Source organism: Bacillus sp. 2D03, from assembly GCF_003946765.1.
In the GTDB taxonomy this organism is placed as follows: domain Bacteria; phylum Bacillota; class Bacilli; order Bacillales; family Bacillaceae_G; genus Bacillus_A; species Bacillus_A cereus.
Map to the genome: position 1 here is coordinate 114,792 of NZ_RPSJ01000003.1, position 230,686 is coordinate 345,477.

Here is a 230,686-nt window from a genome sequence, read left to right on the forward strand (position 1 = left end):
ATTCCCCTCGATTTTCTCAGGTTCGATTGCATTCGCTTCGCTTATAATATCAACCTCGGTATTTAACACTTGCTGTACACGATCCGCAGATGGAAAAGCTCGCGCAATTTGAATAAATACCATGCTAATCGACATAAGTGACATTAAAATGATATTCAAGTAATTAATAAATGCCAAAATCGCTCCTACTTGAAGCGTTCCATTGAATACTTTTTCTCCACCAATCCATAATGTTGCGACAATCCCGCCACTTACAACTAGCATAATGATTGGCATCATTAAAGAAATAAGTTGCACAGCTCGAATATTTATCTTCGTTAAATTTGTATTTACACTTCCAAATTGAGCGATTTCATATTTTTGTCTTACATACGCTTTTATAACACGTACACCAGATAAATTTTCTTGTAACTTTGTATTCACTTTGTCCAATGCCTCTTGCACCTTTTTAAATGTACCACTTGCTTTGCTTGCAATTAAAATAATCGCAAGTAATAAAATCGGAACAACTACAAGTAATATTGGAAATAACTCTCTTGCTGTTACAAAAACAATAATTATACTTCCCATAAATAACAGCGGACCACGAACGAGAACACGTAATGTCATTGTCATTGCTGATTGAATGGAAGTGATATCATTCGTCACGATCGTTAATAATTTACCTGTTCCAAATGAATCACGATTATTACTAGAAAATGTTTCTATTTTCGCAAACACATCTTTTCGTATGTCAGTAGCGAAATTAACAGCTGCTTTTGTAGAATATATCATACACCCAAGCCCTCCAACTAAACCGAGTGCTGCTGCTCCTATCATAAGAAGCCCCATTTTTATTACATAATTTAAATCCCGATTTGCAATCCCAACATCAATGATATGTTGCATAATAGTCGGTTGAATTAAGTCCATCGCAACCTCAAGTACCATAAATAGCGGTCCAATAATAGCGAAGAACATGTATGGTTTTAAATACTGTAATAACTTACGAAATGATTTCATACATAATCTCCTTTTCCCATGAAATTACCACTGAATAATTCATATCCCTCCTTATTTAAGTGATATTTTTTGTAATTTCTTCATTACTTTTATTATATTATGCAAATTAATATTTAACATTATTAAATGATAAGTATTAATGACTTTCTGGTCAATAAATGTGCTTTATATTATGTAAATACAAAAACCGCATTCTTAATGAAAAGAATACGGTTTTTTCATCTATATTTCTTCAATTGTAAAATTTAAAAACTCAGTCTCAAATCCCTTATTTTTAGAAGGACTACACGTGTAAAAACCTATTTTAATAGGCCCATTCCCTATATCCTCCATTAAATGAGCGATTCTTATTTGTTCCCATTGATGGTTCTTTTTCACATATATTGTATAATCACCGCGTTTTCGAATAATTCGAAAACGAAGTTGTTGCTTAGCTGCTTCAGTTGGATAATCTTGCGTTGACCAGTCAGAATATCCATTATTCGTTACGACAGCACCTAAGTGAGATGGCCCTTCAGGGATATATTCTAAAGATGTTTTTAGCCAACAGTTCTCTGAAATCATAACAAAAAGACCTGCTTGATCGAATTTTGAATTTGGATTCATACGTAACTGAACTTCAGCTTGAAAGTCTGTCATCATCTCATTATAAAATACATGACCATTCATTACTTCAAAACCATAATGTGTTTTAAGCCAAAAATCGGTTTCTGCTTTCGAACGGACAATAAACGCATGATTATCATTAATTTTATAGTATTCAGGTACATTCATTATAGTGAGTTGCTCAATACGTTCTGGTATATACGATATATTCATAGCGCCTCCATAATAAAGCATTTATAGACATTTAAAACTCCGCTAATACTGGAAATTTATAACCTTTAAAATCTAACTCTTTATCACTTCGAACCATTAAATACTTGCTAGACTGTAATTCTGTAAACTGTACATCCTCAACCCCTAATTGATCCGGAGAAAAATAAAATTCGATTTCCGTAAACCTTTCATTGATTTCTCCACATAATTCATCTAAAACCGGAAGTACTGGCGCAAATACTCCAAATAATTTCAACTTTTCATTGTCTACTTCATAAACGATTAAAGCATCTAGTTTCTCTGAATAATACAATTTCTCATTCCATTCCGAATCATACATATTCAAATAAAATGAAGGATGGAAGTTTAAAGTTGAAAAACTATTTGAAAGTCTTTGGCTACTATCAATAGTTTCATGTATTAACTGTCTATTCTCTATATTATAGAAATCTAACTTTTTAAGTAGTGAATCGTTATTATTAATATTTTTATCATATGGTATAGTCATCAAATATTCCTGCACAACTTTAAATCCAAATGCTGTATATAGTTCAGGTTTTTCCGTAAACAATAATGCACATTCACATTTCTTATCGATTTCTTCTATCATTTTACTCATTAATTGTGTCATTAGCCCTTGTCTACGGAAATTAGGGTGTGTCATTACTGATTGAATACCCGCCGCATTTATTTTTTCACCATTAATTAATAATGGGAGTGAAAATGCCGCAACATTTGCAATCACTTTATCTTCTTGTAAAAATGATAAAGCTTTATATGTATCATCCCAATATCCTTTATCCGAAAAATCATTCAATGTTTGAGTTGTAATTCCCAACACTTCTTCAAATAAAGGAAATAACTGCTCTCTTTTCGGTTCTTCTATTAGAAGACTTGCCAATTTTTCAACATTCCCCATGTTGTACCTCCAAATGTTAAATTCCATTAAATTAGATATACTTATATGACCTACTCTTAAAAATAGAGGTCTTACCAATCAATATACTATCATAAAACATAAAAAAAAAGTCTAATTAATTTTATGTTTCGACTATTTGAAAATAAGTCGAATAAAAAAATATTAAGATTTTTGGATATTAATTAGTTTATTTTATAAAAATAGCGCTTTCTAATTAGCTTTTACTAATAGAAATACACTATTTATAATAAAATATTTTTATTCTTTTATCCCTTCAAGTCTTTCCTTCGTATTAATTTCTTCTCCACTTATACGCTTTTCAAAAGACTTTCTCCAACTATTTGAAAGTGCATTTACTTCTAATATCCTTTTTACCCCTTCAATATTTTGTTTTTCCTTATGCATGATACGGTTAGCGAATGCTACTGAAACACCTTTTGGATCAGACTGTAGTCTTTTTAAGGTGTCGACTGATGATACCCATCCTTCTTTTAATACACGAAAATAAAATCCTGTATATCCTGTTTCTTGAAAATATAGTGGTAACTTTGGAATATTATATTTTTTTGCTAATTTAAAACAAGGTTGCCTTGGTTGTGTTACCTGTACGATTGCCTGTCCTAGCTCAAACGTATCACCAATACAAACATCCTCTTCGCTCATACCACTAACTGTTATATTTTCTCCGAAAGCCCCATATACAAGATCTTGATTCAATTCTTTTTCCCAGTATGGATAGTGATCACCAGTATAAACACAAACTGCTTTATCTACTCCTCCATGATGAACTAAGTCAGCTTGTCCATCCCCATTAAATTTTACAAAGGATAAATATACCGGTTCCTTTACTTGTTTCTTATTTATGCCTGTATGAATTACCTTTCCGCCGTATGTAACCTCTTTTGGTAATCCTATATTTAAAGATAATAATTGATATTCATTAGCCATTCTATTTCCTCCTTTAAAGGTGTTACATGTATTTTCTCTCAATTAATTTTTACAACCCTCTCTGTTATATAAAGATGATTATAAAACCTCTAGAATCATTGTTCAATTCAATTATTTATATAATAATGATAGGTATAACCTATTATTATACTTGAGGTGATTCCAATCGAATTACGACAACTTGAATACTTTTTAGCTGTTTCAAAAGAATTACATTTCACAAAAGCAGCTGAGAAATTAAATATTTCACAGCCTTCTCTAAGTCAACAAATACGTGCATTAGAGCATGAAGTAGGAATGCCACTTTTCGATCGAATCGGTAAAAAAATATCTTTAACTGAAGCAGGGAAGATTTTATTATCACATAGTAAAACCATTTTTCATGAAGTCGAACAAGCTCGTTCAGCTATTCAAGACCTAAACGGATTACAGCAAGGTTCCTTAACAATAGGGGCTTTGTTAACCGTCGTAAATTATTTACTACCACTAACTATTTTAAATTTCAATAATTTATATCCCAATATAGAGCTTTCTGTATTAGGGCTTCGCACAGGAGATATTCGTGAAAAATTATTACAAAACGAACTAGATATTGGAATTACATTTCTCCCGGTGCAAGATAAAGAGATTATCTCTATCCCTCTATACAAAAGCGATCTTACATTAGTCGTGCCCACTGGTCATCGAATAGCTGAACGTAATCATGTATCTATTGCTGAATTACAGAACTATCCTTTAATTCTTTTACCTAAAAATTTCTTTTTAACCGAACTAATTACATCTCATTGTCAAAAATTCAACTTTAAACCAAGACCAATTTTAGAAATTAGCACGATGGAATCTTTAATCCAAATGGTTTCCAAAGGAATGGGAATTACAGTGTTACCCAAACCATATATAGACTTTTTACAAAATAATAACATTCAAGCTATTAAAATAGAAAACCCTACTCCAACAATTGAAATAGGGTTAATTTATAGAAAAGATAAATATATGTGTGCTGCAACTCAAGAATTTATTGAACAACTAAAAAGCACAGTACGTTCTTTCCAAAACTAAAAAAAAGAGATTATCCTATGAAACCGTTTCACAACGATCTAGTAGAATAATCTCTTTTCAAAACAAAGTAAACATTATATTAAACTCTTATAGATTTTAATGTACCTTTTTAGATATTGGAATATATTTAGTAAAATATGCACCAACTAGCAATAATACAATTGAAAATAACCAAGTAAAAGCACCGCCAAAGTGAAACCAATATGCAAACATATTTAAAATTGCGAGTGAAAAGAAGCAAATAGAAGTTAACGCACTTTTCAATCCTTTTTTCCCGGTTTTTTTTCTCTTTTGATAAGCAATATACATCCCAATGACAAGAAAAAAGATAAGAATAAATGGTAACATAACTTTTAGCATTGGTAATCCCTCCAGTGTAAATGCACTCTCTTCATTATCAGCTTATCTCATTTATCTTTTAGGCATCAATTCATTCTTATCTTCCCTCCAAAAGTCAGTATAAGTTTTATTTTTAAAGTTCACGTTCACCTCAGAAAACGGCATACTTCCTCCAACTTTCAATGAGTACCAGTCGTTTAAAAGTGGTGATCCGAAACAAATCTTCATTGTACGATCATGTAAATCGAATAATACAGAATGTAAAGTTCCAAACCATTCTTCATAGTTATGTACAGTCAGTCCATCAGGATATTCTTCTTCTACTAACTTTTTTAAAGACTCTATGCTCACTTGTTCATATCCATTTAAATGCTCATGTAAAATATGATATCTCTTTGTAGATTGTTCTAATTTCCTATTATTTAATTTCTGAATTGATGAACTAACTGCATGGTTTGTTGATACAATAAAAGCTTGGTTGTCACCATCAATCGTTGTTGTGGATTTATGACCGTCAAATATTTCAATATGTGCTGCGTTTAAAGGATCAGCTACTATTAAATTAATATTACTAGCAATTGGTATTTCTTCTATTAGTGATTTAGCTTCCTGCACATTTTTACATTTCTCCAACAACAATCGAATTACCGCAAAACACTGTAAACCATTTACCATTGGCTTTCTTAAACCTGCAATGTTTCCTACTGGTTGACCACATGCTGAAAATGTAACAGATAATCCATGTTCGTTAACCCCTTCTGTTCGACCAAAATATTGAGTAGAAAAGCCACTATGTGCATACGCACCTTCAACATGCGTCGAGCAAAAACGCATATCATCTATTACTGGTGACAAATCATAATTTCTTAATACATAAGTGTGAGTTGAATCTGTCTTTTTAGGTAATACTGCACAATGACTACAACCTGCTTTCAATAGTGTTTGATAGTAATACATCATATTTTTTGAAGGAATTTTTAACACTTCACAAAAACCTTCAATTTCTTCATTAATTCCAGAACAATATTGATTTAATATATTTCTAGATTCTGTCCAATGGTTATGCGATATTAAGTTTTCTTGCTCTATAAATTGCGGAATAAGATAAGAATGTTGTTTCACAAATTCACCTTGTTGCTTACCAATTTCATAATGACTTCCTTTGAGCGATGAAAAATACCCCTTTACTTGATACATCAAATTCCCCCTCTTATTAAACATATCCATATCGTACCAAATGAATCCCATTCATTCTTGATGTTTTTTACTACCTTACCTTAACTCCATGCCACTTAAAAACCTCCACTAATAATTATTTTTTTGTTAATATTGCTACAGAAGCTTTATTTCAAAATAAAATAGTTTAATATCAAATGAGCAAAATACTATATTGAACTTACTCGTAAGCAATCATCTAATTTTTGAGATTAAGAAACTTATTTATCAAAGCAAAAGGAGAATTTATGTATGAGCAATTGCAAACCAATTGATGAATTAACTATTGAAGACCTAAAACAAAACCCCATATGGGAATGGGCAATAGATGAAGAGGAAAACGAAGAACATGACGAAACATGGGTAAAACCAGCAGCAACTACTAATTTTACAGAGGAGTTAAACGGTTCAATCGTACTAGGCGAACTATTCTTACATAATGGTGAAAAATCCCCTATGATGTGTGAAATTGACATTGAAAATAACGAGGCAGTAATTCGTTCTGTTGTTTATTATAACGAAGTAGAAAATGAGTATATTGCTATAGTGCTATAGAAGATATTGTGAAAACGGTCGAAATGCCGTTATCGATTATTATTAACCTAACAATTCATGCAGAATCCAAAACCTTACGCTTCACTGCACATAAAGTAGATATTTATAAAAATTCAATAACGACTAATTTAAATTAAAGTTGGGCGAAATAAAGAAAACAATTATTAAATAAAGTGAAGCTTTAATCAGTGGGGGTCTTACTGCCCAGCAAATAGCGGGATAAAAACCGGAAAATCATTATCGATTCCCCGGTTTTTCAAACTAGATTAAAGTATTCCCTTTTCTACTAAAGTCTCTGCGATTTGAACTGAATTCCAAGCCGCACCTTTTAATAGGTTATCGGAAACAATCCAGAGGTGGAATCCGTTTGGCATATCAGGATCTTTACGTATTCTTCCGACAAATGTATCTATTTTCCCTTCTGCATATAATGGCATTGGATACAGCTGTTTACTAGGGTTATCCTGCAAAATAACACCTGGTGCATCCATTAATACTTCCTTAATTTCCGCAACGGTTGCTTCTTTTTCCAGTTCTATATAAACCGATTCTGAATGTCCTGATACAACTGGAACACGTACACAAGTAGCTGCCATTTTCAGGTTTTCATCTTCTAATATTTTCTTCGTTTCTTGAATCATTTTTACTTCTTCAAAAGTAAAATCATTGTCTGTAAATATATCTACTTGAGGCAGTACATTAAACGCTATTGGGTAATGTTTTTTATCTTTTTTCGCCGGTAATATATTACTTTTCACTTCTTCACCAGCAAGCATAGACTTAGCCTGCTCTTGTAATTCATGAATCGCATGAATGCCAGAACCCGATACAGCTTGATATGTTGAAACGATAATTCTTTCTAAACCGAATGATTTTCGAATCGGCTGAAGTGCTGTTACCATCTGTAATGCTGAACAATTTGGAACTGCAATGATACCTTTATGCTGCTTTAAAGTATGCGCATTCACTTCCGGAACAACGAGCGGTACACCTTGTGCCATTCGGTACTCACTTGTGTTATCAATTACAATCGCACCACTAGAAACTGCATGAGTTACAAATTGTCTAGATACTTCTCCCCCAGCGCTAAAAAAGGCAATATCTACACCTTCAAAGCTAGTTGTTTTTGCCTCTTTTATAATTATCTCTCGTCCTTTGAATCTTACTTTCTTACCAGCGGATCGTTTTGACGAAAGCAATGTAACTTCAACTATATTAAACTTCATTTCATTCTCTAACAGTTCAATAATTTTTTGCCCTACCGCACCTGTAGCCCCAACAACAGCTACATGATAGCCCTTTTTGATCATCTTTTCTCCTCCAATATCACCTGAATGAATATTTCTACAATTTCATTTTATACAGAATTTAATCATTTGGAAAATTAAAATACATGATATAATCATTCACAAATCATGATAATAAAAGAGGGATCGCTTATGGAAATGAGACATGTTAAAACATTTTGCGCCATTGTGAAGTATGGTAATTTTTCTAAGGCTGCGCATGCGCTAGGTTATGCGCAATCTACTGTTACAGCACATATGAAAGCTTTAGAGAACGATTTACACATTCCTCTTTTCGATCGGTTAGGGAAAAAAGTGCTACTTACAAAAGCAGGTCATCAATTTCATCCTTATGCATTAGAATTACTTTCAATATATGAAAAAGCGCAAGAAATCCCCCAAAATACAGATTATTTAGAAGGTACATTAAGTATTACATCTAATGAATCATTAGCGGTATACCGATTACCACAATTATTACGTACTTACAAACAGAAAAATCCAAAAGTAAATATCGTACTTGAAACAAACACAAATGAACAAGCATTACAAAAATTACGTGAAGGAGAAACAGACGTTGTCTTCATAATTGGAGAAAGTATAGAACATAATGATTTTATTACGCGTACTTTTAGTAATGAAACATTTGGATGGATTTTACCAGCTTATTCCTCTGCACATACAAATCCATTCCAGTTATTACAGGACACCCAGTTCATTTTTACAGAACAAAGCTGCGGCTATAGGCCAATGGTAGATTGTTTTTTACGTCAAAGTGGAAATATTCCAGCTAAAACATTTGAAACTTCCAATGTTGAAGTAATTAAACAATCCGTTATGTGTAAGTTAGGCATTTCAATTCTTCCTTATATTGTTGTACAAGAAAGTTGTCAAAAAGAACAACTATGTTTTCAGCCTATCGAAACTCCAACAGTTATTCAAAGTCATGTAATCTATCATAAATCTAGATGGATTTCCCCGGTGTTACAGTCGTTTCTTTCCTTACTTGAACGAGACTAAAATATTAAGATGTACATAGAAAAAGAGTAATTGCCTAATAAGCAATTACTCTCTTTCATTAATTAGTATACTATTTATTAGTCTGTCCCCCACCTGCAATTAATTTACTACCTGAATATGTACCTTTGTTCATAAACACTTGATTAATTAATTCTTTTTGCTCAGCTTCCGACATTACTCCTTTTCCTTCTCCTAAATTCCCACTTTGTAATTTCCAAATCTTATTGTGATCCCCATCAACCTTTTCATATTTTCCTTGTTTCCATCGTTCTAAAATTTCTACATATGTACTTCCCTGCACAAGATTATTACTCTTTACAATATCAATTAAGCTTTCAATCCGCTCTTGTGTAATAAAAATATAGCCCCACTTTTGATCAGCTTTCGCTTTTTGATGTGCCATTTCATGTAATGCTGTCTGTATGTTCTCATCTGTCCATTTAAAATTTTTATTAAAACCACTATTCGGCAATGAATAATTTCCATTTTCTAAAAGCTTTGCATCTTCTGCTTTTACGTTACTATCAGCTAATACTTCTACTGCTGGAGCAGCTGGTGATACCTTTTTCGCAGCTGGTTTACTATTATTTAAATAATGCAGCATACCATATGTTAAACCTACTCCGATTACCGCCATACCAGCTAGAATACCGATTATTTTAAATAGTGTTTTCATCGCGCTTGTTTCCTCCCAAATTTCTCTGTTCTGACTACCTAATTATTTCTTATATAAAAACTGTTACTTCATTCAAAATATCGCATCCCCTATCATATTATTTATATATACTTCCTCATATTGTATTTCTTTTCCTTTGAAATTAAAAGATTATTCTGTTAAATAATGAAAATATTCTACAAATTTTTCCTTTATATTTATAAAGAAACAAAAAAACAACGATTGCGTTCTACAACACTCGTTGTTTTTACTTTATGCACGATTTTCTTTTAACCACTTCGTAATAACATCTAACTTCGAAACATCAAAACGTCTTTCTTCACACACGTTCAATTTTTTTGAGTTTTTCACTATTTCTAATTCATTATTTCTTACACTTTTCGCCTCAATTAATTTACAATACCCATCTGTAACAGTATTTAAATTTTCATAATAACGTTGAAACGATTTTGATATATGTAAATGTTTTTCGAAGTTTCTTCTTCTTTTCGTCTCATCAGATACTTTCCGCTTTCTAAGTTCTTCATCGTTCGTATATAAATAAAAATATTGATCTGGAAAACCAATTTCCCTATTTATCATCTTTTCTTTATAAAAATTTTCTATTAAAGATAATGGCTGATTAAATATATCAAAATGAAAACACCAATTATAACTAAGTGGCTGATATATATCGCCATCGAGTATTACTAATTCATATTGCTTTGACTTCTGAACAGCTATATTCCAGCGCTCAACTTGTTTTTCAAAATACCATGTTCTATGTTCATTTTTTGGCCTTTCAAATAAAGAATTCACTTCAGGTATTATATAAGCACCATAATTCTTTTCTAATTCACGGCACGTGGTACTTTTACCAACAGCGCTTGCTCCCTCAAATGCTATTATCCCCATAGTTTCTTCCTCTTTCATTAACTAAAATTTCGTTGTTTCACTTTTCTTCCCCATAACTTTCTCCATAAAACAATTGAAGCAATAGTGAGCATGATTGTTGTAATGATACTACCTTCAATTCCGAACGCGCCTCCATGCAATGTTTCTGGTCCATTTGTTATAGACTTAAAAATTGGAGTAGAATATACAGTTGTGCCACTAACTGCAAAACCATATACATTATATTGAGCCCAGTTCCAAATTGAGTGCCATGCACATATTCCCCACAGACCGTCTTCTTTCAATACATATAAAGCTGCGAAAACACCCACTAATATTATATTCGATATAGATAATATTGTAATTCCCGGATTAAGTAGATGAAGAAATCCAAATAAAAATGAAGTTACAATTATTCCAACCCATATACGACTTCTAACAGAAAGAACCGGGAATAACCAACCTCGTACAATAATTTCTTCCGTTGCCCCTTGTATTAAAAATGCAACTAGAGATCCTACTATTCCTACTATCACTGTTGAGGTAATATGTTGTACTTGCAATTTCACACTCCCCATTAATAATAGTAAAATAACTGGCGTTGAAATAAATAAAAACCCTATTAACGCACCTTTTAAATACTTTCTCATCCATTTCTCTTTCCAAAAGCCAATGGATGAAAAAGGTCTTTTTTCTACAAAACGAACCCATATAAATAAAATAAATATAGCTCCGCCAAACGTTAACACCATTCTAACATTGTCATAAATACCTTTCATGAATATCGTTTCAGCTTTCGGTAAAAATAACATAAATAACATAAAAAGTTCGCCTAAAGTCAAAAATATAATGGCTAATATTACAGCAAAGACTGGATGGACCTTTTTTCTCCCTGCTTTTGCTGCTTCAATTATTAAAAATGAATTATTTTTCACTTTCTTTTCTCCTTTTATAATATTTAACTACCAACAGTAAACAACCATATTTTACCACAAAAAATACATTATTAATATTTACTCTAAGTTTTTCTTACATGATTTTGCATAAATCCAAATTAGGAATAATATATAAATAAAAGAGGTGCCTTTGTGCCTTTACTATTATCACCCAGATTACTCAGTGGCATTACCAGCACTTGCTATTTCCCACCATTTGTTGTAAGATAGTAATTAAGGTCAATTTAACACTATATTTTCTTTGCATATTATCAAGTATCAATCAGGGACAGTTTGTACTCCTTATGGGTTTTTGATAATATGTGAAATTTTATTTTCATTCAAATAAGGCCGATCATATTGTAATTTTTCTACTTTTAGGAGGCATTACCATGACATTAACAGGTAAAGTAAAATGGTTTAACAGCGAAAAAGGTTTCGGTTTCATCGAAGTTGCAGACGGTAACGATGTATTCGTTCACTTCTCAGCTATCACTGGCGACGGCTTCAAGTCTCTTGACGAAGGTCAAGAAGTTAGCTTTGAAGTTGAAGAAGGTAACCGCGGACCTCAAGCTAAAAACGTTGTAAAGCTATAATTCAAACAATAAAAAGGTTGTTACCAGCAAGGTTAACAACCTTTTTAATATATAACTAAAATTTTTTACATAAAAGGAGTGGTTACATGTATCGCAATCGAAAGAACGATGTAGCAGAAGTACCACCAGAACAAACCCCTGTTTGGGAATGTGAATCAGAGGATTGTTTAGGATGGATGAGAAAGAACTTTTCATTTGAAGAAGAGCCTAAATGCCCTTTATGTAAAAGTAGCATGAAAAGTGGAGAACGTTTATTACCTAAATTAGGTTAATTTATAATAAAAAAAACCTCTTTTAATTAAGAGGTTTTTTTATTATAAATTTATGTCCTCAACATCAGTTCGCACTATAGAATACAATAATGCATCGTGTTGCTTATTTCCTTGATGAATATATCCGCGCAATAGCCCTTCCTTTTGGAAGCCAATTTTAGATAACATTCTACAAGAAGTAACATTTTCAGGATATGTAATAGCTCCAATTCTAAACAAACCTAAATCTTTAAATCCATAATCAATAATTTCTCCAGCTGCTTCTGAAGCATAACCATTTCCCCAATAGCGAGGATGCAGATCATATCCAATCTCAGATCGTTTACTCCATAATTGTAAATTGTTTAGTCCAATTGTTCCTATTAAAACGTTCGTTTCTTTTAACACAATTCCCCATCGTATTGCCTTTTTCTCAAAGTAATTTTTTGAAAAAGATTCGATCATACGTGAAGCTTGTCCAAACTCCGTAAAAGAATTCATACCGTAGTAACACGTCACTTCATCCAATGAAAAGATTTCATATATTTTTTGACAATAAGATTGTTCTATTTCAACTAAACGTAAGCGTTCTGTTTCTAATATAGGAAATGCCATAGGATCACTCCTTTCTCTCTACTCATTCATTATATCAGAAAAAATATGTATAATTAGTAAAGTCCTTATTGTTCCATAAATCAAACATTTCTAATGGCACATTCTCTCTTAATTCTATATACACGAATTAGATACCTTCTGATTGCACCTCAAACATCACGCTATAATTTCCATAAATCGAATTTTAAATTATCAAGAACTGTAAAGAAATTGTTTCTTCATTTTCTCCTTCTAAACAACCAACCTACCCCATACATTTATGGTAAAATATAGTTAATATATTATTTTATTGTGGAGGTGAAAATTTCCTATGTATATATTCATCGGCTTATCCCTCTTACTCATATTACTTATTTTTTTATTCGCAAAGAAATTCACACCAAACTCATTCATGATGACTAGCTTTAAAGGCAATAGCTTTAAAGGCAATAGCTTTACGACATTTTCAATCGGTATTTTAATCGCTGCCATACTCTCACTTTCATATGGAACTTATCATGCAGTAACATATCAACCTGGTTATTTAGATATTAAATTAAAAAATCAAAACTATACTGTTTTCGGTAATGTAGGCGAATTCGGTTATTTCTCCGAAGAATTATTAAAAAAAGATACAGAAGTACAACTATATTTCATCTCTTGGAAAACAATACAGTTAAAAAATCCGGTAATACTTATAGAATATCCTTCAGGAAAACAAGAAACATGGAAGCCAAATATCGTATCAATACCGGTAAATAAATTACAGGAAAAACATGATATAAAAGATATTTATCAACTATCACCGTATTCATTTAAAGAGTCTGGAGAAATAACATTAACAATAAAAGAAAAAAATGTAAAAAACAACAAAATTTCCATTCAAATAAAATAAATAAAAACTGTTCCTCCATTTTGCTGAAGAGACAGTTTTTATTTATTCTACAGTATTATTTATTTAATATAGCCATTATTTCATTGGCTATATTCTTTCCATTTCCAATACACGCACCAATTCCGACACCGTAATATGAGGCACCAGCTAAATATACATTTGGATAAAGATTCGTCATTTTTTCTTGCAATGTTTGAACCGCTTGATTATGTTCTAAATGATATTTCGGCATTAAATCTTTCCAATTTGTAACTTCGACTACTTCTGGTTCACCTTTAATTCCAAGACTCTTTTCAATATCATATAAAGCTACTCGTACTAATTCTTCTTCACTATAATTTTTGATTGTTTCATATACCGGATTGGTGCTCTTATAAAACATTCTTACTAATAATTTTTGTTTACCCGATGTATGTTTCCACTTTCGACTTGTCCATGTACAAGCATCACAATGTAAATCACTGTTTTCCGTTACAATAAACCCTGTGCCGTCAGCTGGTAGTTGTTCATCTAGTATGTCAAATCCTAAGTAAATACTTATAAGAGATGAGTTTTTAAATGTATTAAACTGCTCATTTAACTCATTAGACTGTAATAAAGTTTGTGCTATATCATGTGGAGCTGCTAAAACAACATAATCAGCTTGTATTGTTTCATGATTTACAAAAGAAATCTCATATCGATTTTCTTGTTTACTTACAGCCGTCGTTATAGCACCTTTTTTTACGACAGTTTCAGTCAGCACTTCTTCTAAGCGATTAATTATCGTAGATAGTCCACCTTTAAATGATACGAATTTTTTATTTCCTGCTGATTGAAATTGTTTTTTATTCTCTTCAAAACCTTTAATAATACTTCCATACTTATTTTTATAATCTAGTAAATATGGTAATGTAGATGCCATTGTAAGCTCATTCAATTTACCAGAATATACGCCTGAAAGCACAGGAGCAATTTGTCTTTCCACTAACTCTTTCCCTAAGAAACTTTCTAAAAATAGAGCAAGTGATGTATCTTTCGTAAACTCTTTATTTTTCGTTATGAAATCTTTTAAAGCTACGATTTTCCCTTTCGTTGAGACTAGTGTACTGCTAAACAACGACCGGGCGCTCATCGGTATCCCAAATATAGTATCAGAAGGAATCGGATGTAACATGTTTTCAGAATATATGTAAGAAATACCCGTTTCATTATATACCATTTCATCTTCTAAATTTAAATCTTTTACAAGTGGCATAACATATTCATTACGAGCAACGATTGAATCCGCTCCTGACTCCATAATGAAATCCTTTTCTTCCACACTATGGATTTTTCCACCTAAATACTCTTCTTTCTCAATAAGAATTAAATTTAAATCGATATTATAATCCTTTTTTAATTTTTCTAAATAAAACATAGTAGAAAGTCCCGTTATACCTCCACCGATAACAACAACTGTTTTCATATGTGCTGCGCTCCTAACCGATACAATTAATAATTCCTTTTTATTATAACCAAAAGTCCTTATATTCGACTAGCAAGTTGCGCATTCTGTAAGAAATTAGACAATATATTTGAATATATTTTCAAATTACCTAATAAAAAAGAACTATAACATATACAAACCACGTCATAGTTCTCTTTATTTTAAAAACATAAAGTAATTGATTAATTTGTCTAGTTCTTGACTCAATGCCAATACTTTTTCATGTTGAATTCCATAATCCGATACTAAATATAAAAGTTCTTCTTTTTTTATTTCAATTACTTTTTCTAATTTCGCTAGTTCCATGTCGTTTTACATCTCTCCAAAAATAAAATGTATGTATTTCAGTATAGCCTACTTACATAATTAGTAAAAGTAAAATACGCATGTAAAATCTTACATATTTGAAAAAATAATATACTACTAACAAAAAAAGAAACTAGATTAAGCTTCCTTTTACAGATTATTGACGTTCATTAAGAATGAATAACATACCGGAATTTTTCTAATGTTATATCTTTATAATTTGGAGCTCTCTTTATATGATTAAAATAACTAGCAATTGTAGCTGCTCCAAAATGCGCATGCCAAATATCATTTGTTTCTTTTTTGCATTGAGAAATAATTGAAAGGCCGCCTTTTAAAATACTTTTGTTTTCCATTTTCTTTCTCCCCTAATAAAAATCACTATATTTTCATCCTAAAGATGGTGTCAGTACAAATAAAATGTGATTCGATTCATCACTTTTATTCAAAAATCGATGCTTCACATTCGGTGGAATACGTACAACATCGCCTTCTTCTAAAAAATATTCTTTTCCCTCCAATTCCACGTACACTTCCCCTTTCATAATAACAGCAATCTCTTCCTTATCTTCATGGGAATAATGGCTTTCTGTTGTGTTTGCTTGTTTATTTAAATCCATCATTAACATTTCAATACGTGCTTTCATAAAATCAGGTGTTAATACATCATATACAATGTGATCATTGTTTTCCCGATATACTTTTTTTCGATCTTTTTTCTTAGAAATGAGCGAATCTGTATCAATATCATTAATAAAAAGTGTAAACAGCGGTACATTTAATGCTTTTGCAATTAACTCCAAAACATTTAAAGAAGGATTAGCATGTCCTCTTTCAATTTGGCTAATTAGTGATGTACTAATCCCTGCATACTCAGCGAATTCACGAATTGTCATATTATTTTTCTTACGATAACTTAATACTGTTTGTCCAAGCCTATCATGTATCATAGTAAAACTTCCTTTCGTCCATCATAATGCATATTTCATTGTCTTTGTGCTGACATACTAAACAAAGGCAAATAATCCTTTCCTATTATCTCCGGGACTTATATACTTACTTTTGTACATTATATCGCATTAAGTTTATTATAATAAACATTCTATCGGAGGAACAAACTTTGAAATCACCTATTCTTTCATATTTCATCCTATTTTTTGGTGTATTCGCCTTATCAACTTCAGCAATTTTTGTAAAATTGGCAGATGCTCCTGCGACAATCATTGCTTTTTACCGATTATTCTTTGCCACACTAATCCTGTTACCGTTATTACTATTTAATAAAAATAGTCGAAATGAGCTAATAACTTTACCGAAAAAACAATGGGCACTTGGATTCGTATCTGGGCTATTTTTAGCTGCACATTATGTACTATGGTTTGAATCATTACAATATACTTCTGTAGCAAGCTCTACAGTTATCGTAACGTTACAACCTTTGTTCTCAATGATTGGTGGTTATTTTTTATTTAAGGAGAGATTTACGAAAGGAGCGGTTATTGGTTGCCTCATCGCTATTTCAGGTAGTATCATCATTGGCTGGCAAGATTTCCAAATTAGTGGAGAAGCTTTATATGGAGATATTTTAGCATTTATCGCTGCCGGTATTATTACTGCTTATTTTTTCATTAGCCAACACGTTCGTAAAGATTTGTCACTTATACTCTATTCGGTAATTAGTTATGGAAGTAGTGCTGGCTTTCTTGGCATATTTGCTTTTACGCAACAAGAATCTTTCATCCATTACTCTACACAAACTTGGTTGTGTTTTATTGGATTAGCTTTCATTGCTACAATTTTAGGACAAACCATTTTTAATTGGTTATTAAAATGGATGAGTGCTACTGTAATTTCAATGAGTATTTTAGGTGAAACAATTGGCACTTGTGTGCTAGCGTACTTTATATTACATGAGACTATTTCTTTACAACAAGGACTAGGAATTACCGTTATTTTTATTGGTTTAGCATTATTTTTATTACAGCCAAATTCTAATGAAAAAGCATGACAGTATACTGTCATGCTTTTAACTATTCATTATGTACAATTAAACCATTCGGTCTAAAACGACTCATCATAATTTCATTAATAAACTTTCCGTGAGCTTTCAAATTCCCTATCTTTACTCCCTCTTCTACAAATCCAAATTTTTCATATAAAGCTTTTGCTTTTGGATTCGTTTCTAACACACCTAGTTCTACTCTCTCTAACATTAACCAATTATCAGCCAGATCAAGCATCTTCGTAAGAAGTACTTTCCCAATTCCTTTATTATGATATTCACTGTCTACCCCAATGAATAGATCGCCTGAATGAGATCTTCGGCCCGGACTTTGTGTTAAACCTACAAACCCAACAACTTCTCCATCATATTCTGCAACAAATTCAAATTGATTTTGTGCTAAATTTCGAATTCTATTTTCCATAGCTTCTACACGCATGCTAGGTAGGAAAACCATATACGGTAAAACGTCATCCTGTATACATATACGATGAATTGCTCTAGCATCTTGTATTTCTACTGCTCTAACGTTGATCCCCATCTTTCTCTCCTCCATATAAATAACAATATATTTGTTTGTGTGTATTCTAGAAACATGTATGAATGACCTTCTCACTCGTATTTCTTTATGTCATTTTTACATAATTATTTCGATATAACACTTATTTTCCAAAAAGATTAACAAATATGGATTTGGTTAACTTTTCACCTCGTTATATAAATCAAGTAAATTTTCAATTGGAATACCATTTAGTTTCATCCCGACTATATTACAATTTTCTATTTCAATATTTTTCAGATTACTGTTACTTATGGTGCTACCTTCCAAGTCACATTTATCGAATAAAATAGGTTCCTTCTCATCTCCGAGACTTGTATTTTTGAATTGTACTCCACCTAAAGTCACCAAATTAAATTTACTGCCAGAAAGATTTAAATCTGCATATGATGACCTTCTAAAATTTATATTTCTAAACTTTGATTGACTTACATTGCAATTACTCATATTCGTATTCATTATATTGCTACCAACAAATGAACTGTTTTTTAAATTCACTTGATAATACCCTGTATTTGCTAAATTACAGTTTTCGTATTGACTATTTTTCATATCTTTATTTGTAACTACACTCGCTTTGTTTGAGCTTGTTTTTATTCTTTTCACGTAACAATACTCATCTTCCGATTCAAAAATCATTTGGTAGCCCATCTTTTTATAAAAGTGATGATTATTAATTTGTCTACTAGATGTTTCGAGATCCCAAATCTTTATGTTTGGATATTCCTTTTCTATTAATTTCATAACATGTGATCCAATTCCTTTTCCTTGATAAACAGGATCTACAAAAATACGATCAATTCGACCGTACGACTTACCAGAAATCGTAACTATTATCCCTCCAATTATTTCTTTATCCATTACAACTTTGAAAGAATCCAATTCTTCAATGGAATATTCCATCATTTCAACTGAAGAATATCCTGGTGGTTGAATGTTATAATCAATGACATCATCTTGTCCATATAGCCATTGTTTTGCTTCTGCATCAAATGTTCTTTTCATTATTTCTGTTAATTTCTCAGCATCTAAAATTGTAGCTTTTTCTATAGATATCATTGTTGTTTTCCCCTTCATTATTACAAACCGACAACTGTTGTGAATGCTATAATTATCAATTCACTTTTATTTTTAATGCTTTTCCCATTATTACATATGGAGTATCATTTGTACTTGGATGAAATGACTCCAATACATTTACCCAATCTAATCTTTCATATAACGAACGTGCTTTTTCATTGTTTACTTGTGTTGTTAAAACACTCGTTCTATTTGAAAGCCCTTCTAGTAATTTATTATGTAATTTCGTTCCAAGACCTTCATTTTGATATTGTGGGTGAACTGCTAACTCTACAAATTCAAAACAATCTTGTAACCATTCGTCTACTTGCTCTAGATGTAACGCTTCTCTCATTAATTGATTATAGTACTGTCCCTCCATTGAGCGATAACCATAAGTAAAGCCAACTACTTCATTTTCATCATTTATTGCTACTATACCTTTAAAACCTGTATATTCTATATGCCTATTCATTCGTTCGATCATTTCATTGAAATTTGTTTTCTCAAATACTTTACAATACAATTTTGCCATATCCCCAATTAAGATCTCATCTTTTTCAATGCTTATGAATTTCACTTTATTCCCCCCCTGTTAAAACATTTATATCCTTATTCTTTTAAAAACAAAGAAAATTAATACTAATCACTCTCTTTACTATTAAACTACAAATCACCCTATATTTTCCACAATCACTTAGTATTAATGAATAACAGAAGAGACCATGTAATGTAAACATGTTCTCTTCTTTTATTCATTTTCAATTTTATCCCGCTATTTTCCAGGCAGTAAGACCCCCACCTCAAAATTCAGCGAAAGCAAAAAAGTTAGGTGGGGGTGGGGCTAATAATCAGTGGGGCTGAACAAAACCCCCACTGATTAAAGTTTCACTTTATATAATTAAAAATTAGATATTACTTAAGCCACTCGTTGCAAGTATTACTTAACTGCTGTAAATCTTCTATAAATTGACTCGCATCATATCCATCACAAACCGAATGATGTACTTGCAATGAAACTGGTAGCATAACCTTGTTTCCTTCGTTAAAATATTTCCCACAAGTTATAATTGGCAATAGAAAATTTTCATCATTATTAATATTAAGATTAAATCCAGTAAAACTAGTCCAAGGTATACTAGAAATTGGAAATACATTAGGCGGAATATTTTCTTTCGTGAAAAAACCATGAACACTAGCATAGCATCTCATATCGTCTTCATAATTCTTATAGAAAGTGCGGAAATCCCTTGAATAATCCGTCCATATACTTGAAAAAGACTTATCATCTTTATGAAAGATCGTATAACTCGGTATCATTTCCTCCCAATAGCCTAAAACTCCTTCATCGTTAAAACATGTTCGAAATTTTTTATGATTATTTACTACTCTAGAAATTAAATATATAAAAACGGGATAAAATTTTATTCCCTTTTTATATACTTCCTCTAATAACATCGTGATATCAACATTAACAGTCATACTAAATGTACATTTCAACTTTAAATAATGCTCAAAATACTGCTCTCTATTCCAATCTTCTCTATCAATTACATGAAACTTCATTCTAATAGCCTCCTAAAATTTTCTTTTTATTTTAGAAGGCTAATTCCCTTGCTTTCACCATAATTGTTCACTCCTAACAGTTTACAATTCACCCTAATTATTTATTTAATTATATAACATATGTAAGAATCAATTCACATATTTCTGGAAATCCATCCACATACTATAGATAAATCAAATAAAATTTGGAGGATACGTACATGAATAACAAAAATATGAATAAAAAAGAAAATGTTACTGAAAACACTACATCTATTCAAAATAATAATACTGCAAACCTTACTATCGAAGAACAAGCAATGAACGGCTTATACGGAATGCCCGAAACAACAATTGAAGATGCTGATCACGCTGCAGCTGATGATTTGACTTCGAAAAATTAATTAACTACATTGAAAAAAGCCAAGGAAAATATCCTTGGCTTTTTTAACTAGGCATCCACCTTTTGTATTTCTTCACTCTTTCTTGAAAGTTTACCTGGCCAAAAAGCAAATCGGCCTAACACAACTGTAATTGCGGGTACAAGTAACGGTCTTACGATAAACGTATCTAGTAATACGCCAATTGCAGTTACAATGCCAAATTGAACTAATACTTGAATTGGAAGTGTACCTAACACTGCAAAAGTTCCTGCTAAAATTAAACCTGCCGATGTAATAACACTACCTGTTTGTATTACACCATTTTTTACTGCATCCAAGTGATTTTGTGTCTTTCTGTTTTTCCATATTTCTGAAACCATAAAGATATTATAATCTTCACCTAAAGCAACTAAAAATACGAATGCGTACAACGGTATCGCACCTTGAATGGCCGGCGATCCCATACCGTAATGAAGTAATATCCATCCTGCTCCTAACGCTGAGAAGAATGATAAAACGACAGTTACAATTAAATAAATCATCGCAACAACCGATCGTAAATAAACAAGTAATAGTAAAGCGATAATGCTAATCATTACTGGAATAATTACTGATTCATCACGTTCAGTAATTTGCTTTGTATCATATAATGAAGCTGTTTCTCCACCAATCCACAATTGCTCTTCAGCATTACTAATCCCAGCATCTTTTAATACTTTTTCTACATTACTTTTCAATTTAGGAATTTGATCTAACGCTTCAATTGAGTATGGATTTTCCGCTAAAGAAACTTCATACATTTGTATTTGCTTATTTTCTTTTCCCTCTTTTGGCTCTTTCACTGTATTTACGAAAGAAAATTTCTCTAGTTCTTGTTTAATAGGAAGCTCTTTTCCTTTCGTATCAACAACCACTTTTACTGGTGCTAGTTCACCAGCTGAGAAATGATCACTAATTAACGTAAACCCTTCACGAGAAGGCATATCCTTTGGAAACGATTCTAATAAGTCATATGTGTATTGAATACGTGGTACGAACGAAGCCAATCCACCTAATACAAACACAGTTAGCATAATTATTGTCCACGGTCTTCGGACTACTACATCTCCAAGTTTTTTACTAAAGGAGCCTTTTGATTTTTCAACTTTTACAGCCCTCTTTTTCTTTCTTGCAAACTCCTCATTCATTGAAGTTGTTCTCGGTATAAACGGGAAAAATGCAATTCTACCGAAAATTAATAATAGTGCTGGTAAAATCGTTAAAGCTGCGATTCCCATTATAAATACAGCAGCACTAAATGGTACTGCAAATCGATGAAAGGCACCATAATGAGCAAGTAATAATGTTCCTAATCCAAGTACAACAGTTAACGCACTCATTATTATTGCACCGCCAGAAGCTTTAATCGCAAGTTGCAATGCTTTATATTTACTTTCTTCTTCTAACAAGTACTCTCTATATCTCGAAATTAAAAATAGACAATAGTCCGTTCCAGCACCAAACAATAATACTGTCATAATTGATATCGCTTGGGCATCCACTTTAATCCATCCGTGATCAGCTAAAAAACCGAGTGTAGGACTAATGATGCCGTATGCAAAGCCAACAACAAGTATAGGTAAAATTGCTAAAATTGGCGAACGGTAAAGTAAAATTAATAGGACCAAGACTAATAATACAGTAGCCACTAACAATTTCACATCTGCTTGACTAAATAAACTAACTGCATCCGTTTGAATACCTACAGGTCCAGATAATCGAACATGTAAACCAGATTCACTTATTTTTTGTTTAAATGGATCTTCATCCACCTTACTATTCACTATTTTTCTAAACTCTTCAAGATTTCCTTTTAATATATCCGTACCAGCAGATTTATTAAAGAATACCGGTGTAACAAATGATGTACCATCTTTTGATGCACTTTTTGATAATACTTGCTCTGGAATTGTATCAAATGGTGGTAACGTTGATTGTTCTTTTAAAGGACTAGCTTTTAACTCTTTATAAACGTCTTGTATGAGTTTATAATCCTGTGACTGTAATCCACCATCTCTATACCATACTACTAACAGCGGATTCCCTGCATTATTCGGAAATTCTTTTTTCATAAGCGCTTCCGCTTGCTGTGACATAGCTGTTTCAGGTAAATTTTTCGGATTCGGTTCTTTCGTACTGTTTACTTGTGGTAACGTAAATGAAAGTAATAATGTAATAAGAACCCACACCGATAAAGTGATCCATTGCGTATTTCTCCCTGCTACAAGCCTCCCTAACATATGTAACGGGTGCTTTTTCATAAAAAACCCACCTTCCTTTTTCCCTCCATTATTAATTATATATACTGGTCGGTTAATTAATCAAGGGTGATTGAAAATTATGTTATAATTATCTCAATCATAAATGTCAGGAGCGAATGGATTTGGAACAAAAACAACGTCCTCTCGGAAGGCCGCGTCAAAATAAAAATACAAAATCTACAAAAGAAACCATTTTAGAAGTAGCAACCCGCTTATTTCTTACACAAAATTATCAAGTCGTTTCTATGGATGAGGTCGCAAAAGTTTGTGACGTTACGAAAGCAACTGTCTACTATTACTATTCAACAAAAGCCGATTTATTTACCGCTACTATGATCGAAATGATGGTACGTATACGTGAGAATATGTCTCAAATACTCTCTACAAACAAAACTTTACAAGAAAGATTATTAGACTTCGCTAAAGTTTACTTACACGCAACGATGGATATTGATATGAAAAATTTTATGAAAGATGCAAAACTGTCGTTATCTAAAGAGCAATTGAAGCAATTAAAAAATGCTGAAGATAATATGTATGAAGTACTAGAAAAAGCACTCGATAACGCGATGCACATCGGAGAAATTCCGAAAGGAAACGCTAAATTTGCGGCTCATGCTTTCGTATCTTTATTATCAATTGGGAATTTTAAAGATGAAAATCACAATCCTATTCTTGCAAATATAGATGAATTAGCACAAGAAATCGTTTCTTTTTATTGGAACGGATTAGATCATTCATATTAAACTGATTTGCTTTAATAAAAGAGCATGTTTGAATTTTTTCAAACATGCTCTTTTATAATTTATTTATATACTAATAATCAGATTATACTTCAATGCTGTTTAACAAAAAATTTCACTTTAACTTTTACAAATTTTGAAGTTGAACATTTATATTCTTCTTACTAAATCCCCCATGGTAACAAACTACAGATTCAATATGTAAATTTAAATACTTCTTCAAAGACTTCTTTGCTTCCTTAATATTTATAGTTGTTGGGGCGTGAATTCCTCCTAACATCCCATTCACACTATACATAGAGTCTCCTGCAATAAGAATTTTACTTTGTTTCAAATATAAACTAATATGACCCGGAGTATGCCCTGGAGTATGAAGAATTAGTATTCCACCGCAATACGGAAGTTCTTGCCCATCAATCACAGTATCACTCACTTTTCCTTTTGGTCGGTTCTCTACATTTCCGTCCTTCAATAAAGGTAAATCCCCCTCGATATATGGCTTATCTAGTTCGTGCGCATAAACTTTAATATTACTTCGACAGCGCTGCAACAACTCCGGAAGACTACCTATATGATCAATATCCTGATGCGTCAAAATCACGACTTTTAACTTATCAAATGATACCCCAACCTTTTCCATCTCTACTTGTATATCTTCAATTTGTCCTGGGAAACCCGTATCTATTAATACTGCCATTTCATCATCCCATAAAAGAATTGGATGAATAACAAATTCTTGAAATTCAAGTTGTAACATTTCTATCCCTTTAGCAATCTCCATACAGCCATTCTCCTTTATGTTGAAGTTTGAAAATATGTACGAGTAAACTGAAAATATAAAGTGAAACTTTAATCCGTGGGGGTTTTACTACCCGGCAAATAGCGGGATAAAGCACCTCTATCTTATAATATGTTTTGTCATCCCAATAGAGAATGCTTCAAACCCTATAGATTCATAGTAAGATTGCAATTTTTCTACACACATAAGTTGTGGAATAACCTTGTTTTGTTCACAGTGCTGGATTAATCGTTTCACTATTTCTTTTCCGATGCCACTAGACTGATATTTTGGCAATACACCAACTCCACAAATAACGCCTGTTATTACTCCATCTGATATGACACGCCCCATCCCTACTAACCTCTTATCATCAAAAACATAAATTGCATACCAACTTTGCTTACACATTCGTTCTAACTCGTTAACCGTTAATTTAAGAGAATTCCATCCTAAAGATTCGTATAAGGATAATAATCCATTAAAATCTGTAGGATGTTCACTTGTGTAGCGTATACTATTTTCCATGTAAATACTCCCTATTCTCTGGCTTGTTTATATTTCATAAAATTCCCTTTACACAAATCTGATCGATGTAAAAATAACTAGAACAAACTTCAATAAGAAAGATAGAATTCCTTCTCAATATAAAATAAAAAGAAGTTATCTCACTTAAGATAACTTCTTTTATATAAGACTCTCATTATATTATCAACCAAAAAATATACAACTGCATACGATTAGCACAAACAAAACTAATAAACCATTTGAGAAATAACCCATTAAATACTACCCCTTTATTAAATTATGTAAAAGATTTTATCATAAAATGATTTACAACTTAATAACTGAAAAAGACATTGTATTCATTAGTTATATACGTTTAGTAATATTTTATATTCCGTTATATTCTCGTTCCCTGAAAGTGCTTATCATACTCTTCTACTTCAGTTCATATAAGTTCAAAATATTAAATAATAAATCAAGAAGACCTCCACCTTACGAGGTCTTTTTTACTTATTTTCCAAATACACTAATTGATTCTTCCTCAATTACAAGTAAACAATTAGCATATTACATGATTTAATATCCCAATAACCAATTCAACTCTATTAATTCGGTTCGACCTTAATATCCCCCTTTTATTCCAAAAACTCAATAATTGTTTCACATACTTTATCCGTCTCCTCGATATCTGGGAAATGTCCACTATTTTCAAATATAACAAGTTTACCATTTTTCAATTGTCTCGTTATTCTATAACTCATTCCTACACCCGTGTTATAGTCATGCGCTCCAACTATGACACACGTATCAATTTCTAAACCTTTAATACGCTCAATAAGCGGTAAAGATGATTTTGTTCCAAAAATAACTTTGCTCATCTTCCCTGTATTACTTAACTGACTTTCCTCCCAAAGACTCCGATTTAGCTTTGCAAATTCTTCATTTTTAAATAATAATCGATCTACAGCTTTTGTATCAACTATACTCCAAACTTGATTATACCTTTCTTTTAAAGGAATTTCTGACTTACTTATTATCAATATTTCTTCTTTCATTTCTCCTTTCGTTACTTGTAGAAAACCTTCTATCTGCACAGTATACATATCATTTAAATCATCTAACGATGGTGCTTGTAATACCATTTGTTCAACATTTTTCGGATATTTCAAAGCATACTCTAAACAAAGTTGTCCACCAAAAGAATATCCTAACAAATTTATCTTCTCTACATGTAATTGCTTTCTTAATTCCTCTAAATCTTCGACTAGAGTATTGATTGAGTACTCACCGTCATCTTGTGGTGCCTCACTTCTACCACATCCTCTTTGTTCATAATAAACAACAGTCATATTTTCTTCTAACCTCAACCCAAGTGTTCTTTCGAATACATAATGATTGCCACCTGGACCACCATGTACAATAATGAGAGGAACTGTATTATGAGCTGCCCCTGCAACTTTACACCAATGCAATACCCCATTGATTTTCAAATAGTGTACACCATCTTGCAACATTAACTGATTCATTTACCCTCTCTCCTCATCGCTCACTTATTACTATCTAAATGTATAAGTTCTGACCATTCACACTTTCTCCCTTTGTATCCTTTAGACACTATCCTCATTTATATGAATAGCTTTCTTATTCAAAAATAGATTTTTAAAAATTCCTACTCCCACAATTAATAAAACTATACCAACTAATTTATTTACTTGTAATGGAACACTCTCCATTCCAAATAATCCGAATGTATCAATGCATAACGCAACAACCAATTGAGTAATAAGACTAATTAGCACCGTATATGCTGGACCTAAGCTCTTTATTGCACCCATTATACAAATAATTAACCCGATGCCAAACAGTCCACTTACATAAAACAAATAATTTGTAGTATACACTTTAATGTTAATACTGTTTTCTGTAATGATATAAAATAGAATAGAACTAATGAGACCTATTCCAAGGACACATGTAGTCGTTAACCACTGTCCTACATTTTCATTTACTTTTGCATTAAAAACAGATTGTAAGCTAATTAATATTCCTGCTAATGTAGCTAAACTAAATCCAATCAAAATCTTCCTCTCCCTTTCATTGCTCATATATATTATCTTTAGCGACTTCCTTCATTCTAGAAAAATCTTTAATTACAATAACTCCATTACTCTTTTCAATTAATTTTTCATTATAAAATTTTTGTAATACCCGTATTACGTGCCTATAACTTACCCCTATAAAATCCGCAATACTCGTTACCGAAGTTGCATCCAAATCCTCTTTATACATATTCCCGTTACTATCTGTTGAAATTGAAAGTAAATAACTAGCTACACGTACTTCTACAGGATAAAGTAAATTAAGAGCAGTAAAACGAGTCGATATTTTTAATGTGTTCGCAATGTTTTCAAGCAAGAACTTCATAAATATAGGATCATGTAATAACTTGTTTCTAATAACCGTATTAGAAATAGAGATTGCTACAACATCTGAACAAGCTTCAACGACATTATGTGCTTTGCTATTTTGAATTAATTCAATATCACCAACAATGGCCAATGGATTGATAAAGCGAAGGATTAGTTTCTTCCCTTCAGGTGTAATCGTGTAAACTTTTGCTTTACCTTTAACAACAAAATATAAACGATCCATTTCGTCATCTATATTGCAAATAAGCTCGCCTTTTTCAAAGTGATTTAATTGAAAATAAGCTGTATCTATTTCTGAAAAAACCTCGAGCGTTTTATTGGTTTTCAAATAATGCCTAATTAAACCTGATCTATTCTCCATATTCATTTCTCCTTTCATTTACATATTAAATACAACAATACCTATAATCATTACTATCGTTCCCACAATATGATATCTCTCCATCTGTATCTTTTTTATATGAAACAGTCCTTTCATTTCAATAACTGTTGCCGTTAACAATTGAGCAACCATTAGTGTGCCAGCTGTCAATGTAACTCCTAATGAATATATCGCCATAGTTTCTGCACAAATAATGAATCCACCAAATGCACCAGCTGCTAAATATATTTTTTTCACACTCTTTAAATTTGTTACTTTCTCCTCTTTCTTTAATAAAAATACAGTTGTTGCAATAATGAATCCAATTAAATGGGTTATAATACTCGTCGACCATATACCGATATGTGAACTAAGTTTCGCATTAAAGGTACCTTGAAGTGTTATAAATATCCCCGCAAAAATAGCAAATAGAATACCTTTCAAAAAATCATCTCCTCATCCTTTATTTCTGACTTAATTAAAAACCATCATCCTATAATGGCAAAAGGACAAATGTCACATCACTATGAAAATAACTTGGAATGAACAAAAACACACCTCAAAAATGCGAGATGTGTTTTTCGTTATTTATATATAATGTTTTAAAAATGAAAATTACGCTACATTAAAAGATTTCTTTTTCATAACAAACTTTGCAAATAAGAAACGTACAAGCGGTCCCATAATAATTAATTGTAATGGATATGCCATTATGAAATTTTTAATAAAAATCGAAAAATAAATGGAAACAAATGAATCTCCTTGTAGTCCACCATGTAAATACATCATAGCCATACCGAAAAATGACATAAAGAACACCATTCCAATTACCATAGTTGTCGCCATTGCAACGATAATATTTATTTTTTTAGATTTATCAAATGGCAATATGAATACAATTTTTTTCGCACAAGGTCCAACGATACATATTTCAATTAATAGTGCAATAATAAAGCCAATTAATAGTTCTAATGCAATCTCTTTAATATAAATTGGTCCTCCTGTTTCATTCATTAGTAAATTGTAAAACGTCATTACGATAACCATCCCAAGGCACATCATCATGCCAAATTGGAGGTTTTCCTTTCTTGTTGTTGGCAAAATTCATCATCCTTTCTCTTTGAGTCTTTGTCATTATATCGATATTTGAAACCCCTTCGTAAGTGAACATTTTGTGAACAAATTTAAAACGTTTTCATTTTTTCCTTTCTGCTCAAATTCTCACTTTTACTTATAGAGGTTATATATATCGCAATGTTGAATTACTAAATTTAACATTGCATTACACTATTACTAGGAGGATAACCATGAATGAAGCAGAATTTTACGCATATCACATCGTAACAAGGAAAAAAATGCATATCGGACAAATCATTCCTTTTAACAAAAATCAACACAATACTCTATATCACTTCTTTTTTGAAAGAGAACAATTAAATGCTAGTGGTGAAGATGGCATACAAATTTTAAATAAACACTATAAAAATAACGAATTACATATAAATAATGAAAATACTAAAGTAGTTATGAGTTATATGGATCAAACAATTAGAGCAGTTAGAGAAACAATTGTAGAAATGGTTAGACTACAAGAATTCCCTGAATACCCTTCCAGGTTATCTTGCTTATATGCTGCTAAAAGCTATGAGGATGCTTTGAAATGGAGAGCGCTATTTGATTCTTACAATCGAGAAGTTTTACAGATTGTTAAACTACGAGTGATTGGAAGTTCTTTTGAAGGTGACGGGAATCTTTTACCGAAAGAAGATGGAATTCCTTTTTCTCAAAAAATCGAACAAGCTAGAGAGTATTGGAAAGGAAATATTAGAAATGAGCTTCCTGAGCTACTGATTAATGGAGAAATTGAAGTGGTGGAAATTATTGATGACTTTTCCTCAATTCATATTTAATTTCTAACTAAATCATATAGGATGGAGATTACAATGAAGAAAAAAGTGTACTTCAATCATGATGGCGGCGTAGATGATTTAATTTCATTATTTTTATTACTTCAAATGGAAAACATTGAACTTACGGGTGTATCTGTTATCCCAGCAGACTGCTATTTAGAACCCGCAATGTCTGCCAGTCGTAAAATTATCGATCGCTTCGGCAAAGGTAATATTGCCGTAGCCGCTTCAAACTCTCGCGGGCAAAACCCGTTTCCGAAAGACTGGCGGATGCATGCATTTTATGTAGATGCTCTACCAATTTTAAATGAGTCTGGAAAAGTTGTAACACCCGTGGTGGCAAAACCCGCGCATCATCATTTAATAGAAACGCTTCTACAAACGGAAGGAAAAACAACTTTATTATTTACTGGGCCCCTAACTGACCTTGCTCGTGCATTATATGAAGCTCCCATAATCGAAGATCAAATTGAACGCCTTGTTTGGATGGGTGGTACATTTCTTAAAGCTGGCAATGTACATGAACCAGAGCATGATGGAACAGCTGAGTGGAATTCGTTTTGGGATCCTGAAGCAGTAGCTCGTGTATGGGATGCAAAAATTAAAATCGACTTAGTGACACTAGAAAGTACAAACCAAGTTCCGTTAACTATAAACATACGTGAGCAGTGGGCAAAAGAACGAAAGTATATTGGTATGGATTTCCTTGGTCAATGCTATGCAATGGTCCCCCCTCTCGTTCACTTCTCAACGAACTCTACTTACTATTTATGGGATGTACTAACTACCGCTTTTGTCGGAAACACTAGCCTTGCAAAAACTGAAACGATTAATAGTATCGTTCATACATACGGACCAAGCCAAGGACGTACAGAGGAAACTACTGATGGACGACCTGTAAATGTCGTTTATGATGTAAAACATGATGTTTTCTTTGAATATATTACTGAATTAGCAAAGAAAGCTTCTATCTGAACCCCTATAAAGTGATATAACTTCAGATAATGAGCCCCAATTTTAGAAATTGGTTGTAACTAGATATTTAACTATTAAAAAGAGTATTGAATTAAATTTCAATACTCTTTTTGTGCAATTTAATTATATTTGATTAATGTAGTGTCTTACAGATTATTCATTTCATAACCATTGACAAAATACGTTATTGTTTCTAACTCATCTGCATTTAATTCTCTATCTAGCTCTTGTTTATACGCTGCCTTTATCTTCTCTTCATCGCCTTTATGAACTTCTGTATATGTTCCTACTGTTTTTAGCAAATGAATTTCTTGTAAAAACTCGTCTCGATTTATAGCTGTCCCATGAGAAAGAATATATGTCTCAGCATCAAATTTCTCTAATTCATCTATCAATTTAAACGTTTTTTTCGTCGTATAGTTCCACTTTGAAGAAAAAATATCTGCATATATACAATCTCCTACAAACAATATCTTTTCTTCTTTTATATACATAACAACTGAATCATGCGCATGATCTCCGCCCACATGTTTTAACACGCATGTCACTTCACCAAGGTCTAATTCCATTTGATCCTGGAACGTTAAGGTTGGAGGAATAATGTTAATATTTCTCGCTTTTTCTTCAAACTCTTTCTTGATACAATTCGCACAAAATGCAATTTCAGTACCCTCTTTTACGCGTGCGTCCAACGCTTCATCTGTCCATTCATAAGATACTATTGCCTGCATTTCTTTTTTCGTTTCAGCGTGCGAAATAGTTAATGCATTCTGTAATACAGATAATCCAAAAATATGATCCCAATGCCAATGCGTTAATGCTACAAAATCAGGATTCGATACATTTTGTTCTTTTAACATTTCTAAAAATAATTGTGCATGTTCTTCTGAATTTCCTGCATCAATCATTAACGTTTTTTCTTGTCCAACGACCATTCCTAAGATAGGTCTATCTGTTTCAGAAACAGGTGTCATATACCAAAATGAGTTTCCTATTTTTTTAATTTGTTGCATAACCAATTCCCCTTTTCATTTTCTCACTTAAAATTAATATATAAATTATAACGAATCACTACTTTTTTCTCTATAATCAAACACAATTACTTGGACTAATCTAACTTTCTTTTTCGTAAGCTAAAAATAAGGGAATAGAATCGGAGTGTGATACTATGGAACGTTTATGGATTCCAATGATTGTAACATTTTTTTCGTTCGGTGGATTACTATTAGGAGGTGCTGTTGGAGTAGCAACACGCCAACTTATTGAAGAAAAGATGCATCGTTTATACGCATTATGTGGTGGTATTTTACTTGGGCTTTTATCCCTTGAAATTATTCCTGAAACATTTTCAAGCTACGAAATGGTTGGGCCTATACTTGGTATAGCTATCGGTATTTTAGTTATGAACTTATTAGATAACTATTGTCACCATCCAATGATACATAAAAAAGATCAACAAGCATGGCAAACCTTCCTTTTTCTCTCTTTCGCTATATTTATTCATAATATACCGAGTGGATTTGCGTTAGGTACAGCTTTTATAAATCATAATGACTCTGCCATTCCCTTTTTAATAGCAATCGTCGTTCACCATATTCCAGAAGGATTAGCTTTAATTATTCCATTTCTTTTTACAAAACATAAATATATTTCCTTTTTATTAACGACTTTATTACTTTCTCTTATTCTCGGTACTGGCACAGTTTTTGGCATTTTGATGGAAGGAAAAGCTCTTCACCTGCAAGGCCTCATTATGGGAAGTGCTATTGGTTCACTTGGATATGTCACAATTCATGAAATGCTTTGGAAAGCTAAGAAACAGCTCTCTTTCCTTACATTTCTAATGTGGGCAACTAGTGGTTTTTTACTAATAACAGTGTTCACTTTATTCGCTGGTCATCATTAAAGTTGCTAAAGTGAAACTTTTGTTCCTCCCACACTGATTCTTGGATTACAAATAACTAGATAAATTTCTTACTTGTATATTTTTCCTTTTTATTCAAAACATAATGTTATCTACCTATTATAAGGAGGAACAATTATGTTTGGGAAAACAGCAGGTGAAGCATTAGTTGATTTATTAATTGATTGGGGAGTAGAGCACATATACGGTATGCCTGGAGATTCCATTAATTCTATCATTGAAGCTTTAAGAAAAAAACAAGATAAAATTAAATTCATTCAAGTTCGCCATGAAGAAGCTGGTGCACTAGCAGCGGCTGCCTATGCGAAATTAACAGGAAAACTTGGCGTTTGTATGGCAATTGCAGGACCTGGTGCTATTCATTTATTAAATGGTTTATATGATGCGAAACTCGATAAAGCCCCTGTTCTAGCAATTTCAGGTCAAGTAGAAACCGATTTACTTGGAACGGACTTTTTCCAAGAAGTAAATTTAGAAAGAATGTTTGATGATGTTGCGGTTTATAACCAGCGTATTATGTCAGCAGAGCAACTACCTGCCGTAGTGAATCAAGCAATTCGAATGGCTTATACGAAAAAAGGTGTATCCGTTCTTACTATTCCAGATGATGTCCCGAAATTTGAAGTGAAAAATGGTGCCCGTGTTACAAATACTTCTTTTACTTTGCCTGAATTATTTCCACAAAAAGAAGATTTAGATGCAGCGAAACTCGCAATAAATGAAGCGAAAAAGCCTGTGATTTTAGCTGGAAAAGGAACAAAACATGCGAGAGAATCTTTACTTGCATTAGCAGAACATATTGGTGCTCCAATCGTACTTACATTACCTGCTAAAGGAATTATTCCTGATGAACACCCTCTTTGTATTGGTGGATTAGGATTAATTGGAACGAAACCTTCTTATGAAGCAATGAAGCATGCAGATACTTTAATTATGGTCGGTACTTCTTATCCGTTCACCGGCTTCTTACCTGAAAAAGCAAAAACAATTCATATCGATACAGATCCTGCCCAAATCGGGAAACGTTATGCGACAGATATTGGTTTAGCTGGTGATGCTGATAAAACATTACGATGGTTAATTGAAAATGTTGAAGAACACACAGACCATTCCTTCTTAGAACAGCACCAAGAAATGATGAAAAAGTGGGAAAATAAATTACACGATCAAGAAGAAGACTCTTCCATTCCAATTAAACCACAACGTGTTATGCATGCTCTGCAGCAAGTAGCTCATGATGATGCAATTCTATCAGTCGATGTCGGAAATGTAACAGTATGGACAGCAAGACACTTCCGTATGACAAACCAACAATTTATCATTTCTAGCTGGCTCGCAACACTTGGCTGCGGTTTACCTGGTGCACTTGCTGGAAAAATTGCTTTCCCGGATAAACAAGTATTTGCAGTTTGTGGTGATGGCGGATTTGGAATGACGATGAATGACTTCGTAACAGCTGTAAAATATAAATTACCAATCGTTGTCGTCGTATTAAACAATAATAAAATTGCGATGATTAAATTTGAACAAGAAGTTATGGGTAATATCGAATTCGAAACAGACTTAACGAACCCTGATTTCGCAAAATATGCAGAGGCTTGTGGAGGTATTGGATACCGTGTTGAGAATTTAGATGAACTACTTCCCGCTTTCGAAAATGCAGTAAAACAAAATAAACCATGTATTATTGATGTAGTTGTAGATGCTAACGAAGCACCAATGCCAGCAAAAATCACATTTGGTCAAGCCGCTGGTTATACGAAGCATATGATAAAAGAATTATTTGAAGAAGGTAAGATTGATTTACCTCCACTTTAAGCGAAAAAAGATAGCTGAAAACAATTTGTCTTCAGCTATCTTTTTTATTTTTGTATCTCTCTATAAAAAGAAAAGTCATCCATAGTTGGTTGTACTTAAGACTCTTATTTTTTATCAAGAGTCTTTTTATTTAATTTCGCTTCAGTTAATACTATGCATCTAAAAATCTTTATACATCTCGCTAACTATTTCAATTCTCTAAAGTTCGGATATACTTTATTTTATGAATGTATCGCACATCCACTTATAGAATTTTTCTTTCTCTTCAAATTGTGGATAATGAGCTGATTTCTCAAAAGTAATAAATTGTTTTTGATCTGCTTCTATCTTATCAAAATATGTTTTTGCTGCATGCAATGAAGTGTTATAGTCATATTTCCCTATAAAGAAATAAAACGGTAGCTTCATTTCAATCACCTTAGTAGGCAATGGATTTTTTAAATCCTTTTCTAATAAGACAGTTTGAGAATGTGATAATCCAACGTTATAACGAATTACGTCTAACAAGTTATATTCATTACAGAAAGATTTGAAAACATCTCGCATACACATTTTTATAAAAACACATAGAAAAGAGCCCTTGCTTTCAACAAAAGGACTCTTTTCATAAACTATTTAGCTACTTCTTCTTTCGGCATTACCATACCTTTATAAAGTTGAACAGTTATCCAGTAATACATGAAATAAATGACTAAGAAGATTCCTATTGGCACCCACACTTTCACAAACGGGTCAACTAATATAAAGCTGAATAAGTTAAGCCCAACTAAAACGTGAGAAATGCCAATGATTGCTGGGAAGATAAATAAATACGAAATTTCTTTATATATACTTTTCGTTAACATACTACGTCTCACGCCAATTTTTCGTAACATTTCATAACGTCGTACGTCGCGAGAAGCACCTGTTAATATTTTGAACATAAGGGAACTTGCCATCATTGCTAAAAAGGCAATTCCGAGGAAAAATCCCATAAACATTGTTCCGCTCATGAAGCTGTTCGTTAACTGATAAATTGTCATTTTCGTAAATATGTCTACCTTTGCACCTGTTGCTTTTTCAATTTGTTCTTTTTGTCTCTTGTCTATTTCGATCAATAATGGTTTATATTTTTTCATATCATCTACTTTTGCTAATGTTACAGTGTGTTCGGTTCCTTGAATTCCTTTATAATGCTCTTCATCTGCAATTCTTACTGGTTTTCCGTTAAATTGATTATGTGTAAGTTGTATTTCTCTTACAATAGCATCTTCCCAATCTTTTGGCATACGAGGAAGCTTATTCGCTACTTCAGGAGCTTCCAAAGCAGAATATACGGGTTCAGTTAAAGGTTCAGCCACCCGTTTACGCGCAGGTTCTTTTAAAGTTTTCGTATCAAAGCGTTCGGAAATTAGTGGTGGCTTCGCTACTAAGTCGTTACGTAAGTAATACACCGCTTCCCCATCTACTTTATACTTGTACTTGCTTTCTTCAACAATTTCCATTTCTTTTAATGCTGCTGTATCTTGTTCGTTTGGATCATGAATTGCAACATCATATACACGAGAAAGGTCTGTCATAATACCTACATTTTTTTGGAAAGCCATACCTGCAGTCATCGCACCTGCGCCTAATGCAATTAACATAGCTACAGTACCTAATACTCTTGATAAACTATTAACTCGAAAGCGTAGCTGTGCGTATGTAAAACTATTTAAGCCCGTTTCATTTCGTTTTTTATTTCCTTTAATTTTCATCACAAAAAATGGGAGTAATGAACTAAAGATGAAATATGTTCCAAGTGTTGTAACGATGGTTGCTATAATAAAACCTAATTCAGCATATATTTTTACATTAATCATAAAATAGTACCCTGTACTTACTAGTAATACACCAAGTACTGTCATTATTATAATGCGAGTTTTACTTTTCTTCACTTCATCTAGTGTTTCATCTTCACGAATTAACTCTAGTTCAGTTTTACGTAACAATCGGACACTGTTCATTAAGCCAGTAATGAAAAATAGTATTAAGAAGAAAATAGCTGTGACTAAAATTGCTGGTGTGTATACAGATGCATAACTACCTTTTGCTGAAATTTCCATTCCATTCATTAAAAAGTTTCCTGCTACACTTGCAAGTAACATCCCTACTAAAATACCGATAATAATACTGACAATACCCATACCGAATGTTTCAATAAATAATAACTGTGCTACTTTTTTCTTTTTTGCACCAAGCATCATGTACATACCGAGTTCTTTTCTTCTTAATGTGAGCAAGAAAGAGTTGGCATATATAATATAAAATACAGTAATGAAAGATAATAGTATTGCACCTACCCAAAAGACGAGTCTAATACTACTAATTAGACTATTATCTTTCGTAAATTCACTATTCATCGCCATTGTTTGGAACATGTAGAAAATACTAATACTAATAACGAGGCCAATAAGTAAAACCATATAATCTTTTAACATCTTTTTCATACTATGACGTGATAATTTAAATAACATAGTTTCGCCCCCCCCTACTTAGACTCAGCAGCTGAGCCCATATGAGCGAGCACACCTAAAATGTCTTGATAGAAATTCTCTCGAGTGCCTTGACGATTTAATTCTTTATAAAGAAGACCATCTTGAATAAATAAAATACGCTCACAATAACTTGCACTAAATGCATCGTGTGTAACCATCAAAATACTTACATTGTGATTTTCATGTAAATCTTGCATCGCTTCTAATAAACTTTTTGCGTTTTTACTATCAAGCGCACCTGTCGGTTCATCTGCTAATACAATTGCTGGATTATGTACTAAAGCTCTTGCCGCCGCTGTTCTTTGCTTTTGTCCTCCAGAAACAGCCGTCGGATATTTTGTTAAAATTTCGGTGATACCTAATTTCTTCGCAACGTCATTTACCTTTCCAGTAATCTCACTTGACGGTACGCCTTGCAAAGAAAGTGGTAAAGCTATATTTTCATAAATTGATAAGTTTTCTAGAAGATTAAAATCTTGAAAAATGAAACCTAATTTTTGAGAGCGAAAATCAGATAACGCATTGCCCTTCATAGAAGTAATATTTGTACCAGCTATCGTCACACTACCACCTGTCGCTTGGTCAAGTGTACTTATCACATTAAGTAAAGTCGTTTTGCCAGACCCAGAAGGTCCCATGATCCCGACAAATTCTCCTTCTTTAATACTTAACGATACACCCCTTAATGCTTTTGACTGATTCTCATTTCTTTTCCCATACGTTTTTTCTACACTTTCTACAGTAACTACATTTGTTGACATCTCTTTCACTCCATCCCTTTTGTATAAAATTAATTTCTCACATATTTCTTATTATTTTGCCATGTAAATCCTTAAGATTTTTTTAATTATTCATTCAATAAGAGTTACACCCTTAACATGAACCTATTTCCTACTCCATATTCTCATTTTTCTACAACTCGTTCCCTCGATTTCGCTTACATTTACCTTACATTTTTGTAAGATAAAAACGAAAACACACTAATTGCTAATAGTGTGTTTTCTTTACAATCAATATTTTCTATTCTTTATTTCTTCTTCAATACTTGCCACAAATACATCTAGCGCAATAACTTCTGACTTCTCTTCCCCATATTTACGTACATTTACAGCTCCGTTTTCCATTTCCTTATCCCCAATAACAAGAACATACGGTACTTTTTGCATTTGTGCTTCTCTTATTTTATATCCTAATTTTTCATCTCGTGCATCTTGTTCAACACGAACTCCAGCTTGTGCTAATTTATGTGCAATCTCATTGGCATATTGTTCATGTACTGCATTTGAAACTGGAATTACTTTCACTTGAACTGGTGCCACCCATGCCGGGAACGCACCTCCAAAGTGCTCAATTAATATTGCTAAGAAGCGATCTAATGACCCTAAAACTGCTCTGTGAATAACAACTGGTCTTTTCTTTTCATTATTTTCATCTATATAATTCAAATCAAATTTCTCTGGCATTTGGAAATCAAGCTGGATTGTTCCGCACTGGTGGCTTCTATTTAAAGCATCTTTAATATGAAAATCAATTTTCGGCCCGTAAAATGCACCGTCACCTTCATTTAGTCTATATTTATAATTTAGCGATTGTAATACATTTTCTAATGCCGCTTCTGCTTGCTCCCATAATTTATCATCACCCATTGAATCTTCTGGACGAGTAGAAAGCTCTACTTCATATTCGAATCCAAAAGTTTTATATACGTAATCAATTTGCGCCATTACTGATTTAATTTCATCTTCAATTTGTTTTGGAGTTACAAATAAATGTGCATCATCTTGGCAGAAAGTACGTACTCTTAATAATCCGTTTAACGCACCACTAAATTCATGACGATGTACTTGACCAAATTCACACATACGAATCGGTAATTCACGATAAGAATGCAATTTATTTTTAAACATAAGCATGTGCCCTGGGCAGTTCATCGGTTTTAATGCAAAACTTTTATTATCTACTTCAGAGAAATACATATTATCTTTATAATGTCCCCAGTGCCCTGATCTCTCCCATACTTCTTGGTTCATCATGAACGGAGTGCGTACTTCTTGATACTTATACTCTTTTTGAATTTCTCTTAAAAATGCTTCCAATTCGTTACGAATCATTTGTCCTTTCGGTAAATAAAACGGCATTCCCGGAGCCTCTTCAGAAAACATAAATAACTCAAGTTCACTGCCTAACTTACGATGATTTCTTTTTGCTGCTTCTTCAACGAAATGTAAATACTCTTCTAATTCTTTTTGAGAAGAGAATGCAACACCATATATGCGCTGAAGCACTTGGTTATTACTATCACCTCGCCAATATGCACCGGAAACGTGAGTTAATTGAAATGCTTTCAAATAACCTGTAGATGGTAAATGTGGTCCTCTACATAAATCTACAAATTCACCTTGTTTATATAGTGTTACACTTTCCCCACTAGGAATTGCTTCTAAAAGTTCTAATTTCAAGCGGTCGTTCATTTCTTGAAACAGTTTAGCTGCTTCTTCTCGAGAAACCTCAACTCGTTCTATCTTTATATTTTCATTTATGATCTTTTTCATTTCTTTTTCGATTTTTCGTAAATCTTCTATGTTTACACTACTTGGAAGATCCATATCATAATAAAATCCATTTTCAATAACAGGTCCTACTCCAAGATTTATATCACCATACAATCTTTTTACAGCTTGCGCTAAAATATGTGCCGCGGAGTGTCTTGCAATTTCTACCCCTTCATTTGAATCTATAGTAATGATTTCCACTTCCGCATTTTCTTCAATATCTCGGCGTAAATCATATAATCCATCATTTACTTTCCCCGCGACTGCTTTCTTTTTCAAACTACTGCTAATGGATCCAGCAATTTCTTCTAAAGTAACTCCATTTACAAATTCTTTAACGCTACCATCTGGAAATTTAATTTCAATCATTTGTTCTTTCATTTTTCATCTCTCCATTTCATAATAAAAAGCACACTCATCCCTAAAATAGGGACGAGCGTGCTTTTACCCGTGGTTCCACCCAGATTCCCATTGTAAATATACAATGGCTTCATTTACGGTAACGTCGTTTACACGGCACTAGATACTTCATTTCCCTAGTGCAGCTCTAAGGTGGTAAGTTATTTTTCTGCGTTAGGAAGTTCTCAGCTTTCCTTCCTTCTCTGTATAACCGGGTAAAATAACTCGTGTCCTTTTCTTCGCTTATTATGAAATTGAATGCAAAAAAGCATATTCATCCCTAAATATAGGGACGAATATGCTTATATCCGTGGTTCCACCCAGATTCCCATCACAAAAAAACATAATGGCTTCTTTTGCGATAACGTCGCATACACGGCACTAGATACTTCATTTCCCTAGTGCAGCTCTAAGGTGGTAAGTTATTTTTCTGCGTTAGGAAGTTCTCAGCTTTCCTTCCTTCTCTGTATAACCGGGTAAAATAACTCGTGTCCTTTTCTTTGCTTTTTGTAAAACATCCATTTATTGTTATTTAATATATCTTATTCATTTTATTTTTGCAAGTGTTTAAAAAAATTATTTATTTAATTTAAAAAAGCGAAACCAAATTTTTTTGGTTTCACTCCACAATTTTACCAATCTTGTGGTTCGTAATTTAAGTCTGCAAATAGACGTCTTTTCTCTTTCTTCGTTAAATCTCTCCACTGCCCAACTGGTAAATTATTCAATTCGATATTCATAATTCTCGTACGTTTTAACGTGTATACTTGATAACCTAAAGCTTCACACATACGGCGAATTTGGCGATTTAGCCCTTGTGTTAAAATAATTTGGAACTCATATTTTGATAACTGTGTAATCTCACAAGGAAGCGTTTTTGTTCCTAAAATTTTAACACCCGCTGCCATTTTCTCTAAGAAATCAGGTGTAATTGGCTTATCTACTGAAACGATATATTCTTTCTCATGTTTGTTTTCAGCACGTAAAATCTCATTAACAATATCACCATCATTCGTTAACAAAATTAAACCGTCTGAGTCTTTATCAAGACGTCCAATGTGACTAATTCGTAAAGGATGGTTCACTAAATCGATAATATTACCTTTTACAGCTTTTTCACTCGTACATGTAATACCTACTGGTTTATTTAAAGCGATATATACGTGATCTCGAGCAATTCGAAGCTGCTCTCCATTTACTCGTACATCATCACCTGGGTTCACTTGGTCACCAATTTTTGCAACCTTACCGTTAATAATTACTCTTCTCTCATTAATTAGTTTATCCGCTCCACGTCGAGACGCTTTTCCAGCTTCACTAATAAATTTATTGATACGCAAATTAGGCACATCCTTTTCTAAAAAAATTTCAAGCTCACACTGCTTCTACCGTACAATACAAAAGGGTAAGCCTCCTATTATAACTTAAATATATTAACATGAAAGGGTATATAACGTCTTCTATTAATTACTTGTTTATAAGAAAATATCTTTATTATACATTCATTTATGCACTTTTTCAGCGTTTAATATACAAGCCATTCTTCCATACATACAGCTTGTTTTCCTTTTATCCCTTCTATCTCTTCATGAATATTAGCTAATTTATATAAACCTGAGAAAATCTCTTCCACATAATGTTGATGCATCTTTTCATCTTTCCAATACGTTAACACTATGTAACGATTTTCATTTTTTAAAGACTTCCCAACTACTCCACCTAACATTCCTTTTGCTTTTTCCATTCCTTTATTCCAAATTGTTTCTTGCTTATGTAAAAAATGATTTTCCTTTTCCATCTTTACATCACATATAGCAACTCTTACGAATGATCCTTCTGTAACAACGTCTTTCAAATGCGTATCAGTTATATCATACAACGTTTGAAATAATTCAATTTCACATGAAAGAAACGTATCCTCTTGATTACTATTTAAATAAATTGTATCGTGAGCACCATTCATAAATGATTGATATGTACTTCTATCTTCCCATAAAGTAAATACACATGCCTCATCTTCATACCATCCACCAAATTGTCCATGAAAACCATCTAGGTGCCGTATATCACGCCATTTTCCTTGCGCATTTGAAAACAATTCCTTTTTCTCTTCTTCCACCTTACAGTAGATTGTTTTTAGTAGCATTTTTAATTCCCCCTTTAGCATATAATTTATCTTCTTCTCACAATAATTAGTTCACATAATATTTTTATAATCACCCTAATACTTTTTATAGACATATAGAACTAATCATATTTATCACTACATCTATCAAAACATCTATCGAATTTAATTTCAAATGATTCAGAATAAAAAAAGATGTAACTCTTAATGAATTACATCTTTAGCTAATCTCCCTTATTCATCTTTTTCTCAAATAAATAATACGTAATTTCTCCCGGATAATGTACTACTGCTACCTTCCGCTCCCCTTTTTTAAAACTAACAGTATGCCCATTTTCCCCTAAGTTCTCCCATCCACTCGCCTTTGTAATTGGCATTACACTTATATATTGATAGTCCTCTTCCTTATCATCGTTAATATGGATTGCTGACATTGGCACTGGAAAATCTTTAATTTTAGATTCTTTATTCATAAATATGAATGCAATTAAACCAACTAATAACATAACCATTGAAATACTTGAAACTAGTTTTCTTCTATTCATTTTCACTAAAAACCCTCTTTTCTCACATATAACTTTCATCATTTTACTAACTTTAATTATTTATGTATAGAAAAGATATATTTTAAATCATTTCTAACCTATTTTCTCTACTTAAAACAACATTATTGTTATATATTATAATTATAAGTTTTTAAATTTTGGAGGCGTTACATATTGCAGAAATTACTTTTTACTAAATGGACAGTTGTTATTTCTATTTTCATCATTTTTGGTACAATTTTCTACGTTACTAATGTTAAAAATAACCACGAAAAAGCAACTATAGAAACAGCGGATACAAAAACTTTCAAAACTAAATTACAACCTAAAATCAATGAATTGACTACTACTTATAATGACATCATCAAAAAAGATTGGTTACCTGCTTGGGAAGAGATTAACACGAATGGAGATTCAGTAGATCGAAATAAACTATTAGTTACAATGAGTGCTGTTTCCAAGCAGTACGAAACAATTATGAACGAAATAGACACGCTTAAAATTGAAGAAAACATAACAGATATAGATATACAAAAACAACTACTTCAATTCACAAATCAGTTTAAATCCGCATCAAATTTCATGAAAAATGCAGCAAATTTGATTATAGACGGAGCAAATAACTCTACTCCAACCGATGAAACTATTGAAAAAACAAAACAAGCTTTAGGACTTGCGGATCAACATATTGTCATCGCTTTATCTACTTTAAATGAAGTTGAAGATAAATTAGGACTTACAAAAAAATAAAACTATTTACTATTTTAAAATAAAAAATGATTGCAATTCACAATTTGTATGTCTATAATGTTTTTATTGATTTACAATCAATGTGTTTATAAATTTTATAATTCGGATGAACCATTCAGGAGAAGGTCTATTGATCTACCGACGGGGCAAAAAGTTGTTATACCAACTTTGAAACTCTCAGGTCTTGGTTACAAGTAGAACTGCATGGGGACGAATCTCTGGAGAGACTCCCTCTCGCTTTCATAGAGCGCGGAGGAAAACGAGCACCGAAGGAGCAAATCCGCTACTTTAGCGGATAATCTCTCAGGTAAAAGGACAGAGACAAGCGAAAGAAAAAGCCGATTGTATCGGTTTATTTTTCTATCCCTTGTTTCTCCAGAGACCATTTCATTTACTTGAAGTGGTTTTTATTTTTTCTAAAAAAGGAGAATAAAGATGGAGACAGTAAGTAAAGTATTAGAACAAATGAATCAATACGTGTGGGGATTACCAACTTTGTTGCTACTCGTTGGAACAGGTATCATTCTCACAGTGCGTTTGAAAGGTTTACAGTTTAGTAAACTATTATACGCTCACAAACTAGCGTTTAAAAAATCAGAAGATACTTCTTCTTCTGGAGATATTAGTCACTTCCAAGCACTCATGACAGCTATGGCCGCAACGATTGGTATGGGAAATATAGCCGGTGTTGCAACAGCGGTTACAATTGGTGGTCCTGGTGCAATATTTTGGATGTGGATTACCGCTTTATTCGGTATGGCAACAAAGTATGCCGAGGCAATACTTGCAGTAAAATACCGTGTTAGTAATGAAAATGGTGAATATTCAGGTGGACCAATGTATTATTTAGAGCGTGGTTTAGGTAAGAAATGGCTGGCAGTATTATTCGCTATATTCGGCACAACTGCTTCTTTCGGTATTGGTAATATGGTGCAATCTAACTCAGTTGCAGAGGCAATGCGAATTAATTTCTCTTTCCCTCCTGCTTTAACTGGTATAGTAATGTCATTTTTAATCGCAATTGTTATTTTAGGCGGTGTAAAAAAAATTGGGAAAGTGACGGGATATGTCGTTCCTATTAAAGCTTTCTTTTATATAATTGCTGGTCTTATAATTATTTTCTATCACTACGACCAAATTCCAGAAGCATTTTCACTTATTTTTTCTGGTGCATTTAATGGTACAGCAGCTGCTGGTGGTTTTATTGGGGCAACAGTTGCATCAGCTATTCAAATCGGAATGGCGCGTGGTGTATTTGCGAACGAAGCTGGTTTAGGGAGTGCCCCTATTGCCGCGGCGGCGGCAAAAACTGATTCGCCTGCAAAGCAAGCTTTAGTTTCAATGACTGGTACTTTTCTAGATACGTTTATTGTATGTACAATTACAGGACTAGTATTAATTACTACAGGTGCTTGGAGATCTGGTAAAACTGGCGTTGAAGCTACAACATTTGCATTCCAATCTGTATTTGGTACTGCTGGTAGTATGATTCTCGGTATCGCAATTATTTTATTTGCCTACTCTACTATTTTAGGCTGGTCGTATTATGGAGAAAAATGTGTAGCTTATTTATTCGGAGAAAGTGCAGTTAAATATTATAAAGCAATCTTTATTGTTATGATTGCAATTGGTGCTAATTTAAAGCTAGGAATCGTATGGACATTTGCTGATATTGCAAATGGACTTATGGCAATTCCAAACTTGATTGGTCTAATTGGATTAAGTAGTATTGTTGTTGCTGAAACGAATCGCTTTTTACAAGCAGAGAAATTGAAAGAAAATAATAAAAAACAGGCAAGTTAATCTATGAAAAAAGGAATGACTCATACATGATGAGCGTTCCTTTTTTCATCCCCTCTTTTACTTAATTACTATCATTAAAAATATATTTATATCAATATTTACTCCTTTTTATTCCTTCAAAAGTTTTTCACATAAATGTCATAAATCGTATGGTCTAACTATATAGTTGAAAAGGAATGCGACATTAAGGTGTCACTGAAAAACTCATCCAAGAAAAGGGAGGAAAAATCTTTTGAAAAACAAAATCATCGTTTTCCTATCTGTTTTATCATTTATTATTGGTGGTTTCTTCTTTAACACGAATACTTCAAGCGCTGAAACATCATCTACTGATTACGTTCCTAACCAATTAATCGTTAAGTTCAAACAAAATGCATCTTTAAGTAATGTGCAATCTTTTCATAAATCTGTCGGAGCTAATGTCTTATCTAAAGATGATAAGTTAGGTTTTGAAGTCGTACAATTTTCAAAAGGTACTGTAAAAGAAAAAATAAAGAGCTATAAAAATAATCCAGATGTGGAATATGCAGAACCGAATTATTACGTTCACGCCTTTTGGACTCCAAACGACCCATATTTTAATAATCAATACGGGTTACAAAAGATTCAAGCTCCACAAGCTTGGGATAGCCAACGAAGTGATCCTGGTGTGAAAGTAGCTATTATTGATACAGGAGTTCAAGGCTCACACCCTGATCTGGCTTCGAAAGTAATTTACGGGCATGATTATGTTGATAACGACAATACATCTGATGATGGTAATGGTCATGGTACACATTGCGCTGGAATTACTGGAGCACTTACGAATAACAGCGTCGGAATTGCTGGTGTTGCCCCACAAACTTCAATTTATGCTGTCCGCGTATTAGATAATCAAGGAAGTGGTACTCTTGATGCTGTAGCGCAAGGTATTCGAGAAGCTGCTGATTCGGGTGCAAAAGTAATTAGTTTAAGTTTAGGAGCTCCAAATGGTGGTACTGCATTACAACAAGCCGTTCAATATGCATGGAATAAAGGCTCTGTTATAGTTGCAGCTGCTGGAAATGCTGGAAATACAAAAGCTAATTACCCTGCTTATTACAGCGAAGTAATTGCAGTTGCTTCTACAGATCAATCAGATAGAAAATCTTCATTCTCTACTTATGGTAGCTGGGTAGATGTTGCAGCACCAGGTTCAAATATATATTCAACATATAAAGGAAGTACGTATCAATCATTAAGTGGTACATCTATGGCAACACCTCATGTTGCAGGAGTCGCAGCTCTTTTAGCAAATCAAGGATATAGCAATACACAAATCCGCCAAATTATTGAGTCTACTACTGATAAAATTAGTGGTACAGGTACGTACTGGAAAAACGGTAGAGTCAATGCATATAAGGCTGTACAATACGCTAAGCAATTACAAGAAAATAAAGCTTCTTAATAAATAAAGTAAAATTTTAATCGGTCGATCTACCATTAATGCCGGATAAAATAGAAGGAGAGACTTCTACAATTAAAGCCTCTCCTTCTTACAAACTATATTACTCTCCCTGCTTTTTAACCATATGTAAATACAGTATAAAATCCATCATTGTCGACGAATGACCAAGTTGACGGATCATCGCTGTTATATTTCCTCTATGATATGTACCATGATTTACAACATGTTGCACTAATTCTAAAATCGAAGTTTCTAATTTCCCTACATATGGATTCTCAATAACAAATACAGCATTCACATCTTGTATTGTAATTAAAAACTCTTTATATTGATTTGCCATGTTTTCAAACATTTTTTCTAATTCATGTAACGATTTAGTTTCAATTTGTTTTCGTAAATCTTCTCGGTCTTGTATTGCTTCATTCATACTTTTACCATGCAATATATGTAACCACACTTGATCTGTAATATAAATATGCACAAAAGTATCCTTAATGGATGGGAATACACTCTGTATCTGCTCGTTAAAAATTTTCTCATAGTTTGGTAACTCTTTTAATCGATTGAATAATCTAGTATTAGCCCAAGCATGGTAATCACACTGTTTTAATATATAATCTTTCAATTTATATTACCTCCTTATTGTATGAAACGAATGGCTTGTTTCTTCATTTCTGATTCTCTATCAGCCTTTGCAATCCCTTTTTCTTTCATTTCATGCTTATTTATCGTTTTATATTTTACATACGTATAAAATTCCGTTTGAAATGGAAATGGTGTAATCCGAATTGTTTCCTCGTCCACCCATTCAGCTTGAATAAGTTTCTCCTCTTTACTATTAAACATTTCTGTTCCTTCAAAACCATCTTTAAATAAATCAATTTCATCTTTCTTTTTGACACCAGGCTTATTCATACATACGTATAAAGAAAGTTCATCACAAAACTTTAATAATCTATAATGCTTATCGAACATCGCAAACTGTTCCTTTGTTAACGTTTTCAAAATTCTTTTTTGTCGTTCTAATTCATGTTTATAAAATGACATCATCTCTTCATCTTCCTCGTTTAGTGGAAATGATAAAAAATGTTTACTACAAAGCAATGCCCCGTATGGATTAGAATTTTCAATTTCATTCAATCCAATCGTATAAAAAACAAAACGTAATGGGCTTGGACAATCCATAAATGTATATGGAATATTTTTAGCATCATTCAAAATTGGTACTTTATCAAGCTCTATCCATCCTCTGTCATGCTCATATATTGCATCAACTGTTTCTTTTAAATATGTTTTATCTTCAAAAAAGTCTTCTTTTATATGCTTTGCAATCTCTCCAGCTAAAAAACCATGATCATGTTGACGAATTAAAATACTTTCCTTCTCATTTTTTTCACGAAAAATCATTCGTATACTCCCCCTCATCCTCATATTAAAGCTTTTTATATGCATCGATTCTTAATTAATCCCTAAATAATAGAAGGGATTCAGTCTCTTGCAACGAAATTAACATAATTATATAGTATTCTTTCTAATCATAGTGATAGCTTTATCTTTACTATCTATTATACTAAAACATTCATTCCAAAAATTTTTTTATGAGGTGAAGACATGAACAAAACAGAATTAATTAAAAACGTAGCTCAATCAGCTGATATTTCTCAAAAGGACGCTTCTGCAGCTGTACAATCCGTATTTGACACAATTGCTAATGCATTACAATCTGGAGATAAAGTTCAACTAATCGGGTTTGGAACTTTTGAAGTACGCGAAAGATCTGCTCGTACAGGACGTAATCCGCAAACTGGCGAAGAAATTCAAATCGCCGCTGGTAAAGTTCCTGCATTTAAAGCAGGTAAAGAATTAAAAGAAGCTGTTAAATAAAAACAAGAAACCAGCCATTTTATAGGCTGGTTTCTTGTTTTTATTTAAGCAATTGCTTTATATTCTCTGCATGATACACTTCACAAATATAAAATACACATTTGCAGTTACTTACAATTTGATACTTTCTAGTTGGATACACATTCGCTGTAACAGAACATCCATCAAACAATTCAATAATATTTCCAGATGGCTGATATCCTTCATATAATACGTTTCTTCTTACTTCCATCTTTTCTATAAGCTTTTCAACAGGAATATTTCCACTCTCTAATTCACTCTTTATTGCGTCCGGTAAAAACGAAGTGTCTGCAAAAATTAGATTTTCAGATAACACCTTTCCTTTATAACTAACATTAGATACACGGTAAAGAAATGTTCCATCTTTATCAAAGAAATTCTTTGCTTCTTTCGGAATGTACTGTCTACCAAGTGCCTCTTGTTCAAGAACATCAAACTGAACTGTATCATTTAAAAGCTTTTCTAAAGCATGAATGGATGATGTATCTCCAGAAAATAAAATATTTTTAATTGCTTGTACATTATAAGTGAATTCATTCTTTCTATTTTCCGCTACTAACATGAGGAACACCTCTTCTGTAATTTTTTTATTTAAGATTTAAAAGTGCTGCCGCGTCTAATTGCGTAATTTCAGTCACTTCCTTACTGAATATTGCAACAGAAGCCCTATAATCTAAACTAGGCCTTACATCTTCCATCATTGTATTACTTGCTAACTCTTGTCTATCCTTAAAAACCAACAAGTTTGGAGGATCATTTGGAGCTGATACTGTAATATGTACTGGTGGAATCATTAGTCCTTCACCTGTCGCTTTCAGCACCGCTTCTTTTCGAGTCCAATATGTTAAAAAACCTTCTATTTTCTGTTCATTTGGCAGTTTCATAACTTGCGCTATTTCAATGTCTGTTAATACACCTTCTGCCATTTTCATAACATCTATACTTGGATTCATTTGTTCTACATCTATGCCAACAGGTGCAGATTTTGTAAATGCAACGACAACCCACTCACCTGAATGCGAAACGGATAATTGCGGCATACCTTCTGGTAATTGTGGTCTTCCATGCTGCAATTTACATACTGAGCACATTCGATCAATTGGTACTTGGACTGGTGACATAGAAAGTATCTTGCCGAGAACTAATCTACTTATTACGCAACCTATTATAAAACGAGCTCGATCTGCCGAATGATGATACGAATTTGCTTTCTCTCGCTCTATATCATTTAGTAAATTGTAATGCCATGATTGTAAATCCGAAATTCTTGCCCACCATATTTGACAATCATTCTCATTCAAAGTTGGAATAGAATCTACAACTTTACTTTCTATCATGTAAACTCTCCTTTATTCAACGAATATCAATTTTCATAAAAAAGCATACGTATATTGTTATTCATTGACAAGTACTTTCTCTTTTTCTGATACAGATAATGTTTTTTCTTTCTTCTTTGACATTACCTCTTTATCGGAAATACGTAAAGAAAATAGTAGTGCTATGAGCAAAAATATTGCTGACCCAATTAATGCTGCTTGATATGGTAAAAAATCGGATTGAACGTTATTACCTCCAAAACCAGCTAGTATACTAGCTAAAACCGCTACTCCTATTGCTGAACCTAGTCGATTTTGCACATTGAATATAGTAGTCGCTCTCCCCATAGAAGGCGGCGTGATATTGTTAAAGGCAGAAAATTGAACCGCACCGACAGATTGACCTAAGAAAATACCGATACCAAACAATAATGCCCGGATTTGCCACGGATTCGTATCGTGATTTACAAAACTCAATAAAACAAATATAACCGCCGTACATATTAATCCAATAGAAATTACCTTTCGAGCTCCTAATTTCTTATATGACCATGGTACAATTTGTGAAGAAATCATTAATCCAATCGCCTCTGGAAATGTCGTAAGTCCTGATTCCAGTGCAGAAACTCCTATCACATTTTGATACATAAGAGGAAAAACAAATAACATTCCTAATAAACCAGCTGATGAAAATAATGATATAATGCTCATCTTTCTAAAGACTGGTTCTTTTAATAAGCGTAAATCTAACATCGGTTGCTTTACTTTCAGTTCTACAATTATAAACAATGTAATGAATACAACCCCAGCTATCCCAGTACTCATAATTTCTGGAGAAATCCACCCTTTTGATGGTCCCTGGCTGAGTGCATATATGAGCATCGCAAATCCTGGTGCTGATAAAATAAAGCCGAGCGAATCAAAGCGACCAGCTGATTTTTCAACATGTTCTGCTAAAAATAGAAGTCCAAATAGCAATGCAACGATTCCAAACGGTAGATTAATATAAAATGCCCAACGCCAAGACATTTGATCTACAAAGAAACCACCGATGATAGGACCAATTGCTGGTGCTACAGCAATTGGAAGTATAATGAACCGGGAAATCTTCGGTCTTTCCTCTGGTGAAAATGTTCGAAATAACATCGCCATTCCGACCGGTGTTAAAAGCCCTCCGCCAGCACCTTGAATAATACGGAAAATATTCAATGAAGTAATATCGTTAGCCATTCCGCATAAAGCAGATGCAATTGTAAATACGAAAAGAGCAATTAAAAATACTCTTTTCGTACCAAAACGATCTCCTAACCAACCAGAAATCGGAAGGAAAACAGCTAAACTAACTAAATATCCAACATTCACCGTCCCCATTGCAGATGGAGGTACTTGTAGTTCTCTACTTATCGTTTGCAGTGCTACATTTACAATCGTTGCGTCCATCGCAGCCATAAACATCGCAGTTATATAAACGATACTTACAACTACTTTTGGATTTAGTTTTTCTTTCATTATCGTTTTCCTACTAATGTTTTTTCGCGAACTGGATTACCTTGTGGATTCAAATCTTTCCAGTTATATTCAACATATTCTAAGCAGCTCTGCCTACTAGCTTCTTCATATACGACATTCCAGCCAATAGGTACATCGAGAAAAGCAGGCCAGAGAGAATACTGGCCCTCCTCATTTATTAATACTTTATATGTGTAATTATCATTTTCAAATGGATTCGTCATACTCTACTTACCCCTTTCTTATTCTGCAAATATTTCGCTAATACTTGTCCAATTTCCGTAAGTGGACCTGGCTGACATAGATCTTTATGTCTACAATCAATATCGTGCTGCACAATTTGCCCATCTAAATAATTTAGCCACGTATTTGGAGAAATAGGATCAAACCAGTCTGGTATAACAGTAGATCTAAAGAATAAGATATCTCCGTTATAAACTTTCGGTACATATTTCCCTAACAACCCTACTGAATTTACATATGTTTCTTTCAAGTTCAATATAGTCTCTTCTTCAAGACTTGCTAATGCACTTCCATCTTTACGAAGGATTTCAACTGCACTTTCCATTGTAAGTGGTTTACCATCCATGTTATCTGGGTCATATCCGCCTAAAGCAAGTAATGCGATTAACGCTTCCTCTTCAGTAGGCGCTTCCGTATTCGGTAAGAAGTGTCCAGGATAAGAGTCAAGCATAACGAGTAATTCTACTTCTTCCCCTTCATTTTGTAATTGCGCCGCCATTGCATGCACAACATTTCCTCCAAGCGACCAACCTAATAAACGATATGGTCCATGAGGCTGTACTTCACGAACATGTTTCAAGTAATCCGCCGCCATCTCCTCTAAACTTTTTGGAAGTTCTTCATTTTTAGCAATACCTCGTGCTTGTACACCATAGATTGGATAATCTGTTCCTAAAGATTTCATAAGTCCTGCATAGCACCAACTTAATCCACCAGCTGGATGTACACAAAATAGTGGTAATTGATCCCCGCTTGCTCGTAATGGAAGCAACACATCAAGTGCACTTTGACCATTCCCCATCTCAAGTCTTTCAGCTAACCCTGCAACAGTCGGTGCTGCAAATAAAGTGCCAATATTTAGTTCCACTCCAAGCGCCTCTTTCATGCGGCTCATAAGTTGCACTGCAAGGAGTGAATGGCCACCAAGATCAAAGAATCCGTCATCAATTCCAATTTGAGGTACACTTAGCACTTCTGTAAACAAGTCACATAACATTTCTTCTTGCGGTGTTCTTGGACCACGACTAGAAGATGATGCAATAAATTCTGGAGCTGGCAATGCCTTTCTATCTAATTTACCGTTTGGAGTTAAAGGTAACTCATTTACTACTACAAAAGCGTATGGAACCATATAATCTGGTAAACTACCACTAGCAAACTGACGCATTTCATTCGTATCAATCGCTTCATTATTTGATGCAACGATATAAGAAACTAACCGTTTATCCCCTGGTTGATCTTCACGTACAATAACGGCTACTTGCTCAACTTTAGGGTGCTTCATTATGACTGCTTCTATTTCTCCTAATTCAATTCGGAACCCACGAATTTTGATTTGATGATCTGCACGTCCTATATAATCTAGCGTCCCATCTTTACGCCAGCGAGCTAAGTCTCCTGTACGATACATTCTTGTACCTGGCTTGCCAAATGGATCTGCGATAAAGCGTTCAGCCGTTAATCCTGCTCTTCCTAAATATCCACGCGCAAGCCCTGCACCTGCAACATACATTTCTCCAACTACTCCAGGTGGCACTGGTTGTAAATAGTTGTCTAACACATACACTTTAAGGTCAGGTATACTGCACCCAATTAAACTATTTGCTCGTAAAGAGACGATAGTTTCATCTATTTCAATATAACTAACATGTACTGTCGTCTCCGTAATACCGTACATATTAATAAGCTTTGGTGCGTTATGAGGATGTCGACTATACCAATCTTCTAAGCGACTTAGCTCAAGTGCTTCTCCTCCAAAAACAACATATCGTAAAGATAATTTTTGACCAATCTCTTCATTTTCACGATCTGCTTGCATCAATTGATAGAACGCTGATGGAGTTTGGTTTAAAACCGTAACCTTTTCTTTAACAAGAAGCTGTAAAAATTCTTTCGGCGAGCGACTTACAGTATGTGGCACTACAACTAAACGCCCTCCATATAATAAAGGTCCCCAAATTTCCCAAACCGAAAAATCAAAAGCATATGAATGGAACATCGTCCAAACATCGTTTTCGTCAAACTGGAACCAATGATCAGTTGCTCCTAAAAGTCTTACTACATTTTGATGAGGTATCATAACGCCTTTCGGTCTACCCGTTGACCCTGACGTATAAATAACGTAAGCAATATGTGATGGAGATAATGGCTTAATGCGTTCCACTTCATCAATATTGTCTTCACTATATTTCTCAACTTCTGCTATTACTTTTACATTATCAATTAAAACTTTTAGTGCCTCATTACATTCAATTTCCACTTCTGAATTCGTTAAAACACATGATGGTTTCGCATCGTGTAGCATAAATGAAATACGGTCTGCTGGGTAATCTGGATCTAACGGAAGGTATCCAGCACCAGCTTTAAGAACAGCTAATAAGCTTACAACCATGTTTAATGATCTTGGCATCGCTAAAGCAACGAGTTGATCAGGACCAATCCCTTTTGCTATTAGGAATCGAGCTATTTTATTTGCTTTTCTATTTAACTCTTCATAAGTTAATTTTTTATCTTCAAAGACAACAGCAATAGAATTTGGATTTATATGAGCCTGCTTTTCAAATAATTGTGGCAATGTCATTTCTGGTGCAATTTGAAAACCACCATTCCACTTTTCTAACACTGTATTTTTCTCTGCTACAGTTAATATTTCTAATGTGCCAATTGATCGATCCGGATGTTTCGCTGCATCATCTAATAACAAAATAAATCTTTCTATTAGTTTTTGAACCGTTTCACGTTTATATAAATCGGTACTAAACTCTAGTAATCCATGTAAACCGTTCGGAGTACCGTCACCCCCGTTACTCTCACTAATTTCAAATGTTAAGTCAAATTTTGCAGAACCGACGCTTTGAATTTCAAGGCTCGCTTCTATATCCGGGGCATCAAAGATTGCTTCTGGCGTATTTTGGAAAGCTAACATAACTTGAAACAACGGGTGGCTGTTTCGAGTACGCACTGGGTTTAACACTTCAACGAGTCGTTCAAATGGAACATCTTGATTTTCATAAGCTGCAAGATTTGTCTGCTTTACTCTATTCAATAATTCTTTAAAACTTGGATCTCCTGATGTATTTGTACGTAACACTAATGTATTTACAAATAAGCCGACTATGTCAGAGAGTACATCATCATTTCTTCCAGCAATCGGACTTCCAATTGGTATATCAGTGCCTGCACCTAATCTTGTAAATAGTGCACTAAGCCCTGCTTGCAATACCATAAACAAACTAGCTCCATTTTCACGTGCAAGCTCTACTAACCTACTATGCATACCTTCATCTATATGAAAATGAATTGTTTCCCCGCGGTAACTCGTCTCAATTGGACGCTGGAAATCTGTAGGTAACTCCATTTGGTCTGGTAAACCTTTAAGTTCTTCTTTCCAAAAATCTAATTGTGTTGAAATAAGACTCTCTGGTGTCGTTTCATCACCTAGCAATTGCTGTTGCCAAAGTGCATAATCTGCGTATTGAACGGGAAGTGACTCCAGCTGAACTCTGTCACCTTGACATCGCGCTTTATACGCCGCTGTAAAGTCTCTCGTTAACGGCTGTAATGACCAGCCATCACCTACAATATGATGTAATAGAATTAATAATACATGTTCGTTTTCACTCACTGTAAAAAGTTGCAAACGAACTGCCGGCTCAAAATCGAGGTTAAAACTATACCTTACCGCCTCTGAAAGTACACTTTCTAATTCATCTTTACATGTATTAGTTATAACCATTTCTAGATTTAAGTTTTCCATATCTAAAATTTTCTGATAAGAACTACCTAATACGTTAGGGAAAATTGTTCTAAGTGTTTCATGTTTCTCAACTACATCATAAAAAGCACCTTGTAATGCTTCCCGATTCAATATTCCATTCATACGAATGACTAGCGGAATATTATAAGTAGGACTTGGACCTTCTAAACAATTTAAGAACCATAACCTGCGCTGTGCAAATGAAAGTGGAACTTCATTTGGCCTACTTGCTTTCTGAATAGCTGGTCTTGCACTTTTTGCATCGTTTAATTGTTTCGCCAGTTCGGCAACAGTTGGTGATTCAAATAGTTTCCCGATTCCTAATTCCACACTTAACGTTTCACGAATTCTTGCCATTAAACGAGATGCGAGAAGTGAATGTCCACCCATTTCAAAGAAATTATCATCAATGCTAATTCGAGAAACACCAAGTACTTCTGCAAATAAATCACATAATATTTCTTCTTTCGGATTTCTAGCAACTCTCTCATTGTTCATTCCATTAAAATCAGGAGCAGGTAATTTCTTTCTGTCAACCTTACCATTTGGCGTTAATGGTAATTCTTCTAGCACAACAAATGCCGATGGTATCATATAATTCGCTAAACTTTCTGAAACATAAGAACGAATTTCTGAAAGATTAATCGGTTCCTTTTCTTCTGCAACGATATACGCAATGATGCGTTTATCATTTGGACGATCTTCTCGTACTATTACTACCGCTTGTTGAATATTTTCATGTCGTTGTAATACCGTTTCAATTTCAGCTAATTCAATTCGGAATCCACGAATTTTAATTTGATGATCTGCGCGACTAATGTACTCTAACGCACCATCACTACGCCATTTCACAAGATCTCCTGTACGGTACATGCGCTTCCCTGATTCTCCATAAGGATTTGCAACAAACCGTTCAGCTGTTAACTCAGGTTTTCCTAAATATCCGCTTGCAAGTCCTTCCCCTGCAATATATAATTCCCCAATAACTCCAGGTGGAACTGGTTGTAACCCTGCATCCAATACATACACTTCTGTATTGCAAATTGGCTTTCCAATAGGAGGTATACCCTTTTCACCTTCATCAATGTTCATGAAAGTAGACCAAATCGTCGTTTCAGTTGGTCCATATAAATTAGTTATTGAGCAACCTAATTCTTTTAATTTATTTGCTAAATGCGCTGAAAGAGCTTCACCACCAACTAGTATGTTTAGCCCTTGTAGCTTCTCTGGATAATCAGTTACTAACGCCTGCCAAAGCGTCGGTGTAGCCTGCATAATGGCCACTCTTTCTTCATGTAAAAGTGTCGTTAATGCAGAAGGCTCTTGTATGTCTTCTTTTTGCGCAATTGTTAAACTTGCACCACTAATAAGAGGTAAATAAATTTCTAGAGCAGAAATATCAAATGCAAACGTTGTAACTGCTAATAAATGATCATTTTCATTTAATGAAAACTTTTGTTGCATAGCCATTAAAAAGTTACTTAAACCTCTCATAGGAACAATTACACCTTTTGGGTTTCCTGTTGAGCCTGAAGTATATATTGTATAGGCTGGGTTTAAAAGTGATACATCATTCTTACATGCTATATTCATACGAGAATATGTATATAACGCTAGTTTCGTTTCTTCTTCATCTAATACAATTTTTTTCATATCATTTTCTATAACTAACTTAGATGAAACAGATGAATGTGTTATGATACAAACTGGTTTTGCATCATTTACTATATAATTAATTCTTTCTGCTGGGTATTCTGGATCTATTGGTAAATACGCTGCACCAGCCTTTAAGACTGCTAGCATACTAACTACCATTTCTATTGATCTAGGGAATACTAAAGCTACAAACTGGTTTGGTCGTATTCCTTCTTCTACTAAATAATGTGCTAGTTCATTCGCTCGTTCATTTAGCTCTTTATACGTAAGGTTTACACCGTCACAAGTAATGGCTAGTTTATTGGGATTTTTTTGCACTTGTTTTTCAAATGATATAGGCAGACTGATTAACTCATCGTCTTCCTTCGTTTCATTCCATTCCAATAAAACTTTATGATTTTCTTCAGGCAGAGTAATGTTTATTTTTCCAATCGACTCGTTTTTCTCATAATTATTTACTACTAATTCAAATAGATTCATAAATCTTTCTTTATGCAATGCTAGCTCCGCGCCATTATATACTTCAGGATTTGCATCAAAATGAATCATTAGCTCATTTTGATCAAAACGTTTATATACATTTATTGATAAATCATCGACAGGTCCTGCTGATAAATTATGCGTAATACCACGATTTCCAGCAAAATTTAGCCCGTAATCAAAAGGCATAACATTCACTAACGGTCCAAACAACCTTTGATTTTCACCTAGTAACTTTAAGTCTCTTCTTAATTCCTCATGACGGTATTTATAATGGCGACGTACATCTCGGATTTCTTTAGAAACTTGTTGCAATAATTCCGCAAGAGTTATATTTGGAGTTACTGTAATACGAAGTGGCACTAAATTCATTACCATACTTGGTGTATGAATAGATACCGAACCTAGACGTCCCATCATCGGTAAACCTAAAACAATATCATGTGCACCTGTTAACTTATGCATATAAATACTTGTTACAGCGACAATGAATTCCGGCCAACTTGTTAACGAAATATTGATATCTTCTAATAAAGTTTTCGTGCTAGAACTAGATAAATAAGCTGTTTCTCGTGAAAATCCATTTGATGTTCTCGGTGCTCGCTCTGCCAAGCTTACAACTTCTGGTTCATCCGCAAATTTTTCTAACCAAAAAGTACGATCTTCCTGAAATTTTTTAGACTCACGATACTCAATATCTTCTTGCACGACTTTTGTAAGAGAATCAAATGGCTTTTCATTCTTGTTTGTTTCTTCTATAAGTGATGTATACTCATTCGCTACTTTTTGGCTAAGAAGTGAAAATCCATAGCCATCCATCACAATGTGATGGATGCGCTGATACCAAAAGAAACGATTATTTTCAACTTGAATAAGTGCTTCAGTAAATAATGTATCTTTTTTCAAATCGACTGGCATAGATAAATCATTTTTCATCCATACTTTAGCAGCTTCTTCAGGGTTTTCTTCTTTACGAACGTCAATAAAATGCATATGAAACTGTGATTCTTCAATAACTTGCCATGGGCCAAATTCATCCTCCTCGAAGCGAACATGAAGTGCTTCTGCTTCCATTACAACTTTACGTACAGCTAATTCGAAAATTTCTTGATGAATATTTCCGTTTATTTCTACATATTCCCCAGTATTGTAAATTGGATTAAGCGGATCTAATTGTTGCGCAAACCACATACCAGACTGCGCAGATGATAACGAATGACGAATCTTTTGACTGTTAGGCATTCTTTACTACCCCTTTATTATGTAGTCTATTTGTTACAGCACCTGTGCTGTTTGTGAAGATAGTAAACTGTACCAACCTGCAACAGTTGGACGTTCTGCTAAATCTGCAAAAGTGATTTCTTTCCCTTCACGACGCCACTTCTCTACTAAACTCATAATTCTGACCGAATCAAGCCCTCTATTTAATAAGTCCTCATCAATATCAATACTCTCTACTGGCTCACGAAGTAGTTGTGCAACTAGTTCATGCACTTCCTGTATAGTGATTCCTTCACTCTCATCATCTTTTACACTTTGTAAATCGTTTAACAGTAGGTTTGTTGATGTCGTTACTGCACATCTATTAGATGCATACTCCAATGCTTGTTTATGATGCTCTAGTGAAAAATCAGCAACTGCATCTGCTACAAAGAACGGCTCTATACCATCCATAAATGCTTCACAAGCTGTTAAAAGACAGCCAATATGCGCATAAATACCGCAAATAATGAGTTGATCTTTTCCTTGTTCATTTAAAATTTCTAATAGATTTGTCTTTTTAAATGCACTATATCTCCATTTTGTGAGGAATATATCATCCTCATCAGGAGTAAGTTCATCAACAATTTTCTTTTTATCTGGTCCAGCAGGTATACCGTCACCCCAAAAGTCTTGTAATAAACCTCGTTGTTCTAACGTTTGCCCACCAGGTTGTGCTGTATAAACAACTGGTATACCAAGTTCCTTACATTTTTCTCTTATCATTTTAATATTTGAAATAAGTTCTACTTTTGGGGATTCTTTATCGCTATATGCATCAAGAAAATATTCTTGCATGTCATGAATTAAAAGCACTGCACGTTTCGAATCTGGTGTCCAATTCACTTTATTTTTTGGTAGTTCTGATTCAATTGGCATTTTATATACTGAAATAGATGGGATAGCCATCTAATCACTTCCTTCCGGTTTTTATTATTGTTTTACTGTAATAAGTTTTTCAGCAATGACTTTACGTAGTTCCTTTTTGCTGACTTTTCCGACTCCTGTTTGCGGGAATGATTCAATAAATTCAATTCGATCTGGAATTTTATAAGCCGCTATACCACGTTCTCTTAAAAACATTTTTAATTCACTTACTGCCGGAACTTGTCCGCGAGCTATAACAAAAGCACAGGTGCGTTCACCTAAATAATCGTCAGGCATAGATACAATTGCTACGTCATGGACCGCATCGTGTGCTAATAGATGATTTTCAACTTCTTCCGCGGCAACTTTCTCACCACCACGGTTAATTTGATCTTTATCTCTTCCTTCTACAATGATGTATCCTTGTTCATTTACTTTTACAAGATCACCTGTGCGATAAAACCCATCCTTTGTAAATGATCGTGCATTATGCTCTTCGGCTTTATAGTAACCACGAATTGTATATGGACCTCGTGTTAATAAACTACCTACTTCGCCCGGTTGTACATCGTTGTCATTTTCATCAACAACTCGCACTTCATCGAGTGCAGACATTGGTCTACCTTGTGTATAAGTAATAATTTCTTCCGGATCATCTAATCTTGTATAGTTCACTAATCCTTCCGCCATACCGAATACTTGCTGTAACGTACATCCAAATGTAGGGCGTATACGTCTTGCAACCTCAGCACTAAACTTAGCACCACCTACTTGAATAACCTCTAGGCTTGATAGATCGGCATTACGAGAAGATGCAGCATCAAGCCAAATCATTGCTAATGGCGGAACGAGCGCTGTAATTGTAACTTTTTCTTTTTCGATAAGAGCAAAGGCCTCATCTGGACTACCACCAGTTGCCAATACCACTTTTCCACCCGCATAGAAAGTTCCAAATGTCCCTGGAGAACTCATTGGGTAATTGTGTGCTACTGGAAGAACTGCCATATAGACGCTTTCTGCATTCAAATTACAAATTTCAGCGCTAACACGCAAACTATAAATATAGTCATCATGCGTTCTAGGAATTAATTTAGAAAGACCTGTTGTGCCTCCTGATAATTGGAGAAATGCAACATCACTTGGCTGAACTTCTGGTAATGAGACGGGATCCATATACAGATCATTTATGTTCACAAACTCTTCTTCTTCTCCCACTACAATTACATGTTGTAAAGTTGGCACTTTCTCTTTCACTTCTCTTGCTAGTTTTCGATAATTAAAACCGAGAGCCTTATCTGAAATAACGTAAGCGCTCGCCTCGCCAAACTCACAAAAATAACTAATTTCACTACTTCGATGTGAAGGCAGTGCAAAGACAGGAAGCGCTCCAATTCGAAATAGTGCAAAACATATTTCGAAAAACTCGATAATGTTAGGTAACTGGATTACAACTCTGTCCTCTTTCTTTATTCCTAAATTGAGTAAACCTGCTGCTAAACGATCTACCTTTTTATTAAGTTCACTATATGTTATATGCTTCTTACCACTTACAACCGCGATTTGATCTCCATATTTCTCAGCCCGCTCTCTTAACACTCCTCCAAATGTTTCACCAAGCCAACATCCTGCTTCTCGGTAACGATCGGCAAATTCTTTTGGCCATTCTGTATAACCTACTAGCATTCTTTCTTCCCCCTATTTTTCATTAAGTGAACTATCTCTTAACCCTAAAGCTTTTAGCATTGTTTGGAACTTAGCTGATGTTTCTGCTAACTCATCTTCTGGTTTTGACTCAGCAACAACCCCAGCTCCTGCATATAAACGCAGTGTATTTTCTTGTACTTCAGCACAACGAATTGTAACAATCCATTCTCCATCTCCATTTAAATCGCTCCATCCTAGCATTCCTGTAAAGAACTCGCGGTCAAATGGCTCAATATGCTGTATAGCCTCTCTTGCTTTTTCCATCGGAGTTCCGCAAACTGCTGGCGTAGGATGAAGGGCAATTGCTAATTGTAAAGAAGAAGTATTTGGATCCTTCAGTTCACCTTTCACTTCTGTAGACAAATGCCACATCGCTTCACTATGAATAACTGATGGCTTTTCTGGAACATGTAATGTATGACAATACGGACGAAGTGCAGCGGCAACCGCTTCAACTACTACCGCATGTTCATGTAAATCTTTTGGCGCAGAAAGTAATTCCTCTGCTCTTCTTTTATCTTCTACTGGGTCCTCACTACGTGGCCTTGAACCAGCTAACGGGTTAGAAATAACTTGCATACCATTACGTGAAACAAGTAATTCAGGGCTTGCTCCAATTAGCGTCTTACTGTTCTCTTTTTCATCTTTCGGTAAATTTACAGCAAATGTATAACCATGCTTATTATGCTCTGCTAATTCTCGCAGAAGTTTTTGCTTATCAATCTTTTCGGAAGATTTAACATCTAACGATCTGGATAGAACGATTTTCTTTAAATCACCGTCCTGTATTTTTTCAATTCCTTGCTTCACACCATTCATATAAACTTCAGGGTCTGGCATTGGTGTCATTTCAAATGTTACATTCTCATTTGTTTCAAGCTGATTTGTTGTATCCAATTGTAAACGCTCAGAAATTCTGCTATATTCTGGTACGATGAGTTGGACTTCTTTTCTACGATCAAATGGCAAAGCACCCACAACGATAGGATTTGGATTTCCAGCTTGTTTCGCATTACGTAATTCTGCTTGCACAAGCTCTGGGAAACTTTCAATTTCACGATGCTTTACTGTAGTAAACTCTCCTTCTGCTAATATCGTTCGAGTTGGTGAAGCGAAAAAGAATGAATATTCAGTCTTATAATCTTCTAAAAGTTTTTCTGACAATTCCTTTACAGCTATATGTTCATTCATAATATAATAACCTCCTGAATTTTTATTAAACTCCTAACGTAGCGCCGCCATCAACACATAAATTGTGCATTGTAATATGACTTGCTCTATCTGAGGCTAAAAATAACACTGCTTCAGCAACTTCTGAAGGTTGTGCAATTTTTTGTAATGGAATTCCGAGTCTATATGTATTTTGAGAACCAGCAATTATATTTTTAGCTCCATTCTCATCAGCCCATAGTAATCTTTGCATCTCAGTTTCAGTAGAACCTGGAGAAACTAAGTTGCAGCGTATATTGTATGCCGCAAGCTCTAGTCCTAAACATTTCATAAACATCGTCGTTGCGGCCTTTGACGCAGCATACGCAGCCATCTCCATTCTTGGCGTATTTGCCGCATTTGAACCGACTGTAACAATTGCCCCCGATTTTCTTAACATCATATTTTTACTTACCGCTCGGGACATATTGAAAACCCCTGTAGTATTTACAAAGAATGTTTTATTCCAATCTTCATCACTTAACGAATGAATTGGTCCCATACGTAAAACCCCTGCAACATTTATTAAAATATCTATTGGCGCTATTTCATTTGCAATATGATTTACCATGTCTTCAACAGCGGCGCTATCACTCACATCTAAACGAAACGTTTTCATACGTGTATTGTTTAATTCATTTTGATTTAAGAGTACATTTAACCCCTCTTCATTTTGATCAACCGCAATAACTGTGGCTCCTCTTTCTAAAAACATTTTGGCAACGACACTGCCTATGCCTTGTGCTGCACCTGTTACTAAAACTGTTTTCCCATCAAATTCCCCTAAGTTCATTTTCTCTATCCTTTCACATAAACATTAATTTCATTAAGTAACATCGATGATATTGATTTTCATTATCAGTTGTGTTGTAAAAAATAATACACTTACTAAACTAATTGGTCAAGTGCGCATTACTTTAAAATTCATTTTATTGATAATGTTTTTCATTTACCATCTTACACCAAAATGATAATGTTTCTCAATAAACTTGTCAATCTTTTTTTATTTTTCAGATAAACCATTTTAATGCTTCTTAATAAAATCATATGTAAACGCATTAAAAGTACTTATATTATAAATAAAATTCAAAGTCCTCTTTTTAAAATTGAAGAAGCTAAACTAGAGATACGTTCATTTACAATGCTTTATGAAAAACTCAAGTATATATTTTCTCAATATTTTTCTGAAAATATATCTTACAAATACTAATGAATGTCTTCTTTATCATTTAAGATTTAATATATATTTCGAATACGATGTATCAATTTATTATATTCCAAATGGGTATTCCACTCACTTTTACATCTATAAAAATCCCAAAAGTAATTTAACCTTGTTAAAATAACTCATAAAAAAGCATCCTAATTAATAGAATAGGATGCTTTTTCGTAATCATAGTGTTATAGAAGATTTGTATACTTATGCTACGCTACGATACTCTTCTTCTTTTTCTTTTTTCTGTTTAGGTGCTTGAATTAAAATTGCGATAATGAATGACACGACACATAATACACCTATTACCATGAACGTTGGTTTGAATCCACCTAGAAGTGCACCGATAAAGGAACCTGCAAGCGCCCCAAATCCAAATCCTTGATACACAATTCCGTAGTTCTTACTATGGTTTTTCATACCGAAGAAATCACCAACAATAGCTGGGAAAATAGTGATATTTCCACCAAAGCAAAACGCTACACTTGCTACACATACGAAGTAAATACCATAATTTAAATCTACAAAACTTAGAACTAAGACTGAACTCGCCATAACAACAAAAGTACCAGTAACGATTTTTAAACGCCCAATTTTATCCGATAACGGTCCTAAAATGATACGACCTAATGTATTGAAGATTGCAACCATAGCCACCGCATTAGCTGCTGTCGCTGCGCTAAGTCCTACAAGTTGAACACCAATGTCTTTTACCATACCAATTAAGTATAAGCCACTCATACATGATGTAAATAACATGATAAATAATAAGTATACTTGTTTTGTGCCTAACATTTCTTTCGTTGTGTATTCCTCAGTTTTTGTTTCATGAACTGCTCCTTGATCTGCAGCTTGATGGATTAAACAAGCACCAATTACAATCATAGCTGTAACAATTAAACCCCAGTATATAAATGCTTGGGATACACCAACTGATTCAATCAACTGTGCGTTAACGTATTTAAAGATTAAGCTACCTGAACCATATGCAGAGACAGAAATACCAGCAATTAAACCTTTACGCTCTGGAAACCACTTTATTAAATTTGATAGTGAAGTGATATATGCTGTACCATCTGCATAACCTACAACAACTCCCGCTAGTACATAAAGTAATATTAGTGAGGATGCTTGTGAACTAAGTATTAATCCTAGTCCTAATGCTAATCCAGCTATCATAATAAGTTTACGAAGTCCCCATTTTTCTTGCAATTTACTCGCAAATAAAGTTGAAAATGCTAAAGAAAGACTAGTAATTGAGAAAGTTATCGCAACAGCGTTAAGACTCCAACCATATTTACTAACTAAAGGCTGATTGAATAAACTCCATGTATATATCGTCCCAAGCCCCATTTGTACTATAACTGTGCCAAGGACAACAAGCCATGGATTAACAGTTGATTTTTTCATACCTTTCCGCCTCCTCTTTCTATTTCAATGCTATTCGCTAAATTTACTTTTTTTATGTTCATTTTGGTCACCTCTTTTGATTTGACACCTTCATTGTATAAGATGTTTTTGTTTATGTAAGCACTTACAAGGTAGAGCGTCAAAAACGTAGAATCAGTTACAAAAAACGAAGGATGAAATACAAAAACTACTTATTAAATACGTAACAGTTATTTAATAAGTAGTTTTTGTATAAGCTCGATTTACATTTGTTTTTGAACCCTTTTTTAAAAAGTGAAACTTTAATCAGCCCTCACCAATCGGGCTTTTACGGGCAACAGGGCCCTCGCCTAACTTCTTTGCTTCCACTGAATTTTGAGGCGGGGGTCTTACTGCCCAACAAATAGCGGGATAAACTTAAATAAAATATAACTTTTAACATAGAAGTACTTTATACTCTTCTATTAGAGAACAAATTTTTTTCCAATAAATAAAACTAAATATTCACTAATATATCTATCCGTGGTTTAATATATATAATAAAAAAATATTTCTGTCTTTAATGAGGAGGTACTATGAAAGCAAACGTAGGGGATACTATACTTTTTCAACGAAATAATTTAAAGATTACAGGATCTGTATTAAAACTTTATACTGAATCGGTCTTAGTTGAAATTACAAATGTAAGCGGTGGTACTTTTGAATTTGATCGAACAATTGTAAACCATAAAAACTATAAAGTTTTAAATACAAATACATAAAACACCACAAAATAGCCCCTGCTCAACAGCAGGGGCTATTTTATATAAAAATATTTCACTAGTTTATATACCCTAAAACATTAACAATCTTACTCGCTTTTAAATTGTTAATATGATAATAAATTTCTAAACCTCTTCTCTCTGCTCGTAACACTTTACCCTTCATTTTTGATAAATGTTGTGAAACAGTAGATTGCGGAATATTCAGTAACTCTGTTAATTGTGTTACATTACAAGTTTTTCTCGTACTTAATTCATTTACAATTTGCAGTCGGATTGGATGCGCCATAATTTTTAAAATATCTACATCTTCTTCTGAAACTAAAGTTTTTCTCATTTCACTCGTATATGTTGTCATAAGACATTCCCCTTTTATATGAATTCCATATTCATAAGATCTATTTCCAAATTTTTTAAAACCCTTGATTAAAACTTTCATATAGAAATAAAAGGATTTTAAATTTTTGAAAACAGAACTTACATTCACTTTATTTATTTATTTATTTGGTACATATACATAATACAATGTTAATATGTGCTCTATGTGAAGTTCACATAAATTTGTGATGAAGATTTACTTAGCCACTCGCATCCTACTCATCTAATTACCCACTGCATAAAATCATCAGTTATTTTAACACATTTTAGGCGTTTGTATATACTATTTATAAAACAACTTTTATAAAGGGAGGATTCATATGCCTACAGCGTTACAAGAAGAAGTCGAAGAAGCACGGGAAACATATGTCAGTCGTATCATCTTAGTTGGAGGATCGACTTTATTTTTAGTAGGCGGGGTTATATCGGCAATTTCAGCTTTTAAAGCTTATAATCGTTTGGAGAATACGCCGCCTTCTACAGATAATTCATAGATATTTTATAAAATAAAACGTCGCCTCCAATATGAAGAGACGACGTTTTATGATTCATACATATGACACTAAAAGTATCGATAGATTCCCTACTCCATTTTCTAAGCTTACTTCACCACAAACCTAGTCTGACTACATCCATCCTTCTGCTTCGTTACTTCTAATACAGCTGGCATTGCGTTTTTCAGCTCTTGAACGTGTGAGATGACACCGATAAATCGGCCTGATTTTTGTAAGTCAATTAAGGCATCTACTGCTTTCGTTAATGATTCTTCATCTAATGAACCGAACCCTTCATCGATGAACATCGTTTCGATAGAAATACCACCTTCATATGCTTGAATGACATCTGCCATTCCTAGCGCTAAGCAAAGTGATGCGTTAAATTTCTCTCCGCCGGATAATGTTTTTACATCGCGCGTTTGGCCAGTGTATGCATCGTACACATCTAAACCTAATCCACTTTGGCGGTTTCTTTTTTCAACTCGCTCACTTCGTTTTAAATAAAATTGTCCATTTGATAATTTACGTAGTCGTTCGTTTGCGATTTGAACAATTTGTTCTAAATACTCAATTAAGATGTAACGTTCAAATGATATACGACTTTCGTTATCACCTTTCATTACTTCATATAAATCAACAAGTTCTTGGAAGGCTTTTTCTTCCTCGTGAATTTGTTCGTCAATACGTCTAATGTTTTCATGTAAATCAGAAATATATGTTACCGCATTTTGCGCACGTTGACGTTTTTCTTTAATTATATCGAGATTAATTTCTAGATCTTTTATGTGTTCACCTAAAGATGTAATATCCATATACTCTTTATCTTTTAATTCTGAGTTTAACTCTTCAATTTGTTTTGCAAGTACTTCAAGCGATGAATAATAACCTTGAATTTCTTTTTGTAATATCTCCATCTCGGCATCGCTTAATTTGGCTTCTTTATACGTGAATTGATCTGTAAACCCACTTTGTTCTAGCTCTTTCATAAAGCGTGCGAAAGTCTCTTCTTTCTTTAATTTTGCACTTTCAAATTGATTAGAAGCACCTTTTTGTTCAGCTTGAATACGTATATTTTCATTTTGCCAATGCTGATACGCTTCCTGCACTTTCTTCCATTCGTCCTCCATTAACCTAAGTTCCTGCATAGCTTGATTAAACTGTGCTTCCCAAGCTTGTACTGTTTGTAAGTTTTCTGGAATATTTCGTTTATCATGTTCATATGACGTACGAAGTTGCATACACTCCATTTCTGTACGGTGCTGCATTGTTTCCACTTCTCGTTTTTGTTTCTGAAGTTCTTCTATTTTTTCTTCTACGCTTTTCATGTTCGCAGCAATCTGCTTACGTGTTTCTTCACTTGCTTTTAACGTATTAACATCTGCAGCTAATTGTTTTCCTTTTTGAACAAGTGCACTATATGTTTCAGCTAATTTTTCCGAATTGTAGCCGCGCTTCACAACTTCTTCTATCACTTGTTCATATTGTAGTCGATAGAAATTCCATTTCTCCTCTACTTGCACATGGAATTTTTCAGCAATGTTCTTCTTATCTCTTAAATCGTTTAACTCTTTTTCATCGATCGCATTACTTTGCTCTGTAGCTTTTTGTGGATGATTCGTACTACCACATACCGGACAAGATTCACCGTCATGTAAATGAAGAGCTAATATACCAGCTTGTTCACTTAACCAGCGGCGCTCTATGTTTTCATATGCACGAACTGCCACTTGCATTTTATTATTTGCCGCTTCTTTTTCTTGCTCGAATTTTTGTTTTTCTTGCCAAACATCATATGCTTGTTTTAAAACTTTTGCATCTTCTCGCATATTCGTTAGTTCTTCCACTTTAGCTACATATTGCTCAAGTGCTTGTTCTAATTGCTGCAATTCATCAGACATTCTCTGTTTTTGGTTTGTATGCTCTTCTAGTTGTTGATCCAACTTTTGCATACTTTCTTTTAATTTCCCTATTTGAATTTCGGCATTTTGTAAATTCACCTTTCTCTCAGCTAATGATTCAATGATCGCTTGTAACTCTTCTAATCTTTGAACAAGTTTTTTAGCATCTTCTCGTTCAGCTTCTTTATTCTTTACTACTTCATACTTCTCCTGAGCAAGTTCAAAGCTATTCATTATCTGTTCTTGTTTGACGATTATCTGTTTTAACAAACTTTCAGCTTTCTGCTCATTTTCCATCGCTTCTTCATACCATTGTTCAAATGGTAATAAGTGCTTTGCTTGTTCCGCACGTTTAAAGAATTTTTCTTTCCTTTCAATTGCTGCACGGTTCTCTTGTAAAGTGTTATATTTCTCATTCTTTTGTTGTAAATCTATAAATTTCTCATTTACAGATTTTGCTGCATGAAAACGTGTTTCTGCATCCTTTAATTGCTTCGTTTGAACATCTTGTTCTACTTGTAATTGCTCAACCTCTGCCTTATACACGGTTGTTTCTTGTTCTAACGCTTCTACTACTTGATGCGTATTTACATGTTCTTGTGCCACTAATGTCTCTAATAATGCTCCATCACGGATTGGTAATTTAAAAACATTACGGAAGTATAACTCTCGCTCTTTCTGCTTTTCTTGTAAGACGTCTTTCCATTGTTTTCGTTTTTGGTCAAGTAACTCACGCATTAACTTATAACGATCCGTTTTAAAAATACGACGTAAAATCTCTTCTTTGTTTTCCGTCTCAGATGTTAATAATTTTCGGAATTCCCCTTGGGGTAACATAACAATTTGGCTAAATTGATGTTTACTTAACCCAATTAAATCTTCCACTTTTTTGTTTACGTCTGTTACATGAAAACGATCGACGGCTGGAACGTTTTCTCCATCAATAACTTCATATAATTCTACTGCATGTCCTGTAATGGTCTTATTCCCTTGTTTTTTATGTCCAAGTTGTCGTTTTATTTCATAGCGTTTCCCTTTTAATTGAAAGGTTAGTTCAACACTTGTATAAACATTATCATCAGCAAATTGACTTCGAAGCATGCTCGTATCACTACGTTCTTCTCCACTAGCCTCACCATATAACACATAACAAATCGCATCAAAAATCGTTGTTTTTCCAGCTCCTGTATTCCCAGAAATAGCGAAAATACGATGTTCTCCAAGATCTTCAAAATCGATTATTTCTTTCTGTTTATATGGCCCGAATGCTGTCATAATAAGCTGAATCGGTCTCATCCTCGTTCACCTTCCCGTTCTTGCACTGTTTGTAATACATCTATAAATAGGCGTTCTTTCTCTTCTGATAAATCTAACCCTTTCATTTCTTTATAGAAAGCCTTTAAAAGAGATAAATCATCCGTTTTATGTCTTGAAACAGTTACTTCATTTGTATCTGTGAGTTCTCGTCTTTGCATCGCTCTTTCAACGTGCATTGCATTTGGATATACAGATCGTATTTTCTCCATTGGCTGTAAGACAGGGTTTTCGTCTAATAATTTTACAAATACGTAATCTTCACTTACTGGGTGCTGTAATAATTCATCTATTTTCGCTTCTACTGTTCGCATTTTACGACGTGGTGAAAGTAACCTTTTTTCAATTGCTACTTCACCAGTTTCATTCAGTTCTACAATGTAATAACCTTTTTTATGTTTCTCTTCAGAAATTGAATAGGCAAGTGGTGAACCTGAATATCGAATCGTCTCATTACGTACGAAATGCGCTTGATGTAAATGTCCAAGCGCTGTGTAATGAAACTTATCAAAATAATGACTATTTACATATTCAGCACCACCAATTGAAAGTGGTCGTTCTGCATCACTTGTATTCTCCTCCGCTTCTCCTGAAGAAGTTACAAATGCATGTCCAACAAATACATGTCTAGCTTCTTTATCCATCGTTTCAGAGAGCTCATTCATAAAAATGCGCATCGCATCATCATGAGAACGTACGTCTTCATTTTTCAACACGTGCCTCACTATGCTTGGGTCTGCATACGGTATTAGATGGAAGTGAACCTCTCCATATTCATCATTTAGTACAACAGGTTCATACGGGAATTGAAATTGACCTGCAATATGCAAGCCCTGTTTTTTCATTAAACTACTTCCAAAATGGATACGATCCGGACTATCATGATTACCAGCTACTGCAATAACTGGTGTTTGTAAATCAATAACTATTTTTTGCAGCACATCATTTAATAAGTCTACTGCTTCTGTAGGTGGAATTGCTCGATCATATAAATCCCCTGCAATAATTACAGCATCAGGTTTTTCTTCTTCAACAGCCTGTACAAACTGATCTAATACAATCTTTTGGTCTTCAGTCATATACACGCCATGAACAAGCTTACCTAAATGCCAATCCGCTGTATGAAATAACTTCATATTTTTCTACTCCTTTTAATTTACTGATTTTAGTGAAACGAGTTGATAGTTTATTATAGTTTTTCCGTTCTCCCACTCTAGCTTTAATATCGTTGCACTTCCAATTCTTTCTTCATTTGATTTATATAAAGGCAATATTTCTTGAACTGTAAATAAGTGATAACCATCCAATATTAATTGAAATATATTTTCTTCAATATGTAATCTTACTTCTTTTTCATTTGAAATAATTTTTGTGTGCATCTCAAATTTCATGATAGATACAACCCCTTTTTATAATCTCTACATTTTAATAGTATAGTGGCTATGCAAGATTGACAAGTACATACACAGCAAAGTACACACTTTTCTATTGTTATATGTTTTATGTATTTTATATAAAATACGGTATGTGAAATTTTATATTTTTCCCAAAATAAAAATGCCTATTGTGACATCTTTATTTTTGTATAAAGTCTTTCATTACATAATATAAAACGGTAATTAAAACGATTGCGACGAAAAATGAGAACACTGCGACAATGTACCCATCTTTATTTAATAAAATACAGAATGAAATAGATATTATAAAAATCGGAAATACGAGACGTACTTTATCCTTCACTTCTTCTGTCGTATCTGTATGATGAAAATACTGCGTTATTCCTATCATTAAAGAAGACAAAATAATAACCGACAATAGTAAAGGTCCTGGCATTCCGATTTCTCCTTTCTCTATTTCTAATTCAGTGTAAAATTTTTTATTACAATTGTACGATTCATTTTTTCTTCAAACACTCTTTTTAGAATTGATAATGAACAATTCACACCTATATAATAGCGCTTTTATCATTATAACTTCAAATAATTACACTTACAGTAATGTTGTAATATTCCCCCTCAGTCTCTGAAATCCTGCAAAGATAACTCGTCAAAATATGCGGTGACCAAATTAATATTTACCGTCAACTTTTGACGAAATTTATAAAGGACATTTCAGTACATATCAAGAATTAAGAATAAGAAGATATGTAAGGGAGGATGCATTATGACTGAACACGTTTTATTTTCTGTTAGTGAAAACGGCGTTGCAACAATTACTTTAAACCGTCCAAAAGCACTTAATTCTTTATCTTATGACATGTTACAACCTATCGGACAAAAACTTAAAGAGTGGGAACACGATGAGCGTATTGCACTTATCGTGTTAAAAGGAGCTGGCACAAAAGGTTTTTGTGCAGGCGGCGACATTAAAACTCTTTATGAAGCGCGTTCCAATGAAGTGGCATTGCAACATGCAGAACGTTTTTTTGAAGAAGAGTATGAAATTGATACATATATTTATCAATATACAAAACCGATTATTGCTTGTTTAGATGGAATTGTAATGGGCGGTGGTGTCGGTCTTACAAATGGTGCGAAGTATCGCATTGTAACTGAGCGTACGAAATGGGCAATGCCAGAGATGAATATCGGCTTCTTCCCAGACGTCGGAGCTGCATATTTCTTAAATAAAGCGCCTGGATATACAGGACGATTCGTTGCTTTAACAGCATCTATTTTAAAAGCTTCTGACGTATTATTTATTAATGCTGCTGATTACTTTATGACATCTGATTCATTACCAAAGTTTCTTACTGAACTTGAAAGTGTAAATTGGCATAAAGAAGATGATGTACATACTAATTTAAAAGAAGTTATTCGTACATTTGCAACTGCTCCAAACTTAGAAAGCGAGCTTGCTCCTTCAATAGAAGTAATCAATTCACATTTTGCTTTCGATACAATTGAAGAAATCATCCATTCATTGGAGAAAGATGAAAGTTCCTTTGCTCTAAAAACGAAAGAAACACTGTTATCAAAATCCCCTATTTCACTAAAAGTAACATTAAAACAGTTTATTGATGGAAAAGATAAATCCGTTAAAGAATGTTTCGCTACGGACCTTATCCTTGCTAAAAATTTCATGAGACATGAAGATTTCTTCGAAGGAGTACGCTCCGTTGTCGTTGATAAAGATCAAAATCCGAATTATAAATATAAACAGTTAAGTGACGTTTCAGAAGAAGATGTGAATCGTTTCTTTAACTTACTTAATGCATAAAATGAAACTGTCATGAGGGGGTATTTCGTTCATCCCCCACCTAACTTCTTTGCTTCAGCTAAATCTTGTGCGGTAAAAATCTTACTACCCGCAAATAGCGGTATAAAATCGAGGCTATATAGTAGCTGTAATTACAGCTACTATATAGCCTTTTTATTTAATGCTTTTTAATAAAATTTAATTTTATTAAATCCATTTTTGTGCTACACTGATTTTAATCAAATATTCTAAAAATAAAAAGGAGGGGCGGCTATGATAGAAAATTATCTTCTTTTCATCATTATGTCTATTTGCCTTATCATTTTACCTGGTCCAGATACAGCAATGGCTACGAAAAATACATTGGTTGCTGGTAAAGTCGGTGGAGTGAAAACAGTGTTTGGTACATGTATTGCACTATTAATTCATACTTTAGCTGCTGTAATTGGTCTTTCTGCACTTATTGTAAAGTCAGCTCTTTTATTTTCTATTTTCAAGTACGTTGGGGCTCTCTATTTAATATATATCGGTATTAAAGCCCTTTTAGCAGTAAGAAACAAAGAAAACTTAGATACAAATGATCTATCTTTGAATAATGAAAACGAACATACTTCTTGCTTTCGCCAAGGATTTCTTACAAATTTATTAAACCCTAAAGTTGCAGTATTCTTTTTAACGTTTTTACCGCAATTTTTAAATCCAAATCATAATACGTTTATCCAACTACTCGTAATGGGCCTTACTTACCTCGTTTTAACAGCCATTTGGTTCGCTTTTTATATATTTTTAATTGATAAAATTAGTGCTTTTATGAAAAAACCGAAGACGCAACGTTATATTCAAGGGTTAACGGGAGTCGTCTTAATTGGTTTTGGTATTAAACTTGCTTTTGAAAAAAGTAATTAACAAGATGAAAACCACCACTATTAATAGTGGTGGTTTTCATTTAATAACTAATTTGGCTGTTTATTTTATATTAAAACCAGCGCTCAGTTACAACTTTTTTACGTGTATAGAATTGAACGCCATCTGTACCATTTGTACCTAAATCACCAAAGAATGACGCTTTGTTTCCTGCAAATGCGAAGAATGCCATTGGTGCTGGAACATTTACGTTTACACCGATCATACCAGCATCGATATTATCACGGAACGTTTGTGCATGTTTACCGTTTGACGTATAAATAACTGCACCATTTGCAAATTTAGATTGATTTGTTAGTTTAATACCTTCTTCTAAATCTTTAACTCGTACAATGCTTAATACTGGAGCAAAAATCTCATCTTGCCAAATTTTCATTTCTTGATTCACGCCATCAAAGATTGTTGCACCTACAAAGTAACCTTCTCCAACTTCTTCCTTAATTTTACGGCCATCTACTAATAAAGTTGCCCCATCTGCTACACCGCTATTAATATAGCCTAAAACGCGCTCTTTATGAGATTCACGGATTAATGGTCCAACATAGTTCTCTTCGTTAAAACCATCGCCTACTTTTAATTTTTTCGTTTCTGCTACTAATACATCAATGAATTCATCAGCAATTTCATCTACTACTGCTACTACTGAACATGCCATGCAGCGCTCTCCACTACTTGCGAATGCAGATCCAATTACACCTTGTACTGTTTTCTCAAGATTGCAATCTGGCATTACAATCGCATGGTTTTTCGCACCAGCTAACGCTTGTACACGTTTCCCGTGTTTCGTACCAGTTTCATAAACGTAACGAGCTACCGGCTCAGATCCAACGAATGAAACAGCTTGAATATCTTTATTTTCTAAAATGCTATTTACAACATCTTTTCCGCCTTGTACTAAATTTAATACTCCTTTTGGAAAACCAGCTTCATAGAATAACTCTACAAGTCGCTCCGCTAAAAGTGGCGTTCTTTCAGATGTTTTTAATACGAATGTATTACCGCAAGCAATTGCAAGTGGGAACATCCATAACGGAATCATCATCGGGAAGTTAAACGGCGTAATACCAGCAACAACTCCGATTGGGTAGCGCCAAATCGATCCATCAATTCCGCTAGCGATATTCGGAAGTGCTTGACCCATCATTAAATTTGGCGTAGATGTTGCAAGTTCTACCGCTTCAATACCACGCTGTACTTCACCTGTTGCATCCGTTAGCGTCTTACCATTTTCTAGCGTAATGATTTTTGCAAGCTCATCTTTGTTTTCTTGTAATAGCTGTAAATATTTATATAAATTTCTTGAACGATTCGGAACTGGTACTTTAGACCATGTTTCAAATGCTGCTTTTGCCGCTTCAACAGCTTTTTCGACATCTTCTTTTGGAGATAGTGGAACGTAAGCGATAATTTTCCCAGTCGCTGGATTTGGCACTGCTTCTACTTCCGTACCTGTCGATTCAACCCACTCACCGTTAATGTGATTTTTTACTCGTTTAATTTCAGTTGTAATCATTGTATTCTCTCCTTTGTATAATTTATTTTTGATTAGAAATTAATTGCTCGCTAACTTTCTTATATAAAGCAGCCATATCGTTTTCACCATATCCAGCTTGACTCGCTTCGTCATATACGTTTAATAACATTTCGCTTACCGGTAAATGGAGTTCGCTTTCCTTAGCTAAGTCAACTGCAAATCCTAAATCTTTCTTCAATAAATTCACAGTAAATCCTGGCTCGTAGTTTTCAGGTGCTATAAAACTTTTATAATTACGTTCATAAATTCTACTTTGACCGTAACTTACATTTAAAATATCAAACATTTTATCTAAATCCATATTGTTCTTTTTCGCTAATGTTAAAGCTTCACTCACACCAGCTGTATAAAAACCAATTAATAAGTTATTAATTAACTTAACAGTTGTACCACTATCAATCTGCTCACTAACGTGGAAAATGTTCGCGCCTAGTACGCCCATGATAGATTCCGTTTTCTCATATACCTCTTTTGATCCACCAACCATAAACGTTAATGTACGGTTTTCGGCTCCGATTACACCACCGCTCACAGGTGCTGCTAAAAAGTCTACTTTCCTTTCCTTTGCAGCTTCCTCTAACTGTTTGTTTAACTGCGGCGATACCGTACTTGTATCAATGAAAACTACATTCGAGTGACCATTTTCAAATAATCCTTCTGCTCCAAAATATACCGCTTCAACAGCGCGAGGTGAAGGTAAACTTGTAAAAACTACATCACATGTTTCTGCTAGTTTTGAGATTGATAGACCGATAATTCCGCCTTCTTTTTCAAAGGAAGCTTCCGCCTCTTTATTTAAGTCCACGCCATATACTGTGTAACCTGATTTAACTAGATTTTTTGACATTGGAAGACCCATGTTACCTAAACCGATAAAACCAATCTTTTTCATATCGCTTTCCTCCTATTTACACAATATATTTCCCACGATTTATAATAGCTTTCGCAATTTCTCTCTTCTTCGTAAATACGTTCGTGTATACAGGCACTAATAATTGACGGATTTCAGCTAAAATCACATGTCTATCTTGTTCTTCTGTGACAGCTGCTGAAAGTACAGAAATCGCCGCTTCTTCTACTTTACGGTATCCTTCTTCACAAATAACATCCGTTATTAATTGCTTCGTACGTTCTTTTTCCTCACCATTTTTACTTACCGCTTTTCTCGTACGTAAAAACGCTGATTCCATGACGTACACGTCCGTCAACATATTTGAAATTACACGTGAATATTCTTGTTCTTGGTCAATTTTTAGACCCGGAGTTTTAGAGAGCGTTTTCAAAGATTGTTTCAACAATTTTTTCGCTAATAAAATGTAACGATGGTTTCTTTCGACATTTGCTACATCACTTTCTACTTCAGTATCTTCTAATTGTTCGATTTGCTTCATTAACATTTTAGCAACTGTTAATCTATTAATTTCGTTCGTTCCTTCAAAAATACGACTAATTCTAGCATCACGATATAATCGTTCTACCTCATATTCTTGCATATAACCGTAACCACCATGGATTTGTACAGCTTCATCTACGATATAAGCAAGTGTTTCAGAAGCATTTACTTTATTCAGTGCACATTCAATTGCAAATTGGGACATTTTCTTCATAAGATCCTCATCGCTCTCATGAATTGCTTCATCAATTACACCTGCTGTACGATAAGCTGCACTTTCGGCTCCATATGTAGCAATGATCATATTTGCAATCTTCTCTTGAATCATCGTAAAGTCTACTAATTCCGTTTGGAACTGTTTTCGCTCTTTTCCATATTGAACCGACAAACCAATTGCTTGTTTTGCTGTTCCAATATTTCCAAAAGCAAGTTTAAGTCTAGCAAAGTTAAGAATATTAAGAGCTACGTGATGCCCTTTCCCAACTTCCCCTAAAACATTTTCAGCAGGGATGACAACATCTTCTAAAATAAGAGTCGCTGTTGAAGAACCTTTAATCCCCATTTTCTTTTCTTCTAATCCAATAGATACACCTTCACATGTTCTTTCGACAATAAACGCTGTCATTCCTTTATTTGTCTTCGCAAAAACAACGTATACATCTGCCATATGAGCATTTGTAATCCATTGCTTCTCACCATTTAACTTCCAAGCTGTTCCCTCTTCATTTAATACGGCGCTTGTTTTTGCGCTTAATGCATCCGAACCAGCATTTGGCTCCGTTAAAGCATAAGCCCCAATCCATTCTCCCGATGCGATTTTCGGTAAATATTTTTCTTTTTGCTCTTTCGTTCCATAATATATGTAAGGCAATGTACCGACACCAGCGTGTATATTAAAAGAAACGCTAAACGCACCAGCGTAACCCATTTTCTCTGCTACAAGACCTGAGACAGCCTTTCCTAACTCGAACCCGCCATAATCTTCTGGTACCTCAATGCCTAATAATCCAAGTTCCCCAGCTTTCTCAAATAATTGACGAGAAACTTTATAGTTATGTTGTTCAATATTCTCCATTTGTGGAACAATTTCTTGTTTAACAAATTGTTCTGTCGTTTTTGCGATTAAATCTTCATCACCTGAAAAATCTTCTGGTGTAAAGTAAGTATGATTTATATCTTTCTTGAGTGAAAAAAATTCATCCCATGGTAACTTCGTTTTCTCCATATGTATCCCCCTATCATTCGGCTTTCATAGCTTTTTGCTTATGCTCGTCTACGATGAGTGGAATATCTTTTTTGAAAATAGAAGGCGATGATTTTTCACATCAAGCATTTTATTTTGCCAAAGATGTATTTTCATCGCCTTCGCTGCTTTATCTATTGATCTTCTGATAATACTGTTTTTGCAATACCAGTATCTAACTCTTCAAAGTCATGATATGAAATTGTTTCGTATAATTCACTTCTCGTTTGCATATTAGAAAGTGCATCTTTTTGAGAACCTGTTTCTTTAATTAAAGCAAACACATTTTCATACGCTTTCGCTGCAACGCGAAGTGAAGTTACAGGATAAATAACCATTTGGAAGCCCATATTCGCAAATTCCTCTGCACTATAATATGGAGTTTTTCCGAATTCAGTCATATTCGCAAGCAAAGGTGCATTTATCTTACTATTAAATAGACGGAATTCTTCCTCTGATTGAAGCGCTTCAGGGAAAATTGCGTCTGCACCTGCTTTTACATATGCATTTGCTCTTTCAATTGCTTCATCTAATCCTTCAACGCCGCGAGCATCAGTACGTGCCACAATGTATAAGCTCGGTGCAACTTCTTTAATCGCTTTAATTTTTTGAACCAATTCTTCTGTAGTAACAAGTTTCTTACCATTTAAATGTCCACATTTTTTTGGTAATTGCTGATCTTCAATTTGGACAGCTGCTACTTTCGCTTCCATCATTTCTACAGCTGTTCTCGCCACATTTAGTACACCACCAAATCCTGTATCAATGTCAACAAGAACAGGTAAGTCTGTAGCTCTTACTAAATCTCTTGCTCTCTCAGCCACTTCAGTAGACGTCGCGATACCTAAATCTGGTAAGCCTTTACTTGCAGTATAAGCAGCTCCTGATAAATAAAGAGCTGAAAAACCTGTATTTTTTGCAACTAAAGCCGCCATTGCATCATGAGCACCTGGAATTTGCAAAATTTCATTTGCTTCTACTAAAGCTCGGAATCGATTCGCAAGCTCCTCTTGTGTTGACTGCTTTTTCACAACCCAAGCCATTCTAAATTCCCCCTATTATTAAATTAAGAATAGATCTACAAATTCGTTTACATTCATATTTTCTAGTTTTTCTTCATTTAAACAAACTTCATGAATTTGTTCTTGTTGCTTACTAGAATAATGACCTGCCATATTTGCAGTGAATTTTTGAACAACTTTTGGAATTGCTTCGTCTCTACGGAAGCGGTGACCAAGTGGATATTCACATTCCACATTTTCTGTTACTGTGCCATCTTTAAAGTGAACTTGAACAGCGTTGGCGATTGAGCGCTTGTTCGGGTCAAGGTAATCTAAACTGTACTGTTTGTTTTCAACAACAACCATCTTATTACGTAATTCATCTACACGTGGATCGTTTGCTACTGCATCTTCATAATCGTCTGCAACGATATCTCCTTTTAATAAACCAATTGCCGTAATGTATTGTAAGCAATGATCACGATCAGCTGGGTTATTTAATGGACCTTCTTTATCAATAATACGAATTGCTGATTCATGAGTTGTAATTGTAATACGGTCAATTTCATCTAATCTCTCTTTAATTTCCGGATGCAACTTCACTGCACATTCTGCAGCCGTTTGTGCATGGAATTCTGCTGGATATGACACTTTAAATAATACATTTTCCATTACATATGACTCTAGTGGTCTTGCTAATTTTAATTCTTGTTTATTGAATAATACATCTTGGAATCCCCATCCTGGCGCAGATAATGCTGTTGGATAACCCATTTCACCTTTTAGAGCAGTCATTGCAAGATGAACACCGCGGCTCGTTGCGTCACCTGCAGCCCATGATTTACGTGAGCCCGTATTTGGAGCATGACGATATGTACGAAGACTAGAATTATCAATCCACACATGTGATAATGCATTAAAGATTTCTTCACGTGTTCCGCCAAGCATTTTCGCAACTACTGCAGTTGTTGCTACTTTTACATATAATACATGGTCAAGACCAACTCTGTTTAAGCTGTTTTCTAAAGCAAGCACGCCTTGAATTTCATGTGCTTTAATCATCATTTCTAATACTTCACGTACTTTTAAAGCTTCTTTTCCTTCTGAAATACGAACACGGCTAATATAATCTGCAACTGCTAAAATTCCGCCTAGGTTATCAGATGGATGTCCCCACTCTGCTGCAAGCCAAGTATCGTTATAGTCTAACCAACGGATCATACATCCGATATTAAATGCACCTTTTACTGGATCTAGTACATAAGACGTACCTGGTACACGTGTACCATTTGGCACGATTGTTCCTGGCACAACTGGTCCTAGTAATTTCGTACATTCTGGATATTGCAGTGCTAAAATTCCACATCCAAGTGTATCAAGTAATACGTAACGAGCTGTACTGAATGCTTCTGCACTAGTAACCTCTTTATTTAATACATAATCGGTAATCTCTTCTAATAATGCATCTTTTTGCTTAATTTCATTTGTTTTAATCATGCTATTCTTCCCTTTCTGTCGAAAATTCGTTATTATTAATGATGGGTGTCGGTCAAACACCCATCTGGCGGGCGGCGCTAACAACTCCCCAGTTGTTCTTATTTACTAAGTACATGTCGCTCGCCAATATAATTTACACGTGGACGGAACAAACGATTATTTGCATGTTGCTCAATAACGTGCGCACATAACCCCACTGTTCTAGAGCTAAAGAAGATTGGTGTGTAAAGTTGAATTGGAATACCTAGCATCCAATATACTGGAGCTGCATAATAATCAAGATTTGGATAAATTCCTTTTTCTTTTTCCATAATCTTTTCTCCAGCTTCACACATTTCATATAGTGTATAATCACCTTTTACATCACATAACTGTTTTAAAGCTTCCTTCATCATCAGTGCTCTTGGATCCATCTTCTTCATATAAACACGGTGTCCAAAGCCCATAATTTTTTCTTTGTTATATAGTTTCTTCTGTAATAACTCTTCAAATTTCTCAACATTACCAGCTTCTAAAAGCATGTACATAACCGCTTCATTTGCACCGCCATGTAAACTTCCTTTTAAAGATGCAACTGCACCTGTTAGAGCACCGTATAAATCTGATTGTGTTGATGCAATAACGCGAGCTGTAAATGTAGAGTTTGGCATTTCATGCTCACTATATAAAACAAGGGAACGATCAAAGATCTTTTCCTCAAGTTCAGTTGGTTTTTTACCAGTTAATATATAGAAGAAATTCGCACTATATGATAATTCTTTAAGAGGTTCAATTGGCTCCTCATTATTTAAAATATGATAGCTATTTGCTACAATGTTTGGCACTTTACTTAACAGCTTGTACCCTCGGCTTTTATTCACTTCTAACGAGCGGTTTTCGATATCATTATCGTAACCAGCTAACGCTGACACACCTGTACGTAATCCATCCATGGGATGCGTCTCTTTAGGCAATGCCTTTAGTACGTTGAATACACCTTCTGGTACTGCATATTCTTCTTTTAATTTCTTTTCAAGTGTTGCTTTTTCATCTTCATTCGGTAGATGTTCCTCCAATAAAAGGTGCACAATGTCTAAATACTCTTTTGTTTTTGAGAGTTCGATTAAGTCATACCCTTGAATTACAATTTCACCTTTTACTGTGTCAAGAAACGAGATTTTCGTCTCCGCTGCCACTATACCATCTAATCCCGGGGAAAATTTTTCTTCAGCTTTCATCATTATTTCCTCCAATCCTAATAGATCTTCGTGCACATAACTGTAAGCCTTTACAATATTGTGAAACTACATTTCTATTTCAATGTATCAGAGTTTTTAGAAGATTTCAATTTATTTTATAATGATAAGTTTCCTACACTTTTCTTACTGTAACAATACAATTTTTTGAAAATAATTCTTATATTTTATAAAGAAAGGATAGACTTCTTTGCGTATTTTCAAAAACAAGATATAAAGATTTTTCATATAACACCGCCAAATATACAATTATTCTAATTTTATTTGAGAAATAGAAAAAACGAGCTGTACATAAATACAGCTCGTTACTATATGATATTTATTTCAATATCTCTTAAATATAATTTTTATATAAAACTTATTCATTTTTAATAAAGTTATTATTTTACATAATTAAATTGAATTTCTTCCATTTCCTCATGATAACTTACAAATAAATCATAGTTTTGAAAATACCAAAGATTATCAGAATCTACAAAAAATATAATACCTTCCTTCTCAACTGACACTATTTCGCCATCGGGTTTCTCAGCAACAACCCCTAAAGAATATCCGGGCTGAATTGAACTATTCCCTCCGTACCTTACAGTAAAACGTACAGATTCACCGTGCTTTATACGTAATTCTTCCTGGAACCATTGCAGAGCCTTACGATCAATTGAAATTCTCATCTTTATTCCTCCAGTTTACGCAAACTCTTTTTTTCCTAATCGTTGTTTTACAAAAAAGACGAAAATAATTAAGGCTATCAATGCTGAAATTGCACTCCCTGAAAATAAAATACGATAACCAAACATTTGTGAAACAACTCCAAGTAAAATAGCACCTAACCCGATTCCTAAATCAAACGCTGTAAAAAATGAAGCATTTGCAACTCCTCTTTTACTCGGATCGACAATTGTAAGCATTGCCGCTTGCAAAGCTGGCTGTGCTGAACCAAATCCAATACCGTATAATGTTGCTGCAATAATTACACCTATCAAACCATTTGAAATAGTTAAAACAACTATAGCTAAAATAGTAATACATAATGCTGGAAGTATAATGAATACTTCTCCATACTTATCTAATAGTTTCCCTGAAATTGGTCTTACAATTGTTAATGCAATTGCATATACAAGAAAGAAAGTTCCCGGATTCACATGAATTGATGATGCAAATAACGGTAAAAAGGTTGTTATTCCTCCATATGCAAACGATAAAAAGAATACTACAATCGTGATTGTTAATACGGATTTCTCAAATAGCTGCATCTTCCCTTTTTCTTTTTGTGGCGTAAATGGCATCTTCGTTATTAATGATAATACGACTGCCATAAAAGATAACAACGTCGCTAATAAAAATAGACCATCAAATGAATAATTTTGCACAACCCATAATCCAATCATAGGTCCGATCGCCATTGCAATTGTCATCGCCATCCCGTACCAACCCATACCTTCACCGCGGCGTGAATCTGGAATAATATCCGTTATTGCTGTTCCAACAGCTGTTGTAGAAACAGCCCATGTTACTCCGTGAATAACACGTAAAACAGCTAAAAGGACAATAGTCGATGCTATATTATAGGAATACATCGTTAAGCCAAAAAAGATGAGTCCGAAAATAATAAAGGATCTTCTACCATATTGATCTAACATTCCTCCAATAATCGGTCGTATTACAACCGCAGCTATTGTAAACATCCCCATCATAAGTCCAACTTGCGATTCATTGCCACCTATCTCTTTAATAAAGAGCGGGAGCGTTGGAACAAGTAAATAAAATCCTGTAAATAAAAATAACATTGCGAAAGTCATTTGAATAAATGATTTCGTCCATAATCGTTCCATAAAAATACCTCCATACACTCGTAAAATATTACGATTAACACCCTCATTGTATATTTTTTTTATCTCTTTTCCCTCCGCAAATAGACGTATCTTTTCATATTAAATAGTCCACCATCAGCTTACATTAGTCTTAAGACTTTGTACGCATGTTTTAAACGAAAGTCCTATATATGTACCTTTATACGTGTGAAAAGAATATACTAATTTATTAACACAACTTAGGAGTGAATATTTTATGTGGGTATTATTAAGAGTAACTGCCGTAGTTCCTTCGACTCCTGGGATACATGTTCCTGCAGTTCATACAGCTAGCTCCGATGTAGGAATTGAACTTCCCGCAACTTGGCAGCAATATCAAATTCCCGGTCAAGTTACCCCTTCATTTTGGCATCATGGTGCCCATCCAAGTAGCACTACCTTTTATCATCCTAGCTACGCTCCACTACCTCAAGCTCAAGTCTTTTATCATTTCCCATCAATTTATTTTCAAAATTTTTATGGTACGTTTAACATTTAAAACACATCATTTCATAGCTACTACATTTAAATGAAAAAAGCACTTAAGATTGTAATTTTCACAAATCTTAAGTGCTTTTTAATATTTTTTATAAATTTTTCTTATTGCCCATTATTAGCAGGGGCCTCTCCTGCATTACCGCCAGTCTCTGGTTGTGTGGTCGCTGGTGGAGTTGTATTTCCTTGACCTCCTCCATTATTTGCTGGAGGTGTCGTATTTCCTTGACCTCCTCCGTTATTTGCTGGAGGTGTCGTATTTCCTTGACCTCCTCCATTATTTGCTGGAGGTGTCGTATTTCCTTGACCTCCTCCATTATTTGCTGGAGGTGTCGTATTTCCTTGGCCTCCTCCATTATTTACTGGAGGTGTCGTTCCTTGGCCATTTCCATTATTTTGTTCTTCTTGTTTCTTTTGCTCTTCTTGTTTCTTTTGTTCTTCTTGCTTCTTAAGTTCCTCTTGTTTCTTTTGTTCTTCTTGTTTTTTCAGTTCTTCTTGTTTCTTTAATTCTTCTTGCTTTTTCTCTTCTTCAGTTTTTTGCTGTTGATCTTGTTTTGGTTGCTCCGTTGTATCCGGTACGCTAGTATTTGGCGATGAATCACGTTTTTCACCTTTTATACGTAGCTCACTACCTTCTTGAATAACGCTACTTGGCATTTTAAAGCGTGATTTATCTGTAGCCATTTCGCTCATCATTTCTTTAAAGATCAACTGTGCAATTTTCGTATTTTTACTACTAATATACTCGTCTTTACCATCTTTCATATACCCAGTCCATACTGCCATCGTATATTGCGGTGTATATCCAGCGAACCAACTATCACGAGTTGCACTTTCTGGAATTTTATATTGAGCTAATTGCTTTGATGAATAGTTTGTCGTACCCGTTTTACCAGCTACATCTAAAGAGCCTACATTTGCCGATGTACCAGTACCTGATGTAACTACAGAACGAAGCATATCAGTAATCATGTATGCGGTAGAATCTGTCATAACTTGTTTTGGTTTTTGTCCAAAACTTTGTGACTTACCGTCTGGATAAACGACTTTCTTAACAAAATGCGGTTTCGTATATTTACCTTCATTACCAAATGCCGCATAAGCACCCGCTATTTCAGTTGGCGATACTTCATTTGTACCAATCGCTGTCGATTCTGTCGGTGCTGTATTAAATGTAATACCTAGTTTCTCAGAGAATTCTTTCGATTTACTAATCCCTACTTCTTTTGCAGTTTTAATTGCAGGAATATTACGCGACATTTTTAATGCTTCACGCATTGTAATTGGACCCATATGACTTCTATCTGCATTTCGTACTTCTTGTCCCGTTGAATACTTAAATGGAGAGTCATCAATTTGATGGTACGTAGCCCATTTTAAATATTCAATTGCAGGAGCGTAGTCGAAAATCGGCTTCATCGTTGAACCAGCTGCACGATCTAATTCAATTGCCATATTATGCCCTTTAAATACAGCTTTATTTTCTCCACGGCCACTACCTATAGCACGAACTTCTCCTGTTTTCGTATCCATAAATGTGAATGCACCTTGGAATTTATCGTTCGGATAATCAATGATATTATTATTTAAAATATTATCAGCAAGTTTCTGTGCTTTCGGATCTAACGTTGTATAAATTTCTAAACCGTCAGAACCGATATTAGCATCTGGTAATTCTTTTTCTACTTCTTTCACAACTGCATCCATAAATGCAGGGTATGGCATTGTTTGTAGTTGAGCTGCAGGCTTGAGTCCCTTTTCTACGTCAACTTTTATCGCTTCTTCCATTTCCTGTTTTGTTATATATCCATGTCGATTCATTAAGTTTAGAACAACATTTCTTCTTTCTGTTGCTTTTTGAACATTTTCTTTTTTCGTTGGATCATAGTTATTCGGTGCTTTCGGTAAACCTGCAAGCATCGCAACTTCTGGTAATGTTAAGTCCTTCAATTCTTTACCATAGTAGTTTTGTGCTGCTGTTGCGATACCATATGAACGATTACCTAAGTTAATTTTATTTAAGTACATCTCTAATATTTCATGTTTTGAATACTGTTGTTCTAGCTTATAAGCTAAATATATTTCTTGCGCCTTACGCTTTGGTGTTTTATCCATAGATAAGAAGTAGTTTTTAATAACTTGCTGCGTTATCGTACTTCCACCTTGAGAGCCATAATCTCCTTTAAGACTCACTAAAACAGCACGGGCAGTACCTTTAAAGTCTACTCCGCTATGCTCATAAAAACGTGAATCTTCTGTCGCTAAAAATGCATTTTCTACTAATTTAGGTATTTGATCATACGTAACATTCGTCCTTTTTTCTTTTCCATATTCATATACCAAATCCCCGTTTTTATCATAAATTTTTGAGGATAACGGATTAACAAGTTTTGCTTTTTCCAGTTTTGGTGCGTCCTTAATCATTACGAAAAAGGTAGCAACCCCCGCCACTAAACCTACAATACCAAGTAATAAACAAGTAATTAAAAACTTGCGGAAAAATGATGTTTTACCTTTTGGTTTTTGTGTTTTAGAAGCTGGTTGTTTTTTCTTTTTAACTTGTCGTCGCTCCTCGCGAGAACGATAATTTTCTGACATGTTACTTTCTCCTGCCTTTCAATTCTCCCGTTGATTTAATTAAAAATATTGAGGTCACTTTCGTAAATACGTTTAGGCAAGAAAGTGTATTGACCTGGAGCATTCAATATTTTCCCAATTCACAGATTACAAATTTTAGAATGGCTCTTATACATACTATTTTCACTTCTAATTTTCTAATAATGCTGCCCCTTTTAGCATAATAATGAAAGAAGTGAATTTTTATTACCTCGTATAAATAATATACCTTTTTTTCAAATGGTCAATATTTTCTTATTAATAAATCAAAGGTGAAATAAAAATAGCATATCGATATGAACTTCGTGTGAACTTACTTATAATTACGTATAACCAATATTTAATATATTTAATATATTTAATATTGGTATAATACCTCTTTAATTATAAAGATTTCAACACCACAATACCGTTTCCTACAAAGAATTATTAAAAATGAAAAATAAGGAGTTGCATAATAATGAAGCTATCTCCGGTTACCTCAAAAAATATAGTTGCTGTTGGTTATAATCCTTTTTCTATGATTTTGCGAATCCAATTAAAGCATGGTATGTATGATTTCTTTAATGTACCAGAAAGCATTTATACTGGCCTATTACATGCACAATCTAAAAGTTATTATCATAATACTTACATTAAAAATTCTTTCCGCCACACAAAAATTTAAACTTAACACCCACTAAAAAAGAAAGGAGGTTAATCCTCCTTTCTTTTAAAAACATTTGGCAGATGAATTATCTTCGATTTCTCTTATTAATTTCATCATATGCTTGAATTTGTTTTTTCAAACGCCGATCAGCTTTTTTATCATGCACTACAAGAATTGCGTGTATAACTCCTGGAACCCAAAATATTAATGTTAATATGAAATTTATGATTGCCTGAATTGGTTTTCCACAAAATAATACAGCAACAGGTGGAAGAAAAATTGCTAATAAATACATCATCCCTTGAAAACTCCTTATTTTATATTTTATATATCACTTTTCAAAATATACGCAAAAAAACCTACTACCATTTTAATCTTAACCTGCCTCTAAAATCAATGTATCCCCTTCTATTTATATAAGTATTTCAGACTTTTCATTGTTTTCTAGCCTATTTTCTTCCTCTATTGCAGTTATTCCAATTGCGGAAATTAACGTTCCTATCGCTTGTATCCAAATACCAATGAGTGCAATGATTCTCTCATCCTTCTTATCAAAAATACTATCTTTATTTTCTTTCTCATCTTTCAATACATTTAAAACACCTTGATACGCTTGTAATCCAGCTCCTAAACTTTGCATGGAGTTACCCAGTATAATAATTTTCTGTAATACATTTATATCCACCAAAGCTGCTTCTACTCCTAAAAAAGCACCAATCGATTGTAAACTGTTCCCTGTAATGATAAGATAATCATTCTCTTTCAATTGTTCATTTATATTAAAATATATTCCTATTACATTTGATATATTTCCTAATGCTAATAACTCAATTCCTATTTGATCAAGTAATTTACTTTGATTCTCTCTTTTTTCTTCCCCATCATCATAATTGCTCGCAATGATTTGTAATATATACCCGAGGGCTTGTAATGAGCTTCCTACAATAACAAGTTCCGATTCAACTTTCTCTTCTCCAATAAATCCTCTTGTCGTTCCAATAGCAGCTGTAAGATTCCCCCCTACTTGAAACCATGCCCCTGTCACTTTTAAACTGCTTGGATTCATTTTTATCACCTATTCAAATATTTTCTAAAGCTTTCAAAACAAACAAATCTCACCCTTAATCTTTTATTTTATTTTTCAGATGTAATTTTGTGAATGATATAATGTGCTACTAATATAAAAAGCACCTTAAAGGTGCTTTTTATACACATGCTGGGCATGTCAATGAATCTCCATTTTTATCTATTGTTATATTCAATATATATTCAATCGCTTTATGTGACCAAGTTTCAGGTGCAGGCGATTCATTTATATATTGTGGCGCACATGACTTCAGCATTGGAGTACTAATACTCCCTCCAGGATCTAAAGCAACTACAGCCATGCCATGGGGTAATTCCAGGGCCATAGATTTAGTGATACCTTCAATTGCAAATTTCGAGGCACAATATGGCGCAAGCTCAGCTTCACCTTCTCTCCCCCAACTAGAACTCATATTAATGATAATTCCTTCTTTCCTAGATACCATTGCGGGAACAAACGCTCTTATTACATTTACTACACCATTCACGTTTACATTCATTACACTTTCGAATTCTTGAGCCGTAATTTTCCAAAGTTGTGCATTTTGATTTACAATCGATGCATTATTTATTATCAGATTGGGAGCCGTATGTCTATTAAGTATATAATTTGCCCAATTGTTAACTTGCTGAGAATCTGAAACATCAATTACTTGGAAATCATGTATTTTACTGTACTGTTTTTTTAGTTCTTCAATTTTATCTTTTGAACGTCCACAACCATATATGTTCCACCCTAATTCATGAAATCGATCAACCATCGCACGTCCTAACCCTTGTGTCACACCTGTAATAATTACAGATTTACTAATTTCTTTTCGCTTCATTTCTCTCATCCTCCTTCCCTATATCTTACTCTCTTCATTTTTATTCAGCGATTTACTATAGTATCAACTCAACTCATACTTTAGTAATGGTTTTGATATTGCATACATAAGCAAAAAAAGTAACCATCATGGTTACTTTTTGCTATATATCTAAAAATTCATTGTTTATTTCATTATTGTTTTTACATTTCAGCTTCTCTTTTCCACATTTCTCACACTGGTAAATATAAACTACACCTAATATACCTTTTTTAAAATCCTCATTATCCTGCATCTTAATAAAAATATATTTATGTTTACAATGCGATTCACCCAAATAATTTTTAAACCACTTTTTCAACACAACACATTCCACCTTTATGATAGAACCTTTATTTAGCTGCTTTATTATATACTTTTATTTAAATGTTCAATCTCATCTTGCAATTTTTTAAATTGCTCAAAATGCATGGTAATAGATTGGCTACTACCATAATCAACATTTTGTTTCACTAATATAACACCCGTATCATGAAAAAGCGCTTCAAGTTCTTTCCTAATAGACACTTTCGCAATATGGGCTGTTTTAATTGCAGATAAAATTGCAATTTCATTAAACTTTAATTTTATTTCATTTGGACAAAATGCGTCTTCAACTAATATAACTTCATTACTATAAATTAGTGCAACAAGATTACTTGATTTGGCATCTGTTAAATCAACTTTTTTCATAATATCTTTCATTACATTTTGCCTCCTTTATTTTCATATATATCAATTATACAAATTTTTTTAAAAAATTACTCAACTTTATTATATTAATTTTAACACACTTTTATTGAAATCCATGCTCCAAACGTTTTACTATTCCACAATTTTTATTGTATGAACCATCTGGACTATAACTCCATATAGTAATGTTAACAACTTATTATAAAGCAGGTGAAAATTATGCCATCAGTTGTAGGAAATTTAGTTGTACAAAATAGCAATGGATCATTTAACTTAGGTGATTTCTACAACGTATCTCCGAAAGAAAATACGAAAGCTTATAATGGTTCCGGCGCATCAAACGTTGGTTTTGTTGTTAATACTTTTAGCGGTGTTAGCGCGACCAATACATTTGATTCTGACCTTGCAGATCAAAACCAAGTGGGTACAGCCTAATCTTATGTTCAACTTTCTGTATAGAAAATTTTAATTTGTCTATACTATAATCAGGCTGTTTGACAGCTTTTGTTGATTTTGGAGTACCCTATCTTTTTCTCCCTTTCCCTGGGGCTCAGCAGCTAGCACGAAGCTAGCTGCTTTTTCTTGTATTATTTGTCTCATAAATCAGAAATAAAAGAAGCTGCCATTTAATATTCAGCTTCTTTTACGTTATTTCAATAATATCCATAGCGTTAAATACGTAAGTTTTATAAAAGGCGTCTGTACAAATTACAATTTGTTTTACCGGATTGATATGTACAACAGTCATGTAGCTTGTTAGTATGTAACCATCTTCAAAATATGTTACCAATATTTCTTTCTCAGACAATAATGACGTTAATAATTTATCAGAAATTCTCTCTTTTGCTTCATTTGTTAAAAGCGGTTTTTGTACTTTTAATTTCTCTCCAATAATCTTTCTCATATTTAAAAGTTGTTCGGACATTACTGTAAACGGAACCCACTCTCTTTCTTCTTTTTGTATCTTTACATCGTTCATTTTTTATCTCCTTGATCATTTATACATTTATTTAGCCATACTATCCCTTAGTTATTTTTAATACTCACTAAACTCGGATTTACTTCTAAACTATAATTAGGTTACCTCTCAAAAGAACATTCGTTCTTATTATACACGAACTTACGTTCTTTTGAGAAGAGCCATACTTATTATTTCTTAACAAAAAACATAATTTTATTTATCTCCATACTTTTTTCCTTTATCAAATAAACTTCTCATTTCTTATATAACATGCATATAACAACTAAAAGGCAACTTCACCCAAAGTGAAATCGCCTTTTTCTAAAAAATATTTCAAAGCTTATTTTTCTATCCTAACTAATGTTCTTTCTGGAATACATAATTCATCTATATTAAAATGATTTATTTTTAAGTTCAATTCCCCTACTCGTTCCTTATCTTCATCACCAACCCAACAACTACATAATTCGAAATAGTCTCCATCTTCCAAATAACCTTCCATAATCTTGCATAAAGTTAAAAGTTTTTCTTTCGCTTCTTTTTTTCCTTTACATTTTGCCACTCGACAAGTTCAATTCCCCAACTAGTTGAAACCTCATATGTGTAATTTGTTTGGAATTGATAATCTTGTACAATTTCAAGCATACTTTCATCTGAAAAACACGGTCCAAAAACAATTAGATTATTAGAATCCGGATCCGTTAACGGAATTTCTATATTACAGCCTATGTAACTTGCTAAACTCATTTTATACTCCTCCAGTATTCGTATAAAAAATACTTCATAGTATATTTATTTACTCAAATATAAAATCCCTGCCTAAACGAAAAAGTTTTAAATTTTTATCGTTTATTAACCATCTATAACTGAAAACATATACTATGATGAACGAACTCACAAAGCATAAGAAAAGAGAGCATTTACAACACTCTCTTTTCTTACATACTCTATGGAACTTTACAAAACTGAATCAATGATTTTTATTATTATATTTTATTACATATACTTAGGTTGTACTATTATATGTAACTCTCTCTCTGTATCCGCTTTTTTCGGATGACGAAAATAATTAAGTTCGTACTTTAACACTTTATACTCAACCATCCCGATTTTAATCCCTTTCGTTTCTTTTAATATAGCTAATAAATCACTTACATTTTCATCATATGACTCAAAAATTTTCGCGCCGCCCTCTCCTTGAAAGATTACTTTCATATATTCTCCACCACCTTAATTTATTGATGTGGTAAATGACGCGTTTAAAACGATTCATTCTTTATCCTAAAATTTTTATATGAAAAAGAACATCCTTTCCAATCGAATGCTCAGCTTTTTACTAATTATCCATGTTAAATATTTATTCAAAAACATTATATGTATTATTTTTAAAATTATGTTCGATATCCATTATTAAAGAGTAAATATATGTAATAAACTTGCATAATGAAAACCGTAGAATATCCACTTTCGTTGAAATAATTACAATCCATAATTTCCCATTGTAATTCTTAATATTTAAATGTAATATTGTATTGTCTTACTATCTATTTATAACTCACACACTAATTAGAAAAAGGGAACTCTACATGAGTTCCCTTTTCTAATTATGATTACAGTCATTATTTCTTTTCTAGAAATTTAAATGTATCTTTAAATTCTTTATTATTCACTTTAATATCAGCATCTTTCAATAAATCATTGACTACTTGTTGTTTCCATTTACCTGTCGTATCTTGTAGTCTTTGTTGTTCTATATCTTTACGAATTTTATCCTTTACTTCATCAAATGGCTTCAATTCTTTTTTATCCGTCACTTTAATAATATGGTAACCGTAAGTTGTTTTAACCGGCTCACTTACTTGGCCTGCATCTAATTTATACGCAGCTTCCTCAAATTCTTTCACTGTTTGCCCAGGAGCAAAACCAGATATTTCCCCGCCCTGTTCCTTTGAACCAGTATCTTCTGAATACTGTTTTGCTAAGGCAGCAAAATCTTCACCATTATTTACTTTCTCCTTTATTTCTTTAGCCGTTTTTTCATCTTTCACTAAAATGTGACTTACTTTCATTTCTGGTTTATAGTTATCTTTCACATCTTTATCTGTAACTGTTGCTTTAATCGCTTCCTCAAATGCAATTTCTGGCTTCATTTTTTCTTTTAATTCATCTTCATTTTTCAACCCAAGTTGTTCTAAAGTCGATTTAAAGTTTTCACCCCTTTTATCTTTTGCTTCTTCTACTTTCTTTTTTGCTTCCTCATCTGAAACTTTATATTTATCTAGCAATGCCTTACTTAACATCATTTGATATAAAGTACTTTCTCCATATTGTTGTCGTAATTCTTTACTTAATTCTTTCTCTGTAACATTTCCTACTTTTGATGTTACTACGTTGTCTGAGGAACCACATGCAGATAATGCTAGCATCATGCATGAAATAATTGTTCCAATAAATATTTTCTTCTTTTTCAATTCAAATACCTCACTTTTATCATTATGCAAATTAACTATACACAGTCATTGTGAAAACAGTGTGTTTTCTACATGTAATTCATTTCATATGAGTTGACTATGTATCATGTATTTTCATTTTTAAATATAAAGAGTCTTCTTACTATGCATAGTAAGAAGACTCTTTATATAATTCTCAAAAAAATATAGCTTCTATAGTTGCTTAATAATTACATGTTTTTCAGGTATCCAACTATTCTGCCCGATATCTACCGCATTTCCCACTCTACCCCACACTCGAAAAGATGTCGATCCATCTATGTTTCCTTTATAATTCATACATTCAGGCTCTTCATAATAATTTACTCCGTAACCGACAGGATATTTTGAAGTTGCATAAAACCATTTCACATTAAAATGTTTTAAATATACCCACTGCTTATCGTTCCCTAAACAAATCATATCTTGCTCACCGCCTCCCCAATAACCTGCTAAGATTAAATATGGAATTTTCTGAGTGAGTGTACCTGTAAATTGGGGATTCATGGGGTTTTCATATAAATTTATTCCATATCCATCAGGATATTTCGAAACTGCAATACCAATGCCATTCGATTGCTGTGTATACACTATGCTAGATTGATTTGCTTTGTTCGAATTTATAAACCAAGAAAGTGACTTATTTCCTACTAATCGATTCAGATCACATTTCCCAATCCCAGGAACATTCCCTGAATCCGTATATTGCCACATATCGCATGGATATGCTGGCTTATTCCCTCCATAACGAGGGATCCATACGAAATCAGCTTCAATATTACGTGCTCCAAATGATAGATACGTGTGATGCCCTACATATAATCCTACTTTTTCCGCACCTAAACGGCGTAATTCATCAATAAATGCCTGTGTCCCGCCTTGCATATCTACCATCGTTTGAACTTCTACGTCCGCTACCCAAAACTTAGCAGATTGATCACCACGATTCCAAAAATCTTGTGCCTCTTTCTTTGCATCAGCAATAGATATAAAACGGCAAAAAGCATAATTACCGAATGGGATACTATGCTTTTTCATTTCACTAACATAATTTTGATACATAAAATCCACCGTATTAGAGCCATCTTGAACTCTAGCAATCACTAAATCTAGCTGAGATGCTGCAATATCCCAATTGATAGTTCCATTCCATTTTGAAATATCTACAATATACCCCACACATTCCAGCTCCTTTTTAATGTCTTATTCATAGCTTGTTTTATTGTAAGCCTCCTCTCTCTAGAACTAGCTATCTATAATATAAATAAAAAGAATCTTTACCGTTTTTCAAAATATATTCTCTTTCAGAAATATTTCTATTAGTTTTAACATGTTTGCCACATAAAATATTCGAAATACACCCTACTATTCATTTATTATGTAATCTCGTCCTACCAATCATTTTTACATATATTAGAAAAAAACCCCTATATTATTAAGTTATAACTTTCAGTATCAATTTCCTTTCAACTAAAAAATTTCATCCCTCATTTTCTATATATTCTTAAGTCAAAATTACTACCTCTACATGAAATTTGAGATTTAGAAAAATTTTAATTAATTGAAGTTTACTCCTTTTAAATCACAATTTTCCAACCTGAACACTATTGGTGCATAAAAAAGACATTTTCTATTAATGAAAATGTCTTTTTACAGTTTAATAAAACAACTTTGGTGCTAAATCTGTATTTTGCAATTCTTGATTTTCACTACTCATAACACAACTTGTAGAAAATAGAATTGGTATACCACAAATCTCATCATTCATTACATCACGAAATACATTGGCAGCAACACCTGTAAACGTTTGACATAAGTTAGAAATGTCGTCATTGAAAACCTGAATGACTTCCGCAGCGAAAACCGGAAAGACAACATTCGGTCCGCCAGGGAACTGAGGCTGTACCACAACTTGTTCAAAATAAGGATTATTTTCTAGTGCTACTTGAAATAAATGAGCTATTTCAAATGCATCTAGGGGACAAGGAAATGGATTTACAATTTCATTCTCATTATTCGTTACAATAACTGTCACACTTACATTCCCAAATTGTACAAAAGATTTTAAAAGCGTTGCTAATGCTCTCGCTTTTTCGTTGCTTAACGCATGCACTAAAATAATATAATTACCACCAACAGGAATAAGTGGCCCAACTGTTACAGTTGGATCAGCACCTATTGAATTTTTTAATTCATTAAAATATGTGATCCACGGTGGCGAAAGCTGAGCTTGTACATTTTCTTCCACTACTATATACTACCTCCTTATACCATTCTTACTAACATAATATGTAACAAACTAAAAAATGCATTAGTTATATTATTCATTTTCGTATTTATTGATTATATTAATTAAACATTTTATTTCGCATTCTCAATTTCCCCTTTACATCTTTAATCACTTTTACTACTATAAAATTCTTTATTATAAGCAAATCAACTGAAATTTCATATTATACTAATACGACTCTATATCCTTTAAATTATAACACTCAATATTAGGAGCTGATTTCATGAAAAAAAAACCTATCGTGTTTAAAATCCCACCAAATTCAAAACTAAAAGTTACATTTTTCGGTCCTTGTAACGAAGTAATTACAAATGTGTCTATAATTAATCAACTATGCACCCCTAAATGTCAAACTATCACGCAATATCCAGACTTTAAGAAATATGTAACTGAAGTACGATCGTTATCCCGTTGTTAGTCCGCATAATGCACGATTTTCACAACTTTGTTACCTAAAGATAACCGAGAAAGAAAATAACTGCATTTCTAAATTAAAATTACTCATTTTATGATATTCCATTGATAATTCATTGATTTTTTACACGTTTTTATTAATAGAACATATATTATCGTATGGAGATTATCCACTCATAAAACCTATCTTTCTTTGGAGCATACTTTTTATGTATGCTCTTTTTTTATGTAACCGTCCCTCTTCTAAATTGACCAACAATATATTAAAATTCTTTATATACTCAAGGAGGTCAAATATGTTCAAGTTGCATCCAATACTACTCATCTTAGGATTGATTTTGTTTTTATATAGTGTAATCGCCTTTATGTTATTCTTTTCAGTGTATTAGGATTCCCTACACAAATCTATGTTCAATATATAATTTCTATATAGTAAAGAAAAAACGTAATGATACGATCTTTTATGTATTCCGTCTTTCTTGTTCTATAAGAAAACTAGCAAACTTACTAACAATGAGTTTTCACAAGCATGTTACTTATTATTCTGTTTATTATCTGAAGAAGGTTGAAACCTCTACAAATTAAACTACACTTCACCTGTTTACTTATATATTCTAGAAAAACAATAATAATCCCCCACCATTTGGTAAGGGGATTAACTAAACCTACTAAAAAACATTTAATGATCAGTTTTATTTAGTTGGAGAAGGAAATCTTGCCGCTTCAAAATGTGCCCCATCTTCTAAAGGACTTAAAACCCCATCTATACTACTTTGTGCATAAATCTCAACTTCATCCCCTGCATTCAATTGAACAATCGTCGAAACACTTACGACATTTCCAAAACTTATTGGACCAAAAAAGTCATTATCTATAGCTATCGCTGCGTTTCCATTCACACGAATTTCTACACGCGCTCTATAATTTAAAGTTGGATCATTTGGAAAGAAACCAATCGTTCCAATAATAGAATATACTCCTTTAGTCTTCGGCGTAAAAATAGATGTTGCTGGATTATACTCATTCGCTAAATCAAATTGTTCATTTTGAAATAACACTTTCACAAAAGTATTAGCAGGAACATTTTGATTCACAGTATTTCTAGCTCTAAATGCCGATGCTCTAACAAGATTGTCCTTATTATCATGACACTTACTAATGTTCTTACAACAATCATGATGCTTCTTTTTATACTCCTTACAATACTTACAGTAGTAATAACAAGACATACTAATTCCCCTTTCAAACTTATTACTACATATTATGTAAGATTGATTTATAAGGTTTGGACTAGCTATTTTTCTTATTCATAAGGGCGCTATTAATCTGCACCCTTATTTATATAAACCACTTCATTCCTTACTAGTTATAAGTTGTATATAGTTCCATATGGAATAGTAAGAAAAGAACTTCCGTACGGTGTAACATGATGTACTGGATAAAAATACTCTACGGATGAGTAATATGGTTGTACTCCTTGCTGCTGCATTTGTTGTTGCATTTGCAATGCTTGTTGAATAGCTTGAACTGTACTTTGTGCTCCACTATACGTTATAGACGTACCATACGCTGGTCGCATGCCAGCTTCAGAATTAATATATGAATAAAACATAATTTTCAACTCACTTCCGTATAATTTGTTACACATTATATTATGATTCTTTATTTCATTGGTACTATAATGCTAGTTCGCTCGCTTATATTCAAATGATAAAATAAAAAAGTAGCTGCTAGACTACTTTTAATTCTTCTTATTACCAAATGAAATGATATACATATTCTCCGTTTACACGCTCATCAATTCCAGCAACCCTAACGAATCTAAGTAAATCCGCCCCTTGAAGAAAATATACCGACATCGTAACCGGTACTTGTGACCACATGAATTGATAAAGCTCATTCACTCTCTGATTCGTCGTAACGATTAAATCATTTACAGGTCCATGATTCCATGCAGAGGTTTGAACTGAAGTGAAAGAAAGGTCTTTCCCATTAACCACTATTCTTGCCACGCTTTGAGTTATGTCCACAATACTCCCCTCCAACATTACAAAAATTGGACCTTTTTTAGTTCATATTATTATAAATATTCTTGACTGTAATAAATGTTTAAGGCAAATCCCTAATAAAGTGAAACTTTAATCAGTGGAGGTCTTACTGCCCGTTAATGCGGGATACAATTTTTTTATTCATATCCCTCAATTCCCATTACAACCATATAATTTCTAACCTGATTCAATTTTTGTAAAAGTTGAACCAGCAAATGTAAATTCCGTAAAAGTATTAGAAAAATTAAACTTTACTTTTGAAGGTACTCTGAGAAAAAGCGAAAAATCAGCTGGAAAGCTTATCGATTTAAATATTTATTCGAAATTAATAAGCGATTAATTTTAGTCACTCTGCCCATACTCAATCAAAGTTTGGGCTTCTTTAATTTCTGTATAAAATTCAAAAGTTTGACACAATCCTGGAAAAAGCTTATAAAGAAAAGTGAGGTTCCGTTATTTTCACACTTAGTAGCACAGCCATGTTACATACAATTTTATAAGTGTGAACGAACTACAAAATTAAAAAACAAATAATAAGTTTGCAACATGTTTGCAAATACGAATTTTGCATATAAATTCGTGTGATATTGAAAGGAGTTTTACTTATGAAAGAAATTAAAACAGAACAAGAATTCAAAGACATCATCGCAAGCGAGGAGCCAGTAGTTGTTAAGTTCTTTACTACATGGTGCCCAGATTGCGTACGCATGGACAACTTTATCGGAGATGTAATGGAAGAGTTCAATAAATTTGAATGGTATTCTATTAATAAAGATGAGTTTCCAAGTATCGCTGAAGAGTATCAAGTAATGGGTATTCCAAGTTTACTTGTATACCAAAACGGTGAGAAGCTAGGCCACTTACATAGTGCTAATGCAAAAACTGAAGAGCAAGTTACTGAGTTTTTAGAAGCATACTAAGATAAAAGCCCTCTGGAAAATATTTTTCAGAGGGCTTTCATCTGTTTTCATAATTATCTTTTGACGTTTTTCCTCGTTTAATGAATTACACCTTGTCATGATAAGAATAATACGTAGTAAGAAAAGTATTCGTTTCTTGATCCATCTCCCCTCCTCTCTCTTTAGTAAATAAACTCCAATTCGGTTTACACCCTGACTTTGTACTTTTCAACATATTTTTCCTTCACGAAACTTTGTTATCCCCTTCTTAAAAAGCTATAAAACGTCAACAATGTTTGTATAGACCCACACGACTTTCGTTTGATACTCTATTTATAGAAAGAAATTCCTTTAAAGAAAGGTGAGTGATTAAAATGGATACTCTTTCTCATAAAGAAGCTGATAAAGGCGCTATTGTCAGCATTATGGCCTACATATTTTTATCCTCTATGAAAATCATCATCAGTTATATTACCCTCTCTAGCGCATTACGCGCTGACGGTTTAAATAACTTAACGGATATCGGTGCTTCTTTAGCGATATTAATTGGTCTAAAAATATCTCGTAAACCTCGTGACCCAGATCATCCGTATGGGCATTCGCGTGCCGAACAAATCGCATCACTTGTTGCGTCCTTCATTATGGCAACAGTCGGATTAGAAGTTGTTATTAGTGCCATTCAATCTTTCTTAAATCCGAAACAAGCAGCGCCTAATGTACTCGCTGCATGGGTTGCTTTATTTTCTGCTGTCGTTATGTATTGCGTGTATTTGTATACGAAAAAAATTGCAGCACGAACAAAAAGTAAATCATTAGAAGCCGCTGCAAAGGATAATTTATCAGATGCACTCGTAAGTATTGGTACTGTAGTAGGTATTGTCGGTTCTCAGTTCCAAATGCCTATTTTAGACCCTATTGCCGCTTTAATTGTCGGTCTTATTATTTGTAAAACTGCATGGGAGATTTTCGTAGAATCTTCTCATATGCTTACAGATGGAATTGATCCTGATAAAATGGAAGAATACGCTGATGCTATTGAGCATATTGGCGGTGTGGAAAACATTGTAGATATTCGAGCACGTATGTACGGGAATCAAACGTACGTTGATATTACAATTGAAGTAGATGCTCGCATGGATGTTGGAGAAAGTCACTGTATTACCGACAACATCGAAGCTATGCTTCGCAAAAAGTTTGGAATTTACCATGCACACATTCATGTTGAGCCAATGAAAAAAGAACCTATTATGACATAGGTTCTTTTTTTATGAACGTTTTATGGAATATAACACATAAAACGAGCCAGCTACCACCAGCTGCCCATCCTGCTAATATGTCAGATGGATAGTGCACGCCAAGATATATTCGGCTAACTGAAATAGATAATACAACAAAGCTTGCTATAAGAATAATTAACAATTTTTTATGCAACGAAATACGCTCTTCAGTAATTGTGACGTATGCAATAAATCCTAAAAAAGCAGTAGCATTCATCGTATGACCGCTCGGAAAACTATATCCAGTTGCAGTAACAAGCTGCGTGACATCAGGTCTTGCTCGTTCGTACCATAGTTTAAGCATACTGTTTAAATAACGAGATCCGTAGTAATTAATTGTTAGAAGCAACGCACTAAGCAACTTTTTTCTAACGAGAAAATACATTACAAGAATAATGAGTAATGGAAAATATATTCTTTTGGAACCGATAAAAGACACCCAAGTAAAATAGGTCGTCAAATAATCGTTTCGAAAGCTTTGAATAAAATGTGCGACTATATTGTCAAAGTTCTCAATACAAGCGGTATGATACGAAAGTGATAATACGACAAAACAAATGAGTAACGTAAAACTTAGCAAGTATAAATGTCGATATCGTTTCACATACATAACCTCACTATGCAAAAAAATGGAGCGGTTGTTTTAGTTTTCCTCTCCATTTCTTTTTTATGCATAGTTTATTAAAAAATATAATTATTAATTTTTTGCTTCATCTCAGGGATATCTTCTCTTGTTACAGTGAAGCGAATAACCTTCTCATCAAGATCAAGTGCCTCAGCGAATAAACCAGCTAATCCACGTGATTTTCTATCTACTTCCATAATTATTTCTAATCGGTCGTATGCACGTGGCAAAATTAATAATTCTAATTCATCTAATCTGCCGTAGTACTCTCCAGAAACCGGAATAAACTCAAATTCTTGTGCGAATGGAACTTGTTTACGTAATCGGTGCGGTAATTCTTCACATTCTATATGACGTGCTTTAAACCCTAATTCATTTACACTATCTAAAACACTACTTAATAATGCATTAGGTAACACTTGAACGTAGTCGCGGTCACTTGGGTCTATACTACGTTTAATATCAAGACCTGTATGAATCCAAACCGTTTTCATACCAAGTGTAAGTGGTGCTTCAATTGGCATTGGAAAAGAAAATGGAATGTCAACTGTTTCATTCGGTTCTACAGAAAAAGGTTCGGTTAAGCGTACTCGCTCTAAATCATATGTTGCTGTTACTTTTTTATCATCCACTTCTCGTACATACGACGTCGATAATGTTAAGTAAATGCTTTCAATTTGTTGGCTAACTGAACCTCCAGTTATATGAACCTTTCCAACTATTTCTTCCCCAACAATATACTCATCTTTTTCAAGAACAGTATCTACCTTTGCACTTCCAATACCAACGCTTGCTAAAAACTTTTGAAACATGGAGTCTCCATCCTTTCTAAAGCAGAAGCTACATCTTGTTTTAAATCTTGTACATTCTCATAGTACGGCGTTTTTATTTGTAACATTCGCATAAGCATTTCGCGATTATAATGTTCCAAAGTTAATTCTTCGTACCATGGTTTTTCCTGTTTTTCATTAGATTCATATCCTGCATATAATAAAAATAATGAGAAATGACCGAGCGCATAAAAGTCGCTACGAAATTGAACTTCTCGCATCAAAGCTTGTTCACCTTCGTAAGTTGTAACTCGCTCATCATCCTCACCTTTCCATTTAGCCAATCCAAAATCAATAATACTAATTTGATTTTCTTTCATTAGTATGTTTGGAATGCGTAAATCTCGATGAATAATGCCTTCACTATGAAACACCGATACAATTTCTAATATTTCATATAAAATCTCAAAAACTTCACGTTCTGTATATACATACCCATCTATGAAAATATAATCTTCAAAATTTTTACCAGGCATGTACTCCATCACAAAGAAACTCTTTTTCTCCCATATGAAATGATCATATAGACTAGGAATTGCATGATGATTTAATGTTTGTAAAATCATTTTCTCTTGTTCAAATGATTTTCTACCAGACTCATATCTTTGTTTACTTTGTCTTAATTGTTTTAAGACTTTATATCTATTTATTTGCAAATCATTAACGACATATGTAACCCCATAACTGCCCATTCCAATTACTGATTCAATTTTATAACGCTCTGCAACAATTGTATTTTTTCGCAGTGGTCTATCAAATAATGCTAGTACACGACGCCATTTCATCAGCTACTTGAAAAGAAGCTACGGCTTTTACGTTTTCTTTTATAATGTTGATGTCCATAACCAGATGAACGTCGTTTATAATCGCTACTTGAATACGAGCGCCCTCTACGACGATAATCACTACTTGAATACGAACGATATTTTTTCTTTCCTAATAAAGAATCAATAATTTTTTTGAACATTCCTTCACCTCTTGTGTAAAATTTCCTTTTCATTATACCAATAATTATTGACTATATTTGTGACAGGTTTGTAAAGAGTAAAAAACGACGAGTTATGCCCGTCGTTACTTTCATTCATCCTCTTCATCAAAAACTTCATCAATCATGCATTTCTCTAATAAATACTCAAATGTAATATCTGCGAGATCTTCAATTTCTTCTCGTTTTGGGACGTACCCTCTTTCAATTAGTTGCTCATAAAAAAACTCCGCAATCTCTTCCGTATCAATCACGACTTCAATTTCCTTCATGAGCATCACTCCTTTATTTCTGTTTTATGAAAAAATCTCAAAATTATGTATATGAGATTAGAAAAATAGATTTTATTTTTTTATAGGTCATAAGCTTTGGACGAGATGCATACGATTGTAGTACAAGCTATTCAAAGGGGGAAATAATAATGGAAAATCAATATGAAGTAGGACAAACAAAAGAAGAGTTCATGCATGAAGATCAATGGGCAGACTCTCTTATAAAGTGGCTTTTTATTTTTTTAATAGTTGTAGGCATACCTTATACTGCATATGTTGTTGTTCAATTTATTCTCTCTTTCTAGTTAACTATTTTTTCTCTGTCAATTTAACTAAATAATTATGAACAACATCCATTACAATTTTATATTCTTCATCTTTAAATGTATCGAACAATAATTGATAATCGTTATAAATGTCAAGTAATCCATCAATGATTTCTTGACGATTCGTCTTAACACTCACTTTTTTCGAGTTGTTAATTGACTTTAACTTTCCTAAATCCAATTTATTCATACCTGCTTTATCTTGTTTCATTTTCTTCAAAATTGCATTTGCCGTTTGAGCATTGGCGAGTAACGTTAAATCTGATTCATCCGCTTCTAACCATTCACCATCCGTAATCCGTGACAATTCATAAATTGTATCTTCCCATGCGTCATTCTTATATCTCCATACTTCTGTACGAAAACCAACAATACGGAAAACATCTTTATCATATCCAGTTACTTGCACAAGATCACCAAACGTGAAATTATAATTTAATTCAATCCACTCCGTATCGCCCTTTTTCATATCTTGCTCTGTAACGTGCTGCAATGTTTGCTCTACGTAAAAGCCATCGTGATTATTGACTTCGTATACATAAACTCCATCTAAAACCTTCATATTTGTGATTTTCCCAACGGTTCCATATAGCGTAATCACGACTATGTCCCCTACGTTGTATTTAGGTTGTTTTTTTCTTGCCATCTCTATCTCTCCTTTTTTTGACGTCGTGATTTTGATATCAGTATATGCAACCTACATAAAAACGCTTATCACAGAAGCTTATATTCATAAATTTTTTCAATAAAAAATATAATCTTATAAAATTTACATTACACTCAAACAAAAGCTAGTAACTAGACTAGCTTCAAATCAACAAATTTCATAATAAAAAAACATACAGAATACTTCACTTTAAACAAAGTAATGTATTCTGTATGTTTTCAAATAGTTTTTATCTATCTTGTATGTATAAATCCCAGGCTTCATCAAATATAGACATACTTTCTAGCATTCCGCTCAACTCTAAGTATGAACTAATTTCATCATAGTCTTCAGATTGCTTCGGAAAACTTAAATCATCATACATCGCCTCTGCTAAATCTGAAATTTCATTTCTAAATAAAGCTGCACGATGCTTCATCATATAATGGTAAAATGTCTTTTTCAAAAATATTCCCTACCTTTCTAACTTGGGTACATTATACAAGGCAAAAAAGAAAAAAACCAGCATAAAAGCTGGTTAAAAGTCGAAATAATTTCTTTTTAATAGACGCGGTCTTCCCATTAATTCTTCATATGTTAGTTGTTTTGGTAAATCTTTCGTGTAAATTAAGAATAATTGATCTTCAATTTCTTTTACTGTATGGTCTGATTGATAGTCCATCCCGCACGAGGAACAAGAAATACATGGTGTCTCTTGGATTTCAATGGCTTTCGTACCATCTGGTAATTCCCAATATACAGTATTCAAGCTTTCTTTCGCTTCTGTACTGTCACACCACATACAATTCATACTGCATCACCCTCAGTTTTTTTGTCGTTTTCTTCTAACTTAGCCATTTGTGCTTGATATTTTTTATCTTTTAATTGATCGCGCTTATCACGTTTATCTTTTAAAGATGCATGAGTATCATTATCTTCGTAGTCTTTACGACGGTTCATACGCTGTAAGTCGTCTGGAACGAGGTTAAATTTCTTATCGCTCATAAGACCTGCGATACCAACATCTGAACGTTTTTCTTCGTAGTTCGGATAAATCTCTTTAAAGTATCCTTCCGCTCTTCCTGGAATATAGCTCTCTGGCTCTGGATACGTCGTAATAACACCTTCAAAGTTACGAAGTACAACTTTATCTGCACTTTGTGAGATTAAATAGTTTGGCTGAAGTGCAATTTTACCGCCTCCGCCTGGCGCATCAACAACGAATGTCGGAACAGCATAACCAGATGTGTGTCCACGTAAACCTTCAATAATTTCAAGACCTTTAGATACTGGTGCACGGAAGTGACCGATACCTTCAGATAAATCACATTGATAAATGTAATATGGACGTACACGGATTTTTACTAAGTCATGCATAAGTTTTTTCATAATTGGAACGCTGTCGTTAATACCAGCTAAAATTACTGCTTGGTTTCCGACTGGAACACCAGCATTCGCTAACATTTCACATGCCTTTTTCGATTCTTCAGTAATTTCAATAGATGTATTGAAATGTGTATTTAACCATACTGGATGGTATTTTTTAATAATGTTACATAAGTTTTCTGTAATACGTTGCGGGAATACTACTGGTGCTCTCGTTCCGATACGAATAATCTCAACATGCGGAATCTCTCGTAAATTTTTTAATACATATTCTAAAATTTTATCGTTAATTAGAAGTCCGTCACCACCGGAGATTAATACATCTCGTACTTGTGGCGTTTCACGAATATAAGCAATTGCATCATCTAATTGTTTCTTCGGTACACCCATTCCAATTTGTCCACTAAAACGACGACGTGTACAGTAACGACAATACATAGAACATTGATTTGTTACTAAGAATAGTACACGGTCCGGATAACGATGTGTTAGCCCTGGAACTGGTGAATCTTCGTCTTCGTGAAGTGGGTCTTCTAAATCATATTTTGTTTTATATAACTCTTCCGAAATCGGTACTGATTGCATCCGAATCGGACAGCGTGGATCATCAGGATTCATTAGCCAAGCATAGTACGGTGTAATGTTTAACGGGATCGTTTTCGTTGAAATTTTAACGCCCTCTTCTTCTTCAGGTGTTAAGTTAATCACTTTTCTTAAGTCATCTAACGTTTTGATCGTATTCGTTAATTGCCAAACCCAATCATTCCATTGCTCTTCAGTAACATCTTTCCATAATTCGATATCCTTCCAGTGACGATTTGGTTTGTATACATCATGTAACATTGCTATTCCCCCTTTTTATACGCTCATCCTTTATATAAGCAATAGTTATGCCAACTTTGCATTGTTGATAAGTAAATGTGCGGAGAACCCTATTACATAAGCAAAAAAATATTTTTAAGCGTTGTATGAAATCAATACTTAACATCATATTCATTACTTTTTATATATGTAAACGCTCTTTTATTGGTGCAAACACACAAAAACCGCCGATTATTCGGCGGTTTTGTCGTACTTGCTCAGTTTATATTGAAGCGTTTGACGAGGGATACCCAACATTTTTGCGGCTTGTAGTATATTCCCTTCCGTTTCAATCAACGCTTGATCTATTAATTCTTTTTCTGTTTGATGAAGTGCTTCTCTAAGTGGCATTATACCCTTCTTCTTCGAAAACTTTTCTTTCCGAAATGTACGTGGTAAACAATTGGCTGTTAATGTATTCCCTTCTGCAATAATAACAGCATGTTCAATCGTATGTTTTAACTCCCGGACATTTCCAGGCCACTGATAAGCTTGCAGTCTATCTTTCGCTTCCTCATCAATTTGAAGTACACCTTTTTTATAACTTTTATTATATTCTTTCAAAAAATAAGATGCTAATAATAGTACATCCTCAGTTCTTTCACGAAGCGGTGGGATATATAATGAAAATACGTTTAAGCGATAATATAAATCAGTGCGAATTTTATTCTCTCGTAAACATATTTCTGGAGGCTGGTTCATTGCGGTAATAACACGAACATCTACTTTTCTCGTCTTATTATCACCAATTCTTCTAATGACTCCATCTTCTAACACTCGTAACATTTTTGCCTGCAAATCAAGAGGCATTGAATTCAGTTCATCTAAAAATAATGTACCACCATCAACAAGTTCAAATAGCCCAGCTCTTTCAATCGCTCCCGTATAGCTTCCTTTTGTCGTTCCAAACAATAAACTTTCTAATAGCGACTCTGGTAAAGCTGCACAGTTTTGTGCAATAAATGGCTTGTTTTTTCTTTTAGAAGCTTCATGAATTGCTTGTACAAACAGTTCTTTTCCTGTTCCTGTTTCACCATATATTAAAACATTCGCGTCTGTTGGTGCTACTTTTTGTGCTAACTCTTTCGTCTGTTTAAACCGCGTATCATTTGTCACTATCGTCTCAAATGCAGCGTGCTTTTTAATCACTTTTTTTCTAGATGATCGCTTTATTTTCGACTGTAAGTCAACAATTGTGTCAGTAAGTTTTTGAATTGTAGAGTAATCCTTTGCAATTTCAACAGCCCCAGCAATATTCCCATCTATAAAAATAGGTAACGTCGTATTTACTGTACAAACATCTTCACCATTTAAATTTTGATAATGTTGTACCTGATGTACGATAGGTTTTTTTGTATCTAGTACTTTCATCAATGTACTCGTTTCCCTTGATAAAGACGGGAACGCTTCTAACAGATGTTTCCCTAACACTTTTTCAATCTTCGATCCATCGTGTTTTGCAGCTACAGAATTATAAAATATTGTAATTCCATTTTCATCTACAGCGTGTATAGCCTCATCAATACTGCCCAAAATCGCTTCAATGACTTCTTGTGTCGAAACTGCTAGCAATGTCATCCCCCCTCTTGCCGAAAATCCAGCAATTACATGCCGAATTTTCGGCACACCTATGTGCGATTGTAAGCATGACGATTCCGTTCTATAATTTTAATCAATTTTATATTTTCATTAGATAACTCGAAACTCTAATTAGTACGGCTTTTTCAAACACCCAGCTCCGCCTAACTGTTTTGCTTTACAGCCAAATTTTGAAGCGGAAGTTTTACTGCTTTCGAATAGCTAGATAGATCTTTCACCCATATATTCATATCTTCCAACTTATCGAAAATGTAGCAATTATTTGCCAGTCTTCCTGTATACGTATAGCCTAATTGATGAAAGGCAGCATTCATTCCGAAAGAAAGCGATCGAGCAATTGTATAGGAGCAGAAAATAGATCTTTCTCGAAGTTCTTCCTCTAATTTAATTAGTAAACTTTTCATAAATCCATGTTTACGATATTCAGGTAAAGTAGCACAATTCGTTAATTCTGCATTCCCTTCCTTTATGTTCATTTCTGCAGATGCTGTACTAATAATTTTCCCCTCAAATTCATATACGTAGTAAATTGTATCGTCTTCTTTCATCGTCTGTAATACATAACTCGCTTCATTTAAAGGTGTCGGATACACTTCAAACACTTTTCCGAATACAGTTGCTAATTCTTCTGCATCTTCTTCAGTCGCTTTTCTCAGCAAAAATTCCTCTGGAACTACTTTTTCTTTTATTTCTTTTCCTTTTACACCGCTTAATATAGTATCTTCCTCAGTCCAATGCATACTATTTCGTCTTTCATCATTATTATATTTCACGAAAAAGTATGCATCGTGTCCTTGAAAATAATGAGGTATCGTTGCTTCCAACAAAAAACCGAAAGAGAGCCATGTTGAAACATGCTCTCCCTTTCCTTTAATAATGCATTTAGTGAAAGAATGTTTCTCTGCTAGTTCGTCAATTGTCTGTATAATACTTTCAACATTTCCTGTATAGTGATCTACCCGAATACGCTTATTAAAATAATCTAAAACGCCTTCTACTGTATAACAATTCGTCTGTTCTCTAAAAGATTCATAGTATTTCATTTTTTCACCTCACACCAATCTAGTAATGTACATGCAATAATTTTTGCGGCAGCTATCATTTTATCAACTTCTATATATTCGTTTGGATAGTGTGCTACTTTCGTCTCTCCTGGACCAAAGACTATTGTTGGTACGTTTGCAATTTGTGTAAATAAACCTCCATCAGTCCCCCACGGAGATGCTTCAATAATTGGTTCGTTCCCTTCGATTTCAACAAAGTTATGATGAAGTGTTGTAATGAGTTCATGATTCTCTTCTAGTTCACCAGGAACCCATCTCGCTCCAAACCATTCTACTTCTACTGGATTTTCAACAAACCAATTGTCCACATCATTTAATTCAGCAATCCAATTCTCAAACTCTTCTTTTGCCGCCTCTATAGTCTCATTCGGCGCAACACCGCATCTTCCTTCTAAAATTAATTCATCGGGAACAGAACTTGGCCAACTCCCTCCTTCAATTTTCCCAATGTTAATTGGAATTGGAATCGGAATTTCTTTAAATAACGGATCTATAATTCGACTATTTCTTTTCTCCTCTAGCTTTCTTACATGTTCTATAACAAACATACTTTTTTCAATTGCACTAACCCCTTCATAGCGCGTTCCACCGTGTGCAGCTTTCCCTTTTACACGTAGACGAAACCACATGGAACCTTGTTGTTTCGGGAAAAACTTCATATTAGTAGGCTCTGGAATAATGACACCATCTGCCTTATATCCTCGTAATATAGTTGCTAATGTCCCTGCTCCGCCACTTTCCTCTTCTATTACACTTTGAAAATAGATGTCTCCTTTTAATTCAATGCTAGATTCAATGATCGCTTCCATCGCAAGCATAAGTGCGACATTTCCGCCCTTCATATCCGTCGTTCCACGGCCATATATACGATTCCCTATTTTCTCACCGCTATAAGGGTGATGTTCCCACTGATTCACATCCCCTTCTGGAACTACATCAATATGCCCATTTAATATCATAGATTTCCCGTCGCCACTTCCTTTTAAAGTCGCTACAATATTTGGGCTATTCAAAAAACTTGTACGGGGTGATACAAAATAAGGGTGATCTTTCATTTTAGAAAAGGAGGGCTCCCATATATCGAGATCTAAACCTAATTCACGTAATTTTTCAATCACAATTGCCTGCGCACCGCTTTCATCACCAGATACGCTCTTTTCTTGAATTAATCGTTTTAAAAATTTCACACTTTCCTCTTCATGGCTCTCAATATAATCACAAACTTGCTTTTTTAATTGCTCCATATATTACATCTCCCTTCATTCAATTACTAGTAAGTTAGAACTAATTTGAAAATCAGCTTCTGTATGTCGTTTTACATCTTCTACTGTGTATGGGCTCATTAATTCTTGTAATATAAGTCCACTCGGAGTTACCTCCATGACTGCCATATCAGTAATAATTAAATCTACACATTTCTTTGAAGTTAATGGCAATGTACACTCTGAAACAATTTTTGCATTTCCGTACTTATCAACATGATTCATCACAACAACGACCCGTTTCGCTTTTTGTGCTAAATCCATTGCTCCACCAATACCTGGAACACGTTTTCCAGGTACAATCCAGTTTGCTAAATCACCATTTTCACTTACTTGTAATGAACCAAGAATCGTTATGTCTAGCAAACCTTTTCGAATCATCCCAAACGCTGTGCAGCTATCGAAATAACTCGCTCCTGTTATAAGAGAAGTTGGTAAACCTGCTGCATTACACAAATTTTCGTCTTCATTCCCTTTACTTGGCGTTGGTCCCATGCCCACGATTCCATTTTCCGCATGAAACATAACATTTATATCGTCAGGCAAATGATTTGGTACAAGCGATGGTATGCCAATACCTAAATTTACAATCATACCATTTTGTATTTCTTTCGCCGCACGCCTAGCAATCTTATCCCTCACTTCTACGCCCATACCCATTTCCAGTTCACTCCTTCCGACGGTACAATATAATTTACGAAAACACCTGGAACGACAATTTCCTCTGGATCTAAATTTCCAAGCGGGACTATTTCTTCTGCTTCTACAATTGTTATATCCCCAGCCATAGCTACATGAGGATTCATATTTCGTGCACTTTTGTCAAATACAAGGTTACCAAACGGATCTGCCTTCTTTGCATATACAATTGAAACTTCAGCAGTTAATGCTGTTTCAACTAAATAGGTCTTACCATTCATTTCAACTGTTCGTTTTCCCTCTTCCACAATTGTATCAACACCAACATCAACTAAAACACCACCAAGACCAACGCCACCAGCGCGAATGCGCTCTGCTAATGTTCCCTGGGGAGAAAACTCAATTTGTAATCTTCCCTCGTTTAGTTGCCTTCCTGCATTTGGATTGGAGCCAATGTGAGAAGTAATTAGTGATTTAACTCTTTCATTTGTAACAAGACGACCGATACCTACATCAGGAAATCCAGTGTCATTTCCAATCAAATTTAAATTTGTAACGCCTTTTTCTAAAATTGCCTGTATTAAAGATGGAGGGGATCCAATCCCTCCAAATCCCCCAAACATTAATGTCATATCATCATGGAACAAAGAAATTACTTCCTCAATTTCTTTTAATTTACCGAATGTATTTGTAATAGTTGTCATGCGATACTATGCCCTCCTTTTTGCATCATCTCTTCCACACTTTTAGAGAAAATTGAAAGTAATTCATCTAACTCGGAATATGTAGTTGTCATTGGCGGTGCTACAAGCAGTGCACTATCTTCTTTTCCTGCTTGCCCTGAAACGGCTTGATATAAAAGCAGGCCGTTTTTAGCTGCAACTGAAATAAGCTCTGACGCTTTTGTAAACGGTTGCAATTCTACTCCGATTAGCAACCCTTTTCCGCGCACATCAGCAATGATTGTCGATTGTTGCTGAACTTTCTGCAAGCCCTTTATTAAATAATCTCCCTTTTCTGCTGTTTTTTCAGGGAGATTATGTTTCTCCATATATTCAATAACAGCTAAAGCCGTTGCTGCAGACAATGGATTTGCACTTAACGTATGACCACTCATTACTGAACGTGATCCGCGTAATATTGGTTCCATAACACGATCACTTACAACTGTAGCTGCCATCGGTGTATATCCCGCTCCTAATCCTTTACCAAGTGTCATAATATCCGGCTCTACGCCCCAATGCTCCATCGCAAACCATGCTCCAGTACGACCAAGCCCAGTCATTACTTCATCCGCAATAAATAAAATATCGTAATGATTACAAATATCTTTAATGACTTTATAATAGTCTTTCGGCGGAACAACCGCGCCTCCAGCTGCTCCAATAACCGGCTCAGCAATAAAAGCAGCAATATGCTCTGCACCAATTCTTTCAATTGATCTTTCTAGTTCAGTCGCACATGCCAGCTGACAAGTTGGATATACCTTTTGAACAGGACATCTGAAACAATATGGAGCTGGTATAGTCGGATAATCTTCCAAAATAGATACGAAACGTTGTCTACGTAGTGGGTGACCAGACATCGATAAAGCACCCATCGTAATACCGTGATAACTCATCCATCTTGATAAAATTTTATGTTTCCCTTGAATACCTCGCTCTTGAAAATGCTGAATTGCAATTTTCATAGCTGTTTCATTCGCTTCCGTACCACTATTTACAAAAAAACTCCAGTTCAAATCTCCTACACTTAAATCACTTAACTTCTTCGCTAATTTTTCAGCTGGTTCACTCGTAAACTGTGATCTATAAACGAAAGCAATCTCCTCAGCTTGCTTTTTAATAACGTCTGCAATCTCCTTTACGCCATGCCCAATACCTGCCGTAATTGCTCCTGACGAACCATCAAAATATTTATTGCCATTTTGATCATACAAATAAACACCTTTTCCATGTGAAATCATTGGATACGGCTGACCAACAAGTGGTTTAATTAAGTAATCGCGCATAGCGCTCCCCCATTTCTCCAATTTGTATATATATATGAAGAAAATTGACGTTTCTTTCATAAAAAAGAATCCTCTGCAAAAGCAGTGAATTTATCAAAAAACTATTATAAAATATACAAATGAGTGCTTAAAAATATTTATAAAACAGAAAATTCAGAACTATAAAACGAAGACCAACCCTTTTCTATACGCCCAAATAACCCTCCCTTTTATATGAAATGACTGCATCACCAAATGTTTTTATAGCATAATGCCAGCTGTCCTTAAATACCGACATTCTGTACACTTCGACGGAACTCCCGTTAAACTCCTTCCTATTATCCTACTTTAAATTGCATATTTTAAAACAAATTTCGACACCCCACCTTACTAATCAATTCAGATTCATATTTAATATGTAAACTTTTCATTTTTAAACTATAAAAAAAGAACCGATTAACCACACTAATCAGTTCGTCATGACGCTCTCTTATGGGTTAATACTGTCAATTGCTAAAATAAATAGAAAAATGAAGTTTACAAATTCATCCTACAGCCTATAACACAAAACCTTTTCATAACTTCATTCACATCACAATTACTATCAGGATATCTCTATCCCGAAGTGGCACCCCTTTCCTCAGATTCAAACTATCTTTCCTTTATAATTTATGTAGGACAATTATCACTTTGTATGTGTATTTGCCTATAATTAAAAAAATCCCTAGTTTTCTAGCGATTTTTGGACATGTATTCAATATGTTAATTGAAATACACTTTCAATTTGGAATTTATTTTACTTTCGTGCAGTCATATGTACTGCTTTACTCTACGAAATTCTCGTAAGCACCAGCACCTCTTTATGACAACATATTTGTTGTCAATTTTTAATTTTCCCCTTATAAAATCTTTTTTTTTGCATAACCGCTTTCTTGCTTCGCATATAGTTTTAATGATGACAAAGGAGGAATGTTCATGTCTCAATCTGAAATCGAAAAATATGGACAAGAAGTTACGCAATACGAACAGCTCGCACGTTACTATCAGTTTCGTAATCCTAAAAAATATATAGAATTATATATGAAATATTACGATGCACTATCAAAACTTGTACAGGCGTATGAAACAAGAGACTCACAAGAAGCTGCTTTACCGTCACATATAAGAATTTTTCATGCCGATCCAAATATACCAGCAGTTGACATTTTAGTAAACGGACAAAAGGTTATTAAAAATATTTCATTTAAGCAATTCAGCCCTTATTTATCATTAGTGCAAGGTAAATACCGTATAGACATTGTTCCTGTCGGAAATGAAACTCCAATCTTTTCAGCGTTGGTACCAATAATGGGAAATCATACTTACACTCTTGCTGCAATAAATAGTGATAATCACCTACAATTACAGCCTATACTTGATAATACACATTTACCAGCTGGTCAAGCAAAAATACGGTTTGCACATTTCTCTCCAGATACCCCTGTTGTAAATGTAGATTTAAAAGATGGGGATCATTTATTTGAAAATGTACTCTTTAAACAAATAACCGATTTTTTGCAAGTTAGCCCTGGTACAGCAGATATTGAAATTTCACTCGCAGATAATAAAAACGTTTTATTGACTATACCGAAATTCAATGTTGAACCAAATGTTATTTATACAATTTCAATAGTAGGTTATTCAACTAAAGATCCTAAATTAGAAGCCGTTATACTCACAAATTAAAACAGTCTACACCATTCATTTGGTGTAGACTGTTTATTTTTGAAATGCAATTTGAAATTCTGTCCAATCGTTATCTGATCGACACATAATGGATCCATTATGTTTTTCCACAATTTGTTTACATACAAATAATCCAATACCAGTTCCTAACTTTTTAGTAGTTACAAATGGTTCAAAAATCGTTTCTACATTTTCAGCTGGAATCATTGGTCCATTATTTTTTATCACAATTCGAATAGCTTGATCTTCTTCAAATACATCAATGATAATTTTTCGTTCTTCTTTCATTGATTCAAGAGCATCAATTGAATTCATTAATATGTTTAAAAATACTTGTCTCACTTCACTTCGATAACCAACAAGCGGAATTGGATACGGTAAATTCTTTTCAATCAAAACATTCGCATTGACCAAACTCGGATATAAAAATTGTATAATGTCTTGAAACAAGTCATTAAGCCAAAACCGTTCCGATTCATTCCACATTTCTTTTTTTGATACGAGTAAAAATTGCGAAATACGAAAATTTAATTGATCTAATTCATGCGAAATAATATCTAAATACGATAAACTCGGATGATCTGCCTTTAATAATTTGACAAACCCCATAATGGAAGTAAGCGGATTACGAAATTCATGTACAAAACTAGCTGACATTTGTCCTAAAATCGTCAGTCTTTCTTTATGTGTTTCGTTAATATATTGCTGTTTTTCCTCTAAATTCTTCGATATAATTTCCGAGTATTTTAAAACGGTATAATAAATTAATTTGTCAAAACAAGTATGTATTTTTGCCATAATTGGTTTCAATTCACGAGCACTAACATCTAATTCACACATCGCTTCGAAAAGTTCATTTCTTCCCACGTTTGCGTTATAAACAAAATCTCCAATATTCGCATCTGCTCCAGCACGTTCAATAGCAATTTTCTCACATAACGGTTGAAGATAATTTATATCTTTATCTTCCATAGTAAGTTCGATAATTAACTCTAGTAAATCCTCTCCATTTTGAACTACTTCTAGTTTAAATGGATCTTTTTCGGAAATTATCATTTTGTTTTTCCAGTTCTCTACGAATTGGTGCCTATTGTTTTTCAAGTGTGAACAAAATATTTCTTTAATATCCTTATCGATTGGAAAAACCTCCATTCCCTCCATTTCCATACGACGAATACCCTTTATATTTTGAATATTAACACAAAAAATACGATTCGTTAATAGATTTTTGTCACATTTTGTTAATTTCTGTTGATAAAATTATTTTTTCTTTCTTATTTAACTAATTGTATGCAAATCCCCTTTTTCCTTCACATATTTTCATTATTTCCGTAGTCAAAACGACTTTTTTGCATCATTTTTAATTCTTGCGTACAATAGAAAATGAAAGGTGTGAAAAATATGGTAAATAAAAATGTGGAAGATTATCTCCAAGAAGGCATTTACGGCCAAAAGCAAAACAAACCAGAAGAACGTAATATGTATTTAACTACATTACGTGAGCGTGTGGAAATCGCTTTAACGATCGGTCAAGTAATGCAAAGTAATGTATACTCTGAAGTGGCGGGTAGCATGCGCCCTTCTCAATCATTACAACTCCTCCTAAATGGTGGCATTGCTTACCCACATTTATCAAAATACATTAAATTAGCAAACGAAAAAAATGTTCCTTTTACAATTGTTCAAAATAAAGATACAAAAACACCAATCGGTTTAGTATTAACTCATGCTACTGCTGTAGATAAAGAACAAATTTATGTAGAAGATACTATTTTCAAACAAGAAATGAAGTAAAAGTTACACTTAATTAAATAGTTACTAGAAGCGTAAAAAACGAGTATGGAATCGTAAACATTTCCTACTCGTTTTTTAGTGCAAGTTTTAAGTTTTTCTATTTTATTTTTTAATACATACTAATTTCATTTCTGTCATTTCTTCTATTGCATATTTAATTCCTTCACGCCCCGTACCACTTTCTTTCACACCACCATAAGGCATATGATCTACTCTGAACGTTGGTATATCATTAATCATGACACCACCAACCTCTAGCTCATCAATTGCACGCATTGCTTTAACTAAATTATTTGTAAATACACCTGCCTGTAAGCCGTAACGCGAATTATTTACTTGTTCAATCGCTTCATCAAATTCTTTAAATGTATTTACTGTCATGAGTGGGCCGAATACTTCTTGGCACTGCACAGATACATGATCTGGAACATTTGTTAATACAGTCGGTTCAAAAATTCTTGCATCGCGCTTTTTACCACCGCATAAAACAGTTGCTCCTTCCTTAATTGCTTCTTGAACCCACATATCAATTCGCTCTACATCTTTTTTTGAAATTAAAGCTGATACATCCGTTTCCTCAAGCAGTGGATCACCAACAACAACTGATTCCATCGCTTTCTTCAGCTTCGAAAGAAATTCATGCATTTTCGTTTCATGTACAAAAACACGTTGTACGGAAATACAAACTTGTCCATTATTAACAAATGCTCCCCATTTTACACGTTCAATTATTTCATCTGTTAACTCTACATCTTCATCAATGATAACAGCAGCATTTGATCCTAGTTCCAACGTAACTCGTTTTAGCCCAGCCTTTTGTTTTATTCCAATTCCAACTTTTGGACTTCCGGTAAAAGTAATAGAAGCAACGTAATCATTTTTGACGATGGCCTCACCAACCGTGGAGCCAGGGCCAGAAATGATATTTAAAGCTCCATTTGGCAATCCTGCCTCTTCAAATAACTCAACTAATGCATAAGATGATAATGGCGTTTGATCAGCTGGCTTTAATACAACTGTATTTCCGGCAGCAATTGCTGGTCCAACTTTATGCGCTACTAAATTTAATGGGAAATTAAATGGTGTAATAGCCCCTATAACCCCAATCGGCTTTCGGATTGTATATGCGATACGCCCATCCGCACCAGGTGCGGCGTCTAATGGCAATGTCTCACCATATATACGCTTCGCTTCTTCAGCTGCAAATTTGTACGTTTGAACAGTACGATCTACTTCTCCCCTTGCAGCACGTATTGGTTTTGCAGCTTCTTTTGCAATAATCTCTGCAAATTCTTCTCTTCTTTCATCCATTTTTTGTGCAACTTTCTCTAAAATAGTCGCACGATCATATGCAGATAATGTATTCATTTTTGTCATTGCATTTTTTGCAGCAGTAACAGCCTCTTTTACATCTTCTTCCGTTCCTTGTGCAATTTCCGCTAATGTTTCTTCAGAATATGGTGCGTACAATGGTTTATACGTGTTTACAGATTTCCAGTCTCCATTTATATATAAATGCTTTTTCATACTTCTTCTCCTTCCAAATATATGTATACAACAATACTTCACCTAGTGAAAGGTTTGACTTATGTCATTGTATCATAGCTCCTATCCCTCAAAAAACATTATGCTCAAAAAAACTCTGCTATATAGCAGAGTTTACGAGCTAATTTGCTCTTGTAACGAAATTTGTTTTTCATCTTCTAAAATAACAATCGATTCTACTATCTTTGTAACTTCTAATCTTTTTATATAATGTCCATCTAATTCTTTCACACAAAACTTATAATTTTCAATTTCAATGGAATCCTCTTCAGCAATCTCTATATTCTTCGTTAAAATCCAACCACCGATTGTATCAACACCATCATCATCAATCCCTAAACCAAATAACGTATTTACTTCACTAACAAGTACTTTTCCCTCTAGTATCGTCTTCGTTTCACTAACCTTTTGAATTTCTGGCTGCTCATCCGTATCAAACTCATCCTGAATATCTCCAACAATTTCTTCCAGAATATCTTCAACAGTAACAAGTCCAGATGTTCCACCATATTCATCTATCAATATAGCAATATGTGTTCTTTCTTTTTGCATTTTCAAAAACAAATCATGAATTGGAATAGAATCGATAACTAAAATAATTGGTCTCATATATTGCTCTACTGTCTTCTTATTAACAGCTTTATGTTGTACAAATTCAGTAAAAATATCTTTGAAATTCACAAAACCTATTACGTGGTCTTTGTCGCCATCAACAACTGGATACCTTGTATATTTTTCACGAGACATTTTTTGCAGAGCTTCTTCAGCAGACATCTCTTTACTTATAATATTCATTTCAGTTCGAGGTACCATTATTTCTTTTGCAATGCGATCATCAAATTCAAAAATTTTATTCACATATTTATATTCAGATTGATTAATCTCACCATTTCTATAACTTTCTGAAACTAACAACCGTAATTCTTCTTCTGAATGAACCTCATCATGTCCCTTCGGCGGTTTCAGCCCTAGCAGCTTCGTAATGATTCGAGCTGAACCATTTAATAGCCAAATGAATGGGAATGCAATACGATAAAAGAAAATTAACGGCTTAGAAACAAGTAAACTCACTTGTTCAGATTTTTGAATTGCAAATGTTTTTGGGGCCAATTCACCTATTACAACATGTAAAAAAGTAATTAACAAAAACACTAAAATCACAGCAAAAATGTCTGCTAGTTGAGTAGAGATATTCCAATTTGCAAAAAGCGTATCAAACATTTGCTTTAACGCAGGTTTACCAAACCACCCAATTCCTAAAGCTGTAACAGTAATTCCCAGCTGACAAGCAGATAAATATTCGTCTAAGTTTGTAATGACTGTTTTGACCGATTTTGCACGATTATTTCCTTCTGCAATTAAATAGTCAATTCGTGAACTTCTCACTTTAACAATTGCAAATTCTGCTGCAACGAAAAATGCCGTTAAAGCAATTAAAACAATCACTATACTTATACTATATATGTCCAAATACTTTTCCTTACTTACATTGTAAGCAAGGAAGCCACCTCCTACTTAATTTTATTCAAGTGAAGTAAGCATTCTAATACTCTAACAAAATTCTACATTAGCAACCACCTTTTTATATATTATATGCATACATAAAAAAGATATTTATCATTATGATAATCTAATTCATTTACACTCGTCAAATTATTCTAAATGTTACGATAAAACATTTTTATTTAAACGAACTATTCTTCTCAACTCAATTTCGTGAAAAAACACTTTCTTTGCCGATTCCACACTTCTTTTGTCGCACTAGAAGGGAACTTACTTCATAGCTCGAAATCATTCAACAGGATATATATAGGAGGGATTATTTTGGAATATAAAACACCATTTATCGCAAAGAAATTAGGTGTTAGCCCAAAGGCTGTTGTCCGGATCGCACAACAATTAAATCTTACGATAGAGAAAAACAAATATGGCCACTTTATTTTCACACAAGAGGATGTCGATCAAATGTTAGAACACCATCGATTTCAAATAGAGCAATCTCAAAATTCTCAATCTACTCAAAAGGCTTCCTCAAATGAAGTTGAGGAATTAAAAACTCAAGTTAATACAATTGTTCAAAACATATCATCGAATGATTTTGAGCAATTAGCTGATCAATTAAACACTATTACGAGAAGACTTGATCGAATGGAAGAACAAATGCAAGATAAGGCAAATGATGTCGTCACGTACCAACTTTTACAACACCGTCGTGAAATGGAGGAAATGTTAGAGCGAATTCAAAAGTTAGAAGCTGCCCTAACGAAAGAAGAACCCATTTATATTACTCCTGATTCAAAACCAACATATGAACGAGAAAAGAAACCGAAGCGCCGCAAAATGATTTTTAGTATATTTGGATTATAATTTTTAGACCCTTATTAAAATAATAAGGGTCTTTTTTAATGAAGAGTTATATCCTATACAAATATTATTCTCTTTATTATACATATTCACTTCGCTTTATTTCGTTAACATAATATTTTTACTGTATTCTGCAATTAATGCCTGTGCATGAGCATTCCCTTGAATCACATCACGAAATTCTTTTAAAGAATACAAATGCGTAACCCCTTTTCGAGCATGAATTCTTACTGGTACACCTTGTAAAGTATCATGAAACTGAAATGGATTATCTATTGGCTCAATTGGAAAACCAAGTGTAAGTAAATACATATACATTCTTTTTGTTACTGCTGCAATGTACCATTCAGCTTTTGTTTCTAACGCATGTATAAATAAAATAGCTGTTAGCCTTTTGAAATGTCCTCTCCCACGAGACGTTTTCGAAATACTTAACTTGCCTATTTCATATACATTCTTCAAATCTTTCACTAAATCATTTTTAGAAAACGGATAGAAAAACTCAGAATTTGATTGTTCAGGTACCGTATACTTAATACATTCCACTGTACCAATAGGATGTTCATCTTCTATTAATAAAAATCGTGATGGATTTAAATTACGTTCTACGAACATTAAGTTTCTTTCCTCACAAAAATCTCCCCATAGTTGCTCGAACCCAAAATGTTCTTCCTTTGTTTGAACACGCTGGAACATATTTAACCGCCTTTCCCATCGCCGCTCTGTTTTTGATAACGCTTTCACTATCTATCATATAAGAACAAATCTTCGTATGCAACTAAAAATATTTATGACTTATTATATTCTGCAAAATGAATTAGATTCCAATTTAATCGACTTTTATCCCGCGCTCACATTCCTTTTAATAATACATTTGTAGCACTTTTCAAATCTAAATTACATTATGTTTCTTTCCATACAGCATATAATTCTTCTTAATCTAAAGAAATCCTTTATGAAAAAGGATTTCTTTTACTTCTTAATGCTTTTTAACCATTTTTCAAAAATTTGTACCATCCCATGTTTTCCAGCTAATTTCTCTTCCCCTTGTTTCGTCTTATATGGATATAACTGCAAGAAAACACCGCATCCAGACTCAATTTTTTTACTATGCATATGGCTTCCTGGATATACACAAATGACTTCATAAATTGACCTTCGATAATAGACTCGCTTTCCATCCTGTTCTTCTACATACTTTATAGACCAGTACTTATACATTTGCTCAGTTGCTTTCGTATTTCCGACGTGCTGAAAAATATTGTACATTGGACTATACTTCACTTCAATAATAATAGAAGATTTATATACGTATTTCCCATCTTCTTTTACATAACAGTCTAAGCGAATATCTGGCTTCTTCGTATCCTCACCATTGTAAAAATTACTACCTTTACTTAATGCAATAAGAGGATGTGTTTCAATTAAGTCATTAAATGCAACATGCACCTTTATATCATCTCGTTCTAAAACTACTGTCGTTCCATCTTGTAATCCATCTACATAAAAATGTTCTTGTATTTGTTCACGGATAGAGTTTCTAGCTTCAAAACCAATTTGCTCTAAAATTGAAATAACGATAAAAAAAGCGTAATATTCATACACTAAAAACGTTGGCTTATAAACAAATAATAACGATGGAGATTGATCCGTATATTGCGGGAGTACTTCTAAATGATGTAGTAATTGTTGATGTGGTATCGGTAAATCATGTAAGTTCATGTTACTTGTTTCGGTAACTTCCCTCCAAAACGAAGAATGCATTAACATTTGAAAGTATTGTACATTTTCATGCACAATATGCGCCAATATTTTATATTCTTGTATTTTCATTGAGCTCTTTCGTAAATCGGCTTCTTTTAGTAAATGTATATTTTTATATTTTTGCTTCTCTCTATCAGTTACCGATCCATTACGCTCAATTGTTTGTATAATCGTTTTTACGGCTTGAAACTCTTCTGATTTTTTCTTTTTTTCTCTTTCTAAGATTTCAATTGTTTGACGTAAAAAACTTTTTGCTTCAATTAAATAATGATAAAATTGCATCGCTTTATATTTAAGAAATGCATTTTCCTTACTATTTTTTTGTTCCATAAACTTACGATTATAATGTTTGGCATAAGGTTTTCGTTCTGCCACTATAGTTCCTTTTCTTGTTGGCCTTCGCTCTTTTCCTTCCCATTTATATTCATTTATAAATTTTGAGCTTGATTCTATTTTCTTAAAGATTTGCTTTATCATTTTCATTTTTTGGGGTAACTTTCTAAGTAACACTAAATAAGAAGAATCCTCAATATCGCTAAGTGCAGAGAAGGTCTTTTTATAGTAACCTCTATCCAAAATCAACTCATTTAAAATTGACTTCACATAGTCTTGAATCATTTCAAATTGATCATCAAAAAAGTTTTTCGGTACGATTTGAAATGCGCCATAATACGTTGTCTCTTCTATACGCACTTCAAAATGGTATAAACCACAGCGCCATGGATAAAAGAATTCTGTTTTCCCATGTTCATATATTAATACTCTTTGTTTTTTTTCATTTATTTCATATTGAGCCTCTTTTATATTTTTCTGTCCCTCATATACTTTATTCCATATAAAAGTAATATTCATTGGAATTTCATAATTGTACTGCAATCTTATTGGTTTTAATTCTTGTACTTTATAAATACATTGAACTAATGCTGTAGTAGATGTACAAAGACGATTTAATAAAATATAATCTCCTTTCCCCTCATTTCCAATGATTAACTTTAATACAAAAGGGAGCGTTTCATTCGTATCAACGATTTTTGTTTCGTAACGCCCTTCATTTTGCATATCCATACAGCTCCAGTTCTCTACGTTTTTCTCGTATATATGCTAAAGAGTGTTCAAATGTAGATACTCTGTTTGCAAGTGCAGATTGCAAAAGAGGTACTAAGGTCGCCCCCCTTTTTGCTTCTTCAGAAAGTAAAGGCCCAACCATCATTTCGGTCCCTCTGATTTTCGTCAATACACGCTGCTTTATTTGTAAATCAAACCCCTCTTCTCTACTGATCATATAGGTATGATTATTTTGGAACGGTATGTTTTGCAAATAAGTCGCAATTGCATTTGCACATCGGAAAGAAATTCCCTTAGACGCGTCATGTGATGACAATACGACATGCAACTTATCTAATAGCTCTAATTCTTCTTCAGAAAACACTTCAATCATCGCTTTATTTCTCATCCAATTTATCCGAAATTCTCCCGCTGTTACTTTCAAAGGTGGATGTAATACGACTTTCCCCTGTTCCATGTCCATCTCACAAAACGGAATTTTCTGTAACGTTATTAGGTTCGTTCGATCTAATAATCGATCAGAGAGCTCTTTTGTTGTTTCATCAAAATTCACAGTACCTACAAATATAATATTTTCTCCAATTTCAATTGTTGATGGAATTGAATTCTCTATGTCCTGTACACCCTCATACAAGTTTAAAATACGATTTTTTGTTTCAAGTTCAAGAACAGATAGAAACGGAGTAAACCAATGCTCAATATAAGACATGTTCATTTCATCAAAAACGATTATATACAGTTGATTGGGATTTTCTTTCGCCTTCATTAACGTTCTAACTAACTTCGTTTCACTTTCAATAAAAGTACCATTTGGATGAAGGTAACCAAGTAAATCATGTGGTTCTTGATACGATGGCGAAATCGGAATCCAAACCAACTCTTCCCCATACTGTAACCCTAATGCTTCTGCATAAGTTTGCACAAACCGTGATTTCCCAACGCCCGGTATACCACCAAGAATCGTTAACATATTTGTTTTTACACTTATATGGAAATTATAAATATCCGTTTCATCCAAATATAACCCTTTATTATGCACCATACTTTGTACATACTGTAAAAAAGACGATTCACGCTCATCCCATTCCCATTCATCTTTTTGTACTTTTATATCCTCTACTTCAACTAGCTTACCTTCTTCATGCATTCGTTTTTTTAATTGCTCATACACATAATCACTTACAAAATATAATTGATCTTCTACCGCTATTTCTACATACTTCGTCCAGTCACTGCAGTTTATATATTTACATTCACGTTTCTGTTCAAAATAGGCGATTGAGCTAATTGATGACTTTAGGGATATGTTTCCGTAAAGTCTTCCATCGTGCCACAATAATTCGGGAGGCTCAAAGTCTTTCGGAAATTTTGGCATAAGAAATGATAAATAACCGTTGCTAAGTTTTCGTTCTAAAGATTCTCTTTTTTTATTATTTGTAACTTTAGGTGCCGGAATCATTTTATAGCTGCTTGCTATTTCTTTCGGTTCTTCTGTACATATTAACTCCACGTATACATTTCCTCTTTCATAATAAAGACGAAACATTACTAGTTGCTTTTCTAATTTCCTCTTCTTTAATTCCGAAAAGATTTTTTCATTCTTTTTATTGCTACATAACCCTTCAAATACATATGGTTCATTTGTAAATTGTTCCTGTAAAGTGAATGGTATTGGCGATAAGCATTGTACAAAGAAATTCTCTCCACTCTTCTCTTTCTCAGCTTTTGTAAATTTCCCTAAAAATCTCATATAGTACATTCGTTTTATAAAACTTGGCTGAAGAGCTTTATGTAATTTCACCTTAGTCACCTTCTTTTTTCATACTATTCTTAGTGTATGAAAGAAACGAAAAACTAGAAATAAAAAACCTGACGTTATCCGCCAGGTTCAAAATAAAAACTTATATTAATGAGAAGGAAATGCTTTTTTCTCTTGTAAAATTGCATTATGAGCAATTTTCATTTTCGCAAGTACGTAACGTAATCGATCTTCAGCGTTTTCATCTTTACTTATTTGTAATTCCGCCAAATTTTCAACAGAACTTGCTAAATTTTCAATGACTCCTCTCAGTTCAGGATGATGATTAAAAAAAGATTCTTGCACTAATACTTTCCTTAACTCACTAGCTAAATCAATTATTCTAGACAACTGTTCTTTTTTTTCCATTCTCATCCCTCCTGAATATCTTATGTAGTAAATATTCTCTAAACAAAGAAAAAAGCCCTTTAAATGAAAAGGACTTTTTACATTTTTATATTTCCAGTTAATAACATATATATGGATGTGATAGCCGCAACAATAATTGCCCACATCACATATTTCTCTGCACCTACAAAGCAACGGTTCCCTTGTTCTTTTCTTGCAAACGTGTAAACAATAATTCCAATTCCATACACAATTGAAACGAGTAGTAAATTCTTTAAACCAGCTGCATAAAGAAGCCATACAGAGTAAATAGAAGCAATTAAAGCCAACGCTCCGTTCTTTAATTTTGCGTCTTTTAGCTCGTTTGTAATGACTAATTTAAATTGGAATAACGCTGATAATAAATATGGTAATAAAATTGATGTTGATGCAATGAAATACATAATTTGATATGTCGATTCCGAAAACAAAACGATGATAAATATAATTTGGGCAACACCATTTGAAATCCATAATGCCATGTGCGGTGTTTGCTTTTTATTTGTTTTCGTAAAGACTTTCGGAAATACGCCATCTTTTCCTGCTACATGAGAAATTTCAGAAACAAGTAAAAACCAGCCAATTAATGTACCGACAAGTGAAGCAACTAATCCGATGTTAATCGCAACTGCACCCCATGGGCCAACAACGTGCTCTAATACATGTCCCATTGACGGAGTTTCTAACACAGAAAGTTCGCCTCTTGTCATAGCTCCCATTGACAGGACAGAAATTAAAATATAAATGGACATTACTAAAATAAGTCCCAATACTGTTGCCTTACCAACATCTCGACTATTCTTCGCTCTTCCAGATAATACAACCGCTCCTTCAACTCCAATGAAAACCCAAAGTGTTACAAGCATTGTATTTTTCACTTGACCAAGTATAGCGGAAAGTGAGATCGTTCCTTCTCCCCAAAAATCATGTGTAAATGTGTCCCAGCGAAAGGCTGTTACCATTACAACAATAAATAAAACGATTGGAACTAACTTCCCTATTGTTGCGATAACATTCATAATAGAAGCTTCACGGATCCCAAATAAAATTAGAAAATGAAGTGTCCATAATAAAAGTGATGCCCCAACGATAGACGCAACATTATTTCCTCCTTTGAAAATTGGAAAGAAATAACCTAATGTACTAAACAGTAACATAATTGTTGCGACATTACCTAAGATTCCTGCTAGCCAATATCCCCAAGCACTATTAAATCCAATATATTCACCAAAACCAGCACGTGCATAACTATAAATTCCACCTTCAAGTTCCGGTTTTTGTCTTGCTAACGTTTGATATACGAGCGCAAGGGGAATCATTCCCATCGCTGTAATACACCAGCCAATTATTATTGCACCACTGTTTGCTCCTACTGCTAAATCATGCGGTAAACTAAAAACACCGCCACCAACCATTGTTCCAACTACTAATGCGATTAATGGAAAAAATCCTAACTTCTTTTCTATTTGTACCACCCCATCTGTCATTCTAGGTGTTATGTTCGTTCAACTATTAAAGTCACCTTTTTCTCTAATAGACGTTTCTCTTATATTTTTTCAGGAAAACATTACTTATTCTAAAAGAAAATGAGCAAAAATGGAATACTTTTTTGAAAAAATGTATAAGTATGCACAAAAAAACCGCTCATTTTGTAATGAACGGTCATTTCAAACATATAAATTTGTATATTTCTTGTAAATTTAACGAAGTAAATTCTCTTTTTGTAAAAATTGTTTTGCGACTTCTTCACTACTTTTACCATTTACGTTAACTTCATAATTCATTTTTCGCATTTCTTCATCTGTAATCTTTCCAGATAATTTATTTAATACCTTTTCAAGTTCAGGATATTTCTGTAACGTTTCTTTTCTTAATAATGGTGCTCCTTGATAAGGTGGGAATAACCCTTTATCATCTTTTAGCACTTTCAGTCCGTATTGCTCCAATTCACTATCTGTTGAATATGCATCAATTACGTTAACATCTCCAGATTCAATTGCGCTATAACGCAGCTTCGGCTCCATCGTTTTAACATTCGAGAACTTATAGTTATATAATTTTTGCATTCCTTTATAACCATCTTCACGATCAGCAAATTCCAATGTAAATCCTACTTTGGCTTCCTGCGCAACATTCCCTAAATCAGAAATTGTATTTATATTCTTTTGATCTGCTATTTTTTTCGGCATGGCTAGTGCATATGTATTGTTATACTCCATTGGCTTCAACATAATCATATTATATTTCTTTTCCATTCCAACGCGAGCCTGCTCATATACTTCATCACGATTTGTACTCTTTGGTTCTTCTTTCACGAAAGTAGATAAAGCTGTTCCTGAAAATTCTGGGTATATATCTACTTCCCCTGATTTCAACGCTTCAAATACAAATGCTGTTTTCCCAAGACCTGGTTTTAATTGTACGTGTAAATCTGTATCTTGTTCAATAAGCTGCTTATACATTTGAATTAAAATTTCAGGTTCTGATCCAAGTTTGCCCGCAATAACAATATCTTTCTTTTCTGTACTCCAAAGAAGTGGAGAAGCAATCATTATACAAACAATACATATCGTCAATATAACACGCTTAGAAGAGCGTTTCGGTCGTTCAAGTATGCGAAGTACTATATCAAAGAATAAAGCGAGTAACGCGGCTGGTACGGCCCCTAAAATGATAAGTGCATGATCATTTCGATCTATACCTAATAATATAAGCTTACCGAGCCCACCAGCACCAATGAGAGCTGCTAATGTAGCCGTTCCAACAATTAATACCATCGCTGTACGAATACCGGCCATAATAATAGGCAATGCAAGAGTAAGTTCTACCTTCCACAATCTTCTCCAACTATTCATCCCCATAGCTTTCGCGGCTTCTATTAGAGATTCATCTAATTCCCTTATTCCTGTATATGTATTTCGTAAAATAGGTAATAGTGCATACACAACTAATGCGATAATCGCTGGAAGTTTTCCGATTCCTACTAACGGAATTAAGAGTCCAAGCAATGCAAGTGATGGCACTGTCTGCATTACTGCAGAAGTTCCTATTATAAATTCAGCCATTCGTTCTTTTCTTGTTAATAAGATGCCAAGTGGCACTGCTATAATTACTGCAAAAAATAATGAAATAAGCGATATTTGTAAATGCTCACTTAATGCAGTTAGTAATTCTATTTTTCGTTCTTGGAACGTTTGTATAAAATTAGTCACTGTTTAGCCTCTTTCCTTCATTTGTTCAACAATGTAATTGACAATATGACGACTTGTTAACGCTCCAATATATTGACCGTTTTCTTCAACTGGAACGACCTCTTCATCACGCACACGAACTAGTGCTTCTTGTAAGGAAGAATGTAATGATAGCGCCTGCCCTTCTAATTGCACACTTTGATCAAGTGGCAATACATCTGCTACACTTTTCCCCTCATACCAAGTTCGCCCATGATTTCCAATGAACTCCTCTACAAATTCATTTTTCGGATTATGTATAATTCCTTCTGGTGTATCTAGTTGAACAACTTTTCCTTCTTTCATAATACAAATGCGATCTCCAAGTGATAATGCTTCTTGCATATCATGTGTTACGAACACGATTGTTTTTTGAATCTTTTTTTGCAACTGTACAATATCCTTCTGAAGCTGTTCCCTACTTAATGGATCTAACGCACTAAATGGTTCATCCATAAGAACGATTTTCGGGTTTGCGGCTAATGCTCGCACGACACCGACACGTTGTTTTTGTCCTCCTGACAATTCATCAGGCATACGATCTCGATATATATCCGGCTCTAATCCAACCATATGTAACAAGTCATCGACGCGTGCTTTAATTTCTTTTTTACTCCATTGCCTCATTTCAGGAACAACTGCAATATTTTCAGCGATTGTCATATGAGGAAACAAAGCAATCTGTTGCAACACGTATCCTATATCCCAACGTAATTCGTTTATATTATATTGTTGAATATCTTTTCCATCGATTAAAATCGATCCTTCAGTCGTTTCGATTAAACGATTAATCATCTTCATTGTCGTGGTTTTCCCGCAACCACTCGGACCGATAAGAACAAAAAATTCTCCCTTTTTAATTTCTAAATGCAATGAATCCACTGCTTTCGTGCCATCTTCATACGATTTTGACACATGATTAAATTGAATCACAAATACAACTCCTTTACTGTTGTTTCCTTTATTTTGATGGAATATGGCATTCATTTCAAATGATACGCTTTTAAATAAAAAAAGAGCTCACATTTGAGCTCTAACGGTCGAACAATATTGTTTTCATAATAGCAGCATATTCGCGAACATACATTTTTCTCTTAGAACGAATTGGTGTTTCAGCAGCTAGTGCCTCCATCTTCATGCCTAAACGCTTTGCAATTATTTTCGTTCGATATAAATGATACGTATTACTTACAACTACCGCATGTTTCACATTATATAAATCCATACTAAACTTTAAGTTTTCATACGTATTTGTAGATTGATCTTCTATTAAAATACGACTCTCATCTATACCGTGTACCATTAAATAGTTTCTCATGCTGTGAGCTTCCGGTATATCTTCATCTTCTCCTTGACCACCTGAAACAATTATTTTCGCTTCAGGATGGGAAAATAAATACTCCAACGCTACATCCAAACGATTTTGAAGAGATAAAGACGGTCTATCTCCAAATAACTTTGCACCCAGTATAAGAACGTACGGAGAGTGATAGCTCAACTTTTCACGAGCAACTTTGTTCATTCTAAACGTCATATAAATGATATATAGTGGCGGTAATAATAAAATGATAAGAAAGATCCATTTGTTCATAAATAAGTTTGCACTCCCTTTCTTTTTATTATACAGAAAAAGAAAGGGCGGCAGAAGTGTTTTTTAAACGATTGATTTATTAGAAACATTCGCCGCTACTTTACGTTGTGATAGTACATAATAAATAGCGATTCCTAATGAGAAGATCAATATGCAGCTTAATACGTAAAATGGAAGCATTACTCCGGCTTTAGATACACCCGCTGTAAACAGCATTAATAATACAATTCGTATTCCAGTACCAATTAGGCGAAATAAGCTGTCTACACGTCCCATTACTTCGTTTGGAATTTCCTCCATCATCAATACATTTCTCGCCACTCTTGTACCCGCATTTCCAACTGCTTGAAAAATTGCAAGTCCATATAAGAAAATTACGGAAGGTTCAATAATCATTGCGGTAATTGAAATTACATAAATGAACATCGTCATAACGATTGAAACTTCTGTTTTTACATATTTCATTATGAGTGGAATACATATTCCTGCAACAACCGCTCCAACACCGTACATCATCCCCTCTATTGCGTATACAGAGGCATTGGCTTTAAGTATATCCGAAATATAAACTGGTATTAAATAATTTGCCATCATAACACCTATAAACGGCATATAAGTGGCCAGTAGGAACCAAAAGAGCTTAGGACGTTTTTTCATAAAGTGAATTCCTTCAAACAATTGCTTCTTAAATGTTATTTTTCTTTTCACTTCTTTTTTCTTTACGTACGGTATACATAAGAAAAGAAAAAATGCTCCAACAAAAGTTAACATGTCTACTAACAAAATCCACTTCAAAGATACAATTTCAATTAAGAAGCTCGCGGCCGCTCCAGAAATAACTTGTGTTAACTGTCCTTGTATTTCCATCGTTCCACTTAAACTTTTATAATGTTCTGCTTGAAATATCTCTTGGTTGAACGCAAATATTGTAGGATAAAATAATAAATAGTAGAATGATCCGGCTATATAAATAAGAATATAGTGAATAGAATGATAAGGTTGCCCAGCAAATCCCCATATAACCATTATTCCGATTACGGCTATTCCGATTCCTTCGTTACATAGCAATAAAGATTTTCTTGAAAAACGATCAATACTTTGCCCAATGAATGGTGTTAATAAAAACATAATGAGGGTTGCAATGATAGAAACATAACCAAATGTTGTCTCTCCTCCACTCTCTTTAATTAAGAGCCAAGGAATCGTTATCATAACAATTCCAGAACCAATAGCAGATAGACTATTGGCTCCTAGAATATAATACAAGCGAGAATCATGATAAAGTGAGGACATATCATTCCACTCCTAGTTGTTTTTTCACCTCTTTATATACGCTCATATATGCTTTCAATTCTTTAACTACATCATGAATTAATGGTTTTGCATCTTCCCCAAGTTCACCATCTTGAACATGTAATCCATCAAGCACAACTTGTTTTGGAATTGCATTTGCATAAACACCTCTAGCGACCGTTCGCATGCTGTTTAATGCATTTATTCCACCTTTACCGCCACCAGCAACCGCTAACAACGCAACTGGTTTATGAATAAATTCACTACTACTTAAGTAATCTAAAGAGTTTTTCAGCGCACCGCTCATCGCATTATGATATTCTGGTGTACATAATACAACCCCATCCGCAGCTTTCACTAACGTTTTTAATTTTTTTACTGCCTCTAAATCACGTTGCGACTCTTCTCCATTGTATAAAGGTAACTCCTCAATTGCTAAATCATATAATTCTCCTTCAAATTGATCCGCAATATATTTTGCCACCACGCGAGTTCTACCAAATTTTCTTGGTGTACCGTTAATAACGACTAGTTTCATGATTATTTCTCCCCTTTGTTTTCAAGTTCAACTTATATATTATCAGAAATTTCTATACAAAACACAATATAAAGAGTTAACTTGTTTCATAAAATAGTATGATAAACAAAAAAGAACTCATACTTTCGTATGAGTTTCGTACAATTACTTTGATTCATCTCTCATGCTCAATGTACCTAAACTTTCATTTGCTTCAAAATGATTATATGCTTTTTCCGCTAATCTTTTCCGTTCTTCTGGTAATTCTATATATTTCATTACGTTTTCAATTATTTTTTCGTACGGAGTAAATACAATTCCTGGCCACTCTACCTCATCTTCTGGATTACTATTTTCAGAAATAATAAATTTCTTATTCGCGACTGCATAAGACACGCGAGGTGTTTCAAGAATTCCTGATAAGTAAAAATGAATATTTAATATAATTTTAGCTCTAGCAATCAATTCATTTCTAACAATTCCCCACGCATTATTTTTAAAAACTATATTTAAATTCGGGGCAATCGCTTTTAGATGATCAAAAATAGCTTGTCGCCTCGGATTAAGAGCACCTATAAACAGAATATCAATATCTTCAATAATCTCATCTTCAAACGCATCTTTTTTTATTTCCAAAGTTGGAGCATAGTTCATTTCTACATGTTTTATTTCTTTTCCTACCCCTTTTTGTTGAAGCCATTCTATATTTTGTTTACTATAATCCCAAATCACTCTATCTTTTAATAATATTAAATAAAGGGGATGCGCATATGGACTTCCTTCGTATAGCTGTTCTAAATTATAAATAATTGCATCTTTCGGAAGAAGATTCGGGTTATATGCGTATGTATGTGCTCCAAAAACAACTGTATTCTTTGCATTTTCCAGTATTGTTTCTGATATAATTACTGTATTTCCCTCCTGCTCCAACCGCCACTTTAAAGCTCGCGCAACATCTATGAAACTACCGTATGTCTTTGGGCATATAAAAAGACAATAATCATATTCTTTATTCAAATAAACTTCCATTAATCTTAAATTATTTTTATATAAATCTACATCTGGATGTTTAAGTACCAACTCATTTGCATGTTTTCTTGCTACTTTATATAATCCAGCATAATAAGCAGCGATGCATCTTCTTAATTCGATTCTTTCCCGGTCCTCATCTAATACATCCATGTTTAAAAGAAGATTTGCGATACAATACGCTTTTAAATGATCACGATCATAATAATAGTCTAGTAGTGGCATCAATTCTTCATACGTATTTCCATGCACCGATTCTCCTAGTTCAATCGCCCATCGCATTAATTCCATGATTACTCCACTACTCCTTTAATCGAAAATGTATTTAATAAAATTTCGCATTATTCTCTACTATATTTGCTATATGAAATGGAATCTTTTCCTTTATCGATTCCAAATACTTTTGCGATACCGCCCCTAAATGTTTTTTATGAGGTATATAGAAAGCACTAATAGAAATTTCATAGTCAAATAAGTAATCATACACATGATAATCTACAAATAGTAGATCATCCTTTGGAAAAGGAATTTCCTTCCCTTGCAGAGCATACATCAAAGCAATATTGTTTTGAGATCGTAATCGATACAACCTTGCAAGTTGGTATAATGGTTCAGCCCGGGTTGGTCTATATTCCCACGCTTTTTGAAAATAAAAAACAGCTAATGCTAAATATTGCTCTTCTTGCCCTTTAACAGTTTCTTTTTCATCAGCATCTGTCACTTCATTTTGTTTATTTGCTGAACGATTTGCTAACTGCTCATAACAAAATCCTATTCGCAATAACGAATAGAATACCTCTTCAACCCATCCTCCTGCTTCCACTCGTTTTTTATACCATTTAATTGAATTCTCAAATTGACTTAAATGAAAATAAGTCTGAGCTAAATAAAATAAATATCTTATATGCAAATCTGGCGTTGTTTCTGGGTCGTTTATTCCTTGTAACAACAACCTCTCATCTCTTTCAAATTTATCAGCTTTGCTCCCGCCATCTCCGGGATCATTCACGACAAGAGTCTCTAACCGAGCTACCCTCGTATTGTAATTCGCTCCAACTTTTGAACGATCTATATCCCAATACTCATGAGTAACACCGACAGATTTCCATGGTAAAGAAGCTTTTAAAAGACGCGTAAGCCAATATTTAATATGAACATCATATTGTAATGTAAGATAATGATCTTCCGTTAAGCTCGTTTTATCGAAATTCGGACCAACCTCTAAAATCATATCTGCATCTAATATTAATAAATAATCTGCTTCTGGGTATGTTTTTTGCGCTAACGAAACAGCTAAGCTTCTGTTATAACCAAAGTTTTTAAACGGCTCATGATGAACCGTCCCAGGTATCTCATTTTCCTTACACCAATTTTCAATAATTTCAGGCGTATTATCCGTCGATCCAGTATCACAAATAGAAACAAAGTCTACAATTGATTTTGTTGCATTTAAACATCTTTCCATAATTCTAGACTCATTTTTGACGATCATACAAAGACATAACTTTTTTTCTTCCTTTACAGACTTCACTTGCTCATTTCCCATTTAACCACCTCATATTTTATTAACACGCTCTTCTCATATGTAACAACATTTCTTAGCTATACTGATGACATAAGCACCCTTTTACTATTTATGAAAACTTCATTTTATTTATTCTTACTTTTATGTTGGGACATATTTCATGTAGCGCTTTATATTTGATACAATCAATACAAAAAACATAATGCGGGAATCCGTACATTTCAAAGTCTAAGAGGAGGTTAGTGTCATTTGTGACAAAAAAACGATGATTGATTGGTATTTTTAAATTAGTAATTTCTTAAACTATAAAAAAGAAACTTGCGCTTATGCACAAGTTTCTTTTCAAAAACATCCTTATTTTTTCACAACTTCATGTCCACCGAACTGATTACGTAGTGCTGAAACTACTTTTCCATGGAATGTATCATCTTCCTGAGAACGATAGCGCATAAATAATGACATAGCGATTACTGGTGCTGCAGCTTGAAGTTCAAGTGCAGTTTCAACAGTCCATTTTCCTTCTCCTGAAGAGTTCATTACACCTTTAATGCCATCTAGTTTGGGATCTTCTGCAAATGCTTTTTCAGTTAAGTCCATTAACCAACCACGGATAACTGATCCATTCGCCCATACTTTTGCAACATCTTCATAATTGAAATCAAAGTCACTCTTATCTAGTACTTCAAATCCTTCAGCGATTGCTTGCATCATGCCGTACTCAATACCGTTATGAACCATTTTTAAGAAATGACCACTACCAACACGGCCAGCATAAGAATAGCCATTTTCTACTGCTAAATCTTTAAATAAAGGTTCTAATTGGTCGTAAATTTCTTTTTCTCCACCAACCATTAAGCAAGCACCGTATCTAGCTCCTTCTACACCGCCTGATGTACCGATATCTACATAATGTAATCCGAAGCTTTTTGCTTCTTCAGCACGGCGTAACGTATCTTTATAGAATGAATTTCCGCCTTCAATAACGATATCACCTTCATCTAATAACGGATATACATCTTTTAGTACTGACTCTACAACTTCTCCTGCAGGCACCATTACCCAAATTGTACGAGGAGCTTCTAGTTCAGCAATCATTTCTTTTAATGTATGACGTGCAGTAATTCCTAGTTTTCCTGCCTTTTCAACAAGCTCTTTATTTACATCGTATACTACTACTTCATGCTTGTCTTCATGTAAGTGTTCAGCTAATGGGAATCCCATTTTTCCTAATCCAATTAAACCTAGTTTCATATTAATCAATCTCCTATTCTATACAAATATATTTAATATCGAAATTAGCCCAAGTGCTACTACAGATAATATAGTCTCCATTGCAGTCCATGTTAATAACGTTTCTTTCACAGTCATTCCGAAATACTCTTTAATCATCCAAAATCCTGAATCATTTACATGTGATAAAATTAATGACCCTGCACCAGTTGCAAGTGCTAGTAGTTCAACATTTACACCTGGTGTACTTGCTGCAATCGGTGCAACAATTCCAGCCGCTGTCATCATAGAAACAGTAGCTGATCCAGTTGCAATTCGAATAAGTGCCGCAATTCCCCACCCTAATAATATCGGTGAAATATGTGATTCTTTCGCCATATCTGCAATTGTCGTTCCAATTCCAGAATCTAATAATACTTTATTAAATGCGCCGCCTGCACCAATCACTAACAATATGTTTGCAATAGGTCCAAGGCAATCATTTGTAAATTGTAACACTTTATCTTTTGAGAAACCTTTTGCATATCCAAGACTAAAGAAAGAGTAAATGGTTGCAATTAATAAAGCCACAATCGGATCTCCAATAAAGTGTAATACTTGTGCTAGTTGACTTGTTTTATTTAATGCAACTTCTGCTATTGATGCACCAAGCATAAGAAATACTGGAAGTAAAATTGTAAACAATGTATTCCAAAAGCTAGGAAGCTCTTTTTTATTATCTTTTTCAACAAATTGCTCCGCTATATCTAATGGTACTTCCTTATGTATACGAGCACCAATCCATTTCCCGTAAAGTGGACCTGAAATAATTGCAGTTGGAAGTCCGACAATTAACGCATATAAAATTGTCTTCCCTACATCTGCTTTAAAAATACCAACTGCCGCCATTGCCGCTGGATGCGGTGGAACAAGTCCGTGTACGACTGACAGTCCTGCTACTAGCGGAATACCAATTGTAATAAGTGATACCCCAGTTTCTAACGCAATTGTAAATACTAACGGAATTAATAGTACAAATCCAACTTGGAAAAATACCGGAATCCCGACTAAAAATGCAACGAACATCATCGCCCAGTGAACTCGTTTCTTCCCAAAACGATTAATTAATGTGTTAGCGATACGTTCAGCACCACCAGATTCGGCCATCATTTTTCCAAGCATCGTTCCTAGTGCTAAAACTATCGCTAAAAACCCTAACGTATTACCAAGCCCTAGTTTAATAGAATCAATAATCCCTGGATCTTTTGGTGAAGTTCCAATTAAAGGCATTCCCATTGCTAATCCTACACCAATTGCTGTTAAAATTAATGCGACAAATGGATGCCATTTTACTACCGTAATAAGTAAAAGTAGTATGACAACTGCCGCTAGTACGATCCCAACTACCATTTCTCCCAATCCCCCTATTGTTTACGTTGGAAAGCAGCTATACAATCAAATTCTTCTTTCAAGCGATTGTAAAGTCGTTCATACATATAAAACATTTCTAAATATATAGCCGTATTTTCTTTATTTGGTACATGGTGATGGACAATATCAATCCAATCCTTTACCTCTTCAAGAGAATCGATTTTTCCTACAGCATATAAAGCAACTGCCGCTGCCCCAAGCGCAGATGCTTCATGGCTTTCCGGAACAAGCAATTCTTTTCCCATCATATCGGACAACATTTGTCTCCAAAATGCAGATTTTGCAAACCCTCCTGAAACTCGTATTTCAGTAAGTGGCCCTGTACAATCCCTGATTGCTAGTGCTACTGAATATACACTCATACAAACACCTTCCATCACTGCACGTATAAAATGTTCTCGCTTATGTTGAAGATTGATTCCAAAGAATGTACCACGAGCATTTGCATTCCAGTAAGGTGCGCGTTCTCCAGATAAGAAAGGTAAGAACAATAGTCCATCCGCTCCAGCTGGTACGCTTTCTGCATATTTAATTAATAAATCATAAGGATCAATGCCGAGCTTTCTTGCTACTTCTTGCTCTGGACTACCAAATTCATCACGTAACCATCTCAGTAATATTCCGCCGTTATTCGTTGGACCACCGATTACCCAGTGCTCATCTGTTAATGCGTAACAAAACGTTCTCCCTTTCTCATCTGTATTTATATTTGATGAGATTGTTCGAACCGCACCACTCGTTCCAATCGTAATTGCAGCCGCACCCGGTGATATCGCACCAACTCCTACATTTGCAAGAACCCCATCACTTGCTCCGATGACAATTGGTGTTTCTGCACTTATCCCCATCTTCTGTGCTAATTCTGGCTTCATACCTGATAAAATATATGTAGTTGGTACAGGGGTTGATAATTGTTCTGGTGACATATGTAACATAGTTAAAACATCTTCATCCCAGTTTAATGTTTCTAAATTAAATAACCCCGTAGCAGAAGCAATCGAATAATCAACTACGTAGCGTGAAAATAATTGGTAAATCACATACTCTTTAATGGAAATGAATTTATAGGCACTTGTATATAACTCTGGTTCCTCTTCTTTCATCCATAACAATTTAGAAAGTGGTGACATCGGATGAATCGGTGTACCTGTACGTCTATAAATTTCATGCCCATTCATTTGTTGTAATAATTTTTCTGATTGCTTCGTACTTCGATTATCTGCCCAAATGATAGAACGCGTTAATGGCGCACCATTTTCATCTACTGCAATTAATGCGTGCATAGCTGTACTAATACCGATTGAAGAAATATCTTCTGGTAATACATTACCTTTTTCAATGGCAACGCTTACACTTTTGTATACAGCGGCACATATTACATCAGGATCTTGCTCAGCCCATCCTACATTCGGTTGAATAATTGGGTAATCGATTGCATGTGATGCAATGACTTTTCCTTTTTCTGTGAACACAACCGTTTTTGTACTTGTGGTACCGATATCAATCCCGATTACTCTCCCCCTTGTTTCCATGCGAATCTTCCCTTCATTTCTAGCAAAATACGATTTAGTAAACCGTTTACATGAATTAGTATATAAAATATTTTTTCATTTATCAAGTTATAAAAAGAAAATTTTTTTCATACCAAAAAATAAATCCCCTCATTCCATTTCACTTATATACTACATTTAGCTTTTCCATGCGGTAAAATTACGTTATATTCGTTACGCAATACACTCTTTCCTCTCATTAACAACACATACATAGTCCTCCACACGTTCTACTTATTTGCTTGAAGAAAGAGTTGAAAAGCAATATTCATTTTTAGTGGTCACGTAACATCACCATCAAACCAAGAAAAGTAACTAACCGCAGAATGAGAATTCTGTGCATTTTGCTCTTATTTATTGTTTTAAGTTCACTAGTCTTTTATCTTGATAAACATAGAGCGTGGCCCCCTACTATCACTTTTTTATCTTGTAAATATATCTTGCATACTATAAAACCGAAGTGTATTTTTATTTTTCAGAAAAATAAAATAATAACACGGAATTTATTGTATAATGTTGTAAAAAGATGTCGGAGGGATTTAATGTTAAATAAAATATCTCAATTCACAATTAAGCTTTCATCAATTCTTTTATCACTCTTACTATTATTAAATTTACCTTATTTATTTATCACTCAACAAGGATTTACCTTTCAACCAATTTATTTTTTTAATCAGATCGTTACCATGTTAAAACAGGTCTTCTCCCCTGAATCATTAGTGATTATAGGATCAGACCCGAAGTTTGGCCATTTCAAAAAAACACCATTATTTCCAACTGTTTTAGAACCTTACCTATATTCATTTACTATATTATTTTCAGCCTTTTTTCTTGCTCTCTTTTTATCATCCAGCATGGCATTTTTTTATTTTTTAGCAAAAGATTATATAAAAAAATGGATAAACCGAATTGTGTTCATATTAGAAGCTGTCCCTGATATGATGATGATGATTTGTTTGCAAATATTTTTCATATGGGTACTTCAGAAATTTGGGGAATCTCCTGTCACTATTATTTCTTTTAATGAAAATCGAGCTTATTTACTCCCTATTTTATCATTAGCTGTCTTACCTACATTACAAATGTTTCGGATGATTGTGTTATACATAAAAGAAGAACAAGGAAAACATTACGTAGAGGTTGCATATGGAAAAGGCCTTTCATCAAGTTATATACTATGCATTCATTTATTCAAAAATATATCTATCCACTTCTTCCACCATTTAAAAACGATTTTTGTTTTCTTACTTTCTAATTTATTCATTTTAGAATTTGTTTTTAATATGGAAGGCATTATTCAATTTTTATTTAATAAGGCGTTTGTTTCACCTCCAGCTGCATTTATCATACTTGTTATGATTATTTTACCGTTTTATGCCATTTTCCAAATAGTCTCATTCATGATGAATAGATGGAAAAAGCAATTGAAAGGAGTATCATTATGAAATCTATTTGGAAATCAAAACGCTTTTTAATCGGCTTTACTTATCTATTCATACTTATTTCAGCTAGTTTTATTTATAGTTGGTTCTTTAAAGATAACATCCCAAAACCTCCTCAGTTACTTTACAATGACAATAACGAATTACTTGGAAAGGCCCCCTTTCCGCCATCGTTAATTCCACCTTTTGGATCTGATCGTTTTGGAGAGTCTGTTTTCTTACAAATTGTAGAAGGAGCAAAATTCACTATTTTATTAGCAGTGGCAATTAGCTTCTTTCGAATTTTATGCGGAACATGTATAGGAATCCTCTTAAGTTTATTTGCTCCAAAACTCAAGAGATTTTTCCAGTCATGCTCAGAAGTTTTTTATTATATTCCAACTCTATTTATCGCATTCATACTCATCACGCCCGTTAATATTATAATCACATCAAATGCTGATGGGGTAGATCCAAATATTTCATTTACGTTTTATCAAGTACTCGTACTTATTTTCGTCGCTCTGCCTACACTTTCTTTATACATATCCTCAGAGGTTGATGAATTTATGAAACGAGATTACATCTTAAGTTCACAATTACTGGGTGCTAGCCGTTTTCATATTATTAAAAAACACTTACGAGTCTTATTACTTGACCGCTTATTTGTATTATTTATGGAACATATCGTCCAAACACTCATACTCGTTATCCATTTAGCGTTGCTTAACATTGTAATTGGCGGGATACAAATGCGTGAACTCTATGACGGAGTGCTTAAACCTGTTTCTCTATCTAATGATTGGGCAGGTCTTATTGGATTAAATCGTAATGAAATGAATCTTTCATGGTGGATTATTTTTTATACTCTCGCTTCATTCTTTATTACGATTCTATTTATTAAGCTTATGACCATCGGGATTCAAGATGCACTGAAAGCAAGAGATTCGCAAATTGTAGCAATTCAAAACGTTCCAGATCATAAAAAATTTGTTAAACATAAAGATTCCTTTTCGTTTGCAAATAAAGTAAACCTTTAATCATTTCTCATTAATCAAGTATTAATTGGCATTGATATTAGTAGAAAATAAAGAAGATGATCCCTATTAAATACAGGGATCATCTTCTTATACTGTCTAACTTTTTTACATGTCCTTTGCTAGACTCATGCTTTTTATATTTAAAGTGAATTATTTGCAATCACAATTATGTTTTTTAAAATCAATTACCATACGCCCTTGAATTCTACCTTGTTCCATTTCTTCGAATACATTTTGTACTTTATCTAGAGAACAAGTTTGAACAACCGGCACTACTTTTCCTTCTGCCCCGAACATAAACGCCTCTTCCAAATCTTTACGAGTACCAACTAGAGAACCAACTACTTCAATTCCATCCAGTACAAGTCGTGGGATGTTTAAGTCCATTGTTTCTACTGGTAGCCCTACTGCAACTACTTTACCGCAAGCACGTACTGCATCGACTGCTGAGTTAAAGGCTACTTTAGAGACTGCTGTTACTACCGCAGCATAAGCGCCACCAAACTCCTCTTGCACAATTTTATCAGCAGGACCTTGAGAAATTGGATTGATAGTCATATCAGCACCAACTTCTTTTGCTAAGGCTAATTTGTCATCATTAATGTCTACTGCGATTACCTTTGCACCAAATACATTTTTAGCATATTGGATAGCTAAGTTACCTAATCCACCGCAGCCATAGATTACAATAGGTTGACTAGGTTTAATATCTGATACTTTAATAGCTTTATATGTAGTTACACCAGCACAAGTAATTGATGTTGCTTGAGCAGGATCTAATCCTTCTGGTACTTTTACCGCATAATCAGCTGTAACGATACATTGTTCAGCCATACCACCATCCACTGAATAACCAGCGTTTTTAACTTCACGGCAAAATGTTTCTCTACCAGTTACGCAATATTCACAACGTCCACAAGATTGGAACATCCATGCAATACTTACACGGTCACCTATCTTTAGTGAAGTAACATCATCAGCTATTTTCGTAACAATACCTACACCCTCATGACCAAGAATACGGCCATCAGTGTTACCAAAATCATGATTCGCAACGTGTAAATCAGTGTGGCAAACTCCACAATATTCTACATCTACTAACGCTTCACCTGAGTGTAACGGACGTAATTCTTTTTCAATCACTTCGATGTTTGCTTTGCTGTTTTTATTAACCACTACTGCTTTCATATGTGATCTCCCCTTTAGTGTTTTAGCATTTTAATGAGTTTATCTCACAACTACTTTCTTCACTACTTTGGTTAGTTATTGTACCAAATTTAAGTGTTCAATCATCATTACATCTTCATCATAACATGACACTTCATAAACAACTTGTGAAATTATGAACAATATTTGAATCATTACACAAATCGGTCTTTATTTTAAATTTTTAAAAATGAGAGTTTATCATTGACTATAAGTAAGTCACATATTTCTAAAAGAAAATAAATTAACAAACTTCTTACCGATAAAAAAGCTCTTCACTCAATATTTTCTACATGTAAACACTTAGTTTCACAGTAATATCCTTTGCCACCAACATAAACTTTTTCTATTTTATTTTTGCTATTGGTTGCTAATTTAACTAATATTTCAGAAGGCGAGTGTAAAGAATAGCCTTGTTCAAATACATAGACTTCTTTTTGCAAGTAGTGCTGTTCATAAAGGTAGCAAGCTAATGCACCGTTTGAAGTTCCAGTCGCTGCTTCTTCATTGATGTCGTATAGCGGAGCAAAATTTCTGCATATAATTCGATTGTCATTAAAAGTATATAGATGCATCCCGACAACATTATAATACTTGCTGATTTCTTTAATTTTTTCAAAATTAGGTTGCAGTGCATGTAATTGTGTTTCACTTTTTATAGGAATTAAAATATCTTTTAAGCCCGTGGAGACAATTTGAATTGGGTATTTATTTTCTATATCTTTACTATCAAAACAGTCGATGAACTCGTTTGGAGATACAACATCATAGAATATCGGTTTATTTTGTTCCATGAATATGATGTCATCTTTTATAGTAATAGTAAGAACACCGCTGTTCGTTTCAATCGTATAGCGATTCCTGAAAAGTTTATTTAAATGCATCAGTATCGCGAAAGAGCCAATTGTGGCATGACCACATAAATCAACTTCTTCTTTTGGTGTAAAATACTCAAATTTATAATCAGCAATTTCAGATTCTGATATAAATGCGGTTTCCGCATAGCCCAGTTGTTTGGCTATTTCCATTTTTTGAGTAGTGGTCAATGTATTCTCAATAAATACCACTCCTGCTTTATTTCCGCCTTTATGATCCTTGCTAAATGCACTTGCAACATAAACAGATATTTTCATAAGACACCTTCCTCACTTATAGTAAATTGTAGTATAGAAAGCACTACATATAAATGCTATTGGATAAATTATCTATAAATTAAGAGACAAACTATTTTTAGTATTTGAACTCTCCAAAAATAGTTTGTCTACAGTCTGAAAGCTCTTCATTTGAAGAGCTTTTTTTATATTCGCTTCATCGAAATCGTTTCACGTATACTTTGTAAATTTTTTAGAGTTTCCTCTTGTCGTTGCAACGACAACCCTACATACAAAGTATCTAATAAGCTTAACTGTGTTAATCTTGATGAACTTGCTTCTGTGCGGAATTCAGTCTCACGTGTTGATGTATATAACGTTATATCAGCAAGTTGACTTAATGCTGATTTCTTATAGCTCGTAATCGCAATAATTTTGGCTCCTCTTGCTTTCGCTACTTCTAACGCTTCAAGTAATCCTTTATTGCTACCAGAATGAGAAATACCAATAACAACTGAATTTTCCGAGAGTAAACCTGCCCCCATAATTTGAAAATGCGAATCAGTATGAGCGATACAAGAAATACCCGTTCTCATAAACTTATGATACGCATCCATTGCAATAATACCAGAGCCACCATTTCCATAAAACTCAATTCGACTTGCTTCTTGTAAGGCTCGTACAGCCTGCTCAAGTGCCGTTTCATTAAGCAAATGTAAAGTATCTTGCAGTCCTGTAATATGCGAATGAAAAACTTTTTTAGCAACAGTTACCATACTATCTTCTGCTGATACCTCTTCATGGATATTTTGCATCGGTGTATGTACAATTTCACGAGCTAATGTAATCTTTAAATCTTGAAAACCTTGCAAACCAAGGTTTTTACATAAGCGGAATATCGTAGCTTCGGAACTATTCGTAACTTCAGCTAATTCTGTAATAGATTTATGTACAACATCTTGTGGATGTTTCAAAATATGTTCGGCAATACTTCGCAATTTCGGTGATAAACCATTTAACGAAGCCTGAATCTTTCCAATCCCACTTCTTGTACCAGGCATAGCATATCCTCCCCTTCCATCGTAGCTTTATCCTGTAAAAACCGATTAGTTAAACTAATCATCAGTGGGGATGGTCCTCCACTGATTAGAGTTTCACTTTATTGTACCTAATTATCGAAAGAAGAAAAACCTATATTAGGGATTACTATAATTTTTAATTGCTCCTATGTATTCTGTCATACGATATAACAGAATTATTCATACTTATGAGTAATTCTCCCCATGTTTCACTGCGTATAATGCGGCTTGCGTACGATCATCCACTTCCAATTTAGCTAAAACGTTTGAAACGTGTGTTTTCACAGTTTGTTCTGTAATATGAAGTTCTGCTGCAATCTCCTTATTGCTTCTTCCTTTTGCAATTTCGCGAAGTACCTCTTGTTCTCTTTTCGTTAACATTGAAAAAGGATTTTCTATTTCCTTCTTTACTGCGGAACGCCCCATTAATGCAGGTGTTACTTTCGGGTGAAAATTCGCATTTCCTTGCTGTACTGCAATAATAGAAGCGACAAGTTGCTCAGGTTGTACTTCTTTTAATTGATAACCATCTGCTCCAGCTTCAAGTGCTGGTATAACATAATCTTGCTCTGAAAAACTACTTAATATAAGTACCTTTATCGTCTCATCGTATTGCTTTAGACGTTTTGTTGCCTCAATTCCATCCATTTTCGGCATCGATACATCCATTAGTACGACATCCGGTCTTTCTTTTTGCACGAAATGTAATGCCTCTTCGCCATTTTCCGCTTCCCCAATAATTTCAAATTCTTCTCTCGTTTTCAAAAAGAATACAAGTCCTCTTCGAACGATATGATGATCCTCAACTAGTAGCAATTTAATCTTCAATCTTATTCTCCCCTTCAAATCGGCAATTGAATTTCTATTTTTGTACCCTTTTTCAGCTCCGTTATAATTTGAAACGATCCCTTCATTAATTGAATACGTTCCTTCATACTTTTCAGACCAAGTGCTGATTCCCTTACTTGTTCTTGTATAAATCCTATTCCATTATCTTCTATGTAAAAATGTAACTGGTTATTTTCTATTTTTAAAAGAACATGTACCTTTTCACACGAAGCATGCTTTTTACAATTATGTAGCGCCTCTTGGCTAATACGCCATAAAACTTCTTCTATTTCATCCCCAATTGAAACCATCCCATCAATTCGAACTTCCACTTGAACTCCTAATAACTTCCCGTAATTTTGAATTGCTTCTGCTAACCCTTTCTCTAATCCTTCAGGTCTTAATTGCCAAATTAATAGAGTCATCTCTTGTAATGCTTCTTGTGATAATTCTCCAATATAACTTAACATCTCTTGCAATTCTCTATCTTGCGTCATATTCAGAGTACCTTTCGCTGTTAGCATAATAGAAAATAACAATTGTTTTACTGAATCATGTAAATCACGTGCAAGTCGATTTCTTTCCGCTACCACTACATATTTACGTTCTTTCTCAACTAACTGAATACGTTGTATTGTCGTTCCAATTTGAAATGCAATTGATTCTAATAATGCTAACTCTTCCTCTGAAAAATGAGTCTTATGAGGTGCAGCCACATTTAGTAGACCAAATTTTTCTGATCCAGACCTAAGCGGAATTGTCGCATGATGTGTAACATCTTCTGTCTCTCCCCAATTACATTCAATTGCATCTTCTATTCGCTTACATTCAATAATATTAGTCGCTTTTTCCAATCTCCCATTTACAAAACGTTCTACACACCAACAGTTTCCTTCACACATCGGCTTCTTCTCTTGCCACGTAAGAGCTTCTGGTAAATTTTCGTCTACAAGCATGCTATGCTTTCCACTTTCATCAATAAAGAATATCCACCCTGTTTGTAAATTCATTACTTGTAACAATGTATGCAACACTTTTTCTAACATATCCTGTAAGTTTGTTGCTTCATTTAATAATTCAGCAATTTCTTTTAATGCTTCTAAACGATGCATCTCTTTTTCTTCAAAATTCATTTTCATCACCAACTACAATTATAACATTAAGAAATTTCTAAATTCTATAAATAAAAAAAGAACCGAATTCCTTCAGCCCTTTCTTTATATCAATCATTTTATTATTGTTATTCTATCCAATGTCGGAATCAGAATTTTTGTTAACAAACGATTCTACTTTAGCTGTCCGATAAAGATTGTCCACCATGGATATGCTGTAAACCTTCAGTAGTAACAACCATATTCGCTGCTGGCATTTGCACTTGATTCTTATGGAACATAGACATTAATTCAAATCTTACTTGTCTAGAAGTTTCAAAATAATCTTCTGGCTTTATTAAACCTGTAATACAAAATTCATAGCCAACATATTTCAAGTTAGGATTTAAGTCTGTAACACCGACGTATTTAAATGGTTCAACAGCCTCATCCTCTACTCTATAAAGAGTTTGATTCAATTTTTCATTGCATATAACACAGACTTCTTCTAACAATTCCTTCACTCTTGTTGGATCTTCCTGATAACTTACCGTGATGCGTTCAATTACACGCATCCATCCTTTATTAAAATTTTGTATCGTTCTAATCTCTCCGTGCGGGATGGTAAATAGTTTTCCTGACCATTCACGAATTTGCATAAAACGAATACTAATCTCTTCAATAGTTCCTGAATTTGTTCCGTTAAAAGTTACAAAATCACCAACTCGAAACTCTTTGTCCGCTAATCTTGCAAAACCTAATATAACATCTTTTAGCATCTGTTGTGCAGCAAAACCGATGACAACTCCAGCTATCCCTGCACCTGCAATAATACTTTTTATATCTACAAATTGGCTAATTAAATATATGATAAGACTGATGATAATGATATATCTAAAAATAGATCGAATTACACTTTGAATCGTCTGCTCTACCTCTTCATCAAAAAAGCTTGATTTCCTAAAAAACCAATCAATAATACGGTTTATTACAAACGAAATAATGATTAAAACTAAAGCAAATAGTAAAAATCTTAAAAGTAAAAACTCCCTTACATAATTAAAAAATTCTTCAGTATACGTTAATAAACTCATCCATCCACTTCCTTACTAATTAAGAAATTCATAATCGTCTCAGTTTTTTCTAGGAAAATCTATTATCCTAATCTAAAATGCCACTACCCTTACTATGTATTTTGACTTTATTACTAATTCAGTTTATACAGTATGTCTAGATGTTCTTTTCCTTTCCCTTTAAATATACCCTTTTTAATAACCTAAGGGGGAGCAAATCGTGAAATTTTTTCAACGTTACAACTTTATTCAGCTCATTACGATTTCAACTCATTTATTCATTAACTACGTAAAAAAAGAGCTGAATTTATCAGCTCTTTTATTCGATATTAATTGTTGTCTTACTGCTTTTTTCTTCTTTCAATTTTGGCAATTCAATTGTCAACACGCCATCTTTATAATTTGCTCTAACATTTTTTTCCTCAACTTGTTTAAAACTAAAGCGTCGAGTTACAGAACCTATAGAACGTTCTTTACGAATATATGTGCCATTCTCATTTTTTTCTTCTACTTCATTATGGTTAGTTGCTTGAATCGTTAATACATCTAGTTCAAAATCAACTTGAATGTTTTCTTTTTGAAAACCTGGTAAATCTGCTTTCACAGTATATTTATCAGATTGCTCATGAACATCTACTTTAAAAGTATCCATGTTCAGTGGCTTAAAGAAAGCATCTGTCATCCCTTCTAATAAAGAAGGCCCAAAATCAAAAATACCATTTTGACGTTTTGTTATCTCTGGAAATAAATTACGCATATTTTTTCCTCCTTATTATTTATGAATGAAAGATTATCTCTTTCTGCCTTTATTATAACATTTGGTCAAAAAAGGTCAAAGTTTTTGTTTGACCTTTTTTGATGTATATTTTACCAAATAAAACACATGAGATATTTGACATCTCTTACATTTATAAAGAGGAATATATTTATATAATAACGAATAGTTTATATGCTCTTATTTTTCCTTAATGAGGTTACCTACAATGGGGTATATCGAAGAAATTAGAGAAGTTGTCGGATCAAGACCACTCAATTTATTAGGCGTTGCGGTAGCTGTTTTCAATGAACAAGGACAAATAAAAGAGACCTTTTTTAAAGGCCTCTTTTTTCACTTCACTTCTGCATGTAGGCATGACTTAAAATGTCCAAGTGCATATTCATGCCCTTGTGCATTAAAAGATGCAACCGCCTTTTCATAAACAACAATTTTAAACCCTTTATTATAAGCATCTACTGCTGTATGAAGAACACAAATATCAGTACAAACACCTACAAGATGAACTTCTGCTATTCCTCTTTCTCTTAGCTTCATCTCTAAGTCTGTTCCTGCAAATGCACTATACCGTGTTTTATCCATGTAATATACATTCTCTGCATTTTTATATGTTTCGTACACATCTTGTAATTCACCAAACAAATCTCTTCCATTTGTACCAGCTATATTATGAGGCGGGAATAACTTTGATTCTGGATGATATACATCATTTTCTTCATGTTTATCAATAGCAAAGACAACGTAATCTCCATTTTCAATATATTGCTTCGTTATATGTACAATTTCCTTCTCAATTTCCTGTCCTGGTTTCCCGCATGTTAAAGCGCCTTTCTCAGCTACAAAATCATATGTATAATCAATATTTATAAGAGCTCGTTTCATTACTATCTCTCCTTCTCCTGTTTCACAGTAAACAATAGAAAATTTGTTATTACGACATCGTATGTACTATTCGACATTTCAAATGAAATACCTACATTTTTCTTGCAAAACTCACCTTAATCCGAGTTTATCATAAAGTGAAACTTTAATCATTGGAGAGGTTGTTCATCTCCAATGATTATCAGCCCTCATCAATCGTGCATTTACAGGCAGTTGATCTCCCACCTAATCTCCTCACCTATACCGAGTTTTAAGGTAAGGTCTTACTGCCCGTTAGTGCGGGATATAATAGATAAACAATGGTAAAACAAATAGCTCCTATTAACAAGTCATGAATTTGATAATTGAGCGTTATTTGCATAAACTCTTATATCGTAAACCAAATTACTGCCATCATTAGGCTAATCAAAATGATACGAATACACCGATTCACGTATTCAGCCTCTTTCTCTGTCATAAGTAACAAGTGATTTCTTCCTATTTAATTGTATTAGAAAATGAAATAAGTTATTCACTCTTGCACACTCTAGTCCAAACAAAAAAGCACACTACTTTTTGAGTAATGTACTTTTTATTCATATTAAGACGCTGGTTTTGTCTCAAATGTTGCTTGATTAAAACTAATAACCTTTCCTTTCGGGTCATTGTTTTCATACTGAACTGCAGTAATTGTATGACTACCTGTTTCCAGCGTTTTTTCTTTTAACTGCACTGTTGTCTGCGTTGTACTAGTTACTTGATGTTTATCCGTATACATTTGATCTACAAATACGAATGTTTCTTTATCACTTTGAAAATTAGAAAGTTCTAATTCAACTTGCTGAATTAACGTATCCTTTTTGATGAATACAGTCGGTATATTGCCGTTTTCAGAAGTACCATCTGGAGTAATAACTTTTACTTTCCCTTCTCCAATTGACATTGCTCCTTCAGGAAATACAACCATATTCTCATCACTTGCGTTTACAACTTGTTCTTCCTGTTTTGATTGCGCGTCCTCTTTTTCCTGTGGAGCACCGCAACCAACTAATAACAATACAGACAATCCAGTGATTATGAATTTTTTCAAAATTCATCCCCCCTGTAACTTCATTATAATTTATTATACAAAAATAACTTTTAAATTTTGAGACTACTTTCAACACTTTCATGAACAAATAGAATCTTGCTCACGATTAATGTATCATACTTTCCTTAATAGAACATTAATTTTTTTTATGAAATAAATAGTAATTCCCTCTTATCTATCATTTTAGCCCAACATATGAATTACATACCCTCAAAAATAAAAAGACATTGTTAGTTCAATGTCTTTTCTATACAGCAATTAAAAAACAAACGTTGTAATCTCATCTACTTCTTTTCTTGGAAGTTTCTTCGGTTTATCTTTCGGAAATCCGAGTGAAATAACCATATTTATTTGTTTTTCAGGCTCAATTTGTAAATATTGGCGCAGTTCATCTTGAGCTAGCAATACTGGCCCTGTCATTGGACAAGTACCAAGTCCCTTTGCATGTGCAGCTAACATTAAGTTTTGTGCCGCTAAACAGCTACTCTTAATGCCTTCTTCTTCCCAAACTGAATCTGGAACAAAAGCAATTGGATCAAATATCTTTTCACGGAACTTTGATTCATATGGTGTTGCCAAACATACGATTAATACTGGTGCCTCCGAGAAAGCTGTTGCATATGGTCCGAAAGAACGTGTAAGTAATTTCCCTGCTTTCTCTTCTCCATTTTCTGCTGCTTTTGTCGCAAGTTTATGTAATGCATCCCATGTCATTTGTTCAATTTCTTTAATCTTCTCTCGATTCATGATAACTAAGAATTCCCACGTTTGTGAATTCGTATCACTTGGTGCGTAACGAGCACAATCAATTATTTCTTTTATATCATTAGTAGATACTTCTTGATCTGTAAACTTTCTAACACTTCGTCTTCCGTGAATTACTTCTTTAAAATCTTCATAATTCATATATTAAATCCCCTTTTTACAGCGTTTTCAAAACTTGTCCTATGCTTGAATTATATCATGAAAAAAAGCCGGAAGAATACCAGCTTTTTTCTTCATAATTAATTTGTCACTTTAAATAAACGAATACTCTCTTCGTATGCAGCTTGTAGTTTTTTCGTAATTGGTCCTCTTTCACCAGCCCCGAACTGTTCATCACCAATTTGAACGACTGGGAATATTTCAAGCGGCGTCGCTGTAAAGAAGCACTCCTCAGCGTCATATACTTCTTGTAATGAAAACTCTCGTTCCTCTACATCGATATGTAACTCTTTCGCTAATGTAATTACGTAGTGACGTGTAATACCATGTAAAATGAAATGATCCGCTGGATGTGTAATCAACTTATTATTCTTCACGATAAAGAAATTGGAATGACACCCTTCAGTCACAATGCCATCTCGTACTAATATTGCTTCTTGATACCCTTGTTCATTTATTTTGTTTTTGATCATGATATTAGGAAGCAAATTTAAAGATTTTATATGGCAAAACTTCCACCTGATGTCCTCTTCTACTGTCACCTTAATCCCTGCCTCCATTGAAGCAACTGGTCTTGGGAACGAAACAAGATTTGCAAAATATGTCGGTTGTAAATCTGATTCATATACATGATTGCGCGGTTGTGCACCTCTTGATATTTGTAAATATACATTCCCATCTTCTTGAAATTGATTTTTTTTAATCATTTGATATAACTCTTCTACTAATTCTTCCTTCGTAAATGGTGGAATTAGTTTTATTTCCGCCATAGAGTTAAAGAATCGTTCCAAATGTAAATCTAATAAATGAGGCTTGCCATCGTATAGTCTAAATACTTCATAAATCCCATCACCAAATTGGAAGCCTCGCTCTTCTAATGCGACCATCGGCTGTTCTTCCTTCGTATTAATCATTCTCCCATTAAACAAGATCCAATCTTTATGAGTAGCTTTCATTCTTCCCCACTCCTTTATCACATGATTGATTTTATTGTACAACTTATGACACCCTGAAAGAAGGAATTTTCTGTATTTTCACAAACAAAAAATACATCACTTCGTAAAAGTGATGTATTTTATCATTTATTTAAGGAAATATTTTTCAATATCATCTAACATAAGGTTCGCAGCTTTAATACCGCCTGCTGTATTCCAGATTACCTCATCTACTTGGAATACTTTGTTATTTTTAGAAGCCTGTAGTTGCTTAAAGAGTGGATCTTCTGTCCATTCCTTTGCTAACGAATTTCCTTCATTATTCTTATCTGCATCTTTATCAGACGTGAAATAGAATAAGTAGTCTCCGTCCATATTTGGAATCTGCTCTTTTGTAATTCCTTTTATCGCAAAATCATCTTTATCTTGTAATGGTGGTCGTTTAAATCCAATATCATTTAAAACGACGCCCGAGAATGAGTTTTTTTGATAAATACGAACATCACCTGGCACGAAACGAATAATAGAAACTTTAGAATTTAATTTATCGCCTAACTTCTCTTTCATTCCTTCAATGCGTTTTTTATAATCATCAAGAGCTTTTTGCCCTTCTTCTTCTTTATTTACAGCTTTTGTATAAAGTATAAAGTTTTCTTTCCAATCACCGCGTAATGTTTCTGCATAAACAGTTGGTGCGATTTCTTTTAGCTGATCATATATTTTTTCATGACGCATTTTATTTCCGATAATTAAATCTGGCTTAAGCTTCATTACAGCCTCTAAATTAATATCACGTTCAGTTCCTACAACTTCCGTGTTTTTTAACTCTTTCGCTAAATGAGGATACCATTCATCACCAGCACGTGGTTTCGTAGTCCCCACTGGCGTTACGCCCACAGCTAGGAGAGCCTCTGCGCCTTCATTTGTTAAAACAACAACTTTTTTAGGTGTACCATTTACTGTCGTTTCACCCATTGCATGCTTTACCGTATATGAACCTTTTGCTTTCGCTGATATATTATTTTCTTTTTTCTCTTCTTTACTACATCCTGCAATTACAACCATGAGTATCATAATGCAGAACATAATTAGTTTTTTAGTATGTATCATATGTCCTCCCTAGATGAAATCGATTATCATTAACATTTAAAGATTAATGTATCTTACATACATTGTCAATGTATATCAGAAAACTTTTTTAATATATACTATTTAGATTCTATCCGCTTTTCTAATGTTTCTTTTTAAAACATAGTGCATAAGTATGAAAAATAATGTTGTTATTAAAATGCGTATCCTTGTTATACATAACAAGGATACGCATCCATATTGCACTATCATTTCAATTCCTAATATTGAGTATACTTAATATATGCTGAGTCATTATATACCCACTGATTTCCCCCAAGGTTTAACCAACCATTTTCATTTATATATACTAAATAAGATTCTGGAGAATTTAATTGGCGGATAACTGCAGATGTAGTTGATGGACCACTTCTTAAATTTACATTCATCCCTTGTATATATGCAACCCCAATCGGGCTTCCATCACTATTGCTTGTCTTTACAAAATTAATGTACGAAGGATCATTATACACCCATTGTCCATTCCCCAAATCTAGCCATCCGTTACTTTCCTGATATACAACGTAAGATTCTGGAGAATTTAATTGACGAATAACTGAGGAAGAAGTTGATGGACCATTTCTTAAATTTACATTTTTCCCAAGAACATAAGCGATTCCCTTCGTTTGAGGTGTCGGTTGTGGGTTAGGGGGTTGTGGATTTGGAGCTACTCCCAAAATAGCTGCTATTCCATTTGCATACGCTTGACTTAGATCTTCAATAAATTGTGGATTTTTTAATAAATTCGCATCAAACGCTGTATCAATAAAAGCAGTCTCAGTTAAAATTGCATCCATTGCGGTTTCTCTTAATACCGCATAATTTTCTTTTTTTGCTCCTCGATCACGAAGACCATATTTTGTTAATACAGGATTGACAGCTGTATGCATTTTTTGTTGCTTTGCATATGCAGTGCTGCTATTGGATAACGCATTATAAATATAACTTTCAAAACCTGTACCCCCGCCGCTATTAATATGAAATGAAATAAAATAATCCGCACTGAAAGCATTAGCAATATTAGCACGTTCCGATAAAGAAATAAACACATCACTATCACGTGTCATTTTAATTGTAATTGGGTAATTTACCGTTAAAATGTCTCGAACGCGTCTAGCAATTTGAAGTGTTAAGTTTTTTTCTACTAAACCATTACCAACAGCACCAGAATCATATCCACCGTGCCCTGCGTCTATAACAAGTTTCATTTTATTGCCCCGCCCCTTTCTTGTAATATGTTCGCATTTCTACTCGTCCTATTTTATGTGAAATGTACAAGTTCTGTTACAATTGCAAATAAAAAAACCGCCTTATGTAAGGCGGTTTCTATCATCTTGCTTTAACCAATTTAAAATAAATATATACGATTGATAGTGAACATAACGTATGCAAAATAAAATAAATAAAAGTGCTATTCCAACACCACTATAAAGTAAACCAAACTTTAAAAAAACATTTACAAGTGGTGGAAAGTTCATTAGATTTTGTAATGTACTAAGCATACAAAACATAATGAAAAAGACAGGGATGTATTGTAATTCATATGGCTTTTTTTTCTTACTCATTCTTTTCCGAATGATTATATGACATAATTCTGCTACTATAAAGCACCCTCCAATTAATACAAGACCAGAAGTCATCGTCATACATCCACCTGCCTTATATTTATTGTATCGCATAAATAATCATCGTTATATTTTCTTTACATACTCTTCATCTTCTGAAGTAAAACCAAAACTCTCTATGAAAGACTTCGCCTTTTCTGTTAATTTCTCTTGTAGCACTTTTATTTCTTTCACATTTCTTTGTTTCATCATTTCTTCAAATGTAAAATACGTATTTGTACCATAACCGTAACCTTGGTAATCAAAATGAATAATTAGCTGTGATAAAACAGCCCGTTCCTCTTGTACACTATAATCTATTACACCAATATATGTATCATCAACTTTCACACAGTACTGTACCTTTTTCTCACCTAAACTATGCGATTTAAACATTTCTTTAACAACGCTTTCATTTTCTACAGTAACTTTCTCAAACGTAATCATATGTTGTCCATCCTTTTACTATTATTGTATCAATAATACTTCCTATTTATGAAAAAAACCTTAAGACCGTATGCGATCTTAAGGTTTTTCTAATTAAACTAAGCTATACGCACGTTTTGTTTCTTCATGGAACTTATTCGTATCGTATTTATGCTCAACATAAATTTGGTGCCATACCATAAACGCAAGTACAGTCCAAATTTTACGGCTATAATCGCCTTTATCTGCACAATGTGCTTCCAGTAAGTTTAATACATACTGTTTGTCGATTAAATGCTCTGTCTTACTTTCGTTTATAATATTTATAGCCCAATCATGCATTTCGTCTTTTAACCAGTGACGAATTGGTACTGGGAATCCAAGTTTTTTACGATCTAATACGTGATCTGGAACGATTCCGCGTGCTGCTTCACGTAAAATAGCTTTCGTAGTTCCGTTAGCAATCTTAAATTCAGTTGGAATTTTAGATGCAACATCGAATACTTCTTTATCTAAGAACGGTACACGAAGTTCTAATGAGTTTGCCATTGTCATTTTATCAGCTTTTAATAAAATGTCACCGCGTAACCATGTGAACATGTCAATGTACTGCATTTTACTTACATCATCATAATCTTTAATCTCGTTATACAATGGTTTCGTGATATCCATATAGTTAACACTTTCATTGTAATACTTCATTAATTCAGCTTTTTCTTCTTCACGGAAGATTTTAGCATTTCCATAGTAACGCTCTTCAATTGGTGTACATCCACGCTCTAGGAAGCTCTTACCTTTAAATCCTTCTTTAAGAGCACCACTTAATGCTTTTAGAACGCTCTTACCTGGGCTAGGAATGTAAGAGAACATTTTTAGTGAGTTTGGCTCACGGTAAATGTTATAACCACCAAATAGCTCGTCTGCGCCTTCACCAGAAAGAACAACTGTTACATGTTTACGTGCTTCTTTCGCAACGAAGTACAATGGTACAGCTGCTGGATCAGCTAAAGGATCATCCATATGCCAAATGATTTTTGGGAACTCATCCATAAATTCTTTCGCTGAAATGAATACGTTATGGTTTTTAACGCCTAATTTCTCAGCAGTTTCTTTCGCAACATCAACTTCACTGAAACCACGTTGCTCAAAACCAACAGAGAATGTTAAAAGATTTGGATTCATTTCTCTTGCGATAGAAGCGATGATAGATGAATCGATACCACCAGATAAGAATGAACCTACTGGTACATCACTACGCATATGCACTTTTACTGAATCATATAACACATCACGAATTGCTTGGATATGCTCCTCTTTCGTTGCACTTGAAGCGTTGAAATAAGGTTTCCAGTAGCGATGGATTTCCATCTCTTTACCGATTTCTTTTACGAAATAATGACCAGGCTCGATTTTATTAACATCAATTGTTAACGTTTCTGGCTCTGGACCATATTGGTACGTAAAGTAATGTTGTAGTGACGTTGGATTAACGCCTTTATCTTCCATCACATGCATAATACTTTTCTTCTCAGATGCGAAGAATGTAGTATCACCTTGTTGTGCGATGTATAAAGGTTTAATACCGAAGTGGTCACGTGCACCGAAAAGTTTCTTTTCCTCACGATCCCAAATCATAAATGCAAACATACCACGAAGGTAGTCTACACATTTTTCTTTCATATGTGCATACAATGCAATGATAACTTCTGTATCAGATTGCGTTGCAAACGTTGCACCTTTTTCAAGTAACATTTCACGTAATTCTACATAGTTGTAAATTTCACCATTAAAAATAATTACATATCGATCATTTTCATAAGTTAGCGGCTGATGTCCTGCCTCTAAGTCAATGATGCTTAAACGGCGGAAGCCAAATTGTACATGTTCATCACGAAAATATCCTTCGTCATCTGGACCACGGTGGAAAATCATCGTGTTCATATTTTCAAATTGATGTTTTTCTGTTTCTGAAAACTCTCTAGGGTTTTCACATAAACATCCTACAAAACCACACATACTTCTTACCCTCTTTCAGTTTTCATTCTGTCTCTATACTACTATATCAACCCTATTTATACTAGCATAATCAACTGAATATGGCGACCAAAAACTATAAAAAAATCACTCCATTTCACATTTTTAACAATTTTTTATGAAAACATGAAAACTAGGCACTCACCTTTCTCCGCTTTTGTCATATGATATTGCAAATTGATTTCTAGGAGGGAATACCATGAGTGAAGAAAAAAAAGATTCTTCTCGCCCACCGGTTCGTAATTACTTAAAGCAAATTGATGATTTCTTCGAGCAAACACCTCTTCGCAATGTAATCGCTGATTTAAATCATTTTTTCCAAAAAGGAAACCGTTTATTAACATTCCCTGTAGATTTATATGAAGTTGGTGAAGAACTCGTTGTTACAGCTGAACTACCAGGTATACAAAAAGAACAAATCCAAATTGAAATACAAAGTGAATACTTAAAAGTCTCTGTAAAAGAAGAGATACTTGAAGAGGAAGAAGAACAAACATCCCATAACTATTATCGCCGAGAACGTTCCATTTCAGAAGCATCAAGATTGATTAAATTGCCGTATTCAATTAATAAAAAAGCGGCAAAAGCTTCTTATCAAAACGGCGTATTAGAAATTCGTGCACCGAAACTTCCCCAGCAACATGACATTTTATCGATAGACTAATACAAAAAAAAATAAGGGTGCTATGCACCCTTATTTTTAACCCACTAATCGCTTCATATCACGTATAATGTCTTCGTATGGCGTATTACTAATGCCACTATACTTTTTCATTACTTTTCCGTTTTGATCAATTAAATAAAATGATGTCCCATGCATGACCTGACCGTTCTCCGGCTTATCAACAAGTGATTGGAAATTATCTTTTGAAAACTTTGTAATATCTTCTAACGAATACCCCGTTAATAAATTCCAGTTACTAGTATCCTCTGTAAACTTTTGAATAAAAGCTTTCAGATTTTCTGGCTTATCAAGGTCTGGATCTACACTAAATGAAACAAACTGAACGTCTAATTTCTCTTCTTTTGCCATCTTTTGAAGCTTGGCCATATTTGCAGTCATTGGTGGACAAACTGTCTGACAATTTGTAAACATAAAATCTGCAACCCAAACTTTCCCTTTTAAATCTTTTGTACCAAATTTCTTTCCATCTTGATTTGTAAATTGGAAGGTTTCTAAATCCCAATTTAATGGTTTACGAAGCTTTGAACCTGATTCACTACATCCAGCAAGTACAAAGAGACAAAATACAACCATAAGACCAATTATTTTTTGATAACGCTTCATTTATAAACCTCTTTTCTCTATCCTAAATTTAAATAGGTTATGTTTATAATAACAAAAGTTAACACTACGAGAAAATTGTTTACTACATTTGTTCACGAAATCGTACGAATTTACGTATGTTACTTCTTTATTTCAAGCGAATTACTAGACAAAATATATTTTTTTACTATTATTTCTCTAAATAAAAGTGATAAAACTAATTTCATTGTTACTTTTGTAAATACCTCTCCCTATTTTTTAACAATTCCTTAAACATTAATCCATGTTTTACACTGTATTCCTTAACAACATTTCGGTACAATACAAATACAACGATTTTAAATGAGGTGATGTTCATGGCAAAGCGCTATGAAAATATGGATAATGTTAGTACAAAAAAATCAATTCGCTCTTTTTTACGCTGGCGTAAAGAACGAAAGCAAAACAAAAAAGATTTTTCTTTCTTAGTAGAACAATCACCCGTTAAACAAAGTGCATTTTTGCAAAGTAATGTTGAAAAAACGACTATCACATGGATTGGGCATTCCACTTTTCTTATCCAAACGAATGGACTTAGTATATTAACAGATCCAGTATGGGCTAATAAATTAAAGCTAGTTCCAAGACTTACAGAACCTGGACTCTCTATAGAAGCACTACCTAAAATTGATATTGTCCTTATTTCACATGGTCATTATGATCATTTAGATTTTTCAACTCTTCGTCAGTTGAATGATGATGTTCTATATCTTGTACCTATTGGATTAAAAAAATTATTTACTCGTAAGAGATTTAAACATGTAGAAGAGTATAAATGGTGGGAAAGTACGATAATTAACGAAGTTTCTTTTCACTTCGTACCTGCTCAGCACTGGACGAGAAGATTCTTATTTGATATGAATACGTCTCACTGGGGCGGATGGATTATTGATAATGAAACGACTATGGAAACCATATATTTTTGTGGCGACAGTGGCTATTTCCAAGGTTTCAAAGAAATTGGTGAACGCTTTTTAATTGATATTGCTCTTATGCCCATTGGCGCTTATGAACCAGAATGGTTTATGAAAGTATCTCATGTTTCACCTGAAGAGGCCGTGCAAGCTTATTTAGATTTAAACGCTACACATTTTATACCAATGCATTACGGAGCTTTTGCACTCGCCGATGAAACACCTCGTGAAGCAATAACTAGACTTCGAAATAATTGGAATTTGCGCATGTTACCGTGGGAACAACTGCATGTACTCTTTTTAGGTCAAACTTTTATTTATAGTAACGCAACAAATGATAAGCAAATAAACGAAAAAATTGAAACTTTACATGTGTAACGTAATGACTGATTTTCTATATCCAACATATAATATAGAAAATCCTATAGTGAAACTTTAATTAGTGGGATTTCTTCATCCCCACTGATTATTTGCCTTCACCAATCAAGCTTTTACGGGCAGCCCGCTACCTAACCTCTTTGCTCCAGCTAAATTTGAGGTAGAGAGTTTTACTGTCCGCAAATAGCGGGATAAAGGGTGTTTTCTATGAATGAATATTTACAGACTCGCTATATCATTAGCGGTAGTGCCTGTGTAGCTCTTCTTATTTCTTACTTTCTATTTACATAAAAAAGCTACTTGAAATATATTTTCAAGTAGCTTTTTTATTACTCTGCTAAATACATAAATCCGATTGCGCCCGGACCTGTATGAGTACTAATAATAGGCGTTGTATAAAAAATTTCTGATTGAGCAAATCCACTCACTTTTTCAACCGCCGCTTTCATACTTTCAGCTAAAGGAATTGCTTTCGCATGCGGAATTGCAACAGCTTTTACGACTTTTCCAGCCGTATCTTGCTCAAATAACTTAGCTAATGTTTTTACAATTTGGCCTTGGCTACGAACTTTCGTTACAGGATTATAAACACCGTCTTCAAGACTAGCAATTGGCTTTATATTAAGTAGCGAACCGATAAACGCTTTTCCTTTACCGATACGTCCACCCTTCACTAAGTTTTCTAATGTATCCACTACTACATATAAACGAGTATTCTTTCTTACTTCATCTACACGTTTTAAAATTTCTTCTAGTGAGCGTCCGTCATTTGCCATTTTTGCAGCTTCAATTACTTGATATGCTAAAGCATGTGTAATAAATTGAGAATCAACAACTGTTACTTTTGTATCAGTCATTGATGCAGCGCTATTTGCAGTTGCTACAGTACCGCTCATTCCACTTGTCATATGGATAGAAAGGACTTCGCTTCCATCTTCCCCTAGCTTGTCATACATTTCTACAAATGTACCCATAGCTGGTTGTGATGTTTTTGGTAATTCCTCTGATTTAATCATTTCTTCAATAAATTCGTCAGGTTGTAAATCAACGCGATCTAAATATGTTTGTCCATTTACAGAGATTGATAATGGTAAAACATGAATGTCATACTTTTCGATTACGTCTTGTGATAAATCTGCCGTTGAATCTGTTACAATTTTAATTTTTTGCATACTATACTTCTTCCCTTTCCAATACGCTCTCCTTGTTATTATACTAGTATTCCCATTGCTTTCAACAATTTGGAACGAAATTTCATCAAATTAATTATATTTTCATATCTAAAATGAAAAAGACAGAGTTTACTAACCCTGTCCGTACTTCGTATCATGCATTTTTTTCAAGGGTATTTGTTTTATATACATTTAAATAATCATTCCACTTCAAACAATTTTGTAAATATTCACGGAAAGAATACGAAAATCTTGGGTGTTTTTGTCTTTGAATTTTTGCAATAAATAATTGAAGACGAGACTGAATTAGAAACGATAATGGATGCTGTGCCTGTAGGACAGGGATTTCGAATATTTTAATGCAATCCCCTGTTGAATGAGTGAAATAAAAACTTTTCGTAATCACAATATCAATCCTCTTTTTCATTGGATTTTTGAACTTCCTCTACTTTGCGCTGTAACACGTTGTTTAAAGTGGAGTAAAATCAGACTTATATGATTTCTGTAGTCCTTATGGCTAGAAGATTTATACTCTATTCATCTCCACCTAATTCACCTTCCCGTCCTAAATATCTCTGAGACGGGAATCTCATTATCCATCAATTGTTTAATACATTTAGTATAAGCTTATAAAAGCGCAAAGTTTGTCTAAATTTTGGAGATTCTATAATTTTTTTCTTCTATATATTGTATACGTTTATAGCTATAGTATAACAAATAAATAAAAAAGTGCCTTTATAACGAGGCACTTTTCGACTGCATTTCTTCTCTTTTCTTTTTCCTCTTACTAACAACCTTTGATAACGCAATACTTACTTCATAAATACAAATAAGCGGCACTGCAACTAAACTATGAGATAAAAAGTCTGGCGGTGATATACAAGATGCAATGATAATTAATGCTACGTAAGCATACCTTCTTATTTTTATTAAAAATTCCGCCGTAAGTATTCCAATACTAGTTAAAAACATTACAACGACTGGCAATTCAAAAATCACAGCAAATGGAACTGTTAAATTAAGTACAAAATGAAAATACTTTTCTGTCGTAAACATCGTATTAAACATTTCATTACCTATCGTAGTTAAAAAGTGAAATAGAAACGGCATTACAATGAAATATCCAAAACATAAACCTGCGAGAAATAATATAGACAATACCGGTATATACATTATTGTCATCTTTTGTTCATTTGGATGTAAACCCGGTTTTACAAATAACCAAATTTGTATAGCAGCAAAAGGAATTGTACAAACGATAGCAAATACTGTAGCAATCGAGAAAAAAATCCACAATACATCACTTGGACCGAGAACAGTTAATTTCATTGGTAAATCTTTTACAAGCCAAAAATAAATATCCTTTGTAAAAGTAAATCCAATAATTAAAAATAGTACAAAGGATAACACCGTATATATTACTCTTTTTCGAAGCTCAACAATATGTTCTACTACGCTCATTTCCCGATCTTCCATCTCGTTCACCACACTTTATTTATCCATTACAAGGAAAATACACTACATTTTTTCTTTCTTTTCCTTTTCTTGAAATGCGTCATCTGTCAATTCTTTCGTTGATTTTTTAAACTCTTTTAACGTTTCCCCTAAAGCCTTCCCGATTTCCGGCAATTTTTTAGGTCCAAATAAAATGAGTACTGCTACTAAAATTAAAATTAACCCTGGAAAGCCAATATTTGAAAACATTTCCCCATCCCCTTTATTAGTAGTTTCCTTGTCCTACTATTACATAATTTTATTTTGTCAAAAAAGTTTGAAAACGTCAACAAATCCATTGTCTTTTATCAAAAAAATTCAAAAATATAATCAATTATACAAATTTCATTTTCTATTGCTCTTGTGTATGATATGGTAAGGGAAATGACATATTATTTTATGATAGTAGAAAGGATTTGCATTATGACTGAAAAAATGACACGAATGACCCAATTTGTAAAAGAAGAAATTGCAAATGCAATTACACATGGTATCGGTGCCATTTTAAGCATCCCTGCCTTAATCATATTGATTATTCATGCTTCTAAGCACGGTACCGCATCAGCTGTAGTTGCATTTACTGTTTATGGTGTAAGCATGTTCTTACTGTACTTGTTTTCAACATTGCTACATAGCATTCATCATCCTAAAGTAGAAAAAATATTTACTATTTTAGATCATTCAGCCATTTACTTATTGATTGCTGGCACGTATACTCCTTTTCTACTTATTACACTTCGTGGCCCATTAGGATGGACGTTGCTTGCTATAATATGGACACTAGCAATCGGAGGTATCGTCTTCAAAATTTTCTTTGTACGTCGCTTTATAAAGGCTTCAACTTTATGTTACATCATTATGGGTTGGCTCATAATCGTTGCCATTAAACCACTTTATGAAAATCTAACTGGACATGGTTTTTCACTACTTTTAGCAGGTGGAATTTTATATTCTGTCGGAGCTATATTCTTCCTTTGGGAAAAGCTACCTTTCAACCATGCCATATGGCACCTGTTCGTTTTAGGTGGTAGTGCGATGATGTTCTTCTGTGTACTCTTTTATGTCTTACCTACAGCATAATAAAAAAGGATTCAGCTTACTATAAGCTGAATCCTTTTTTATTACTTATGTAATTGTGATGCGATAACTTCCTGTGTATGCTTCGTTAATTCTTTAATATCCATATTCGCATAATCTTCAGGTGTAATCGGCTTAGAAATTGTTACTGTTGCATGAGCTGGCTTCATACGATTTCCATTCGCTTCAAACATCTTATATGTACCATCTAACGTTACAGGTAAAATTGCTACACCTGACTTTACTGCAAGATGAAAACTACCAGCCTTAAACTCTCCAACTTCGCCACCCTTACTTCTCGTTCCTTCAGGGAAAATTACGATAGAATGTCCATTCTTTAATAGTTCAATTCCATCTTTAATCGCTTGAAGAGATTGACGACGATCGCTACGATCCATAAATACACAATTCATAAGTTCCATCCAAGTTGGTACAACTGGGAACTTTTTAATCTCTGCTTTTGAAACGAATCCAATTGGTTTATTTAAGTAACCTAGTAAAACAGGGATATCCATATTACTTTGGTGATTACTTACAACTAGTACTGGCTTGTCTTTCGGAACATTTTCAAGTCCTTTCACTTCTACTGCCCCTCCAGCTACACGTACCATTTTCTTACCAAACCAATTTGTCGTTTTATACACAGCATTATCTTTTTCTTTTGGCGCCATCGTATTTACTTGTCTTTTAAGACGCCACATTCTCGGTGTAATCGCAATTACGATTAAAATTAAATAAAAGATTTTAAAAAACGTTTGAATCATACAGAACCCCCACCTATTATCATTCCGACCTTCATTATACTAGACAAACGAAGGAAAAAGAAGAAAAAAAGTCCAAACAGCAAGTGTTTGGACTTTTTAAGCATTCTATATTAGAAACGTTTTGCTAATTCACGAGCATTAGCAATTGCTGCTTCTTTAATTTCTTGTGCTTTTTCAGGGTTTGCATTCATACCTTCAACTGCGATATATTCAGTATCATTTACACCGACAAATCCTAATACAGTCTTTAAGTGATTGCGACCGAAGTCTACAGCTGCGTATGCTCCTTCAGAATATACGCCACCTGTTGCCTGAATGTGAAGTGCTTTTTTACCTTCTAATAAGCCGACTGGACCATTTTCAGTATATTTGAATGTTTTACCTGCGATTGCTACGTTATCTAAGTATGCTTTTACTACTGGTGGATAGCTAAAGTTCCACATTGGAGTTACGAATACATAACGATCTGCATTCATAAATGTTTCTAAGTTTGTGTTCATTGCTGCTACTTTTTGTTGTTGAACTTCAGTTAAAGCTTCAAAGCCTTCACCTGCTGCAAATTTACCCCAAGCAGCAAATACATCTGCATCAATTGCTGGTACTGTAGTATTGAATAAATCAATTGTTACAACTTCGTCTTGTGGATGTTCATTTTTATAAGCTTCGATGAAAGCTTCCCCTACTGCCATTCCGAAAGAACCTTCTGCTGAATTTGGATTTGCTGTAATAAATAGTACTTTTGTCATTGTATTCTCTCCCTTTTTTCTCTTTATCTTTAATTCAAGATTTATTTTTTAAAAGTTAACAACTTACCTTATGTAAGTATAATACAAAAAGTTTTAATCAATGTCAATAAAAAATAGCTACTTTTTTTTCGTAAGTTAATGATTTACTTTGTTTCCTTAAAATTTAGTATACAGATATTAAGAACTCTTTCATATAAAAAGGCTACCTCTACAACTTATAGAGATAGCCTTCTATTACATATTATTTTTGAAATACATGTTTTACTTTTTCAGCTGGAATATTACTTCCGCCTCTACCTTTTACATCTTCAATCATCATTGTAATGACCATATCTGGTGAATTTAAATCAAATGCAGCGAACCAACCTAGTTCTTTTCCTTCGGCCTCTTTTGATACTTTTAATTCCGCTGTACCTGTTTTTCCAGCAAGAGTCATGCCATCAATTTTAGCAATTTTCCCTGTACCATCTGGATCATTAATTACTTTCGTCATTGCAGTTTTTAATATATCCTGATTTCCTTTAGAAATTACATTTTCTTTCCAAGCTTTTGGTTGTTTATCTGTTTTAATAATATACGGTGACGGAATCGCTCCATCATTTACAATTGGCGCATACGTTAAAGCTAAATGAAGAGGAGTCATTAATACTTGTCCTTGTCCATATCCTGTATCTGCCATTTGAATATCATTTTTAATGCCGTCATTTGCAATTTTAGAAGCAGGGAATCCATATTCAATTGGTAGTTTCTCATCGAATCCGAATTTTTTTGCTTCACTCATAAACTTGTCTTTTCCGATTTTTAAAGCTTCTTGTGCGAAGTAAATATTATCCGAGTATTTCATCGCCTTATCAAGATCAATCGGATTTGCATCTTTCACACGCGTTACATAGTAATTACCCCAAGAAGAATCTTTTGTCCATTTTAATCCTTCAATTTTCAACTCTTCTTTTGGATCAATCGTTTTCGTTTCAAGACCAATTGCAGCTGTAATAGGTTTAAATACAGAACCTGGTACCGACAATTGTGTAAAGCGATTTGTCATTGGTTTTTTCAGATCATTATTCCACGCTTCGCGTTGTGCCTTTGATGTCCCTCGTGCAATTATATTAGGATCATATGCTGGACTACTTACTAGTGCAATTGTTTCTCCACTTTTCGGATTAATTGCTGCACTTGAACCAGCTTCGCCCTTCATTTCATTATACGTTTTTTCTTGAACAACACTATCAATAGTTAAAGTTACATTTTCTCCATCAACAGCATCTGTTTTTGCTAAATTTTTAATTTCTTTTCCTTGCGCATCTTCTACAAAGACACGGCCACCTTTTTTACCGCGTAGCTTTTCCTCTAATACTTGCTCTAAGCCAGCTTTACCAACTGGGTCATCAGCTTGATAGCCTTTCTTTTGTAGCGTTTTTAAATCTTCAGCATTTACCTTTCCAATATAACCAGTCAGATGAGCTGCCGCTTCCCCTAACGGATATGTACGAACATTTACAGGTTTTGTTGAAACACCTGGTAAATCAATGTACGTATTTTGTGTTGCCCCTTCAGGCAAAATTCCAATTGGTACGAGATACCCTGGTTTTACCCATTTAGCAGCTAATTTTTGATCAATTTCTTCTACAGACATATTTAATAACTTCGCTACTGTTTCTTTCGTCTGCGGAGCAGTATCCCCTAACTTTTCAGGAATCAATCCGATTTCAGAAGCTTTCCCATTCGTTGCAAGACCTTTTCCATTACGATCGTATATTTCACCACGTTTTGGCTGTGTTGTCTGCATACGCACTTTACTATCTTTCGTCATGCCAGGGAAAATAAAATCAGGAGTCCAATCTATTTTCCAAGATTCTTTATCTCCATCTTTTTCTTTCACCATTTTTGCTTCATGACCAAATGTGATTTTACCACCAACTGTATCCATGCTTACTTTAAAAGGAACAGGACCTTCATCTTTTTTATCTTCTTTTACTTCCCCTGGTTCTACCTTTAAGTCTTTCACTTCGATACCAGAATAAATTTTTTCATATTTCTCAGTAAACTCTTTCTTTGAAATATCTTTTTTTGCATTTTTTGATAGTTGATCATACATATCTGCAAATTTTTGTTTATTCCACGCTTTTACATATGTATCAAACGCTTCTTGTGGTTTTTCTTCTTTACCACATCCAACTAACATGAATGTTAAGCAAAGAAAAAGAATCCCCCATATCTTTCTCAATCGATTCTCCTCCTCTTTCTATATTAGTACTTTTGAAAATTTTAGCATTTTTACATGCTACCTATCATTATAGCACTATCGAATCTCATCTATAAACTTATATTGGTGAATACAAATAAAAAGATTGACGTGAATTCTCACATCAATCTTTTTTATTATTGTTGCTTCTCATATACATGGTAATAATACGTATACGGGTTTTTTTCATCCGTTAAACCTTTTTCTACAAAAATCTCTTTCCAATTTGTCATATCCATTTCTGGGAAGAATGTATCTCCTTCAAATGCATAATGGATTTTTGTTATATATAACTTGTCTACATAAGGTAAAAAGAGATCGTAAATTTGCGCTCCGCCAAAAATAAAAATCTCTTCTTCATTTTTACATAGTTCAAATACTTCTTCTACAGAATGAACAACTTCACAGCCTTCAACATGATACCCTTCATTACGAGTTACAATAATATTACGTCTTCCAGGCAGTGGTCTACCAATCGCTTCATAGTTCTTTCTTCCCATAATAAGCGGGTGGCCCATCGTTGTTTTCTTCACGTATTGTAATTCACTCGGTAAACGCCAAGGTAAATTATTATCTTTACCAATTACTCTATTTTCGTCCATCGCGACCATAAATGAAACAATCATTTTTTCATCTCCTCTACAATTATACTGCAACCGGTGCTTTAATTGCTGGATGCGGATCGTATCCTTCAATCGTTAAATCTTCCATTTCAAAATCAAACACAGATTTCACATCTGGATTTAATGTAAGTTTCGGGAATGGACGTGGTTCACGTGCCAATTGCTTTTCTACTTGTTCAAAATGATTTGTATAAATGTGTGCATCTCCAATTGTATGAACAAATTCTCCTACTTCAAGACCACATTCATGTGCAATTAAATGTGTTAGTAGTGAATAACTTGCGATGTTAAATGGAATTCCAAGGAATATGTCACCACTTCTTTGATATAGCTGACAAGAAAGTTTTCCGTCCGCTACATAAAATTGGAATAATGTATGACAAGGCGGTAATGCCATACTCGGTACGTCTTCAGGATTCCAAGCAGAAACGATTAAACGACGCGAGTCTGGTGTTTTTTTAATCATTTCAATTACATCTTTTAATTGATCAAGTGTCTCACCAGCTGTCGTTTTCCAAGAACGCCATTGTTTACCGTAAACGTCTCCTAAATAACCATATTTATTTGAGAACTCATCATCTTCTAAAACGTTCTTTTTAAACAATTCCATTTGCTCATCGTACTGTACTTTAAATTCTTCATCTTGTTGTGAACGAAGACCAAAATCAGTCATGTCAGGACCAGTATACTCATCACTTTCTACCCAGCTCTTAAACGCCCATTCATTCCAAATGTTATTATTATGCTGCAATAAATAGCGAATATTTGTATCACCTTTCATAAACCAAAGTAGTTCACTTGCTACAAGGCGAAATGGTACTCTTTTTGTCGTTAATAAAGGAAATCCTTTGCTCAAATCAAAACGCATTTGATATCCAAATACAGATACAGTTCCTGTCCCTGTACGATCTTCTTTCTTCGTACCATGTTCCATTACATGGCGGCATAAATTTAAGTATTCATTTTCAGCATGTTTCATATGTAGGAAAACCTTCTTTCAATCGTATATGGAATTTATCATAACATGAAAAATGGTAAATTTAATAATCTTAATTAATAAAATTTCTTGCGCTAATTCTTACAAAATTATTAACTTTCCATATTTTAAAAGGTTTTCATTTTCTATTACCGAAAGTATAGTGCGGTAGATCAAAATTTATATTTGGAGGTTAGAAATATGTCTAAAATTGAAACACCTGTTATGACTTCTTTACAAACCACGGTTGAAAAAATGATGAAGGATTTAAATGTTCCTGGTGTTGCTGTCGCTGTTATAAAAGACGGTGAAGTTATTCTTTCAGAAGGTTTCGGCTATCGTAATATAGAAACAAAAGAGGCTGTTACACCGAATACTCGATTCGCAATCGGTTCCTCAACGAAAGCGTTTGGTACACTTTCATTAAGCTTGTTAGCACAGCAAAAAAAGTTTAATTGGGATGCTCCTGTCCCGTCTTATATACCTAACTTTACTTTATCTGAACTACTTGCTAGCTCACAAGTTACAGGACGGGATTTAGCTTCTCATCGAACTGGAGTGAGTCGTCATGAGGCTCTTTGGTACAGTTCTTCCTTATCTCGAAAAGATCTCGTTGAAAAAATAAAACATTTACCACTTGATGCACCGTTCCGGACTGCATTTCTATATAACAACTTAATGTATGCAACAATTAGCTACATTGTTGAAAACATTACAAATCAAACGTGGGAGCAATACACTACAGAACATATTTTAGAACCTTTAAATATGAGACATACAAACTTCTCTGTTAACGATTCACAAACTACAGATGATTACGCTTTACCTTACATTGAAAATGACGGTGAAATAAAAGCAGTTCCATTCCGTAACATCGATACAGTTGGCGCTGCTGGGTGTATTAATTCCACAATTGAAGATATGGCAAATTGGGTACTTCTCCACTTAAATGAAGGAAAATTTGGAGATCATGAATTAATCTCCTCTGAATTATTACAACAAATGTATACACCACACAATTCAATTCCAGACCAACCGGTTTTATCACTCCCTGAATCTCCATTAAATAGTTACGGTCTTGGTTGGTTTATTAGCGCTTATCGTGGTAAAAAAGTGATTCATCATGGCGGTAATATCGATGGATTTTCAGCGCTTGTTTCATTCATACCAACAGAAAACATAGGCCTTGTCATTTTAACGAATGCTGGAGGAACATTACTTCCTACTTATCTCGCTAATCAAATTTATGACGAACTACTTGAATTAGAATCCATTGATTGGCATAAACGTGCTGTAGAAGATACTAAAAAAATGAAGGAAATGATGAAAGAAGCAACTGAATCCCTCCCTGAACAAATTAAAGGGACTACACCTTCGCACAAGTTAGAGGATTATACTGGTACTTTTGAACATCCTGCATACGGAACATTACAAGTATACAAACGAGATGATTCGTTATATGTACAATTTATGGAAATGGATATTCAATTAGGGCATCATCATTACGACATCTTCTCCACAAAAGTTGACTTATTCCAAATGAAAATGAGCTTATTATTCGCTTATGAAATGAATGTAAGTGGTGAATTCCCATCCCTTCAGTTACATGTACCAGCTACATTAAGTACTCAGCCGCTTACATTTAAGAAAATTAAATAAGTATCTTGATGGTAAAAAATAAAGGTAGGTGCGAATCACACCTACCTTTTCTATTTCATATCAATCTTATCTGGTTGAAACCAAATTGGCTTCGATAACTCAAAGTTATTATGATCCTCTAAAACTATAGTAAGACGCTCTAACATATCATCTAACATATGCGGCGCTGCTCGTAATGTCCAGACAACTGAGGAGAAAACTGTCATGCCAACATACACCGTGTATAATTTCCAGAACTCCTCTGGTATTTTCCTATTAAAGTATCCTTCTATTTGTCCGATTGAATACGGAATACTAATATCCCTTGCAAACAGTGCAATTTTTACGAAATCATGAATTGGGTCGCCCCAGTCATAGCCATTAAAATCAACAACACCTACATATTTTCCATCCCGTACAATTATATTTTCTAAATGAAAATCATCGTGTTGAAATCGATTCGGGCGGCTCTTTAAATATATTTCATTTTCCTCTATAAACTTTATGATTTTATCATCATTTTTTATTTTTATTCCGCATGTTTTGTATACCTCTACATATTTACTATGTTTTTTCATAGCTCTTTCATACCATGGAAGTATATCCTTAGGAGCTTCAAATGTATGCATTTTTGCTAAATCTTTTCCTGCCTCTATACCAATATCATATTGTTCTTTTGGTGAATACGTAGGCAATAGCTTCTTCGCATCTTCCCCTTCTAAATATGAAAAAATACTATAGCATACACCTTCTTCTTCCAATATACCTATTTCAATTGGCCTTTGTGCCTGTACGTTACGTTTTACCATTTCATTTAAAATTTGAAACTCTATTTTCTTTCTTTCATACTCTTTTATATCGCCTGTCCGAAATAAATATTTTTCATTATTTGCATTCGTAATTATATATTTCTTATCTGGAGAGAAACCTTTAGAAATTTCTTCAATATTCGCTGCATCTTTTACTATTTGTATATTGCTTTGCCGTGCTGTAATTATCTTCATATCTATTCCCCTTACATTTCTGCATTTGGTGTATAGGCAACTTCTACAATAAATCCATTCGGATCGTAAAAATCAATCGTATAGTAACCTTCCGAATAATGATTCATTTCAATTGGACCACGTATTACCTTCACTTTCGTACTAGAAAGAAAATCTGCTACTTCATCAACTACTTCTCTATGAATAGCTTGATAACAAATATGTCTAGGCCCTAACGTCCTTACAATTTCCTCATCTACTTCTTTAAAGTATATTTCACTTTCTCCTGTGCTATATGCTACTTCATTTAACTTTCTCCACCCAATTATGGAAAACAACTTATTATAAAAAGAAATGGACTCCTCTAAATTTGCTACCCAAAATTCAATATGATGAATGCCTGCTCGCAGTGTATTCATATTAAGAATACGCTCCTTGTACTACTTGCACAATTTCCATCGGCTTATGAACCATGTAATCTAGTGCATCTTTTTTCACTGTTTCAATAACATCATATCCCCAAGATACCCAAATTACGTTCACTCCAGCCTTTTTACACGCTGCTACGTCTCGCTGTTCATCACCGACATATAACATATCTTTCTCTGTTATCTTTTTCGATTTTAAAAATCTTTTTATCATCTTGTCTTTACCGAACAAATTTTTAGAACAATACACTTCTTGTATATTTTCTATATCATTCTTTTGTAAAAACGCCCGAATATGCTCTTCTGAGTTCGATGATATGACTGCAATTCCGTAGCCTTTTTTATGTAGTTCATCTAATACTTCCTTCATCCCATAGAACAAAATAAGATCTTTTATAGCAGGTTGATACAATTTATAAAACTCCAGCGCTAATATCGGTAGTTTATACAGTGGTACATCGAGTTGTTTTACATCTCTCCGCCATCGTTAACTTGCGTAAATACTCAATTTCTTCTTCTCTTACCGTTTTATATCCGTGCTTTTCAGCAATTTGATTATAAATTGGTACAAATATATTTTGTGAATCTACTAATGTGCCATCAAAGTCAAAAACAATATATTTTTGCATTCCCATACTCCCTTTGCTTCTTTTTTCTAAACCTATGTTATTCAACAACATGGTTGTCTGTCCCTTCTATAAAAATAAAAAAGAACAAGATTTTCTCTTGTTCTTTTTAAGAAAGCCATTTCGGCGGTACATTCGTATTCCAATAAATATTTCCTAACTCATGATGTCCTGAGTATCCATCATCAAAACGATGATAATGGAAATTAAAATAATAACCATCTTGCGGTGGATGATCTCTTCTTACATGGAAACGCAATAAATCATTTCCTGATTTCGTATCGTAGACATGAAAAATCTTTTCATTATTCCCACCAGCTGGTTTTTGAGAAATCGCTAATGATTGTAGTGAATCTTCTGGTACATCACTAGCAAGCTCAGCAATTGCCTCTTCAATCTTTGGTAATATTACATCTTTAAATTCATCTTCAATTACTGGACCAATTTTAGTACCAAACTTTTGCATCGACTGCTTCTCTGCTTCTTGCATCGCATAAGTAATAAAAGTATCGGTGGTTAACCTGTCATTCGTTTCTTCATATGTATAGGACGTACTCTCCAAACTTTGTTGCCCAGCTGTGCTCGTAGGCTTGTCCGCAGCTTTGGCATTATCAAGCAATATGGAAGGAGGCGTCACTAAACCAAATGTAAATACGGTAATTAATGCGACTAAGGTTTTTCTAAACCAATTTGGCATTTATGTTCCCTCCCCTTTCACTCATTATTTTTTATATAACGGTGGTTTCTTCTATTATACAAAATGATTGTAATTTTTGCACTTTACAATTTTGTTAACGTTCACATATTTTTCACTTGAATATGAAATTGTAAGATTTCATACAATATTAATACCACGATATTGAGGAGGCACTTGAATGACTTTAGATGTCATGTATTCCGCCGCAAGCATACTCGTTTTAGTATATTTTATTTATCAATGTGTTACAGACTAGAAAAAGAGCCGTCAATGGCTCTTTTTTAATGGTAGAAATACAACCCATACAATTAATAAAATAAAAACAACGCTGCCTACCACAGCTGGCAATAAATAAAACTGTGAAAGTATAACTATTCCATATAAAAGTATTGCTGGTAGTAGTAAATAACGATCTGCCTTCCATCTTAACAATAGTAATTTCCCTTCATCACAATATAAACGAAGAAACATCTTATTCGTAAATTCATTCCAATAATCACGTGCATAGCGAGAAATTGCAACTACAGCAAATACGAGAACAATAGCTGCAATCCACCTTGGAGTCATAATTATACTTGCAGTACTGATACATACAATTTGAATATAAAATATTCGTGCAGTACTTGTACGGAAAAATTCTTTCAAAAAAGATTCGACAATACGAGAATCAGCTTTTTTCCCTAAAAGTCTTTTAGAGCGCGGAAACATCCACGGTTTTTTATTTGAACTACTCGGTTTAGCCGCATGACCACCAACTTGCATAATTCCGCTCGTCCAGCGCATGCTTTCCTCCTTTTCTTTCTCGATTTCTTTAAAAAAGAACTTTTTATAATTCATTTTCTCTTTTACTAATACACTACTTAAGAAAATTACTAGACCGATAAATAAAATTGAATACAACGGATTTTTATAAATAAAAAATAAACTAATTCCAAAAAAGGACACGCTCATAGAAAATACTACATTTTTTACAATCCATAAAACCCATCGTTTCCCCACATATACATGAACAAATCTCGTTAACAACGACAACATAAATCGAAATATAGTAAAGAATACCCAAAATAATAGGACTTGTATCTCTGTTACTTCGATACTTTTCATCAACACCGGTAACATAATAACGACTACTATTATATTCGTTATCGCTATTCGAACAAATGTGTACATCATGCCATACTGGACTAATTTTCGCATATGTGTTGCATACGAAATTAAAAATAAACTATCCGCTTGCTCAAAAAATGAACGAACTCCTCTTGGATATGTTACTAAATAAAATGCGAGTAATCCTAATCCGAAATAAATCGTCTCTTCCGTTGATAATTCATTTATCCATAGCGATCGATAATAGATTCCCATAAATATAAGTGCTGGAATAATAATATATAATGCGACTGTCCAATCTGTTACCGAACGTATAGACTTCCATTTCCGCTCAAGTTCATGGCGTAATCTCTTATAAAATTGTTGTTTAATCATGTTGTTCACGCCTTACAATTACATCAAAGCAGTCTAATAATGAACTACCCGGCATTTCCGCTAATATTTGAATAGATTCTAAATGTCCATCTGCGACTAATGTACCTTGTGAAATGAGTAAAAATCTTTCACAAATTTTTTCAGCAGTATCTAATACGTGCGTACAAAGTAAAATTCCTGCCCCGCGCTCTTTTTCTTTATATAAATAATTTAAAAACTCTTTCGTAGCTACTGGATCTAAACCGATAAAAGGTTCGTCAATGATATAAAAATCTGGCTCAGTTAAAAACGCCAATATTAGCATCGATTTTTGTTTCATGCCTTTTGAAAACTTTGATAAATACTCATGTTTATGCTTATTCATTCGAAAAGTATGTAATAATTGTTCCGCTCGTTCTTCCCAACTTCCCATTTCACTTCCACGAGCTGCCATTAATAATTCAATATGTTCCCAGAGCGTCAAGTAATCATAGTATGTTGGATGTTCTGGTACGTATGCATACGGATTTTTCTTTTCACCGAATGATATTTCACCGTCCATATTTACAAGTAATCCGAGTATCGTTTTAATCGTCGTACTCTTCCCAGCACCATTTGCTCCAATAAGAGCAACTAGTTCACCTTTTTCGATAGAAAAAGCTATATCATGAATTATTTTTTCACCTATTTCATATCCAGCTGAGCGGATATTTACTTTTAACATGCATTCCCCTTCTTTCCATTTCTAATACAATCAAGGAAAATAATAACATATAACTATCTATATATCATTATAAAATATTTATTTTCATAGCAGGAAAAAACATTTTTTAACAGAATATAAAATGTTTGATTACATTTTATTGGAGTTGATAATATGTCTTTTCAAATTCGTGAAGCAACGATAGATGATATAGACGCACTTTGTTCTTTAACGAAAGAATTAAAAGGTTCCTCTATTTCCTATGAAGATATGAACAACCGCCTACAATTCGTACAAATGAGTCCGTTTGATTTTTTATATGTTTACGAGGAAGAAGAAGCTATATTTGGATTACTTGGATTTCGTATACGTGAAAATTTAGAAGATGTAACACGTTATGGAGAGATTTCAATTATTAGCGTTGATTCTAACATACGACGGAAAGGCATTGGACAAGTGTTGATGGATTATGCCGAGCAATTAGCAAAGAAACATAATTGCATTGGCACATGGCTAGTTAGTGGAACAAAAAGAGTAGCAGCTCATCCTTTTTACAAAAAATTAGGTTATGAAGTAAATGGCTACCGATTTGTAAAATATTTTTAAACTACTTTATAAAGTGAAGGGACTATAACTATGACAAACATTAAAGCAATTTTCATTGATCGTGACGGTACAATTGGTGGTGACACTACAATACATTATCCGGGATCTTTTACATTATTTCCGTTTACAAAAGCAGCTTTGCAAAAACTAAAAGCTCAAAATATAAAAATTTTCTCTTTCACAAATCAACCTGGTATCGCAGACGGGATAGCAACTGTTACTGATTTCGCACAAGAATTAAAAGGTTTCGGCTTTGATGATATATACGTATGTCCTCACAAACACGGTGATGGTTGTGAATGTCGTAAACCAAGTACAGGTATGCTGCTACAAGCAGCTGAAAAACACGGGCTTGATTTAACAAAATGCGCTGTAATTGGTGATCGCTGGACCGATATCGTTGCAGGAGCAACAGTGCATGCGATAACGATATTGGTGCGCACAGGCGCTGGATACGATGCTTTACATACGTACCGAGACAAATGGGCACATATTGAACCAAACTACATTGCAGATAACTTTGAAGATGCAACGAACTGGGTTTTAAATCAACTATAATACAAATGAAAATTTTGATTCACCCGAAATAATTTAAAACATAGTTTAAATAGCCTTTTTGGCAAATAATTGTCTTCCACAAAACGGATCACCTCAAAAGGTAGCAAGTTCCCTTTTGATACGCAAACATTGCAATTCAAATTATATTTTTTATTAGTAACAGCAATTAACGTAAAGAAGGAATAGATTAGTGGCTATCCCTTCTTTATTGACTTCTATTATTTACATTTGTTATCTGTTTTTATTGAGTATTCTCATCGTTTTTATACTCCAAAATATCCCCTGGCTGACACTCCAAAGCTTTACATATCGCTTCTAATGTTGAAAAACGAACCGCTTTTGCTTTCCCATTTTTCAAAATAGAAAGATTCGCCATCGTAATTCCAACCTTCTCCGAAAGCTCCGTTACACTCATTTTTCGTTTTGCTAACATGACGTCAATATTAATAATGATTGTCATATCCACCACCTCAGACCGTCAAATCATTTTCTGATTTTATGTTAATTGCCTCTTGTAGAAGTCGTTGGAGGATAGCAGCAAAAACGGCGATAACGAGTGAAGCAAAAACGATAATGAGTCCCACTAACCCAATAGGGGGGTCCATTTTTTTCGCTATAAAATGAAAAAGTGGCAAACTTAATACATACAAACCACTGATTGTAATTGCACAGCGCTTTATATTCTTTAACGCCTTTACTGATAATTCCGAGAACGCTGTGTTCTCATCAATGTACTGTAAAAGATTGAAAGCCTGATAAAGAGCAACGTAAAAAGGCACAGCTGCTCCATACATCACAATGAAAACAAGATATTTTATCGGAGCAATGTTAGGATACAAATTCGCTGTGAAATCCGCCATTTCCGGCACTAAAAATATGCATAAAGCAAGTACTGAAATTCCAGCAAGAAAAATAATTACTTTTAAGAACGTTGTTGAACTTCGTTTAAGATTCATTTACAATACCTCACTTATTTAATGGCAACATAATTTTATCACAATATTTATTGTTTAACAATAAATAAATATCGTTTTATTTTTGTCATGTTTTTTAATTTAGGCAAAAATAAAAAAGAATTTCTCATTACAAAGAAATTCTTTTTCTTGAAAATGTCTCTTTCAACTTAATTTTTTAAAACGTTAATTCGTAATGGAAATAACGATTATCTCTCAAATAACCATTTTCAGCGTATAATCGTTGTGCTGATAAATTATCAATCTCTGTTTGCAGCTTTACACCTTTTGCTCCATTTTCTAATGCGTATTCTTTAGCAGCTTCTAATAATTTTTTACCTGTTCCGGCTCCACGCTTCGCCGCTTGTACAAATAAATCATTTAAAATCCATAATTCTTTCATTGAAATGGAAGAAAATGATGGATATAGTTGCGTGAACCCAATATATTCGCCGTCTTCAACTGCTACGAAAATAACGGACTCTTTTCTCTCAATTCGATTTCGTAAAAATACTTTTGCCCCTTCTAAATCAGAATCTTGTCTATAAAATATGCGATAGTTATTAAAAACTGATGCTAGTCCATCTAAATCTGCAATTGTTGCCTCATATATTCTCATTTTACTCCATTCCCCTTCCAATACTGTCTCATTATATCCGTTGCCCATTTAGGCTGGTGTATTTCTTCTGTCGGCATAAACCCTTTCATTATTGGTTTTATATCCAATATAGGAGTGCCATCAATAGCATCTAATCCCTCAACAATAATTGATTTACCTTCTCTTTTGATTACCTTGACAATTGTTACACCTATGCGATTCGGACGATTTTTCCCGCGCTGTGCAAAAATACCTACTTCAGGATAATCCTTATTATTTCTAGGATGTCTAGCAAAATACTGAATTTGCTCGTCAGTTACTTTATGAAAATAAAAAACAACTTCAATATGAGAAAAATCTTCAACCCCTTGTATACTCTCTTCTGCATACATTTCAGTTAAAGTTATACGAGATCTTACTTCTCCCCACTCATCATCTTTTATTTCCTTTCTTTCATTATGTACAAATGCGATTGGTTGAACTGAAAACATACGCATTCCCCCTTAAATGTAACCACTTACATTATAAAATATTTTCTGAATGTTTTCCAGATATACGAATAAAGTTTACATAATATAATTATACTCTATCTAGAGCTACCTTGACTGCTTCAATTGCATGTATATGAGTTGTATCAAATATCGGGACAGATACGTTTTCTTGCTTTATTAATAACCCTATTTCTGTACAACCTAATATGATTCCCTGTGCTCCTTTTTGCACTAACTCTTCGATGACTCTTTTATAATATTCTCTAGATTGAGATACTATTTTTCCTAAACATAATTCTGTATATATTACTTTATTTATTTCTTTTCTATTTTTTTCTGATGGTACTATTACTTTTATATTATTTTCTTCTATACGTGACTTATAGAAATCTTGCTCCATTGTATATTTAGTTCCAAGCAGACCAACCTTTTGAATGTCTTTTCTTTTAATTTCTTTTGCAGTTGCATCAGCAATATGTAAGACTGGAATATCAATTTTCGCCTTTATTTTTCCAACTACCTTATGCATTGTATTTGTACAAATGATTATAAAGTCTGCTCCTCCCTTTTGTAATGAATATGCCGCATTCCCTAGAATTTCTCCAGCACCATCCCAATCTCCGCTAGACTGACATCGTTCAATCTCTTCAAAATCCACACTATTAATCAAACATTTTGCTGAATGTAGCCCTCCTAATCTCTCTTTTATTTCTTCATTAATAATTCGATAATATTCAGAAGTTGATTCCCAACTCATACCACCTATAAGACCTATCGTTTTCATATAAACAAACACCTACCTAAACTTTTTTTATAAAACTAATAACAACATTTTATTATGTATATTATACACAATAAAACAAGACTTTAAGTTTGGAATATAAAGTCTTGTTTTAACGTAATAATATAGAATAATTGTACTTTCATTTCCAAGGAAATTTTTATAGAATATTCTGAAATTAATAATCTGATATTTTTATAAATTCTTTATACTTATAATTAAAACACTCTCGATACAACTCTTTGATTTCATCATATGATGGAACACGTGGGTTATTAGCTGGGCTACCACTTTCAATTGCATCTGATGCCATTTTAGAGATAGCATTTTCAAATTCAATTTCATCGATACCGTATTCTTTTAAATTTGGAATACGAAGATCATAGCAAAGCTTTTTTATTTCCCCAATCGTATAGTCTGCTACTTCCTCATCAGAATTCGAATACAAATCCTTATTTAAGTTACGTCCAATTTTTGCTAACCTTTTCACTGCACTTGTTTTTGTAAACTCTAACACTGTAGGTAATAGTATGGCATTTGATATTCCATGCGGTACATGAAATAATGCTCCCACTGGCCTTGACATTCCATGAACTAATGTAACTGATGCATTCGAAAATGCAATTCCAGCTTGTAAGGAAGCAATCATCATCGCTTCTCTTGCCTCCATATTATGTCCATCTTCATATGCTATACGTAAATATTTCATAATACTTTCAATAGCTGAAAGAGCAAGTACATCTGTAAGTGGTTGTGAAAATTTAGAAATATAAGCTTCAATCGCATGACATAACGCATCTATTCCTGTTGCTGCCGTAATTTGTGGTGGTAACGAACTTGTCAAAACTGGATCTATAATTGCTACTTTCGGTATAAAACTAGGATGCTTCATCATCATTTTTACATCTGTTTTTTTATTCGTAATTACTGCTACACTTGTAACTTCCGAACCAGTACCAGAAGTTGTTGGAATTGCAATAAGTGGTAGTGGATTGTTTTCTATTTCAATATCCTTTTGGACATAATCCTCAACTTCTCCACCATTTGTATATAAAACCGCTACCGCTTTCGCAGCATCAATACAACTTCCACCACCAATACCGATAATAAAATCGCACTTTTCCTCTTTACAAAGAGATAACGCTTCTAATACGTGTATATTTGTAGGCTCAGCATCCACTTTATTATATGTGCTAACAGTAATACCTTTCTTATTTAGTTGTTGCATACACTTTTCAACATATCCTAATTTCTCCATAATTGTATCAGTAACTATAAAAGCTTTTTTCCCTAACTTTTTTGATTGTTCTCCCAGTTTTTCAAGCGAATTTCTTCCATATAATACCGAATTTGGCATACGAAACTCAGAAACCTCTTGCAAGTCCCCCACCCCTTCTTATCCTAATTAATATTTTATAATATAAATTATCGATTTGATGAATCTTTACGATTCAAATTTTTTAATAGAGTCCTGTTAAAGTATAGAATGCGATAACTAAAAATACAGCAACCGTTTTCAAAATTGTAATAGCAAATATATCTTTATATGACTGTTTATGTGTTAATCCTGTTACTGTAAGAATAGTAATAATAGCCCCGTTATGTGGTAGTGTATCCATTCCTCCTGATGCCATTGATACGATACGGTGCATAACTTCTAATGGAATATCAAATTGATTGGCCGCTGCAATAAATTTATCTCCCATTGCGCTTAATACTATTCCCATTCCTCCTGATGCCGAGCCTGTAATTCCAGCTAAAATATTCGTCGTTACTGCACCATTCACTAACGGATTTGTGAAAGTAGCAGAGATGCCATCTCTCATAATTGCGAAGCCTGGAAGTGCTGCAATGACACCACCGAATCCAAACTCAGCTCCTGTATTCATCGTTGCAAGTAGCGCTCCACCAATACTTGTATTCAATCCAGCTTGGAAACCTGTTACTACTCGCTTCCAATATAATAATAACGTTGTTAAGATCCCTATAATAAGTGCCAATTCTACAGACCAAATTCCTACCACTGCACTTAATTCTACTTTTCCAAATGCTTTCATACCAATTGCAGAAAAATCAAAACCGCTTGGATACCACTTTGGTATCATAATAGTAAACACTTTATTCATTACACCTACTAAAATAAGTGGTATAAATGCAATAAGTTGTTGTGCTCTTGTGATTTCAATGTTATTAATTAATGGCATATTTTTTTGTTCTACTTGCAAAGATGCTGCCATTTCAGTATTTCCATCATTAAAACCAAAATATCCTTCACCTGCTGCTTTTGCCTTCTTACGTCTACTCTCTAAATATAGTAAACCTAATGTAAGAACAAAAATTGCTCCTACAATCCCAAGTATCGGTGCAGCATAAATATCCGTTTTAAAAAATGTTGTAGGTATTACATTTTGAATTTGTGGTGATCCAGGTAGCGCATCCATTGTAAACGTTACTGCTCCAAGAACAATCGTTCCAGGGATTAAACGCTTTGGAATATTAGCTTGTCGAAACAACTTAGCTGCGAACGGATAAACAGCAAACACTACTACATACACACTAACACCACTATACGTTAAAATAGCCCCCATTAATACAATCGCTAATATAGTACGTTTTTCACCAACTAACTCAATAATTGTTTTTGCGATAGAATCTGCAATTCCTGACATTTCCACTACTTTTCCAAATATTGCTCCTAATAAAAACACAGGAAAATATAATTTTATAAATCCAACCATTTTCTCCATAAAGATATTAGAAAAGAAAGGTAATACATAACTAGGTTCTGTCAAAAATACTGCAAATAATGCAAATATCGGCGCGAATAAAATAACAGAAAAACCTCTGTATGCTACGAACATAAGTAAACTTAGTGCTAATAATATAATAACTAACTCCAATTTTACCCCTCCATTAAACAGAATATTCTAAATTTTATTGATAAATTTCTACTAAACTTTTAATTCTGACATCCCTCCTCTTATTCATACAAATTTTTATGCTAAAAATGTCTAATTATAATTATTCGATTACATATGAAAAATCCCTTTAAACAGAAACGAATTCATCGTCATACGTTATAAAGGGATTGCTAGAATCTATATTTACTGCTGTATTAAATTTTTCTCTACACAAAAATGATACAGTTCTTCAACATCTTTCACTATGTAGGTCGCACTAACTTCAGTCAGTTCTTTTTCACAGCCATAGCCATATAAAACACCAATTGAAGCAATTCCATTCTGATTCGCACCTATTATATCGTGCTTTCTATCACCAATCATTATCATTTCTTCTTTATTTAGTTCTTCATGTGTTTGTAAAATATGAGCAATTATTTCTTCTTTTTTTATTCTCGTACCATCTAAATTACTTCCAATGATGTCTTCGAAATAATTCGTTAATTGAAAATGCTCTATAACTTGTTTCGCAAGTACAGTGGGCTTTGAAGTTGCTACGAATATGCGATTCCCTGAACTTTTTAATTGTTGCAAGAGCTTCAGAATCCCCTCGTATACATTATTTTCAAACAATCCACGCTGCTTTAAATACTCACGGAAGTAAAAAACAGCACGTTCAACCTCTCCTTCACTCATATTATATCTCTCTATGAATGATTGCTGAATAGGAGGACCTATAAATGAATCTAACTCACTTATATGTACTTCTTCAATTCCTACTTTTTTTAATGCATATAAAACCGAGTTTACAATCCCTTCTTTCGGATCCGTTAAAGTTCCATCTAAATCAAATAGAAATGTTTTATACATGCTTCATTCCTCCACTTAATTTGCTGTATAAATAAGTGCTAACATCTCTTCCACTTCTCCTTATTATACTATTATTATCTATTTTTTCGAAAAATCAATTTCCATATGTCACATACTTTCAGTTACAAAATACGATAGATATGATACAGTAAAAAAGTTACAATTATTTTAATAGAAACTGGTGAAACAAATGTCAATTACGTTAATTTTTATAATGGCTTTCACAATTGTGATCCACGCAGTTGAAACAAGCTCTTATAGTATTCGATTAGCTGGAGTACGTTTAAAGAAGATTGCGGTTGCCTTGTCTGTTGTAGGAATGGTGTTACTTATTTCAAGAACATCAAACTTACTACAAGCCTTTTTAATCGGTGGTATTGTCGATGAAGCAAAACTAGATTCTTCTATTAATTTAGAGCATATTATACGACTCGTACTATTATCGGCTTCTATCGGTACATTAATCGCGATCATTCTTTATCCAACTTTGACAAAATTATTTGGATATGTCATTCAAAACTTTGAAACAGACGGTTCTTTCATTCGAATGATGAAAACGAATAACATTCAAAAATTAAAGTACACAAAAAAATATGTCCGTTTTCCAAAGTTAGAAATGATTCATAGACTGCGTATCGGTGGTATTCCAAAGCGTATTATGCTTATTAACATGTTTGCTACTGCTATTTATACAGCAGGGGTACTTTCAGCCCTTTACGCTTCTTTTTTAAATCCAGATTATGCAACAAATGCAAGTACAGCTTCTGGCCTTGTAAATGGTTTCGCCACTATTTTATTAACTGTATTACTCGATCCACGCATTGCTCTTTTAACAGAACGTGCTCTACAATCAGAAAGCGGTGCTGAATCTATGAGTAAAATGTATGGTTGGCTAATGATTTCTAGACTTCTCGGCACATTATTAGCACAACTGCTATTTGTACCAGGTGCTTACTGGATTTTATGGATTATTGAACTGATGCATTAATTTACTAGAAAGGTGAATTTATCAATGAAGATCAAAACAGAGAAAGATATAATTCGCTTAATAGAAAACGACGAATGGATGATGAATGTATTACAAATGGCAAAATCACTAGAGCTACCTGATTGGTGGATTTGTGCCGGATTTGTTCGTTCTAAAATTTGGGATACTTTACATGACTATGAAGCGAAAACGGCTATGCCTGATGTTGATGTGATTTATTATGATAGTCTACATCAAGATGAGATATACGAACAATCATTAGAAACGAAATTAATGAATATTGATGCTACTATCCCTTGGTCTGTAAAAAATCAAGATCGTATGCATGTAGTGAATAATATGCCACCATATTCTTCTTCTGTTAATGCTATTTCTAAATTCCCTGAAACAGCAACGGCTTTAGGAGTTACACTTGATGAACTAAACAACGTTATCTTAACAGCCCCATGTGGTATTGAAGATGTCCTTTCCTTACAAGTGAAACCAACAGCTCATTTTCTTGAATCGAAAGAACGATTACATATGTACAAAAACAGAGTTATAAAAAAGAATTGGCAAAGTAAGTGGCCTAACATCACAATCACATATCCAGAAATTTAGAAAGGGTGCCTCTCATTTATAGAAGCACCCTTTTCTTCATTTCAAAAAATGTATGACTGTTTCTGCAAATCTATCCGCTTCCTCATAATGAGGTGAATGACCGCTCTCTTCAAATACGATATACTTGCCGTTTCGGGCATCTTTATTAAATGTTTTAATTTGTTCTTCACACGTTACTACATCATGTTTTCCTACAATTAATAACATTGGATTTTGTACTTCTTTTATTTTATATAATAATGACGTATGACATGAGCCCTCTAATTTTAATCTATCAAAATGAATTTGAGAGCGATTTGAAAATTTTTCCCACTCTTCATCACTGTATAAACTCTCATCTGTCCTATCTTCCTTATTATTGTAAATCTCCATTCTTTTTTCTTCTAATTCATTGCTTAGTCTTATATAAGCTTCTAACAACTCTTTTGAACTAGCATTGCTAGATGAATAAGCAAGAGACTCTTCTGCTACTTCTTCTTTTCCATACTTTTTTAATAAATGCCCTGTCTTTTTTAACAAAGCCCTACTTGTTAATGCAAAATCAAAAGTTGGTCCTTCAAATATTATTTTCTCTATTGAACTTGGATATATCGACGCATAAAGCAATGCTACATATCCACCGAAAGAGTGTCCAATTATAGACCACTTCTCAATTTGTAATACTTTTTTTAATTCCTCACAGTCTTCAATCAAATCATTTAATCCAAAAGCTTCGTCTTCAGTAATTTCTTCTGAGCGACAAACACCTCTTTGATCTATCATAATTACATATAGAGAATCTTTTAAACGTTCCGCTTGATGAAATGAAAAATCATAACAACTTTCTCCTGGTCCACCATGCAAGTATAAGACTGGCTTATTTTTAGGATTTCCATGTGTTTCAACGTATAGCTTTTTCCCTCTAATATTCATATATTTCCCTGCTTCTATCAAATTTTCCTTTATGATCATCGCCCCCTTTTTTTACTGAATATTATAACATTTAATATTAAATAATCCCTATTACATTTAAGAAGACGATAATTATTGCAAGTGGTGCTACAAATCGAAGTAAAAATACCCAACAAGTAAATACTTTCTTTCCATAATTTCCACCTACAAAAAACTCTGCTTCTAGTACCTTCTTCTCCATTTTGAATGAAACGAAAATACTAATAAATAGTGCTCCAAGTGGCATTAATATATTACTAGATAAAAAGTCTACTGCATCAAAAATATTCTTTCCAAAAATCGTAATTTCACTCCATACTCCAAATGATAACGCAGATGGTATACCTACTAAGAAAATGCAGAAGCCGATCATCCATGATAATTTCGTTCTTCTTTCTTGTTCACCATTTGCTAATGCTGAAACAACAGTTTCTAGTAGAGAAAATGCTGATGTTAATGTCGCAAATGTAAATAGTGCAAGAAATACTGTTAAGAAAAATCCACCGAATGGGATTTGACTAAATACAGATGGTAATACGATAAATAGTAATCCAGGTCCTTCTGTTGGCTCCATTCCTAATGAAAATACGGCTGGAAAAATAGCAAGACCTGCAAATAATGAAACAAATAAATTTAATCCAACAATTGTTATTGCTGATTTTGGTAAACTTTCTTTTTTATTTAAATAGGAACTATACGTAACCATAATTGAAATCCCGATACTAATTGCAAAGAATGATTGCCCCATTGCGAACAAAATACTTTCCGAAGTAATCTTTGAGAAATCTGGTTGTAAGAAAAACTTCACACCTTTCATTGCATCATCAAGTGTTAACGAACGAATAATAAGAGCGACAAATAAAACGAACAATGCTGGTAACATATATTTACTTGCTTTTTCAATTCCGTTTTGTACACCCTTTGATACAACCCATATCGTAATGAACATAAAAGCGAAATGTCCCATAATAGCCCAAGCAGGATTCCCAATTGTTTCAGTAAATAATGTACCGTAATTTTGTCCTGGAGTAATCAGTTGTCCAGTTATTCCTCTGAATAAATAAATTAATACCCATCCACCTACAACACTATAAAACGAAAGTAGTATAAAACACGTTCCAACGCCAAGGCGTCCAATCCAATGCCATCCTGTATTTGGTGCGATGCTTTTAAATGCTCCAACTGCTTGTTTCTGCGTACTGCGTCCAATCATAAATTCAGCTATAAGTAGCGGTAGTCCAATTAAAACAGTAAATAATATAAATATTAAAAAGAACGCTCCTCCCCCACTCTTCCCAGCGATATAAGGGAACTTCCATATCGCACCAAGTCCAATTGCTGATCCGGCTGCCGCCATTATAAAACCTAATTTCGAAGTCCATTGCTCCGTCTGTTTCATCTCATTTTCCTCCTAATTAAATCTTTTTATACAAATAAATAAATTTTATAAACCTATTCAAATAAACCCTCCATTTCTTCTTCCATATAATAAAAAAATGGCCTAGCATCTCTATATAAAGAGACGCTAAGCCATTTACTTAACGCGGTACCACCCTTATTGATTCCATTATGAATCCACCTTAGTAGTAATCGTTTGATTACAAACCTAATATCGAAGGTTAACCGTTAAGATTTACTAAGAATGTAATTCCGTTCCACCTTACTGCTCCTAGGCGAGTTCAGGATGTCATTTGACTATGTCACACCAACCCATAGCTCTCTGTACAAATACATGACCTTACTACTCCTATTCAACACATTTTAATATTTAGAATATATTTTCTTTTGAAATTAATATGAAGTATATCTGTTATATTTGTAACTGTCAAGGGTATATTGATTTTTTTGTCGAAATGGTTCATATTTCAACTGACTTTTACTAAGCTTATTAGAAAAAGAAAGAGTCTATATTTTCACCTTTTTAAACGAACTATAAAAAAATCTTCGCGATAATCGCGAAGATTCTTTTTACGGTATGAGACGAGTACAATCTCTCGGAAAAGCACTCGCCTCTCGTACATTTGTTAATTCTAAAAGTTTATATACAACCCTTTCTAACCCAATTCCGAAACCTCCATGTGGTGGACAACCATATCGAAATGTATTTAAATAAGATTGAAATTTATCCGGGTGTAATCCTTTTTCTTTAAACGAAGCGAGTAACATTTCATAATTATGAATTCGCTGTGCCCCTGACGTTATTTCTAATCCTTTATATAATAAGTCGAATGAATCAGTAATAGATGGATTCTCTTTATTCGGCATCGTATACATCGGTCTCGCTTCTTTCGGATAATGCGTAATGAAAACAAATTCACTATTATATATTTCCTTCACATATTTCCCTAGTAACTTTTCACCTTCTGTATCTAAATCCCCTACAGGAGATTCTTTACGATACTTACTTTTCAAAATTTCTTGTGCTTCTAACAATGTAATTTTAGGTATTTCAGTAATAATAGGTACTTCTATTTGTAATAGTTGTAGTTCTATTTCACATTTTTTCGCTACTTGTTGAAACATATATCGTAAAACATCCGTTTCTAGTTGCATCACTTCATAAAAATCATGAATAAAACCAAGCTCTACGTCTAACGATATATATTCATTCAAATGACGGGAAGAATTATGATGTTCCGCTCTATATACAGGTGCAATTTCAAAAACTCGTTCTAACCCACCTGCCACCATCATTTGCTTATAGAACTGTGGTGATTGTGCTAAATAAGCTTCTTTTTGGAAGTATGGAAGCTTAAAAACATTTGCTCCTCCTTCTGCCCCTTGCGAAACAATTTTCGGCGTAAATATTCGTGTGAAATCGTTCTCTATAAGAAATTCACTAAAGCTTTGAACGAGTGTAGATTTCACTTTAAAAATTGCTGCGGTTCGCTCATGCCTTAATGATATTACTCGCTCATTAAGTAGTTGATCTAAGCCAACTTGTAATTTCTTTTTATTTATTTCAAATGGAAGTGGCTCTGCACCGTTTATTACGTTCACTTCATGAGCAAGTACTTCAACACCCAATTCTGTTTTCGACGTCTCGACTATTTCACCAATTACGTGGACGACACTTTCTACATCAACTTTATATCCAGCCAATTCATTTTCTAATACACATTGAATTACTCCTGTTCTGTCCCGTAATAATAAAAAACTAACATTTCCAAGATGCCGAATTTTTTTTACCCATCCTTGAAGTAATACAACCTTTCCGTTTTGCTTTGTACATTCTTTTGTGAGTGAACGCTTCATTATTGAATCCATTATTTTTCCCTCCAGTAATTTTATATTTATTTACGTTATTGTTGTCATCGTCATCATCCACGGTCACTCACCCCCTTTCAAAGAATACAAAAATCCGCCCCTATAAATAGGGACGGATTTTTTCCGCGGTACCACCCAAATTGTCATACTGACCATCTTAGCCCTGATAACGGTAGGTACCGTTTGCTTTTACTAATAATCACGTTCAAAGCAACACTCACAGGTGTCTTTCCATCATGCGGTATCGCAACCTTCCCAGCAACCGGCTGCTCTCTGTAGACCTTTGCACCATGTACTTTTCCTGATCATCACTTTTTATATTTACAGAGTATTCTAACTCCTCACCTTATAAAACGCAAGCTTTTTTTGAAACATTCTGGTTTTCTAACTCCTAACTTCTTCTAAAGTGTGAAAAGTTAATTTTGTAATACATATTCTTATGTATTACATCCGAAATTACCCCTTTAATATTTTCCAATTTTTACATAAAAACTTATTCATTTACGCATATTAATAAAAATTTTAAAGCGAGGTGTGTATATGCAAAAAGCAATTAGTTTCTTTCTCCTTTTGTTTTGCTTAATTGTAGTAAACGAAACGTACGCCTATTCACCAAAATCTTTACCAATCTCTCAAAACTCTGATCAATGGCAAGTGAATATTGATAAACCGAAAAAAACAAACAAGAATATGCTTCAAGCTAAAAAAGATGAATTTCAAACATATCATTTTTCAGTAAAGAATGTCGGGAATAGTGAAGTATATAATGTAAACGTAGAAGTATTCCGCAACGAACCAAATAAGAAAACGAAATATGAACTCTTTTCCCTAAAGGAAAGTCGTTTGGCAAGTGGAAAAACTGGATTTGAACACGCTAATTTACCTGTTGCTACAAAAGCGGATGAAGTTGATGTTATTATTACATGGCAAGAACACCCATTCCGATCGATGCGAAATGGTCAAAAAGTTGAATCTAGAAAATTTAAAGAGCATTTTGTTTTTAAAGAAGCTAAAAAGTAAATGGGATACGGATATATTCACACTATCATTGATATAGCTTTATTTACTAGTACCAGTTCGTAAGCAAATTAAAAAGTCGTGGCTTATAAATGCCACGACTTTTTATATTAATTCGTACTAATGCCTCTCGCTGCCCAAATGCGATCGATATCAGCAGCATGTTGTCCGCCATATAAAAGAGCATCCGCTTGCTTAATCGCTTTCGCTCCATCACTGAATTTAGAGTTTGGTGTTAATGACCAGTGCGATTGTAAAATAATTTTCGTTGCTACATCACGGCCAAAAGCTTGTGCCATTTCGTATTGGCCTTGAGCCCAAATTTCACCATCATCATGCACTTCATTCGTTATATCTTTCGGATATACTTTATTCGTATCTAATCGGCGTAAGCATGTTGGATCTGAACTAGAATAAGCTGTCGCATCCCATTCTCCAACACATGCTTTACCATATCCAGTAGTCGATACTGCATCTTCATACGTAGCACCTAAGAAGTCGCCAAATCCTTCTCCCATCGCTCCACCTTCTGCTGAACTACCAAAGCCAGGAACTTGGTTATCTTGAATCGAATGCCCATATTCATGTGCGATAATACCAGCATCTTCTGCATCATCAACACCGCCAGTACCAAATGTTAAAGCTTTCGTTGTCGGTGAATAGAATGAGTTATCAGCTGTTGTTCCATTCACATTCACTTTAATCGAACGATTATTAATATTTTTAAACCCTAGACTTTGAATGTAACGTTGCAATGTATCAATATGATAATATGACATTACATCTTCAAAGCTATCATTTGCACGTGTATAGTTGAATTGTAAGTTTGTAGATTTTGTTTTCGCTTTTGAAGAAATCGTTACATATTCTCCAATTAAAAATCCTGTTCCATCTAAACCTTTTAACGTAACAGTTTTTAATTGGTTCGTTAGAGCTGTTGAATCTGCATCGTTATTATCTTTTAAGCCTACTTTACTACCGCTAGATACGACTGGGTTAGGTAAAAATACTTTTCCTGTCCCTTCAGCTTTTCGGTTTATATCAACCTTTTTAATTAACTTTCCATTTTCTGCATCAATAAATGTTTCCCATGCACCAAATGGATTATTAGAATGGACTACAACTTTATATACTGGACGAGCAATTCCTTCTTCAACAATATATCCGAACTCTTTATCTGTAGGAGCCCATAAATTTTGCTCACTTGCTTCTCCAACATATGCCATTGATTTTTGTATTGCATCTTTTTCACTAATTTTTGTCGTTACTTCCTTCACACCTGTAACAGGCTGATAATCAGAAACAGCGAGTACTCCCTTTCCCTCTCCGTTAAGCGTAACTGTTATTTGTTTTGAAAATACAGGTGCACCATTAACAACTTGTTGGAACCTAACATATGAAGCTACTGACGTTTCTGTTGTAGAAATATATTGCAAGTCTGAAAGATCTGTTTTCAATCCATACTGCGCAGCATTTTCTTTTAAATATTCAGTTGCTTTTTTCTGTGGCGAATAAGCTTCTAACTTTACTTGCTGTTGTTTTTCCAATGCTGAAACCGTAGTAATTGTCCCCATTACTAACGGCACAGTCATTGCCATTGCCACCATTTTTTTATTAAACATAGAACCACTCCCCCTAATAAAGTAGCTCAACCTTATCCCATTACCACTAGGCAATCATTCCCCGCAAAACGGATGGATAAAAATTGAATCTACGAGTAATTCTCTATGAACACTTCTATTACCTTTTCATTTAGGGTAAGTGAAATTTTCTCAATATTTATGTATAAACCGAACACAATACTGTAGAAATATATTTCTACAGTATTGTGTTCGGTACGCTATGAAAAAAGACAATTGCTAGTGGTCCTATCGAATGTATAGTCAAATAAATTCTAATCATACAAAAAGGAAGTTGGAATCATTCCAACTTCCTTTTTTCTTTAATTAGCTGCACTTAATTTAATTCTAAGTTTTGTTTCACCTAAAGAAAGTTCATCGTCTTCGTTCGTTAAGTGACCAAATGTAAATTGTTTAACGAGTAAGTTTTCTTCCAATAAATCTTTATGGTTCGTTAACGTTCTCTGTAGCTCTACTTCTGTATCAAGAATAACATCGACTCGTAAATTAACTGGTAAATTCAACTGTTTACGATATTCTTGAACCGCACGAATGAATTCACGCGCTACTCCTTCTTGTAACAATTCTTCCGTTACATTCGTATCTAACATAACTGTATATTGTCCGTTAGTCGTATTAGAGAATCCTGATTTTGCAACTTTCTCAACTAACACATCTTCAGCAGTTACAACTACTTCTTCTCCTGGTGTTGCTTCGTAAACTGCTCTTCCTGTTGATACAAAGTTTTGTACTTCTTCTTGTGATAATTGTTTTAGCCAACCATTCACTGCATTCACATTTTTACCGAATTTCGGCCCCGCTGTTTTAAAATTAAGCTTCAATTGATATGATGTGTATTTTGTTTCATCGAGTTCAACATGGAACGCTTTTACATTTAACTCATCCATAACGATATCACGATAAGATTCCCAATCCATATCATTCTCGTTATGCTCAAGTAATACAAGTTCTGCTAGCGGCTGTTTTACTTTTAAAGAATGCTGATTACGATTACTTCTTCCAAGTTCAACAACTTGTAAAACAGCATCCATTTCCGCTTCTAATTTCGGTTGAAGTAGTGATTCATTTACAACTGGATAATCGGCTAAATGAACGCTGCTTCCTTCTAAATTTAGATGAATGTCTTCCGCGACAAACGGTGTAAATGGTGCAATTAATTTACTAATTGTTACAAGCACTTCATGAAGTGTCTCATACGCAGCTGCTTTCTCAGCGTTCATACCAGATTCCCAGAAACGATTACGTGAGCGTCTTACATACCAGTTACTCACTTCATCTACAAGTGTTGCAATTTCACGAGCTGCATTCGTAAATTGATAATCATCAAGTCCAGTTCTCACTTTTTTCGTTGTACTATGCAACCTTGATAATACCCATTCGTCTAATTTTGTAAGCTTTACATCATACTTTTCTTTCGGATTATACTCATCTAAATTTGCATATAAAACGTAGAAGCTATACACATTGACTAATGTATCTACAAATTTAGATTTCGCTTCCAGTACTGTTCTTTCAGAAAAACGCTTCGCATTCCACGGGGCACTATCAACAAGTAAAGCCCATCTTAGCGCATCTGCACCAAACTTATCTACTAAATCAACTGGATCTAGTGCATTTCCTTTGCTTTTAGACATTTTCTGCCCTTCTTCATCTAAAACATGCCCTAGTGATAACACTCGTTTATACGGTACTTTTCCTGTATATAGTGCTGATACTGCTAATAAACTATAAAACCAGCCGCGTGTTTGATCAATTCCTTCTGCAATAACATCCGCTGGAAACTGCTCTTCAAATAACTCTTTATTTTCAAATGGGTAATGATATTGTGCAAATGGCATAGAACCACTATCAAACCAAACATCAATCACTTCTGGTGTACGATTCATTGTGCCTCCGCATTTCCCGCAGCACACTTGCACTTCATCTACATACGGCTTATGCAATTCCAAATCTTCCGGTGTTTCTTTCGTACTATGCTTTCTTAATTCGGCAATGCTCTTCGGTGCGAACTGATGATTACAACTTTCACATTCCCACACGTTTAATGGTGTTCCCCAATATCTATTTCGGCTAATATTCCAGTCCACCATATTTTCTAAAAACTTACCAAAACGTCCATGTTTCATATGATTCGGATACCAAGTAACAGAATCATTATTTTGTAAAAATGTATCTTTAATTGCAGTTGTTCGGATTAACCAACTTTCTCCTGCATAATAAAGTAGTGGTGAATCACAACGCCAGCAATGCGGATAGCTATGTTCATATTTTTCTTTATGATACAGTAAACCTTCCTTCGCTAAATAACGAACGATATCCACGTCACAATCTTTTACAAATTTCCCTTTCAAAAATGGTACTGCTTCTGTATACTCACCTTTTTCATCTACAACGTGCAAAAATGACAATCCTTCACTTTGAACGACTCTATAATCGTCCTCTCCATATGCTGGAGCAATATGAACAAGTCCTGTACCACTATCTCCCGTTACAAAATCTGCTGCAATAACGCGGTAACCATTTGTAACTTCTTTCATCGGAAATGGCGCTGTATAAGATGTGTTTAATAATTCTTCGCCTTTATGAACAGATAATACTTCATAGTTCTCTTTTAATACTTCTTGTACACGTTCTTTCGCAACAATGTATACATGACTTTCTTGTTTTGCTTTAACGTATTCCATATTTGGATGGACAGCAAGCGCAACGTTTGCTGGAAGTGTCCAAGGTGTTGTGGTCCAACCTAAGAAATACTCATTTTCACTATCTTTCACTTTAAACTTCACAGTTGCACTTAAATCTTTTACTGTTTTATACCCTTGTGCAACCTCATGTGAGCTCAATGAGGTTTGGCAGCTTGGGCAGTATGGTGAAACTCTATGTCCTTTATATAACAATCCTTTTTCATGGATTGTCCCCAAAATATGCCATACACTTTCGATATATGGATTCTTTAAAGTTACATATGGATCATCCATATCTACCCAATAACCAATACTTTCAGTGAATTCACGCCACTGCTTCTCATATGTGAAAACACTCTCTTTACACTTTTGAATAAATGGTTCAATGCCATATTCTTCGATCTCATGTTTACCAGAAATACCAAGTTGCTTCTCAACGCCTAATTCTACAGGTAAACCATGTGTATCCCATCCCGCTTTTCTTAACACTTTATAACCAGCCATCGTTTTATATCTTGCTACTAAGTCTTTAATTGTTCGTCCAAGTGCATGACCTACATGCGGTAGTCCGTTCGCCGTTGGTGGTCCTTCATAAAATACGAAAGACTGTGCGCCTTCTCGATTCTGAATTGATTGTTCGAAAATATTTTGTTCGTTCCACTGTTTGCGAATTCGCATTTCTCTTCCTACAGCTGATTCTTTTACATCTACTTTTTCCATATACAATCACTCCTTTGAATATTTTAAAGCACACAAAAAACCCGTCCCTATAAAGTAGGGACGGGTTTACCCGCGATACCACCCTAATTCTATTAGCTTTTTCACTAATAGCACTTAGCAACGTACTATCATACGTGTTCTTTGTAACGGTAGACATCCGTCCGGGCTTACTTACTTTCAGCCTCGGCTCCTCGGAGATGATTTTCAAATAACGTCTGCACACCGGCTTTCAGCAATATACCGGCTCTCTGGAGAACAGCTCACTATTTTACTCTTTCTCGTCTTCAGATTTGTATACTTTGTTAAAAGTTATTTTATGCCATTTAGCAACTAATTGTCAACTAATTCAAAATATATCCTTATCTTTTTCCCCTATTCTTATACAATTACTTTTCAAATTCTCGCAATGCTGCTAAATTTTCATCATCCTCAATAAGTTCAGCAAAGAATCCCGATTCATCCTCACGAAGGACAAATTCAAGCTCTTCCTTCGCCTCTTCATTTCTATTTAACTGCGCTAAATAACAAGCACGATCATATCTTGCTAACAAATCACTCGCGTCAATTATTAATACTTCATTTGTTATTTTTTCTGCCTTTATCGTTTGGCCGACACCATGATATGAAGATGCTAAAGAAAGAAGAATTGCTGTTTCATTTGGATGATGTACAGAAGCATTTTCTAATACATGAATTGCCTCTTCAAACCTTTCTTGACTTTGATATATTTCTCCTAAAGCAAGAAATGCTCTACTTACAAACGGTGTTTGCTCTGTTAATTGTAAGATAATCTTTTCTGCTTTTCTTTCTTCCCCTGCTTTAAAGAATACTTGTGCTTGCAGAAGAAGAGTATCATAATCATCTGGTAGTTCTCGAACCATTTGTTTCGTTAATTCCAAAGCATCTCTTAACATATCTTCTTCCTCGCACTCAACGAAAAGATTTACAAGTTGCTTCGCTACGTCATAATTCCATTTATTTTCTAGTGACGTGTGCAGAATCTCTATTGCTTCTTTATTCATCTCTACATTCTCATAAAATAGCGCAAATCGCTGTGCTGCCATACTATTTTTCGGATTTAACTTTAAAGAGATTTCATATAAATCAATTATCATAGTAACCATTGAAATTTCTTTCGCACGATTTTTCATACGATAAAAAGCTCTCGTAATGATAGATCGTTTCGGCTGTTCATGCAGCTGGCGTTCAATCCATATTTCCGTAACCGCAGCTGCAGCATACATGAATGCTGTACTTCTTTCTGCTTTTTTCACCTTTAATGTATGAAGAAAATCTCGTATGTTAGACAATTTTTTATGTTGCTCTACTGCTTTTACATAAACATCAAATATACGTTCATTATCAAAATCTTTTTGTATTACTTTCATTGCAACTTCAATTGCTTTTACATTTCTTTTTTTCACTAATACTTTTGCATAATGATATAGTACTTCTATATGCTCACCATCTAATTGTAGCGCGTATTCAATCTGTGCTTGTTCTTTATCTGTTTCATTCATCGCTCCGTACACATATGCAATCGCATCTAAACGCCATATTTCAGGTACTTCGTCCGCTAATTGTTCTAGTTCAATCAGCAATTCTTCCTGAAGGTTCATTTCTACTGAAAGCTGTGCCAAATATTCCATATTAATATGCAACGGCTCTTCTTTCATCGCCTGAACCATATGACTTTGTTCTTTAGAACGGTTTTCTTCTTTTTCGTATATTTCCGCAAGCTGTAAATGTACACCTACGAAATCCCCATCAAGCTCTAAACATGTTTCATACGCCTGCTTTGCTTCCGTCAATTGCCCTAATGCCATAAGTGTTTCGCCAATTCGGTAATACGGTAATGCCGTTTCCATTTGTTCTATCGCCTTATTATATCTTTTCATCGCTTGGCCGTACTGTCCAATAGATTCATATAAAATACCTGCATAACAACCGTACTCACTTACTTCATTTCTTTCTTTGTGTAACGTTCTTAAAAATGCTATACCTCGTTGTACAAATTCCGTTCCTTTAATTCGATTCACATATTCATCTAACGCACTTGCTACATTATAATCACTTTTCTTTATACCATTTTCTAACTTAGATAGCGCTACTTTAAATCCTTCTTCATTTCCACCAAGTTCAATTTCAGCATCCCATAAAACCATTCCTGCATTCATGAGGAAATCTTGGCTCTTTTCAATTTGCTTCTCAAGACCAAGAATATATTCTTTTGCCTCCTTATATTGTTCTCTTGCCATATAAACTTGTGTAAGTCCGAAGTGAGCATAAACATCCTCATCATTTTCTTCTAAAGCACGCTTATACAATACTTCTGCTTCTTCCAAGCTATCATTTTGAAAATGATAGTCACCTAATTTTACGTAAAGAGGTGCTTTATCATCACAATTCTCAATACCGTTTAATAAAATTTCTTTCGCACTTTCCTCATCCTTCAAATCAGATTCGTATATTTCCGAAAGTTTTGTATAAATGTAAGGTGCATTACTATCCAAATGAATCGCTACTTTAAGCCCTTTTATTGCTAAATATAATTTCCCTAGTTGATGTGCACATCTCGCTCGTTCATACCATACATGCGCTTCATATTTATACTCTTTTAACAAGTCATTAAAGATTTCATATGCTTCTTCATATCTTTCTAAATCTATTAATATTAAACCGTGATTTGTTAAAGTGAACCTTTCAGGACTACGCTCTAACGCAACTTGAGAGTATTGCAATGCTTTTTCAGATTGATCAATATACATATAGGATAAAGCGAGAAAACTCCAAGCAATAGGCTGATCTGCGTCTAATTGTAACGATGAACGAAAGCTTGAAATCGCTTCTAGATAACTTTCCTGTTCAAACGCATATCTTCCGTTTATTAAATGATATAAAGCACGATTATTTTTCTTCTCAACGCTTGTCAGCATTTGCTCCGCTTTCTCTACTTCTTGAAGACGAATAAAACACTGTGCACCATGCAATTTAACAAAGTCCGAGTTCGGAAACTTTTCCATTAACTTATCGATACAATATAAAATAAATTCTTTATCTACTTCAACATCTAAGTGCTTTATCGTATATAACCACGTATTTGGATTATCACTCGTTTCTTTTAAAAATTGTACTAAGTTACTAATTCCCTCTTTGTCATGTTCATCTAAATGATCCGTAAGAGAAAAAATAGATTTAAAATAACGATTTTCTTCTTCACTTAGAAACGCTAGTTGCTCCTTCTTTTCTTTCGGAACAAACGTGATTGCTAAACAGCCTGTATAACGATATTTTTCTTGTAATTTACTATATTCCACAAGAACTGGTTCTATAAAGTTTGGATCTTGAACATAGAAAGCTTGCAATGTATCATCATATCCAGATAACACTTGTACGTGTGAAGCATGCTCAATATCTATACTTAATAAAACAGGAATCCCTTCGTCAATCAGTCTCTTATAATTCTCTTCATTTCCTTTAAAATAACGATATTCATAACCTAATTCTTCTAAATAAGAAACAGTATCTGAAAACTTCGAACCTGTCATATCAAAAATAAACTCTGCTATTTCATCTTGTGTACGTTTCTCTCCCCATATACGCAACATCATCTCTAAACTTGTCGGAACACAATAATTATCCTTTTGTACAATAGGAACTATCGGCAAGTGAACCTTTTTTCCATCCGGATTTTTTTCTAAATTATGATATAAAGATTCTTTTAAACTCTTTTCTTCTTTTAATAGTTTTTGTAAATCTGCAAATTTATTCATTTTGTACAGTGCTTCTGCACGTAAATGTACAAAGTAAGTATTATAGGCATGATATGGCAGCTGAGTATTTATGTTATCTATTACCGCTAACATCTCTTCATATTGCTCTAAATCTAATAAATACTTTATCTTCTCAAAATGAAAATATGGTACTTGTGGGAATTTTACAATCGCATCATCGATTAACTGTATCGCGCGTTTTTGGTCTCCTTTATTCGCATACAATTGTGATAATAAATAGGTAGATAACTCTTCACAATCTTCATGCTGCATGCCAGCAATAAATTGTTCTTCCGCTTTCTCCCATTCACCTGTATGCATATAAACGTAGCCCCATTTATCAAACACTGCGCGTGCACTGTACTCCTCTGCTTTTTGCATATACATTAACGCTTCTTCGTTTCGTTTCATTTCTAAAAGACATCGTACTAACGTAAAATATGTTTTCGCTAAAAAATCTGCATCTATTTCTTCTTTACTTAACTCTTCTAAAGAAGATTTTAACAACTGCTCCGCTTCAAGAATTTTCCGCTCATCAATTAACTCATCACAATATAAAGAGAGCGTTCTCATATTTGGGAATTTTTTATAAGCGTAACGAATGAGGAATGAACTGTATTGGTGCATAAGCCCTTCATCAGTAAGGCGAATTAATATATCGAACTCCTTATGCGAAGGAATATTGGCAAGCCACTTCTTCACATAGGATAAAGTATTCGTTTCTTTTATATATGCAATTTCATTATTTATTTCCTGTAATCCATCTACAAATCTCTTGTCTTTTAAACAAGTTTCTAACTGCTTAAAATCTAGCATGCATTCACCTCGAATTTATATTTAAACTGCTACTTGCTTAGATTTTACACACCATATAGTATGTATTCAACTAAAATCTCTTATAGTGGATGGTATTAATTAATATTATTCAAATTTATAACAAAATATAGTAAAAATGATTGTTTTTCTCCGTATTTTGTTTAATTATATGGAATAACGTAACATGCGGTTTTAATCTTGTAGAAGCTGAAATTAGTACATAAAATTATATCGGCGATAATTCAAATATATCAGCGATTCTTTCATTTTATCGGCGATTTTCAAATTATATCGACCGATTCTTAACATTTATCAGCGATTATATGTCGAATATCGACTTATCGACATTAAACGACAATCCTTATACATCATACCTTTTAACAAACTATGTCACCAAATGTAATTTTCATATTGGGAGCGTATACAAAAGAAGAATACACATGAAATATTTTAAAAAATCGTAGTTCAGCTTCATATTGAGCTAGCGCATTATCATATGTTAATCCTCTGGCTATTAAACGTTCTACAAATTGTTGCTTATCACCCGGATCACCTGCAATCCCCTCTTCTTTTAATGATTGATACAAATCGTTTTTATCATTGTGATGCATATTTGAATCTAAAAAGTTCACTTTATCGCTTACTCTACATTCAATATTTTTCACACCTAATTCACTTAAATATATCGGTATTTTCATGCCTATATTGCCATCTTTACCATTTCTTTGCGTATCACTTTCAAATAATTTCTGCAAAACACCTAGCTGAATAAATTCCGATTGTTTCTCCCCATCTAGTAAATAAGAAGCCATATTAGAAATCCAATGTGGTTCAAAACAGATTATTTTTCCACCCTTTTTAACTGAATGTATCATTTTTTGTAGCATTGTTTCTGGAGTAGTCATATGTAATAAGAAAGCATGACAGATTGCTATATCGTATTTATCGTTCAGTTCAATTTCTGTAGCATCTCCTTCAAGAAATCCTGAATCATACGGAAGTAAACGAAACAACTCTCTGGCTTCAGCTAATAATGTTTCTCCACTATCAATACCTGTATACTTTGAACCTTCTGGGAGTAATGGCATTAATACTAACCCTAAATAACCATATCCACAACCGTAATCAACGATATGTACAGGCTTAGTAATCTTCCAAACTGTATTTACTAAAAAGCTTACATAATCGTCGTTGTAATATAAATCTCTCGTGTTTTTTAAATATGTTAGTTTATTGTTCCAATCATACGTTTCCAACATCTAACGCCTCCTTTTATATACAAAACTAAAGTTCTCTATATAATAGCCGTATTCCTACACTTTTCTTAAAATTTCAAAGCAAAAAGCTAGTGTATTATTAAAAATACACTAGCTTTTTATTTGGAAGAAAAATTTAACAAGTACAATCACAATCAAAACAATCCGTACAGTCTAAATCGTCACAATCTGCTTTTCTCTTTCTTTTGTTTCTTTTAAGATAATAATACAGTAGCCCAAACAATAGTATACAAATAACAAAAGCTATTATTGCTTCTGTATACTTATTTTGAGTCATAAAACCAATTCCACTTCCGCCTGAAATAAAAATTAGAATTAAATAAATCCAGAACATCTATGTAAATACCTCCATTACTATATATCTTAAGATAATATCCATATAACACTAGAGGAAATGAATAATCCCATACCATTACCGCTTAATACACCAGTAGTTATTCTTAGCAAATTTGAGCTACTTCTCCATTTCCACTTTTGGGTGAACCCATCGATAAGTAACGGAATTTGAGCGAAAAATGATAGTATGATTGCCAAAAGAAATGAAGGTGTCATATAAAAATAAATTGGAAACATTAAAATACCAATAAGCATGCCTGTACAACGCGCACATAAAGGTATGTACTTTTGTAGTTTAAAAAAACTCCTATCTAATCTTCTATGACAAGGAATTTGTAAAATAAAAGTTCGAATCAATATGAATCACCCTCTCTAAAAAGATTTTAATTGATTTTGCAAAAAAAATATATATCCAATAAAAAAACAAACCAGGTTTATACTAGACCCAGTTTGTTAGTTTACTACTATGTTACATTTCCTCAGGTGCCTCCACCCCAAGTAAACGTAATCCTTCTTTTAATACAACCGTCACAGCATAAACCAATGCGAGTCTGCTGTCTTTTTCTGCGCTCTCTTCTAATATACGAACATTACCGTAATATTTATTGAATGATTGTGCTACATCTAATATATATTTCGAAATAATAGATGGCTCATTTTTATTGAAAGCTGCTTCAATTACTTGAGGGAATTTATTAAGTAATTTTACGACACTCCAGCTATGATCGTCTTTTAAAGCAAATGTACATGTTTCAAATTCTACACTTTCTTTTCTTAAAATAGAACAAGCACGTGCATGTGTGTACTGTACGTAAGGTCCTGTTTCTCCTTCAAATTTCAGCATATTTTCTAATGAGAATTCGATATTATGCATACGCTCATTTTTTAAATCATGGAAGATGACTGCACCAACACCGACTTGCTTTGCTACTTCTTCTTTTTGTTTTAAGTTTGGATTTTTCTCTTCAATATTTTGTTTTGCAAGTTCGATTGCTTCTTCGAGTACTTCTTCAAGTAAAATAACTCTTCCTTTACGTGTCGACATTTTCTTACCATCTTTTAAAATGAAGCCAAACGGTACGTGTTCCATACCATCAACCCAAGTATAGCCAAGTTTTTTTAATACGGTGAAAAATTGATTGAAATGTAAGCTTTGTTCTGGACCAACAACATATAGCGCTTTATCAAACCCATAAGTGTTTTGACGATATAAAGCTGCCGTTAAGTCACGCGTTGCATAAATCGTCGCACCATCTGATTTTCTAATTAAGCAAGGCGGCATTCCTTCTTCTTCTAAATTAACGACTAATGCACCTTCTGATTCTTCAAGCAACTCATGTTCTTCTAAAATCCCAATAAAATCTTCCATTAAATTATTATAAAATGCTTCTCCCTGAAAATTAGTAAATTCTACGCCGAGAAGTTCATAAATGCGAGAAAATTCTTTAAGGGACTCATGACGGAACCAATTCCAAAGCTCTACCGCTTCTTCATCACCTTCTTCTAATTTCTTAAACCAAGCACGTCCTTCTTCTTCTAGTTCTTCGTCGTCTTTTACCTCTTCATGGAATTGGACATATAACTTAAATAGCTCACGTATTGGATCTTCTTTAACTACTGCTTCATTTCCCCATTTTTTATAAGCCGTAATTAACTTTCCAAACTGTGTTCCCCAATCTCCTATATAATTAATCCCTACAACTTCATAGCCACATTTTTCAGCAATATGTTTCAGCGAATTTCCTATCATTGTAGAACGTAAATGCCCCATCGAAAAAGGTTTCGCGATATTAGGAGAGGAATAATCAATTACTACTGTTTTTTCACAGCCAAAGTGGTTTTGACCGAACTCTTCTTTCTCCGCTAAAACTGTTTTTAATACTGCATCACTTACAGTTTCACGATTGAAAAATACATTTACATAAGGACCAACGGCTTCTACTTTCGTAAAAAACTGATCATTGAATTTCTCAGCAACTTCCTTTGCGATAAGAGCTGGTGCTTTTTTATATTGCTTCGCTAATGAAAAGCATGGGAACGCTGCATCTCCAAATTCATCTTGTTTCGGTGTTTCAATTAAATCTAAAATTTGTTTTTGCGTTAATTCATTCGTGAAAATATTAGATAAACTTTCCGCAAACTGCATTTTATAATCCATGATACAACCTCCTTATTTTTTAAAACACAAAAAACTCGTCTCTAAAAAAGAGACGAGTTTTAACCCGTGGTACCACCCTTGTTGTTCGTTACGAACCACTTTCCCGTTTATAACGAGGACAGGGGGCCTCGGCTTTCTCTACTATTCGTTCAAGAAGCATCTCCGAAGTGCGCTTCATCTTTTTCTTCCGTACTAGGCTCACACCATCCCTAGCTCGCTTTCCTTCTAAAAAAGACTACTCTCTTCATCACAGACAGTATATTTAATTAATTATTGCTTATTATACATCTTTTCAAACAATTAGCAAGGGTCAATTACACCAAAGTGAAACTTAGCACTTTTTCTTTTGTATACGTGGAAATTGTGTTTTTCAAATCTAGAACTACGAAAATGATCTTTTAAAACGACACGTTTTCTCGCCACTCGTTTTGCCTCCGCAATTGTTTCGTCAGTAATATCATGATACAAAGCGAAGTGTTTTAATCCTTTAATTCCGTCAGATTCTATGACAGTTTCTTCAAACATCGGATCAAGGTAAACAACATCGTAACTATTGTCTTCACATTGCGCTAAAAATGAAAAATGCTCCATTTGCTTTACTTGAATTCTTTGCATTGCTTCATCAATTTCAGAAACGGATGAAGACCATGTTTTCAAACCATTTTCCATAATATAAGCCATATACTCATTGCCTTCAAGTCCTGTTACTTTTCCGCTTTCACCAACAACATAACTAGCTACAATACTATCTGATGCCATACCGAGCGTACAATCTAACACTGTCATTCCTCTCTCTAATTGCGTGGCTTGTACAAACGGATCGTGTTCTCCACGCATTAACCTTTTCACACGAAACATCGCTGAGTTCGGATGAAAGAAAAACGATTCTTCCGTACCTTTCGGATAAATAGCTAATCGGTTCTTCCCTACGACAAGCACATCTTGTTCATACTGCTCATGCAGCTTATGTACTGGTATGTCATTACGTTTAACGAAAGAAGCATTTAATTCTGCTGCTACCTCGTTTGCATAATCTGTCATTTCTTTATTCGTTCTTCCTGCTGTTGTTACGATCATGGTTTCACCTCTATATAAAGAAAAGAGGGAGATTTACTCTCCCCCTTCTTTAGCAATTCTTTTCGAAAGCTTGTTCTAAGTTCGTAATAATTTCGTCCATAGTTGCACCTTCAATTTCATGACGGTGAATGAAGTGAACAACTTCTTTTCCTTTTAATAATGCCATAGATGGTGAAGATGGAGGAATTTCTCCGAAGTATTCACGCATTTTTGCAGTAGCATCTTTATCTTGACCTGCGAATACAGTTACAAGATGATCAGGTTGTTTTTCAGCACGAACAACCGCTTGACCTGCTGATGGACGTGCTAAACCAGCTGCACAACCACAAACAGAGTTTACAACTACTAAAGTTGTACCTGATGTATTTTCCATAAATTCTGTTACAGCTTCTTCTGTAGTTAACTCTTCAAACCCAGAACGCACTAACTCTTGGCGCATTGGGATTACCATTTGGCGCATGTATTCTTCATAAGCATTTGACATCTTGTAATCTCTCCTTCAACTTTCATTCCAAATTCATCATATCACGCTCTATTAATAGGTGCAAAAGAAAGATAACGATGATTTCATTTTTTTGTAGGGATTTCACAAACCCCACCGCGGCAATGTCCCACTGGAACAAGTTTTCTATTATTAGCGATATAATCGTATACTTTACTTCCAAAACCAAGTACGATAGATAGCTTTATAAAAGGAACTGCAAACCAATAAGATGGAACGGCCTTTGCTAATACATCTATGCTCTGAATACCGTCATACCACTTATTATTTTTTAAAATATACAGTCTTTGTTCCATCTTACTTTGTAGTTCTTGAGAAAGCTCATACTTCTCAACTACATCTTCATTTCGAAATGAAACAAATTTCATCTTACCCTTTTTATCTAATTTTTTCGTACGTTCTGCAACGGCCGTACACATCGGACACCAACTATCATAGAAAACAATCATGCATTATTCCCCTTTACGTGACTCCGTCATTTGTTTCCATACAGAACCTTTTGCTTCTTCTCCGCCTTCAATACGCTCTAATGCTAGACGTGCTTGCATCGCTACTTCAAACTCTGGATCATCTTGCGCTGCTTTTAATGCTGGAATCGCACTTTCATCTCCAAGTTCAAATAAGAACATCGCTGCACGCCAGCGTACTAATTTACTTGGGTCTTTCAGAGATTTAATCATAACGAACATCGCTGCCGGATCACCTACATCTGATAAACAATCTCCTGCAGTACGGCGAACACTTACAGAGCGATCTAACAACGCTTTATATAATAACGGTAATACTTCATCACCTTTTACCATACCTAAATACGCTGTTGCTAAGCGGCGTATTGAAACTTTTTCATCATCTAACGCCATCTTCAACACTGGAATATCTTCTTCAGTAGGATCCATTTGTTCTAATGCTGCAAAACGGTTTTTCCAGTCAGAATCTTTCATCATCTCTTCTGTTACTTTATATGGCTCACGCTTTTGAATCGTTACTTCAACAGCACCTGCTTGATTTAATAATTCTTTAACCGTTTCATTTACACGTTCTTCTGAATAAGCAGCAACAATCTCTTCCACTACTTCTTTCCCAATTTCTTCAAAATTACCGTAACGTGTACTTTGTTCCACCCATTTACGCTCTTTTACAACGTTTGGTGCAGACATTTGCACTTTCATAATTGATTCTTTAAAACGATCTGGTAAGCCAACACGTTCTTCCGTCGTTCCATCTGTTAACTTTACTTGCATTGGAATTGTAAAGAACATTTGAACAAACACTTTCACTTCTCCAAAATGAGCAAGTTGTTGTTCTTCACTTTCTTCCACTACTTCTTCGCCGAAAACAGCACGAACTTGTTGTAATAAAACTTTCCAGTCATACTTCGCATTTCGCTCCACTGCTAAAAAGTCGGCTACATGATATACACCTTTAATGCCTTCAATTTTCAAAATTTCTTGCACTTGCATTGGTGCTTGTTCTTTATTTTCATTAGTATAATTATTACGCGCTCCTGATGGTAATACTTCATTCAAAATAACTTTCATTGTATTTGGACTTGGCGTCGGTTCAATTGCTTTAATCTTCACGTAAAAAACTCTCCTTTATTGCATGTTCTTAGCTGTATTGTAACATGTTATCACTCTATACTCCTACTCGGATGCTTAATTTTACTACTTTCTTCCCGCTACCATACTATTTCATTCTTTTTACATTTTAAATTAGGAACGGGATTTTAAAAGCTTTCGTTTCCGATGATTTTTATTTTTTATCCATTTCTTGAGGCATCGCCATTATTTTTGAAAAAAACACGCTAAGCAAAAAAATATAATAAGCTATCCATATGGATAGCTTATTTACATAATTTTCGTTATTGGAAGACAACTATTTTTATAATACAAAAGGCAGAAAAGTATATAGATTCTACAAAATATTTTGATTATGATACATTTACAGAATCTCTTATTTTGTAATTAATGTCTTATTATTTTTTGGAGGGAATTCGATGAAAAAGTTTGTTTTGATATTTGGGCCACAAGCAGTTGGGAAAATGACAGTTGGACAAGAACTAGCAAAGATGACTGATTTAAAATTATTTCATAACCATATGACAATTGATTTATTGGAGCCATTGTATGGATTCTCTTCGGAAATGTGGCGATTGACCCATCTTTTTCGAAAGGAAATATTTCAATCATTTTCAAAGAGTGAACATTATGGAATGATTTTTACATACGTATGGGCGTTTAATGAAAAGAACGATTGGGATGATGTTGAAAGTATATGTAATATTTTTCGTTCCCAAGGGGTTGATATTTATTTTGTTGAATTAGAAGCTGATGTAGAAGAAAGACTTCAACGAAATAAAACACCTCATCGACTTGAACATAAGCCAACGAAAAGAAATATTGAACAATCTGAACAAAATTTATTAAGCACATTTGAAAATTTTAGATTAAATTCAAGAGAAGGAGAAATTACAGAGAAAAATTATATAAGGATCAATAATACGAATTTAAATGCTACAGAAGTAGCTGAAATTATAAAGAAAGAATTTCAACTATAGTTTTTTTAAACAAATTGAACAGTTCCAATTTTATGAATATAGTATACATTTCTAATTAACATAGCGTCCTATTATCGGTAGCAACAAAAAGGAGGATTCCTTACTCTCAGAAGGAATCCCTTTTTTTATTTTCTATCACTCGATTCATCTTTTTATACATTCCTATCCTGTGATGGGTTTTACGATTCTCGTTTGTTACTGGATTAGCCAAAAAACGTTATAAAATTTTGTATACTCTTTACTTGTTTTTTCAAAAAAGCTGGCGGTATCCCCTCTTTAAGTTTATTAAAATACTTTCCACAATTTTTTCCGAAGCTATTACTTAAAATCACCTTTTATTACGATGCCCCCTCCCGCCTTCTCTCCAAAAAGGTAATACTCTCAATCACAACTTCAGTTCTATATATTCTCTTGCCTTGTTCATCATCGTAATTACTAGTCTGAATACGCCCTGTAATCCCAACGAGCGACCCCTTCTTACAATATTCAGCTACATTCTCAGCCGATTTGCGCCAAACGACACAATTAATAAAATCGACTTGTTGTTCACCTAAACTATTTCGAAATCCTCTATTCACCGCAACACATATTCGTGCATAAGCGACGCCTTGTTTTGTGTAGTATAATTCTGGCTCCTTTGTCAATCTACCGATTAATACAACTCGATTCATCATAAGTTATACCACCTCACATGTTTTTCTTCATTGTAAGGAGAAATGTTTGAATGGTAAAAAGCACAAAATGATATATCCGTAAGTAGAAAGTATTATTTTGGACCTTACAAAACAAAAAAAGAAACCATACATAGTTCAAACATGTATGGTTTCAAAATTTATTACACTTCAGTACAAGATATGTAATATCCTCCGCGAGCCATCTTTATTTCAGCACGGTACATTACATTTTCTAAGTAGAAAGTAATCGGTTTAACTTTACTCTCAAATTTTAGTCTTTCATTGCATTCAGTTGCATATCCTTCAATCGCTGAAGTAATAACTTTTGATGATGGATACGTTAAAGCTTCATCTAGTTCTATGAAAAAACTTTTAGAAAATAGTTTTTTCATAATCCCTTTCTTCTCTTTCATCATATTCCATCCCCCCTTAACTCAAGTTACCAATATCCATATTATACCATAAAATCAATTTATCTTTAAAAATAAAAAAATCCTGCATTTCTCATGCAGGATTTTTTTATTAGTCATTTTTCGTAAAGTAAGAAACGAAACGAAGAATTTCTAAGTATAACCATACTAATGTAAGCATTAGTCCCATCGCAGTATACCACTCCATATATTTCGGAGCTTGACTACGTACACCATTTTCGATTAAATCGAAATCTAGTAATAAGTTTAATGCAGCAACTACAATAACAACTGCACTAATAATAATACCGATTGTACCACCTTGGTGAATGTATGGAACAGTTACACCAAACATATTTAGTAGGAATACGACTAAATACATAACCATAATTCCAAGTGTTGCTGCCATAACGCCTGTACGGAATTTATCCGTTACTTTTACTACACGTGTTGCATATAACACTAACATTGCAAATAGAATTGAGATTGTTAGTAATACAGCATTTAAAACGATAGAATCGCCAAATTTCATTGTATAAACTGCTGAAATACTTCCTAACACAACCCCTTCTACCGCTGCATAGATTGGTGCACCAAAAGGTGAAATGCGCGGGAAGAACATAGACGCGAATGCGATGATTGCCGCAACGATTAAAGCACCAATTAATACTGGCATCTTCATCGTCCCCTGCATCATCTGTATGTATGAATAGACAGACGTTGCAAGTAGCAAGATAAGCATAATAAACGTTTTGCCTACTGTTCCGCCAATCGTCATCGCAGAAGCACTTGCTCCCTCTTTACGGAATGCCTCTTTTTTCAGCATTGGATTAGATGTTCTCATTTTTTCCCTCCTAAAATAGGTTCTACCAATAGTGTAAAGTTTTTCTCTTTACTTTTCAATATATGCAGCTTGTTTTTATTTTAATCCTTCAACGATGTCTGATAGTTCACTCCATCTTTCCATCTTTTTTTCTAGCTCTTCTTCTGTTTTCTGCTGTGCTTCAGATAATTCTTGTGCCTTTGTGAAGTCAGATCCAACTTTCGCAAGTTCTTCTCCAATTGACTCAATTTTCTCTTCAAGTTCGGCAATTGTATCTTCAATCGTTTCCCATTCACGCTGCTCATTGTATGAAAGTTTACGTTTACGTTGTTGTTTTGGAGCTTCTTCTACAACTTTTTTCTCTTTTTGAACTTCCGCTTTCTCCATAAGTCCTCTCGTTTTTTCCATTTCTAAATAATCTGTATAACTACCTAGAAACTCACGCACTTCGCCTCCGCCAGTAAAGATGAACAGTTCATCTACTACTTTATCTAAGAAGTAACGGTCATGCGATACAGTTAAAACGACACCTGGGAAATCTTCTAAATAATCTTCTAGTACTGTTAATGTTTGTGTATCTAGATCGTTCGTAGGTTCATCAAGTAAAAGTACGTTTGGTTCTCCCATTAAAATACGTAATAAATATAAACGTCTTCTTTCACCACCAGATAGTTTACCAAGTGGTGTACCATGTGAATGCGTCGGGAATAAGAAACGTTCTAACATTTGAGATGCACCAATTACTTTTCCATCTGTCGTATGAATAACTTCTGCAATCTCTTTAATGTATTCAATCATACGCTGATTTAAATTCATCTCTTCATTTTCTTGCGTATAATAAGCAACTTTTACAGTTTGCCCAACTTCAATTTCACCACTATCAGGAGATAACTTACCTGCAAGCATATTTAATAGCGAAGATTTCCCGCTTCCATTCGCTCCAATAATTCCGATGCGATCGCCTGGTTTCACGATATGATTAAAGTTGTTTAATACCGTTTTATCACCAAATTTTTTCGTTACATCTTTTAACTCAAGTACTTTTTTCCCAAGACGGCTACCGCTAAGTGCAATATCAACTGACTGTTTTGCAGCTGGTCCTTCTTGTGCCTTTAGCTCATCAAAACGCTGAATACGCGCCTTTTGTTTCGTAGAACGGGCTTTTGCACCACGACGAATCCAAGCAAGTTCACGACGATATAAATTTTGGCGTTTCGATTCTTGTGCCAATTCTTGCTCTTCACGAAGTGCTTTCGCTTCTAAAAATGTACTATAGTTTCCTTCGTAGCTATATAGTTTACCATTATCTAATTCAAAAATACGATTCGTCACACGATCTAAGAAATAACGATCATGGGTTACAAGTAATACCGAACCTGTATATCTCGCTAAATATTCTTCTAACCATTCAACTGTCTCATGGTCAAGATGGTTCGTAGGCTCGTCTAAAATTAATAAATCCGGTGTTTCAATAAAACATTGTGCCATTGCGATACGTTTTTTCTGTCCACCAGATAAATTCCCAACAATTGCAGTGAAGTCCGTAATTCCTAATTTCGTTAAAAGAGATTTCGCATTTGCATTTGCTTCCCATGCACTCATTGCATCCATACGTTGCTGCACTACAAATAATTGTTCCTGTACTTTTTCATTACTTGGATCTTTTTCAATATTTAATAGTGCTTTTTCATAATCACGAAGAAGACGAATTAAAGGTGTATCACCATGGAACACTTGCTCTAATACTGTCAGTTTTTCATCAAACTCTGGTTGCTGTGATAAATAACTAATTGTATACCCACGTGAATGCGTCATATCACCTGTATCAGGAGTTTCTAATCCTGCAATTATTTTTAATAATGTCGATTTACCAGTTCCGTTTACACCAATAATTCCGACACGTTGTCCTTCTGTAATACTACATGATAATCCATCAAATAACGGCTTTTCCCCATATGATTTTGATAAGTTCTCCACAGTTAACATTTTCATATTTGTGCATTCCACTCTTTCATAAATTGTTCAATAAACTGTTCCATATAACGATGACGAATTTCAGCCTCTTGTTTTGCTGCATTCGTATTCATTAAATCTTTTAATTTCAAAAGTTTTTCATAAAAATGATTTAAAGATGGATCATTATTTTTTCTATACTCTTCTTTCGTCATTTCTTCACGCGGCGGAATAGTTGGGTCATACATTAATCTCCCTTTCGCCCCGCCATATGCAAAGGTACGAGCTATTCCAATTGCTCCAAGGGCGTCTAAGCGATCCGCATCTTGAACAAGCTTCCCTTCAAGTGAATCCACTTTACCGCCATGACCACCTTTATAAGACATATTGGCGATGATATGAAGAATATGTTTACTTTCCTTTTCTTCAACACGTAGCTCTTCTAACCAATCAGAAACTTTTTTCATTCCTGCTTCTTCACTTTCATTTAGCTTTTCATCTGCCACATCGTGAAGTAATGCTGCCATTTCAATTATAAAACGATTTCCACCTTCTTGCTCAGATAAAGAAATCGCCATTTTATGTACACGTTCAATATGATACCAATCATGCCCACTCGCATCTTTTTCTAAAATATGTTTTACAAAAGTAATTGTTTTTTGAATTTTTTCTTGTTTTGTCATTTTATCTTCACCCAGTTACTTATTGTAACACGCCCGCATTTTTTCATCACATATTTTCTTGTCCGCCCATACACTAGGTGGTAGGCATCATCATGAAGGAGGAATAAACATGTTCTATAATAATCAACCGCCTTATCCAAGGCAACCATTGTATCCTCAACAACAAGAACAGAGATACACAGAACAATACGAAGAACAAGAGTTACAACAGCAAGAGCCACAATATGACGAAAACCCATATGCAACAAAGCAAAACCTAGAAACTGAATTTCAACAAAATCCATATGACACACGTCCAAATTATGAATATCCTCAAAATCCATATGCAGCACCACAAAATCAAGAACAGCGATATCCTCAAAATCCATATGTAATACCACAAAACCAAGAACAACAATATCAACAAAATCCATATGCAGTACCACAAAACCAAGAACAACAATATCCTCAAAATCCATATGTAGCACCACAAAACCAAGAACAACAATATCCTCAAAATCCATATGTAGCACCACAAAACCCATACACAACTCAACCACAACAACCGCAATACCAACAACAAATGTATCAACCAAACTACGACGCACGTGTCTCACCACCTAAACCACCAACAATAGATCCAACTCAACCACAAATTTTACCGCCTGGACCAACACTAGACATTACACAACCACAAATATTGCCACCTGGACCAATTACTGAACCAACACAACAACAAATTCAACAAGTTGTCGGTACACAGTTTTTACCTTTCAAGAAACCCGTACTAGATTTCGTAAAACCATGGGTAGATTACGGTTTAAATGAAGCAAAACATACATCACATGAACACGCATTAACAGAAGTTGCTGCGATTATGTTTTTAGTTGGTAAAGGCTTCAATCCGACGATTGCACATTATATCGTTGAATCTTGGGAGAAGAATGAGCAGTTTTAGGGTTGTTTATTTTTAAAAACATCAAAAATGCCAAATCCCTTATATCACAAAGGATTTGGCATTTTTAAGTATCTAGAACACGCGCTAAATTTAAGGAGAAATTAACAGACATGAGTCCGGTATAATGCCGTGTCCACACCCAAGGATCGGTTACATAAAATAACGTATCTAACCTGGGAAGTCTATTAGCTTTTTCCCTTATAGTAACGCTCTCTTCTACTAAGACCTTTTCTTTCTAGGGCCTACAATTAATTTAATCGCTGTTCTCTCTTCATTATTGATAGAAATCTCTTGAAACGCTGGAACAAAAGCTAAGTCAATACCACTTGGAGCGACGAACCCTCTTGCAATCGCAATTGCTTTAATCGCTTGATTTATAGCTCCAGCCCCAATCGCTTGAATTTCCACATTACCACTTGTTCTTAGTACTCCTGCTATTGCACCTGCGACTGAATTTGGGCTTGATTTTGAAGATACCTTTAATATATTTTCCATGTAAGTTGCTCCTTCTATTATTTAATCTCTCTTTCGTTACAATTTTAAATATTTTAGCGTATCTTTAATTACTATTCACACCAAAAACAAATGATGCTTCATATGTACATTATTCTATATTTTCTGACTTTTTCCTGCTCAGCTACGCAAATAAAAGATAAACTGAATAGCCTAATATACATACAGTTAAATATCATAACTTCACCAAATGATAACATCCATACAGCTAAAGGTAATATTTCTGTTTTATCAGACTAAATAAATATAGTAAAGTAAAATTTTAATGAGTGGGGGTTTAATTCATCCCCCACCTAACTTCTTTGCTTTCGCTGAATTTTGAGGTGGGAGTCTTACTGCTCGGAAAATAGCGGGATAAACGTTTCCTCGTTACTTCACTCTATTTAGAAATTCCATTTATTTTTCTATCAAATTATAAACCTTATCATCTTCAAAAGGTGTTACAGGTAATACCCAAATACTACACTTCATCATTTGACCACTTTATATTCCAAATCTATCTCCTTTTATAGTACAAGCATACACGCCAATTGTGATTCATCTTCATAAACTACTATGTGATTTAAATTTATTAAGAATAGGAGGTAATATATTGGGTTCATACTATCATTCTTCAAACTCGTATAAAAAATGCTCATGCAAATCTTCTTCCAGTTCAAATAAAAAATGTTCATGTGACCATTCACATAAACCAAGCTGTCCTGCATACGGAACTTTTTGGCAAACTGAATTTATAACTGTTCCTTTTGGCGATCCTTTTTCATTTAATTACGTTGGACCTTTAGCAGGAGGCGTTTCCTTACTAAATCCTACTACTATACACTTTAGACAAGCTGGTGATTATAGAGTTTCGTTCATTTCCAGTATTAATACTACTTTAAATCCTGTATTTCCACATATCCCAGTCATAACTATATTTTTAAATAACAATCCACTTGCTGATAGTCAAGGTGATTTCGCTATTCAAATGAATACTTCATCAAATAACGAATGTCTTCAACTCGTTGGCGAAACGATTGTTACAGTGCCTGCTAATTCAACTCTTCAACTTAGAAATAATAGTGGTTTTAATCGTCAAAGTATTGTAACTTGTGACAATGGTATAAATTCAGTGGAATTAACAGTTACAAAACTAAGTTAAAATTATTTCTTCACATTCAGATGCTATTTCAGCATCTTTTTTTATTGAATAACAGTTTTTTTCAACTTCTATTATCTCTCCCCACATAAAAAAGTGCAGAATTCTTTCTAACACAAGATTTCTGCACTTTTTTATTATACTTATTTGTTCTTCCTTATTTCTCTACATAAACCGACTTAACAATCGTACGATTATATGGTTTTCCTTCTTTATTCATCCCTTTTATATCCATCGTAACGTTATATACTCCCGGTTGTTTTATATCTTTCAAAGCACCTGTAAATGTATTCGTATTAACATTTTGTAATTCATTAAATTCAGAGACTAACTTACCTTCTTTATTAACGACTCTTACTGTTATGGAAAGATCCCCTTTCATTTCAGGTGCTACAGGTGATTTTTTCAGTTTATACTCAGGTTTATTTACTTTAACTTTTGTAGGCATTCGAAGAACAAATGGTGCATCATCCTTGTAATCGCTTACAACTAAATATGCATCTTTCGACTGCTTCGCCATCATTTTGATTTTCCATTCGCCTACTTCCAATTTATCAAACTTAAACGTTCTAATTGTCGCCCCATTAAAGAAAGATTCGCCTTCACCAGTAGTTATAGCGCTATCTTTATTTGCATAGATTTTTCCTTTTGGAGATACCATTTGTACTTCTACATCAGAAGAAGCAGTTAGTACAGAAACTATTCCTTCAGCCTTTTTATCAACAGAAATACTTTGCTCTATCCACTGATTTTGTGGTAATTCGCCTCCTAAAATATTTTGATTTGAAGTTGTATTTAATTGTTCTAGATCTTCATTTGAACTAGTGCTGGATGCTACTAAAGCTGGTAATCCCACATTTGTCGTACGTAAATATGGTTCAATTCGTGCAAAAACAGCTGATCCTTTTCTTATATTGTCATGATCAAATCTGGAATCTGTAAATAAATGTGTACCGTACGATAGCTTCGTACTCCATTCATTTACTAGTCCATCATTTGAACCGTACGATGATAAATATAACCCGCCCATAGATAATGCAGAAAATGTTGGTCCCCAGCTAGTTCCAGTAGCCGTATAGTAACGGTTTAATTTAGCTGCTGGGTTGTTATCTATTATTGAACGAAACTTTGCCATTTCACCTATTTGTAACGAATACGTACCATCATCTTTTTGACCTAATATAGAAGCAAGCCACCCTGCCCACCAACTATATGACAAATCTGCTAAATTTGAGCCGTGATGCGGTGTAGCAAGTGTAATAACATTTCCAACAAATCGATTCGCACCATATTCAACTAATGCAGCTTGTGTATCAATACCACCTTTACTATGCGCTACAATATTAACTTTTTTACCGAAATGATTATATATTTCTTCAAGTTTTTGTGCTAACAATTTTCCGTTATCCCACTGACTAGCCGAACCTTTCCCTGCAGCATCATACAATTGTATAAACACTGTTTGATAGCCTGCTTTTAAAGCATAATCATACATATCATTTATATCATGATATACTGTCTTTCCATACCAACTATCAGCATTACCATTTCTTCCTTGTACAAAGAGAATTGGCGGTTTATTCTCATCATAATTAGCAGGTTTTTGGCCTAAAAACCATTCTCCAGGTGTGAATACTTCTGTATCAGGAAACCCCTTTCCAAGCTCTTTTACAACTTCTGCCTGTACATTTGTGCTAATCGTTGGAGCCATGATAAAAAATACAATTAGTAAGGCCACACATCTTCTCATCAGTCGCATATTACTCCCCCTATTTTTTTGAAAGAAGGTGTTCTTTATAATATTTTATATTTTCCCTTCCTTAATAATAGCTAATCTTTTATTTTTAAAAGATGTTAGCCCTATTTTTAGAAGGTTACTAGTTGTATACCCTCTTCCTTAACTCTCGTTATTCTCTTTGTTTCTACCTCTTCCTTTTGATAGAATACGACAAAAAAGTTTCTCAATAATTGTTAACTTCGCTACACCCAGATATTTTTTAAATCATTATTGTTTATATAAAGCATACAAATCTTGAAAAAATTTTAGTAAAAAAACATTTTATTACTAGTTAGTTATTTAAAAATATAATAAAGATATGTACTTTCTTTTCATTAAATACAAACTAATTTTAAAGGAGCTTGTATTATAAGACTTTCCTACGATTAAAAATTAAACTGAAATTTCCGAATAGAAAATCATATTTCCAGAAACATATATTATGATAATTTCCGCACACTTGAATTAACTTTTTAGAAGTACTAACCTATCGGTGAACAGAAGAAAATTCTGTAAAAAGAAAGGAGAATACTTTATGATGACCAAATTACAAAAGGAGTTTTTTAAACGCTTAGAAATTCCTGCAAAAGAAATAACATTTGATGATTTAGATGAAATTCTCTTGAAAATGGGAATGATTCTCCCCTATGAAAATCTTGATATTATGGCTGGTACTATTAAAAATATCTCAAAAGATAACTTAATAGAAAAGTTACTTATTCAAAAACGAGGTGGACTTTGTTATGAATTAAACTCCCTATTGTATTATTTTTTAATTGATTGTGGGTTTCAAGTATACAAAGTAGCCGGTACTGTTTATGACCTTTACGATAATAAATGGAAACCCGATGATGGTCATGTCATTATCATATTAAGTCATGAGGATAAAGATTATGTTGTGGATGCAGGTTTTGCATCTCATCTCCCTTTACATCCAGTCCCTTTTAACGGAGAAGTCATCTCCTCTCAAACAGGAGAATATCGAATTCGTAAGCGAAATACTCGAAAAGGTACGCATATTTTAGAAATGAGAAAAGGAGCTAACGGGGAATCTACAAGTTTCTTACAATCTGAACCTTCAAACGAATGGAAAATAGGCTATGCTTTCACTGTAGATCCAATAGATGAGAAAAAAGTGAATAAGATTCAAAAAGTGATTGTAGAGCATAAAGAATCTCCTTTTAATAAAGGAGCTATCACTTGTAAATTAACTACTTATGGTCACATATCATTAACAAATAAAAATTATACAGAAACCTTTAAAGGCACCAAAAATAAACGACCAATAGAATCTAAAGATTATGCTCGCATTCTTCGTGACTCTTTTGGAATAACGCAAGAGAAATATGTAGGAAAAACACTAGAAAGAGGCTAGTTGACTACAAGTATTTCATAATAAAGCAGATTCTATATTTAGAATCTGCTTTATTTTATATTTTGTTATAAATTAATTTAATTTTGTTGTTACCCTTTAATTTTCAATTATATACTCATCATCATATTTATCGTATTGTAGCCCTTTCCCTATCTTTGACTCCGTAACTTGATCTCTTAAAAACGGTGCAGCATCCATTTTACTAGTTGCAATTTCAATTCCATATTTTTTCGTTAAATGAGCTAACTCTATTAAAAACCACTCTCTTCGCAATGTAACTGGAATATCCAATGTTTTTCTTTTCATATATAATAGCACCTCTTTTATTTTCATAGCTTAAAAATATCACTGGATGCACTTATTAAAACTACCTTTCACCGCTAACATCCAATGAAACATTATAGTATATGCATGTCCATTTCAAACGTGCTATCACAAATATGATATTTAAGTTTACATAATTATATTATGTAATAGTAGGAAAGGAAGACATGTCCCTTCCTCTTCTACTATAGAGATTTAAATTAAGAACATCTTGGTACACCTAAAGCTAAAAATAAACCTGCTACTCCCGCAGTAATCGGTACTTTTAACGTAATAACATCATCTACCTTCGTTACTAAAAAGTAAGCATTACCTTCTTGTAATATACAAGTTACCAACAATTGAAATTCCATTCAAATCTCCTCCTTTCAATCGATATACTATAATTTATGAAATCTCTTTCAAAAAGTAATAGGAAATATATCCATTTTTCCTTATATACAAAATAAATGTTTATGAGTCTATTAAAAATATTAATTTTCTAAATTTATACAAAACGTGTGATATCCAATAAATTCCTATATAATCAATAAGAAGAATCTTACAAATGGAGGTATGAAAATGTCAATTTTAAGTAATATTGGTGCAGCTTTATTTTTTATTGCTTTTATTCTTTTAATCTTATGTATCATTTCATTCTTTAAGAAAAATGGAAAAGCAAAACAATATGGACGTCCTACCGTTATTCTTTTTATGATTTCTATTATATTAATAACGGCCGGTACAACAAAATCGGAACACCCCGTCGTCGAGTTTTTTTCTACTTTAAGTTTCATTCTATTTATATTCTTCCTTGTTCTAGCAATCTTATCTGTTATTAAGAAAACAGGTGTAGCGAAAAAACAATTTATTATTACAGCTGTATTATTTGTCATTTTTGTTGCGTTATTAGGTATTTCAGCTCCTTCTTCTGAAAAAACGACAGCAACTAGTACAAAAGTTGCCTCTAATAATGAAGAGCCAAAAGATAGCGAACAGAAAAAAGAGCTAGAAAAGAAAGAGGCGGACGAAAAAACTCAAAAGCAAGAAGATGAGAAGCGTCTAGCCGAAGAACAAGCTCGTAAGCAAGAGGATGAAAAACGTCTGGCTGATGAACAAGCTCGTAAACAACAAGAAGAACAAAAACGTCTGGCTGATGAACAAGCTCGCAAACAACAAGAAGAACAAAAAGCACAGCAAGCTCAAACACAACCAGCTAATGGTAATACTGATAGTGCATACTACAAAAATTGTGCTGCAGTTAGAGCAGCTGGGAAAGCTCCTTTACATAAAGGGCAACCAGGTTATAGCTCTCATCTTGATCGTGATGGCGATGGAATTGCATGTGAAAAATAGTAATAAAAAAGAAGCTTTTACTAAGCTTCTTTTTTATTAACGTAAAACATTACCACTTATTACTTTCCCCCTTATTTTAATAACATTCTTCTTATTATTCTCAAAAACGACACAGAATAAGTGATTTCAATCACTACATAGATTTTAATTTATCGCTATTCTTAATTCAGATATTACATTAAAATTTTATGGAGGCATTCATATGGAACATACATTTACTGAAACTTCAATTGTTGGTGAGATTGTTACACAATTTCCGAAAGCTAGTGATCTTTTTAAATTATATAGAATAGATTTTTGTTGTGGCGGTAATAAGCCACTTATTGATGCAATTCATGAAAGAAATTTATCAGCTACTGAAGTGCTTACAGAGTTAAATATGCTTTATCATAATACGAAACGATTAAATGAATCGGAAATTGATTGGAAAAATGCTTCTTATCGTGAATTGATTGATTATGTTATAAATAAGCATCACCGCTATTTAAATGAAGAATTACCACAGTTAAGTCCATATGTGACAAAAGTATTACGTGTTCATGGGGCAAGTCAGCCTCATTTAGCTCAAATTCATAAGCTATTTCATGAACTTAAAATGGAATTAGAACAGCATTTAATTAAAGAAGAAATGGAAGATTTTCCATTAATTTTAGAATTTGAACAAAATCCAACTAATGAAAACTATGCTAAGTTACGTAAAGTAGTAAATGAACTAGAAAATGAGCACAATCATGCTGGAAATATTATAAAAGAACTTCGTAAAGTGACAAATGACTTTACTCCTCCAGAAGGTGCTTGCGGTACTTATCGACTTGTTTACCAACGCCTCGAAGCGCTAGAGTCTGATTTATTTGAGCATATTCATTTAGAAAATAATATTTTATTTCCGCGTGCCATTACGAAAGCATAAATCAAGTGCAGGACATGAGTGTAAATACTTATGGCCTGCTTTTTCGTTTCGCGAAAAATATTCACATCCCCTTCACATAAAACCGAATTTTAACAATTTGTGAATCATTATAAAAATGTGATAAATATCACATCTCCCCCTTATTTGATTTTCTATAATAAAAATATAATCCTTTGTTCAATATTTCACATAAAAAGGGGAAACGAAAATGAAAAAACGTTTAGTTATGATCGGAAATGGTATGGCTGGCATTCGCTGTATGGAAGAAATCTTAAAACATGATAGTGATTCATATGAGATTACTATTTTTGGAGATGAACCGCATCCAAACTACAACCGCATTATGCTCTCTCATGTTTTACAAGGCAAAACAAATATGCAAGATATCATTATGAATGAATACAGTTGGTATGAAGAAAACGAAATAACCTTGTATACGAATGAAAGAGTTCAAAGTATTAATCGAGAAGAAAAAATTATTATTACAGAAAAGAAGCGTACTCTTACATACGACAAGCTCATTATCGCAACAGGTTCTAGTGCTTTTATTTTACCTGTTGAAGGTTCCGCACTTTCTGGTGTAACAGGATTTCGAACTATTGAAGATACACAATTTATGATAGATACCGCTAAAGAAAAGAAAAAGGCCGTTGTCATTGGTGGCGGGTTACTCGGTTTAGAAGCCGCAAGAGGTCTAATTGATTTAGGAATGGACGTACATGTTGTTCATTTAATGCCTAGCTTAATGGAGCAACAACTAGATACGAAAGCAGCTGCTCTTCTGCGTGAAGATTTAGAAGCACAAGGCATGAAGTTTTTAATGGAAAAGAAAACTGTAAAAATTCTTGGTACAGACCATGTTGAGGGCATTCAATTTGAAGACGGTGAAGTTGTAGATTGTGATTTAATCGTAATGGCTGTCGGAATACGCCCAAATACGCAAATAGCAAAAGATGCTGGTCTAATTGTAAATCGCGGTATTGTAGTCAATGACTATATGCTAACAAATGATGAGTCCATTTATGCAGTTGGAGAATGTGCAGAGCATGACGGTATCGCATATGGACTTGTTGCTCCTCTTTATGAACAAGGTGCGATATTAGCAAAACATATAACAAATTTACAAACTGATGGATATTCGGGCAGTATCGTCGGTACACAATTAAAAGTTGCTGGTTGTGATTTATTCTCTGCTGGCCAAATTTATGAAGATGATCAAACGAAAGCAATATCCATCTTTAATGAATGTAAACGTTCCTATAAAAAAGTATTAATTCGTGATAATAAAGTTGTCGGTATCGTTTTATATGGTGACACAGCTGATGGTACACGCCTCTTTAGCATGTTAAAGAAAGAAGAAGACATACAAGAATATACAGCCGCTTCCCTTCTTCACAAAGCTGGTGAAGAAAGTGAACTCGATGTTGCTATAATGAGCGCGGATGACACGATTTGTGGATGTAATGGTGTTACGAAAGGTACAATTGTTCACGCTATTTTAGAACAAGAGTTAACTACTTTTGAAGAAGTAAAAGGATGCACGAAAGCCGCTGGTTCTTGCGGTAAATGTCGTCCGCTTGTGGAACAAGTTTTATCTCATACACTCGGAGATGCTTTTGATGCTTCTGCGCAGTCTACTGGTATGTGCGGATGTACAACGTTATCACGTGATGAAGTCGTAGCAGCCATTCACGAGAAAGGTTTAAAATCTCCAAAAGAAGTACGAAATGTGCTTGGTTTTGCACATGAAGACGGCTGTTCAAAATGTCGCCCTGCTTTGAACTATTATTTACGTATGGCGATTCCAGAAGAATATGAAGATGATAAATCATCTCGTTTCGTTAATGAAAGAATGAACGGTAACATCCAGCACGATGGTACATTCTCTGTTATTCCACGTATGTACGGAGGCGTTACAACAGCTGATGATTTAATGAAAATTGCTGAAGTTGCGAAAAAATATGATGTTCCCCTTGTGAAAATTACAGGCGCGAGCCGAATCGGATTATATGGTGTTAAGAAACAAGATTTACCTAACGTATGGGCCGACTTACATATGACTTCGGGATATGCGTATTCAAAATCGCTTCGTAATGTAAAATCATGTGTTGGTTCTCGCTTTTGCCGTTTCGGTACGAAAGATTCATTAGGACTTGGTATGCTCCTTGAACAATCATTAGAAATGGTAGATACACCTCATAAAATGAAGATGGGTGTAACGGGCTGTCCACGTAACTGTGCGGAAGTACTGACGAAAGATTTTGGCGTTGTATGTGTCGAAAATGGATACCAACTTTATATTGGCGGAAATGGTGGTACAGAAGTACGCGAAGCTGATTTTGTAATGATCGTCCCTACTGAAGATGATGTCCTTCGCATCGCTACAGCTTACATGCAATATTATCGTGAAACTGGTATTTACGGAGAGCGTACTGCCTACTGGACAGAACGATTAGGCTTCGATCACATAAGGGAAATACTTCAAGATGAAAGTATGGTTACTACATTAAATGAACGTTTCCAAACAGCTCGTAGTACATATACGGAAGCATGGGGACAAGCACTAGAAACGAAGTCATTAAAAGCGATGTATGAAGTCGAAACTGTGAAATAAGGAGCTGTGATCTATATGATACAAACGAAAGAAAAAATAAAAGTTATGCGTGCGGAAGACCTTCCTATTCAAATCGGTAAAGAAGTACAAATGAAAGGTATATCTATCGCTCTATTTCGCCTGTCAAATGGTGATATTCGAGCTGTAGAAAATCGTTGTCCTCATAAAAACGGACCGTTAGCAGAAGGCATTGTATCTGGAGAATTCGTCTTTTGTCCACTGCATGATTGGAAAATCTCATTAATAACAGGTGAAGTTCAAAAACCTGATGACGGCTGTATTCAAACGTATGAAGTAAAAGTTATTGATGGTGACATTTATATATACATGTAATTTACGAAAGGAAGCCTCCTCTGGCTTCCTTTTAAATAAAAATTGATGAGGTGCGATGATGAACGGATATGTATATTTAGTTGGTGCAGGACCAGGTGATGAAGGGCTTATTACAAAGAAAGCGATAGATTGTTTAAAGCGTGCAGATATCGTTTTATATGACCGTTTATTAAACCCTTCCTTTCTTCGCTATACAAAAGAAACATGTGAACTTATTTATTGCGGAAAAATGCCAAAGAATCATATTATGCGACAAGAAATGATTAACGCCCATCTCCTTCAATTTGCGAGAGAAGGAAAAATCGTTGTCCGCTTAAAAGGCGGAGATCCATCTATTTTTGGCCGTGTCGGTGAAGAAGCAGAAACTTTAGCAGCAGCGAACGTTCCATATGAAATTGTACCAGGTATTACATCTAGCATCGCCGCTAGTATCTATGCAGGTATTCCCCTCACCCACCGTGACTACAGTAATAGCGTCACTTTATTAACCGGACATGCAAAAGGTCCTTTAACCGACCATGGAAAATATAATTCATCTCACAATAGCGACACAATTGCCTACTACATGGGTATAGAAAACTTACCTACAATTTGTGAAAACTTACTACAAGCAGAAAAAAAAGAAGATACGCCAGTAGCAGTCATTGAATGGGGTACAACTGGTAAACAGCGCGTTGTCACAGGGACACTGTCTACCATTGTTTCTATTGTCAAAAACGAAAATATTTCTAATCCTTCTATGACAATTATTGGTGATGTCGTTTCCTTACGGGATCAGATCGCTTGGAAAGAACGTAAACCATTACACGAGAAAAAAGTTTTATTTGCATCTGCAACGAATAAAACAAGTTCAATGAAGCAAAAGTTACAAGAAGCCGGTGCAGAAATATATCAAATTCCTACTTTCAAAAAGGTAGAATACACATTAACACTTGAACAAATCAATGAAATTTTTAACGTTAATCGTCTTGTTTTTTGTTCAGCTGAAAGTGTAGAAATATTGATGCAATCATGTAGTAAACACCAAAAAGATATTCGTTCTTTACAAGCGCAACTACAACATATGAACGTTGCCACTCAAGAAAAACTTATGCAATATGGGCTACTAAGTAAACAAGCAGAGTTCTCTTCCAATACAACAGTTTATTTAGGACGAAACATTAACCGAATTGCTGTTATTCAAGAAAAAATTGGTGCTGGTTCCTATATGATGACTCATGAGTACACAATTGATCATCGCTTCGATGAAATTCATTCACGTATGCTTTCTGAATTCTCATGGGATAGCATTGTATTTGAAGGTCGTGCTTCTATTGATACGTTTCTAGTAGAAATAAAACGCCTTGGCTTTATCAATATTCTTACTCTCCCATTCTCGTATACCGATGTTCCAACTTTATACTATGCAAATAAAGTTGGGTTTCATAACGTAGATCATCAATTACAAGAAACTCTTATGAAGAAAGACATGGTGAGACAATGAAAGGAATTGTATATGTTGGACATGGGAGCCGGCTACAAGAAGGTAATGAACAATTCATTCAATTTATTCAATCTGTTATGAAAGAGCGAAACGAAAGAATTCAAAAAATAGCTTTTCTAGAACTAACGACACCTACTATTTCGGATGCAGTTACAGAAACGATAATAGAGGGAGTAACTGAAATAATGATTGTACCTGTTTTATTATTTGCAGCAGCTCACTATAAACGTGATATTCCTTTTGAAATAGAACAACTACAAAAGAAATATCCACAAATAACATTTTCAGTTGTACCTCCTTTTAGTACACATCCACATATGGTGGAACTTGTAGTGAAAAGAATACGTGAAGCTATGCCAATGCAAAATAGTAGTATTTTACTCGTAGGACGAGGCAGTAGTGATACACAACCGATATATGAGTTACAACAAATCGGAGCAGCTATCGAACGAAAACTTGGTATGCCAGTATCCTGTTCCTTTTTAACGAAAGGAACTCCCTCTTTTACTGCCGAGCTCAAGGCTATAACATCGACTGCGTCCCATGTATATGTCATGCCATACCTTCTCTTTACCGGATTATTACTTCAAAAAATTGAATTGCATACAAAAAAATACAATCATGTTACGACTTGTAACTGTCTTCAGTTTGATACATATATGAAACTAACATTGTTAGAACGAATGGAGGAATGCATATATGTATAACATGTACCCTCTTATGTTTAATCTACAAAATAAAGTGGTTGTTATCATTGGTGGAGGTAAAATTGCATATCGAAAAGCGTCTGGATTAAAAGATACAGGCGCTTTCGTCACTGTTGTCAGCCCAGAAATTTGCGAGGAAATGAAGGAACTTTCTTATATTACTTGGAAGCAAAAAGCTTTTAGTAATGATGATATTAAAGATGCTCACCTTATTTATGCAGCTACAAATCAACACGCTGTAAATATGATGGTCAAACAGGCCGCTCATGATTTCCAGTGGGTTAACGTTGTAAGTGATGGTACAGAATCATCTTTTCACACACCTGGCGTTATAAGAAATAATGAATATGTTGTCACTATTTCAACTTCTGGTAAAGATCCATCATTTACGAAGCGTTTGAAGCAAGAACTAACATCTATATTGCCTAAACTTATAAAAAAGATTTCTCGTACACATAAATTGTAATCTATTTCTTAGTTAAAATAGTAATTACCTTTGGACAAACGTTTTTTAGGGGACGTTTGTTCTTTTTATTGTAGTTCTGTTCTTTTATTTCACAAGCAATCTATGAAGAAAATAAATGGTGTTTGCAACTTGTAAACAAATAAATTTCATGACAAGTGTAACATTACGAGCAACTCTTTCTATTCAGTTTTTATATTGGATATTCATTCAACCAAATTAGCGCTTGTTCATAATCATCAAAAAACTCCACGGATTCTTTTGTATTGGATTGTTGTAAATACTTCAGTATCTCTCCTTCTTCAAGAAGAAATGCAATTGCCTTACTATGATTCAAAATGGTTTCATTGAAGAACTTATCTTTCCATACTTTTTGAACAGAAAAATGATTTGGGGTATACCCTTTTCTATCCACCAACAATTTGTATTTCCGACCCTCAGAAATAAATTGCTGACAAACCTGCTCAAAATCATTAAACCATTCATACACATCCTCTGTATTAATCTGGCCAATTAGATGGGTAACAATCAAATCTCCTGAAACTATTGTGCTGATATTCTGTTTACTCAACTTTTAATCATCTCCCTTAGTGGCAATTATGCATAAAATTCTTACTTGACACTCCCACCCCATCGCTATCACCCTAAGCTCATATAACTTTAATTATAAGCGAGATTGTGTCTTTTTTTCGCAAGTCTATATGTAAATACTTTAAAGATTTCCATACGAAATAAACCCTAATAAGTTTCTTTTTTTGAATTAAGTCACTAGATTTTGAAACATGGTACAATTGTAAACGACACCCAATATATGAAAGACTGCTTTCTTCTCATATCTATAGGACTTCTGTCCATCATTTACCGCCTCAAATCTTTTCGTTTTTGCACGTATATTCAAAACAAAATATATGATAAATAAATAACGACAGTTACTGTAATAATGCTGAAAATTGTTGAAAATAAAACGATTTGTGCATGTAATTCAGGCTCTATTTGATATTCCATAGCAATGGTTGATGTATTTCTTGAAGTAGGAAAAGAACTTGCAATAAATAACGATTGTGCAACAATACCATCGATGTTTAGTATGTATATTACAGCAAGTGCTAATAATGGTCCCATCAGTAACCTTCCAATTAAAGCCCATGTTATGACTCGATGGAAAAAATTAAGTTTAATGTTGGATAATTGCGCCCCTAGCAATATGAGTGCTATTGCAACAAAACCATTCGCAAGCTGATTAAGAGGTAGCAAGATAGAATTAGGTATTTGAATTCTAAAAGATTGAAAGAGAACCCCTAATACGAGCGCATGAAATACAGGCAGTCTTAGAAATGATTGAATAATACCTCCGATTGTTTTTGTTGCTGATAGTAAGTTATATATCCCATATGAATAAGTTAAAAGATTCTGGAAAATCACAATAAAAATCTGAATGGAAACCCCCACTGGATTGTGACTGAAAATCAATTGACTTACTGGTAACCCATAATTACCGGAATTCATTAACGAAATGCTATTTTTTAGAGCTGCACTTTCTCCTTTTTCTAACTTTAATGTTTTTGAAATGAAATGACTTACTATGATTAGACTCAGACTATAAAGCATTAAATAGTATATTATTTGGAGCAACAAACCTGTCTCTATACTAATATCATATATATTCACAAATACAGCCGCTGGCATTAAGCAATAAGTAATAAGTGTAGAAAGCTGCTTTAAGTTAAATTGGAACTTTCTTTGTAAGATTGCACCAATTAGCATTAATATTAATATTGGTAATATTACGTCTAGTATAATAAAAACAAACATGTAAAACCTCATTCTAAATATATTTTAGTTGGATTAAACAATTTACTAAATATGAATCACATTTAATCAGTCGGAAAACCCCTTCAATTCTCAATAATCAGAAAAACTTAAACCAATAATATGAAAATGTGCATCAAAAATTCTTATTTCATTTCCCTCTCCTCTCTTTTCTTTAACATACCAAATATAACTCATAAAGAAAATTATGGATTATTTATACAAATTCATAATTTTATCTTATTGACCTAAACTATCTTCTTTATTTTAAGTATACTTTTTCACAATATCCATTAACCTTACCAAAAAATTTGGCCCTAAAAAAATCTGATAATGCAGTTACTATGCGAAGGATACTTGCATCAATCCTATACTTGTCGCTTAAACTACCTAACACACCTGATACTTGTTTATCTTGAGTGGACTTATATTTTTTTCATCTAAACATCCCGATTCAATTAAATATTTGCGTTCTAAAAATGAGTTCGATCTTTAGAATAGATTTAAGATTTCCTTAATTAATCTGCCCTTTAATTGAATAACTTTTGACATCTTCATTTTAAAAGCACATTCTTATAGAAAACAAGCGTTTATTGAGAGATCAATAAAAACATGTTGAAGCCTATTACTAAAAGAACCATCCCAAAATACTTTGGGATGGTTCTTTTTCCTTATTAATGATTCTTTAACATCACTAACAGCTTTTCTTGACTATACATCCACACTGTAATGATTAAACAAGCAAGTGCGACTTCTGATAATGCCATAAATCCAATTGCATAATGGCCTGTTAGTTGGAATAGTAATGTTAAAATTAGGGGCGGGAAGAACCCTCCTAGTCCGCCTAAAGCTGAAACGAGTCCATTTACAATACCTGCTTGTTCTGAGAAGTACATTGGAACGAGTTTAAAGATTGTACCATTACCAATGCCTGCACAAAATGCGACTAGTAAGCAACCAAATGTATACACGTTCATACTAGGCATGAATGATAAAATAATACCTGAAAGTGTTAAACCGATAAATACGAAGATTAATATTTTAAATGGATTAAACTTATCGCCGAGCCAACCACCAATCGGACGCATAATTGTTGCGAGTACGATGAATCCTGCAGTTCGCATACCAGCATCTACTTTCTCTAATCCGAAGTGAGATACTAAAAAGTTTGGTAAGTATACTGTAAATGCGACAAATGATCCGAATGTTAAAAAGTAAAAGATACATAAAAACCAAAGTTTCTCATTTTTATATACACCTTTTATTTGTTCCATTAATGGTGTATTCACCTTTTTCTCCTTACGATCACCTAATAAAAAGTTCATAAGTGCAAATGCTGCAAGTAAAACTAAATAACATTGTACTGTCGTTCTCCAGCCAACTGAAGTTGCGATAACAGGCGCTAAAAATGAAGTAATTGCTGTTCCGGCGTTACCGACACCGTAAATACCATTTACAAAACCATGACTCTCTTTCGGAAAGTATTTTGGTAAAGAAGTTACTCCTACAGAGAATACAGCACCACCGATTCCTACAAATAATCCACCAATAATTAAATCCATCATAGAATTGGCAACACTAATATAAAAGACAGGAAGTAATAATAGAATAAAACTAATAAAGAATAATTTTCTTGCTCCGAAACGATTTGTCCAATAACCAATTGGAATGCGAAGAACAGAACCTAAAATAACGGGTACTGCTGTGACCATAGAAATTTGCCCCGCAGTTAATGGGATATCCACTTTAATATAAGGCATTAATGATGATAAAATGACCCATACCATAAAACCTATAATTAGATTAGAAGTTTGTAAACTTAATTGAAAATTAGGACTTTTCATCCTGTTCCCTCCTATGTATGCATAGTTATATTCATTCTCTCCAGCCTAATCACGTCGTAACATGATTAGGTCGAAAAGAATCAACCACCACTTACTGGCGGAATCATCGCCACAGTATCACCAGTTTGAATGATGTCATTCTCATTTGCATACTCTTCATTTATAGCTACCATGATTTCATTTGA

At 33.9% G+C, this 230,686-nt stretch carries 226 protein-coding genes, 8 pseudogenes, 1 riboswitch and 6 other annotated features (2 of these 241 only partly in view); of the genes and pseudogenes, 56 read left to right on the forward strand and 178 right to left on the reverse strand.

Going from position 1 to position 230,686, the window contains the following annotated elements; genetic code table 11:
* From EBQ15_RS08825 to EBQ15_RS08840, 4 genes are all read right to left on the reverse strand, one after another.
* Positions 1–1,002 carry the 5' portion of an ABC transporter ATP-binding protein gene (locus EBQ15_RS08825; RefSeq protein WP_000834760.1) on the reverse strand. Its footprint begins 753 nt before the window's first position, so 1,002 of the gene's 1,755 nt are visible here — the first part of the coding sequence; it begins with the start codon at positions 1,000–1,002; the stop codon falls past the left edge of the window.
* 222 nt (positions 1,003–1,224) lie between these two features.
* Positions 1,225–1,821, reverse strand: a complete 597-nt coding sequence (locus EBQ15_RS08830; RefSeq protein ID WP_001027680.1) for a DUF1349 domain-containing protein — start codon at positions 1,819–1,821, stop codon at positions 1,225–1,227.
* Positions 1,822–1,852: 31 nt separating this feature from the next.
* Entirely contained in the window at positions 1,853–2,740 is an 888-nt protein-coding gene (locus EBQ15_RS08835; RefSeq protein ID WP_000528679.1) for a GNAT family N-acetyltransferase, read from the reverse strand.
* A 258-nt stretch (positions 2,741–2,998) separates the two neighbouring features.
* A complete protein-coding gene (locus EBQ15_RS08840; protein WP_001262998.1) occupies positions 2,999–3,688 on the reverse strand; it encodes an MOSC domain-containing protein in 690 nt (229 codons plus the stop codon).
* Positions 3,689–3,844: 156 nt separating this feature from the next.
* On the opposite strand from EBQ15_RS08840, the gene EBQ15_RS08845 reads away from it, so the two are divergent.
* The gene (locus EBQ15_RS08845; RefSeq protein ID WP_000612235.1) at positions 3,845–4,747 is read left to right on the forward strand and encodes a LysR family transcriptional regulator; all 903 of its coding nucleotides are present in this window, start codon (positions 3,845–3,847) and stop codon (positions 4,745–4,747) included.
* A 96-nt stretch (positions 4,748–4,843) separates the two neighbouring features.
* On the opposite strand, the gene EBQ15_RS08850 is transcribed toward EBQ15_RS08845, so the two are convergent.
* Positions 4,844–5,107, reverse strand: coding sequence for a hypothetical protein (locus EBQ15_RS08850; protein WP_000921853.1), 264 nt, complete (start codon positions 5,105–5,107; stop codon positions 4,844–4,846).
* 51 nt (positions 5,108–5,158) lie between these two features.
* Positions 5,159–6,283 (reverse strand): C45 family autoproteolytic acyltransferase/hydrolase, encoded by a 1,125-nt coding sequence (locus tag EBQ15_RS08855; RefSeq protein WP_000285221.1) that lies wholly within the window; start codon positions 6,281–6,283, stop codon positions 5,159–5,161.
* Positions 6,284–6,553: 270 nt separating this feature from the next.
* Here EBQ15_RS08855 and EBQ15_RS08860 point away from each other — a divergent pair.
* Positions 6,554–6,993: pseudogene (locus EBQ15_RS08860) on the forward strand (hypothetical protein).
* Between the two features lie 129 nt (positions 6,994–7,122).
* On the opposite strand, the gene EBQ15_RS08865 reads toward EBQ15_RS08860, so the two are convergent.
* The gene (locus EBQ15_RS08865) at positions 7,123–8,166 is read right to left on the reverse strand and encodes an aspartate-semialdehyde dehydrogenase (protein ID WP_000591703.1); all 1,044 of its coding nucleotides are present in this window, start codon (positions 8,164–8,166) and stop codon (positions 7,123–7,125) included.
* A gap of 129 nt (positions 8,167–8,295) precedes the next feature.
* Here EBQ15_RS08865 and EBQ15_RS08870 point away from each other — a divergent pair, with 129 nt between their 5' ends.
* Entirely contained in the window at positions 8,296–9,162 is an 867-nt protein-coding gene (locus EBQ15_RS08870) for a LysR family transcriptional regulator (RefSeq protein ID WP_000425900.1), read from the forward strand.
* Between the two features lie 70 nt (positions 9,163–9,232).
* Here the strand turns inward: EBQ15_RS08870 and EBQ15_RS08875 are convergent, their stop codons facing one another.
* From EBQ15_RS08875 to EBQ15_RS08885, 3 genes are all read right to left on the reverse strand, one after another.
* Positions 9,233–9,838 (reverse strand): PRK06770 family protein, encoded by a 606-nt coding sequence (locus EBQ15_RS08875; RefSeq protein WP_000853594.1) that lies wholly within the window; start codon positions 9,836–9,838, stop codon positions 9,233–9,235.
* 252 nt (positions 9,839–10,090) lie between these two features.
* A complete protein-coding gene (locus EBQ15_RS08880; protein ID WP_000656807.1) occupies positions 10,091–10,750 on the reverse strand; it encodes a nucleoside/nucleotide kinase family protein in 660 nt (219 codons plus the stop codon).
* Positions 10,750–11,646 carry a CPBP family intramembrane glutamic endopeptidase gene (locus EBQ15_RS08885; protein ID WP_000794829.1) on the reverse strand — a complete coding sequence of 299 codons (897 nt, stop codon included), beginning with the start codon at positions 11,644–11,646 and terminating at the stop codon, positions 10,750–10,752. Before EBQ15_RS08885 ends, EBQ15_RS08880 begins: the two co-directional genes overlap by 1 nt.
* A gap of 392 nt (positions 11,647–12,038) precedes the next feature.
* On the opposite strand from EBQ15_RS08885, the gene cspD reads away from it, so the two are divergent.
* Entirely contained in the window at positions 12,039–12,242 is a 204-nt protein-coding gene (cspD, locus tag EBQ15_RS08890; RefSeq protein ID WP_000176366.1) for a cold-shock protein CspD, read from the forward strand.
* Between the two features lie 86 nt (positions 12,243–12,328).
* Positions 12,329–12,514, forward strand: a complete 186-nt coding sequence (locus EBQ15_RS08895) for a cold-shock protein (RefSeq protein ID WP_000286203.1) — start codon at positions 12,329–12,331, stop codon at positions 12,512–12,514.
* Between the two features lie 42 nt (positions 12,515–12,556).
* Here the strand turns inward: EBQ15_RS08895 and EBQ15_RS08900 are convergent, their stop codons facing one another.
* Positions 12,557–13,108 (reverse strand): GNAT family N-acetyltransferase, encoded by a 552-nt coding sequence (locus tag EBQ15_RS08900; protein ID WP_000885387.1) that lies wholly within the window; start codon positions 13,106–13,108, stop codon positions 12,557–12,559.
* 310 nt (positions 13,109–13,418) lie between these two features.
* On the opposite strand from EBQ15_RS08900, the gene EBQ15_RS08905 reads away from it, so the two are divergent.
* Complete coding sequence (locus EBQ15_RS08905) at positions 13,419–13,982, forward strand: hypothetical protein (RefSeq protein WP_000275234.1); 564 nt, start codon at positions 13,419–13,421, stop codon at positions 13,980–13,982.
* A gap of 55 nt (positions 13,983–14,037) precedes the next feature.
* Here EBQ15_RS08905 and EBQ15_RS08910 read toward each other — a convergent pair whose 3' ends face one another.
* The 4 genes from EBQ15_RS08910 to EBQ15_RS08925 all read right to left on the reverse strand — a co-directional run bounded on the left by EBQ15_RS08910 (position 14,038) and on the right by EBQ15_RS08925 (position 16,706).
* The gene (locus EBQ15_RS08910) at positions 14,038–15,429 is read right to left on the reverse strand and encodes a protoporphyrinogen oxidase (protein ID WP_000860365.1); all 1,392 of its coding nucleotides are present in this window, start codon (positions 15,427–15,429) and stop codon (positions 14,038–14,040) included.
* A gap of 177 nt (positions 15,430–15,606) precedes the next feature.
* Entirely contained in the window at positions 15,607–15,756 is a 150-nt protein-coding gene (locus EBQ15_RS08915) for an aspartyl-phosphate phosphatase Spo0E family protein (protein WP_000417698.1), read from the reverse strand.
* Positions 15,757–15,926: 170 nt separating this feature from the next.
* Positions 15,927–16,112: a hypothetical protein gene (locus EBQ15_RS08920; RefSeq protein ID WP_000428905.1), complete on the reverse strand. Its 186-nt coding sequence runs from the start codon at positions 16,110–16,112 to the stop codon at positions 15,927–15,929.
* Positions 16,113–16,145: 33 nt separating this feature from the next.
* Positions 16,146–16,706 (reverse strand): helix-turn-helix domain-containing protein, encoded by a 561-nt coding sequence (locus EBQ15_RS08925; protein ID WP_000581041.1) that lies wholly within the window; start codon positions 16,704–16,706, stop codon positions 16,146–16,148.
* A 170-nt stretch (positions 16,707–16,876) separates the two neighbouring features.
* On the opposite strand from EBQ15_RS08925, the gene EBQ15_RS08930 reads away from it, so the two are divergent.
* Positions 16,877–17,764: a DMT family transporter gene (locus tag EBQ15_RS08930; RefSeq protein ID WP_000841807.1), complete on the forward strand. Its 888-nt coding sequence runs from the start codon at positions 16,877–16,879 to the stop codon at positions 17,762–17,764.
* 22 nt (positions 17,765–17,786) lie between these two features.
* Here the strand turns inward: EBQ15_RS08930 and EBQ15_RS08935 are convergent, their stop codons facing one another.
* From EBQ15_RS08935 to catA, 4 genes are all read right to left on the reverse strand, one after another.
* Positions 17,787–18,299, reverse strand: a complete 513-nt coding sequence (locus EBQ15_RS08935) for a GNAT family N-acetyltransferase (protein ID WP_000512622.1) — start codon at positions 18,297–18,299, stop codon at positions 17,787–17,789.
* Between the two features lie 156 nt (positions 18,300–18,455).
* Positions 18,456–19,394 (reverse strand): GNAT family N-acetyltransferase, encoded by a 939-nt coding sequence (locus tag EBQ15_RS08940; protein WP_001999770.1) that lies wholly within the window; start codon positions 19,392–19,394, stop codon positions 18,456–18,458.
* Positions 19,395–19,431: 37 nt separating this feature from the next.
* Positions 19,432–19,956 (reverse strand): GNAT family N-acetyltransferase, encoded by a 525-nt coding sequence (locus tag EBQ15_RS08945; protein ID WP_000668805.1) that lies wholly within the window; start codon positions 19,954–19,956, stop codon positions 19,432–19,434.
* A 335-nt stretch (positions 19,957–20,291) separates the two neighbouring features.
* A complete protein-coding gene (catA, locus tag EBQ15_RS08950; RefSeq protein ID WP_000668529.1) occupies positions 20,292–20,942 on the reverse strand; it encodes a type A chloramphenicol O-acetyltransferase in 651 nt (216 codons plus the stop codon).
* 200 nt (positions 20,943–21,142) lie between these two features.
* On the opposite strand from catA, the gene EBQ15_RS08955 reads away from it, so the two are divergent.
* Complete coding sequence (locus EBQ15_RS08955) at positions 21,143–21,325, forward strand: DUF4021 domain-containing protein (protein WP_001060657.1); 183 nt, start codon at positions 21,143–21,145, stop codon at positions 21,323–21,325.
* A 47-nt stretch (positions 21,326–21,372) separates the two neighbouring features.
* On the opposite strand, the gene EBQ15_RS08960 is transcribed toward EBQ15_RS08955, so the two are convergent.
* On the reverse strand, positions 21,373–23,604 hold the full coding sequence (locus tag EBQ15_RS08960; RefSeq protein ID WP_000716590.1) for an MMPL family transporter: 2,232 nt from the start codon (positions 23,602–23,604) through the stop codon (positions 21,373–21,375).
* A 122-nt stretch (positions 23,605–23,726) separates the two neighbouring features.
* Between EBQ15_RS08960 and EBQ15_RS08965 the strand changes: the two genes are divergently transcribed.
* Positions 23,727–24,350 carry a TetR/AcrR family transcriptional regulator gene (locus EBQ15_RS08965; protein ID WP_000436015.1) on the forward strand — a complete coding sequence of 208 codons (624 nt, stop codon included), beginning with the start codon at positions 23,727–23,729 and terminating at the stop codon, positions 24,348–24,350.
* Between the two features lie 124 nt (positions 24,351–24,474).
* On the opposite strand, the gene EBQ15_RS08970 is transcribed toward EBQ15_RS08965, so the two are convergent.
* From EBQ15_RS08970 to EBQ15_RS09000, 7 genes are all read right to left on the reverse strand, one after another.
* On the reverse strand, positions 24,475–25,128 hold the full coding sequence (locus tag EBQ15_RS08970; RefSeq protein ID WP_000401478.1) for an MBL fold metallo-hydrolase: 654 nt from the start codon (positions 25,126–25,128) through the stop codon (positions 24,475–24,477).
* 117 nt (positions 25,129–25,245) lie between these two features.
* Positions 25,246–25,653: a GNAT family N-acetyltransferase gene (locus tag EBQ15_RS08975; RefSeq protein ID WP_000431736.1), complete on the reverse strand. Its 408-nt coding sequence runs from the start codon at positions 25,651–25,653 to the stop codon at positions 25,246–25,248.
* 614 nt (positions 25,654–26,267) lie between these two features.
* Complete coding sequence (locus tag EBQ15_RS08980; RefSeq protein WP_001072688.1) at positions 26,268–27,158, reverse strand: alpha/beta fold hydrolase; 891 nt, start codon at positions 27,156–27,158, stop codon at positions 26,268–26,270.
* An 81-nt stretch (positions 27,159–27,239) separates the two neighbouring features.
* A complete protein-coding gene (locus EBQ15_RS08985) occupies positions 27,240–27,710 on the reverse strand; it encodes a DMT family transporter (protein ID WP_000579029.1) in 471 nt (156 codons plus the stop codon).
* Between the two features lie 16 nt (positions 27,711–27,726).
* Positions 27,727–28,422 (reverse strand): Crp/Fnr family transcriptional regulator, encoded by a 696-nt coding sequence (locus tag EBQ15_RS08990; RefSeq protein WP_000431596.1) that lies wholly within the window; start codon positions 28,420–28,422, stop codon positions 27,727–27,729.
* An 18-nt stretch (positions 28,423–28,440) separates the two neighbouring features.
* A complete protein-coding gene (locus tag EBQ15_RS08995; protein ID WP_000676256.1) occupies positions 28,441–28,866 on the reverse strand; it encodes a DMT family transporter in 426 nt (141 codons plus the stop codon).
* Positions 28,867–29,037: 171 nt separating this feature from the next.
* Positions 29,038–29,523, reverse strand: coding sequence for a DUF2798 domain-containing protein (locus tag EBQ15_RS09000; RefSeq protein WP_002103059.1), 486 nt, complete (start codon positions 29,521–29,523; stop codon positions 29,038–29,040).
* A 206-nt stretch (positions 29,524–29,729) separates the two neighbouring features.
* Between EBQ15_RS09000 and EBQ15_RS09005 the strand changes: the two genes are divergently transcribed.
* Together EBQ15_RS09005 and EBQ15_RS09010 are read left to right on the forward strand one after the other, a co-directional pair.
* The gene (locus tag EBQ15_RS09005) at positions 29,730–30,332 is read left to right on the forward strand and encodes a DUF2441 domain-containing protein (protein WP_001001048.1); all 603 of its coding nucleotides are present in this window, start codon (positions 29,730–29,732) and stop codon (positions 30,330–30,332) included.
* Between the two features lie 21 nt (positions 30,333–30,353).
* A complete protein-coding gene (locus EBQ15_RS09010; protein ID WP_001999745.1) occupies positions 30,354–31,307 on the forward strand; it encodes a nucleoside hydrolase in 954 nt (317 codons plus the stop codon).
* A gap of 146 nt (positions 31,308–31,453) precedes the next feature.
* On the opposite strand, the gene EBQ15_RS09015 is transcribed toward EBQ15_RS09010, so the two are convergent.
* On the reverse strand, positions 31,454–32,320 hold the full coding sequence (locus EBQ15_RS09015; protein WP_001186120.1) for an MBL fold metallo-hydrolase: 867 nt from the start codon (positions 32,318–32,320) through the stop codon (positions 31,454–31,456).
* A 155-nt stretch (positions 32,321–32,475) separates the two neighbouring features.
* Between EBQ15_RS09015 and EBQ15_RS09020 the strand changes: the two genes are divergently transcribed.
* Positions 32,476–33,213: a ZIP family metal transporter gene (locus EBQ15_RS09020; protein WP_000440630.1), complete on the forward strand. Its 738-nt coding sequence runs from the start codon at positions 32,476–32,478 to the stop codon at positions 33,211–33,213.
* A gap of 135 nt (positions 33,214–33,348) precedes the next feature.
* Positions 33,349–35,049, forward strand: coding sequence for a pyruvate oxidase (locus tag EBQ15_RS09025; RefSeq protein ID WP_000467236.1), 1,701 nt, complete (start codon positions 33,349–33,351; stop codon positions 35,047–35,049).
* A gap of 216 nt (positions 35,050–35,265) precedes the next feature.
* Here EBQ15_RS09025 and EBQ15_RS09030 read toward each other — a convergent pair.
* From EBQ15_RS09030 to EBQ15_RS09060, 7 genes and pseudogenes are all read right to left on the reverse strand, one after another.
* A pseudogene (locus EBQ15_RS09030) lies at positions 35,266–35,568 on the reverse strand (hypothetical protein); the annotation flags it as partial.
* A 92-nt stretch (positions 35,569–35,660) separates the two neighbouring features.
* Positions 35,661–37,544 (reverse strand): FtsX-like permease family protein, encoded by a 1,884-nt coding sequence (locus EBQ15_RS09035; RefSeq protein ID WP_000897862.1) that lies wholly within the window; start codon positions 37,542–37,544, stop codon positions 35,661–35,663.
* Between the two features lie 14 nt (positions 37,545–37,558).
* Positions 37,559–38,326 carry an ABC transporter ATP-binding protein gene (locus EBQ15_RS09040; protein WP_000106426.1) on the reverse strand — a complete coding sequence of 256 codons (768 nt, stop codon included), beginning with the start codon at positions 38,324–38,326 and terminating at the stop codon, positions 37,559–37,561.
* 249 nt (positions 38,327–38,575) lie between these two features.
* Entirely contained in the window at positions 38,576–40,498 is a 1,923-nt protein-coding gene (gene thrS, locus EBQ15_RS09045; protein ID WP_000663087.1) for a threonine--tRNA ligase, read from the reverse strand.
* A 44-nt stretch (positions 40,499–40,542) separates the two neighbouring features.
* Positions 40,543–40,765 (reverse strand) — a binding site (T-box leader).
* A gap of 36 nt (positions 40,766–40,801) precedes the next feature.
* Positions 40,802–41,026: a binding site (T-box leader), on the reverse strand.
* Positions 41,027–41,148: 122 nt separating this feature from the next.
* On the reverse strand, positions 41,149–41,856 hold the full coding sequence (gene rluF, locus EBQ15_RS09050; protein WP_001222160.1) for a 23S rRNA pseudouridine(2604) synthase RluF: 708 nt from the start codon (positions 41,854–41,856) through the stop codon (positions 41,149–41,151).
* A 185-nt stretch (positions 41,857–42,041) separates the two neighbouring features.
* Entirely contained in the window at positions 42,042–42,662 is a 621-nt protein-coding gene (locus EBQ15_RS09055; RefSeq protein WP_000925170.1) for a YdbC family protein, read from the reverse strand.
* A 203-nt stretch (positions 42,663–42,865) separates the two neighbouring features.
* Positions 42,866–43,228, reverse strand: a complete 363-nt coding sequence (locus EBQ15_RS09060) for a hypothetical protein (RefSeq protein WP_001999750.1) — start codon at positions 43,226–43,228, stop codon at positions 42,866–42,868.
* A gap of 132 nt (positions 43,229–43,360) precedes the next feature.
* Between EBQ15_RS09060 and EBQ15_RS09065 the strand changes: the two genes are divergently transcribed.
* From EBQ15_RS09065 to EBQ15_RS09075, 3 genes are all read left to right on the forward strand, one after another.
* Positions 43,361–43,936, forward strand: coding sequence for a hypothetical protein (locus tag EBQ15_RS09065; protein WP_001170883.1), 576 nt, complete (start codon positions 43,361–43,363; stop codon positions 43,934–43,936).
* Positions 43,937–44,144: 208 nt separating this feature from the next.
* Positions 44,145–44,265, forward strand: a riboswitch (glycine riboswitch).
* A gap of 106 nt (positions 44,266–44,371) precedes the next feature.
* Positions 44,372–45,739, forward strand: a complete 1,368-nt coding sequence (locus tag EBQ15_RS09070; protein WP_000451049.1) for an alanine/glycine:cation symporter family protein — start codon at positions 44,372–44,374, stop codon at positions 45,737–45,739.
* Positions 45,740–45,971: 232 nt separating this feature from the next.
* Positions 45,972–47,165, forward strand: a complete 1,194-nt coding sequence (locus tag EBQ15_RS09075; RefSeq protein ID WP_000790937.1) for a S8 family peptidase — start codon at positions 45,972–45,974, stop codon at positions 47,163–47,165.
* A 100-nt stretch (positions 47,166–47,265) separates the two neighbouring features.
* Here the strand turns inward: EBQ15_RS09075 and EBQ15_RS09080 are convergent, their stop codons facing one another.
* Positions 47,266–47,790 (reverse strand): DinB family protein, encoded by a 525-nt coding sequence (locus EBQ15_RS09080; protein ID WP_000656260.1) that lies wholly within the window; start codon positions 47,788–47,790, stop codon positions 47,266–47,268.
* Positions 47,791–47,804: 14 nt separating this feature from the next.
* Entirely contained in the window at positions 47,805–48,572 is a 768-nt protein-coding gene (locus tag EBQ15_RS09085) for a DUF3891 family protein (protein ID WP_000577282.1), read from the reverse strand.
* Between the two features lie 204 nt (positions 48,573–48,776).
* Here EBQ15_RS09085 and EBQ15_RS09090 point away from each other — a divergent pair, with 204 nt between their 5' ends.
* Entirely contained in the window at positions 48,777–49,049 is a 273-nt protein-coding gene (locus tag EBQ15_RS09090; RefSeq protein ID WP_001043905.1) for an HU family DNA-binding protein, read from the forward strand.
* 40 nt (positions 49,050–49,089) lie between these two features.
* On the opposite strand, the gene EBQ15_RS09095 is transcribed toward EBQ15_RS09090, so the two are convergent.
* The 10 genes from EBQ15_RS09095 to EBQ15_RS09145 all read right to left on the reverse strand — a co-directional run bounded on the left by EBQ15_RS09095 (position 49,090) and on the right by EBQ15_RS09145 (position 65,694).
* Positions 49,090–49,632 (reverse strand): hypothetical protein, encoded by a 543-nt coding sequence (locus EBQ15_RS09095; RefSeq protein ID WP_000959126.1) that lies wholly within the window; start codon positions 49,630–49,632, stop codon positions 49,090–49,092.
* Positions 49,633–49,657: 25 nt separating this feature from the next.
* The gene (gene sfp / locus EBQ15_RS09100; RefSeq protein ID WP_000572999.1) at positions 49,658–50,407 is read right to left on the reverse strand and encodes a 4'-phosphopantetheinyl transferase Sfp; all 750 of its coding nucleotides are present in this window, start codon (positions 50,405–50,407) and stop codon (positions 49,658–49,660) included.
* Between the two features lie 57 nt (positions 50,408–50,464).
* Entirely contained in the window at positions 50,465–51,895 is a 1,431-nt protein-coding gene (locus tag EBQ15_RS09105; protein WP_000660200.1) for an MDR family MFS transporter, read from the reverse strand.
* On the reverse strand, positions 51,895–52,119 hold the full coding sequence (locus EBQ15_RS09110; RefSeq protein WP_000184058.1) for an MbtH family protein: 225 nt from the start codon (positions 52,117–52,119) through the stop codon (positions 51,895–51,897). The genes EBQ15_RS09105 and EBQ15_RS09110 overlap by 1 nt, the downstream gene beginning before the upstream one ends.
* Positions 52,116–59,273, reverse strand: coding sequence for an amino acid adenylation domain-containing protein (locus tag EBQ15_RS09115; protein ID WP_001133922.1), 7,158 nt, complete (start codon positions 59,271–59,273; stop codon positions 52,116–52,118). Before EBQ15_RS09115 ends, EBQ15_RS09110 begins: the two co-directional genes overlap by 4 nt.
* 33 nt (positions 59,274–59,306) lie before the next feature.
* A complete protein-coding gene (locus tag EBQ15_RS09120) occupies positions 59,307–60,200 on the reverse strand; it encodes an isochorismatase family protein (protein WP_001007287.1) in 894 nt (297 codons plus the stop codon).
* Positions 60,201–60,224: 24 nt separating this feature from the next.
* Positions 60,225–61,841 carry a (2,3-dihydroxybenzoyl)adenylate synthase gene (locus EBQ15_RS09125; protein ID WP_000960114.1) on the reverse strand — a complete coding sequence of 539 codons (1,617 nt, stop codon included), beginning with the start codon at positions 61,839–61,841 and terminating at the stop codon, positions 60,225–60,227.
* 12 nt (positions 61,842–61,853) lie between these two features.
* Entirely contained in the window at positions 61,854–63,053 is a 1,200-nt protein-coding gene (gene dhbC / locus EBQ15_RS09130) for an isochorismate synthase DhbC (RefSeq protein ID WP_001002079.1), read from the reverse strand.
* A gap of 25 nt (positions 63,054–63,078) precedes the next feature.
* On the reverse strand, positions 63,079–63,864 hold the full coding sequence (gene dhbA / locus EBQ15_RS09135) for a 2,3-dihydro-2,3-dihydroxybenzoate dehydrogenase (RefSeq protein WP_001048429.1): 786 nt from the start codon (positions 63,862–63,864) through the stop codon (positions 63,079–63,081).
* Between the two features lie 627 nt (positions 63,865–64,491).
* Entirely contained in the window at positions 64,492–65,694 is a 1,203-nt protein-coding gene (locus EBQ15_RS09145; RefSeq protein WP_000750126.1) for an L-lactate MFS transporter, read from the reverse strand.
* A 554-nt stretch (positions 65,695–66,248) separates the two neighbouring features.
* Here EBQ15_RS09145 and EBQ15_RS09150 point away from each other — a divergent pair.
* Entirely contained in the window at positions 66,249–66,434 is a 186-nt protein-coding gene (locus tag EBQ15_RS09150; protein WP_000646793.1) for a YkvS family protein, read from the forward strand.
* Between the two features lie 58 nt (positions 66,435–66,492).
* Here EBQ15_RS09150 and EBQ15_RS09155 read toward each other — a convergent pair whose 3' ends face one another.
* Complete coding sequence (locus tag EBQ15_RS09155) at positions 66,493–66,792, reverse strand: ArsR/SmtB family transcription factor (RefSeq protein WP_000214801.1); 300 nt, start codon at positions 66,790–66,792, stop codon at positions 66,493–66,495.
* Between the two features lie 340 nt (positions 66,793–67,132).
* On the opposite strand from EBQ15_RS09155, the gene EBQ15_RS31110 reads away from it, so the two are divergent.
* Positions 67,133–67,306, forward strand: coding sequence for a hypothetical protein (locus tag EBQ15_RS31110; RefSeq protein WP_001141668.1), 174 nt, complete (start codon positions 67,133–67,135; stop codon positions 67,304–67,306).
* A gap of 107 nt (positions 67,307–67,413) precedes the next feature.
* Here the strand turns inward: EBQ15_RS31110 and EBQ15_RS09160 are convergent, their stop codons facing one another.
* The 4 genes from EBQ15_RS09160 to EBQ15_RS09175 form a co-directional block, all read right to left on the reverse strand.
* Positions 67,414–70,503 carry an AAA family ATPase gene (locus EBQ15_RS09160; RefSeq protein ID WP_001247415.1) on the reverse strand — a complete coding sequence of 1,030 codons (3,090 nt, stop codon included), beginning with the start codon at positions 70,501–70,503 and terminating at the stop codon, positions 67,414–67,416.
* On the reverse strand, positions 70,500–71,657 hold the full coding sequence (locus EBQ15_RS09165; RefSeq protein ID WP_000765150.1) for an exonuclease SbcCD subunit D: 1,158 nt from the start codon (positions 71,655–71,657) through the stop codon (positions 70,500–70,502). The genes EBQ15_RS09160 and EBQ15_RS09165 overlap by 4 nt, the downstream gene beginning before the upstream one ends.
* A 15-nt stretch (positions 71,658–71,672) precedes the next feature.
* Positions 71,673–71,912, reverse strand: a complete 240-nt coding sequence (locus tag EBQ15_RS09170; RefSeq protein ID WP_000667345.1) for a DUF2584 family protein — start codon at positions 71,910–71,912, stop codon at positions 71,673–71,675.
* 184 nt (positions 71,913–72,096) lie between these two features.
* Entirely contained in the window at positions 72,097–72,354 is a 258-nt protein-coding gene (locus EBQ15_RS09175) for a hypothetical protein (RefSeq protein ID WP_001119409.1), read from the reverse strand.
* Between the two features lie 330 nt (positions 72,355–72,684).
* Between EBQ15_RS09175 and EBQ15_RS09180 the strand changes: the two genes are divergently transcribed.
* Both EBQ15_RS09180 and EBQ15_RS09185 read left to right on the forward strand, forming a co-directional pair.
* Complete coding sequence (locus tag EBQ15_RS09180) at positions 72,685–73,740, forward strand: enoyl-CoA hydratase/isomerase family protein (RefSeq protein WP_000134923.1); 1,056 nt, start codon at positions 72,685–72,687, stop codon at positions 73,738–73,740.
* 252 nt (positions 73,741–73,992) lie between these two features.
* A complete protein-coding gene (locus EBQ15_RS09185) occupies positions 73,993–74,625 on the forward strand; it encodes a LysE family translocator (protein ID WP_000572359.1) in 633 nt (210 codons plus the stop codon).
* 70 nt (positions 74,626–74,695) lie between these two features.
* Here the strand turns inward: EBQ15_RS09185 and EBQ15_RS09190 are convergent, their stop codons facing one another.
* The 8 genes from EBQ15_RS09190 to EBQ15_RS09225 all read right to left on the reverse strand — a co-directional run bounded on the left by EBQ15_RS09190 (position 74,696) and on the right by EBQ15_RS09225 (position 84,378).
* Positions 74,696–76,156, reverse strand: coding sequence for a CoA-acylating methylmalonate-semialdehyde dehydrogenase (locus EBQ15_RS09190; protein WP_000633346.1), 1,461 nt, complete (start codon positions 76,154–76,156; stop codon positions 74,696–74,698).
* Positions 76,157–76,178: 22 nt separating this feature from the next.
* Positions 76,179–77,069 (reverse strand): NAD(P)-dependent oxidoreductase, encoded by an 891-nt coding sequence (locus EBQ15_RS09195; protein ID WP_000719412.1) that lies wholly within the window; start codon positions 77,067–77,069, stop codon positions 76,179–76,181.
* 16 nt (positions 77,070–77,085) lie between these two features.
* The gene (locus EBQ15_RS09200) at positions 77,086–78,795 is read right to left on the reverse strand and encodes an acyl-CoA dehydrogenase family protein (protein ID WP_000415984.1); all 1,710 of its coding nucleotides are present in this window, start codon (positions 78,793–78,795) and stop codon (positions 77,086–77,088) included.
* Between the two features lie 152 nt (positions 78,796–78,947).
* Entirely contained in the window at positions 78,948–79,856 is a 909-nt protein-coding gene (prpB, locus tag EBQ15_RS09205; RefSeq protein WP_000312635.1) for a methylisocitrate lyase, read from the reverse strand.
* Between the two features lie 18 nt (positions 79,857–79,874).
* Positions 79,875–81,311 (reverse strand): 2-methylcitrate dehydratase, encoded by a 1,437-nt coding sequence (gene prpD / locus EBQ15_RS09210; RefSeq protein WP_000598126.1) that lies wholly within the window; start codon positions 81,309–81,311, stop codon positions 79,875–79,877.
* Between the two features lie 98 nt (positions 81,312–81,409).
* Complete coding sequence (gene mmgD, locus EBQ15_RS09215) at positions 81,410–82,531, reverse strand: citrate synthase (protein WP_001999759.1); 1,122 nt, start codon at positions 82,529–82,531, stop codon at positions 81,410–81,412.
* 395 nt (positions 82,532–82,926) lie between these two features.
* A complete protein-coding gene (locus EBQ15_RS09220) occupies positions 82,927–83,217 on the reverse strand; it encodes a HesB/YadR/YfhF family protein (RefSeq protein WP_001222847.1) in 291 nt (96 codons plus the stop codon).
* A 15-nt stretch (positions 83,218–83,232) separates the two neighbouring features.
* Positions 83,233–84,378 (reverse strand): MFS transporter, encoded by a 1,146-nt coding sequence (locus EBQ15_RS09225; protein ID WP_000440665.1) that lies wholly within the window; start codon positions 84,376–84,378, stop codon positions 83,233–83,235.
* 235 nt (positions 84,379–84,613) lie between these two features.
* Between EBQ15_RS09225 and EBQ15_RS09230 the strand changes: the two genes are divergently transcribed.
* Positions 84,614–84,895, forward strand: coding sequence for a hypothetical protein (locus tag EBQ15_RS09230; protein ID WP_000270087.1), 282 nt, complete (start codon positions 84,614–84,616; stop codon positions 84,893–84,895).
* Between the two features lie 101 nt (positions 84,896–84,996).
* Here EBQ15_RS09230 and EBQ15_RS09235 read toward each other — a convergent pair whose 3' ends face one another.
* Positions 84,997–87,489 carry a PBP1A family penicillin-binding protein gene (locus EBQ15_RS09235; RefSeq protein ID WP_001293945.1) on the reverse strand — a complete coding sequence of 831 codons (2,493 nt, stop codon included), beginning with the start codon at positions 87,487–87,489 and terminating at the stop codon, positions 84,997–84,999.
* A gap of 478 nt (positions 87,490–87,967) precedes the next feature.
* On the opposite strand from EBQ15_RS09235, the gene EBQ15_RS09240 reads away from it, so the two are divergent.
* Positions 87,968–88,174, forward strand: a complete 207-nt coding sequence (locus EBQ15_RS09240) for a KTSC domain-containing protein (protein WP_000777843.1) — start codon at positions 87,968–87,970, stop codon at positions 88,172–88,174.
* 67 nt (positions 88,175–88,241) lie between these two features.
* On the opposite strand, the gene EBQ15_RS09245 is transcribed toward EBQ15_RS09240, so the two are convergent.
* The 5 genes from EBQ15_RS09245 to EBQ15_RS09265 form a co-directional block, all read right to left on the reverse strand.
* Positions 88,242–88,454 carry a YqaE/Pmp3 family membrane protein gene (locus tag EBQ15_RS09245; protein WP_000990219.1) on the reverse strand — a complete coding sequence of 71 codons (213 nt, stop codon included), beginning with the start codon at positions 88,452–88,454 and terminating at the stop codon, positions 88,242–88,244.
* A gap of 114 nt (positions 88,455–88,568) precedes the next feature.
* On the reverse strand, positions 88,569–89,222 hold the full coding sequence (locus tag EBQ15_RS09250; protein WP_001070041.1) for a DUF6944 family repetitive protein: 654 nt from the start codon (positions 89,220–89,222) through the stop codon (positions 88,569–88,571).
* A 139-nt stretch (positions 89,223–89,361) separates the two neighbouring features.
* Positions 89,362–90,069, reverse strand: coding sequence for an SDR family oxidoreductase (locus tag EBQ15_RS09255; protein ID WP_000823059.1), 708 nt, complete (start codon positions 90,067–90,069; stop codon positions 89,362–89,364).
* A 142-nt stretch (positions 90,070–90,211) separates the two neighbouring features.
* Positions 90,212–90,412, reverse strand: coding sequence for a hypothetical protein (locus tag EBQ15_RS09260; protein WP_000915140.1), 201 nt, complete (start codon positions 90,410–90,412; stop codon positions 90,212–90,214).
* Positions 90,413–90,456: 44 nt separating this feature from the next.
* Positions 90,457–90,792, reverse strand: coding sequence for a hypothetical protein (locus EBQ15_RS09265; protein WP_000651906.1), 336 nt, complete (start codon positions 90,790–90,792; stop codon positions 90,457–90,459).
* Between the two features lie 207 nt (positions 90,793–90,999).
* On the opposite strand from EBQ15_RS09265, the gene gerPF reads away from it, so the two are divergent.
* The gene (gene gerPF, locus EBQ15_RS09270; RefSeq protein WP_001141569.1) at positions 91,000–91,215 is read left to right on the forward strand and encodes a spore germination protein GerPF; all 216 of its coding nucleotides are present in this window, start codon (positions 91,000–91,002) and stop codon (positions 91,213–91,215) included.
* A gap of 208 nt (positions 91,216–91,423) precedes the next feature.
* Here the strand turns inward: gerPF and EBQ15_RS09275 are convergent, their stop codons facing one another.
* The 7 genes from EBQ15_RS09275 to EBQ15_RS09300 all read right to left on the reverse strand — a co-directional run bounded on the left by EBQ15_RS09275 (position 91,424) and on the right by EBQ15_RS09300 (position 96,478).
* Positions 91,424–91,759: a YolD-like family protein gene (locus tag EBQ15_RS09275; protein ID WP_001999741.1), complete on the reverse strand. Its 336-nt coding sequence runs from the start codon at positions 91,757–91,759 to the stop codon at positions 91,424–91,426.
* A gap of 322 nt (positions 91,760–92,081) precedes the next feature.
* Entirely contained in the window at positions 92,082–92,303 is a 222-nt protein-coding gene (locus tag EBQ15_RS31995; RefSeq protein WP_002164004.1) for a hypothetical protein, read from the reverse strand.
* A complete protein-coding gene (locus EBQ15_RS32000; RefSeq protein ID WP_000050497.1) occupies positions 92,258–92,488 on the reverse strand; it encodes a KH domain-containing protein in 231 nt (76 codons plus the stop codon). The genes EBQ15_RS31995 and EBQ15_RS32000 overlap by 46 nt, the downstream gene beginning before the upstream one ends.
* A 249-nt stretch (positions 92,489–92,737) precedes the next feature.
* The gene (locus tag EBQ15_RS09285) at positions 92,738–92,956 is read right to left on the reverse strand and encodes a hypothetical protein (RefSeq protein WP_000864279.1); all 219 of its coding nucleotides are present in this window, start codon (positions 92,954–92,956) and stop codon (positions 92,738–92,740) included.
* A 404-nt stretch (positions 92,957–93,360) separates the two neighbouring features.
* A complete protein-coding gene (locus tag EBQ15_RS09290) occupies positions 93,361–94,212 on the reverse strand; it encodes a peptidylprolyl isomerase PrsA (RefSeq protein WP_000727346.1) in 852 nt (283 codons plus the stop codon).
* 192 nt (positions 94,213–94,404) lie between these two features.
* Positions 94,405–95,409, reverse strand: a complete 1,005-nt coding sequence (locus EBQ15_RS09295) for a glycoside hydrolase family 25 protein (protein ID WP_000540661.1) — start codon at positions 95,407–95,409, stop codon at positions 94,405–94,407.
* Positions 95,410–95,887: 478 nt separating this feature from the next.
* Positions 95,888–96,478, reverse strand: a complete 591-nt coding sequence (locus tag EBQ15_RS09300) for a hypothetical protein (RefSeq protein WP_000392282.1) — start codon at positions 96,476–96,478, stop codon at positions 95,888–95,890.
* A 265-nt stretch (positions 96,479–96,743) separates the two neighbouring features.
* Here EBQ15_RS09300 and EBQ15_RS09305 point away from each other — a divergent pair, with 265 nt between their 5' ends.
* Positions 96,744–96,938 (forward strand): hypothetical protein, encoded by a 195-nt coding sequence (locus EBQ15_RS09305; protein WP_000729004.1) that lies wholly within the window; start codon positions 96,744–96,746, stop codon positions 96,936–96,938.
* Between the two features lie 688 nt (positions 96,939–97,626).
* On the opposite strand, the gene EBQ15_RS09310 is transcribed toward EBQ15_RS09305, so the two are convergent.
* The 3 genes from EBQ15_RS09310 to EBQ15_RS09320 all read right to left on the reverse strand — a co-directional run bounded on the left by EBQ15_RS09310 (position 97,627) and on the right by EBQ15_RS09320 (position 98,964).
* Entirely contained in the window at positions 97,627–98,163 is a 537-nt protein-coding gene (locus tag EBQ15_RS09310; protein WP_001278086.1) for a C1q-like domain-containing protein, read from the reverse strand.
* A gap of 137 nt (positions 98,164–98,300) precedes the next feature.
* Positions 98,301–98,546 carry a DUF3947 family protein gene (locus EBQ15_RS09315; protein ID WP_000500112.1) on the reverse strand — a complete coding sequence of 82 codons (246 nt, stop codon included), beginning with the start codon at positions 98,544–98,546 and terminating at the stop codon, positions 98,301–98,303.
* Between the two features lie 142 nt (positions 98,547–98,688).
* Positions 98,689–98,964 (reverse strand): hypothetical protein, encoded by a 276-nt coding sequence (locus tag EBQ15_RS09320; RefSeq protein WP_000355691.1) that lies wholly within the window; start codon positions 98,962–98,964, stop codon positions 98,689–98,691.
* Between the two features lie 208 nt (positions 98,965–99,172).
* Between EBQ15_RS09320 and EBQ15_RS09325 the strand changes: the two are divergent.
* From EBQ15_RS09325 to EBQ15_RS09335, 3 genes and pseudogenes are all read left to right on the forward strand, one after another.
* Positions 99,173–99,322 (forward strand): annotated as a pseudogene (locus EBQ15_RS09325) (GNAT family N-acetyltransferase); the annotation flags it as partial.
* A gap of 265 nt (positions 99,323–99,587) precedes the next feature.
* A complete protein-coding gene (locus EBQ15_RS09330; protein ID WP_000658787.1) occupies positions 99,588–99,902 on the forward strand; it encodes a thioredoxin family protein in 315 nt (104 codons plus the stop codon).
* A gap of 353 nt (positions 99,903–100,255) precedes the next feature.
* Positions 100,256–101,137, forward strand: coding sequence for a cation diffusion facilitator family transporter (locus EBQ15_RS09335; protein WP_000380385.1), 882 nt, complete (start codon positions 100,256–100,258; stop codon positions 101,135–101,137).
* Here the strand turns inward: EBQ15_RS09335 and EBQ15_RS09340 are convergent.
* The 5 genes from EBQ15_RS09340 to EBQ15_RS09360 form a co-directional block, all read right to left on the reverse strand.
* Complete coding sequence (locus EBQ15_RS09340) at positions 101,127–101,762, reverse strand: phosphatase PAP2 family protein (RefSeq protein WP_000833370.1); 636 nt, start codon at positions 101,760–101,762, stop codon at positions 101,127–101,129. The two genes, EBQ15_RS09335 and EBQ15_RS09340, sit on opposite strands and share 11 nt — an antisense overlap.
* 77 nt (positions 101,763–101,839) lie before the next feature.
* Complete coding sequence (locus EBQ15_RS09345) at positions 101,840–102,595, reverse strand: sporulation protein (RefSeq protein WP_000486631.1); 756 nt, start codon at positions 102,593–102,595, stop codon at positions 101,840–101,842.
* A complete protein-coding gene (locus EBQ15_RS09350) occupies positions 102,577–103,398 on the reverse strand; it encodes a serine/threonine protein kinase (protein WP_000872059.1) in 822 nt (273 codons plus the stop codon). The genes EBQ15_RS09345 and EBQ15_RS09350 overlap by 19 nt, the downstream gene beginning before the upstream one ends.
* A complete protein-coding gene (locus EBQ15_RS09355) occupies positions 103,398–103,580 on the reverse strand; it encodes a hypothetical protein (protein WP_000473371.1) in 183 nt (60 codons plus the stop codon). Before EBQ15_RS09355 ends, EBQ15_RS09350 begins: the two co-directional genes overlap by 1 nt.
* Before the next feature lie 110 nt (positions 103,581–103,690).
* On the reverse strand, positions 103,691–103,870 hold the full coding sequence (locus EBQ15_RS09360; RefSeq protein WP_000658451.1) for a YozD family protein: 180 nt from the start codon (positions 103,868–103,870) through the stop codon (positions 103,691–103,693).
* 149 nt (positions 103,871–104,019) lie between these two features.
* Between EBQ15_RS09360 and EBQ15_RS09365 the strand changes: the two genes are divergently transcribed.
* Entirely contained in the window at positions 104,020–104,175 is a 156-nt protein-coding gene (locus EBQ15_RS09365; RefSeq protein WP_000431486.1) for a DUF3930 family protein, read from the forward strand.
* Between the two features lie 4 nt (positions 104,176–104,179).
* Here EBQ15_RS09365 and EBQ15_RS09370 read toward each other — a convergent pair whose 3' ends face one another.
* The 10 genes from EBQ15_RS09370 to EBQ15_RS09415 all read right to left on the reverse strand — a co-directional run bounded on the left by EBQ15_RS09370 (position 104,180) and on the right by EBQ15_RS09415 (position 113,664).
* Positions 104,180–104,842: a hypothetical protein gene (locus tag EBQ15_RS09370; RefSeq protein WP_000101499.1), complete on the reverse strand. Its 663-nt coding sequence runs from the start codon at positions 104,840–104,842 to the stop codon at positions 104,180–104,182.
* Positions 104,843–105,092: 250 nt separating this feature from the next.
* A complete protein-coding gene (locus EBQ15_RS09375; RefSeq protein ID WP_000750717.1) occupies positions 105,093–105,308 on the reverse strand; it encodes a YozE family protein in 216 nt (71 codons plus the stop codon).
* A 72-nt stretch (positions 105,309–105,380) separates the two neighbouring features.
* The gene (locus EBQ15_RS09380) at positions 105,381–105,653 is read right to left on the reverse strand and encodes a YokU family protein (protein WP_000995763.1); all 273 of its coding nucleotides are present in this window, start codon (positions 105,651–105,653) and stop codon (positions 105,381–105,383) included.
* Positions 105,650–107,071 (reverse strand): lysine 2,3-aminomutase, encoded by a 1,422-nt coding sequence (gene kamA, locus EBQ15_RS09385; protein WP_000902142.1) that lies wholly within the window; start codon positions 107,069–107,071, stop codon positions 105,650–105,652. The genes EBQ15_RS09380 and kamA overlap by 4 nt, the downstream gene beginning before the upstream one ends.
* A 210-nt stretch (positions 107,072–107,281) precedes the next feature.
* Positions 107,282–108,667, reverse strand: coding sequence for an arginine utilization transcriptional regulator RocR (gene rocR, locus EBQ15_RS09390; protein WP_011110073.1), 1,386 nt, complete (start codon positions 108,665–108,667; stop codon positions 107,282–107,284).
* 164 nt (positions 108,668–108,831) lie between these two features.
* Positions 108,832–109,731: a putative beta-lysine N-acetyltransferase gene (ablB, locus tag EBQ15_RS09395; RefSeq protein WP_000878596.1), complete on the reverse strand. Its 900-nt coding sequence runs from the start codon at positions 109,729–109,731 to the stop codon at positions 108,832–108,834.
* Positions 109,728–110,996: a peptidase gene (locus EBQ15_RS09400; protein WP_000436685.1), complete on the reverse strand. Its 1,269-nt coding sequence runs from the start codon at positions 110,994–110,996 to the stop codon at positions 109,728–109,730. The genes ablB and EBQ15_RS09400 overlap by 4 nt, the downstream gene beginning before the upstream one ends.
* Before the next feature lie 15 nt (positions 110,997–111,011).
* A complete protein-coding gene (locus EBQ15_RS09405; protein WP_000525278.1) occupies positions 111,012–111,674 on the reverse strand; it encodes a CoA transferase subunit B in 663 nt (220 codons plus the stop codon).
* Positions 111,659–112,357, reverse strand: coding sequence for an acetate CoA-transferase subunit alpha (gene atoD, locus EBQ15_RS09410; RefSeq protein ID WP_000208106.1), 699 nt, complete (start codon positions 112,355–112,357; stop codon positions 111,659–111,661). The genes EBQ15_RS09405 and atoD overlap by 16 nt, the downstream gene beginning before the upstream one ends.
* On the reverse strand, positions 112,354–113,664 hold the full coding sequence (locus tag EBQ15_RS09415) for an aspartate aminotransferase family protein (RefSeq protein ID WP_001205897.1): 1,311 nt from the start codon (positions 113,662–113,664) through the stop codon (positions 112,354–112,356). Before EBQ15_RS09415 ends, atoD begins: the two co-directional genes overlap by 4 nt.
* A gap of 954 nt (positions 113,665–114,618) precedes the next feature.
* Between EBQ15_RS09415 and EBQ15_RS09420 the strand changes: the two genes are divergently transcribed.
* Entirely contained in the window at positions 114,619–115,368 is a 750-nt protein-coding gene (locus EBQ15_RS09420) for a DUF4397 domain-containing protein (RefSeq protein WP_000083284.1), read from the forward strand.
* Between the two features lie 33 nt (positions 115,369–115,401).
* On the opposite strand, the gene EBQ15_RS09425 is transcribed toward EBQ15_RS09420, so the two are convergent.
* Complete coding sequence (locus tag EBQ15_RS09425; protein ID WP_000425086.1) at positions 115,402–116,535, reverse strand: BA2291 family sporulation histidine kinase; 1,134 nt, start codon at positions 116,533–116,535, stop codon at positions 115,402–115,404.
* A 234-nt stretch (positions 116,536–116,769) separates the two neighbouring features.
* On the opposite strand from EBQ15_RS09425, the gene EBQ15_RS09430 reads away from it, so the two are divergent.
* Positions 116,770–117,162, forward strand: coding sequence for a YueI family protein (locus tag EBQ15_RS09430; protein ID WP_000247557.1), 393 nt, complete (start codon positions 116,770–116,772; stop codon positions 117,160–117,162).
* A 102-nt stretch (positions 117,163–117,264) separates the two neighbouring features.
* On the opposite strand, the gene EBQ15_RS09435 is transcribed toward EBQ15_RS09430, so the two are convergent.
* A complete protein-coding gene (locus EBQ15_RS09435) occupies positions 117,265–118,689 on the reverse strand; it encodes an aldehyde dehydrogenase family protein (protein WP_000716457.1) in 1,425 nt (474 codons plus the stop codon).
* A gap of 132 nt (positions 118,690–118,821) precedes the next feature.
* Positions 118,822–120,177 (reverse strand): hemolysin family protein, encoded by a 1,356-nt coding sequence (locus tag EBQ15_RS09440; RefSeq protein WP_002098489.1) that lies wholly within the window; start codon positions 120,175–120,177, stop codon positions 118,822–118,824.
* A gap of 354 nt (positions 120,178–120,531) precedes the next feature.
* On the opposite strand from EBQ15_RS09440, the gene racA reads away from it, so the two are divergent.
* Positions 120,532–121,074, forward strand: a complete 543-nt coding sequence (gene racA / locus EBQ15_RS09445) for a chromosome-anchoring protein RacA (protein WP_000456022.1) — start codon at positions 120,532–120,534, stop codon at positions 121,072–121,074.
* Between the two features lie 96 nt (positions 121,075–121,170).
* On the opposite strand, the gene EBQ15_RS09450 is transcribed toward racA, so the two are convergent.
* The 12 genes from EBQ15_RS09450 to EBQ15_RS09500 form a co-directional block, all read right to left on the reverse strand.
* Positions 121,171–121,767 carry a hypothetical protein gene (locus EBQ15_RS09450; protein ID WP_000487795.1) on the reverse strand — a complete coding sequence of 199 codons (597 nt, stop codon included), beginning with the start codon at positions 121,765–121,767 and terminating at the stop codon, positions 121,171–121,173.
* A gap of 276 nt (positions 121,768–122,043) precedes the next feature.
* Complete coding sequence (locus tag EBQ15_RS09455) at positions 122,044–123,894, reverse strand: hypothetical protein (RefSeq protein WP_001178740.1); 1,851 nt, start codon at positions 123,892–123,894, stop codon at positions 122,044–122,046.
* Positions 123,884–125,701 carry an AAA family ATPase gene (locus EBQ15_RS09460; protein ID WP_000766199.1) on the reverse strand — a complete coding sequence of 606 codons (1,818 nt, stop codon included), beginning with the start codon at positions 125,699–125,701 and terminating at the stop codon, positions 123,884–123,886. The genes EBQ15_RS09455 and EBQ15_RS09460 overlap by 11 nt, the downstream gene beginning before the upstream one ends.
* Before the next feature lie 105 nt (positions 125,702–125,806).
* Positions 125,807–126,067, reverse strand: coding sequence for a hypothetical protein (locus tag EBQ15_RS09465; RefSeq protein ID WP_000412089.1), 261 nt, complete (start codon positions 126,065–126,067; stop codon positions 125,807–125,809).
* 77 nt (positions 126,068–126,144) lie between these two features.
* Complete coding sequence (locus tag EBQ15_RS09470) at positions 126,145–127,572, reverse strand: basic amino acid/polyamine antiporter (RefSeq protein ID WP_000129444.1); 1,428 nt, start codon at positions 127,570–127,572, stop codon at positions 126,145–126,147.
* Between the two features lie 213 nt (positions 127,573–127,785).
* Entirely contained in the window at positions 127,786–129,297 is a 1,512-nt protein-coding gene (locus tag EBQ15_RS09475; protein ID WP_000181019.1) for an ABC transporter permease/substrate-binding protein, read from the reverse strand.
* 3 nt (positions 129,298–129,300) lie between these two features.
* On the reverse strand, positions 129,301–130,248 hold the full coding sequence (locus tag EBQ15_RS09480) for an ABC transporter ATP-binding protein (RefSeq protein WP_000614082.1): 948 nt from the start codon (positions 130,246–130,248) through the stop codon (positions 129,301–129,303).
* A gap of 100 nt (positions 130,249–130,348) precedes the next feature.
* On the reverse strand, positions 130,349–130,906 hold the full coding sequence (locus EBQ15_RS31445) for a YdcF family protein (protein WP_001045711.1): 558 nt from the start codon (positions 130,904–130,906) through the stop codon (positions 130,349–130,351).
* A 63-nt stretch (positions 130,907–130,969) separates the two neighbouring features.
* Entirely contained in the window at positions 130,970–132,199 is a 1,230-nt protein-coding gene (locus EBQ15_RS09485; protein ID WP_000097171.1) for an MFS transporter, read from the reverse strand.
* 1 nt (position 132,200) lies between these two features.
* Positions 132,201–132,737: an NADPH-dependent FMN reductase gene (locus tag EBQ15_RS09490; protein ID WP_000780355.1), complete on the reverse strand. Its 537-nt coding sequence runs from the start codon at positions 132,735–132,737 to the stop codon at positions 132,201–132,203.
* A 144-nt stretch (positions 132,738–132,881) separates the two neighbouring features.
* A complete protein-coding gene (locus tag EBQ15_RS09495) occupies positions 132,882–134,036 on the reverse strand; it encodes a CgeB family protein (RefSeq protein ID WP_000422324.1) in 1,155 nt (384 codons plus the stop codon).
* Positions 134,037–134,070: 34 nt separating this feature from the next.
* Entirely contained in the window at positions 134,071–135,291 is a 1,221-nt protein-coding gene (locus EBQ15_RS09500; RefSeq protein WP_000526227.1) for a glycosyltransferase family 2 protein, read from the reverse strand.
* A 151-nt stretch (positions 135,292–135,442) separates the two neighbouring features.
* Between EBQ15_RS09500 and EBQ15_RS32005 the strand changes: the two are divergent.
* A pseudogene (locus EBQ15_RS32005) lies at positions 135,443–135,510 on the forward strand (DUF2711 family protein); the annotation flags it as partial.
* A gap of 114 nt (positions 135,511–135,624) precedes the next feature.
* On the opposite strand, the gene gnd reads toward EBQ15_RS32005, so the two are convergent.
* Genes gnd through gntK form a run of 3 tightly spaced genes read right to left on the reverse strand, consistent with a single transcriptional unit; the run spans position 135,625 to position 139,442 of the window.
* Positions 135,625–136,521: a phosphogluconate dehydrogenase (NAD(+)-dependent, decarboxylating) gene (gene gnd, locus EBQ15_RS09505; protein ID WP_000765982.1), complete on the reverse strand. Its 897-nt coding sequence runs from the start codon at positions 136,519–136,521 to the stop codon at positions 135,625–135,627.
* A gap of 18 nt (positions 136,522–136,539) precedes the next feature.
* Complete coding sequence (locus tag EBQ15_RS09510) at positions 136,540–137,889, reverse strand: GntP family permease (RefSeq protein ID WP_000260208.1); 1,350 nt, start codon at positions 137,887–137,889, stop codon at positions 136,540–136,542.
* A gap of 14 nt (positions 137,890–137,903) precedes the next feature.
* A complete protein-coding gene (gene gntK, locus EBQ15_RS09515; protein ID WP_000449999.1) occupies positions 137,904–139,442 on the reverse strand; it encodes a gluconokinase in 1,539 nt (512 codons plus the stop codon).
* Positions 139,443–140,002: 560 nt separating this feature from the next.
* Here gntK and EBQ15_RS09520 point away from each other — a divergent pair.
* Both EBQ15_RS09520 and EBQ15_RS09525 read left to right on the forward strand, forming a co-directional pair.
* Entirely contained in the window at positions 140,003–140,905 is a 903-nt protein-coding gene (locus EBQ15_RS09520; RefSeq protein ID WP_000932681.1) for an ABC transporter permease subunit, read from the forward strand.
* The gene (locus EBQ15_RS09525; protein ID WP_000836568.1) at positions 140,902–141,921 is read left to right on the forward strand and encodes an ABC transporter permease; all 1,020 of its coding nucleotides are present in this window, start codon (positions 140,902–140,904) and stop codon (positions 141,919–141,921) included. The genes EBQ15_RS09520 and EBQ15_RS09525 overlap by 4 nt, the downstream gene beginning before the upstream one ends.
* Positions 141,922–142,071: 150 nt before the next feature.
* Here the strand turns inward: EBQ15_RS09525 and adhP are convergent, their stop codons facing one another.
* From adhP to EBQ15_RS09560, 7 genes are all read right to left on the reverse strand, one after another.
* Positions 142,072–143,109, reverse strand: coding sequence for an alcohol dehydrogenase AdhP (gene adhP, locus EBQ15_RS09530; RefSeq protein ID WP_000649121.1), 1,038 nt, complete (start codon positions 143,107–143,109; stop codon positions 142,072–142,074).
* Between the two features lie 293 nt (positions 143,110–143,402).
* Entirely contained in the window at positions 143,403–144,260 is an 858-nt protein-coding gene (locus EBQ15_RS09535; protein ID WP_000704317.1) for a PhzF family phenazine biosynthesis protein, read from the reverse strand.
* A gap of 164 nt (positions 144,261–144,424) precedes the next feature.
* Positions 144,425–145,279, reverse strand: a complete 855-nt coding sequence (locus EBQ15_RS09540; protein WP_001119647.1) for a MurR/RpiR family transcriptional regulator — start codon at positions 145,277–145,279, stop codon at positions 144,425–144,427.
* A 204-nt stretch (positions 145,280–145,483) separates the two neighbouring features.
* A complete protein-coding gene (gene casR, locus EBQ15_RS09545; protein ID WP_000694631.1) occupies positions 145,484–146,125 on the reverse strand; it encodes a two-component system response regulator CasR in 642 nt (213 codons plus the stop codon).
* Positions 146,126–146,139: 14 nt separating this feature from the next.
* The gene (gene casK, locus EBQ15_RS09550) at positions 146,140–147,258 is read right to left on the reverse strand and encodes a two-component system sensor histidine kinase CasK (RefSeq protein WP_001008459.1); all 1,119 of its coding nucleotides are present in this window, start codon (positions 147,256–147,258) and stop codon (positions 146,140–146,142) included.
* 158 nt (positions 147,259–147,416) lie between these two features.
* Positions 147,417–148,310, reverse strand: coding sequence for a mechanosensitive ion channel family protein (locus EBQ15_RS09555; protein ID WP_000055424.1), 894 nt, complete (start codon positions 148,308–148,310; stop codon positions 147,417–147,419).
* Between the two features lie 298 nt (positions 148,311–148,608).
* Positions 148,609–149,046, reverse strand: a complete 438-nt coding sequence (locus EBQ15_RS09560; RefSeq protein WP_001245049.1) for an Hsp20/alpha crystallin family protein — start codon at positions 149,044–149,046, stop codon at positions 148,609–148,611.
* 226 nt (positions 149,047–149,272) lie between these two features.
* Between EBQ15_RS09560 and EBQ15_RS31560 the strand changes: the two are divergent.
* Positions 149,273–149,368: pseudogene (locus tag EBQ15_RS31560) on the forward strand (DNA mismatch repair protein MutT); the annotation flags it as partial.
* A 29-nt stretch (positions 149,369–149,397) separates the two neighbouring features.
* On the opposite strand, the gene EBQ15_RS09570 reads toward EBQ15_RS31560, so the two are convergent.
* The 10 genes and pseudogenes from EBQ15_RS09570 to asnB form a co-directional block, all read right to left on the reverse strand.
* On the reverse strand, positions 149,398–149,946 hold the full coding sequence (locus EBQ15_RS09570; protein ID WP_000816758.1) for a cysteine hydrolase family protein: 549 nt from the start codon (positions 149,944–149,946) through the stop codon (positions 149,398–149,400).
* Positions 149,947–150,196: 250 nt separating this feature from the next.
* Positions 150,197–150,461, reverse strand: a pseudogene (locus EBQ15_RS31870) (hypothetical protein).
* A 65-nt stretch (positions 150,462–150,526) separates the two neighbouring features.
* On the reverse strand, positions 150,527–151,015 hold the full coding sequence (locus EBQ15_RS09580) for a putative periplasmic lipoprotein (RefSeq protein ID WP_000713496.1): 489 nt from the start codon (positions 151,013–151,015) through the stop codon (positions 150,527–150,529).
* 258 nt (positions 151,016–151,273) lie between these two features.
* Positions 151,274–151,921: a nitroreductase family protein gene (locus EBQ15_RS09585; protein WP_001105290.1), complete on the reverse strand. Its 648-nt coding sequence runs from the start codon at positions 151,919–151,921 to the stop codon at positions 151,274–151,276.
* Between the two features lie 98 nt (positions 151,922–152,019).
* Entirely contained in the window at positions 152,020–152,895 is an 876-nt protein-coding gene (gene dat, locus EBQ15_RS09590) for a D-amino-acid transaminase (RefSeq protein ID WP_000648387.1), read from the reverse strand.
* Between the two features lie 126 nt (positions 152,896–153,021).
* On the reverse strand, positions 153,022–153,984 hold the full coding sequence (locus tag EBQ15_RS09595; RefSeq protein ID WP_000581994.1) for an ABC transporter substrate-binding protein: 963 nt from the start codon (positions 153,982–153,984) through the stop codon (positions 153,022–153,024).
* A gap of 239 nt (positions 153,985–154,223) precedes the next feature.
* A complete protein-coding gene (locus EBQ15_RS09600; protein ID WP_000779894.1) occupies positions 154,224–155,210 on the reverse strand; it encodes an N-acetylmuramoyl-L-alanine amidase in 987 nt (328 codons plus the stop codon).
* A gap of 102 nt (positions 155,211–155,312) precedes the next feature.
* Positions 155,313–155,642, reverse strand: coding sequence for a hypothetical protein (locus tag EBQ15_RS09605; protein WP_000200459.1), 330 nt, complete (start codon positions 155,640–155,642; stop codon positions 155,313–155,315).
* A 51-nt stretch (positions 155,643–155,693) separates the two neighbouring features.
* Positions 155,694–156,053 carry a GNAT family N-acetyltransferase gene (locus EBQ15_RS09610; RefSeq protein ID WP_000627523.1) on the reverse strand — a complete coding sequence of 120 codons (360 nt, stop codon included), beginning with the start codon at positions 156,051–156,053 and terminating at the stop codon, positions 155,694–155,696.
* A gap of 93 nt (positions 156,054–156,146) precedes the next feature.
* A complete protein-coding gene (gene asnB, locus EBQ15_RS09615) occupies positions 156,147–158,048 on the reverse strand; it encodes an asparagine synthase (glutamine-hydrolyzing) (protein ID WP_000333816.1) in 1,902 nt (633 codons plus the stop codon).
* A gap of 217 nt (positions 158,049–158,265) precedes the next feature.
* On the opposite strand from asnB, the gene EBQ15_RS09620 reads away from it, so the two are divergent.
* The gene (locus EBQ15_RS09620) at positions 158,266–158,730 is read left to right on the forward strand and encodes an Hsp20/alpha crystallin family protein (protein ID WP_001288085.1); all 465 of its coding nucleotides are present in this window, start codon (positions 158,266–158,268) and stop codon (positions 158,728–158,730) included.
* Positions 158,731–158,766: 36 nt separating this feature from the next.
* Here EBQ15_RS09620 and EBQ15_RS09625 read toward each other — a convergent pair whose 3' ends face one another.
* Positions 158,767–159,354, reverse strand: coding sequence for an SCO family protein (locus tag EBQ15_RS09625; protein WP_000833331.1), 588 nt, complete (start codon positions 159,352–159,354; stop codon positions 158,767–158,769).
* A 335-nt stretch (positions 159,355–159,689) separates the two neighbouring features.
* Between EBQ15_RS09625 and EBQ15_RS09630 the strand changes: the two genes are divergently transcribed.
* A complete protein-coding gene (locus EBQ15_RS09630) occupies positions 159,690–160,664 on the forward strand; it encodes an MBL fold metallo-hydrolase (RefSeq protein ID WP_001129634.1) in 975 nt (324 codons plus the stop codon).
* A 329-nt stretch (positions 160,665–160,993) separates the two neighbouring features.
* On the opposite strand, the gene EBQ15_RS09635 is transcribed toward EBQ15_RS09630, so the two are convergent.
* The 4 genes from EBQ15_RS09635 to EBQ15_RS09650 all read right to left on the reverse strand — a co-directional run bounded on the left by EBQ15_RS09635 (position 160,994) and on the right by EBQ15_RS09650 (position 163,540).
* Positions 160,994–161,836: a DegV family protein gene (locus EBQ15_RS09635; RefSeq protein WP_001169470.1), complete on the reverse strand. Its 843-nt coding sequence runs from the start codon at positions 161,834–161,836 to the stop codon at positions 160,994–160,996.
* Between the two features lie 154 nt (positions 161,837–161,990).
* Entirely contained in the window at positions 161,991–162,242 is a 252-nt protein-coding gene (locus tag EBQ15_RS09640) for a DUF2535 family protein (RefSeq protein WP_000629013.1), read from the reverse strand.
* A 329-nt stretch (positions 162,243–162,571) separates the two neighbouring features.
* Positions 162,572–163,312 carry a twin-arginine translocase subunit TatC gene (tatC, locus tag EBQ15_RS09645; protein ID WP_000390120.1) on the reverse strand — a complete coding sequence of 247 codons (741 nt, stop codon included), beginning with the start codon at positions 163,310–163,312 and terminating at the stop codon, positions 162,572–162,574.
* Positions 163,313–163,354: 42 nt separating this feature from the next.
* A complete protein-coding gene (locus EBQ15_RS09650) occupies positions 163,355–163,540 on the reverse strand; it encodes a twin-arginine translocase TatA/TatE family subunit (protein ID WP_000492443.1) in 186 nt (61 codons plus the stop codon).
* A gap of 213 nt (positions 163,541–163,753) precedes the next feature.
* Between EBQ15_RS09650 and trhA the strand changes: the two genes are divergently transcribed.
* Positions 163,754–164,410, forward strand: coding sequence for a PAQR family membrane homeostasis protein TrhA (trhA, locus tag EBQ15_RS09655; RefSeq protein ID WP_000136889.1), 657 nt, complete (start codon positions 163,754–163,756; stop codon positions 164,408–164,410).
* Positions 164,411–164,451: 41 nt separating this feature from the next.
* Here the strand turns inward: trhA and EBQ15_RS09660 are convergent, their stop codons facing one another.
* The 5 genes from EBQ15_RS09660 to EBQ15_RS09680 form a co-directional block, all read right to left on the reverse strand.
* Positions 164,452–165,171 carry a lysophospholipid acyltransferase family protein gene (locus EBQ15_RS09660; protein ID WP_000616577.1) on the reverse strand — a complete coding sequence of 240 codons (720 nt, stop codon included), beginning with the start codon at positions 165,169–165,171 and terminating at the stop codon, positions 164,452–164,454.
* Between the two features lie 110 nt (positions 165,172–165,281).
* Positions 165,282–165,917: an FMN-dependent NADH-azoreductase gene (locus tag EBQ15_RS09665; protein ID WP_000170025.1), complete on the reverse strand. Its 636-nt coding sequence runs from the start codon at positions 165,915–165,917 to the stop codon at positions 165,282–165,284.
* A 241-nt stretch (positions 165,918–166,158) separates the two neighbouring features.
* A complete protein-coding gene (gene pbpC / locus EBQ15_RS09670; RefSeq protein ID WP_001227230.1) occupies positions 166,159–168,144 on the reverse strand; it encodes a penicillin-binding protein 3 in 1,986 nt (661 codons plus the stop codon).
* A 155-nt stretch (positions 168,145–168,299) separates the two neighbouring features.
* A complete protein-coding gene (locus EBQ15_RS09675) occupies positions 168,300–168,788 on the reverse strand; it encodes a dihydrofolate reductase (protein WP_000637207.1) in 489 nt (162 codons plus the stop codon).
* Positions 168,789–168,807: 19 nt separating this feature from the next.
* Entirely contained in the window at positions 168,808–169,764 is a 957-nt protein-coding gene (locus EBQ15_RS09680; protein ID WP_000679611.1) for a thymidylate synthase, read from the reverse strand.
* 198 nt (positions 169,765–169,962) lie between these two features.
* Between EBQ15_RS09680 and EBQ15_RS09685 the strand changes: the two genes are divergently transcribed.
* Positions 169,963–171,420 (forward strand): serine hydrolase, encoded by a 1,458-nt coding sequence (locus tag EBQ15_RS09685; RefSeq protein ID WP_000034348.1) that lies wholly within the window; start codon positions 169,963–169,965, stop codon positions 171,418–171,420.
* A gap of 50 nt (positions 171,421–171,470) precedes the next feature.
* Here EBQ15_RS09685 and EBQ15_RS09690 read toward each other — a convergent pair whose 3' ends face one another.
* The 6 genes and pseudogenes from EBQ15_RS09690 to EBQ15_RS09715 all read right to left on the reverse strand — a co-directional run bounded on the left by EBQ15_RS09690 (position 171,471) and on the right by EBQ15_RS09715 (position 176,318).
* On the reverse strand, positions 171,471–172,403 hold the full coding sequence (locus EBQ15_RS09690) for an aminoglycoside phosphotransferase family protein (protein WP_000692078.1): 933 nt from the start codon (positions 172,401–172,403) through the stop codon (positions 171,471–171,473).
* A gap of 11 nt (positions 172,404–172,414) precedes the next feature.
* A complete protein-coding gene (locus tag EBQ15_RS09695) occupies positions 172,415–172,801 on the reverse strand; it encodes a VOC family protein (RefSeq protein WP_001094668.1) in 387 nt (128 codons plus the stop codon).
* Position 172,802: 1 nt separating this feature from the next.
* Positions 172,803–173,439, reverse strand: a pseudogene (locus tag EBQ15_RS09700) (HAD family hydrolase).
* 106 nt (positions 173,440–173,545) lie between these two features.
* Entirely contained in the window at positions 173,546–174,133 is a 588-nt protein-coding gene (locus tag EBQ15_RS09705; protein WP_001134421.1) for a YpjP family protein, read from the reverse strand.
* A gap of 267 nt (positions 174,134–174,400) precedes the next feature.
* Positions 174,401–175,615, reverse strand: a complete 1,215-nt coding sequence (locus tag EBQ15_RS09710) for an ABC transporter permease (RefSeq protein ID WP_000595446.1) — start codon at positions 175,613–175,615, stop codon at positions 174,401–174,403.
* Positions 175,608–176,318 carry an ABC transporter ATP-binding protein gene (locus EBQ15_RS09715; protein WP_000921904.1) on the reverse strand — a complete coding sequence of 237 codons (711 nt, stop codon included), beginning with the start codon at positions 176,316–176,318 and terminating at the stop codon, positions 175,608–175,610. Before EBQ15_RS09715 ends, EBQ15_RS09710 begins: the two co-directional genes overlap by 8 nt.
* A 153-nt stretch (positions 176,319–176,471) precedes the next feature.
* Here EBQ15_RS09715 and EBQ15_RS09720 point away from each other — a divergent pair, with 153 nt between their 5' ends.
* Positions 176,472–176,903 (forward strand): GNAT family N-acetyltransferase, encoded by a 432-nt coding sequence (locus EBQ15_RS09720; RefSeq protein ID WP_000009774.1) that lies wholly within the window; start codon positions 176,472–176,474, stop codon positions 176,901–176,903.
* 30 nt (positions 176,904–176,933) lie between these two features.
* Entirely contained in the window at positions 176,934–177,461 is a 528-nt protein-coding gene (locus EBQ15_RS09725; RefSeq protein ID WP_000181778.1) for an HAD-IIIA family hydrolase, read from the forward strand.
* A 241-nt stretch (positions 177,462–177,702) separates the two neighbouring features.
* On the opposite strand, the gene EBQ15_RS09730 is transcribed toward EBQ15_RS09725, so the two are convergent.
* The 8 genes from EBQ15_RS09730 to EBQ15_RS09765 form a co-directional block, all read right to left on the reverse strand.
* On the reverse strand, positions 177,703–177,921 hold the full coding sequence (locus EBQ15_RS09730) for a helix-turn-helix domain-containing protein (protein ID WP_000152534.1): 219 nt from the start codon (positions 177,919–177,921) through the stop codon (positions 177,703–177,705).
* Between the two features lie 10 nt (positions 177,922–177,931).
* The gene (locus EBQ15_RS09735; RefSeq protein ID WP_001050148.1) at positions 177,932–178,417 is read right to left on the reverse strand and encodes a DUF2975 domain-containing protein; all 486 of its coding nucleotides are present in this window, start codon (positions 178,415–178,417) and stop codon (positions 177,932–177,934) included.
* Positions 178,418–178,592: 175 nt separating this feature from the next.
* Positions 178,593–179,033 carry a GNAT family N-acetyltransferase gene (locus EBQ15_RS09740; RefSeq protein WP_001223853.1) on the reverse strand — a complete coding sequence of 147 codons (441 nt, stop codon included), beginning with the start codon at positions 179,031–179,033 and terminating at the stop codon, positions 178,593–178,595.
* On the reverse strand, positions 179,030–179,503 hold the full coding sequence (locus EBQ15_RS09745) for an SAM-dependent methyltransferase (RefSeq protein ID WP_000493256.1): 474 nt from the start codon (positions 179,501–179,503) through the stop codon (positions 179,030–179,032). Before EBQ15_RS09745 ends, EBQ15_RS09740 begins: the two co-directional genes overlap by 4 nt.
* Positions 179,504–179,591: 88 nt before the next feature.
* Positions 179,592–180,287: an aspartate/glutamate racemase family protein gene (locus EBQ15_RS09750; protein WP_000848571.1), complete on the reverse strand. Its 696-nt coding sequence runs from the start codon at positions 180,285–180,287 to the stop codon at positions 179,592–179,594.
* A gap of 175 nt (positions 180,288–180,462) precedes the next feature.
* Positions 180,463–181,665, reverse strand: a complete 1,203-nt coding sequence (locus EBQ15_RS09755) for an iron-containing alcohol dehydrogenase (RefSeq protein WP_001158677.1) — start codon at positions 181,663–181,665, stop codon at positions 180,463–180,465.
* A 79-nt stretch (positions 181,666–181,744) separates the two neighbouring features.
* Positions 181,745–183,184 (reverse strand): GntP family permease, encoded by a 1,440-nt coding sequence (locus EBQ15_RS09760; RefSeq protein WP_000424327.1) that lies wholly within the window; start codon positions 183,182–183,184, stop codon positions 181,745–181,747.
* A gap of 204 nt (positions 183,185–183,388) precedes the next feature.
* Positions 183,389–184,054 carry an HAD family hydrolase gene (locus EBQ15_RS09765; RefSeq protein WP_000278483.1) on the reverse strand — a complete coding sequence of 222 codons (666 nt, stop codon included), beginning with the start codon at positions 184,052–184,054 and terminating at the stop codon, positions 183,389–183,391.
* Positions 184,055–184,244: 190 nt separating this feature from the next.
* Here EBQ15_RS09765 and EBQ15_RS09770 point away from each other — a divergent pair, with 190 nt between their 5' ends.
* The gene (locus EBQ15_RS09770) at positions 184,245–185,042 is read left to right on the forward strand and encodes a lipid II flippase Amj family protein (RefSeq protein WP_000028915.1); all 798 of its coding nucleotides are present in this window, start codon (positions 184,245–184,247) and stop codon (positions 185,040–185,042) included.
* A 24-nt stretch (positions 185,043–185,066) separates the two neighbouring features.
* Entirely contained in the window at positions 185,067–185,642 is a 576-nt protein-coding gene (locus tag EBQ15_RS09775; protein ID WP_000695360.1) for a nucleotidyltransferase family protein, read from the forward strand.
* A gap of 36 nt (positions 185,643–185,678) precedes the next feature.
* On the opposite strand, the gene EBQ15_RS09780 is transcribed toward EBQ15_RS09775, so the two are convergent.
* The 3 genes from EBQ15_RS09780 to aspS form a co-directional block, all read right to left on the reverse strand.
* The gene (locus EBQ15_RS09780; protein ID WP_016117725.1) at positions 185,679–186,554 is read right to left on the reverse strand and encodes an alpha/beta fold hydrolase; all 876 of its coding nucleotides are present in this window, start codon (positions 186,552–186,554) and stop codon (positions 185,679–185,681) included.
* 76 nt (positions 186,555–186,630) lie between these two features.
* Positions 186,631–187,971 (reverse strand): sodium-dependent transporter, encoded by a 1,341-nt coding sequence (locus EBQ15_RS09785; protein ID WP_000814541.1) that lies wholly within the window; start codon positions 187,969–187,971, stop codon positions 186,631–186,633.
* A gap of 116 nt (positions 187,972–188,087) precedes the next feature.
* Positions 188,088–188,336 (reverse strand) — a binding site (T-box leader).
* A gap of 204 nt (positions 188,337–188,540) precedes the next feature.
* Complete coding sequence (aspS, locus tag EBQ15_RS09790) at positions 188,541–189,839, reverse strand: aspartate--tRNA(Asn) ligase (RefSeq protein WP_000377335.1); 1,299 nt, start codon at positions 189,837–189,839, stop codon at positions 188,541–188,543.
* Positions 189,840–189,944: 105 nt separating this feature from the next.
* Positions 189,945–190,157 (reverse strand) — a binding site (T-box leader).
* A 222-nt stretch (positions 190,158–190,379) separates the two neighbouring features.
* Between aspS and EBQ15_RS09800 the strand changes: the two genes are divergently transcribed.
* Positions 190,380–190,859: a hypothetical protein gene (locus EBQ15_RS09800; RefSeq protein WP_001167912.1), complete on the forward strand. Its 480-nt coding sequence runs from the start codon at positions 190,380–190,382 to the stop codon at positions 190,857–190,859.
* 107 nt (positions 190,860–190,966) lie between these two features.
* Here the strand turns inward: EBQ15_RS09800 and EBQ15_RS09805 are convergent, their stop codons facing one another.
* The 11 genes from EBQ15_RS09805 to EBQ15_RS09855 all read right to left on the reverse strand — a co-directional run bounded on the left by EBQ15_RS09805 (position 190,967) and on the right by EBQ15_RS09855 (position 207,419).
* Complete coding sequence (locus tag EBQ15_RS09805) at positions 190,967–192,478, reverse strand: M36 family metallopeptidase (protein WP_000482293.1); 1,512 nt, start codon at positions 192,476–192,478, stop codon at positions 190,967–190,969.
* 320 nt (positions 192,479–192,798) lie between these two features.
* Positions 192,799–195,900 (reverse strand): isoleucine--tRNA ligase, encoded by a 3,102-nt coding sequence (gene ileS, locus EBQ15_RS09810; protein ID WP_000416538.1) that lies wholly within the window; start codon positions 195,898–195,900, stop codon positions 192,799–192,801.
* A 53-nt stretch (positions 195,901–195,953) separates the two neighbouring features.
* Positions 195,954–196,194: a binding site (T-box leader), on the reverse strand.
* 92 nt (positions 196,195–196,286) lie between these two features.
* Positions 196,287–200,489 carry a bacteriocin-processing peptidase family protein gene (locus tag EBQ15_RS09815; RefSeq protein ID WP_000883830.1) on the reverse strand — a complete coding sequence of 1,401 codons (4,203 nt, stop codon included), beginning with the start codon at positions 200,487–200,489 and terminating at the stop codon, positions 196,287–196,289.
* Between the two features lie 377 nt (positions 200,490–200,866).
* Positions 200,867–201,745 carry a class I SAM-dependent methyltransferase gene (locus tag EBQ15_RS09820; protein ID WP_033683862.1) on the reverse strand — a complete coding sequence of 293 codons (879 nt, stop codon included), beginning with the start codon at positions 201,743–201,745 and terminating at the stop codon, positions 200,867–200,869.
* Between the two features lie 136 nt (positions 201,746–201,881).
* Complete coding sequence (locus EBQ15_RS09825) at positions 201,882–202,100, reverse strand: hypothetical protein (protein ID WP_000498604.1); 219 nt, start codon at positions 202,098–202,100, stop codon at positions 201,882–201,884.
* Between the two features lie 29 nt (positions 202,101–202,129).
* Positions 202,130–202,459, reverse strand: coding sequence for a DUF2085 domain-containing protein (locus EBQ15_RS09830; protein ID WP_000621475.1), 330 nt, complete (start codon positions 202,457–202,459; stop codon positions 202,130–202,132).
* A gap of 112 nt (positions 202,460–202,571) precedes the next feature.
* Positions 202,572–204,260, reverse strand: a complete 1,689-nt coding sequence (gene argS, locus EBQ15_RS09835; RefSeq protein WP_000384914.1) for an arginine--tRNA ligase — start codon at positions 204,258–204,260, stop codon at positions 202,572–202,574.
* Between the two features lie 45 nt (positions 204,261–204,305).
* Positions 204,306–204,520 (reverse strand) — a binding site (T-box leader).
* A gap of 40 nt (positions 204,521–204,560) precedes the next feature.
* Entirely contained in the window at positions 204,561–205,337 is a 777-nt protein-coding gene (locus EBQ15_RS09840) for a class I SAM-dependent methyltransferase (protein ID WP_000637457.1), read from the reverse strand.
* Positions 205,338–205,386: 49 nt separating this feature from the next.
* Complete coding sequence (locus tag EBQ15_RS09845; RefSeq protein ID WP_000063706.1) at positions 205,387–205,821, reverse strand: BrxA/BrxB family bacilliredoxin; 435 nt, start codon at positions 205,819–205,821, stop codon at positions 205,387–205,389.
* Between the two features lie 83 nt (positions 205,822–205,904).
* Entirely contained in the window at positions 205,905–206,288 is a 384-nt protein-coding gene (locus tag EBQ15_RS09850) for a thiol-disulfide oxidoreductase DCC family protein (RefSeq protein WP_000634887.1), read from the reverse strand.
* Positions 206,289–206,291: 3 nt separating this feature from the next.
* Entirely contained in the window at positions 206,292–207,419 is a 1,128-nt protein-coding gene (locus tag EBQ15_RS09855) for a conserved virulence factor C family protein (protein WP_000692580.1), read from the reverse strand.
* 416 nt (positions 207,420–207,835) lie between these two features.
* On the opposite strand from EBQ15_RS09855, the gene EBQ15_RS09860 reads away from it, so the two are divergent.
* The gene (locus EBQ15_RS09860; protein ID WP_000714951.1) at positions 207,836–208,396 is read left to right on the forward strand and encodes an AAA family ATPase; all 561 of its coding nucleotides are present in this window, start codon (positions 207,836–207,838) and stop codon (positions 208,394–208,396) included.
* A 338-nt stretch (positions 208,397–208,734) separates the two neighbouring features.
* Here EBQ15_RS09860 and EBQ15_RS09865 read toward each other — a convergent pair whose 3' ends face one another.
* The 5 genes from EBQ15_RS09865 to EBQ15_RS09885 all read right to left on the reverse strand — a co-directional run bounded on the left by EBQ15_RS09865 (position 208,735) and on the right by EBQ15_RS09885 (position 212,939).
* On the reverse strand, positions 208,735–209,070 hold the full coding sequence (locus EBQ15_RS09865) for a single-stranded DNA-binding protein (RefSeq protein WP_000982014.1): 336 nt from the start codon (positions 209,068–209,070) through the stop codon (positions 208,735–208,737).
* Between the two features lie 161 nt (positions 209,071–209,231).
* Positions 209,232–209,486: a DUF4318 domain-containing protein gene (locus EBQ15_RS09870; protein WP_000975140.1), complete on the reverse strand. Its 255-nt coding sequence runs from the start codon at positions 209,484–209,486 to the stop codon at positions 209,232–209,234.
* 106 nt (positions 209,487–209,592) lie between these two features.
* On the reverse strand, positions 209,593–210,324 hold the full coding sequence (locus EBQ15_RS09875; protein WP_001260655.1) for a Bax inhibitor-1/YccA family protein: 732 nt from the start codon (positions 210,322–210,324) through the stop codon (positions 209,593–209,595).
* Positions 210,325–210,399: 75 nt separating this feature from the next.
* On the reverse strand, positions 210,400–212,295 hold the full coding sequence (locus EBQ15_RS09880) for an ABC-F family ATP-binding cassette domain-containing protein (RefSeq protein WP_000783179.1): 1,896 nt from the start codon (positions 212,293–212,295) through the stop codon (positions 210,400–210,402).
* Positions 212,292–212,939, reverse strand: a complete 648-nt coding sequence (locus EBQ15_RS09885; protein ID WP_000165969.1) for an HD domain-containing protein — start codon at positions 212,937–212,939, stop codon at positions 212,292–212,294. The genes EBQ15_RS09880 and EBQ15_RS09885 overlap by 4 nt, the downstream gene beginning before the upstream one ends.
* Before the next feature lie 109 nt (positions 212,940–213,048).
* Here EBQ15_RS09885 and EBQ15_RS09890 point away from each other — a divergent pair, with 109 nt between their 5' ends.
* Positions 213,049–213,876, forward strand: a complete 828-nt coding sequence (locus EBQ15_RS09890; RefSeq protein ID WP_000499709.1) for a hypothetical protein — start codon at positions 213,049–213,051, stop codon at positions 213,874–213,876.
* Positions 213,877–214,095: 219 nt separating this feature from the next.
* Here EBQ15_RS09890 and EBQ15_RS09895 read toward each other — a convergent pair whose 3' ends face one another.
* Positions 214,096–214,371, reverse strand: a complete 276-nt coding sequence (locus EBQ15_RS09895; RefSeq protein WP_000427801.1) for a stage V sporulation protein S — start codon at positions 214,369–214,371, stop codon at positions 214,096–214,098.
* Positions 214,372–214,981: 610 nt separating this feature from the next.
* Between EBQ15_RS09895 and EBQ15_RS09900 the strand changes: the two genes are divergently transcribed.
* Positions 214,982–215,530 carry a hypothetical protein gene (locus EBQ15_RS09900; protein WP_000536150.1) on the forward strand — a complete coding sequence of 183 codons (549 nt, stop codon included), beginning with the start codon at positions 214,982–214,984 and terminating at the stop codon, positions 215,528–215,530.
* A gap of 154 nt (positions 215,531–215,684) precedes the next feature.
* Here the strand turns inward: EBQ15_RS09900 and EBQ15_RS09905 are convergent, their stop codons facing one another.
* Positions 215,685–217,286, reverse strand: a complete 1,602-nt coding sequence (locus tag EBQ15_RS09905) for an esterase/lipase family protein (protein ID WP_001238707.1) — start codon at positions 217,284–217,286, stop codon at positions 215,685–215,687.
* Positions 217,287–217,839: 553 nt separating this feature from the next.
* Here EBQ15_RS09905 and EBQ15_RS09910 point away from each other — a divergent pair.
* Complete coding sequence (locus tag EBQ15_RS09910; protein WP_000988427.1) at positions 217,840–218,679, forward strand: arylamine N-acetyltransferase family protein; 840 nt, start codon at positions 217,840–217,842, stop codon at positions 218,677–218,679.
* A 96-nt stretch (positions 218,680–218,775) separates the two neighbouring features.
* Here EBQ15_RS09910 and EBQ15_RS09915 read toward each other — a convergent pair whose 3' ends face one another.
* Positions 218,776–218,985 (reverse strand): hypothetical protein, encoded by a 210-nt coding sequence (locus EBQ15_RS09915; protein ID WP_000824207.1) that lies wholly within the window; start codon positions 218,983–218,985, stop codon positions 218,776–218,778.
* 218 nt (positions 218,986–219,203) lie between these two features.
* On the reverse strand, positions 219,204–219,356 hold the full coding sequence (exsG, locus tag EBQ15_RS09920; RefSeq protein ID WP_000395679.1) for an exosporium protein ExsG: 153 nt from the start codon (positions 219,354–219,356) through the stop codon (positions 219,204–219,206).
* Positions 219,357–219,564: 208 nt separating this feature from the next.
* On the opposite strand from exsG, the gene EBQ15_RS09925 reads away from it, so the two are divergent.
* The 7 genes from EBQ15_RS09925 to EBQ15_RS09955 all read left to right on the forward strand — a co-directional run bounded on the left by EBQ15_RS09925 (position 219,565) and on the right by EBQ15_RS09955 (position 226,851).
* Positions 219,565–220,338 (forward strand): excalibur calcium-binding domain-containing protein, encoded by a 774-nt coding sequence (locus tag EBQ15_RS09925; RefSeq protein WP_000025806.1) that lies wholly within the window; start codon positions 219,565–219,567, stop codon positions 220,336–220,338.
* Between the two features lie 202 nt (positions 220,339–220,540).
* Positions 220,541–221,248, forward strand: coding sequence for an iron-sulfur cluster repair di-iron protein (gene ric, locus EBQ15_RS09930; RefSeq protein WP_000401343.1), 708 nt, complete (start codon positions 220,541–220,543; stop codon positions 221,246–221,248).
* Between the two features lie 208 nt (positions 221,249–221,456).
* Positions 221,457–223,862, forward strand: a complete 2,406-nt coding sequence (gene nirB, locus EBQ15_RS09935; RefSeq protein ID WP_000746945.1) for an NADPH-nitrite reductase large subunit — start codon at positions 221,457–221,459, stop codon at positions 223,860–223,862.
* Between the two features lie 15 nt (positions 223,863–223,877).
* Positions 223,878–224,195 carry a nitrite reductase small subunit NirD gene (gene nirD / locus EBQ15_RS09940; protein WP_000616681.1) on the forward strand — a complete coding sequence of 106 codons (318 nt, stop codon included), beginning with the start codon at positions 223,878–223,880 and terminating at the stop codon, positions 224,193–224,195.
* A gap of 58 nt (positions 224,196–224,253) precedes the next feature.
* Entirely contained in the window at positions 224,254–225,678 is a 1,425-nt protein-coding gene (locus EBQ15_RS09945) for a uroporphyrin-III C-methyltransferase (protein ID WP_001014933.1), read from the forward strand.
* Complete coding sequence (locus tag EBQ15_RS09950) at positions 225,675–226,385, forward strand: sirohydrochlorin chelatase (protein WP_000676476.1); 711 nt, start codon at positions 225,675–225,677, stop codon at positions 226,383–226,385. The genes EBQ15_RS09945 and EBQ15_RS09950 overlap by 4 nt, the downstream gene beginning before the upstream one ends.
* Positions 226,378–226,851 (forward strand): precorrin-2 dehydrogenase, encoded by a 474-nt coding sequence (locus EBQ15_RS09955; RefSeq protein WP_000282595.1) that lies wholly within the window; start codon positions 226,378–226,380, stop codon positions 226,849–226,851. Before EBQ15_RS09950 ends, EBQ15_RS09955 begins: the two co-directional genes overlap by 8 nt.
* A gap of 190 nt (positions 226,852–227,041) precedes the next feature.
* Here the strand turns inward: EBQ15_RS09955 and EBQ15_RS09960 are convergent, their stop codons facing one another.
* The 5 genes and pseudogenes from EBQ15_RS09960 to moaD form a co-directional block, all read right to left on the reverse strand.
* Complete coding sequence (locus EBQ15_RS09960) at positions 227,042–227,419, reverse strand: STAS/SEC14 domain-containing protein (RefSeq protein WP_000043362.1); 378 nt, start codon at positions 227,417–227,419, stop codon at positions 227,042–227,044.
* 323 nt (positions 227,420–227,742) lie between these two features.
* Positions 227,743–228,660 carry an AEC family transporter gene (locus EBQ15_RS09965; protein WP_000497509.1) on the reverse strand — a complete coding sequence of 306 codons (918 nt, stop codon included), beginning with the start codon at positions 228,658–228,660 and terminating at the stop codon, positions 227,743–227,745.
* Between the two features lie 304 nt (positions 228,661–228,964).
* Positions 228,965–229,093, reverse strand: a pseudogene (locus EBQ15_RS31875) (PspC domain-containing protein); the annotation flags it as partial.
* Positions 229,094–229,331: 238 nt separating this feature from the next.
* Positions 229,332–230,501: a nitrate transporter NarK gene (gene narK / locus EBQ15_RS09975; protein ID WP_000841857.1), complete on the reverse strand. Its 1,170-nt coding sequence runs from the start codon at positions 230,499–230,501 to the stop codon at positions 229,332–229,334.
* An 80-nt stretch (positions 230,502–230,581) separates the two neighbouring features.
* On the reverse strand, positions 230,582–230,686 hold the final stretch of the coding sequence (gene moaD, locus EBQ15_RS09980; protein WP_000573694.1) for a molybdopterin converting factor subunit 1. It continues 129 nt past the right edge of the window; only the last 105 of its 234 coding nucleotides appear in the window; its start codon lies beyond the right edge, outside the window; the stop codon is at positions 230,582–230,584.

Excerpts from the sequence above, each read along its gene's own strand:
- EBQ15_RS08855 (WP_000285221.1), bottom strand. The coding sequence starts at position 6,283 with ATGTATCAAGTAAAGGGGTATTTTTCATCGCTCAAAGGAAGTCATTAT.
- EBQ15_RS09415 (WP_001205897.1), bottom strand. The coding sequence starts at position 113,664 with ATGCGCGATTACTTAATTAAACCACTTGTTGGTCAGCCGTATCCAATG.
- dhbA (WP_001048429.1), bottom strand. The coding sequence starts at position 63,864 with ATGAACTTAGGGGAATTTGATGGGAAAACAGTTTTAGTAACAGGTGCA.
- EBQ15_RS09005 (WP_001001048.1), top strand. The coding sequence starts at position 29,730 with ATGAATGAAGCAGAATTTTACGCATATCACATCGTAACAAGGAAAAAA.
- EBQ15_RS08960 (WP_000716590.1), bottom strand. The coding sequence starts at position 23,604 with ATGAAAAAGCACCCGTTACATATGTTAGGGAGGCTTGTAGCAGGGAGA.
- EBQ15_RS09560 (WP_001245049.1), bottom strand. The coding sequence starts at position 149,046 with ATGCGTAATTTATTTCCAGAGATAACAAAACGTCAAAATGGTATTTTT.
- EBQ15_RS09150 (WP_000646793.1), top strand. The coding sequence starts at position 66,249 with ATGAAAGCAAACGTAGGGGATACTATACTTTTTCAACGAAATAATTTA.
- EBQ15_RS09710 (WP_000595446.1), bottom strand. The coding sequence starts at position 175,615 with ATGATTAAACAACAATTTTATAAGAGATTACGCCATGAACTTGAGCGG.
- EBQ15_RS09500 (WP_000526227.1), bottom strand. The coding sequence starts at position 135,291 with ATGGGAAATGAGCAAGTGAAGTCTGTAAAGGAAGAAAAAAAGTTATGT.
- EBQ15_RS09430 (WP_000247557.1), top strand. The coding sequence starts at position 116,770 with ATGGTAAATAAAAATGTGGAAGATTATCTCCAAGAAGGCATTTACGGC.
- EBQ15_RS09470 (WP_000129444.1), bottom strand. The coding sequence starts at position 127,572 with ATGACAGATGGGGTGGTACAAATAGAAAAGAAGTTAGGATTTTTTCCA.
- EBQ15_RS09805 (WP_000482293.1), bottom strand. The coding sequence starts at position 192,478 with ATGTTTAATAAAAAAATGGTGGCAATGGCAATGACTGTGCCGTTAGTA.
- EBQ15_RS09865 (WP_000982014.1), bottom strand. The coding sequence starts at position 209,070 with ATGATGAATCGAGTTGTATTAATCGGTAGATTGACAAAGGAGCCAGAA.
- EBQ15_RS09240 (WP_000777843.1), top strand. The coding sequence starts at position 87,968 with ATGAAGCTATCTCCGGTTACCTCAAAAAATATAGTTGCTGTTGGTTAT.
- EBQ15_RS09680 (WP_000679611.1), bottom strand. The coding sequence starts at position 169,764 with ATGAAACATGCTGAAAATGAATACTTAAATTTATGCCGCCATGTAATG.
- EBQ15_RS09605 (WP_000200459.1), bottom strand. The coding sequence starts at position 155,642 with ATGACTTCTGGTCTTGTATTAATTGGAGGGTGCTTTATAGTAGCAGAA.
- EBQ15_RS09495 (WP_000422324.1), bottom strand. The coding sequence starts at position 134,036 with ATGGAATTAATGCGATGGGCGATTGAACTAGGAGAATCGGTGCATGGA.
- EBQ15_RS08870 (WP_000425900.1), top strand. The coding sequence starts at position 8,296 with ATGGAAATGAGACATGTTAAAACATTTTGCGCCATTGTGAAGTATGGT.
- EBQ15_RS09245 (WP_000990219.1), bottom strand. The coding sequence starts at position 88,454 with ATGATGTATTTATTAGCAATTTTTCTTCCACCTGTTGCTGTATTATTT.
- EBQ15_RS09230 (WP_000270087.1), top strand. The coding sequence starts at position 84,614 with ATGTGGGTATTATTAAGAGTAACTGCCGTAGTTCCTTCGACTCCTGGG.
- EBQ15_RS09880 (WP_000783179.1), bottom strand. The coding sequence starts at position 212,295 with ATGAAAATGTTAACTGTGGAGAACTTATCAAAATCATATGGGGAAAAG.
- EBQ15_RS08955 (WP_001060657.1), top strand. The coding sequence starts at position 21,143 with ATGAATAACAAAAATATGAATAAAAAAGAAAATGTTACTGAAAACACT.
- EBQ15_RS08925 (WP_000581041.1), bottom strand. The coding sequence starts at position 16,706 with ATGATACATGATAGGCTTGGACAAACAGTATTAAGTTATCGTAAGAAA.
- EBQ15_RS08900 (WP_000885387.1), bottom strand. The coding sequence starts at position 13,108 with ATGGCATTTCCTATATTAGAAACAGAACGCTTACGTTTAGTTGAAATA.
- EBQ15_RS08970 (WP_000401478.1), bottom strand. The coding sequence starts at position 25,128 with ATGGAGATTGCTAAAGGGATAGAAATGTTACAACTTGAATTTCAAGAA.
- EBQ15_RS09850 (WP_000634887.1), bottom strand. The coding sequence starts at position 206,288 with ATGATTGTTTTCTATGATAGTTGGTGTCCGATGTGTACGGCCGTTGCA.
- EBQ15_RS09380 (WP_000995763.1), bottom strand. The coding sequence starts at position 105,653 with ATGAATTGTATGTGGTGTGACAGTACAGAAGCGAAAGAAAGCTTGAAT.
- EBQ15_RS09690 (WP_000692078.1), bottom strand. The coding sequence starts at position 172,403 with ATGAAGATAATTACAGCACGGCAAAGCAATATACAAATAGTAAAAGAT.
- cspD (WP_000176366.1), top strand. The coding sequence starts at position 12,039 with ATGACATTAACAGGTAAAGTAAAATGGTTTAACAGCGAAAAAGGTTTC.
- EBQ15_RS09265 (WP_000651906.1), bottom strand. The coding sequence starts at position 90,792 with ATGAAAGATATTATGAAAAAAGTTGATTTAACAGATGCCAAATCAAGT.
- EBQ15_RS09535 (WP_000704317.1), bottom strand. The coding sequence starts at position 144,260 with ATGAAAATATCTGTTTATGTTGCAAGTGCATTTAGCAAGGATCATAAA.
- EBQ15_RS09770 (WP_000028915.1), top strand. The coding sequence starts at position 184,245 with ATGTCAATTACGTTAATTTTTATAATGGCTTTCACAATTGTGATCCAC.
- EBQ15_RS08990 (WP_000431596.1), bottom strand. The coding sequence starts at position 28,422 with ATGGAGAATAGATCAGGTTTAATTAGGCATTATTTGAAAACCAATAAA.
- gnd (WP_000765982.1), bottom strand. The coding sequence starts at position 136,521 with ATGAAACTAGGTTTAATTGGATTAGGAAAAATGGGATTCCCATTAGCT.
- EBQ15_RS08895 (WP_000286203.1), top strand. The coding sequence starts at position 12,329 with ATGTATCGCAATCGAAAGAACGATGTAGCAGAAGTACCACCAGAACAA.
- mmgD (WP_001999759.1), bottom strand. The coding sequence starts at position 82,531 with ATGATGAAAGCTGAAGAAAAATTTTCCCCGGGATTAGATGGTATAGTG.
- ablB (WP_000878596.1), bottom strand. The coding sequence starts at position 109,731 with ATGAAATACTATGAATCTTTTAGAGAACAGACGAATTGTTATACAGTA.
- EBQ15_RS09435 (WP_000716457.1), bottom strand. The coding sequence starts at position 118,689 with ATGAAAAAGCATTTATATATAAATGGAGACTGGAAATCTGTAAACACG.
- EBQ15_RS09365 (WP_000431486.1), top strand. The coding sequence starts at position 104,020 with ATGGAAAATCAATATGAAGTAGGACAAACAAAAGAAGAGTTCATGCAT.
- asnB (WP_000333816.1), bottom strand. The coding sequence starts at position 158,048 with ATGTGTGGTTTTGTAGGATGTTTATGTGAAAACCCTAGAGAGTTTTCA.
- EBQ15_RS09945 (WP_001014933.1), top strand. The coding sequence starts at position 224,254 with ATGAACGGATATGTATATTTAGTTGGTGCAGGACCAGGTGATGAAGGG.
- EBQ15_RS09195 (WP_000719412.1), bottom strand. The coding sequence starts at position 77,069 with ATGAAAAAGATTGGTTTTATCGGTTTAGGTAACATGGGTCTTCCAATG.
- EBQ15_RS09735 (WP_001050148.1), bottom strand. The coding sequence starts at position 178,417 with ATGAATCTTAAACGAAGTTCAACAACGTTCTTAAAAGTAATTATTTTT.
- EBQ15_RS09620 (WP_001288085.1), top strand. The coding sequence starts at position 158,266 with ATGAGTGAAGAAAAAAAAGATTCTTCTCGCCCACCGGTTCGTAATTAC.
- EBQ15_RS09610 (WP_000627523.1), bottom strand. The coding sequence starts at position 156,053 with ATGATTACGTTTGAGAAAGTTACTGTAGAAAATGAAAGCGTTGTTAAA.
- EBQ15_RS09165 (WP_000765150.1), bottom strand. The coding sequence starts at position 71,657 with ATGAAGTTATTTCATACAGCGGATTGGCATTTAGGTAAGCTTGTTCAT.
- EBQ15_RS09110 (WP_000184058.1), bottom strand. The coding sequence starts at position 52,119 with ATGACGAATCCATTTGAAAATGATAATTACACATATAAAGTATTAATA.
- EBQ15_RS09765 (WP_000278483.1), bottom strand. The coding sequence starts at position 184,054 with ATGTATAAAACATTTCTATTTGATTTAGATGGAACTTTAACGGATCCG.
- EBQ15_RS09450 (WP_000487795.1), bottom strand. The coding sequence starts at position 121,767 with ATGTTCCAGCGTGTTCAAACAAAGGAAGAACATTTTGGGTTCGAGCAA.
- EBQ15_RS09155 (WP_000214801.1), bottom strand. The coding sequence starts at position 66,792 with ATGACAACATATACGAGTGAAATGAGAAAAACTTTAGTTTCAGAAGAA.
- EBQ15_RS31110 (WP_001141668.1), top strand. The coding sequence starts at position 67,133 with ATGCCTACAGCGTTACAAGAAGAAGTCGAAGAAGCACGGGAAACATAT.
- EBQ15_RS09360 (WP_000658451.1), bottom strand. The coding sequence starts at position 103,870 with ATGAAGGAAATTGAAGTCGTGATTGATACGGAAGAGATTGCGGAGTTT.
- tatC (WP_000390120.1), bottom strand. The coding sequence starts at position 163,312 with ATGGAAGATCGGGAAATGAGCGTAGTAGAACATATTGTTGAGCTTCGA.
- EBQ15_RS09510 (WP_000260208.1), bottom strand. The coding sequence starts at position 137,889 with ATGGTAGTTGGGATCGTACTAGCGGCAGTTGTCATACTACTTTTACTT.
- EBQ15_RS09400 (WP_000436685.1), bottom strand. The coding sequence starts at position 110,996 with ATGGAGCAATTAAAAAAGCAAGTTTGTGATTATATTGAGAGCCATGAA.
- EBQ15_RS09330 (WP_000658787.1), top strand. The coding sequence starts at position 99,588 with ATGAAAGAAATTAAAACAGAACAAGAATTCAAAGACATCATCGCAAGC.
- EBQ15_RS09160 (WP_001247415.1), bottom strand. The coding sequence starts at position 70,503 with ATGAGACCGATTCAGCTTATTATGACAGCATTCGGGCCATATAAACAG.
- EBQ15_RS08905 (WP_000275234.1), top strand. The coding sequence starts at position 13,419 with ATGTATATATTCATCGGCTTATCCCTCTTACTCATATTACTTATTTTT.
- EBQ15_RS09085 (WP_000577282.1), bottom strand. The coding sequence starts at position 48,572 with ATGATTTTTCGTGAAAAAAATGAGAAGGAAAGTATTTTAATTCGTCAA.
- narK (WP_000841857.1), bottom strand. The coding sequence starts at position 230,501 with ATGAAAAGTCCTAATTTTCAATTAAGTTTACAAACTTCTAATCTAATT.
- EBQ15_RS09965 (WP_000497509.1), bottom strand. The coding sequence starts at position 228,660 with ATGTTTGTTTTTATTATACTAGACGTAATATTACCAATATTAATATTA.
- EBQ15_RS09555 (WP_000055424.1), bottom strand. The coding sequence starts at position 148,310 with ATGAGTTTATTAACGTATACTGAAGAATTTTTTAATTATGTAAGGGAG.
- EBQ15_RS09420 (WP_000083284.1), top strand. The coding sequence starts at position 114,619 with ATGTCTCAATCTGAAATCGAAAAATATGGACAAGAAGTTACGCAATAC.
- nirB (WP_000746945.1), top strand. The coding sequence starts at position 221,457 with ATGAAAAAACGTTTAGTTATGATCGGAAATGGTATGGCTGGCATTCGC.
- EBQ15_RS09540 (WP_001119647.1), bottom strand. The coding sequence starts at position 145,279 with ATGCCTGGTACAAGAAGTGGGATTGGAAAGATTCAGGCTTCGTTAAAT.
- thrS (WP_000663087.1), bottom strand. The coding sequence starts at position 40,498 with ATGAAAGAACAAATGATTGAAATTAAATTTCCAGATGGTAGCGTTAAA.
- EBQ15_RS09600 (WP_000779894.1), bottom strand. The coding sequence starts at position 155,210 with ATGAAACTTGTTATAGACGCAGGGCACGGTGGATATGATTCTGGTGCT.
- EBQ15_RS09090 (WP_001043905.1), top strand. The coding sequence starts at position 48,777 with ATGAACAAAACAGAATTAATTAAAAACGTAGCTCAATCAGCTGATATT.
- EBQ15_RS09660 (WP_000616577.1), bottom strand. The coding sequence starts at position 165,171 with ATGATTCAAACGTTTTTTAAAATCTTTTATTTAATTTTAATCGTAATT.
- EBQ15_RS09815 (WP_000883830.1), bottom strand. The coding sequence starts at position 200,489 with ATGCTAGATTTTAAGCAGTTAGAAACTTGTTTAAAAGACAAGAGATTT.
- ric (WP_000401343.1), top strand. The coding sequence starts at position 220,541 with ATGGAACATACATTTACTGAAACTTCAATTGTTGGTGAGATTGTTACA.
- EBQ15_RS09870 (WP_000975140.1), bottom strand. The coding sequence starts at position 209,486 with ATGATGAAAGAGAAGAAAGGGATTATGAAAAAACTATTTTCTAAAAGT.
- EBQ15_RS09750 (WP_000848571.1), bottom strand. The coding sequence starts at position 180,287 with ATGAAAACGATAGGTCTTATAGGTGGTATGAGTTGGGAATCAACTTCT.
- EBQ15_RS09105 (WP_000660200.1), bottom strand. The coding sequence starts at position 51,895 with ATGAAAGAAAAACTAAATCCAAAAGTAGTTGTAAGTATCGTTTATATA.
- EBQ15_RS09180 (WP_000134923.1), top strand. The coding sequence starts at position 72,685 with ATGACTGAACACGTTTTATTTTCTGTTAGTGAAAACGGCGTTGCAACA.
- EBQ15_RS09630 (WP_001129634.1), top strand. The coding sequence starts at position 159,690 with ATGGCAAAGCGCTATGAAAATATGGATAATGTTAGTACAAAAAAATCA.
- EBQ15_RS09695 (WP_001094668.1), bottom strand. The coding sequence starts at position 172,801 with ATGAATACACTGCGAGCAGGCATTCATCATATTGAATTTTGGGTAGCA.
- EBQ15_RS09520 (WP_000932681.1), top strand. The coding sequence starts at position 140,003 with ATGTTAAATAAAATATCTCAATTCACAATTAAGCTTTCATCAATTCTT.
- EBQ15_RS09650 (WP_000492443.1), bottom strand. The coding sequence starts at position 163,540 with ATGTTTTCAAATATTGGCTTTCCAGGGTTAATTTTAATTTTAGTAGCA.
- EBQ15_RS09455 (WP_001178740.1), bottom strand. The coding sequence starts at position 123,894 with ATGCAAAATGAAGGGCGTTACGAAACAAAAATCGTTGATACGAATGAA.
- EBQ15_RS09485 (WP_000097171.1), bottom strand. The coding sequence starts at position 132,199 with ATGTCCTCACTTTATCATGATTCTCGCTTGTATTATATTCTAGGAGCC.
- EBQ15_RS09070 (WP_000451049.1), top strand. The coding sequence starts at position 44,372 with ATGGAGACAGTAAGTAAAGTATTAGAACAAATGAATCAATACGTGTGG.
- aspS (WP_000377335.1), bottom strand. The coding sequence starts at position 189,839 with ATGGATTCAATAATGAAGCGTTCACTCACAAAAGAATGTACAAAGCAA.
- EBQ15_RS09275 (WP_001999741.1), bottom strand. The coding sequence starts at position 91,759 with ATGAACGATGTAAAGATACAAAAAGAAGAAAGAGAGTGGGTTCCGTTT.
- EBQ15_RS09585 (WP_001105290.1), bottom strand. The coding sequence starts at position 151,921 with ATGAATTATGAAGATTTTAAAGAAGTAATTCACGGAAGACGAAGTGTT.
- atoD (WP_000208106.1), bottom strand. The coding sequence starts at position 112,357 with ATGACAACTATTACAAATACATTCGGTAAATTAAAAGAAATTGAGGAA.
- EBQ15_RS09780 (WP_016117725.1), bottom strand. The coding sequence starts at position 186,554 with ATGAATATTAGAGGGAAAAAGCTATACGTTGAAACACATGGAAATCCT.
- EBQ15_RS08920 (WP_000428905.1), bottom strand. The coding sequence starts at position 16,112 with ATGGAAAACAAAAGTATTTTAAAAGGCGGCCTTTCAATTATTTCTCAA.
- EBQ15_RS09225 (WP_000440665.1), bottom strand. The coding sequence starts at position 84,378 with ATGGAACGATTATGGACGAAATCATTTATTCAAATGACTTTCGCAATG.
- EBQ15_RS09425 (WP_000425086.1), bottom strand. The coding sequence starts at position 116,535 with ATGGAAATGGAGGGAATGGAGGTTTTTCCAATCGATAAGGATATTAAA.
- EBQ15_RS09775 (WP_000695360.1), top strand. The coding sequence starts at position 185,067 with ATGAAGATCAAAACAGAGAAAGATATAATTCGCTTAATAGAAAACGAC.
- ileS (WP_000416538.1), bottom strand. The coding sequence starts at position 195,900 with ATGGAAAAAGTAGATGTAAAAGAATCAGCTGTAGGAAGAGAAATGCGA.
- argS (WP_000384914.1), bottom strand. The coding sequence starts at position 204,260 with ATGGATTATAAAATGCAGTTTGCGGAAAGTTTATCTAATATTTTCACG.
- EBQ15_RS09315 (WP_000500112.1), bottom strand. The coding sequence starts at position 98,546 with ATGTTTTATTCATATATTAATTCTGAAGCTGGCATGCGACCAGCGTAT.
- EBQ15_RS09465 (WP_000412089.1), bottom strand. The coding sequence starts at position 126,067 with ATGGAAAAAAAAGAACAGTTGTCTAGAATAATTGATTTAGCTAGTGAG.
- EBQ15_RS09715 (WP_000921904.1), bottom strand. The coding sequence starts at position 176,318 with ATGTTAAAAGTAAATATCCGCTCAGCTGGATATGAAATAGGTGAAAAA.
- trhA (WP_000136889.1), top strand. The coding sequence starts at position 163,754 with ATGACTGAAAAAATGACACGAATGACCCAATTTGTAAAAGAAGAAATT.
- rocR (WP_011110073.1), bottom strand. The coding sequence starts at position 108,667 with ATGACATTGCTAGCAGTTTCGACACAAGAAGTCATTGAAGCGATTTTG.
- EBQ15_RS09595 (WP_000581994.1), bottom strand. The coding sequence starts at position 153,984 with ATGATACATACTAAAAAACTAATTATGTTCTGCATTATGATACTCATG.
- EBQ15_RS08875 (WP_000853594.1), bottom strand. The coding sequence starts at position 9,838 with ATGAAAACACTATTTAAAATAATCGGTATTCTAGCTGGTATGGCGGTA.
- nirD (WP_000616681.1), top strand. The coding sequence starts at position 223,878 with ATGATACAAACGAAAGAAAAAATAAAAGTTATGCGTGCGGAAGACCTT.
- EBQ15_RS08840 (WP_001262998.1), bottom strand. The coding sequence starts at position 3,688 with ATGGCTAATGAATATCAATTATTATCTTTAAATATAGGATTACCAAAA.
- EBQ15_RS09625 (WP_000833331.1), bottom strand. The coding sequence starts at position 159,354 with ATGAAGCGTTATCAAAAAATAATTGGTCTTATGGTTGTATTTTGTCTC.
- EBQ15_RS09685 (WP_000034348.1), top strand. The coding sequence starts at position 169,963 with ATGTCTAAAATTGAAACACCTGTTATGACTTCTTTACAAACCACGGTT.
- EBQ15_RS09705 (WP_001134421.1), bottom strand. The coding sequence starts at position 174,133 with ATGCCAAATTGGTTTAGAAAAACCTTAGTCGCATTAATTACCGTATTT.
- EBQ15_RS09220 (WP_001222847.1), bottom strand. The coding sequence starts at position 83,217 with ATGAGAATTTCAATTGATCGTAAGGCTCTGCAATGGTTCCAGGAAGAA.
- EBQ15_RS09190 (WP_000633346.1), bottom strand. The coding sequence starts at position 76,156 with ATGATTACAACTGAAATTAAACGAGTAAAAAATCACATTAACGGTGAG.
- EBQ15_RS09635 (WP_001169470.1), bottom strand. The coding sequence starts at position 161,836 with ATGCAAAAAATTAAAATTGTAACAGATTCAACGGCAGATTTATCACAA.
- EBQ15_RS09840 (WP_000637457.1), bottom strand. The coding sequence starts at position 205,337 with ATGATCGTAACAACAGCAGGAAGAACGAATAAAGAAATGACAGATTAT.
- catA (WP_000668529.1), bottom strand. The coding sequence starts at position 20,942 with ATGAAGTTTCATGTAATTGATAGAGAAGATTGGAATAGAGAGCAGTAT.
- gerPF (WP_001141569.1), top strand. The coding sequence starts at position 91,000 with ATGCCATCAGTTGTAGGAAATTTAGTTGTACAAAATAGCAATGGATCA.
- EBQ15_RS09785 (WP_000814541.1), bottom strand. The coding sequence starts at position 187,971 with ATGAAACAGACGGAGCAATGGACTTCGAAATTAGGTTTTATAATGGCG.
- EBQ15_RS08865 (WP_000591703.1), bottom strand. The coding sequence starts at position 8,166 with ATGATCAAAAAGGGCTATCATGTAGCTGTTGTTGGGGCTACAGGTGCG.
- EBQ15_RS09285 (WP_000864279.1), bottom strand. The coding sequence starts at position 92,956 with ATGAAAGTAATCTTTCAAGGAGAGGGCGGCGCGAAAATTTTTGAGTCA.
- prpB (WP_000312635.1), bottom strand. The coding sequence starts at position 79,856 with ATGGCTTGGGTTGTGAAAAAGCAGTCAACACAAGAGGAGCTTGCGAAT.
- EBQ15_RS08850 (WP_000921853.1), bottom strand. The coding sequence starts at position 5,107 with ATGCTAAAAGTTATGTTACCATTTATTCTTATCTTTTTTCTTGTCATT.
- EBQ15_RS09895 (WP_000427801.1), bottom strand. The coding sequence starts at position 214,371 with ATGGAAAATATATTAAAGGTATCTTCAAAATCAAGCCCAAATTCAGTC.
- EBQ15_RS09950 (WP_000676476.1), top strand. The coding sequence starts at position 225,675 with ATGAAAGGAATTGTATATGTTGGACATGGGAGCCGGCTACAAGAAGGT.
- EBQ15_RS09020 (WP_000440630.1), top strand. The coding sequence starts at position 32,476 with ATGGAACGTTTATGGATTCCAATGATTGTAACATTTTTTTCGTTCGGT.
- EBQ15_RS09490 (WP_000780355.1), bottom strand. The coding sequence starts at position 132,737 with ATGAAACTAGTCGTTATTAACGGTACACCAAGAAAATTTGGTAGAACT.
- casK (WP_001008459.1), bottom strand. The coding sequence starts at position 147,258 with ATGAATTTTGAAGAAAAAGAGATGCATCGTTTAGAAGCATTAAAAGAA.
- EBQ15_RS09185 (WP_000572359.1), top strand. The coding sequence starts at position 73,993 with ATGATAGAAAATTATCTTCTTTTCATCATTATGTCTATTTGCCTTATC.
- EBQ15_RS09370 (WP_000101499.1), bottom strand. The coding sequence starts at position 104,842 with ATGGCAAGAAAAAAACAACCTAAATACAACGTAGGGGACATAGTCGTG.
- EBQ15_RS09125 (WP_000960114.1), bottom strand. The coding sequence starts at position 61,841 with ATGCTAGTAGGTTATACAGAATGGCCAAAAGAATTTGCCGATCGTTAC.
- EBQ15_RS09845 (WP_000063706.1), bottom strand. The coding sequence starts at position 205,821 with ATGTCAAATGCTTATGAAGAATACATGCGCCAAATGGTAATCCCAATG.
- EBQ15_RS09025 (WP_000467236.1), top strand. The coding sequence starts at position 33,349 with ATGTTTGGGAAAACAGCAGGTGAAGCATTAGTTGATTTATTAATTGAT.
- EBQ15_RS09730 (WP_000152534.1), bottom strand. The coding sequence starts at position 177,921 with ATGACAATCATTATTAATATTGACGTCATGTTAGCAAAACGAAAAATG.
- EBQ15_RS09925 (WP_000025806.1), top strand. The coding sequence starts at position 219,565 with ATGTCAATTTTAAGTAATATTGGTGCAGCTTTATTTTTTATTGCTTTT.
- EBQ15_RS09355 (WP_000473371.1), bottom strand. The coding sequence starts at position 103,580 with ATGTTCAAAAAAATTATTGATTCTTTATTAGGAAAGAAAAAATATCGT.
- EBQ15_RS09200 (WP_000415984.1), bottom strand. The coding sequence starts at position 78,795 with ATGGAGAAAACGAAGTTACCATGGGATGAATTTTTTTCACTCAAGAAA.
- EBQ15_RS09910 (WP_000988427.1), top strand. The coding sequence starts at position 217,840 with ATGATGACCAAATTACAAAAGGAGTTTTTTAAACGCTTAGAAATTCCT.
- EBQ15_RS08830 (WP_001027680.1), bottom strand. The coding sequence starts at position 1,821 with ATGAATATATCGTATATACCAGAACGTATTGAGCAACTCACTATAATG.
- gntK (WP_000449999.1), bottom strand. The coding sequence starts at position 139,442 with ATGGAAACAAGGGGGAGAGTAATCGGGATTGATATCGGTACCACAAGT.
- dat (WP_000648387.1), bottom strand. The coding sequence starts at position 152,895 with ATGAAAGCTACTCATAAAGATTGGATCTTGTTTAATGGGAGAATGATT.
- adhP (WP_000649121.1), bottom strand. The coding sequence starts at position 143,109 with ATGAAAGCAGTAGTGGTTAATAAAAACAGCAAAGCAAACATCGAAGTG.
- EBQ15_RS09890 (WP_000499709.1), top strand. The coding sequence starts at position 213,049 with ATGTTCTATAATAATCAACCGCCTTATCCAAGGCAACCATTGTATCCT.
- EBQ15_RS08910 (WP_000860365.1), bottom strand. The coding sequence starts at position 15,429 with ATGAAAACAGTTGTTGTTATCGGTGGAGGTATAACGGGACTTTCTACT.
- EBQ15_RS09915 (WP_000824207.1), bottom strand. The coding sequence starts at position 218,985 with ATGAAAAGAAAAACATTGGATATTCCAGTTACATTGCGAAGAGAGTGG.
- EBQ15_RS09955 (WP_000282595.1), top strand. The coding sequence starts at position 226,378 with ATGTATAACATGTACCCTCTTATGTTTAATCTACAAAATAAAGTGGTT.
- EBQ15_RS09115 (WP_001133922.1), bottom strand. The coding sequence starts at position 59,273 with ATGCCTAACAGTCAAAAGATTCGTCATTCGTTATCATCTGCGCAGTCT.
- EBQ15_RS09055 (WP_000925170.1), bottom strand. The coding sequence starts at position 42,662 with ATGCTACTAAAAACAATCTACTGTAAGGTGGAAGAAGAGAAAAAGGAA.
- EBQ15_RS09875 (WP_001260655.1), bottom strand. The coding sequence starts at position 210,324 with ATGAGAACATCTAATCCAATGCTGAAAAAAGAGGCATTCCGTAAAGAG.
- EBQ15_RS09040 (WP_000106426.1), bottom strand. The coding sequence starts at position 38,326 with ATGTCAACAAATGTAGTTACTGTAGAAAGTGTAGAAAAAACGTATGGG.
- EBQ15_RS09015 (WP_001186120.1), bottom strand. The coding sequence starts at position 32,320 with ATGCAACAAATTAAAAAAATAGGAAACTCATTTTGGTATATGACACCT.
- EBQ15_RS09095 (WP_000959126.1), bottom strand. The coding sequence starts at position 49,632 with ATGTTAGTAGCGGAAAATAGAAAGAATGAATTCACTTATAATGTACAA.
- EBQ15_RS09525 (WP_000836568.1), top strand. The coding sequence starts at position 140,902 with ATGAAATCTATTTGGAAATCAAAACGCTTTTTAATCGGCTTTACTTAT.
- EBQ15_RS09255 (WP_000823059.1), bottom strand. The coding sequence starts at position 90,069 with ATGAAGCGAAAAGAAATTAGTAAATCTGTAATTATTACAGGTGTGACA.
- EBQ15_RS09720 (WP_000009774.1), top strand. The coding sequence starts at position 176,472 with ATGTCTTTTCAAATTCGTGAAGCAACGATAGATGATATAGACGCACTT.
- EBQ15_RS09250 (WP_001070041.1), bottom strand. The coding sequence starts at position 89,222 with ATGAATCCAAGCAGTTTAAAAGTGACAGGGGCATGGTTTCAAGTAGGG.
- EBQ15_RS09570 (WP_000816758.1), bottom strand. The coding sequence starts at position 149,946 with ATGAAACGAGCTCTTATAAATATTGATTATACATATGATTTTGTAGCT.
- EBQ15_RS09235 (WP_001293945.1), bottom strand. The coding sequence starts at position 87,489 with ATGTCAGAAAATTATCGTTCTCGCGAGGAGCGACGACAAGTTAAAAAG.
- EBQ15_RS09405 (WP_000525278.1), bottom strand. The coding sequence starts at position 111,674 with ATGGGTATGGGCGTAGAAGTGAGGGATAAGATTGCTAGGCGTGCGGCG.
- EBQ15_RS09175 (WP_001119409.1), bottom strand. The coding sequence starts at position 72,354 with ATGCCAGGACCTTTACTATTGTCGGTTATTATTTTGTCTTCTTTAATG.
- EBQ15_RS09310 (WP_001278086.1), bottom strand. The coding sequence starts at position 98,163 with ATGTCTTGTTATTACTACTGTAAGTATTGTAAGGAGTATAAAAAGAAG.
- EBQ15_RS09800 (WP_001167912.1), top strand. The coding sequence starts at position 190,380 with ATGCAAAAAGCAATTAGTTTCTTTCTCCTTTTGTTTTGCTTAATTGTA.
- EBQ15_RS09010 (WP_001999745.1), top strand. The coding sequence starts at position 30,354 with ATGGAGATTACAATGAAGAAAAAAGTGTACTTCAATCATGATGGCGGC.
- EBQ15_RS08880 (WP_000656807.1), bottom strand. The coding sequence starts at position 10,750 with ATGAAAGAGGAAGAAACTATGGGGATAATAGCATTTGAGGGAGCAAGC.
- EBQ15_RS09120 (WP_001007287.1), bottom strand. The coding sequence starts at position 60,200 with ATGGCTATCCCATCTATTTCAGTATATAAAATGCCAATTGAATCAGAA.
- EBQ15_RS09145 (WP_000750126.1), bottom strand. The coding sequence starts at position 65,694 with ATGAAAAAATCAACTGTTAATCCATGGCTTGTTGTCCTTGGCACAGTT.
- EBQ15_RS08835 (WP_000528679.1), bottom strand. The coding sequence starts at position 2,740 with ATGGGGAATGTTGAAAAATTGGCAAGTCTTCTAATAGAAGAACCGAAA.
- EBQ15_RS08940 (WP_001999770.1), bottom strand. The coding sequence starts at position 19,394 with ATGAAGGGGAAAACAACAATGATATCTATAGAAAAAGCTACAATTTTA.
- EBQ15_RS09035 (WP_000897862.1), bottom strand. The coding sequence starts at position 37,544 with ATGTTATTTAAATTATCACGTCATAGTATGAAAAAGATGTTAAAAGAT.
- prpD (WP_000598126.1), bottom strand. The coding sequence starts at position 81,311 with ATGATTAAAACAAATGAAATTAAGCAAAAAGATGCATTATTAGAAGAG.
- kamA (WP_000902142.1), bottom strand. The coding sequence starts at position 107,071 with ATGTTACATGATGTATACAAACCAAATCGTCACTGGAAGGATATCGAA.
- EBQ15_RS09725 (WP_000181778.1), top strand. The coding sequence starts at position 176,934 with ATGACAAACATTAAAGCAATTTTCATTGATCGTGACGGTACAATTGGT.
- EBQ15_RS09745 (WP_000493256.1), bottom strand. The coding sequence starts at position 179,503 with ATGTTTTCAGTTCAACCAATCGCATTTGTACATAATGAAAGAAAGGAA.
- EBQ15_RS09170 (WP_000667345.1), bottom strand. The coding sequence starts at position 71,912 with ATGAAATTTGAGATGCACACAAAAATTATTTCAAATGAAAAAGAAGTA.
- EBQ15_RS08980 (WP_001072688.1), bottom strand. The coding sequence starts at position 27,158 with ATGAATCAGTTAATGTTGCAAGATGGTGTACACTATTTGAAAATCAAT.
- EBQ15_RS09885 (WP_000165969.1), bottom strand. The coding sequence starts at position 212,939 with ATGACAAAACAAGAAAAAATTCAAAAAACAATTACTTTTGTAAAACAT.
- EBQ15_RS09740 (WP_001223853.1), bottom strand. The coding sequence starts at position 179,033 with ATGAGAATATATGAGGCAACAATTGCAGATTTAGATGGACTAGCATCA.
- dhbC (WP_001002079.1), bottom strand. The coding sequence starts at position 63,053 with ATGAATGAACATATAGCTGTAAAGGAATTGTCAGAAAAACTTTTAGAA.
- EBQ15_RS08915 (WP_000417698.1), bottom strand. The coding sequence starts at position 15,756 with ATGGAACTAGCGAAATTAGAAAAAGTAATTGAAATAAAAAAAGAAGAA.
- EBQ15_RS08975 (WP_000431736.1), bottom strand. The coding sequence starts at position 25,653 with ATGGAAAATAGTATACGCTACACAAGTGAACATCCTACAGATTTTAAT.
- EBQ15_RS09860 (WP_000714951.1), top strand. The coding sequence starts at position 207,836 with ATGAAAAAGTTTGTTTTGATATTTGGGCCACAAGCAGTTGGGAAAATG.
- sfp (WP_000572999.1), bottom strand. The coding sequence starts at position 50,407 with ATGATAGAAAGTAAAGTTGTAGATTCTATTCCAACTTTGAATGAGAAT.
- EBQ15_RS09335 (WP_000380385.1), top strand. The coding sequence starts at position 100,256 with ATGGATACTCTTTCTCATAAAGAAGCTGATAAAGGCGCTATTGTCAGC.
- EBQ15_RS09665 (WP_000170025.1), bottom strand. The coding sequence starts at position 165,917 with ATGACAAAAGTACTATTTATTACAGCAAATCCAAATTCAGCAGAAGGT.
- EBQ15_RS08935 (WP_000512622.1), bottom strand. The coding sequence starts at position 18,299 with ATGGGGATCAACGTTAGAGCAGTAGAAATACAAGATGCTAGAGCAATT.
- EBQ15_RS09305 (WP_000729004.1), top strand. The coding sequence starts at position 96,744 with ATGAAAAAAAAACCTATCGTGTTTAAAATCCCACCAAATTCAAAACTA.
- EBQ15_RS09905 (WP_001238707.1), bottom strand. The coding sequence starts at position 217,286 with ATGCGACTGATGAGAAGATGTGTGGCCTTACTAATTGTATTTTTTATC.
- EBQ15_RS09060 (WP_001999750.1), bottom strand. The coding sequence starts at position 43,228 with ATGATGAAAGTTATATGTGAGAAAAGAGGGTTTTTAGTGAAAATGAAT.
- exsG (WP_000395679.1), bottom strand. The coding sequence starts at position 219,356 with ATGGAATTTCAATTGTTGGTAACTTGTATATTACAAGAAGGTAATGCT.
- EBQ15_RS31445 (WP_001045711.1), bottom strand. The coding sequence starts at position 130,906 with ATGAACAAATGGATCTTTCTTATCATTTTATTATTACCGCCACTATAT.
- EBQ15_RS09825 (WP_000498604.1), bottom strand. The coding sequence starts at position 202,100 with ATGTTCTGGATTTATTTAATTCTAATTTTTATTTCAGGCGGAAGTGGA.
- EBQ15_RS09345 (WP_000486631.1), bottom strand. The coding sequence starts at position 102,595 with ATGTTTCAAAAGTTTTTAGCAAGCGTTGGTATTGGAAGTGCAAAGGTA.
- EBQ15_RS09675 (WP_000637207.1), bottom strand. The coding sequence starts at position 168,788 with ATGATTGTTTCATTTATGGTCGCGATGGACGAAAATAGAGTAATTGGT.
- EBQ15_RS09350 (WP_000872059.1), bottom strand. The coding sequence starts at position 103,398 with ATGAAATGGCGTCGTGTACTAGCATTATTTGATAGACCACTGCGAAAA.
- EBQ15_RS32000 (WP_000050497.1), bottom strand. The coding sequence starts at position 92,488 with ATGAGTTTAGCAAGTTACATAGGCTGTAATATAGAAATTCCGTTAACG.